This window comes from Aureimonas sp. OT7 (assembly GCF_014844055.1).
Classification (GTDB): domain Bacteria; phylum Pseudomonadota; class Alphaproteobacteria; order Rhizobiales; family Rhizobiaceae; genus Aureimonas; species Aureimonas altamirensis_A.
The window spans coordinates 3,815,001-4,042,086 of the sequence record NZ_CP062167.1; the positions used below are offsets into that span (position 1 = coordinate 3,815,001).

Consider the following 227,086-nt stretch of genomic DNA (forward strand, 5'->3'; position numbering starts at 1 on the left):
GGATCGACGGGCCTGTCCACCGGCAATCACCTGCATTACGAGGTATCGGTCAACGGACAGCGCGTCGATCCGATGCGTATCCGCCTTCCGGCGAGCCGCGCCCTGAAAGGCGAGCAGATGGACGCCTTCCAGGAGGAACGCGCCCGCATCGACACGCTGATCGAGGAAGGCGCGGCCGACATGCGGGTTGCCGGCCGCTAAAAGACGGTTGCCGTCTCAGGCAGCCGGCTTGATGCGGGAGTGGCTGCGCCACAGATCGATCCCGCCCTCCGTTGCATGGGAATCGATCGACCTCAACTCGTCGTCGGAGAACTGCAGATTGTTCAACGCATCCAAGGAATTATCGAGCTGCTCGACATTGCGGGCGCCGATCAGTGCCGAGGTGACGGCCGGATTGCGTAGAACCCAGGCGATGGCCATCTGCGCCAGGCTCTGGCCGCGCGCCTTGGCGATACCGTTCAGCGCCGATATCCGCTCGATATTCTCCGGTGTGATCAGCTCCGGCGAAAACGAAACGCTGCGCGTGGCGCGCGAGCCTTCGGGCACGCCGTTCAAATATTTGGTCGTGAGCAGCCCCTGCGCGAGCGGCGAGAAGGCGATGCAGCCGAGGCCGAGTTCGGCCAGCGTATCCAGAAGGCCGTCCTCTACCCATCGGTTCAGCATGGAATAGGACGGCTGGTGAATGACGAAGGGCGTACCCTGCGCCTTGAGAATGCGATACGCCTCGCGCGTCAGCTCCGGCGAATAAGAAGAGACGCCGACATACAACGCTTTGCCCGAGCGGACCGCCTGATCCAGCGCGCCCATGCTTTCTTCCAGCGGCGTGTCGGGATCCGGTCGGTGGTGGTAGAAGATGTCCACATAGTCCAGCCCCATGCGCTTGAGGCTCTGGTCCAGGCTGGCCAGGATGTACTTGCGCGAGCCGAGATTGCCGTAAGGGCCCGGCCACATGAGGTAGCCCGCCTTGGTGGACACGATCAGTTCGTCGCGGTAGGGGCAAAAATCCAAGTCCAGCCACCGGCCGAACTGTTCCTCGGACGATCCGGGGGGCGGGCCGTAATTATTGGCGAGGTCGAAATGCGTGACGCCCCTGTCGAAGGCACGGCGCAATACCGCGCGCCCCGTTTCAAAGCTGTCGACGCCCCCGAAATTCTGCCAGAGCCCAAGCGAGATCGCCGGCAGTTGCAGCCCTGAGCGGCCCGTGCGCCTGTAGGGCATGCCGTCGTAGCGGTTTGCCGCGGCATCGTATGGCATCTGTCGTCCCTCCCGGAAAACTTGAAGTCTGTCGCCTTGTAACTGCAGGCAGACGCAGCCTCAAGTTTCAACGGCAGTAGGTGGAGCCATTGTTGCGTGCAGCGATATCCAGGTGGAAATGCGTATCGTGATCTGCGTCGGTGCCGGGTCCGAGGACGGTCCGAAACGGACCGCAGGCCGCGCGCCTCGAGTCCGCCAGGAACCGATCGTCCGCAGACGCCGGCTCCTGCCGCTCGACGATGATGCTCTTGCCCGACTTGAAACCGAAGGATGCGATGTCGATGGCACTGCCGCGCGAATGCTCCGAAATGCGGCTTTCGCTGGCCCGTTCCCGGCACATATAGGTCGATGCCTGCGTAATGGACGCCAGTTTTTCGTCGGGCAGCGCCTTCCTGGCGGCTTCGACCACGCCTTCCGCAACCCAGATATCCAGCGCCAAGGCCGTGCGGCACAGCATCTGCGTGTCGGGTGAGACCGTCATGCCGGTACTGAGCGACTGGATGGTGACCGGGCGCAGCACACCGCAATCGCCATCGGCAATCGAATCTCCGATGGAAAATTCGACGCCGCGCTTCTTCAACTCGCCCTCGCACGTCTCCGCATCCAGCAGTGCTTCCGCCGCCTCGACCGATTCTTCCGGCGTCACGGCTGCTTCCGGGGTCGTCGGGGCGGACGGCTCCGGCTGCGTGCGTGCCTTCTCGGGCGGGACATAGGCGGGGCTTGGCCGGGCGGGGCCCTGCGGATCGGGTTGTGCAACCTCGGGCGCATCGGCCGACGGCGGCTCCGGCTCGGGCTGCCGGTCCGCATCGGCGGGCTCCGGTTGCTCCCCGGGCTTCGCCTCGGGAACGGGGATGGTCTCCTCCGGAATATCCTGCCCTTCGGGGCTGGGTAGCGATGGTACGGCGGTTTCACCACCGGGGACCGGCGTCGGAACGGGAGGGCTTTGCTGCGCCCCGGCAACGGCGCAGCCGATGCCGTAGGCGATGATGCAAGAGGCGAAGACGACCGGCCGGATGGGGATCATGTCAGTCGTGAAACTCTACGGTTACGCCCGGTTTCACCAGCTTTGCCAATTCCTGGGCGTCCCAGTTGGTGAGGCGGATGCAGCCATGGCTGTTCGTCTTGCCGATCTGCGACGGCTCCGGCGTTCCGTGGATGCCGTAGGTCGGCTTGGACAAGGCGATCCAGACAGAGCCGACCGGGCCGTTCGGCCCGGGCGGGATCGTCAGGACGCCGGTGTTGTTGCCCTGCTGGAAATTGATCTTCGGATTGTACGTGTAGTTGGGGTTCAGCGCGATGCGCGCCACGGTGTGCGTTCCGGTGGGCGATGGGGTCGCGGAAGAGCCGATCGTCGCAGGATAGGCGACGACCAGCCGGCCGTATTCGTCATAGGCGCGCACCTGTTCGCGGCCCTTGTCGGCCACCACGCGGGCCACCGGCGTCTTGACGTTGGAGCCGGTATCCATGACCCGCAGGACCGTGCCGGGGCGGGTGAAATCGGCGCCCGGGTTGATCTCCTTGAGATAGGCCTCGTCCATGTGGAACCGTTCGGCCAGCATTTCCGAGACGCGCTCGTAGGACATCGCCGGCAGCGTTGCCTTTTCGGCATAGTCCGAAGGGATCGACGCGACGAAAGGCCCGGAAACGTCCTCATTGGTGATTTCATACTCCACGACCGCCGGGCCGCCCGTCGCATACAGTTCTTCCAGCAGCGCCTGCGGGCTCGTCGCGTCCAGGAGGCGACCCGTCATTTCATGATAGGCGGCGACGGCCTTGTTGACGTTGGACCCCATGCGTCCGTCGATGACGCCGGGAGATACGCCCGCGCGATCGAGGATCACCTGCAGCGCGGCGACTTCGGCCTTGGCGTTGCGCCCGGTCGGGCCGGCGACCGCCGGTGCGGGATTGGTCTCGATCATCGGCTGGCCGGGCGCCGGCATGGCCTGCTGCGCCGGGTTGACCGAGCCCGTATAGGTGTTGTCCACCGGCGGAATACCGGCGCGCTGCGAAGCGCCGGCCGGCGGCATGGGCATGGAATCCGACGGTCCGGTTCCATAATTACCGTACGGATCGTATCGCTCGGCCGGTCCTTCCAGGATCGCCCCAGGAGGTGGCGCTCGCCGGGCCGGCTCCTCGATCGAGACGACGCGGCCATAGGGGTCCACCGTTACGATGCGTCCGTCCTCGTCGATGAAGCGCCTGACGTCTCCCATATCCTGGTTATCGTAGTAGGGATCGTGCGCGGCATATGGATCGCGCCCGTAATCATAGCCGTACTGCGCCTGCGCGGAGGTCGCGGCCAGCGGCAACATCGCCAGGAACGCGAATGTCCAGCGAGAACGCAACGCCATCATCTTCAATCCTTTCCAGCCGAAAAGTTCGACCAGAGGTTCCACCGTCCCAAGCGAACGTATCCAACCGTCATTCTATCGCAAGATATGGTTACCGAATGGCAAATACCGAGCACCGCCATCTCAGGATCCCCGCCGCGCCGGCCCCTGCTCCGCCCGTCGCAGACGGAAGCGGACGGGATTGGGTTCATGATCGTAGATTGCACCGGAATAGACATCGACGCCGGCGCCCACGACGCCGACCCCTGTCATGACGTTGCGTGCCGCCCCGGTGGCTCCGGCGAGGCTGACCTTGGACCGCACCTCGACCGTCTGGCTGGCATAGCCCGGCTTCTCCGCGGTGACGGTGAAATCCTCGGCGCGTGGCGCACGGATCTTGCAGGGACCGCGGCAGACCCTGCCATAGCTGGTGCGCACCAGCGCGTCCGCCGGCTCGACTTCGATGGTCACGTCGTCGCTCGTCCCGCGCGCGATGGTACCGCAGGCCGTCAGCGTGGATAGAGTCAGGCATAGAAGCGCAATCGCTCGCAGGGTCATCGAAACCTCGTCCAGGACCGATACAGGTCAGATTATAGACAACGGAACCTTGCCTGACGGCGGCGGGAATGCGGCGTCCAGCACCGCCATATCCTCGGAATCCAGATAAAGATGCAGCGCGGCGGCATTCTGCCGCACATGCTCCGGCGTGCCGGCTTTCGGAATGGCGATGACGTTTCCATCGCGGATGGCAAAGGCCAGCGCCACCTGCGCCGGGCTGACCCCATGCCGCTCTCCAACCCGGACAAGCGCCCGATGACGCAGCAAATGGCCGCCCTGCCCCACGGGCGAGTAGGCCATGACCGGCATTCCCTCGCGCCGCATCCAGGGCAGAAGGTCGAATTCGGTTCCGCGTTCCTCGGGATTGTAGAGGATCTGGTTGGTTGCGCAGGCGCGTCCGCCCGGCGTGTCCATCAGCTCCTGCATATCGTCCGTATCGAAATTCGATACGCCCCACATCAGAATCTTGCCGTCGTCGCGCAGGCGACCCAGCGCATCGACCGTTTCCGCCAGGGGAAAGCCGCCGCGCCAGTGCAGCAGATAGAGATCGACCCGGTCCGTGCGCAGCCGTTTCAGGCTCGCCTCCAGCGCGCGGATGGTGCCAGGAGAGGACGCATGTGAAGGAGCGACCTTCGAGACGACGAAGAGTTCGTCTCGGCGCCCCTCCATGGCTTCGCCCACCAGTTCCTCCGAAGCGCCGCCGCCATAGATTTCGGCCGTATCCACCAGAGTCAGGCCGAGATCGAAACCGACGCGCAGCGCCTCGATCTCCTCGCTGCGCGGTTGACGACCTTCGGCCATCATCCAGGTGCCCTGCCCGATGGCCGGAACGCCGTCGCCATCGGCGAAGTCTATTATCCGCATCTGCTTTCCAGCCTTTCAATCCTGCTTTCGACACCACGGGGCCGGAACGAGCGCGCGGCTTGCGTCGTTCCAGAAGCGGACCAAGGACGAAAAAGGGAGGTATCTCCATGTCCTCGACTTATGAAGTAAGCCCGAACGGTGACGTGCAGGTTGGTGCCGACGCCATCGAAGCAAGCCGGGTCAACGGCACGAAGGTGTACAACACCGAAGGCGACAGCCTGGGGCACATCTACGATCTTGTGATCGGCAAGCGCGACGGCAAGGTCAAATACGCGATCATGTCGTTCGGCGGCTTCCTCGGGATCGGGGAAGAGTATCATCCGCTGCCCTGGGAAGTGTTGAAATACGACGAGCGGCAAGGCGGCTACGTGGTCGGCCTGACGCGCGAACAGTTGGAAGGCGCACCGCATTATTCCGAACGCGACCGGCCCGACTGGGTGGATCCGGCCTATGGGCGGCGGATCAACGATTATTACGGTATCGGCTATTACTGACCGAAGCCGGATGCTCAAACGATAGGGGCGGCCGCAAGGCCGCCCCTTTTGCGTCATGCGGCGAAGCGGTCGCCTTGTGTCTCGGCCTTGGAGCCGACCACATAGAACTGCAACCTGTCGTTGCCGGCCGAAATCTTGACGCTGTCTTCGTCCTTGATCTCGCCGAGCAGGATGCGTTCGGCAAGGGGGTCCTGCACTTCGCGCTGGATCACCCTCTTCAGCGGCCGCGCACCGTAGGCCGGGTCGTAGCCCTTGTCCGCCAGCCAGTCGCGTGCCGACGGCTCGAGCTCCAGCGTGATCTTGCGCTCCTGCAACAGCTTTTCCAGCCGCTGCATCTGGATATCGACAATCGCGCCCATCTCGGAGCGATGCAGCCGATGGAACAGGATCGTCTCGTCGACGCGGTTCAGGAATTCCGGACGGAAACTGGCCCGCACCACATCCATCACCTGCGCACGCACCGTTTCGACATCCTCGTCGTCCTTGAGCGCCACGAGATATTCCGCACCGAGGTTGGACGTCATGACGATCAGCGTGTTGCGGAAATCCACCGTACGGCCCTGCCCGTCTGTCAGCCGGCCATCATCGAGAACCTGCAGCAGCACGTTGAACACATCCGGGTGCGCCTTCTCGATCTCGTCGAACAAGATCACCTGGTAGGGCCGGCGCCGCACCGCCTCGGTCAGCACGCCGCCCTCCTCGTAGCCGACATAGCCGGGAGGCGCGCCGATCAGCCGGGCCACGGAATGCTTCTCCATGAACTCGGACATGTCGATGCGCACCATCGCGGTTTCCTCGTCGAAGAGGAAACCGGCCAACGCCTTGGTCAGCTCGGTCTTGCCGACACCCGTGGGGCCGAGGAAGATGAACGAGCCGATAGGCCGGTTCGGATCCTGCAGGCCGGCGCGCGCGCGCCGCACGGCACGGGAAACGGCCTGCACCGCCTCGCCCTGCCCCACGACACGCTGGGAGAGGACATCCTCCATCCGCAGCAGCTTGTCGCGCTCGCCCTCCATCATCCGGTCCACGGGGATGCCCGTCCAGCGGGAAACGACCTGCGCGACATGGTCCGCCGTCACGGTTTCCTCGACCATCGAGCCGGCCTGAGACTGGTCCGCCGTCTCGGCCTCCTTCAACTGGCGCTCGAGGTCCGGAATCTGGCCATAGGCCAACTCCCCGGCGCGCTGGAACTCGCCATTGCGCTGGGCGATGGCAAGCGCGTTGCGCGCTTCGTCCAACTGACGCTTGAGCTCCGCCGCGTGGCCGAGCTTCGATTTTTCGGCCTGCCAGGTTGCGGTCAACGCGTCGGACTGCTCCTCCAGGTCGGCCAACTCCGCCTCAAGACGCTCCAGCCGGCTGCGGGCGCCATCGTCCTTTTCCTTTTTCAGGGCCTCGCGTTCGATCTTCAACTGCACGACGCGGCGGTCGATCTCGTCGAGGGCCTCGGGCTTGGAATCGACGGCCATGCGCAACCGCGCCGCACCCTCGTCGACAAGGTCGATCGCCTTGTCGGGCAGGAAGCGGTCGGTGATATAGCGGTTGGAAAGCTGCGCCGCCGCCACGAGCGCAGAGTCCGATATACGCACCTTGTGATGCTGCTCGTACTTCTCCTTCAGCCCCCGCAGGATCGAGATCGTGTCCTCGACCGTCGGCTCGTCGACGAAGACAGGCTGGAAGCGACGGGCAAGCGCCGGGTCCTTCTCGACATGCTTGCGGTATTCATCCAGCGTCGTCGCGCCGACGCAATGCAGTTCGCCGCGGGCCAGGGCAGGCTTCAATAGGTTGGACGCATCCATGGCGCCGTCCGCCTTGCCGGCGCCGACCAGGGTGTGCATCTCGTCGATGAACAGGATGATGTTGCCGTCGGCGGATTGCACTTCCGACAGGACGGACTTCAACCGCTCCTCGAATTCACCGCGATACTTCGCGCCGGCAATCAGCGCTCCCATATCAAGAGCCATAAGCTGCTTGTCGCGTAGCGATTCCGGCACATCGCCGTTGACGAGGCGCAGGGCCAGCCCTTCGGCGATGGCCGTCTTGCCGACGCCGGGCTCGCCGATGAGGACAGGGTTGTTCTTCGTGCGGCGCGACAGAACCTGGATCGTGCGGCGAATTTCGTCGTCGCGGCCGATCACCGGGTCCAGCCGGCCTTCGCGGGCATCCTTGGTCAGGTCGCGCGCATAGCGCTTCAACGCATCATAGCCTTGCTCGGCGGATGCGCTGTCGGCGGTGCGGCCCTTGCGAATCTCGTTGATGGCGGCGTTGAGGGCATTGGCCGTCACGCCGGCATTTGCCAGGATTTCGGATGTCTTGGCGCTTTTCTCCATGGCGAGGGCAAGCAGCAGCCGCTCCACCGTCACGAAGCTGTCGCCGGCCTTCTTGGCGATCTCCTCCGCCGTGGCGAACACCTTCGCCGTCTGCGGCGCAAGATAGATCTGCCCCGCCCCGCCCGTTACGCGGGGGATGGCGTCGACGGCGGCGTCCACCGCCAGCCTTACATCCCGCGACCGTCCACCCGCGCGTTCGATCAGGCCCGTGGCCATCCCTTCGGGATCGTCCACCAGAACCTTCAACAGATGTTCGGGAAGGAATTGCTGATTGTCGCGCGTGAGCGCCAGGGTCTGCGCGGCTTGAACGAAGCCCCGCGCACGCTCCGTATATTTTTCGATATTCATCCGGTCATCTCCTTTACGGCGACGGCCCGATCTTCGGCATCCATCGCCACACCGTGGAGTCGGTCCCCTTCAGGCGAACCGCTGCACTGGATATGGGATGGGTCGAGCCTGCCGAAAAGATGCCCCGGCAAAAGTTTGGATGCAAAGAAAAAGGGCCGGCGAAGCCGGCCCCAGTACCGTCACGTGCAGTGAACGGCGTTCAGTTGTCCGAACCGACAAGGAAGGCCGGCAGACGGCTCTCTTCGGATACGTCGTCGTCCGACTTCTTGCGGCGGGCGCGCGTGGCCGGCTTGCGCTTGGGCGCTTCCGAACCGGCGTCCTCGCCCTCCACCTTGGCGGCGGCGCGGGGACGCCGGCGCGGGGCCGGCTTCGCATCGGCATCGGCCGCATCGATGGCATCGGCGCTTGACGTGGCGGGGGATTCCCCGGCCGCGGGGGCGGGAACCTCGGCATTCACCGGTGCATCGACACCGGCTGTCGCCTCGTCGTCATCACGGCGCGGGCGACCGCGCCGGCGGCCCTGCTCCGCCTTCACCTCGACGGACGGCGTCGTCGCCGCGTCGTCGGCGAATGCAGGAGAATCGATCTCCGGCTGCGGAGCGCCTACGGCGCCTACATCCTGGCCGTCGCCGACCTGTCCATCGCCACGCTCGCGGTTGAAACGCTCGCGGCGCTCGGCGAAGCGGGTACGCCGATCATCCCGGTCACGGCGGAAACTACCGTCGTTGCGGTTGTTGTTGTCGGTGCGGTTGCCGTTCTGGCGGTTCTGGCCGTCGTCGCCCTCGGCGACAGCCTCCGATGGATAGCCTTCGCCATTGCCCTGCCGGTCGCGGAAATTGTTGCGGCGGTCGCGGTCGCGGTTGCCGTCGTGGCGCGGATTATCCGACCGGCCGCCATCATGGCGGTTCTGGCCGTTGTTCTGGCGCTCGCCCCCATTGTGCTGGCGATCGCCGTTGAAGCCGTTATGCTGCTGGCCATTGTTCTGCTGGCCATTGTTCTGCTGGCCGTTCGGGGCGCTGCCCTCTGCCGGCAGATCGTCGCCCTCGTCCTCGTCGCCATCATAGTCCCGCTCGGCGGACTGGAGTTGGAAACTCCCCTGCGCGGCGGCAACGATGCGCCCATAATGCTCGGCGTGCTGAAGATAGTTTTCCGCCATCACGCGGTCGCCGGAGGCCGTCGCATCGCGCGCCAGCGTCGTGTATTTTTCGGCGATGTGCTGGGCCGTCCCGCGAATTTTCACGTCCGGTCCATTGGATTCGTAGCTGCGTGCCAGCGGATTTGGGCCCTTGCGCCCACGTCCACGCATACGCTTGTTCTGCTGTTGTGGCCTCATGCTTTTCCTGTCTTTGGATCACACGGTCCGTTTCGGCCACGCCTGAAAATCGCGCTGCCTGTTCGTCCGGTCTGGCCCCATCTTTTCGGGCGGCACAGGCCGCCACGCATGAAAATCAGCGTTTGAGCATTTGCGGCAGAATCCGCGTCAGCGAATGCGCCGCCCATGCTCGCCATGTTTCGTGTTGGTCGTGTCCCGCGAGTGTTCACCGACACCTGGACGGATCGGAGCCTTTTCGGGGGACTTTCGGCTTAACCGCCTCTAACGAAGCGTTGCGCCAGCCCTGCCGAATATCCGTCTCTGGAGTTAGTCCTAGTGGCTCCGAAGCGCGCTCACAAGGGGTTTGTTGGTCGGTTTCCCATTTAATTGTGCATTGTGTCCGTATTTGTCATCCGGCGGCGCGCCGGAACAGGAGCGCTCGCTCATGCCCGCCGAGGTCCGCCCTCGATGAGACGAAAGCAAGGCCCGCGCGCTGCATCAGGCAGCGGACGTCGTCGCCCTGGCCGGCGCCCACCTCCAGCAGCATGTCGCCGCCTTGCCGCAAGACGTCCGCCGCGCCTGCTGCCAGGGCGCGATAGGCATCGAGCCCATCCGCCCCGCCATCCAGCGCGCGTCGAGGATCGTGACAGCGAACGCCGACATCCAGCCCGTCGATCTCGTCGGACGGTATATAGGGTGGGTTGGAGACGATGGCGTCCAGCGGCTCCGCGATCGACCCGAGATAGTTCGATACGAGCGGGCGGATGCGGGAGGAGACGCCGGCATGCCGGGCATTCTCCATGGCCGTGTCCAGGGCGCCCTGCGCTATGTCGACGGCAATGCACTCGGCGAACGGAAACTCCGACAGGAGCGACACCGCGATGGCGCCGGTGCCGGTTCCGATATCGGCAAACAGAAACGGCGTCTGTCGCCCGAACCGCCCCGATAGCGCCTCGATGGCCAGATCGACCAGCGTCTCGGTGTCCGGCCGCGGCTCCAGCGTATCGGCCGACAGCGTGAACTCATGGGCGTAGAACGGGCGATACCCCAGGATGCGGTAGACCGGTTCCCCCGCCATCCGCCGCAGCAGCCTTTGCCAAAACGGTTCCACCGGCCGCGATGGAGGCTGCCCGGAGCGCAGGTGAAGATCCGTCGAGGTCAGGCCCAGGCTGTCCATCATCAGGATGCGGGCATCCGCCGCCGCGCTGTCGATACCCGCCGCGGCCAGCTCGGCCCGCGCCTCTGCCAGGAGCTCGCCTATGGTGGGCGCCTCAGGCATCGACACCCATGGACGCCAGTTGCGCCGCCTGATGATCGGCGATCAACGCGTCGACCAGTTCATCCATCTCGCCTTCGATGACGCGGTCGAGCTTGTAGAGCGTAAGGTTGATGCGGTGATCGGTCACACGGCCCTGCGGGAAATTGTAGGTGCGGATGCGCTCCGAGCGGTCTCCCGAGCCCACCTGCGAGCGGCGCGCCTCGGATCGTTCGCTTTCCACCCGCTGCCGCTCCATGTCGAAAAGCCGCGCGCGCAGAACCTGCATCGCCCGCGCCCGGTTCTGGTGCTGCGACTTCTCGGACGAAGTGACGACGATGCCGGTGGGCAGGTGGGTGATGCGCACGGCCGAATCCGTGGTGTTGACATGCTGGCCGCCGGCTCCGGACGCGCGCATCGTATCGATGCGGATATCCTCGGCGCGGATCTCTATGTCCACATCCTCGGCCACCGGCAGCACGGCCACCGTTGCCGCCGACGTGTGGATGCGCCCGGAGGATTCCGTCGCCGGTACGCGCTGCACCCGGTGCACCCCCGATTCGAATTTCAGCCGCGAGAAGACCCCCTTGCCGCGCACCTCGGCGATCACTTCCCGATAGCCGCCGACCTCGCCGTCCGAGGCATCGAGGATCTCGACCTTCCAGCCACGCAACTCGGCATAGCGCTGGTACATGCGGAACAGGTCGCCGGCAAAGAGGGCGGCCTCCGAGCCGCCGGTGCCGGCCCGGATTTCCAGGATCGCGCCTTTCTCGTCGGCGGCGTCCTTGGGCAGAAGCAGGATCAGGATATCGTCCGACAGCGTCTCGATGCGGTCGGCCAGTTCGTCCATCTCCGCCGCTGCCAGATCGCGCATGTCGCGGTCGGCACTCGGGTCGTCCAGAAGGCCCTTGAGGTCGGCGCGCTCGCGCGTGGCGGCGTGATAGGCGCGGATGGCCGCGACGACGTCCTCGAGCCCCGAATATTCCGCGGCCAGGCGTGCATAGACCTCGTGCTCCGGTCCCTTGGCCATCTCGGCCTCCAGGTGCTCGGAGCGCTTTAGGATTTCGTTCATGGTGTCGGCAGGCAAGATCGCCATGGTATTCCTGAATTGATGCGCCCGGCTGTCGGCGCCTGGAGCGCCAGGCCTAGAGCGGGATGGAGTTGCGGGCGGCGTAGTCCCGCAGGAATTCTCGAAGCCGGCCCTGCCGGAACCTGTTCTCCAGGAAGGCGTCGAGCTCACGCGACAGGTCCCCGGCATCCAGCTCCAGCAGCATCGCCTTCACCGGCCCGATCGAGGACGTGGTCATGGATATGGATTTGAAGCCCAGCGCAATCAATGCCATGGCCGACAATGGCTGTCCGGCCATCTCGCCGCACAGCGTCACCGATACGTCGTTGCGCTCGCCCGCGCGCAGGATCTCTCGCAGCGCCTTCAGGAAGGGAGGGGACAGGTCGTCAAAGCGCCCGGCAATCTGTGCATTGCCGCGATCCACGGCACAGAAGAACTGGAACAGGTCGTTGGAGCCGATGGACACGAAGTCCACCAGCGCCATCAGTTCGTCGAGCTGGTACAGCATCGACGGCACCTCGATCATCGCGCCCAGCTTCAGGCGGCGCGGCATGACATGGCCGAACCGCGTCTGCTGCTTGAACTCCCGGGAGATCAGGTCGCGCGCCTGCTTCAGTTCCTCCATGTCGGTCACCATGGGGAACATGACACGCAGCTCGCGCCCCCCGGCCGCACGCAGCAGGGCGCGGAGCTGGGTGCGCATCAGGCCGGGCTTGTCGAGCGCCAGCCGCAAGGCGCGGTAGCCAAGGGCGGGGTTCTCCTCGGCGGACTGGTGCAGGTAGGGCAGAACCTTGTCGCCACCGACATCCAGTGTACGGAACGTCACCGGCTTGTCGCCCGCCGCGTCCAGGACGGAGGCGTACAGCCGCTCCTGTTCGCTGGTCTTCGGCATTGCCGAAGCGACCATGAACTGCAGTTCCGTCCGAAAGAGACCGACGCCGTCGGCACCGGAATCGGCCAGTTGCGGCAGGTCCACGAGAAGGCCGGCATTGACCAGCAGCCAGATGCGGCGGCCGTCCTTCGTTTCGGACGGCTGGTCACGAAGCTGGCGGTAGCGCTCCTGGCGCAGGGCACGGAATGCCACGCGCTCGGCGTAGACGTCTTCGATGTCGGAGGGCGGGCGCAGGTGTACCACGCCCTTTTCCCCGTCCACGATGATGGCGTCGCCCTTTTCGGCCATGGACACGGCGCCCTTGGCCTGTCCCACGACAGGGATGCCGAGCGCCTTGGCCACGATCACGACGTGGCTCGTCGCCGCGCCTTCTTCCAGCACCAGGCCACGCACCTGCTCGCGGCGGTAATCCAGAAGCTCGGCCGCGCCCATGTTGCGGCAGACGATGATGGCGTCGCCCGCGCCATCCTCGCCGAACGGATCGGCCGCCTGCCCCATCAGCTGGCGCAGCAGGCGGTTGGCCAGATCGTCGAAATCGTGCAGACGCTCGCGCAGATAGGGGTCGGCCATGTGCATCATGCGCGCCCGCATGTCCGACTGCACCTTCTCGACCGAGGCTTCAGCCGTCAGGCCGTTGCGCACCGCCTCCTCCAGCTTGCGCACCCAGCCCCTGTCGTTGGCGAACATCCGGTAGGCTTCGAGCACGGCGCGGTGCTCGCCCTCGGCCGCGATGTCGCGGCGGGACAGCATGTCCTCGATGGAGATGCGCAGCGACGACAGCGCGCCGTCGAGACGCGCCACTTCCCCCTCGACATCCTCGTTGAACAGGTTGGTCACCACGACGCGCGGCTCGTGCAGCACTACGCTGCCGAGGCCGATGCCGTCGGCCAGCGCCGCCCCCTCGATCATGACCGGACGCGACAGGTCCAGCACCACCCCCGGCCGTGACAAGCCTTCCAGGCTGCCGGCGGCCACCATCTCGGCCACCACCATGCCGACGGTCTCGAGCGCTTCGGTCTCTTCGTCGCGGTAGACGCGCTTGGCCTTGTTCTGCACCACCAGCACGCCCAGGATGCGGCCGGCCCGCAGGATGGGCACCCCCAGGAAGGAGTTGTAGATCTCTTCGCCGGTTTCCGGCAGGTAGGTGAAGGCCGGATGCTTCTGGGCATCGTTGAGGTTGAGGGCGCGGGCCGTTGCGGCGATGGTGCCGACCAACCCCTCGCCGAGCCGCAATTGCGCAAGGTGGACCGACCCGGGGTTCAACCCTTCCGTCGCATAGAGCTCGAGCACGCCGTCGGCGCGCAGGATATAGAGGGAGCACACCTCCGCCACCATGTTGGCGGCGATCTGGCGGACGATCTCGTCCAGCCGCGCCTGGGGCTCCAGCGGCTCGGCCATCAGTTCGCGCATGCGGCGCAACAACACCCGCGGCCCGGGGGAATCGCTTCGCGTCAAGGGCGTCATCCGTCCGTCACGTTGGGACATCGCCTGCGGGGCGATGTCGATTCGGGCGTTCGAGATGGCGCCCGTGCTCAGGGACGAGCTTTGTCGAGACCGTAGACCGAATGCAAGGTCCGAACCGCCAGTTCGGAAAACTCGCCGTCGATCAGGATGGAGATCTTGATCTCCGACGTGGTGATGGCGCGGATGTTGATGCCCCGGTTCGCCAGTGCCTTGAAGGCCGTGGCCGCGACGCCCGTATGGCTGCGCATGCCAATGCCGATGACGGACACCTTCGTCAGGCCGCCTTCCGACTGGATGACGTCGAAGCGCATCTCCGACTTGGCGTTCTCGATGATCGACGTCGCCTTGTCGAGGTCGCTGGCGGGCACCGTGAAAGTCATGTCGGTGCGGGTTCCGTCCTCGGAGATATTCTGCACGATCATGTCGACGTTCACGCCGGCATCGGCCAGCGGGCCGAAGATGGCGGCGGCGATTCCGGGCCTGTCCTCGACGCGGCGAAGCGATATCTGCGCCTCGTCCTTGGCGTAGGCGATGCCGGTGACGACCTGCTGTTCCACGATTTCATCCTCGTCGCAAATGAGGGTACCCGGCGGGTTGTCGAAATCGCCCATGCCGGGCGCATCCGGATCCTCGAAAGAAGAACGCACGAACGTGCGCACCTTGTGAACCATCGCCAGTTCGACGGAGCGAACCTGCAGCACCTTGGCGCCCAGCGACGCCATTTCCAGCATTTCCTCGAAGGAGATGCGGTCCATGCGGCGGGCCTTGGGCTCGATGCGCGGATCCGTCGTGTAGACGCCGTCGACATCCGTATAGATGTCGCAGCGGTCGGCCTTCAGCGCAGCCGCGACGGCGACGGCGCTGGTGTCCGATCCGCCGCGCCCGAGCGTGGCGATCCGCCTGTCGGGCGCGATGCCCTGGAAGCCGGCGATCACCGCCACCTGCCCTTCGGCGAAACGGCGGGTGATATCGGAGCCGTCGATGTCCTCGATACGGGCCGCACCATGGGCGGTGTCGGTCGATATGGGAATCTGCCACCCCATCCAGGAGCGGGCATTGACGCCCATCGACTGCAGGACGATGGCCAGGAGGCCGGCCGTTACCTGCTCTCCTGATGCGACGACGGTATCGTACTCGCGTGCGTCATGGATCGGCGATGCCTCCCGGCACCATCCGACCAGCTCATTGGTCTTGCCCGACATGGCGGAGACGACCACCGCGACCTCGTGACCGGCATCGACCTCGCGTTTGACGTGGCGGGCCACGTTGCGGATACGGTCGACATCGGCCACCGAAGTGCCGCCGAATTTGAGGACGAGACGCGCCATGGGACAAGAAGCTTGATGTTGTCCGACAGCCCGAGGCCGCCGAAAAGTTGAAAACGACACGCGACGCCGGACCTCATTCGAAGTCCGGTCCGCGAAAGCGCCGCTCAGTAACCGAAATTACGGCTTGCTGCAAGAAGCCTCCGGTTGACTTGCCGGACGGCACGGCCCATCCACCTAACCTCTACGATGGCAGGCGGAGGCATGATGTCCGACAACAAGGCGACGACGATCGACGCGGCGGAGGTCGAGCGTTTCTCCCGGCTGGCCGCCGAATGGTGGAACCCGCATGGCAAGTTCCGGCCGCTGCACAAGTTCAATCCCGTCCGTCTCGAATGGATCCGCGACGAGATCGTGCGGCATTTCGGCCGCGATGCGCTGGCACCGCTTCCGCTGTCCGGCCTGCGCATCCTGGATATCGGCTGCGGCGGGGGCCTCGTCTGCGAGCCGCTGGCCCGGCTGGGCGCCGACATCACGGGCGCCGATGCCAGCGCCACGAATATCGAGGTCGCCCGCCTGCATGCCTCGCAAGGCAACCTCGCCATCGACTATCGCGCCACGACGGCCGAGGCACTGGCTGAGGCGGGCGAAAGCTACGACATCGTCCTGGCGCTGGAGATCGTCGAGCACGTCTCCGACGTTCCGTTCTTCCTGACCACCTGCGCGGGCATGGTGCGGCCCGGCGGATTGATGGTGGTCGCCACCATCAACCGCACGATGAAGGCCCTGGCGCTGGCCATCGTGGGTGCGGAGTACGTTCTGCGCTGGCTGCCGCGCGGCACCCATTCCTACGAAAAACTCGTTCGCCCCGAGGAAATCGCGCGGCCCCTGGAAGCCGCCGGCCTGACGCTGGCGGCACGCACCGGCGTCGCCTACACGCCGCTGGCCGACAGATGGCGTGCGACCTCCGACATGGACGTCAACTACATGATGTCCGCCACCCGCCCGGCTTGACGCCGCGCACTGGAAATCTGAAATGCAGTCTGATAGTTGAAGCTGAGATCGGCGGTCATATTAATGGCCGCCCGGACTGCGGGAACCGTCGAATGACCTCGTCTGCATCGCGTAAAACCGTGTCCCGGCCCGAAGGCAGGGTTCTGGCGTTCCCCGCCTGTCCGACGTCGTCGCGCATCATGCCGGGGCCGGATACGCTGGACGATTCCCAGCGCATGGAGCTCGATCGCCTGCGGTGGCTTGCCCTGCGCAGCCGGCTTGCGCCGAAGCCGAACCTCGAAAAGGCGTGTTTCCTGCTCGCTGCGGGGCGCGAGGCGTCCCTGGAGCGCTATTCCGTCTGTTTCTTCCGCGGCCTCGCCGATCATGCCCGCCGCGACATGGAAATCTACCGTCCCGGTGCCCGGGCGGTCAGCGACGACGAGACATGGCTGCTGCGCCTGATGGCCGCATGGCGCCGGAACGAGCCGCGTGCCGCGTCCGCGCTCGTCGCATGGCGCGTGGAGCCTTCGCACCAGCGTTGGCTGCGCTTCCTGTCCGAGGGCCTGTCCGCCGCGCTGGATGCCTGAAACCTGTTGACGGTCGTCGCACGCACCACGGGGTGATTGCGTTACGGCCGTCCATGTCCCAACTATCGGGTGACATGATGGACATGCGCCCGATCAACACCAGACCGCCTGCCCGGCCCGAGCGCTTCGACGCGACCGGTGTCAAAGCGGTTCTCGGACCCACCAACACCGGCAAGACGTGGCTCGCGATCGAGCGGATGGTTGCCCATTCGTCGGGCGTGATCGGCCTGCCCCTGCGTCTCCTGGCGCGGGAGGTGTATCAACGCGTCGTCGACCGGGTCGGCGTCGGGGCGGTGTCGCTGATCACCGGCGAAGAAAAGATCAAGCCGCCGAATGCCCGCTACTCAGTCTGCACCGTCGAGGCGATGCCTGTGGATTCGGGAGCGGCCTTCGTCGCGATCGACGAGGTGCAACTGGCAGGCGACCTGGAGCGCGGCCATGTCTTCACCGACCGGATCCTGCACATGCGCGGCCGCGAGGAGACGCTGCTCCTTGGCTCCGCGACCATGCGCGGCGTGTTGGAAAGATTGATGCCGGGCATTGCGGTGCAGACGCGACCGCGCCTGTCGCAACTTCTCTATGCCGGCTCCAAGAAGATCACCCGCCTGCCACGCCGCAGCGCCATTGTCGCCTTTTCAGCCGACGAGGTCTACGCCATCGCGGAGCTGATACGGCGCCAGCGCGGCGGCGCCGCCGTGGTGCTGGGCGCGCTCAGCCCACGCACGCGCAATGCACAGGTAGAGCTGTACCAGAATGGCGACGTCGAGTTTCTGGTGGCCACCGATGCCGTGGGCATGGGCCTGAACCTCGACGTGGACCATGTCGCCTTCGCTCAGGACTGGAAATTCGACGGCTTCCAGTACCGCCAGCTCACGCCATCCGAATATGGCCAGATCGCAGGGCGCGCCGGCCGGCATGTCCGTGACGGAACCTTCGGCGTGACCGGGCAGGTCGATCCGCTGCCGCAGGAACTGGTCGAGGCGCTGGAAGCCCATCGCTTCGAGCCCCTCAAGGTGTTGCAATGGCGTTCGCGGCAGCTCGACTTCTCGTCCTGCGAGGCGCTGCGCCAGAGCCTGGACGCGGCGCCTGCCGTGCCCGACCTGACCCGCAGCCTTCCTTCCGTCGATCAGCGGGCTCTGGGCCTCCTGGCCGCCGATCCCGGCATTGCCCAGATGGCCAGGGGCGCGCGCGCGGTGGAACTTCTGTGGGAAGCCTGCAAGCTTCCCGACTATCGGCGAATCGCTCCGGCCCAGCATGCGGACATCATCGCCTCCATCTACCGCGACCTGATCGGACGGGGCCATGTCGCCGAAGATTACATGGCGGCGCAGGTCCAGAGGGCCGACTTCACCGAAGGCGATATCGATGCGCTGTCGCGGCGGATCGCGGAAATCCGCACCTGGACCTATATTTCGCACCGGCCCGGATGGCTTGCCGATCCGTCACACTGGCAGGAAAAGACGCGCGCGATCGAGGACAGGCTGTCCGACGCGTTGCACGAGCGGTTGACGAAACGCTTCGTAGACCGCAGGACAAGCGTCTTGATGAGGCGGCTGAGAGAGAACGCATTCATGGAAGCTGAGATCGGCGGCGACGGCAAGGTGCTCGTGGAGGGACACCATGTAGGCGAGCTGCAGGGGTTCAGGTTCACGCCGGACGCCAAATCCGACGGCCCCGATGCGAAGGCCGTACGCGCCGCGGCGCAGAAGGCCCTGTCCGGGGAATACGACAACCGGGCGGAGCGCTTCGCGAACGCACCCAATGGCGATTTCGCCCTCGGCTCGGATGGCCTACTGCGATGGCTGGGGGCGCCCGTCGCCGTGCTGAGCGCCGGCGACTCGCCCTTGCGTCCGCGCGTCGTGCTTCTGGCCGACGACCAGTTGGCCGGCGCCCAGCGCGACAAGGTGCAGGCGCGCGCCGAGCGTTATGTCACCTACCAGGTTTCGACCGTGCTCAAGCCGCTGGTGGACCTGGAGGCCGGCGAAGGCCTCGAAGGCACCGCCAAGGGCATCGCCTATCGCCTTGCCGAAAATTTCGGGATTCTGCAGAGGCGCGAAATCGCCGATGACGTCCGCAGCCTGGATCAGGACGCCCGCGCGGCCCTGCGCGCCCTCGGCGTCCGCTTCGGCGCCTATCACATTTTCCTGCCCCTTTTGGTCAAGCCGGCGCCGGCGCAGCTCATCACTCTTCTCTGGGGCATCCGCAACGACGGTCGCGACCGCCCCGGCTTCGGCGAGGTGACGCAACTTCTGGCCACCGGCCGCACCTCCGCGCCGCTGGATGCCGGCTTCGACCCCATATTCTATACGTTGTCGGGCTACCGCGTTCTCGGCCGGCGCGCGGTGCGCGTCGATATCCTGGAGCGCCTTGCCGACCTTATCCGCCCTGCCTTGGCCTGGAAGCCCGGCGTCGGAAAACGCCCGGAGGGTGCATTCGACGGCCGCGAGTTCCAGGTGACGGCGGCGATGATGTCCATTCTCGGCGCAACGCCCGACGATATGGACGAGATCCTCAAGGGTCTCGGCTATCGTGCGCGCAGCGTCGAGCAGGCCGAGGTCGAGCGCCTGGTCGCGGCGCAGGAGGCCGCATCCGCGCCGACGCTGGCCGAGCTGCCGCCCGAAGACGCGGCGATCGTCGAGGAAGCGGCGATTGCCACGCCCGCCGAGGTGGTGGCGCCCGATGAGGCAGCCGAGGCAGTCTCGCCGGGCGACGCAAGTGAGGCACAGGCTGAAACACCGCTGATGCAGCCTGCGGCGGCCGTTACCGACGAAGAAGCCATCGAGACGGTGCCGGAAGACGCTCCCGTTCCCGTCGATACCGTCCTGTCCGACAATACGCCGGCAGACACGGTTGAGGTCGCAACCGACGAGGCCGTACCGGATGACGGGGCCCCGGCCGCGACCGATGGTGCGGCGGACGCGGCCCCGGAAGAGCGCAAGCTCGTCCAGCTCTGGAAGCCGCATCGCGGCGAGGGCCGTGGCGGACGGCGCGACGATGCGCGCGCCAACCGCGGCGGCCAGCAGCAGCGACGCCGCCCCGGAGGGAATCAGGGCGCGCCGGCCGGTGCACCCGGGGAGGCCCGGCGCAACGAACGCGAGGGCCAGGAGGGTGCGCAGCAGCGCAAGCCCTGGCAGAAGGCCAAGCGTGTGGAAGGGCGTGGCAAGCCGAGGCCGGACAAGGATGAGCGCAAGCCCGCCATGCGGGAGGAAAGGCGGCCCGAACGGCAGAAGCCGATCGACCCCGACTCCCCTTTCGCCAAGCTGGCCACGCTGAGGGATATGCTCAAGAAGTAAGGTCCGGGGGATGGCGGCAGGGGAACAGCGTATCGACAAGTGGCTGTTCTTCGCGCGTGTCGTCAAATCGCGGAGCCTTGCGCAGAAGCTTGCCATTTCAGGCGCTGTTCGCGTCAATCGTGACAAGGTGGAACATGCCGCGCGCCTCGTGCGGCCGGGCGACGTCCTGACCATACGTCTGGACAGATCCGTTCGCGTGTTACGCGTGCTGACCGCCGGAGACAGGCGCGGCCCCGCCAGCGAGGCGGCCAACCTCTTCGAGGAGCTGACGTCCCCGGGCTTGTCCACCGACGCGGACGGGCAAGGGAAATCTTTATCGCGATAAGGCCTTATGGCGACAAGCTTTGCTCTTGCAACGCAACCGGCAAGGGGCTACCTCCGCCCGGCGTGGCGACCTTGCCCAAAGGCGGGATCGTCGCAGCCAGCCTCATCAACCAACCGGCGTGATCCTGACCGTCCCGCCGGTGCGTCCGGGAACAGGGTGACATGACCTACGTGGTGACTGACAACTGCATTCGTTGCAAGTACACCGACTGCGTGGAGGTTTGCCCCGTCGACTGCTTCTACGAAGGCGAGAACATGCTCGTCATTCACCCGGACGAATGCATCGATTGCGGCGTTTGCGAGCCGGAGTGCCCGGCAGAGGCGATCAAGCCCGATACGGAGCCGGGGCTCGACAAGTGGCTGCAACTCAACGCCGACTTTGCCGAGAAGTGGCCCAACATCACGATCAAGCGAGACGCGCCGGCCGATGCCAAGGATATGGATGGCGTCGAGAACAAGCTCGAGAAGTTCTTCTCAGCGGAGCCGGGCGCCGGCGACTGACAAGCTTTACGCAGGGTTGACCCGCTAACCGTTGGCCAAAGGGTGGCCCAGCCGGCATCCGGCTGACGCACTGCGGCAGATTCCAGGACGTCTCTGCCCACTCGAAGTTGAATCGAGAGCCAGGGCGCCGTTATGCGTTATCGGGCCGCATGCTGCGCGCACACCATCCCTGCATTTTCCTTGAGTTTTATGCGGAATTAGGGTATTATTTTCGCAACAGTCGAATGCTGGCTTGCTTCAACTTGCATCACCCGGCTTCGTGGCACTTCCGAAAGGCGTTTCTTCGTCACCGTTGGTTGCACTCATCCGGCTTTGGCCGGACAGGCGATCTTGGCCCCGCGAAACCCTCAACGCAGTGCAGACTGTCGTGCCATCATGAGGTGGCCCGCGCTCTAATCCGGCGACCCTGCGTGTCGTCCCCGTGCATAGCGGCACTCGAGGCCGCGCACAACAGGGAGTTTTATCAGGCGTATGAGCATTCAGAAGAAGACCTCCCAGCGTCAAGGTTTCAAGACTGGTGAAAGCATCGTCTACCCCGCCCACGGCGTCGGTCAGATCGTAGCCATCGAAGAGCAGACGGTTGCGGGGATGAAGCTCGAACTCTTCGTCATCGACTTCGAAAAAGACAAGATGCGGCTGAAGGTGCCGGTCGCCAAGGCGGAGTCCGTCGGCATGCGCAAGCTGTCCGAGACGGATTTCGTGGACAGGGCGCTGAAGGTCGTGCAGGGCCGCGCGCGCGTCAAGCGTACGATGTGGAGTCGCCGCGCCCAGGAATACGACGCGAAGATCAATTCCGGCGATCTCATTTCCATCGCCGAGGTGGTCCGCGATCTGTACCGCGCCGACAGCCAGCCGGAGCAGTCCTATTCGGAACGCCAGTTGTATGAGGCGGCCCTCGGACGCATGGCGCGCGAACTCGCCGCCGTCAACGAGGTGTCCGAGACGGAAGCCGTGCGCCTGATCGAAATCAACCTCAACAAGAGGCCGGCCCGCGCCAAGGTTGCCGAGAACGACGAAGACGAGATCGAGGCCGACGAGGCCGCCTGATCCGTCAGGGTACAAAACCCACGAGGAAGCCGGCCTCTGCGCCGGCTTTTTCTTTGCGCATGTTTCTCGCGCCCGTGTCGACGGCCCCATGTTAGCGGAAGCCGTGCGCGTGATCGAAATCAACCTCAACAGAGGCTGGCCGCGCCAAGGTTGCCGAGAACGACGAAGACGAGATCGAGGCCGACGAGGCCGCCTGATCCGTCAGGGTACAAAACCCACGAGGAAGCCGGCCTCTGCGCCGGCTTTTTCTTTGCGCATGTTTCTCGCGCCCGTGTCGACGGCCCCATGTCAATGGCGGAATAGCGCCTGCGACCATAATGACCGCCCTTGTCCCTTGCCGTGGCGACCTGGCGATCTAATTCAGAAAAAATTCCTCCTTCCGGGAACTATCGGTTGCGTGCGGGGTTCTCCTCCTGCGTGCGACGATGGGGGTGAGTGTATGAGCCTCGCGTGACACGTACTGTCAGATTTCAGCGAAAGGCTCCGAGATGAAATCCCAGTCCGCAGGCCGCGTAATGATCCGGGCGGCTATGGCCGCGCCCTATCTCCAGAGAGACGAGGAATACGAGCTCGCAGTTCGTTGGAAGGATCTGAAAGATCAGGATGCTCTTCACCGCATGACGGCCGCGCATATGCGGCTGGTGATTTCGATGGCATCCAAATTCCGTCACTTCGGCCTGTCGATGAACGATCTGATCCAGGAGGGGCATGTCGGCCTGCTTGAGGCGGCAGCACGCTTCGAGCCGGAGCGCGAGGTGCGTTTTTCCACCTATGCCACATGGTGGATCAGGGCTTCGATACAGGATTACATCCTGCGCAACTGGTCCATCGTGCGCGGCGGCACGTCCTCGGCCCAGAAGGCGCTTTTCTTCAACCTTCGTCGTCTTCGCGCACGCCTCAGCCAAGGGTCGGAGAGCCTAGCCTCGAGCGAGATGTACAGGGAGATTGCACAGGCGCTGAACGTGTCGGTGGGCGATGTGGCGCTGATGGACAGCCGCCTGTCCGGACCGGATTCCTCGCTGAACGCACCGTTGATGGAAGATGAGTCCGGCAGCGCCGACAGGCAGGATTTCCTTGTGTCGGACGCCCCGCTTCCCGACGAAATGGTCTCCAGTTCCATCGACGACGAGCGCCGTGTGATCTGGCTGACGGATGCACTCGACGTACTGTCGGACCGCGAACTGCGCATCATCCGCGAACGCCGGTTGCAGGACGACGGGGCAACGCTCGAGGCGCTCGGCAGCGAGCTCGGAATATCCAAGGAGCGCGTTCGCCAGATCGAGACACGCGCACTGGAAAAGCTGCGGGCCGCGCTCTTGGCACGCAACCCCGATCAGGCAGCCTATGTAAGCTGACGCGTCAAGGCGGCTTCAGGCAAAAGGGCGGCGTCCAGCGACGCCGCCCTTTTGTCGTGAAGCTATTCGGAAATGATCTTGTAGCGCGAGCCGGTCCGCACGCCGCCGGAATCACTCAGGCCGTTGAGAAGCCGGAACAGCTCCACCTTGCGGTCCACGCCCTGCATTCGCGCGGCAATCGATGATTCGGTATCGCCGATACCGGCCGTGACGACGCGGATGCGCAATGGCTTCAGGCCCTGGCGCTCTTCTGCCGTCATCATGCGGAAGCTCTGCGATATTTCCCGCGCGATGGGCTCCAGCCGGTTCGACGAGGCAGCCGGCATCGCAGTGAGGAACCGGTAGACCTGTCCGCCGACGCGAATGACGGTGATGTCGAAGGCATAGGCACCGCCCTGCGCCTTGGCATTGACCGCTTCGAGCCCGTGGACGCGCATCGGCTGGACGGACGCCTGGTCGAGGCCGCCGATCCACCCGCTGCGCACATAGTCCTCCAACGGCGTCCGCTCGGATACCGCGACGCCGTCGAAGCGGATCGCCGTATCCCCCGGCCCGGTCGCCAGTACCGCCTCGGCCGTGTTGTCGATGACGAAGTCCCGCGGTACGCTGAACGATATGCCGAGGCCGGGGTGGAAGAAATTGCGCTCGCGCACATAGCCTTCCGCGGCCGTGTCACCGAACAGCATTCCATCGATGCCGGTGAGATAGCGGTCCCTGTCCGCAACGCCCGTTCCCTGCCCACCGAACTCGGCGGCGTGCCGGCGCGCGAAATCGACGCGCTGCGCCGATGCCGGATGGGACGCGAGAAAATCCAGTTCCGGATTGGTCGCCTGGAAGGCGTTACGGAATCGGCTGAAGGATTCCATCGCCTCCAGGAAGCGGGCGGCTGCATAAGGATCGTAGCCGGCCCGGCCGATATGGCGGATGCCGAGGGCATCGGCTTCGAGTTCCTGGTTGCGTGAGAAGCTGGCAAGGCTCAATTGCCCCTTCGCCAGCGCCGCCTGACCGTCCTGCGGGCTGGACAGGACTTCGCTGACCACGCGCCCGGCCAGTTCCGCCGCCTGCTCCCGCTCCTGCCGCTTGATGCCGTGGTTGGCGGAAACGTGCCCCATCTCGTGGGCCAGCACGGCGGCAACCTCCGCCGAGTCGTTGGCCAGCGCCAGAAGGCCGCGCGTGACGTAGAGATAGCCGCCGGGCAAAGCGAAGGCATTGATGTTCGGCGAGTTCAACACCGTGATCGAGTAGGCCCTGGTCGGATCGTCGGAATAGGCAGCCAGGCGCCCGACGATAGCAGCAAGCGCGCGCTCCAGTTTCGGGTCCGAATAGGCGCCGCCATAGGCGGCCAGGATACGCGGATGCTGCGAGCGTCCGATCGAGGATTGCGGATCGTTGGACTGCGCACTCTCGAAGCTGATCGGCTGGCGCTGCTGGGCTGGCAGGAAACCCGTCTGGTTCGACGCGCCGGACGCCATGTCTTCCATACTGGCACCCAGCGACGTGCAGGCCGACAGCGCCAGCCCCGCCGAAAGACAGGCGAGCACGCGCCAGCCGGCGCGCCTGTCGCGCAGGCCGGCAGGATCGCCCCGTCTAACCGACATGGTGGCCGTCATGATTCCCCTAACCCCTCGTCGCGGTACTGGATTGCGCTGTATTGGTAGCGTGCCCGGCAGCACCCGCGAAAGCACCGAGGCGCAACAGGTGCGCGAATAACCGTCGATAGCCGATTGCCCGGCAAATCCGACGGAAATATGGGGGCGCACAAGCGGCGGCGCCAGGCATTACCCGGCAAGATACCCCGCCAGCACGGGGTTGGGCGGGGGGCCCAGCATCTCCGCCGTCGTGCCGATGGCGGCGATCCGCCCGTTTTCCACATAGGCGATGCGGTCGGCATGGCCGATTGCGTCGTCCGGCTGGTGTGTCACCATCAGGATCGTCAGGCCGGCCTCGCGGCGCAGGCGTGCGATCAGCGCCAGAATGTCCTGCCGCATTGCCGGCCCAAGGGCCGCGAGCGGCTCGTCCAGAAGAAGCAGCGGCCGCCGACGCACCATCGCGCGCGCCAGCGCGACGCGCTGCCGTTCCCCGCCCGACATGGCGGCCGGCAGTCGCTTGCCGAAACCGGACAGACCGACCGCGTCGAGCGCCGCAAGCGCCGACCGCCTCTCTTCCGGGCTGGCGCGCAGCGCCGTCGTCAGCCCCAGCAGCACGTTGGCCTCTGCCGTCAGGTTGGAGAACAGGTTGTTCTCCTGGAAGACGAAACTCACGGGCCTGTCGGACGGAGCCGCGGACGTCATGTCGCGACCGCCGAACAGGACCCGGCCCCGATCCGGCTGCAGAAATCCTGCCACGATGTCCAGCAGGGTCGACTTGCCCGCACCGCTGGGACCGATGATGGCCAGCCATTCTCCGGCCGCCACGCCGAGATCGAACCGGAGCGTCAGGCCCTCATGGGCAAAGGTCACGTCGTCGAGGACGAGGGCTGTCTGCGTTGTCATGGCGTCCTGTCGGTTTGCGCGCCGCGTTCGGCAAGCCACATCAAGGTCAGGCAGGTGGCGGCCAGGATCAGGGCGATGCCGGCCGCATCCGCGGTGCGATAGCTGCCCATCCGCTGCAGCAGGAGATAGGGCAGCGTCACGAGGTCCTGGCTGCCGAACAGCGCGACCACGCCGAGATCTCCGAGCGAGAGCGACAATCCGAAGGCCAACGCAAGCCCCAGCGGACGTCGCAGCGCCGGCCAGAGCACCAGCCGCCAGTAGGCCCATCCACGGATGCCCAGATGGGCGGCAAGCCGCGCGCGCTGCGCCTCCGCGCGGTCCATGGCCGGCGTGAGGACGCGCAGCATGAAGGGGACCGCCATGACCGCATTGGCGGTCACCACGACCAGCGGCGCCAGCGATGCGACCGCCGCGAATTCCCGCAGGATCAGGAACCACCCCGCGCCCACCACGATCGGTGGAACCACCAGCACGACGCTGCCGGCATAGTCGACAAGGCCGCGCCGCCTGCCCCGCCGGCCGAGGGCGAGGGCCAGCGACAGGGCAAGGCCCATTGCCGTCGCCGAGACGGCGATCGCAAGACTGGTCACCAAGGCCTGCTGCACCGCTGGCTGCAGCGCAAGCGCACGAAGATCGGAGGCGAGGCCATTCCAGAGAATGGCGCCGAACGGCGCCAGGATGAATGCAAGGCCCGTGACGATCAGGGCGGTATCGACCACGCGGGCGGCGGGGCCGTCACGATCGTAGCGGCGCGCCCGCCCCCCAAGCGACGCGATGCCGCCGTCCGACCGGCCGAGGGCGGACGACACCGCAAGCACGAGGGATACGACGACAATCTGCAGCAGCGACAGCGCCGTTACCCGGGCCGGGTCGAAATCGTAGCGAAGTGCCTGGTAGATCGCCACTTCCAGCGTCGTTGCCGATGGCCCCCCACCGAGCACCAGCACGACGGCGAAGCTGGTGACGCACAACATGAAGACGAGCGTCAGGATGCCGGGAAGACTGGCGCGAATGGCCGGCCACTCGACGAGCCGGAAGGTGGCCCTGCGCCCCATCGACAATTGCCCCGCCAGTTTCCAGCTTTCCGCCGGAATGGCCGAAAGGGCCGCGAGCATGAGGCGGGTGGCCAGCGGCATGTTGAAGAACACATGCGCGATGAGGATGCCGGTCAGGCCGTAGATGTCCAGCCGGCCGATCCCGGCCGCCGCCAGCACCGAGGACACCAGGCCCGAGCGGCCGAACACGGCGAGGATGCCGAGGGCCGCGACAAGGGTGGGCAGGGCCTGCGGCAGCAGCAGGACGCGCAGGATGAGCTGCCGGCCGGGAAAGGCCCGGCGGTGCATCGCCAGGGCCAGGGGCAAGGCGAAGACTGCCGACAGAAGCGCGGAAAGCCCCGCCTGCATCAGGGTGAAGCGAAGCACGCCGTGGACATAAGGGTCGGCCGCGACGACAGCCAAAGCAGGCCGTGCCCCGGTGGCCAGCGGCAGCGCCAGGAAAGGCGCAAGCAGCACCATGGCGATGAAGGCAAGGCCGATCGTCGCGGCCAGCCGGCGTCCGCCGCTCGGTTTCATTTGCAGGATGGCGTCAGCGGCCAATCGCCTGCAACCATTCCTGCGTCCATGCCTGCCGGTTGGCGGCGACGTCCTCGGGGTCGATCATCAGCGCCTTGGCCGGGGATACGAGTTTGCCAAAGGCGTCCGGCAGGGGCTGCGACGGCGTCACCACCGGCAAGGTCCAATTGGTCACCGGTATGAAGGATTGAACCTCCGGCGACACCAGATACTCCAGGAAGGCCTTGGCAAGGTCCGGGTGATCGGAGGTCTTGAGAATACCGGCGATCTCCACCTGCATGTATTGCCCTTCCGAGAAACGGGCGGCCTTGTAGCGCTCGCTTCCTTCTTCGACCATGTGGTAGGCCGGCGACGTGGTATAGGACAGGACGATAGGCGCCTCGCCGCTGGTGAACAGCCCGTACGCCTCGCTCCATCCCGGCGTCACCGTGAGGATACGCGGGCTCAGCGCCTTCCATTTTTCCGCGGCGGCATCGCCGTAGACGGCCTTCATCCACAGGAGCAGGCCGAGGCCGGGCGTCGAGGTGCGCGGGTCCATGATGACGATCTTCTCGTCGGCCGGCCCGGAGATCAGGGCATCGAAACTATCGGGCACGGTCGAGACGGTTTCGCTGTCGTAGACGAAGGCCAGCGGCGCATAGTCGAACGGCACGAAATCGGCATCGTCGTAGGCGACGGGCAGATCCAGCGTCGACAGGTCGATTCCCGACGGCGCGAACAGGCCGGTGGCACGCAGTTCCGGGATGAGATCGGTGGTCATCCCCAGGGCGACATCGGCCGTGGTGCCCTCGCCTTCGAGGCGCAGGCGATTGAGGATGCCGACGCCGTCGTCGAGCCCGACGAAGCGCAGGTCGCAGCCGCAGATCGCCTCGAACCCCGTCTCGATACGCGGGCCCGGCCCCCAGTCCGGCACGAAACTGTCATAGGTATAGACCGTCAGGACCGGTTTCTCCGCATCCTGCCCAAACGCTTGAGACAGGGGGGTGGTCGCCAGGGTCGCGAGAACGAGGGAGGGCAGCAGCAACGTGCGCATGAGGCATCCATGGTAGCCGGAAGGGGCAAGCGGCAGCCGGTGCCGGCGGCCATCTCCCATCCCTCCGCCGGTACGAGCCGGATCAGGTTCGTCGGGTTGGCTCTTGCCTCTCAGCCCCTGGATGGGGCACCCCGTGAGTGGACGCCATTTTAACGCCTGCCCGCGCGGGCGCAAGCGCAAGGGAACGCCGCCGTGACTTCTTTCGCCCTCTTGCTTGCAGGCGATATCAGCGCCGGTACCGCCCTGTGCGAGGCGGTCGCCGGCCGGCGCGTCATCGCCGCGGATGGCGGCTTGCGCCATGCGGCCCCGCTGGGCGTGACGCCCGACCTGATCGTCGGCGATTTCGATTCGGTCGATCCGACGACGCTGGACGCCTACCCGCTCGTGCCACGTCACGACCTTCCGCGCGACAAGGGCGAAACGGACGGAGAAACTGCGCTGCGCATGGCGGCGGAAGGGGGCGCGCGGGACTTGCTTATCGTCGGGGCGCTTGGCGGCGCACGCACCGATCACGCCTTCTCCAACCTCAACTTGGCTGTCGCCGTGGCGGACCGGTTCGACAGGCTGTGGCTCTTCGATGGACGGGAGCATGTCTTTCCGCTGGTGCCCGGCCGGACGCTCAGCTACGCCGCGCGGCCCGGCACGCAGTTCTCGGTCTGCAAGTTCTCGGCCCTTTCCGGGCTGAGCATTCGGGGCGCCAAATGGCCTCTCGACAACATCGAGCTTCCCTTCGGCTTCCTCCTCACCCAATCCAACGAAGCGCTCGGTCCGGTCGAGATCGAGATTGCGGCGGGGCGCGCCTTCGCCATTTTCAGCGCATACGAATAGTTGGGCACGGACATTTTCCACCTTTGCGGCCGGCCGCTCTTCGCCTATTGTCCGCGCCGGCTGGTCCCATAGCTCAGCAGGATAGAGCACCAGATTCCTAATCTGGGGGTCGTTGGTTCGAATCCAACTGGGATCACCATATTTTCTAGGGCGAACAAAGAGTGCGCTGCACACTTCCACCTATGTGTGGTCCCGCCATGGTCCCACTCCACTCATGGATCAACGCCTTCGGTGTGTTGCCCATCGTCATAGGTAGACAATGAACCGGGTTCTTAAAAACCATTTGCCCTAGCGTCGAGTCGCTCCTAGAACGAACCGCGACACGGCCCAAGTTGCTTGGTAAGCTTTAATAGTAACCGCCCAAAGCAGTGGGTGGCGTTGTAACCTGCGCTTCATTCCGTCAGCTATGATAAGGACCCTCCTCGATTTAAGGCGCTCCAGCTCCGCGGATTGCGCCGCAGAAGCGGCGGCGGACTGCACTGCCCCATTCGCAGATCTTGCCTCTAAGCTTTCCAGAACCGCCTTGGCCGAACGGAGATGGCGCTGCAACGATACGGCCTCGAAGCGAGATAGACCCGAGGTCACAGTTGAAATTCGCCGGTACCCTTCCCAATCTGCGTAGGTCCGGACCATAGACTTCGGACGAACGCGATACAGGCAACCTGTGCGCGGGATTATGACGATGCCGTAACCGTTCGAGACCGCTCCTAGGTAAAACGCCCAATCTTCGTATTTGGCTTTCACATGCGCGCCCCACCCGCCTAGTTCTTGAGCGAGGGGTACCCGAACACCAGAATTTGCGTGTCCGAGAACGTTGTCCGTTTGGGCAATGATCGTTCCTTCACCTAGGGGCCTGTAGGTATAGGCTTCCATCGCATCACAACGGTGAAAATCTCTACCATCGCTGAATGCCGTAAGGTACGGCACTGCGGCTACCGCTGACGGATTAGCCTCCAATGCCTTAACGATATCCCGAATCCACTCATTTAGGGGGACATCATCCGAATCAATATTCAGCAGAAATTCGGTTTTACATTCTCGCAAAGCCGTGTTGCGTGCGCCTGCGAGGCCTAGGTTTTGGCTATGACGAACAATACGGAAGGGATGAACGAGCTTTTCCGCGCATACGCGCTGCAGTGCCGCATGAGACTCAACAGTCGAGGCATCATCAACAATGATGACTTCAGCTGGACTGACCGACTGGGAATTCAGACCATCAATCAACGCTTCGACGTATGAAATCTCCGTGTTGTAAAACGGTATTAGAACCGTCGCGGTATCACTTATCTTGCTGACGTGTTCATCTCGGAGTCGATGAGACGTGTAGGGTATCTCCAAGTCCTGTCGTGCATCCAATTGGGTTGTCAGTTCGCCAACGACAAATTGAGCTTCTGACGGGTTGATTCGACAAAACTCTGATATTTTCGCAGCAACGGCCTTTTTATCGCCTTTGCAAAGACACCTCTTCCAGATGTCTCCGGAAAACATTTCTGGAACGCCGCCACTCTCCAGTGCAACCATAAGGCCACCATTCGCAACAACGTCAACTATTGCTAGAGGAAAATTGTCGGCACGATATGGTAGAACAAATAGGGTGTCACCTGCATTGCTTCGAATGTATTCGCACATCTCGAACCAGTCGAAATTCTTATACTCTTGAACCGTATACCGATCTTTCAATGATTCAATCTGTGATCGAGGATTGAAGCCTGGCACATCTGGGCCGATAAAAGCCAATTCGGTTACATTTGGGGCATTAACTTGATCGCAAGTGTCCGCTGTAAACGCATCAATAAAAATATCGAACCCCTTCATGTGCGATCGCTTGCCTACGAAAGCGACGCGCTTGATAGGAGAACGTTTTGCCGAGTTAACAATCTTACGTTCGTAGCAATACGGTTCAATGAGAACTCTTTTTGATGAAGGGCTAACACCGCTCTCTCTATACAATTGACGGAGAAACTCCGTAGGAAAGACCACAAGATCGGCAGCTTCAACAGCAATTTTTTCCTTTTGCGGGATATAAGCGTTTGAGACTCGGCTCCATTCCTCGTTTGCGTTTTCGAGATAGAAAGTATTTCCGTGGCAATGGACTACTGCTGAGATCGACGCCGGCAACAAATTCACTCGCCGCGCCTGTGAAATGCGACAGCCAATTCCGCCGTAATCCTGAAAATGCACTGTCCTAAGACCAGGTATGACCAGCATCAGCTGAAACATGCACTCCAAAGCTTGGTCTTCACGGGGCAGATGACGAACTTCGGCTTCCGAAAGCAAAAGCTCCGGCCAGATTACATTGCGCTGTCGCGCCACATCGGTGCAGCTAGGCCTTTCGATCAGAAGTACAAAAGAATTAGGAACTCGCTTAGCTTGACTAGCCACAAAGGCCCCGATGCCTCCCGATTTGTTTAAACCCGGGAACTCGGATGTGATGAGGGCGTGCGTCTCGCCTCGTACTAAGTCTAAACCAAGTTTGGCTAGCTGAGCATAATGGAACCCGGCATCGTAACGAGCCACGGCCACCGAAGTTGAGGCAACATCGTCAAATTGATTTGGATGAGCGTGGCCTGCAGTTTCCACCCTTAGCCCTGAGCAGTTCAAAAGCCCGCAAAGTTCAACTAGTGTCCATTCGCGAACGTGCGAACTGTTTTTCGGAAGACTGTTGTGGTCGATGGGAAATAGCTTTGATCGATCAGGAGTGGAGATGACTAATCGGCTCTGCTCATTTTCTGCAATAATAGACCTTAGCAAAACCAAAAGTGGGCGCGGATCTATAACATGCTCGATAACATCACTTAAAATAACAACGGTTACCTCATTAGAGGACAAAGCTGTCGCTACCTTTTCGGTATCAGACCAATCAGCAAAATTACACTCTATAAATTCTGCACTGGTGAGGTTTTCCCTCGCCGTCGCCAAAGAAGCATGATAGTCAACAGCTACAACCTTAACGTTCAGATCCTTGACGATATGACCAAGCTTGTGACCGTTCCCACAGCCTAAATCTATTACTCGCTGCGCCCCAATCTTGAGAATAAGCTCCTTTGCCTTATGATAAACATCAGCCTGCCAAACAACATTTGTCTGCGGATTATCATCAAATATGTGATTGAAAGTCCGCTGAGCCCCGCCACAGCCATAATTTTTCTCGCTCGAAACTTCGTCAAGCGAAAATGAGAAGTCTTCTATCCTGCCATCAAAATCCACTATGCCCTTGTTGCGAGGCATGACAAAATTTGTACGCAGCATCTTATTTTACTCCTGAAGCATTACGCCTATTAAGCCAGTTGACGGTTTGTACGATCCCGTCGCGTAACGATACGCTTGGCGTCCACCTTGTTTCCCGCTGCAATCTGCTGGTGTCCAGAATGTTGCTCCTAACGTCGAAAGCGCGAGCTGGAACAAACTCAATCTCCGGCTCAATCTTGCATTCCCTAGCGACCGCACTAACAATGTCTAGTATCGTGTGGCCTTGGCCACCGACGCCCACATTGAAGCATCGCTCAATACCTTGGTAGCCCAAAATACACGACACTGCATCGCTTACATCGTCGACAAATATATAGTCTCTTACATTTTTTCCGTCGCCAAAAACTTGAACTTTTTTTGTTGAAATTATTTTATTGTATACATTTGGAATTAATCCCTGTTGCTTAATTCCAAGCTGATATGGGCCATAAGGATTTGAAATACGAAGAATATATCCTGCAATTCCGTACAAGTGCTCGAAGATGCTTACATATTTCTCAATCATTAATTTGTTGACGCCGTAAGCTCCAATTGGGTTAGTCGGGTGACTCTCATTTATGGGACTACTAAGGGGCGTTCCGTAGACCGTGCCCCCAGATGAGAAAAATACTATCTTTCTCACGCCGCTCGCGCGGGCAGCTTCTAGGAGGCGGATGGTACCCACCACGCTACGGGTAACGTCCGCGGCCATCTCGACGTTTGCAGCCGGCGGAAAGGTAGCGTGGATTGAATGAATTATCACGTCAGCGCCTTGTAAAGCGGTCGCTACAACGGTTTCATCATTGAAATCGCCTTGGATAATCTCCGCCCCAACCAACGCCCGAGAGTCCACGAAATGGCGACCAAATGCCCTCACTTCGTAGCCTTGAGAAACGAGCTTTCGGCAGACATTCGTTCCGATGAACCCGCCGCCTCCAAGTACCACCGCCCTCATATGTAAGCGCCTTTATTCAGAGTCTCGCTGCGTGGTTTGCTACACGCGAGCACTCTGCGGCAGCAACCTATGGTGGCACGCCTACCATCTAACCCGTTCTGCTGGAAGGGACAGGGCAATACGGAAGCCCCGCCTATCCGCAGTCGAACTTCACTTGACGTGCCACTGAACCTTCATCCAGCGGCGCTTAGAGTCTCGTCCGTTTCTGTTACGCCCTGCGGCGCGGGTTGAGCAACCGGAGTGCCGGTTGCGGCGAGAAGCCCGGCGAAAGCTGCCGGGGTTTGATAGCCGAGCGAGGAGTGCGGTCTCGTCGTATTGAAATCCTCCACCCATTCGGCGATGGCGCTACGGGCATGGTCGAGGCCGAAGAACAGGCTCTCGTTCAGGAGCTCATCGCGCATCCGCCCGTTGAAGCTCTCGACGTAGCCGTTCTGCATCGGCTTGCCGGGCGCGATGTAGTGCCACTCGACGCGATGATCCTTCGACCAGGCTAGGATCGCGTTCGAGGTGAACTCCGTGCCGTGATCGGACACGATCATCCCTGGTTTACCGCGACGAGCGATCAGGTCGGTCAGTTCGCGCGCGACACGACGGCCAGAGATCGAGGTGTCGGGGATTGCAGCCAGGCATTCTCGCGTCACGTCATCGACGATGTTCAGCACCCGGAAGCGCCGCCCGCAGGCAAACTGGTCATGCACGAAGTCCAGCGGTAAGCATTGTGGTTCCGGTCTGAAACCGCGCTCTCCAAACGAGTCGGAAAGGTGCGGGGCCTAGTGTTTAAACCTCAATGATTTCAATGGTACCTTTCATCCCCGCACCTTATATAAACCGTTGATTTTAAACATTCTTGACATTTCAACTGGGATCACCATTCCTGTTCAATGTGATCTGTCAGATATTTCTGGCTTTCCGTCAGATTTCTGACCCGATCGGCCCCTCTGTCGGACTCAGGTCATCGACGCCAAGAGCCCATAGCGGACATTGAAGTCCAGCGATCTCAAACCTATGGTAGATTGGCGGCCAAACAGGCTGTTGCAGGTTTTGGGAGTTTCGCGAAAGGTGTTTATCTGCATTTAGCATACGAGTTACTTGAAGATTCGCGCGCGTGGGTTCCCGTCCGAAGCGGGGAGTCCGGCAATTTCATCTATCGCCGCGACGATGGGCTTGCCTATGCAAAGATTGCATCGCCCGCGCGAGTGGCTGATCTTGCCGACGAACGGGACCGCCTCACTTGGCTGCACGGCCGAGGTATCGCCTGCCCCGAGGTCATCGACTGGCGAGCGACGGAGAAAGGGGCTTGCCTGACGATGACGGCAATCCCCGGAGTGGCGGCGGTCGATCTGTCGGGGGCCGACCTACTCAAAGCGTGGCCTTCAATGGCGCAGCAGCTTGGTGTTCTGCACAGCCTGCCGGTTGTCCAATGCCCGTTCGAGCGCAGGTTGTCGCGGATGTTCGCTAGCGCCGTGGATGTAGTGTCCCGCAACGCCGTCAATCCCGACTTCCTGCCTGACGAGGACAAGAACATACCACTACAGGAACTCCTGGCGCGGGTGGAGCGAGGGCTGCCGGTTCGGCTCGACCAAGAGCGCGCCGATATGGTCGTCTGTCACGGCGATCCTTGTATGCCCAATTTCATAGTGGACCCTCGTAGCCTGCAATGTGCCGGGGTGATCGACTTGGGGCGGCTCGGAACCGCAGACCGCTACGCTGATTTGGCACTTATGGTTGCCAACGCCGGGGAGAGCTGGACAACCCCGCATGAAGCGGAGCGCGGCTTCACCATCCTGTTCGACATATTGGGAATCAGCGCGCCAGATCGGGAGCGCCTTGCCTTCTATCTGCGCCTCGACCCGCTGACGTGGGGCTGATGTCGCGGAAATCCTAAAACTTGCAACAGATCGACGGCCCCCGGAAAATCAGGGATTCTCGTGTCGCATATCTTAGTCGCATTGTTCTTACCACTTGTGACAAGACGGGCGGCAGGGTCTGCTTGGAGTGAACGACCGCTTCGTCCTGCATAGCAGACGCCCGATAGGGCAATGCTCCGCTGCGGCCTGGCCAACTGGCCCTTGGTCATCCCGAAGACGTTCATTGCCGAACCACCACCTTTCATCCATTTGGATTTAACGAAGCCCTGGCCCTTACCGGGTATGTCGAAAGCCTTCACGTAGGACGGCCGTAGCGCTTCCTCGATTTCGCGCCGAACCTGTCCCGCAAAGCCTCGACATAGGCGGGATCCCGGAGGTCTTCGGCGGGAAGTTCGCTGGGCGCGACAGGTTGCGCCGAGAGCGGGTTTTCGGCAAGATTCAGGGCATACCGGGGAGAGGCTTAATCTACTCTTCAAGAGCCTCGACAGCGGCCTGACCCTTTGGCAGCACCCTGTTTAGGATGTCCGCCAGCGTGACCGCGCCCACTACCCGGTTGTCTTTCGTGACGACGGCCAGCTGAACACTTGCTTCGCGCATGCGCGCGAGCGCTTCATAGACCGGCGTATCGAATGTCAGTACGAAGGCAGGTTTCGCGTGGTCTTTCAGAAGCTCTCCGCCGTCGACAAGAAGCGTGTCGCGAAAATGTACCACCGACGGAAGGCCGGTGTTCGACAACAACAGAAGCCGGGTCTGATTGGTTGCCAGAGCGATTGCCCTTGCATCGGCTATCGTCGCATCGGGATGTACGGTCCTAAATGGGGTTCCGCTTAGCACATCGGATAACGGTGTCGAGCCGAGGTCTATCAGGCCGGAGAGCTGATTTTCCAGATGGGGCTCCAGCGCGCCGACTTCGGCCGAGTGTGCGACCAACTGTCGTATGGTCGCGGCGTCGCGCCCCCCCACGGCAATACTTTCGACGGGTTTAACGCCACTTGCCTCCACCAGACGGTTCGCGCTTTGATTGATCCAGTTCAATAGCGGCCGCAGCGGCCAGATATAAGCGCGCGCTAGCACTCCGACGGCCATGGCAGACCGCTCCGGGTGCGCGATCGCCCACGATTTCGGCGCCATTTCGCCAATGACCAGATGCAGGAACGTCACCACGAACAAGGCCAGCGCGAACGCTAGGCCACCCGCCGCCCACGGGGGCAGGCCCCATGCCAGCAGCACCGGCCCGAGTGCTGCATCAACGGCAGGTTTCGTGATTGCCCCTAGTACGAAGGTGCACAGCGTGATGCCGAGTTGCGCACCGGCAAGCATCAGGGTCAGATCGTTCATGCCGCGCAAGGCGGCGCGAGCCGGCAAGCTGGTAGCTGCCACCTCCTCCAGTCGGTGCCGCCGCGCGCCGAGAAGCGCAAATTCAATGATGACGAAGAAGGCGCTGAGGACGATCAGCGCAACCGTCGCAAGCATGACAAGGAGCGGGTCGGTCATCGGACGTATTCCCCGTTCCGGTCTTCCACGAGCCTCACACGCAGCTTTGTCGGCACATGGCGTTCGACTTCAAGAATGTCGATGACGAGCTTACGGTCTGTCACTTGATCCATTGCGAATTCCGCAGGACCAACAGGTAACGCAACGCTGATGGTGCTGCCCTTCTCGGGCAGCATCCCGTGTACTCCAATCACCAGCCCGGCAATCGTTTCCGTATCGACCTCTGGCAGATCCTCGCCGATCGTCCGAGCAATCTCATCGAGATGCACATCGCCGTCCATCGTCCAGACGTTTAAACCTTCGGCAACAATTGAATTCCGCACATCGGTGTCATGCTCGTCGGTTATCTTACCGACGATCTCCATTGCAATATCCTCGACGGTTAAGGCCCCGACGAAGCTGCCATATTCGTCCACAGCGCATGCCATGCGGCTGTTTTCCCTCTGCAGCAACGAAAGCGCCATAGGTAACGGCATCACCTCAGGTATGATGAGCACGTCTTTCATCGCCTCGGAGACAGGCGCGTCCAAGCGCCCCTGCTCCAGATATCGGAGAACGTCGGCGAGTTCGATCACGCCGACAGGGTTCTCATTGCTGTCGAGAACGGGATAGCGGGTGTGTCCCTCCGCCATGAGCTGGCGCATATCCCCCAGCGTCATGTCCGGCCGGACCCAGTCCACGTGCGGCCGTGGGATCATCGCATGCTCTACATTCTGACGAGGAAATTCGAGGATACGATCCATCATTAGGGAGAGATCGGTCGGCAAGTTGCCGCTTTCGCGTGAATCGGCGATGATATGAGCAAGGTCGTCGGCGGAAGCGCTGACATCGAGGTCATGGACCGGTTCGACCTTGATCAACCGAAGGAACAGGTTCGCCGACCGGTCGAAAAAGCTGATCAGCCAGCCGAAAACTGCAAGGTACACGATTGTGGAGTTGGCGAGCGCCCGCGACAGATGCGCCGAGTGCGCAATCGCGAGATTTTTGGGATAAAGTTCCCCGAAGATCATCTGGATAAGTGTTGCGCCAACAAGCGTCGAAATTGTTCCGACGGCAATGCCGATCTCGGCCGGGATGCCGACGCCACCAAGAAGTGTGCCAATTGAGCGGCCGACCAACGGCTCTGCCACATAACCGACGAGCAGCCCGGTGACCGTGATGCCAAGCTGCGCCCCCGACAGCATGAAACTCGTGCGCTTGGTAACGGAAAGCGCTCGTTCTGCAGCAGCATCGCCAGCCGCAGCGTCCGCCGCCAGCCGTGTGCGGTCGACCGCCATGTAAGCGAATTCCTGGGCAACAAAATATGCGTTGGCGGCGATGATTGCCAGAACTGCGATAATTCCGATCACCAGAAGTAGTACTGATTCTATGGCCAAGACCATCCTTTGCAGGTTCCGGCATCGCGGAACTTGTCTTCCTCGCTCGTCCGCGCAGAAATAACGCAGCGCAATACCGTTAGCGCCATCGTGCAACATCGTCAAAAGGCGGCCTAGCCTCTGGGAGTTGAGCGTATCCGGATGTGAAGATTGACCTGGACGCCGGCGAGCGGTGGTTGTGCACCGAGACAGAGGCGGTTGCAGCTGGGTGGCGAGAGGTGCGGAGGTGATCTGCCAACGACTAATTCCAGATTCGACTGATGATCCAACTGAAAATTTGCGCAACGGTCACCACCGCGCCTAACGCTGTGCACATAGCGGCTATCACTCTAGCCTTCCTAGGTTCCAGCAAACGGTCGATCATATTTAGTAGTCCGCTACCGGCGCTGAGCTTCTTCTGCTTCGCCGGTGATAGCCCTGCCGCCATCCAGATGTGCACCCGCTCCCGCCTGAAGCGGTCCGTACAGCGCACCCGGCGAAGCTGCTTCTCGTTCACTGTGCGCACCACACACCAGCCAAAGTCGAGGGTAGGGCCTATGTGATCACCGCTCAATTCGCCAATCCCGGCTCGCTGGCGTCGATCATGCGAGCTAGATGATCGAATGCCTCCTGCCAGGCGTTCGTCGCATCGTGGTCAACCATGGCCTTCATCTCGCGCGGGAATCCGAACTGCGCGGATTGCGTTGGCAGGACGTCGACCTCGAAAAAGGCCGCTTGCGCGTCCATAGTGCGCAGATCGTTATGCCGACATTGGCAGGCCCAAGTCCCTCTCAGGCGAGCGCACGGTCCCTGCCCCGCCCATGGTGGTGAACGCCTTGAAGGAATGGAAGCTGGCATGCCCCAAGAGTGACGCAGGGCTCGTCTTCCCAAACGGAGTCGGCAAGGTCGAGGCACTGAACAATCTACTGCGGCGGGACGTACACCCTGCATGGGTGCAGGCCGGCGTGGCTGTCGATACGGGCGAGGTCGACGAGAAGGGCAACGCCATCATGGCGCCGCGCTACACGGGCCTGCATTGCCTCCGGCACTGGTTCGCGAGCTGGTGCATCAATCGCCGGGAAGATGTTGGCCTTGGACTACCTCCGAAATCGGTCCAGGAGCGCATGGGGCATTCAACGATTGCGTTGACGATGGATCGATATTCGCACCTGTTCCCGCGCGAGAATGAAGCTGATGAGATGGCCGACGCAGAGCGCGCCTTTCTCGCCTGAGCACGACATTGATGCGACAAGGAACGGCTCAAGCCCTGCGAGATAGGGGTTCGGCCCGGCTTCCTAGGCTGGGGGTCGTTGGTTCGAATCCAGCTGGGATCACCATTCGAAATCAACAGCTCGATTTTATCGCTCAGTGAAGCCGCCTGCGAAAAGGTGCCACTTACCCTTTCGTCTTCATTGGTGCGTGGCCCAGCGGTTTTGTGTGCCAAGCTCGGCGCATGGTCACCGTCGTCACGCGTCTTCCGCGTCTTCCGCGTCTTCCGCGTCGGAGGTACGCGTAGTCGAGCATACCTAAATATCTTCACAAGTATAATTGACTTCGCATCGATATGCGACATTATTGCCCAGTCTTACGCGGTTGATGTCGAATACTGGCTATGATTGGGGGGCGAAGATGGATCTTCTCGATCCGCTGGTTGATCCCGCAGAAAGCTTTGTTTCCACCGGTGACCTGCCCCCGCCCGGCCGCGTTGCAAGCCTTGTCGACGAGGCACATCGACGCTTTGATCCTGTTGCCCTGGGGCAGGTTTCGAACGTTTATCCAGCGCTGGCGCGCGTGCCGTCGGACCTGTTCGGCATTTGCGTCGTAGGCACCGATGGCAGGGTGCACGCGGTCGGCGACGCCGAGCACGAATTTACCATCATGAGTGTTTCCAAGCCATTCCTGTTCGCGCTCATCTGCGACAGGATTGGTCCCACCGGTGCGCGCGAGCGCCTCGGCATGAACGCCACCGGTTACGCCTTCAACTCCGCCATCGTTGCCGAGCGTTCGCCCGGCGGGCGTACCAACCCGATGGTGAACTCCGGCGCCATCGCTGCCACCAGCCTGGTACCGGGCGACGATGTGGAAGGGAAATGGCGTTTCATCCGGGATGGGCTTTCGCGGTTTGCCGGCCGCGATCTCGCCGTGAATGACGAGGTCTATCAATCGGCCTCGGAAACCAACTTCCGCAACCGCAGCCTGGCCTGGATGCTGCAAGGCCTTGGCGGTATCTACAGCGACCCCATGGAAGCGGTAGACCTTTACACGCGGCAATGCTCGCTCGATGTCAGCGCCCGTGACCTTGCCGTGATGGGCGCGACCCTGGCGGATGGTGGCTTCAATCCATTGACACGTGAGCAGGTGGTGAAGCCGGATGTTTGCCACTACGCGCTGGCGGCGATGCTGACTGCCGGTATGTACGAGACGTCGGGCGACTGGCTCTACGAAATCGGTCTGCCCGGCAAAAGCGGCATCGGCGGCGGCATCGTCACCGTATCGCCCGGCAAGGGCGGGCTGGGCACCTTCGCCCCGCTGCTCGATGCGGCCGGCAACAGCGTGAAGGGGCAACTGGTTGCCCAATTCCTTTCGCAGAGACTTGGACTCGATTTGCTGGTTTCCGTGCCGAAGAAATAAGGCCCACGCGCCCTGGGGGGAAGCGATGACGCAAGCGATGGATGACGGCTCAGCCTTGACCGAAACGCAGGCATCCTGGATCCCGATGGTCGCCATCGCCCTAGGGCAGGTGATCATGTCCTATAATGTCGCTTCCCTTCCTGTCGCGATGGGGGGCATGGTGACAAGTTTTGGCGTTCCGCCGACAACCATCGCCACCGGCATCGTCGCGTACTCGATGATCGTCGCCGGCTTCGTCATGCTGGGCGCAAAGCTTGTGCAGCGGCTAGGTGCGGTTCAAGTCTTTCGGGTGGCGGTCATCGTCTTCGGCTGTGCGCAGGTCCTGATGACATTTGGCCCCAGTGCCGTCACGATGATCATCGCCCAGGCGAGCAGCGGTGCGGCGGCGGCGGTGATCGTGCCCTCGCTCGTCGCGCTGATCGCCGAAAATTATCACGGCCGCCAACAGGCGACGGCTGTTGGCGCCCTTGGCTCGGCCCGCGCGGGCGCCGGTGTCGCCGCCTTCCTGATCGGCGGTATCCTCGGCACCTATATCGGGTGGCGACCGGCCTTCGGACTGCTCATCGTCGCCTCGGCTGTCGTTGTGATCCTGAGCTTTCGCCTGAAGGCGGACAAAGGTCGCCCGGACGTCACCATAGATTGGATCGGCGTCGTGCTTGCGGCTGTGGCCATTATCTTCATCAGCTTCGGCTTCAATAATCTGAACGGCTGGGGTTTCGGCATTGCCACCCCCTCCGCGCCCTTCGATATAGCCGGCCTGTCACCCGCCCCCTTCATGATCGTGACCGGTATTCTGCTGGGCCAATTGTTCTTCGTGTGGAGCCGCCGACGCGAGGCCGGAGGCCGAACGGCGCTGCTGCCGCTGCAGGTGCTGGATTCGCCGCAGGAGAGAGCCGCAGTCTATGCGATGTTTGCTGTCGTTGCGCTGGAAGCCGCGCTGAATTTCTCCGTGCCGCTTTACATCCAGATCGTGCAGGGGCGTTCGCCACTGGCCACGGCCGTCGCGATGCTGCCCTTCAACCTCACCGTGTTTTTCGCGGCGATGCTGATTGTGCGCTTCTATGGTCGTTTCACGCCACGCCAGATCGGCCGGGCGGGCTTCATCCTCTGCTCCGCCGCCCTGATCTGGCTTGCCTTCGTTGTCCGCAACGACTGGAGCGAGATCCCCGTATTGCTGGGCCTCGTGGTCTTCGGTATCGGACAGGGCTCGCTCGTCACGCTCGTATTCAATGTGCTGGTTACAGCCTCGCCCAAGGAACTGGCCGGCGATGTCGGCTCGCTGCGCGGCACGACCAACAACCTGGCCGCGGCTGTCGGCACGGCATTGGCGGGCGCAATGATGGTGGGGCTCCTCAGCTCGGCCGTCTTCGTTCGACTTGCGGAAAACCCTGTCCTGACGCCCGATATTCAGGCACAGGTCAACCTGGATAGCATCACGTTCGTCAGCAACGAACGTTTGGAATCCATCATCGCGAATACGAGTGCTTCACCCGAGCAAAAAATTGAGGCGATCCGCGTCAACACTGAGGCGCGCCTGCAGGCACTGCGTGTCGGTCTGTTGATCATGGCCGGCCTCGCCATCCTCTCCATTCTCCCGGCGAGCCGGCTGCCGAACTATCGACCCGGAGAAATTCCGCCGCCATGATCGTTCGACACCCCGGTGTCGGTCTCATACCGAAGGCGCGCGACGCCGCGTCCAAAGAAGGATTTTCGCCATGAGTTCGTCTCGTTTCGGGGGTCGTTATGCTCATTTCGCACATAAAGCCGGCTGCCTGTGCAATCTTCCCGACATGCAGCGGGTTTCACTCCGGCTCGACTCCTTTTCCAGACGGGGGTTCATGACCGGGCTGGGAGCGATGGTAGTAAGCGGGTCGCTCACCGGCCGCGGCATGGCGCAAGTATCCCCCGGCGACCGCATCTTTCTGCGCAACCTTCGCCTATTTGACGGGACGGGAGATTCGCTCCGCACCGACGTCCAAGTCGTCGTCGAGGGCAATCGCGTCATAGACCTAGACCAGGGGAACAACCCCCCACCCGAAGGCGCGAAAATTATCGACTGCGACGACGGCGTTCTGATGCCGGGGCTGATCGACGCGCATTGGCACACGCTCTATGCGGCGGTGCCGTTGCAGGTATTGATGACGGGCGATCCGGGAATCGTCTTTGCCGCCTCGACCGCCGAGGCCGAACGGACGCTGATGCGCGGCTTTACCACCGTCCGTGACATGGGCGGGCCTGTCTTCACCTTCAAGCAAGCCATCGATAGCGGTATCATTCCCGGTCCGCGCATCTTTCCGTCAGGCGCCATGATCACCACAACCGGCGGCCATGGTGACTTGCGTATGCCCTTCGAAATACCACGAGACGGCGAAAGCCTGTCTTTGAGTGAGTTGATGGGCAGTGCCGCCATTGTCGACGATGCGGGCGAATTGCAGCGCCGGGTCCGGGAGCAGCTTCTGCAGGGTGCATCTCAAATCAAGCTGGTGGGCGGTGGAGGCGTATCCTCTCCTCGGAGCCCTCTCGACATAACTACATTCAGCGAAGCCGAGTTGCGCGTCGCTGTCGAGGTCGCTCGGGATTGGAATACATACGTTGCCGTTCATGCCTACGCGCCCCGCACGGTGCGCCGAGCCTTGGCGGCGGGTGCTGCCTGCATCGAGCACGCTCACTTGATGGATGAGGAAACGGCCCGGGACATTGCTGAGCGTCAGGTCTGGCTGAGCATGCAGCCGTTTCTTACGATGGATGATGCGGGCACACAGACGGGGCCCGGTGCCGAACGCGTGCAGCAGCTTTTTGCCGGAACGCCGCGGGTCTACGAGTACGTTCGCAAGTATGGAATTCGCACTGCCTGGGGCTCTGATGTGCTCTTCTCTCCCGAGCTGGCCCCTCGTCAAAGCGCGATGCTGACTCATCTCGGTCGCTGGTATTCCAATGCCGAAGTTCTCCGGAACGCGACGTCGGTAAACGCCGAGTTGCTGGCCACCTCCGGCCTTCGCTCACCGTACGAGGGGAAACTCGGAGTGATCGAGAAAGGGGCGCTTGCTGACATGATCCTCGTGGACGGCAACCCTTTGGATGATCTGACGCTGCTCGAGAGACCGGCCGAACGGTTCAGCCTGATCATGAAGGATGGCCTGCTGGTCAAAAATACTCTGTCGGAATAACGCTTTTCCATATGGTGCTGAACAGACGTCGTTGACGGCATTTCAGGCCTTCGTCACAGCCGGCACGAGCCCATGTTCCTCGAGCTGGTTGCGGTGCTCGTTGCCCCAGACGCAGAGCGGCATCAGCGCCTCGACCAGCGTCTCCCCGAAGGGCGTCACAGCGTAGTCGACTTTTGGCGGCACTTCCCGGTAGTCATGACGTATGATGACGCCGGCCGCGACGAGCTCTCGCAACTGCTGGATCAGCACCTTTTCGCTTATGCCTGTCACCAGCCGGCGAAGATCGCCGAAGCGCCGTGGCCCAGGGCGCAGGTGGTACAGAATGATCGGCTTCCACTTGCCGCCCATCACGGCAAGCGCGACATCGAGGCCGCAGTCGGTTTCGTCCCTGCCCACATCCAAATCCCATCACTAACCTTCTGGTTAGTACTAGTCTTCACGCCAGCGCCTGTCCATGTTGCCTCCGACGCTGAAAGGAGACGTCGATGGATCGTTTGGAAGACAAGGTGGCAGTCATAACGGGCGCCAATAGCGGTATCGGGCTGGCGAGCGCCAAACGCTTCGCAAGCGAAGGCGCGCGCGTCTTCATGACGGGCCGAAGGCAGCGCGAGCTTGACGCCGCGGTGGCCGAGGTCGGACACGGGGCGATCGGCGTGCAGGGTGACATAGCAAACCTTCAGGACCTCGACAGGCTCTACGACGTCGTGGCTCGGGAGACGCTGGCCGGATCGATATCCTGTTTGCAAATGCCGGCGGCGGCGAATTCGCGGCCCTTGGCGACATCACCGAGGAGCATGTCGAACGCACGTTCGCAACCAACGTCAAGGGTACGCTGTTCACCGTGCAGAAGGCGCTGCCGCTCCTCGTGGACGGCGCCTCGGTCATCCTGACAGGCTCCACGACCGCCAGTTCGGGGGCGGAGGCGTTCAGTGTATACAGCGCCAGCAAGGCAGCGATCCGCAGCTTCGCCCGCAACTGGTGCCTGGACCTCGCCCCACGTCGCATTCGGGTCAATGTGCTGGTGCCCGGCGCCACCTCGACGCCGGGTTTCCATGGCCTGTCGCCGAGCGAGGAGGCGGGGCGGTCGTTTGTCTCGTCCATGGAGGCCAGGATTCCGCTCGGACGACTTGGGTCGCCGGATGAAACGGCCGCCGCAGCCCTGTTTCTAGCCTCTGCGGAGTCGAGCTTCGTCAACGGCAGCGAGCTGTTCGCCGACGGGGGACAGGCACAAATCTGAGTGCCGGACGCGTACATGCCGGCAAGCGCCACGGACCCGGCCGCCGGACCGGTCCGGTTTCACGAAGGACGCCACGATGCGTGACAACGAAACGATCATCCGCAAGCTCTACGACCTGGCGGAAGGCGAAGGATCGGACATGGAGCGGTTCGTCGCCGCCTTCTCCGCCGACGGATACCTGACCGACATTCCCACGGGCGCAACGTTGCGCGGTCGAGCAATCGGCGACTATATAGGCTGGCTTACCACCGCCTTTCCTGACATTCATCGCGAGCTGTTCAAGCTGTACACGGCCGGCGACGTCGTGGTCGTGGAACTGGCCATTCGCGGAACTCACCTCGGCGATCTGTCCCTTCCCTCCGGTACCCTTGCTCCAACGGGTCGCGCTGTTGATGTTCCGTGCTGCGACGTCTTCCACCTGGAGAACGGCAACGTCACGTCATTCCACTGCTACAATGCAGCGTCCATCACGGCGCAGCAGCTTGGGATCGCCGGTGGATGAACGTTCGCCGCGATGGATTCGACGAGGGCCGTCGACCACGTCATGTAAATGAGGTTCGCCCCCGAGATTAAGCTTTCAATCTGGTCTGGCGCGGAACGAGAACCAGGTAGCATCCCATTTCACGCCAGCCGTTGTTCGACGGCACGAAAACAAAGGCAATACCTCGAACGGCGGATAGATTAAGCCTATCGTGCTAGGGCCGAATAAATGTGCGCCATAGAATATATAGGTGCGCGCACATAATATTTCTTTGTCGAATTGGCAAAGATGATCTGATTTACGAAAATGCCATTCCATGCCAGTAGTGTAGCGCACGATATTATGCACGCAGACCGCGCCGCACCCTATGACGCCATCGTCGTAGGCAGCGGCGCGGCAGGTGGCGTTGCATGCCAAGAACTGACGCAGGCCGGGCTGCGCGTCCTGGTGCTGGAGGCCGGGTGGGAGCCGACGTCATCGCTGTCCGGCGTCAACGCGCCGTCCGCGCGGATCATCGCCTCCATCACCAACAGTATGCGACGCCGCTCCATCCCGCCCACGGTGAACGCACTCGGCTTGAAGGCGCTGTCGGCCTTCGGGCGACTCCGGCAGCCGGTTCAGTCGCGATGCTTTGCATGGAAATTGTCTCCCGGCTCCCTCGTCGACGATCGTGACTGCCCCTACGAGACGGCGCCGGGTACGCGGTTCAACTGGTTCCGGTCCCGCCAGGTCGGAGGCAGGATGGTGGTGCCGGGCCATGGGCGGCAATATTATCGCATGGCCGCGGCCGATCTGCGCGGTGACACCCATGGGCGGCCTGCCTGGCCGCTCGGCCTTACCGAACTCGAGCCCTCATACGAAGCCGTCGAAGAAAAGTTGCGCCTGAGAGGCGGCAACGACAGCTCCAGGCTGGCGCCGGACAGTCTCATCCATACCATGCTTACGCCGCGGCCCGAAGAGGCCGCGATGATCTCGGCGCTTCAGGACCGGTTGCCCGACCTGCATCCCATTCTCGGCCGCTACGCACCGCCGCTGGACTGGGTCGCGATGGCGGCCGAAACCGGACGCCTGACGCTGGCCACGGGCGCCATCGTCGATCGCGTGCACCGGGATGGCAAGGGCTGCGTGACCGGCGTCGGCTGGATCGATGGCCGCAGCGGCAAACGCCGGTCGGCGGAAGCGCCGATTGTCTTCCTGTGCGCCTCGGCGTTCGAAACCACACGTATTCTTCTGATGTCGCGCGATCCCGCCGACCGGGACGGTCTCGGCATGCATTCCGACGCCCTCGGACGCTTCGTCATGGACCACGCCGTTGCCAGTTGCGCTGGCCAGGTCGATGTGCGGAAGGGTGACGAGACGACGGAAGCCGAGCATGGCCGCTGCCTCTATGTCCCGGCCATGGCGCAGGTAGACCACCCCGCAACCGGCGAGGCGCTCGAAGGCCCCTTCGGCATGCAGTTCCATCGCCAGCCGACAGGCGAGCACCGAGCCCGGATCGATATCGTCGGTTTCTCCCCGATGCGCCCTCGCCCGGAGAACCGTGTGACTTTGTCGTCGCGGAAGGACCGGTTCGGCATTCCTGTCCTCAGCATCGACTGCCGCTATGACAATGCCGACCTCGCCATTGCCCGCCACATGCTCGAAACCGTGGACGAAGCGGCCCGTGCGCTTCATGTCGACATCGACTATCTCAGCAAGGAGATAGCGCCGCCGGGCACCGGCATCCACGAGTGCGGCACTGCGCGGATGGGGTCCGACCCGTCGACATCGGTGGTCGATGCCAACGGCGAGTGCTGGGACACCAAGGGGCTCTATGTCACCGATGCAGCCGCGTTGCCGTCGCTCGGCGTCCAGAATCCGACTCTGACGATCATGGCTTTGTCGGCGCGGGCCGCTGCGCACGCATCCCGCCAGCGGCTCGGGCGGGCGGCCGATCCCGAACGCCGACGGGTCGAAGAGCTCATTTGACGATCCCGGTCGCTATGCGGCGCATGAGTGCGGACGGATAGTTCATCCCCAGGTTCACCACGCAGGTACGGTCCAGTATGTCGAGCGTCCTGGAACACATGTCACGGTCGTAGCGGATTTCCCGGTTCGCCCAGGCCCAGGGGTTCAGCTTCGGGTGGGACGTACGCTGGGCAAGGATGGGCTCCCAGTTCGTATAGACGTGCTTCGAGCTGTCGCGCAGGCGATTCCACACGCCACGGCGCGCCTGCAACTCGACGGCCGCCTCCTTCGACGGGGCCAGCAGCGTCAGGCTGACGGCGTTGTCGGAATCGTTATGGGGCGTCACGCAGAAGCTGGAACTGCCGGATAGGATCTCGGCCATCATGGCGCGCCGCTTGCGCATACGCTCCAGCATGGGCCCGACCTTCTTCAGTTGCACCGACAGCATCGCGGTCTGGATTTCGGTTACCTTGTAGTTGACGCCGATGAGGGCCGGTTCCTCGAGCGGCTTTTCGTGGTCGCGGATCAGGTCACCGAGGTCGTGGTAACCCCGGGCCCTGGCAAAATAGCGGCTGTTGCCCGTCAGCACGGCACCGCCTTCGCCGATATTCATGTTCTTCATCTTGTTGAAGCTGTAGGCGCCGAGGTCACCGATCGCGCCCAAATACCGCCCCCTGTATCGGACGCCGACGGCCTGGCAGGCATCCTCGATGACGACCAGTCCGCGCCTTGCGGCGATGGCCATGACGCTATCCATGTCGCACGGCGCATTGCCCATGTGGACCGGCATGATGGCCCGCGTATAGGGCGTGATCTTGCGCTCGATGTCGTGGGGGTCGATGGTCAGCGTTTCGTCGATATCGACGAAGATCGGCACCGCGCCGACAATGACGACGGCCGCGGCCGTGGCCATCCATGTATAGGCCGGCACGAGAACCTCGTCACCGGGCCCGATCCCTGCGCCGACCAGCGCCGATATCAGCGCGGCCGTTCCCGACGAGACCGCCAGCGCGTGCCGGGCACCGGTCATCTCGGCCAGCCGATGTTCGAAGGCGTTGGTGAAGCGTGCCTCCCTGCCATGGCGCGTCAGGTGACCCTGCGCGATCGCGCGGCCGGCGGCGATCCACTCCTGCATTCCCATCGATGGCACTTGAACTCCTCCGGCCCTGAGGCCTGTCCTCGTCTACTGAGGATGCCATCTTCCCTTTCCAGACGGAGTTGGCAGCGCGAACTTCCTGCCGAGACATTACCAAAAAGGCGTAGTCGCCTTATGGGAAAACAACCTTAGATTGCACGCATACAATACTATGGATATGTCACATCCAAGTCTGCAGCCGCCGTATCCGGGTCCAACTCCCTGGTAGCGCGTATTCATGCGTGAAAGCTGGAAAGCCATGACGACAGATGCCTCCAGCGAGCGGGTCGTTCGCATTTCCCTGATGTTCGCGATCGTCTTCGGCGCGTGCCTCGTCGGCATATTCTCGCGCCCGGTCGGTCTTCTGGCCGCGTTCTGGCCAGCCAACGCCATCGTCGTCGGCCTGTTCGCCCGCTACCGCAAGCTCGGACAGCCGCTGGAATGGGTCGCGGTGGCCGCAGGCTTTGTGGCGGCGGACCTGGTAACCGGAAGCACGATCAGCGCCGCGCTGCTGCTGAACGCGGCCAACCTCGTCGGTATCGCAGCAGGTGTCGTCATGTTGCGTGGGATGTCGCCCCAGGAGTTTCGGCTTCGGCGCCCCAATTCCGTGATCAAGCTGGCAGCAGCAGCCTGCGTCCCGGCCATGATCACCTCGACCTGCGGCGCCCTGGCGTCCAATGCGCTTTTCGGTCATGCCCTGACCGCCTCTTTTGCACAGTGGCTTTCGGCCGAGATGACAAGCTACGTGGCCATCTTGCCCTTTATCGCGACGTTTCCCCATCGGTGGCGTCGCGCCCTGAGGCAGCACAACTCCGATCGGACGTCGGTGCGGCGCCTGGCGGCCCCGACACTGACATTCGGCTTGTGCTGCCTGTTCGGCGTCGTGGTCGGCGGGCCGGGAGCCGTTTTCTTTCCGCTTCCGGCATTGTTGTGGTTTGCGATCTCCCTGCCGCTCTTCACCAACACCATCGTCCTTCTTCTGTACCTGGTGCTTGCCAATGTCGCGATCGCCTCCGGGCTGGTCGATATGCGCGTCGATCTGGCCGACGCGCGCAATATCGTCTCGCTCCGGTTCGCGCTGACGCTGCTGATCCTCGGCCCTCTGGCCGTCTCGTCCATCAGCTCAAGCCGCCTGGTCCTGATGCGGCAGTTGCAGAAGGCGCTGGCAACGGACTCTCTGACGGGAGCCCTGTCTCGGCCGGAATTTCTGCGCCGCGCCGGCAGCGCTGCGGCGCAGGCACGATGCGCCGTCCTGGTGCTCGATGTCGACCGCTTCAAGTTGATCAACGACACCTACGGCCATGCGGCCGGCGATGCCGCCCTGCGCAGCTTCGCCGACGCCGTGCGCAGAGCGCTGCGCGACGGTGACCACTTCGGCCGCATGGGCGGCGAGGAATTTGCCCTCATCCTGCCGAACACGCGAACGCGCGAGGCTTTCCTGTTCGCGGAGAGGCTAAGAGAGGCGATATCCTTCATGACGATCGAGATGCGCGAGGTTCGCGCGTTCGGCATCACGGTCAGCATCGGCCTGAGCTCGACCGAACCGGGCGGAAACAGCCTGTCCGACGCGCTGCAGAAGGCCGACAGGCTTCTCTACTCGGCCAAGAAGGGCGGCCGCAACCGGGTGATGTCCGAGCTTGTCCCCGCCTGAACAAGGCGCTACGCCATCCGCATGGAAAGTCCCTGCCTGAATATCTGCACCTTCGACAAGCGCCTTGGCATTTGCACGGCATGCCGGCGCACGATCGACGAGATCGCGCGTTGGGGCAGCATGAGCGATGCCGAGCGCGCCGCCATCATGGCGGCTCTTCCCCGCCGACGCCGGTAAGGGAACGAAACACGGGATCGCCGCATTATCGCCCAAATGATGAAAGTGCGTTAACCACGGGGCGGTGATCATGGTCAGCATGGCGGTGGATACGGTCGAAACCTTCATCGTGCCCGACGAGGTCATGGTGCGCCGGCGTGTGCTGCCGGCAGGGCGCTATCGCGGCCATCACCGCGGGTCCATCTGGGAAATCCTCCTCAGCGACGATGAGCGGCGGGAGTTCGGTTATCGACGACCGGCGCTCAATGTCACGCAACTGGTTTCGGAAGGCTATGTCCTGACGGAGCGCGCCTCTGCCTGACGCTCAGCGATCGCGCAGATACTTGATCACAGCCGAGAAATCTTCGCCGCCACCGCCTGCGGCGTCGAACGCGGCGTAGATTTCCTCGGCGTGGTGGCCCAAAGGCGTCGCCGCCCCCGACCCCTCCGCAGCCGCCCGCGCCAGCCCCAGATCCTTAAGCATCAGCGCGGCCGCGAAGCCGGGCTTGTAGTCGCGGTTTGCCGGCGAACCCGGCACCGGCCCGGGCACCGGGCAGTAGGTTGTCAGGGACCAGCATTGGCCGGACGACGTCGAGGCCACGTCGAACAGCGCCTGGTGCGACAGGCCCAGCTTCTCGGCCAGCACGAAGGCTTCCGCCACGCCAATCATCGAAATGCCGAGGATCATGTTGTTGCAGATCTTGGCCGCCTGCCCCGCACCTGCGGCGCCGCAATGGACGATCCGCCTGCCGACGCGCGTCAATACGGGCTGTGCGGCCGAGAAGGCTTCGGCCGACCCCCCGCACATGAGCGTCAGCGTGGCCGCTTCCGCGCCGACCGTGCCGCCGGATACCGGCGCATCCAACGACAGCATGCCGGCCGAGGCGGCCATCCGGTGGGCCTCGCGCGCGCTGTCGACATCGATGGTCGAGCAGTCGACCAGCAGCGTGCCCGGGGCAGCAAGCGACGCAAGGTCGGTCCAGACACCGATGACGTGACGGCCTGCCGGAAGCATGGTGATGACGGCCTGTGCGTCGGCCACGGCATCGGCCAGCCCCGTGGCCAGCGGCAGTCCGGCATCCTGCGCGGCGGCGCGGGCGCCCTCCGCAAGATCGAAGCCGATGACCCGATAGCCGGCCGCCTCCAGATTGAGGGCCATGGGCAGCCCCATATTGCCGAGGCCGACGAAGGCGATCCGCATGCTCATCCCCTGTCTCCTAGTGCGCCAGGATCATGCGCGCCGCCTTTTCGGCGATCATGACCGTGGGCGAGTTGGTATTGCCGGACGTGATCGTCGGCATGATCGAGGCGTCGGCCACGCGCAGGCCGTCGACGCCGCGGACCCGAAGGCGCGGGTCCACCACCGAATCCGGATCGCTTCCCATCCGGCAGGTGCCGACCGGGTGAAAGATGGTCGTGCCGATATCGCCGGCAGCGCGTTCGAGCTCTTCCTGGGTCTCGAAGGACGGACCGGGCTTGAACTCCTGCGGGCTGTAGCGTGCGAGCGCCGGCTGGCCGACGATGGCCCGGGTGATGCGAATGGAATCGGCAGCGACGCGCTTGTCCGCTTCCGCCGACAGGTAATTGGGGCGGATGGCCGGCTGCTGCCGGTGGTCGGGCGACCGCAGATGTACGCTGCCCCGGCTTTCGGGCCGCAGGTTGCAGACGCTGGCGGTGAAGGCCGGGAAGGAATGGACGTTCTCGCCGAACTTCTCGAGACTGAGGGGCTGCACGTGATATTGCAGGTTGGCCGTCTCGAAGGCCGGATCCGACCGCGTGAAGACGCCGAGCTGGCTGGGCGCCATGGACATCGGACCCGAGCGCGATACGGCATATTCCAGGCCGATCATCATCTTGCCGCCCATGGTGGAGGCACGCTCGTTCAGCGTGCGGATGCCCGACACCTTGTAGGCACAGCGCAGTTGCAGGTGGTCCTGCAGGTTCTCGCCGACGGCCGGGCGGTCGACGACCGTCTCGAGGCCCGCTTCCCTGAGCACGCTGCCGCTGCCGATCCCGGACAGTTCCAGGATGTGCGGGGAGCCGATGGCACCGGCACTCAGGACAACCTCGGCACGGCAGGCCGCCTTGCGTATGGCGCCGCCCATCTCGTACTCCACGCCGACGGCGCGTCCGTCCTCGATCAACAGGCGACGCACCTGCGCTCCTGTCTGCACGGAAAGGTTCGGCCGCTTCTCGGCCGGCCGCAGGAATGCCTTGACGGTGTTCCAGCGCACGCCGCGCTTCTGGTTGACCTTGAAGTAGGACGAGCCTTCATTGTCGCCGCGGTTGAAATCCTCGATTTTCGGAATGCCGTATTGCGCGGCCGCCTCGCGGAAGGCATCGAGGATATCCCAGTGCAGCCTGGCGGTTTCTACACGCCATTCGCCGCCCGTACCGTGCATGACGTCGGCCCCGGCATAATAGTCTTCGCTGGCGCGGAACAGCGGCAGCACGTCGTCCCAGGCCCAGCCCTCGCAGCCCATCTGGCGCCACAGGTCGTAGTCCCGGGCCTGGCCGCGCATGTAGATCATGCCGTTGATGGACGAGCAGCCGCCCAGCACCTTGCCACGCGGATAGCCCAGCGCGCGGCCATTCAGGCCGGCCTCCGCCTCGGTGGAAAAGCACCAGTCCGTGCGCGGGTTGCCGATGCAGTACAGATAGCCGACCGGAATGTGGATCCAGGCGTAATTGTCGCGCCCGCCCGCTTCCAGCAGCAACACGCTGCGTGTGCCGGCGGATAGCCGGTTGGCGAGCGTGCAGCCGGCGGTACCGCCGCCCACGACGATGTAATCGAATGTATCGGTCATGATGTCAGGCGCCGAGGCGCTCCATGATGCGCCGGCCGAATCTGGAGTTCTGGAACTCGCCCACGATGCCCCGGCGAAACACCAGCACGCACACCATGAAGATCAGGCCGGTAATGATGGTGACGGGGAAGGACGAGGTGGCAAGGTAGTTCTGAAGTGTCACCACGATGGCCGCCCCGAAGAACGGGCCGAGCATGGTGCCGATGCCGCCGAGCAGCGTCATCAGGATCACCTCGCCCGACATCTGCCATGCGACGTCCGTCAGCGTCGCGAACTGGAAGACCAGCGCCTTGACCGAGCCCGCCAGCCCGGCCAGCGTCGCCGACATCACGAAGGCGGCGAGCTTGTAGGAATTGACCGAATAGCCGAGCGAGATCGCGCGGTTTTCGTTTTCACGGATCGACTTCATGATCATGCCGAAGGGCGATTGCACGATGCGATGGATGGCGAACATGCCGACCAGGAAAACCGCGAGCACGAAATAGTACATGTTCAGGCTCTGGCCGAGGTCCAGGAAGCCGAACAGCATGCCGCGCGGCACCGCCTGGATGCCGTCCTCGCCATGGGTAAAGGGCGCCTGCAGGCAGAAAAAGAAGAACATCTGCGCCAGCGCCAGCGTCACCATGGCAAAGTAGATGCCCTGCCTGCGGATGGCCAGGAAGCCCATGACGAGGCCCAGCAACGCAGCGCCCGCCATGCCGACGAGAATGCCGAGTTCCGGCGACAGGCCCCAGACCTTCACCGCATGGGCGGTGAAATAGGCTGCCCCGCCGAAGAAGGCCGCATGCCCGAAGGACAGGAGGCCGGTATAGCCGAGCAGCAGGTTGAAGGCCGATGCGAAGAGCGCGAAGCACAGGAGCTTCATCAGGAAGACCGGGTACAGGGTCATCGGCGCGAGGATCAGGGCCCCGATCGCGATGGCCAGCAACGCCAGTCGCATCGGCGCCGCGCCCCGGCGTTCGGTGGCCGCTACGCCATATGTCGCGTTTGCCAATGTCAGGCCCTCCCGAACAGGCCGGCGGGCCGTACCAGCAGCACCAGCGCCATGATGACGAAGACGACGATGTTGGACGCCTCCGGATAGAAGACCTTGGTCAGCCCCTCGCACAGCCCCAGCAGATACCCGGTGACGATGGCCCCGCCGATGGAACCCATGCCGCCCACCACCACGACGGCGAAGACGATGATGATGATGTTGGAGCCCATCAGGGGGCTGACCTGGTAGACGGGCGCCGCGAGGATGCCCGTCAGCCCGGCCAGCGCCGCGCCGAGGCCGTAGGTGAAGGTGAGCAGCAGCGGCACGTTGATGCCGAAAGCACGCACCAGGGTTGGATTTTCGGTTGCGGCGCGCAGATAGGCCCCGAGCTTGGTCTTCTCGATCAGCAGCCAGGTTGCCAGGCACACGATCAGCGATGCGACCACGATGAAGCCGCGATAGTTGGGCAGGAACATGAAGCCGAGATTGGTGCCGCCCGCCAGTTGCGGCGGCGGCGCATACGGCTGGCCGGATGCGCCGGAATAATAGCGGAACGTGCCTTCGAGCACGAGCGCAAGGCCGAAGGTGAACAACAGCCCGTAGAGGTGGTCGAGGTCGTAGAGACGCGACAGAGCCAGCCTCTCGATCAACGCGCCGGTCAGGCCGACGATCAGCGGCGCCAGGACGAGCGAAGGCCAGAAACCGATGCCGCCATAGGCCAGCAGAAGATAGCCGGCGAAAGCGCCGAGCATGTATTGCGCGCCATGGGCGAAATTGATGATGCGCAACAGGCCGAAGATGACGGCAAGGCCAAGGCTGAGCATGGCATAGAAGGAGCCGTTGATCAGCCCGACCAATAATTGCCCCATCAGGGCCTGGACGGGCACGCCGAAGATCATGGTCATGAGCTCAGACTCCCAGCACTTCGTTCAGGCGTTGCTGGTGATGGGCCAGATCCCGCGTGGCAAAACTGTCCACCACCGTGCCGTGGTCCATCAGGTAGAAACGGTCGGCGACCCGCGCCGCGAAGCGGAAATTCTGCTCCACCAGTAGGACGGTCAATCCGCGCTTCTTCAGTTCGATCAGGATTTCGCCGATCCGCTCCACGATCACGGGTGCCAGCCCCTCGGTGGGTTCGTCCAGGAGCAGCAGCCGCACGCCGGACCGCAGCATGCGCGCGATCGCCAGCATCTGCTGCTCGCCACCCGACAGTTTCGTCCCGCCGGAGGCCCGCCGCTCGTGCAGGTTGGGGAAAAGATCGTAGATTTCGTCGAGGGTCATGCCGCCCTTGCCGACGACTGGCGGCAGCGTCAGGTTTTCCTCTACCGTCAGCGAGGCGAAAATGCCGCGCTCTTCCGGCACGAAGCCGATGCCGTGATGCGCGGTGCGATGCAATGGCACCGGCATCATGTCGCGGCCATCGAAGCGGATGGTCCCGGTGCGCTTCGGGATGATGCCCATGATGGCGCGCAGCGTGGTGGTTTTGCCGACGCCGTTGCGGCCGATCAGCGTGATCGTCTCGCCGCTGGCGATGTCCAGGTCCACGCCATGCAGCGCATGGCTTTCGCCGTACCAGGCGTTCAGGCCGCGCACCGACAGGAGCGCCGGCCCGGCATCGGTCGATCGATGGGAGGTGGCGGCGTGGCTCATTCCTGTGTCCCCATATAGGCGGTTCGGACGCGTGGATCGCTGGACACCGTCTGGTAGTCACCGGCCGCCAGGATCTCGCCGCGCTGGAGCACGGTGATCCGCTGGCACAGATTGGCGACGACCTTGAGGTTATGCTCCACCATCAGGACGGAGCGGTCCCGTCCGACACGCCGGATGAGCTCCGATACCGTGCCGATATCCTCCTGCCCCATGCCGGCCATCGGCTCGTCGAGCAGCAGCACCTTCGGGTCGAGCGCCAGTGTGGTTGCGATCTCGAGAACGCGTTTGCGCCCATAGGACAGATCCGCGGCCAGCGCGTTCCGCGCCTCCGCCAGCCCGACTTCTTCAAGAAGTTCCAGCGCCCGCGCGTTCAACACGTCGAGGGCGGATACCGGCCGCCAGAACTGGGTGGCCAGACCGCGCGGCCGCTGTAGCGCCACCCGGACGTTTTCGAGAACGGTCAGGTGAGGAAAGGTCGCCGAAATCTGGAAAGATCGGACAAGCCCCTTGCGCGCCACCGCGGAGGGCGAGGCACGGGTGATATCCTGGCCGTCGAAGGTGATCTGCCCGCGCGTCGGCTGCAGGAACTTGGTCAAAAGGTTGAAGACCGTGGTCTTGCCGGCTCCGTTCGGCCCGATAAGGGCATGGACCTCTCCGTGCCGCACGTCGAGATCGACGTTGTTGACGGCGGTGAACCCTCCGAAGTCACGACGCAGTCCGCGGCAGGACAGGAGCACAGCCCCTGCCTCGCCGGCTTGCGCCCCACCGTCCGGGTGCGGCTGGTCAATCATCGGCGCCCCCATGCCGCTTACTGCGTCACGAGCGGGCAGCCGCTTTCCTCGGCGGACAGATAGGCCTGGTCGCCCGGGATGGTCGCAAGCACCTTGTAGTAATCCCAGGGCTTGGTGCTTTCGTCCGGCGACTTCACCTCCATCAGGTACATGTCGTAGACCATGCGCCCATTGGCCAGCACCTTGCCGCCACGCCCGAACACGTCGTCCACCGGCATTTCATGCAGCGCCTTGGCGACCGCCTCCGTCTCGTCGGTGCCGGCCTTCTGGATCGCCTTGAGATATTGGGTGACGGTGGAGTAGGTGCCCGCCTGCACCATGTTCGGCATGCGCTGCGTGCGCTCGAAGAAGCGCTGCGAAAATTCGCGGCTTTCGTCGTCACGGTCCCAGTAGAACCCCTCGGTCAGCGTAATGCCCTGCGCGGCCTGCAGGCCGAGGCCATGCACCTCCGCCAGCGTGAACAGGAGCGCCGCCAGTTTCTGGCCACCCTGCACGATGCCGAATTCCGATGCCTGCTTGACGGTGTTGGCAGTATCCAGGCCTGCATTGGCCATGCCGATCACCTTTGCGCCGGATGCCTGAGCCTGCAGCAGGAAGGAAGAATAGTCGGTATTGGACAGCGGATGGCGTACCGATCCCAGCACCGTGCCCCCGTGCTCGGTCACGAATTTCGTCGTCTGCTCTTCCAGCGAATAGCCGAAGGCGTAGTCCGCCGTCAGAAAGAACCAGGTATCGCCGCCCTGCTCCACCAGTGCGCCGCCCGTGCCGACGGCCAGGGCGTGGGTGTCGTAGGCCCAATGGAACCCGTAGGGGCTGCACTGCTCGCCGGTCAGGGCCGTCGTGGCCGGCCCCGTCGCCATGGTGATCTTTTTCTTCTCCTTGGACAGGCCCTGGACCGCAAGCGCCACCGAGGATGTCGTCAGCTCCATGATGGTGTCGACATTTTCCGTATCATACCACTGACGGGCGATATTGGAGGCGACATCCGGCTTGTTCTGATGGTCGGCGGTGATCACCTCGATCTTCGCGCCGTTCACCGTTCCGCCGAAATCCTCCACTGCCATCAGCGCCGCCTCGTAAGACCAGCGACCGCCGAAATCGGCATAGACGCCGGACTGGTCGTTGAGGATGCCGATCTTGACGACATCGTCGGATATCTGCGCCATCGCCGGCATGGCGACGGCTGCCAGAAGGGCTGCGGTCAGGACGGACAGTTTGTGCATTGAGGAAGCCTCCCGGGGTGCCACGATTCAGGTCCACGGGAAATGCAGTATCGCGGCAAGAGCCACGACGACGCGTCGAGCGCCGCGATACATCCATCCTCCCGGCGCCCGCCGCGCTCTGTGTCGCGATCGGGCTGAAATTGGGCGGCTCCGTTTCCTGCGGTGAACCGGCCACAACCTCTGCGACGAGGCTAGCATCGGCATGATGCATCGCATATGGAATTTTCCGCACAAGATATGTACGCTTTCGTACAGGCAATTGTACGAAAGCGTGGCTCCATGCCGGGTATCGGGTTCGACTGGGACGACCTGCGTTATTTCCTGGCCGTGGCGCAGACCGGCCAGCTTTCGTCGGCGGCGCGGCGGCTGCGAAGCAATCACGTCACCGTATCTCGTCGGATCGACAGGCTCGAGCAGTCGTTATCGCTGCGCCTTTTCGAGCGCTCGCCGCGCGGCTACACGCTGACCGGTGTCGGAGAGCGTCTCGTCGCCCATGCGCAGGCGATGGAGCAGACCGCCGACGGTCTGCATGAGATCATCTCGGGCGAGGCGGCCGCCCTGCGCGGCGTCATCCGTCTATCGACCCCCGAAGGGTTCGGCAGCTTTTTCCTGTCGTCACGCCTGCCGGATTTCGCCTCGCGCAATCCCGGCCTCCTGATCGAGTTCATGACGCTGCAGCAGATCTTGTCGCTGTCCCGTCGCGAGGCCGATATTTCGGTCGCCCTGCATCCGCCGGCCGCCGGCCCCTATCAGGTCGAGAAGATCGCGCGCTATCGCCTGCTCGTCTATGCCAGCCGATCCTATCTGGAGCGGCACCCGCCAATCCGCAGCCGCGCCGAGGCGATGGAGCATCCCCTGGCGGGCTATATCGATGACATGATCTTTGCGCCGGGGCTGGACTATCTGCGCGACATCCTGCCCGGCAAACGCGCCGGCTACCAGAGTTCCAGCATCATCGCCCAGCTTGCCGCCGGGCTGGCGGGCTATGGCATGACGATCCTGCCCTACTTCATCGCGCGCGCCTATCCGCAGCTTGTGCCTGTCCTGCCGCAGGAGCTTCATATCGAACGGGAGTACTGGCTGTCGTGCCGCGAAGACCTTGCGGACGCGCCCCGCATCCGCGTCGTCCGCGACTTCATCCGAGGCGAGGCCGCCGCCTTCGAGGACATGTTCATGGCGCGCCCGATCCTGCAAGACTGACCTTCTTTCGCGGCCCCCCGCCATCGCCTAAGCTGCCGCGCACTGTCCGGAGACCGTCGCCCACATGCTGAAACCGATTGCCCTCATCCTCCTATGCCAGCTTGCCGGCGAAGCCGTCGCACACGGCTTCGGCATGCCCGTGCCCGGCCCCGTCATCGGGCTGCTCCTCCTCTTCGCTCTGCTTCTGGCAACCGGCAGCACCGGCGGCGGCGTACTCGACGCGGGGTCCGACGGCGGGCTGGGCGGTGTGGCCGACAGGATTCTCGGCATGCTGGGGCTTCTGTTCGTCCCGGCGGGCGTCGGCCTGGTGGATCATCTGGGGCTGCTGTCCGGCAACGCAATGGGTTTCGCAGCGGTGCTTGTCGTTTCGGTGGTCGTGACGCTGGTGGTGACGGTCGTCACCTTCGTGGGGGTCCACCGGCTGACGAAGGGCCGGGGCGACGCATGATCGGCACGCCGACCCCCTTCGAGCTGTGGGCCTATCTGTCCGCATCCCCGCTGCTGTGGCTGACGGTGACGCTGCTGGCCTGGCTTGTCGCCGACGAGGTCGCCATCCGCACCGGCCGCAATCCCGTGGCCAACCCGGTGTTGATCGCCATTCTCATCATCGCGGCGCTCCTGGCCATCACGGGCACGCCGTATCGAAGCTATTTCGACGGTGCGCAGTTCGTCCATTTTCTGCTTGGCCCGGCAACCGTGGCCCTCGCCATTCCGCTGTATCGCGCACGCCGCGTCATCATGGACAATTTCGTGCCGCTGCTGGCCGCCCTGGTCGTCGGTTCGGCAACGGCCATCGCCGTCACCGTGATGATGGCGCGGTGGCTGGGGCTGCCGCAGGTCGCCATCCTGTCGCTTGCGCCGAAATCGGCGACGGCCCCCGTTGCCATGGGTATCTCGCAGGCCATCGGCGGCCAGCCGGCGCTGACGGCCGCCATGTGCATCCTGACGGGCATCATCGGCGCGCTGATCGTCACGCCCATGATGAACGCCCTGCGCATTCGCAACTACGCCGCGCGCGGCTTCGCCGTGGGTCTCGCCTCGCATGGCATCGGCACGGCGCGCGCCTTTACCGTCGATTCCCTGGCCGGAGCCTTCGCCGGTATCGCCATGGGGCTGAACGCGCTGACCACCTCGATCATCCTGCCGCCGCTGGTCGGACTGCTGATGCGTTGACGCCCTTGGGCCGGAACCTAGTTCAACCGCCCCTGGCGGCAGCGCTCATAGGCTCGATCTGCGGCGCGCTCGGCCGTCTGTCGCGTCATCAGGCGGGACGACAGGCTGCCGCGATCGTCCGAATAATCTTCCAGAGCGTTGTAATAGGTCTGACGCGCATAATTGTCGCAGCGCGACACGGGGGCGTCGTCGGGGGCGACAATTTCGCCGCGAAAGGCCGTCGCACCGCCGGCGACGGTGCATCCCGACAGCAGCAGGACCGCTATTGAAAGAGTGGTTACGGTGCGCATGGCGGTTCCTTCTCTTATCCTGTCCTGGCCGCCTGGGCGGCGTCGATTGGCTGGCGCAAGGTTTAAGTCGGAAAATGGTCGATCCGAAGGACAAGGCGAGAGGACAGATGACCATTTCCGGCCACAACGAAACGCTGGTGACGACCCGTTTCCGGACACACGGCTATGCTGGCGCGTTGCTGTTCACCTTTTGCCCGCCGATCTTCCTGTATGAGACGTATCAGATCTTCTATACGACTGCGATGGAAGACAATCCGCTGATCGGGCTTTTCGCAGCCGCCGCGCTCATCCTGTCCTTCGCCAGCGTGCCGCTGATGCTGATCGGTCGCCGGCAGCGCTATGTCCTCGTTTCCGTCCCTGGCCCTGCAACCGGCGACGCCATCTGATACGAGGGGGGGGGGGTGCCGCAACCGACGCCGCGCCCTATCCTCACTTCGCATGACGATCGAACGAAGGGGAAAGACATGCGCGCCCTGATCACGGCGGGCCTCTCCGCATTCGCTATCCTGGCCTCCGGCGCGCTGGCAGACGAGCCAGCCGCGATGGCGCCGGTCGGCGCCTGGACGGTCGAGACGATTGGCGATGCCGGCGTGCTGGACCAGACGGAACCGTCGCTCATCATCCAGGCGGACGGCCGCGTCAATGGCTCCAGTGGCTGCAACCGCTATAGCGGAACGGCCACGCTGGCCGATGACGAGATGGGTTTCGGAGCGCTCGCCACCACACGCATGGCCTGCGCCGGCGCCGTGATGGAGCAGGAACGCGCCTTCCTGTCGGCACTGGAAAGCGTTACCGGCTGGCGCGAGGCGGCCGATGGCCGTCTCGTCCTTCTGGGTGCCGATGGCAAGAGCCTGATGGTGCTGGTGCGCGGCACGAACGCCTGAGCGCCGCTCAGGCGAGATACTGGCCGCCATTCACCGTCACGGTGGAGCCGGTAACGAAGCCGGCTTCCTCGTCCACCAGAAACAGCACGGTGCGGGCGATCTCGTCCGCCTGCCCCAGCCTGCCGACAGGGATCTGCGGCAGGATATGCTTCTGCATGACATCGTCCGAGATCGTCGCCATCATGTCGGTGTCGATATAGCCGGGGCAGATGGCGTTGACCGTAATGCCCTTGCGGGCGCCCTCCTGGGCGAGCGCCTTGGTGAAGCCGATATCCCCGGCCTTGGCGGCCGAGTAGTTCACCTGGCCCATCTGGCCCTTCTGCCCGTTGATCGACGAAATGTTGACGATGCGGCCGAACGCGCGCTCGCGCATTCCCTCCCAGACAAGGCGGCTCATGTTGAACAGGCCCGTCAGGTTGGTGGCCACGACCTCGTTCCATTGCTGCGGCGTCATCTTGTGGAACATCGCGTCCCGCGTGATGCCGGCATTGTTGACGAGGATATCCGGTGGGCCCAACGCCTCCGTGACCGCGGCGACGCCGCGTCCGCAGGAGTCATAGTCGGATACGTCCCACCGGAAGGTGGCGATCCCCGTATCCGCCGTGAAGCGTTCCGCGACCGCCTCGTTGCCACAGTAATTGGCGGCGACCTTGTAGCCCGCCGCCGAAAGCGCCCTGGCGATGGCCGCGCCGATCCCGCGCGTGCCACCGGTTACGATTGCCGTCCTCTGCATGCGCATCTCCTCCCACTCGACGCCGCCGGCCTTGCTGCCAGGCGATTCTTTTTCTCACATGGCTTCGAAACACATGGCGATGCCCATGCCGCCCCCGATGCAGAGGGTGGCCAGGCCCTTTTGCGCGCCCCGCCGCCGCATTTCGAACAGCAGCGTGTTGGCGATCCGCGCGCCGGAAGCGCCCACCGGATGCCCAATGGCGATAGCGCCTCCGTTCACGTTGACGATGTCCGGGTTCCAGCCGAGATCCTTGTTGACCGCGCAGGCTTGCGCCGCGAAGGCCTCGTTGGCCTCGATGAGGTCGAGATCCTCGATCGACCAGCCGGCCTTTTCCAGTGCCCTGCGGGATGCCGGGATCGGGCCGGACCCCATCAGCGCCGGGTCCACGCCGGCCGTCGCCCAGGACACGATGCGCGCCATGGGCGACAATCCGCGGCGGGAAGCCTCGTCCTCGGACATCAGCACCAGGGCGGCCGCACCGTCATTGATGCCGGAGGCGTTGGCCGCCGTGACCGAGCCTTCCTTGTCAAAGGCCGGCCGCAGCTTCTGCACCTTGTCCAGCGTCGTGCCGGGCTTGATGTACTCGTCCTGGTCGACGACGGTGTCGCCCTTGCGGCCCGCCACCGTGAAGGGCACGATCTCGTCGCGGAAGCGGCCCTCCCCTTGCGCCTTCTCGGCCTTGTTCTGCGAGGCCACGGCAAAGCCGTCCTGCTCGTCGCGCGTGATCTGCCACTGGCGGGCGACGTTCTCGGCCGTGATACCCATGTGATAGCCGTGGAAGGCGTCGATAAGGCCGTCCTTCAGCATCGTATCGACGAGCTTCAGGTCACCCATCTTCTGGCCGCCGCGCAGATGCGCCGCGTGCGGCGCCATGGACATCGATTCCTGCCCTCCGGCCACGATGATGCGGGCATCGCCCAGGGCGATCTGCTGCATCCCCAGCGCCACGGCGCGCAGGCCGGAGCCGCAAAGCTGGTTCAGCGCCCAGGCGGTGGTTTCCTTCGGGCATCCGGCCTTCATCGCCGCCTGCCGGGCCGGGTTCTGCCCTTCGCCCGCCTGCAGGATCTGACCCAGGATCACCTCGTCCACCTCGGCGGCGTCGACGCCGGCGCGCGCGAGCGCGCCACCGATCGCGGCGGCGCCCAGTTCATGCGCCGGTACATTGGCGAAGGCGCCGTTGAACGCGCCGACCGGCGTGCGGGCGGCGCCCACGATGACGATGGATTGAGCGGCACTCATGATGAAATTTCCTCCTTGGAGGCAGGTCGAGCCTGCCCTTCCCGCCCATCAAAGCCCGGACGCAGGTCTTTGTGAAGGGACGGTACGGTACAAAAGAGCATCCTCACATGACAAAGGTTTGGATTGCCGCGCTATGACCGGTATGTTCTTTTAGGCAGTGCAGCATTCGCCCGCAGAGGCGAAGCGGCATCGCGGAGGCGCAATGCTCGGGAGAGAAACTATGGCTCGCAGGAACGAAACGACGGTCATCAAGAAATACGCAAACAGGCGCCTCTACAACACCGGCACCAGCATGTACGTGACGCTGGAAAACCTCGCCGCGATGGTAAAGGGCAACGAGGACTTCGTCGTCCAGGACGCCAAGACCGGCGAAGACATCACCCATTCGGTGCTGACGCAGATCATCTTCGAGCAGGAAAACAAGAACGGCCAGAACCTGATGCCGATCACCTTCCTGCGCCAGCTCATACGCTTCTACGGCGATCAGATGCAGATGGTGATCCCGGCCTATCTGGAACAGTCGATGACGGCCTTCTCGCACGAGCAGGAGCGGTTTCGGACCAACCCGGCGGAGGCGGTCGCGCAGACGACCCGGCTGATCGAGGATCAGGTGCGCCGCAACACGGAACTGTTCCGTCAGGCGATGAGCGTCTTCAACCCCTTCATCGCGAACGCCATGACCGAGGGGCAGCCGGCGCAGAACGGAACGGCCAACACTGCAGCGAAGGCCGGTGGCGGAGCCTCCCCCGCGGAAGACCTGGCAGCCATGCGGCAGGAGCTTGCCGAGATGCAGAAGCGTATCGAGGCCCTCGACTCCCGCAAAAGCTGATACGCGCCTTGCCGCAACGCAAGAAGGCCGGTGCATGCACCGGCCTTCCCGTCGGATAGAACCATTCGGGCCGAGCAACGGCCCTTGCGGTGAAACTTTAGTCCTGCGCCTTCAGAACCTGGCGGCCGCGATAGACGCCCGTCTTCAGGTCGATGTGGTGCGGACGGCGCAGCTCGCCCGAGTTCTTGTCCGTCACGTAGGTCGGCGCGCTCAGCGCATCGGCCGAGCGGCGCATGCCGCGCTTGGAGGGCGTCGTCTTTCTTTTGGGTACGGCCATGTCGTGCTCCGTCGCGATGACGGCTCGGGCCCCATCGCTTGTCTATACTGTTGTTGCCATGGCGTCGGGCTCGATCGGCTCCGCCACCGTCCACGCTGCAGCCGACCGTGGATCGCCCTTGAGCAATCCCACGTGTTCACCTGCATCGGGGAAATCGTGACCGCCCAATACCAAAAGCGGCAGCGAAAGAAAAGTCCCCCCGCCGGCTTCGCACCGTCAGCGGCCGAGTTCCAGGCACTGCGTGTACTCTGCCGATGCCCGGGCTCGTGCCTGGATGCGATCCGCCATACGCGCCAGCGCCGCACTGGGTCGTGCCGGATCGCGTGACAGCGGCGACGGCAGCGTCACGGCCAGCAGCGCCGCCTGCCGGCTGGACAGTTCGGATGCAGGGCGGTTGTAATAATAGCGCGACGCGGCCTCGATGCCGTAGACGCCGGGTCCCCATTCGGCGACGTTGAGGTAGATCTCCATCATCCGGCGCTTGGTCCACAGCGTGTCCGCATACATGGCCAGGGGCAACTCCAGCCCCTTGCGCACGTAGGAACGGCCGTTCCACAGGAACAGGTTCTTCACCGTCTGCATCGGTATGGTAGAGGCGCCCCGGCTGGGTCCATCGCCGCTGAAGGCCCCATCCATCACCCCTGCGAACTCGGCCCAGTCGACGCCTCCATGGGCGCAGAACTGGCCGTCTTCCGACATCATCACCGAGCGAACGAGCACCGGGGCGATATCCTCGAGCGGCACCCACTGCCGGTCATAGGGCTGAAAGGCGAAATGCTCCAGGAGCATCAGGGTCGATACGGGGCGCGAGGACGGCATCGCGTAGATGGGAACCAGCACCAGCGGCAACGCCACGACGGCCAGGATCAGCAGCAGTGCGAATCGCTTCAGCCGCCCGCCGAACGTTCGCTTGCGCACCTGCCGTTTCCTTTCCGGTTCAGCCTCGAGATTCAGTTCGCTCATGTCCACACATCGCCTGCCGGGCCGGCGCCGCAGCGTAAAGGCCTTGCCCGCCGACGGCCAGTCCGGCACACGGGGAGTTCCCGCACAAGCATGGTCAGGAACGCGCCTCGTGACAAGCTCCTATTCCCCGGCATTCTCCGACAGGCTCACCGCGTCCGCCGCGGCGATGGAGACGACGCTTGCCGACGCCCTGTCGGCATCCGCGCCGCTTCTGGCGGACATGCCGGCCCGGCTTGCCGAAGCGATGCGCTACGGCTCACTGGGCGGCGGCAAGCGGCTTCGCCCCTTCCTGACCCTCGAATCGGCCGCCCTTTTCGGCGTTCCGCCGGCAGGCGCGGCGCAGGTTGCCGCCGCGCTCGAATGCATCCACTGCTATTCGCTCATCCATGACGACCTGCCCGCCATGGATGACGATGATGTGAGGCGCGGCCGACCGACCGTGCATAAGGCCTTCGACGAGGCAACGGCCATCCTTGCGGGCGACAGCCTGCTGACGCTTGCCTTCGGGCTCGTCGCGCGGGCGGAAGACCTTTCCCCCGCGGCGCGGCTGGCCCTCGTTTCGCTGTTGTCGCGCGATGCCGGGGCGGCCGGCATGGCCGGCGGCCAGATGCTCGATCTCATGGCCGAAACCGATACGCTGGACGAGGCGTCCATCTCCCGCATGCAGGCCATGAAGACCGGTGCGCTGATCGCCTTCGCCTGCGAAGCCGGCGCCGTGCTGATGGATGCCTCGCCGGCCGACCGCGCGCGGCTGCGCCGCTTCGGCGAAGTGGTCGGGCTCGCCTTCCAGCTTGCCGACGACCTTCTGGACGAGACGGCGGATGCGGCGACGCTGGGCAAGGCCGCCGGCAAGGACAGGGACAGGGGCAAGAAGACGCTGCCAGCGTTGCATGGGCTGCAGTGGACGCGCGATCGCCTTTCAAGCCTGGTGTCGGAGGCGGAAGAGCTTTTATCACCCTTCGGCAAGGCAGGCGCCACCCTCTGCGAGACCGCCCGTTTCATTGCCGGGCGCGACCGCTGAAGCGTCAGTTGCGCAGCACGACGCAGGCGCCGCCATCGCCGCGAAGGCGGGTGCAGATGGCATTGGCCTGTGCCCGGCTGTCGGCACCCACGCGCACCGCGGTGATGCGACGTGGGCCGGAAGCCGGGCGGGCGCGCATCAGGATCGGATCGACCCCGCCCAGCACGGACGGGTGGGCGTCCTGCAGCCGCCGATACATTCGCAGCGCGATGGCCTCGTTGACATGGCCGGCCACCTGCACGCCCCACGGCCGCATCGGCGCGCTTTCCGCCAGCGCGAAGACCGCGCGCGTCTCCATGATCGGCAGCCGCCGGCACGATTCCTCGAAGGACAGGTCCGCGTCCAGGGGCCTCGCCTCGAAGTCGCGGCCCACCTCGTCCCGAAACCAGGATGCAGGATAGGCGGTGATCGACAGGACATAGTCTTCCGTCTCGAAGGGAAGCCGGCCGCCCGACCGCATCCAGCGCTTCACCCGGTTGATGCCGCCATTATAGGCGGCGGCGGCAAGGCCCCACGAGCCGAGTTCGGCCTTCAGGTCGCGGAGATAGCCGGCGGAATGCGGGATCGCCTGCTTCGGGTCGAACGGGTCTTCGAGTCCGCGCTCGGCCGCCGTATACGGCATGAACTGCGCGATGCCACGTGCCCCGACCGGCGAGATCGCCCCGGCATCGAAGCGGCTCTCCTTCCAGATCAGCCGGGCGAAGAAATCCGGCGACATGCCCGCTTCGACGGCATTGTCCGCGATGAGATCGCAGATCGCGCCGACGAGCGAGTCGGCTTCGGGCTCTTCGGCGAGTGTGCCCACGGCGGCAAGCGCCCAGACCGTTGCGGCAACCGGCAGGAGGCGAAGCCACCGCAACCGACCGGCCCCTATTGCGCGGCGACCGGCCTGCCGAAGCGCCGCTCGATGTAGTCGGCCACCATGACGCGGAACTCTTCGGCGATATGGGCGCCGCGCAGGGTCGCCACCTTCTGTCCCTCGATATAGACGGGCGCAGACGGGACTTCGGCAGTGCCGGGCAGGGAAATGCCGATATCGGCGTGCTTGGATTCGCCGGGGCCATTGACGATGCACCCCATCACGGCAACCGACAGGCTTTCCACTCCGGGATATCGGTCACGCCATTCCGGCATGGCGGCGCGGATGTCGGACTGGATCGTCTCGGCCAGTTCCTGGAACAGGGTCGAGGTGGTGCGCCCGCAGCCCGGACAGGCCGCGACGATGGGTATGAACTGGCGGAAGCCCATCGTCTGCAGGATTTCCTGCGCCACCTGCACCTCCCGGGTCCGGTCGCCGCCGGGCTCCGGCGTCAGCGACACACGGATCGTATCGCCGATGCCTTCCTGCAGCAGGATGCCCATCGCGGCGGACGATGCGACGATGCCCTTCGAGCCCATGCCGGCTTCGGTCAGGCCCAGATGAATGGCGTGGTCGGTGCGCCGCGACAGGTCCCGGTAGACGGCGATGAGATCCTGGACGTTCGACACCTTGGCGGACAGGATGATGCGCTCGCGCGCCAGCCCCGTTTCCTCTGCCAGCGCCGCCGAATGCAAAGCGGACTGGATGATCGCCTCGCGCATGACGGCCCTTGCGGGGCGCGGCGTCGGCAGGCGGTTGTTTTCGTCCATCAGGCGCGTCAGCAGCTCCTGGTCGAGAGAACCCCAGTTGACGCCGATACGCACGGGCTTGTCGTGTCGGATCGCCATCTCCACGATATCGACAAACTGCCGGTCCTTCTTGTCCTTGAAGCCGACATTGCCGGGGTTGATGCGATACTTCGCCAACGCGGCCGCGCAATCGGGATGATCGGCCAGCAACTTGTGGCCGATGTAATGGAAGTCGCCCACAAGCGGCACGTCGAGCCCGAGCCTTTCAAGGCGCTCGCGGATACGCGGCACCGCTGCGGCCGATTCCGGCCTGTCCACGGTGATGCGGACGATCTCCGAACCGGCCCGCGCGAGTTGCGCCACCTGCATGACCGTCGAATCGACATCCGCGGTATCCGTGTTGGTCATCGACTGAACGACCACGGGCGCGCCCCCGCCGACACGCACGCCACCCACGTCGACGCCCACCGTGGGCCGGCGGGGCAACGGGTCTGCGATAATATCCTGCATCATGGTCATCGATGGCGTCCGGGCTTGCCTCTGGTCGTGCACACCATATAGGGCTTCACCGGGCGGGAAAATGGCATGCGGCGATTGCCGTCTCGCCGGCCCGGATGTCATGCAATCGGAAGCCAGCCATGTCCTTCGGCGCTATCGTCAATCTTGCCGCCCTCCTGCTCTTCATCGCGTCGTGGCCGGTCTGGCCCTGGTCGCGCAGCCTGAGCCCACGGCCGGCCATCGTTGCCGGCATCGTCCTGACGATCGCCGTCCTGGCCTGGGTGACGCAGATCATCTGATCGTGAGCAGACGGAACCGATGGAACCGGGGGCCGGCCTGCGACCTTTAGAGGACGAGACAGACTTCGCGGAGCTGCACGCCATGTCCCTTGGAACGATCCTCGTCATCATTCTCGTGCTGCTTCTGATCGGCGCGTTTCCCAGTTGGGGCTATTCGAGAAGCTGGGGATACGGGCCGAGCGGTATTCTGGGCTTCGTCCTGATCGTCGTGCTGATCCTGTTGCTGCTCGGCCGCATCTAGAACCTATCCGGCAAAGCTGACCAGAAGGTCCTTGGCGTCGATCTGGTCACCGGCCTTCACGTTGACGGCTTCGATGACGCCGTCGCGCTCGGCATGCAGCGCGGTTTCCATCTTCATCGCCTCGATGGACAGGAGCACGTCGCCGGCCCGCACGCTCTGCCCCGGAGAAACCGACAGCGTGGAGACGACGCCCGGCATCGGCGCGCCGACCTGGTTGGCGTTTGCCGGGTCCACCTTGGCCCGCGCGATCACCTGGTCGGCGCGCGAGCGGTCGGGAACCTTGATGCGCCGTGGCTGGCCGTTCAACTCGAAGAAGACGGTGCGCATCCCCTTTTCGTCGGTATCGCCGATGCCCAGGCAACGCACCACGAGCGTCTTGCCGCGCTCCAGGTCGACGAGGATCTCCTCCTCCTGCGCGATACCATAGAAATAATTGAGGGTCGGCAGCATGGACACCGGTCCGTACCGATCGGCTGCAAGCGCGAAATCGGTAAAGACCTTTGGATACATCAGGTAGCTCGCGAAGGCCTGGTCGTCGATTTTGTTCCCCAGCTTCTCCTCGACGGTGCGCCGCTCAGCATCGAGGTCCGCGGCGGCGATCAACGCGCCGGGCCGCACGGTGATCGGGCTGTCGCCCTTCAGAACCTTTTTCTGAAGCGCCTCGGGCCAGCCGGCCGGCGGCTGGCCGAGATCACCCCTCAGCATCGAGACGACCGATTCCGGAAAGGCAATCTCCCGGGCCGGGTCCTGCACCTCTTCGACGGTCAGATCCTGCGACACCATCATCAGGGCCATGTCGCCGACGACCTTCGACGAAGGCGTGACCTTGACGATATCGCCGAACATCCGGTTCACGTCCGCATAGGTCTGCGCCACCTGATGCCAGCGCGTATCGAGCCCGAGCGAGCGCGCCTGCTCCTTGAGGTTGGTGAACTGCCCGCCCGGCATCTCGTGGAGATAGACTTCCGACGCCGGCCCCTTCAGGTCGCTTTCGAAGGCGGCATACTGCCCGCGCACCCCCTCCCAGTAGAAGGAGATGCGCCGGATGGCCTCTTGCGACAGGCCGGGGTCGCGCTCGCTGCCTTCCAGCGCCGCGACGATGGAGCCGAGGCAAGGCTGCGAGGTATTGCCGGACAGCGCGTCCATGGCGGCGTCCACCGCGTCGACGCCGCTTTCGATCGCCGCCAGCACCGTGGCCGCCGCAATGCCCGACGTGTCGTGCGTGTGGAAATGGATGGGAATGGAGATCTCGTCCTTCAGGGCGCGGAACAGCGCGCGCGCCGCCGCCGGCTTGAGCAGGCCGGCCATGTCCTTCACGCCCAGGATATGCGCACCGGCGCTTTCGAGTTCGCGGGCCAGGTCGACATAATATTTCAGGCTGTAGGTCGGCCGGCTTTCATCGAACAGGTCGGCCGTGTAGCAGAGCGCGCCTTCGCACAGTTTGTCCGCCTCCAGCACCGCATCCATCGATACGCGCATGTTCTCGACCCAGTTGAGGCAGTCGAACACGCGGAACAGGTCGATGCCGCCACGCGCCGCCTCTGCTACGAAGCGCTTCACGACATTATCGGGATAGTTGGTGTAGCCGACCCCGTTGGAGCCGCGCAGCAGCATCTGCAGCAGGATGTTGGGTGCGCGCTGGCGGATCAGCGCCAGCCGCTCCCAGGGGTCTTCCGTCAGGAAGCGCATGGACACGTCGAAGGTCGCGCCGCCCCAGCATTCGAGGCTGAGCAGTTGCGGCAGGCCCCGCGCATAGGAATCGGCGACCGCGGCGATATCGAAGGTGCGCATGCGGGTCGCCAGCAGCGACTGGTGGCCGTCGCGCATGGTCGTGTCCGTCATCAACACCTGCTTCTGGGCCAGCATCCAGTCGGCGAAGCCGCGCGGACCCAGCTCATCCAGCTTCTGACGCGTACCGGGCGCGATCTCGGCATGGAACAGGGGCGCCTGCGGACGCCGCAGGTCCGCCGCCGGTCGCGGCCGTCCCCGCGTTTCCGGATGGCCGTTCACCGTGACATCGGCAAGATAGGTCAGAAGCTTGGTCGCGCGGTCGCGGCGGCGCACCTGTCGAAACAGATCCGGCGTCGTATCGATGAAGCGGGTCGTATAGGTGTTGTCGCGAAACTGCGGATGGCCGATGATCGCTTCCAGGAAAGTCAGGTTGGTGGCCACGCCCCGGATGCGGAACTCTCGCAGGGCGCGGTCCATCCGCGCGATGGCTTCCTCGGCCGTCGGGGCCCAGGCCGTCACCTTCTCCAGCAGCGGATCGTAGAAGCGCGTAATCACCGCTCCCGAATAGGCGGTGCCGCCATCGAGCCGGATACCGAAGCCCGTTGCCCCGCGATAGGCGGTGATGCGCCCGTAATCCGGTATGAAATTGTGCTCCGGGTCTTCCGTCGTGATGCGGCACTGCAGCGCGTGGCCGTTCAGCTTAATGTCGCCCTGCGCCGGCACGCCCGATTCCGGCGTGCCGATGGCATGCCCGTCCAGGATGTGGATCTGCGCCTTCACGATGTCGATGCCGGTGACTTCCTCCGTCACCGTATGCTCGACCTGGATGCGCGGGTTGACCTCGATGAAGTAGAATGCGTCGGTATCGGCATCCATCAGGAATTCGACCGTGCCGGCCCCGACATAGTCGGTGGCCTCCGCGATTTTGCGGGCATGGGCCGCCAGCTCGCGGCGCTGCGGATCGGACAGATATGGGGCCGGCGCCCGCTCGACCACCTTCTGGTTGCGGCGCTGGATCGAGCAGTCCCGTTCGAACAGGTCCACCACGTTGCCATGCGTATCGCCGAGAACCTGCACCTCGACATGACGGGCGCGCTCGACCAGCTTTTCGAGATAGACTTCGTCCTTGCCGAAGGCGGCCCGTGCTTCACGCTTGCCTTCCGTTACCTCGCGTTCAAGGTCGGCCTCGGAGCGAATGGCGCGCATGCCGCGCCCGCCGCCGCCCCACGACGCCTTAAGCATGACGGGATAACCGATCTGCGCGGCCAGCCGACGCACCTCGGCCATGTCGTCGGGCAAGGGGTCGGTCGCCGGCACCACCGGCACGCCCACCTCGATGGCCAGGTTGCGCGCGGCCACCTTGTTTCCAAGCCGGCGCATCGTATCCGGCCGCGGGCCGATGAAGGTTATGCCCGCTTGCGCGCAGGCATCGGCAAATTCCGGGCTTTCCGAAAGCAGTCCATAACCGGGATGGATCGCGTCGGCGCCGGAAGTTCGTGCGACGCGGATGATCTCCTCGATGGAAAGATAGCTTTCGATGGGGCCGAGGTCGCGCGTCAGATGGGGGCCGCGGCCGATCTGGTAGGACTCGTCCGCCTTGAAGCGATGGAGGGCGTACTTGTCCTCCTCCGCCCAAACGGCCACGGTCTTCAGGCCCAACTCATTGGCTGCCCGAAACACGCGGATGGCGATTTCGGACCGGTTGGCGACCAGAATCTTGGCTATCGTCACGGAACGTCCCCTCCACTGCACATATGCGAGCCACGGGGCTCATTTTTGTTGCAGCGCAAGATTGAGCGGCGATCCCAGAAGATTGCAAGCAGGATTCGGCGAACGAACGTTCACCTGCCCGGTGTGCTCAGGAAGGCCAGGGGTACGCCGTCGAACAGCTCCGCCAGGAGCATCGCCCCCTCCACCGTCACCGGTTTTCCCGATACGGCGTCGGACATGCGACGCCCCGCCAATGCGGGCGGCACCACGACGCGCGTATCGCCAAGTGCGATGCCGGTCAGGTCGGCACGCCCTTCCAGAAGCGACAGGCAGAGGCGGGGCGCGACGACGATGGCCGCATCGTCTCCACTCGACCTTGCAAAGGCCACGAAATGGCGGGCTGCCGCGCCCTGCACCGCCAAAGGGACGTAATCGCCGACGGTGAACAGGCCCGGCCGGGCCCCACGCGCCGCAAGGCCCACCGCCGTCAACCGCGCCTTGGCGCAGCCGTCGCGCCAGTGCGCCGCCGCGGCGCCAACCGGCTCGCCGCCGCGCAGCACCGACCGGCGCGCATCGAAGTCGACGAGCCTGCGATTGTCGGGGTCGACCAGACTGTTGTCGTAGAATTCCGTACCCTGATAGATATCCGGCACGCCGGGCGCGCCCAGCCGCACCAGGGTCTGGGACAGGCTCGTCAGCGCCCCGGCAACCACGAAGGGCTGTACCCGCTCCCAGAAGCTCCGCAGGAATGCCGGTTCGAAGGCGGCGTCCACGAAGGCGAGCAAGGCCTTTTCGTAAGGCTCGTTGGGGGCGGTCCAACTGGTGAACTGCTTGGCCTCGCGCACGGCCTTTTCCATGAAGGCGCGCATCCGCTGGCGGATGTCGTCGCAGGCCCCGCCATCATCGGGGTCGAAGTCGGCGGGCAGGACACCCAGCAGCGACTGATAGAACCCCCATTCGGTCGCCGGGTCGGGCGACAGGCCGCCATCGTCGAGACTGACGCGGTACGGGGCCAGCGCATCCGCCGCAAAGCGGACGATCTCGTTCCAGGTGTCGGGTGCCTCGCTGATCGTGTAGATGCGAGCCCGTGCATCCTCCCCGCGCTTGGTATCGTGCGTCGACAATGCCAGGAGCCCTTCGGGCTGGTCTTCCAGCCGGATCTGCATCGCCGTGTGGAAGGCGTCGACATCGGCCCCGTAATGGTCGGGCTCTCCGCCGACCTCGTTCAGGGCGATCAACCGGTTCCATCGATAGAAGACGGTATCCTCGACTGCCTTGGCCATCACCGCGCCGGTGGTCTGCTGGAAGCGGCGGGTAAAGTCGAGTGCGCCGGCCATGGCCGCGCCATCCTCGAAGTCGAGTTTCAGGAGCCGGCCGACGAAGACGACAGGCTCGTCCGCCTCCACCTTGCGGGCCGCCTGCACCCATGCCACTGCGCCATCGATGATCTCGATGTCTTCGGCCGGAATGCCGTCTATACCGGAATAGGTCCGATAGACCGGCAGGGCCGTCGCGATCTCGAGGATGGAGCGCTGCAGCGTATCGGGCCCGAAGTCGCGCGTGGCCAGGCCAAGCCGGGCGACCGAAAGGGCTATGTCGGTGAGCACCGACAGTTCGCCCGCCAGATTGTGGCTGAAAATATAGCGCTTCTGCTTGTGAACCTGCGCTTCCAGCGCCGCTTCGCCGCCGACGAAGGCATCATAGGCCTCTGTCATCGCCGCTTCCTGCGCGGCATCGACGTAGAGACCGGAGACGGCGGAAATGAATTCGTAGCCGGTCGTGCCCTCGACATTCCAGCTGCGTCGCAGCCGCTCCGGCCCGGTCAGGATTTTCTCGACATGGATCACGGCCTCGCTCGCCCCGGCCCTGTCGAGCACGGATCTGAGATCGCCGAGATATCCCTTCGGATCGGCGACCCCGTCCACATGGTCGATGCGGATACCGTCGAGCCGACCCTCGCGCGCCAGCCGCACGATGGTGCGGTGGCTCTCGCGGAAGACGCGGCGGACCTCCTGCCGGACGCCAATGAGATCGGCGATTTCGAAGAAGCGGCGATAGGACAGCTTCTCACGGGCAAGCCGCCACCACGCCAGGCGCCAGTTCTGCCGCTCGTGCAGGGCATGCAATGCCGCCTTGTCGCCGTTCGCCCGGGCGACGGCCTGCTCCATGGCGGCCAGAAAGTCCGGATCTTCCAGCAGTTCCCCCAGGCGTTCGGCAAGGTCGTCGCCATCGGCCGGCTCCGCCCCCGCGAACAACCGGATCAGCGGCTCGCGCTGAGGATGATCGAGGAAGCCGAAGATGTCGGGGAAGGTGCGCGGATCCACCGGAAGTTCATAGCCGGAGGCGGAAAACCTCAGCTCACGGCGTTCAATGTCCAGGACGACGGTAAGATCGCCGTTTTCGAGCGCCTCCCCGTAGGGCTGGCCCAGCACGGGGATCAGGATTTTCTCCGCCTCCCACGAGATGTCGAAAGTACCCGCATGGCGGCTCTCCGAGCCCCAGCGCAACACATCCTCCCACCAGCCGTTGGCCGGGGAAACGCCCATATGGTTGGGTACGAAATCCAGGATGAGGCCAAGCCCCGCGTCGCGCAGGGCGTCGGACAGGGCGCCAAAGCCGGTGTCGCCGCCAAGATCGGGCTCGAAGCGGTTGTAGTCGACCACGTCATAGCCGTGTGTCGAGCCGGGCGACGCCTCGAACACCGGCGAAGCGTAGAAATGGCTTATGCCGAGTTCGGCCAGATAGGGGACCAGGGCGCGGGCATCGTCGAAGCCGACGCCGTTGCGGAATTGCAGCCGGTAGGTTGCGGACAGCGTGCGGCTGGTCATGTGTGTCGTGGCCTTTCCTCGCGCATGGCAGCAGCCATGGCCTTGAATATCGGGTGGTCTTCCAGGGCTTCGAGGGGGACTTCGCCGCGAATGCGCCAGTTGGGGTAGGCGTCCGTGGTGCCGGGCAGGTTGGGCTGCCGCAAGGCCATCACCATGTCATCCAGTTGCACGGCGAAAAGGTGGGAGCGCGTCCGGGCCGCAAATCGATGGACGGCCAGCGCCAGCTCCAGCGGCAGCGCGTCCGGCAGGGCCGAACGGTTGTCCAGCGGACCGGCGAAATCGTGCGGCAGCAGCCCGTCGAGCCGCAAGGCATGCAGCAGGGCATGACGGTCGTTGTCGCGCTCGGCCCGGTCACGCCGCGTCGACTCCGCGTCCTGGCGCCCGGCCTCCGCCCGCAAGGCGATGTCGCTTGCGGCCCACCAGCCGGCCAGCGTCGCCAGATCGTGGGTGGAGATGCAGGCCAACGAGCCGGCGGGGTACTGCGCGGGAGCGATAAAGCCTTCCCACTCGCGCTTTTCGAAATAGAGCACCCGATAGGACAGGATATTGGCGGCCTGCATCACCGGCCGGAACCCGGCCGGTACGGTACCGAGATCCTCGCCGATGACGATGCAGCCATTGGCGCGCGACGCCCTGGCCACCACGTCCACCATATCGCCCAGCGGATAGCGGACATAGCCGCCGTCGCGGGCGTCATGCCCGCGCGCGATCCACCACAGGCGCGCCAGCCCCATCACATGATCGATCCGGACGGCGCCGGCATTCTTCATCAGGGCGTCGTAGGCCTGCGCCAATGGCGTGTAGTTGCGCTTTGCCAACGCCTCCGGCGACAGGGGCGCCAAGCCCCAGTCCTGGCCGGCGGCATTGAACATGTCGGGCGGCGATCCGACGCGCGCATCGGGCATCGTCACGTCCGGGTCCGCCCAGGTCTCCGCCCCATCGGGTGAGACGCCCACCGCGAAATCGAGATAGAGCCCGATGCTCATGCCCGCGTCCAGGGCGCGCTTCTGCACGGTGCGGAGCTGCGTTTCGGCCGTCTGCTGCAACCATATATGGAACAGGATGTCGCTCGCGTGCTCGGCCGCGAAGGCGCGTACGGCGTCATGCTCCGGATGCCGGAAAGGCTCCGGCCATCCATGCCATCCGGCGCTGCCGCCAGCGGCGGCAAAATGCATGGACAGCGCCTCGAACAAAGCGAAGTTCTCGATGGCGTCCGCGTGCCGTTCGCGAAACGCGCTCAGCGCCTGCTGGTCGACGGCCTCGCCGCGATCGAAAATGCGCCGCAGCACCGCCGCGCGCGCCCGGCCGGCCCGGGGATAGTCGATCAGGTCGCCGTCGAGGCCGTCGAACAGCGACGGATCTTCCGCCGCAAGCTCCGCCATCGCCGCGGCTCCGCCGGGCAGGGCGTCCATCGCGATATAGAAGGGGTTCAGGAAGCGGCGGGTCGACGGCGAATACGGGCTGTAATGGCCCGGATTGGCAAAGAACAGCGCGTGCAGCGGGTTGACGCCCAGGAATGCGGCCCCGGCCCTGCCGGCAATTTCGGCGAGGCGGCCGAGATCCTCGAAATCGCCGAGGCCGAATGTGCGGGACGAGCGCAGGGCGTAGAGCTGGCAGGTCACGCCCCAGGCCGGGTCGCCCTGCGGCGCGACGCAGGCCAGTTCGGGCACATGGCGGGCGCTTTCGAAGTGCCCCGGCTGCGCCGAATCCGGGTCGATGCCCATCACGGTCAGGAGCGATCGGAGCGCCGTCTCGCTCAGGCTCCTGTCGTCCCCCGTCTCCGATGTATACCGCGTTTCTATTCCATGGCTTCTCGCAAGAGACACCAGATCGTCCGTCATTCCGCCAGCCCTTCGATCACGTCATGGCGACCGAGCATAAAGGCGACGCCGTAGCCGCGCATCCGTCCGTCCCGCAAATCGTCGAACATCCCGCGATGGTTCGCGAAGACCTCGGTCGCCCCTTCGAGGCGGCGAGGATCGAAATCCTCGCCGATCTCCCAGGGCGTGTCGTCCAGATTGGCGAAGCAATGGTAGAAGAGGCCAGGCGCAAGCTCCCACGAAACGACCATCGCCCGCCCGTCGACCAGCGCCTTTCCGGCACCGCCGGGTGCGTCGGCGAGAAGCGGGACGACATGGTCGCGCCGCGCTTCCAGAAGCTCCTGCGTTACCTGCAGCCTTCGCCGGTTCACCGGCCGTTCCTTTAGCGACCAGTCCAGCCGGGACGTCAGGAAGGTGGATTCCGCATTGGGGTCCGGGAAGACTTCCTGCGCATGCGGGTCCTCGAATGCCGAGAACTTGGCGAACTCGGCCTTGCGTCCACGCGAAACGGCGGCTCCCAGCTCTCCGTCGAAATCGGTGAAGAAGCAGAAGGAGTTGCAATCGCCGAACTCGTCGCCCTGGAACATGAGCGGTATCTGCGGCGACAGCAGCAGGATCGCCTGCAGGCAATCGAAGGCCCGCGCCGAACTGAGCGAGCGGAGGCGGTCGCCGAAGGCCCGATTGCCGATCTGGTCGTGGTTCTGCAGGAAGTTCACGAAGGCGGTCGGCGGCAGGTGGTCGGACGTCTCGCCGACGTCGCGGTCGCGATGGGGAGAATGCTCGCCCTGGTAAACGAAGCCCGTCGCCAGCGCCGTTGCGAGTTGCTCCACCGTGTCGAACTCGTAATCGATGTAGTAGCCTTCGCGGTCGTTGGTCGCCAGAACATGGGCTGCATGGTGGAAATCGTCGTTCCACTCGCCGGAAACCAAGGGTATCGAGCCGTCCGCGCCCCGCTCGATGAAGCGCGTGATGTTACGCTCGTCTTCGCTGGTAATGTGAATGTGGCGGTCCGGAAAGGCGGCGCGGACACGCTCGGCCAATTCCACCACGAGCGGCGTGTCGGTCGTATCGTGGATGGAATCGATCGCATCCAGGCGCAGGCCGTCGACCCTGTATTCCTCAAGCCAGTAGAGCGCATTCTCGATCATGAAAGCGCGAACGGCCGGCTCGTCGTAGGCGATGGCCGGGCCCCATGGCGTATGCGTTTCAGACTGGAAGAAATCCGGCAGGTAGGATGGGATGTAGTTCCCGTCCGGCCCGAAGTGATTGTAGACGACGTCCAGGAACACCATCAGCCCACGCTCATGTGCCGCATCGACCAGGCGCTTGAGGCCCCGTTGGCCGCCATAGACGCCGTGCGGGCAGTACAGGAGGACACCGTCATATCCCCAGCCGCGCCGACCGCCGAACTCGGCGACCGGCAGCAACTCGATGGCGGTGATCCCAGTGGCCTTCAGATGATCGAGCCTTTCGATAGCGCTGTCGAACGTCCCTTCGTCGGTGAAGGTGCCGACATGCATCTCGTAGAAGACCGTCTCGTGCCAGGGCCGGCCGCGCCATGTCGCGGAGCGCCACTCATGGGCGTGCGGGTCCACCAGCCGGGACGGGCTGTGAACGTCGAAGACCTGCTCGCGCGAGGCCGGGTCGGGCACTGGCCTGCCGCCATCGACGCGAAATCCATAGGCGCCGCCCACGGGAACGGCATCCGTCGTCAGGCGCCACCATCCTTCGGCGTCCTTGTCCATTGCAAGGAATGCCGTTTCGTCCCCTTCGCCGGCCGCAAGCTCGACCGTTGTTGCATGCGGCGCCCAAAGCTGGAACAGCGCGCCGCCATCGACGGGCCGCGCCCCCCAACTCGTCTCGCAGGAAAAGCGCGTTGCGATCTGTCCGCCCTCGGCCATGGAATGTTCCCTTCTTAACCGGCGGCTGTTTCGGGTTGCTGACTTTCGACAAGCTCTTCCGAAAGCCCGGCCCGCGCCGCCGTGCCGATGCGCCCGTGCACCAGGTCATGAATGAAGCCGAGTTTCTGGATCACGACCGGCGACAGGACGAACGGGTAGGCATCGTTCAGCCCCATGGAGCGGTTCAGTGCGTTGATCGCCGCCGACAGCGCCAGCCAGGCTTCGGCTATCTGGTCGATGGTCGTGCTCTGGCCGTAGATGTCGAAGTCCAGCTCCGTCGTCAGGATGCCGTCTCGGTCCAGCCGCGGGGATAGCGTCATGCCGAGAGCGCCGCCCGTCTCCAGCGTATCCACGATATGCAGGTAGTGTGCCCAGGTCTCGGCGAAGTCTTCCCAGGGGTGCGCGCCGGCATAGGACGACACGAAATTGTCCTGCCAGTTCGGCTGCGGACCGTTGGCGTAATGGGTCTGCAGGGCCTGTCCGTAATCCTGCGAATCGTCACCGAAGACGGCTCGGCATGCTTCCAGGGCATTGCCGTCCCGCACCAGCCGGTCCCAGTACCAGTGGCCGACCTCGTGGCGCATATGGCCGAGCAGTGTTCGATAGGGCTCGCCCAGCTCCGCGCGCCGCTTCTCGCGCTCGGCGTCGTCGGCCTCTGCCAGCGCGATGGTGATGAGGCCGCGATCATGCCCCGTCATGACGTTGCCGCCCGTTTCCGGATCATGCGTCAGGAAGTCGAAGCCAAGCCCTTCCGGATCTTCGGCCCGGGTCATCAGCGGCAATTTCAGGCGGAGGAGCGAATAGAACAGGCGTTGCTTTGCAAATTCCATCTTCTGCCACAAGGCGACATTCTGGGGGTCGGACAGATCCGGCACCGTCAGGTTGAAGCGCGAGGCGATGGACAGCGTCTCCGGGCTGTCGGATGGCAGCAGCCAGTTGCAGACCCCGTAGCGATAGTTGTCGCAGTACTTCCAGTGCTCGCCATTGGCGCGGCGGCCGACTGATACGAAGAACTGGCCGTCGGGCTCGAGGGCCAGCATACGATTGGTCAGGGGCTCGTAACCCAGCGCGTGTCCGCAGCGTTCGCAGACCGTGTTGGTGAAGTAGACCACCTGATCGCAGGAGGGGCATGAAAAGAGCTTCATGACGAGTGGCACCTTCGAGAGAAGCGACCGGGGTTTGATCGGCGGTCAGGAATGAGCAGGCGGACGTTCGGTTCCATGACGGCTGGTCATGTTGCGATGCAAACGCTTGTGGCGGGGAACGGTTCGGCTATGGTTCGATAATAATTTCGGAACCAGCAGGTCGAAGGCGCGTACCGAACCCATGTCGATTCTTGCCGCACTGAACCATGTCACGCATTACCGCTATGACCGGTCGGTCCGGCTTGCACCACAGACGATCCGGCTTCGTCCGGCCCCGCATTCGCGCACGAAGGTTCCGTCGTACGCGCTGAAGATCACTCCCGCCAACCATTTCATCAACTGGCAGCAGGACCCCTTCGGCAACTACCTCGCCCGGATCGTCTTCCCCGAGACGGCGACCGAGTTTCGCATCGAAGTGGACCTCGTCGCCGACATGTCGGTCTACAACCCCTTCGATTTCTTCATCGAGGACAGCGCGGAAAAGGCCCCGTTCACCTATTCCGAAGAGCTGCACGAGGAACTGAAGCCCTATCTGGCGCACGACCCGGCGGGCCCCCTTTTCCAGACGTTTCTTGCGGGCATCGACACGACGCCCGTCGCCACCATCGATTTTCTCGTGGCGCTGAACCGCAGGGTCGAACAGGCGGTCGACTATGTGATCCGCATGGAGCCCGGCGTCCAGACCCCGGAGGAGACGCTGGCGCGCGGGTCCGGCTCCTGTCGCGACTCCGCCTGGCTTCTGGTGCAGACCTTCCGCCACCTCGGCCTCGCCGCCCGTTTCGTCTCCGGCTATCTCATCCAGTTGAAGCCGGACGCCGTTGCCCTCGACGGACCCGCCGGAACCGACCACGATTTCACCGATCTGCATGCCTGGACGGAAGTGTATGTCCCCGGCGCCGGCTGGATCGGTCTCGACCCGACATCGGGCCTTCTGACGGGCGAAAGCCACATCCCGCTGGCCGCAACGCCGCATTTCCGGTCGGCCGCGCCGATCTCGGGTGCCGTCGACTATGCCGAGGTCGAGTTCCACTTCGACATGACGGTGCGGCGTATCGCCGAACGGCCCCGCGTCTCGTACCCGTTCCCGGACGAAAGCTGGGAGGCGCTCGATGCGCTGGGCGAGGCCATCGACGCCGATCTTGCCGCCGGCGACGTGCGCCTGACCATGGGCGGCGAGCCCACCTTCGTTTCCGTCGACGATTTCGAGGCGCCGGAATGGAACGCCGACGCGACGGGGCCGGCCAAGCAGGGTCTTGCGGACGATCTCATCCGCCGCCTTCGCAAGCGCTTCGCCGATGGCGGATTCCTGCATTTCGGCCAGGGCAAATGGTATCCCGGCGAAACCCTGCCGCGTTGGACCTATTCCCTTTACTGGCGCAAGGACGGCAAGCCGATCTGGAAAAACCCCGCCTTGATCGCGCAGGACGCGAAAAGCGGCGAGGCAACCATCGAGGCGGCGGAAACCCTCTTGCGAACGGTCGCGGAAAGGCTGGGTGTCGACCCCGCCCATGCCCAGCCGGCCTTCGAGGATCCGTCCTACTGGCTGGTGCGGGAAGCGCGCCTGCCGGACAATGTCGATCCATCGGATTCCAAACTGGACGATCCCGAGGAGCGCGCCCGGCTGTCGCGCGTCTTCGACAGGGGGCTGCACAAGCCGTCCGGCATGGTGCTGCCGGTGCAGTCATGGCAGGGGGCCGACCGCCCCGGCGGCCGGCGCTGGATATCCGAAAAGTGGCACACCCGGCGCGGCAAGCTGTTCCTGGTACCGGGCGACAGCTCGGTCGGCTATCGCCTGCCGCTGACCGCCTTGTCGCATATTCCGCCGGCTTCGTACCCCTACGTCAACCCGGCCGATCCGATGCAAACCTTCCCCGCCCTGCCCGAACCGGCCAGTTTCGGCCGGCCCCAGCCGCGCATCGAGACGGCGGCACCGCAGCGGGCCGTTGCGCCGGCGCCGATCGACGAAATCGCCGGCTCTGTCCGCACGGCGCTGTCCATCGAGCCGAAGGACGGCAAGCTATGCGTGTTCATGCCGCCGCTGGCCACGGTGGAAGAGTATCTCGATCTCCTCGCAGCCGTCGAGGATGCGGCCGAAGCCTTGTCCATGCCCGTCCGGATCGAGGGCTATCAGCCGCCCTTCGACCCGCGCATCGACGTCATCCGCGTCGCGCCCGATCCCGGCGTCATCGAAGTCAACGTCCATCCCGCCGCGCGATGGCGCGATGCCGTGTCGATCACGACGGGCGTCTATGAGGATGCGCGCCAGTCGCGCCTCGGCACGGACAAATTTATGGTGGACGGGCGGCATGTCGGCACCGGCGGCGGCAACCATGTGGTGGTGGGCGGGGCGACGCCGCTCGACAGCCCGTTCCTGCGCCGGCCCGACCTGCTGAAATCGCTGGTGCTTTACTGGCAACGCCATCCGTCGCTGTCCTATCTGTTCTCCGGCATGTTCATCGGCCCTACCAGCCAGGCTCCACGCATCGACGAGGCGCGCCACGACAGCCTCTACGAGTTGGAGATCGCCATGGCCAACGTGCCGCCCCCCGGCGCGGGGACCGCACCGCCGCCCTGGCTTGTGGACCGCCTGTTCCGCAACCTCCTGACCGACGTGACCGGCAATACCCACCGCTCCGAAATCTGTATCGACAAACTGTTTTCGCCCGATGGGCCAACCGGCCGCCTCGGCCTGGTGGAGTTTCGCGGCTTCGAGATGCCACCGGACGCGAAGATGTCGCTGGCCCAGCAATTGCTGGTGCGCGCGCTGATCGCCTGGTTCTGGAAGGAGCCGCAGGACGGGCCTTGCACGCGCTGGGGCACGAGCCTGCACGACCGGTTCATGCTGCCCGCTTTCGTCTGGCGCGACTTCCTGTCCGTCCTGGGCGATCTCGAGCGCGCGGGTTACCCGGTACGCCCCGAATGGTTCGAGGCCCAGCACGAGTTTCGCTTTCCGTTCTGCGGCCGCATCGAGCGGCAGGGCGTTTCGCTGGAGTTGCGACAGGCGCTCGAACCCTGGCACGTGATGGGCGAAACGGGCGCCATCGGCGGCACCGTCCGTTTCGTGGATTCTTCGGTGGAGCGGCTGCAGGTGAAGCTGTCCGGCTTCGACCCCGCGCGCCACACGGTGACATGCAACGGACGTTTCGTGCCGCTGACGGCGACGGGCACGGCCGGCGAGGCCGTGGCAGGGGTGCGGTTCAAGGCGTGGAAGCCGGCCAGCGGCCTGCATCCCACGCTTCCGGTCCAGGCGCCCCTGACCTTCGACATCTACGATCGCTGGTCGGGCCGCTCGCTGGGAGGCTGCGTCTATCACGTCGCCCATCCTGGCGGCCGCAACTACGAAAGCTTCCCCGTCAACGCCTATGAAGCGGAAGCGCGAAGGCTGGCCCGGTTCGAGGATATCGGCCATACGCCGGGCCCGTTCCAGCCGGCACGGGAACTGTCCGACCCATCCTTCCCCCTGACGCTCGACCTGCGGCGTCCGAGCCACCTTGCTTTCTGACGCCCGCCCCCCGCGACGCGGCGTGTCGGCAACCTACCGGCCGGCCGGCATCGACGAGATGGTCGATGGTAACGGCGTCGTGCGCCCGCACTACCGCAGCCTCGTCGACGCGCTTGCGGCCATGCCCCCGGCAGAGCAGGCGCGCCGCCAGGGCCAGGCCGAGCAGTATCTGCGCGAGGCCGGCGTCTACTATCGCGACCCGGCGGAGGGCGCCGGCGCGACGGCGGCCGAGCATGCCTGGCCGCTGGCATTCCTGCCACTGGTCATCGACGCCGCCGAGTGGCGCGCGCTCGAGACGGCGTTGATCCAGCGGGCACGGTTTCTGGAAAGCCTGCTTGCCGACGTCTACGGCGGCCGCGCCCTCGTGGTGGAAGGCCTTCTGCCCGGTACGGTGCTGGCCGGCAACCGCGAATTCCTGCATCCGCTGGCCGATCAGGCGAAAAACGGCCTGCCGCTCCTCGGCTTCGTCGCCATGGATCTGATGCGCGGGACGGACGGCGTCTGGCGCCTGCTTGGCGACCGGACCCAGGCGCCTTCGGGCGCGGGTTTCGCCCTCGAAAACCGCGTCGCCACCGCAAGGGCCTTCCCCGAGCTCGTCCGCGACGGGCGGGTGCGCCGGCTCGCCGGCTTCTTCCAGGGTTTCAGGGATGCGCTGCATGCTTGGAACGCTTCCCTGGGTGGCGAAGCGATCGGCATTCTAAGCCCCGGCCTGATGAGCGAGACGTCGTACGAACACGCCTATCTCGCCCGCTATCTCGGCTTCCAGCTCGTCGAGGGCGGCGACCTGACCGTGCGGCAGGACCATGTCTTCGTGCGCAGCGTGGATGGCGATCGGCCCGTTGCGGTGCTTTGGCGAAGGCTGGACGCCGATTTCGCCGACCCCGTCGAGCTGAACGGAGAAAGCCGCATCGGCACGGCCGGCTTGTCGCGTACCGTCCGCGCCGGCAACCTTCTGATGGTCAATGCGCTGGGTTCCGGTTTCCTGGAAGATCCATCTCTCGCGCCGTATATGGATGCGCTTGCGGAACGCCTGATCGGCGAAACGCTGCTCCTGCGGCCGGCGGAACAGACGGCCACGCCCTCCACCGCGCCGGTCCTGTCCAACGGTTCGCTGTCACCGAGGCCGGTGACGCTGCGCGTATTCCTGGCGCGGGGCCGCGACGGATGGCATGCCATGCCGGGCGGCTTCGCCCGTGTCGCGGAAGCGGCCCTGCCCGGGGCGGCCATCCGCGCCGGGGGCCGGTCGGTGGATGTCTGGGTGCTATCGGACGGCCCCCGGTCGAATCTTACCCTTTTGGCACGCGACGCGGTGTTTTCACGGCGGCTGCCGGGGGCGCTGCCGGCGCGCGCGGCGGACAATCTGTTCTGGCTGGGGCGGCAGGTCGAGCGGCTGGAGCAGGCCAGCCGCATCATGCGCACGCATCAGGGGCGGCAGGCGGACGCAGCGCCGCTGGCAGACGTCGACAGCGCCTTGCGCGGCGCCCTGATGCGTTTCGGCCTGGATGCGGATGCGCCACTGCCCGGCCTCGCCGCACTGGCGGGCATGGCCTGCGACATCGCGTCCCGCATCCGCGACCGGTTTTCGCCGGATGGCTGGCGCGTCCTTTCCGAAATCCCGCCCCTTCTGGCCGAGGCCCGGCCCGCGACGCACGCCGAGGCCGCCGCCGTTGCCAACGGCATTCTCGGGCGGCTGTCGGGGTTTACCGGCCTTGTCGAGGAGAACATGTACCGGCTGAACGGCTGGCGGTTCCTGCAATGCGGCCGCCGGATCGAGAGGGGCATCGCATTCTGCGAATCATTGGCGGACCTCGTCCGGCCCGATCTGGGCGACGAGGCGCTGGACGCCATCCTGGAGCTCGCCGACAGCCGCCTCACCTATCGCCGTCGCTACTCGGTGGAACTGTGGCGGCACGCGGTTCTGGACCTGTCCGTGCTCGATCCACTCAACCCGCGCTCGGTGACGTTCCTTGCCGAGGAGCTCGACTCCATCATCCACGCATTGCCGGGGTTCCAGGCCGGCGAGCCGCTGACGCAGCCCGGCCGGCGCATCGCCCGGCTGGCCGTACGCCTGCGCACGGCGGACCCGCGCGAGGTCGACGCCGCCTTCCTGAAACGCGTCGCCCAGGACATGCGCGATATCTCCGAACTCCTGTCCGAAAGGTACTTCGCACCGGCTTCGGGACATCTGTCCGCCTACGGCGGAAGCACGGTGGAATAGGCCCATGCGTTACGATATCCGCCTTCGCATCGGCTACGACTATGCCCTTCCCGTCCGCAGCGCCCATCATCTGCTGCGGGTTTCGCCGCGCATCGACCGTGGCCAGACGCTCCATGCGCTATCGTTGGACGTCGCCCCCGATACGGACGAGACGCTCCAGGAAAGCTGTTTTTTCGGCAACCGGACACACCACCTCCTGCTGAACAGGCCGCACACCGCACTGTCGGTCGAAATGCGCGCCCGCGTCGAGGTTCGGCGCGCCGAGCCCGACCTTTCGAACGCGCCGGACATCGCTACCCTGTCGGACATGGCCCGGCACAGCCGTGCCGAAAGCGGCCAGAGCCCGATATACCAGCTCGCGGCCAGCCGCATGGTGGCTCCCCTTCCGGAAGCAGGCATCTTCGTGGCCGAAAGCCTTTCCGGCCTGTCGCCCGGCCTTGGCGTCCTCGCCGTCGCGCAGCGCATCTCGGGCGAGTTCGCCTACGAACCGGGCTTTTCGTCGCTGGCAACGACGCCGGCGCAAACCTTGTCCAGCCGGCGCGGCGTCTGCCAGGATTTCGCCCACCTGATGATTGCGGGCCTGCGTCAGACCGGTATTCCGGCGGCCTACGTTTCGGGCTTCCTGCGGACGGACCCGCCGCCCGGCCAGCCACGCATCGAGGGTGCGGATGCAATGCACGCCTGGATCGAGGCGTGGCTTGGGCCCGACCTCGGCTGGGTCGGCTTCGACCCGACCAATGGCTGCCTGGCCGGCGATGGCCATGTTGCCGTGGCCTTCGGCCGCGACTACGCGGACGTCGCCCCGGTTGCCGGCGTCGTCACCACCACCGGCGCGCAGGCGACCGATCATGCAGTCGACGTGGTGCCCGAAAACGAGCCGCCGGCCCCGTGGCAGGCTTCCCTCCCGGCCGCGTGACAGCGCCCACCCATCGATAAAAAGCAGTTTCTGTTTGGCCGCGGATTGAATATATGCGGGCGATGAGCACCAAGACCGCCCTCGACCGTATCCGCAACTTTTCCATCGTCGCTCATATCGACCATGGCAAGTCCACCCTGGCCGACCGCCTGATCCAGGTGACGGGTGGCCTCGACACGCGTGAAATGAAGGATCAGGTGCTCGATTCAATGGACATCGAGCGGGAGCGCGGCATCACCATCAAGGCGCAGACGGTGCGCCTGCATTACACGGCCCGCGATGGGCAGATGTATGTGCTGAACCTCATCGACACGCCGGGCCATGTCGACTTCGCCTACGAAGTCTCGCGCTCGCTGTCGGCCTGCGAGGGCGCGCTGCTGGTCGTCGACGCGGCGCAGGGCGTGGAGGCGCAGACGCTCGCCAACGTCTATCTGGCCCTCGACGCCAACCTCGAGATCGTGCCCGTGCTCAACAAGATCGACCTGCCGGCGGCCGAGCCCGACCGCGTCAAGGAGCAGATCGAGGAAGTCATCGGCCTCGATGCCTCGGATGCGGTGATGATCTCGGCGAAGTCGGGCCTCGGCATCGAAGACGTTCTGGAAGCCATCGTCACTCGGCTGCCCTCTCCAAAGACGGGCGACCGGTCCGCACCGCTGAAGGCCATGCTGGTCGATAGCTGGTACGACGCCTATCTCGGTGTGGTCGTGCTGGTACGCGTCATCGACGGCGAAATGAAGAAGGGCCAGACCATCCGCATGATGGGCACGGACGCCAGGTATCCGGTGGACCGGGTCGGCGTCTTCACCCCCAAGATGGTCGGCGTCGACGCCCTCGGCCCCGGCGAAATCGGCTTCATCACCGCATCCATCAAGGAGGTCGCCGATACGCGCGTCGGCGATACCATCACCGAGGACAAGCGCCCCACGGCCGAAATGCTGCCCGGCTTCCAGCCGGCGCAGCCGGTTGTTTTCTGCGGCCTGTTCCCCGTCGATGCCGCCGATTTCGACGATCTGCGCGCCGCCATGGGCAAGCTGCGCCTCAACGATGCATCCTTTTCGTTCGAGATGGAGTCCTCCGCCGCGCTCGGCTTCGGCTTCCGCTGCGGCTTCCTCGGCCTCCTGCATCTGGAAATCATCCAGGAGCGGCTCAGCCGCGAATTCGATCTCGACCTGATCGCGACGGCGCCGTCGGTCGTCTACACGATCCGCATGACGGACGGATCGGAAATCCAGCTTCACAACCCCGCCGACATGCCCGACATCGTACGCATCGACACGATCGAAGAGCCGTGGATCCGCGCCACGATCCTGACGCCGGACGATTATCTCGGCAATATCCTGCAACTCTGCCAGGAGCGGCGCGGCATCCAGGTCGACCTGTCCTATGTTGGCAAGCGCGCCATGGTCACCTACGAACTGCCGCTGAACGAAGTCGTCTTCGACTTCTATGACCGGTTGAAGTCGATCTCCAAGGGCTACGCGTCCTTCGACTACCAGATGGTGGACTACCGCGAGGGCGACCTCGTCAAGATGGGCATCCTGGTGAATGCGGAGCCGGTCGACGCCTTGTCGATGCTGGTCCACCGCAGCCAGGCCGAGCGGCGTGGCCGCGCCATGTGCGAGAAGCTGAAGGAGCTGATCCCGCAACATCTGTTCAAGATCCCGATCCAGGCAGCCATCGGCGGCAAGGTCATCGCCCGCGAGACCATCTCGGCCCTCCGCAAGGACGTCACCGCCAAATGCTACGGCGGCGACGCCACCCGCAAGCGCAAGCTGCTCGACAAGCAGAAAGAGGGCAAGAAGCGCATGCGGCAGTTCGGCAAGGTGGAGATTCCACAGGAAGCCTTCATCGCCGCGCTCAAGATGGACAGTTGAGCGGACGAAGCCCTTGTCCCCGATATCAGGCACCGTGGCGTCCGGCACCCATGCCGGACTCGACTTCGGCACGACCAACTCCACGCTCGGCATCGCCGCGCGTGGCGGGCCCCCGCGCCTGCTGCCCGTCGAGGGCGAGGCGCTGACCATCCCTTCGGCGCTGTTCTTCAGCCTCGAGGACGGCCACACCTATTTCGGCCGGAAGGCCGTGTCGGAATATGTCGAGGGGGCGGAAGGCCGCTTCATGCGCGCCCTGAAAAGCATTCTCGGCACGTCGCTCATGAACGAGACGACGCTGGTCGGACGCGAGCGCAAGAGCTTCCAGGAGCTTATCGGGCGTTTCCTGCGTCATATGCGCGAACGGCTGGAATCGGCGGGCGTGCAGGCGGACAAGGTCGTGCTGGGGCGCCCGGTGCACTTCATCGATGACGACCCGGCCGCCGACGCGACTGCGGAGGCGCAACTGGCCGCCGCGGCGCGGGCGGAAGGCTTCGCCCATGTCGAGTTCCAGTACGAGCCGGTGGCCGCCGCGCTGTACCGTGAGTCGGTGTTGCAGGCGGAGGAACTGGCGCTGATCGTCGATATCGGCGGCGGCACATCCGACTTCTCGGTGGTGCGCCTGTCACCGGAGCGCGCCCGCGCGCATGACCGGTCGGCCGATATCCTGGCGTCCACCGGCGTCCATGTCGGCGGCACGGATTTCGACCGGCTGCTGAGCATACGGCATGTCATGCCGCACTTCGGGCTGGGAAGCCTCTACGCCGACGGCAAGCGCAGCCTGCCCGTCTGGTACTTCAACGACATGGCGACATGGCATCGCATCAACCTTCTCTACACGCCGAAGGTATTGCGCGACATCCGCGACCTGGAGCGCGCCGCGGCCGAGCCCGAGCGTCTGGACCGGTTTCGCCACCTCGTGGAATATCGCTCCGGGCATCGGCTGGCCGGCGCCGTCGAAGCCGGCAAGATCCGACTGACGGACGCCCCGGAAACCGAAATCGTCCTCGACGAGCCGGGTCTCGACTTCGCCCTGACCGTCTCGCGGGCAGCCTTCGAGGATGCCACGCAGGATCTCGTCGGCAGGATCCAGGCCAGCCTTGCCGAGGCCCTGGCAACGGCCGGCGTTTCGGCAGAGGCCGTCGACAGCGTCATCCTGACCGGTGGCGGCGCGGAAGTGCCGGCTGTGCGCAGGGCCGCTACGGCATCCCTCCCGCACGCGCAGGTCATTCGCTCCGATGCCTTCGGCAGCGTCGGCCTCGGCCTCGCGCTGGATGCCGCGCGACGGTTTGGATAAAGCTTGCTTTCCGAACGCAAGGCCCGGCGATTCGAGTAAATGCCGGGTCACCAGGGAAGGAAACCCATGACACTGACGCTCGACCACGCCCGCAAGATCATCTCCGCCAGCCTTGCCAAGGCGGCCGAAGGCAAGTTCAAGCCGCTGACGGTGGCCGTGCTGGATGCCGGGGGCGCACTGATCGCCCTGGAACGGCAGGACGGCACCTCGCGCATGCGCCCCGACATCGCCATCGGCAAGGCCAATGGCTGCATCGCGATGGGCGTCGGCTGCCGTGCCCTGCTCGACCGCGCGGAGAAACAGCCATTCTTCATCCAGGCCATGAACAGCCTTGCCGGCGGCAGCCTGGTGCCGGTACCCGGCGGCGTCCTGATCCGCAATGACGGCGCGATCATCGGTGCGGTCGGCATCACCGGCGATACGTCCGACAATGACGAGATCGCCGCGATCGCGGGCATCGAGGCGGCAGGTTTCACGGCCGACGCCGGCTGAACGCCGATGGCGCCGGACATCACCCTGCAGGACCTCGTCCAGCTTGCCTTGCGGCGGGCCGGCGATGGCCGGCGTATCGTCGTTGCACTTGCCGGCCCGCCCGGGGCCGGCAAATCGACGGCCGCCGGCCGCCTGACGCAATCGTTGAATGCGGCCAGGCCCGGCGTCGCCGCCCTGTTTCCGATGGACGGCTACCATTTCGACGATACCGTACTGAACGCACGTGGACACCGCCCGCGCAAGGGCGCTCCGCACACATTCGATCTGGGCGGCTATCGCGCGATGCTCGACAGGTTGCGCGCCGACGACGCATCCGACATCGCCGTGCCGGTCTTCGATCGCGCGCTGGAGATCGCAAGGGCCGGCGCGGACATCGTGCCGGGCCCGGCGCGCATCATCGTCACCGAGGGAAACTACCTGCTTCTCGATGCCGACGGCTGGCGCGACCTGCGCAGTCGCTTCGATATCGCGGTGTTCGTGACGGCGCCCATGGCCATCATCGAGGTCCGTCTTCGGCAGCGTTGGCTGGGCCTCCATTACGACGACGCCGCCCTGCTCATGAAAATGGAGGGCAACGATCTTCCCAATGTCCGGCTGGTGCTGGGCTCGAGCAAGCAAGCCGATGTCACGCTTCGGACGGACGGAACCGAATTGGTCTAACCACTTGCCCTATAGCCACGCTTCGCCCTATTGAACCTGCGATTGGATCAATGGGCAGGAGACAGCATGATCGACCTTTCGGGAAAGACGGCCTTCATAACGGCGGCGGCACAGGGCATCGGCAAGGCCACGGTGGAACTGTTCGCCGCGGCGGGAGCGCGTGTGATCGCCTCCGACATCAACGAGGCGGCCTTGGGCGAACTGTCTGGCGTGGCCGGCGTGGAGACACTGAAGCTCGACGTTCTCGATGCGGGGGCCGTGGAGGCGGCTGCGGTGAAGGCCGGCGCGATCGACATTCTCTTCAATTGCGCCGGCGTCGTCCACTCCGGGACCATTCTGGACTGCAGCGACAAGGATCTCGACTTCGCCTTCGATCTGAACGTCCGTGCCCAGATGCACACGATCCAGGCGATCCTTCCCGGTATGCTGGAGCGTGGCGACGGCTGCATCATCAACATGGCGTCCGTTGCCTCCAGCGTGAAGGCCGTGCCGAATCGCTTTGCCTACAGCGTCACCAAGGCCGCCGTAATCGGCCTGACCAAATCGGTCGCCGCCGACTATGTCGGAAAGGGTATCCGCTGCAATGCCATCTGCCCGGGCACCGTCGATTCCCCCTCGCTTCAGGAGCGCCTGCGCGCCGGCGGCGACTACGAGGGCGCCCGCGCTGCCTTCATCGCGCGCCAGCCCATCGGCCGGATCGGCCAGCCGGAGGAAATCGCGGCGCTGGCGCTGCATCTGGCCGGCGCCACCTACACCACCGGCCAGATCCATGTGATCGACGGCGGCTGGACGGCCTGACACATTGGCGAAGGGCAGGGACCGCGTCCCTGCCCCCATTGCCGCGCGCGGGCGGCTACAGGCGCTTTCGGTTCTCGCGCCACCAGATATAGATGCCGCTGGCGATCAGGATGGCGGTACCCGCCAGCGTCAGCGGGTGCATCGGATCGCCGAACCAGAAGATGCTGAGCAGCGCCGAGAACATCACCTGCGAATACAGGAAGGGTGACAGCAGCGACGCCGGGGCGAAGGAAAACGCCTTCACCAGCACGGTATGGCCGAGGGCGCCGAACGCCCCCATCACGAACATCAGCATCCATTGCGACAGCGCGGGCGTCTGCCATACGGGCAGCACGACCAGGCACATGATGACCATGCCTGCGGCGGTCGTGTTGAACTGCGTCACCGCGGGGTTTTCCGCATGCGCCAGATGGCGCGTCATCATCAGGTACACCGAATTGCTGACGACGGCGGCCAGCGGCAGCAACAGCCACGGGTCGGTGCGGCCAAGCTCGGGGCGGACGACCAGCAGCACGCCGACGAAGCCGGCGACCACCGCTGTAATGCGGTGGATGCCGATCGTTTCCTTCAACACCAGCACGGACAGGAGCGTCACGAACACGGGCGAGAAGAACAGGACGGCCGTCGCGTCGGCCAGCGGCACGCGCGCTATGGCCATGTACATCAGCAGCGTCGAGGAGAGCAGGCACATGCCGCGCAGGAACTGCAGCAGCGGATGGCGGGACCTCAGATAGCCGAAGCCGCCGCTGCGGGCAGCCAGGACGCCGCCGACGAGGATCGTGTGGAAGACGTAGCGCCCCCAGACCACCTGCATGACCGGCAGCGTTCCCGTGAGGCTCTTGGCCACGGCATCCATGGACGAGAAGATCATCCCGGCGGCCAGCGTAAGCAGGATGCCGCCGAGTATGGAAGTGGACGCTGTCTGGCTGGGCATGTCGATCTTACGGGAGGTCGCTTCGGATCCCTCCCATAAAGCCTGTTTGCCTTACCATTGGAATGGTTATCGCGCGCAACGCGCATAATTCCGCGTGCCGTCAGGCGGTGAGCGCCAAGGCGCTTGCCGTTTCACCGCCCCCGATAATCATGGGCTGGCGCCAGACCACGCCGCGCGGGGCATCGAAGCGCGTGAAATCCTTCCAGTCGTGGGCGGCGTCCTGACGCGTCAGCACCGTTCCGCCCGTTGCCAGAACCAGGGGCACGCCGCCGGCGACATCCCATATATTGGGCGAGTCGAACCGCGCGCCCGCAAGGAGCCCGGCGGCCACGAAGGCGCACTCCGCCGCCGCCGAGCCCGTCTGCCGCGCCTCGTAGCCAAGGCTCATGTCGGTCATCAGGTTCGGCATGGCGACGATGCGCCGCTTGACGGCGGATCGGTCCACCGCCTCGATGCGCGCCCCGTCGAAGAACAGCGAGCCGCCTTTGGTGGCATGATAGACCCCGGGCCGCAGCGCATGGCTGGTCGAGCACCAGACCGCGCCGACGATGGGGTCCCCCTTGTGGACGAGCCCGATCGAGGCCGCGAAGATGGGAAAGCCGTTGACGAAATTGGCCGTCCCGTCGACGGGGTCTATCACCCAGGTATAGTCGCCCGGGGGCAGGTCGCCGCCGCCCTCCTCTTCGCCGATGATGGCGTGGGTGGGATAGCGTTCGGCAAGGCGTTCGCGCAGCACGGCCTCGACGGCGCTGTCGATTTCGGATACCGGGTCGCGGAACTCGGCCTCCGCCTCCTCCTCGCGCGACAGCTTCTTGTACTTGACCGCAAGGGCTGTGCCGAGGGACGCGATGATGCGGTCTCCGGCCAGTTGCGCCAGCTCCACGGCCAGGCGTTCCAGATCCCGAAGATCGTCCTGTGCCTGGCTCATTTGAGTTCCTCGATCTCCACCCGCCCCGCGACGATCTCGATGTCGTGCAGGTTACCGGTTCCGCGCCCATGGCGTGTCACATTCATCGCGCCGGCGGCCGTCGCCAGTTTCAGGCAGGCATCCGGCTCGTCGCCGCGTGACAGGGCGACGGCCAGCGCGGCGGTCATGGAATCTCCCGCGCCGGAATGGTCGCGCGGGGTCAGTTGCGGGGCCTTCGCCTCCCAGAAGCGATCCTGCATCAAGGCCAGCGCGCCGGCGCCCGCACAGGAGACGACGATATTGTCGGCCTTCTTGCGCAGCCCTTCCATTGCCTTCATCAGGCTTTTCCGGCTGTCGTCCTTGGCCAGGCCCGCCGCCTGCAGCTCCTCGTGGCTGACCTTGATCAAGGTCAGGCCTTCCTCGACCGCATCCAGGACGGTGCCCGCGATATCGGCGACGGAGATGACGTCGTTTGCCCTCAGGTCGCGGGACAGGCGCGTATAAACTTCCACGGGCAGGACCTTGCCGTCGGGTACGCCGGTCACGATCATCGTGCCGCAGCGTATGCCCTCGGCCAGGGCCGCGTTGTAAAGATCGTCGACCTCGTGGCGGTCCAGCCGGGGTGGCGGCACCGTGGCGATCTCCTTGCGCTGGCCGCCGCGCCGGTCGTTGATGTAGCCGCCATTGGCGTGGCGTATGGGCACGGCGCGCATATCCAGCCCCTCGGCCCGCACCAGCGCCTCGATCAGGGTACGCGCCTCGCCGCCCACCGGCCCGATCAACAGGGCCTTGCCACCGAGTTCGGCCGCCATGCGGGCGGCCCAGACGCCCTGCCCGCCGGCGTGGAAATAGACTTCGTCCTCGCCGCTGGCCAGCTTCTCGATGGTGATGGTGAAAAGCGGCCATGGCGCGAAGACCGCGATCTCCGCAGAGGCCTCTCGTTTACGCGCTACCTTATCGCTTGGCATGATCTTCCCGCGGTTGTTTCGCTGACCAGAGGAAGCGACAAACCACCGCATCGGTTGCTCTGCACCGGCAAAAAAACCCCGGCTCGATCGGCCGGGGTCAGGTCGGTCTAGTTGACGCGGCGCGCTTTCTCGACCGCTTCCTCGCACACCTCGACATGTTTGAGGAGCGCGTCGTTGGACAGGATCGCCGCGATGCTGCGGATGTTTCGACCCTGCATTTCCGGGGTTTCCTGTACCTTCTGCAACCGGACGAGAAGTTCGGCTCTGCTCATCGTGGTCTCTCCTTTCGCTTCAAGCCTCGGATCCACAAGACCGGTCAGCCGTGTGCGGCACGAACCTCGCGGTCCATGACCGGCTCGGCCACCGGCAGTTCGATGTCCACCTCCAGCATGGAAATGGCATCGCCCCGATCCATCGACACCTTCACCTTCTCCGGGTCGATGGACACGTGCTTGGCAATGACCGCCAGGATCTCCTCGCGAAGGATGTTCACGAGGTCCGACTGGCCCACCGCGGCCCGCTCATGCGCCAGCAGAACCTGCAGGCGCTCACGCGCAGCCGGGGCCGTGTTGCGTCGGGCAAAGAGGTTGAACAGGTTCATGCCGCCCTCCTGCCGAAGAGTTTGCCGAGGAGACCGCGCTTGTCGGTCGGCACGATCATCGGCACGGCGTCGCCGTTCAGGCGGCGGGCCGCATCCATGTAGGCGCGCGCCGGGGCGCTGTTGGCGTCCGACAGGGTGACGGGCGTTCCAAGGTTGGAGGCGCGCAGCACCTCGGCGCTTTCCGGAATGATCCCGAGAAGCGGAATGGACAGGATCTCGAGCACGTCCTCGACCTTGAGCATGTCGCCACGCTCGGCCCGAATCGTATCGTAGCGGGTGAGCAGCAGGTGCTTTTCGATCCGCTCGCCGCGCTCGGCACGTTCGGTCTTGGAATCGAGCAGGCCGATGATGCGGTCCGAGTCGCGCACCGACGACACTTCCGGATTGGTGACGACGACCGCGATGTCGGCATGGCGCATGGCCAGCGTGGCGCCGCGCTCGATGCCGGCCGGGCTATCGCAGATCACCCAGTCGAACTGTTCCTTCAACTCGCCCATCACGCGCTCGACACCCTCGGAGGTGAGGTTGTCCTTGTCGCGCGTCTGCGAGGCCGGCAGAAGGTGCAGCGTATCGATGCGCTTGTCGCGGATCAGCGCCTGCGGCAGCTTGGCGTCGCCCTGGACGACGTTGATGAGATCGTAGACGACCCGGCGTTCGGCGCCCATCACCAGATCGAGGTTGCGAAGGCCGACGTCGAAATCGACGACCACGACCTTCTGGCCGCCCTGCGCAAGCGCGGCGCCCAGCGCGGCGGTCGAGGTCGTCTTGCCGACTCCTCCCTTGCCCGACGTCACTACCAGAACTTTTGCCATTATCGACGTCCTTTCGTTCAAGCCAGAACGGCTGCCTTCAGTACATCCCCGTCCAGCCAGACCTGCACGGCCTGCCCCCGGAGTTTCTGTTCCATGTCTTCCGCGGTCTTGTAGAGGCCGTCGATCGCGATCAGCTCGGCCTCGAGCCTGCGGCAGAAAATGCGTGCCTTCGGGTTGCCCGCGGAGCCGGCCAGGGCTCGGCCGCGAAGCGCGCCGTAAACGTGGATGGAGCCGCCCGCCACGATCTCCGCCCCGGACGAGACGGACCCGAGCACGGTCACGTCCCCTTCGGGATGGATGATCGACTGGCCCGAGCGCACGCTTTCCTCGACGATCAGCGTGGAATTGCCCTGCGGCGGCACATAGACGCTGGCCGCGGCATCGCGCGCGGGTTCGCTGCGCGCTTTCGGGCCGGCAGCCGGCGTTACGCCCTCGTCCGGCACCTCGACGTCCGCTGCCGGGCGGCCGCCGCGCATTTCCGGCGGCATGCCGGGGCCGAGCAGCGACGGCTTGGCGCCCTCGATGCCCATGATCCTGACATTGCGCCTGGCCAGTTCGTCGATCAGGGCCTGCAGAGTATCCCGGGTGATCGGCAAGCCGGCGACGTCCAGCACGATGGGCCGGCTCAGGAAGAAGCCGGTGGAGCGCCGGGCAAGGTCATCCAGTTCGTGGAGCCAATCCTCGAAGGGAAGCTCCGGCGACAGGACGAGCGCCAGAAAGGACCGTCCGCGCAGGCGGATTGCTTTGCGACTGGTCAAGGTTTCATTCATCTTGGTTAACGAGTGGTTTCCATGGTGTACGGCCTCCACGGTTAACACCCGGTTAATTCCCGAACCTTGCGCCTTTGCGCCGATGACGGATTTTTTTGGGTGGCCCGCGCAGGGCGTCAGGCGACGCCGGCGCGCAGGAGGTCCAGCGTGCGGATAAAGCCGACCGGAAGCATGCCCTCCACCACGAAGAGGGCGCCGATCTTGCGGGCCTCCATCAGCGTCAACGCTTCGGCGGCCAGGGTCGACGCACCGACGACGATAGGTCCGTGCGTCATCACCGCCGAGACGGTGCGCTCGGCGAGGTCGGGCGACAGATGACGTCTGAGGTCGCCGTCGGTGATCATCCCGACGAGGTTACCGGCCCCGTCGACGATGCCGACCGCGCCGAAACCGTGGGCCGACATCACGCGGACGGCCTCGGCGACGTTGGCGTCGAGCCCTGTCAACGGCAGGGACTGCCCGGTGTGCATCAGGTCTCCCACCGTCTGCAACTGGGCGCCCAGCTTGCCGCCGGGGTGGAATATCTTGAAATCGTCCGGCGAGAAGCCGCGATCCTCGATCAGCGCGACCGCGATGGCGTCGCCGATGGCAAGCTGCATGAGGGTGGACGTGGTGGGCGCCAGATTATGTGGACATGCCTCGCGCACACGGGGCAGGACAAGCGGCACCGTCGAGGCCATCGCGAGTGTGCTGTCGCCGGCGGCCGTCAACGAGATCAACGGCACTTCGAATCGCTTGGCATAGGTGATCGTCTGCGCCAGCTCGCTCGTCTCGCCGGACCAGGACAGCGCCATGATGACATCCGTCCTGTCGATCATACCGAGATCGCCGTGGTTCGCCTCCGTCGGATGGAGATGGTAGGCGGGCGTGCCCGTGGAGGCGAATGTGGCCGCGAGCTTGCGTGCGATGTGCCCGCTCTTGCCGACGCCGGTCACGATCAGCCGGCCGGGCCGCAAGCGGATCAGCGCAACGGCATCCGCGATGGCCTTTCCCAACGGCCCGTTCCGGATATCGGCGGACAGTATTTCGAAAGCATCGCTGGCGGCGGACAGGCTGCGGAGCGCTGAGCCCACGATGGCAAGCGAACGGTCTTCAGCTTTTGACATCTGGTCTTCCGGGGCTGATCTCAGCTGTTCTCGTAGAACAAATCCTGCCCCAGATAGCAGCGCGCGACCCGCCGTTCCAGCGCCACGCCATCATAACTGAAGATGACGCGCGTCAATTCCAGCAGGGGCTCCCCGTCCTGTACGCCGAAAACGCGCGCATCGTCGGCCCCGGCCACGATCGGCCTCACCGTCTCGGACATCCGGACGGCCAGGCTGTGCCCGAACCAACGCCCCTCGGCGGCCTCCATCAGGGCGGTTGCGCTGCGCGCGCCGGCCGGCGGCGCATACGGACTTTGCGCGACCTCGGTTAGAAAGATGCGCCCGCCATGCCGGCGCTGGCGTCGCATGGCCAGGATATCGCTGCCTGGTACGATCTTCAGGTCGGCGGCGATGGCGTCGTCCGCCCTGGATATAAACGCTTCGATCAGTTCGAGCTCTCCGGCGACGCGCTCTCCGGCGCTGTCGACGAAGGTGACGAAGCGCCGCGACGCTTCTTCTCCGGACGCGTCCAAGATCAACGTTCCCTTCCCCTGGGAACGATCGAGTACGCCATACTGATCGAGAATATCGAAAGCACGGCGCACCGTGCCGATGGAAAGACCGAGTTCGCGAGAGATCTCCGTCTCGCTGGCTATAAATTGGCCAGCGGGCCAGACGCCAGAGACTATTCGACCTATGAAGTCGTCAACGACCTGCAGATACAAGGGCCTAAGATCAAAAGTCTTGAGGCTCATTTTACTCCCTATGCGCCGCACTATTCAGTTGTGCGTTATAGCACGACAAAAAAAAATGATGAAAGTCCTTCCAATTCAGTAAATTTCGAATGTTAAGTGTATATTTGTTTATATGAGTATCATCACTCGTTATATTCCTGTTGACTATGCAATTATCTTTGTGGCGCCGCGTCCCTTCCATCAAAACGTCACCTTGCCCGACCCTCGCGGACATGACTCGATGCCTATCCGCGCGCTTTCATTTTCAATCGATTAGAATTACCCTTGCCGGCGGGTCGCCCTATAACCGACTCAAGGATTTCAGCAGGATTCGTATTCGTGACCAGCCACATCATCCCGGTAGACAGTTTCGACTATGTTGTTTTCGGGGGCAACGGCGACCTGGCGGAGCGCAAGCTTTTGCCGGCCCTCTACCACCGCGACCTCGACGGGCAGCTTCCCGACGATTCCCGCATCATCGGCGCATCGCGGACGTCGCTCAGCGACGAGGAATACCGCGCCTTCGCCCGCGCGGCGATCGACCGTTTCGTTGCACCGCAGGATCATGACGAGGCCGCCATCGAACGCTTCCTCGGCCGACTCTTCTACCTGACGGTCGATGCGCGGGCCGATGGCGGCTGGAAGGAACTGAAAGCGCTGCTGGACCAGGCGCCGCCAAGCCGCATCCGCGCCTTCTACCTTGCGGTCGGGCCATCCCTGTTCGGCGATTTCGCCATGCGCATCCGAAGCTTCGGCCTCGTCAACGACCGGACACGCCTGGTCGTCGAGAAGCCGGTCGGGCGCGACCTCGAATCGGCTCGCCAGCTGAACCGGATCATCGGCGAGCACTTCGAGGAGCATCAGGTCTTCCGCATCGATCACTACCTCGGCAAGGAGACGGTGCAGAACCTGATGGCGCTGCGCTTTGCCAACATGCTCTACGAGCCGCTGTGGAACTCGGCCTTCGTGGACCATGTGCAGATCACGGTTGCCGAATCGGTCGGCCTCGAGGGACGGGCGGGCTATTACGACAAGGCCGGCGCCCTGCGCGACATGGTGCAGAATCACATCGTGCAGCTCATGTGCCTGGTGGCGCTGGAGCCGCCGGGCGCCATCGACGGCAATGCCCTTCGCGACGAGAAGCTGAAAGTCCTGCGTGCTCTGAAGCCGATCGACGCGCGCAATGTCGAGCACGTCACCGTCCGTGGCCAGTACCGGTCGGGCGCCTCCAACGGCGGGCCGGCACGCAGCTATCTCGAGGATCTCGGCGAAGACTCCAGCAACACCGAGACGTTCGTCGCCATCAAGGCCGAGATCAACAATTGGCGCTGGGCCGGCGTACCCTTCTACCTGCGGACCGGAAAGCGCCTGACGCAGCGCATGAGCGAAATCGTCGTCACCTTCCGGCCCATTCCGCACAACATCTTCGGCGGCGCGGCCGGCCATGTGCAGCAGAACCAGCTGGTGCTGCGCCTGCAGCCCGACGAAGGCGTCAAGCAGTGGTTGATGATCAAGGATCCCGGCCCGGGCGGCATGCGGCTGCGCCACGTGCCGTTGGACATGAGCTTCGCCGAATCCTTCGGGGTTCGGAACCCGGACGCCTACGAGCGCCTGCTGATGGATGTCATTCGCGGCAACCAGACGCTGTTCATGCGGCGCGACGAGGTGGAAGCTGCCTGGGAATGGGTCGGCCCCATCCTGGCCGCCTGGGAAGAGAAAGATATCCGTCCGCAAGGGTACACGGCCGGAACGTGGGGCCCCTCCGGCTCCATCGCGCTCATCGAGCGGGACGGCAGAACCTGGCACGAGCCGGAGTAGGAGCGGGCCATGGATCTGCGTTTCCACGAATATCCGACGCGCGAGGCCCTGGCGGAAGGGCTGGCGACGGGCCTTGCCGCCGTGCTTGCCACGGCGATCGACGCGCGGGGCGCCGCGACGCTGGCCGTATCCGGCGGCTCGACGCCTCGTCTTCTGTTCGAGCGCCTGTCGCAGGCCGATATAGAATGGGACAGGGTATGCGTCTTCCTCGTCGATGAACGCTGGGTGGACGAGGACAGCGATCGGTCCAACGCGCGTCTCGTCCGCAGCGGACTCCTGGTTGGCAGAGCCGCCAAGGCACGCTTTGAACCCTTTTTCGTACCGGGTCGGACCGCAGCGGAAGCCGCCCCGGACCTCTCGGAGCGGTTCGGCGCCCTCGCGCAGCCCCTCGACGCGGCCATCCTGGGCATGGGCAATGACGGCCATACCGCATCCTTCTTTCCCGGCTCCCCGCAACTCGGCGCCGCGCTTGCACCCGCCGACGGCGCTACCGTCGTGGCCGTGGAGGCACCCGGCGCCGGGGAACCGCGCGTCACGCTGACCCTTCCCATTCTTCTGTCGGCGCATTTCCTGGCCCTGCATATCGAGGGTGAGGACAAGAGGGAAACGCTGGGGCTGGCGCTCGTCGACGGCCCGCTGGAAGACATGCCCGTCCGGGCCGTGCTGCGGCAGGACCGCCGCGACGACCTGCAGATTTTCTGGGCGCGCTGAGGAGGTTCGAATGAGTGCCGACAAACGCCTCATTGCAATTACCAACCGCATCCGCGAGCGCTCCATGGCCGCCCGCGAAGCCTATCTTGCCCGCGTCCTGGCCCGCGCCGAGTCGCGGCCACGGCGCTCCGCGCTCGGCTGCGGCAACCTCGCCCACGGGTTCGCCGCCTGCGGCACCGGCGACAAGGCGCGGCTGATGGGGGACGCGACCCCGAATCTCGGCATCATCACCGCCTATAACGACATGCTGTCGGCGCACCAGCCTTACGAGCGCTATCCCGACATCATTCGCCGGGCCGCCCGCGACATGGGGGCGACGGCGCAGGTGGCCGGCGGCGTTCCCGCCATGTGCGACGGCGTCACGCAGGGCGAAGCCGGCATGGAGCTTTCTCTGTTCTCGCGCGATGTCATCGCCCTCTCGGCCGCTGTCGGCCTCAGCCACGACATGTTCGACGCGGCGGTCTATCTCGGCGTCTGCGACAAGATCGTGCCGGGGCTCGTCATCGCCGCGCTGACCTTCGGCCATCTGCCGGCGGTGTTCGTGCCGGCGGGTCCCATGACCTCGGGTCTGCCCAATGACGAAAAGGCGCGGGTGCGCCAGCTCTATGCGGAGGGTAAGGTCGGCCGCGACGAACTGCTGGAGGCGGAATCGAAGTCCTATCACGGGCCCGGCACCTGCACCTTCTACGGAACCGCCAATTCCAACCAGATGCTCATGGAGATCATGGGCCTGCATTTGCCCGGCAGCTCGTTCGTCAACCCCAATACCCCCTTGCGCGACGCCCTTACCCGCGAGGCCGCGCAACGCGCCCTGTCCATCACGGCCCTCGGCAACGAGTATACGCCCGTCGGGGTGATGGTGGACGAGCGCACCATCGTCAACGGCGTCGTCGGACTGCACGCCACCGGCGGCTCCACCAACCATACGCTGCATCTGGTTGCGATGGCGGCCGCGGCGGGCATCACGCTGACATGGCAGGATATTTCCGACCTGTCCGACATCACGCCGCTTCTGGCGCGCGTCTACCCGAACGGCCTGGCCGACGTGAACCATTTCAACGCAGCCGGCGGCATGGGCTTCCTGATCCGTGAGCTGCTGGGCGCCGGGCTCCTGCACGAGGATGTCCGCACGGCATACGGCATGGGCCTGTCGGCCTACACGGTCGAGGCAAGGCTGGCTGCCGACGGCGTAGGCGTGGAGCGGGTCGCCGCGCCGTCCGAAAGCCTGGACCCAAAGGTTCTGGCTCGCGCGGATACGCCCTTCTCGTCCAATGGCGGATTGCGTGTTCTTGACGGCAATCTCGGCAAGGCCGTCATCAAGGTTTCGGCCGTCAAGCCCGAGCGGCGCGTCGTTACCGCCCCTGCCCGCGTCTTCGACGGACAGGAAGCCGTGCAGCGCGCCTTCCGCGCCGGAGAGCTGACGGGCGACTTCGTCGCCGTCGTCCGGTATCAGGGCCCGTCGGCCAACGGCATGCCCGAGCTTCACAAGCTGACGCCGACTCTGGGGGTTCTCATGGATCGCGGACAGAATGTCGCCCTGGTGACGGACGGGCGCATGTCCGGCGCTTCCGGCAAGGTGCCGGCGGCCATTCATGTCACGCCCGAAGCCAAGGAGGGCGGCGTCATCGGCCGCATCCGCGACGGCGACCTGATCCGGCTGGACGCCGAGGCCGGCACGCTGGAACTGCTCGTCGATGCGGCCGACCTGGCGCAGCGCGAGGTCGCCATTCCCGACCTGACCGGCAACGACTACGGCGTCGGCCGCGAATTGTTCGGCATTTTCCGGACCATGGTCGGCCCGGCCTCGAAGGGCGCGACCGTCTTCTGAGCGGGCCACGACGCGCGTGCTTCTTCCTTGATCGATGGAAGCGCTCTAGAATAATGGAAGGGTGGGGCGATCTCGCATCGTCCCCGATCATTTCCTGCAATGCGCACGGAGCCGCTCGCGCCTCCGGTGCCTCGGTTCCGGAAGGCCATGTTCGACACGAAGCCGCATCTGCCGCGCGGGTCGCTCCGCTCTCTCGGCATCGTCCACGACGTGCTGGTTGCGGCCTTGTCGATGGCGCTGTCGCTGGGCCTCGCCTGGAACTTCAACGCCTTCGCCGTCTACTGGCAGCTCTGGGCCATCGTCGGCAGCTTCGCCCTGATGTCGGCCCTGATGTTTCCGTTGTTCTCCTTGAACAGCGGCGCCTGGCGCTATGCCTCGCTGCTGGACGTCGTCTCCATCGTCAAGGCCGTCACCGCCATCGTGACGATTTTCCTGTTGGGGCACTTCATCCTGTTTCGCGGCGCCTTCCTGCCGCGTTCCGCTTTGGTGATGTGCTGGTTCATCATGATCGTCGGGCTGGGCGGGCCGCGCCTGATCTACCGCCTCTCCAAGGAGCGCGGGTTCAACGAGACGGCCACACGGCCGCTGGGCATCGGCAAGGTCGAGCATATCGTGCTCTACGGCTTCAACGACAATGCGGACCTTTTCATCCGCAACGCGCGCCGCTCCCAGCCCAATACCCATATCGTCGCCATCCTGGACCCACGACCCAAGAACTGGCGCCGCCGGCTGCACGGAGTGCGCGTGGTGGGGGATCTGTCGTCGCTCGCCACCCTGGCTCGCAAGAACGAGCTGTCGGCCAGCCCCATCTCGCAGATCGTCGTCACGCAGACCAATTTGCCGCCTGTCGACATGTCCAACGTGGTTGAGGCGGCAGCCCCATTGAAGATCGCCGTCAAGCGCCTGCCGGACATATCGAAGGCCGGCGGCGTCGACAGCGAGGCGCCGATAGAGACGCTGCCCGTCTCGCTGGAAGACCTCCTCGGCCGCCGCGAGGTGGATCTGGAAATCCGCGAGGTTGCGCAGTTGATCAACGACCGCGCCATTGCGGTAACCGGCGCCGGCGGCAGCATCGGATCGGAACTCTGCAAACAGATCGCGGCCTTCCAGCCCAGCAAGCTGCTGCTGATCGACAGTTCCGAGTTCAATCTCTATTCCATCGGCCGCCAGCTTGCGGCCTTGTTCCCGGGCGTGGGAAGGGAAGAGCGGATCCTCGACGTCCGCATGGCCGACAGGGTTCTTGCGGCCTTCACCGCCTTCAAACCGGATGTCGTCTTCCACGCCGCGGCGCTGAAGCATGTGCCGCTGGTGGAGCAGAACCCGGTCGAGGGCATAGAGACCAACTTGCTCGGCACGCGCAACGTCGCCGATGCCGCCCTGGCGGCCGAAGCGGCCGCCTTCGTGATGGTATCCACCGACAAGGCGGTCAACCCGGCCAATGTCATGGGCGCCACCAAGCGCGCCGCCGAGGCCTATTGCCAGGCGCTGGACCTGTCGGGCAGCGCCACGCGCTTCATGACGGTACGTTTCGGCAACGTGCTCGGCTCGGCGGGATCGGTCATTCCCCTGTTCCATTCCCAGTTGCAGCGCGGCGGACCGCTGACGGTGACGCATCCGAAGATCACCCGCTTCTTCATGACCATCCCGGAAGCCTGCCGCCTGATCCTGCATGCGGCGGGGCACGGCGTTGCCGCGCGCACGGAGCGGGGGCGGATCTTCGTCCTGGACATGGGCGAGCCCATCCTGATCACCGAACTGGCCGAGCGGCTGATCCAGCTTGCGGGCCTGCGCCCCGGCGTCGACATCGCGATCGAATATATCGGCCTGCGGCCCGGTGAGAAACTCTATGAAGAGTTGTTCGGCGATGGCGAGATCATCGAGCGGACCGGGCGCGACGGCTTGCTGGCGGCCAGCTCCCGCGTATCGGACACATCGTTCCTGAGACGCAATTTCGCGGCGCTGGAGAAGGCGATCCGCGCCAACGACGCCGGCCGCGCCATCGCTCTGCTGTCGCATATCGTGCCGGATTACCGGCCTGCGCAGGGCGAGCGCCCGGCCATTGGCGACCTGGCGGGCGTGGCGCCCTCGCTTCCGGCGCCGCCGCCATCCTGAGCGGCCGGATCAAAGCCGGTGCGGCCCGTTGCGCTCGTCGTGACGGCGTTGCAACTCCTCGGCACTCATGATCCGCGCCGCGCCGCCCCCATCGAGTTCGGCCTGCCGACGTGCCGTCATGTCCCGCAATTCGCGACGCAGGCGCTCGCGGCGGCGCAATACCGCATCATCCACCTGAGGGTCGTGGCTCCGATCCGGCGCCGCGCTGCCCTGTTCGGGCTGGCGTTCACGAACGGGCCGAGGCTCCGTCTCCGACGCGCCATCGGCCCCATGCGCCGGGCGCCGCTCGGCCGGTTCGGCCGGGGGTGCAAGCCGCAACGCATCACCGCGCCGTGCCAGATCGACCGGCGCATAGGATACGTCCGACAGGACCACCTCCGTCCGGCCGGCCCCCTGCCCTACGAGGCGCGACAGGCCAGAAACCGCCAGGATGAAAAGGCCGGCCAGGATACCGCCGGCCGCACCCATCAGCGCGTAGGCCGCTTCCGATGGGCCGTCGCGCACGGCGGGCGGCTCGGCCGCGATCACCAAGGCAACCGGAGCGGTCGGGGCACCGCGGGCGCGTTCATCCAGCGCCGCGCTTGCATCCGCCAGCGCGGCGCGCAGCCGAGCCACCTCCGCCGATTCCCGGACGGGGCCTGGCGCAGCCGGATCGACGGCCGCGGGCTGGGTCGCTGCGGACCTCGCCGCGTCGAGCGCCGCCTGTCTTTCCACCACATGGCGGGTGGCCTCCTGCCGCGTCGCGGCCTCGGCCGCCGCCAGCCGCCTTGCGGCCTCCACGCGACGCGGATGCCGGGGCCCATAGGTTCGGGATAGAAGACCAAGCTCCGCCGACGCCGCATCCCGCCTTTCGGACAAGGTCCGAACGCTCTCGGGCAGGTCTGCGCCGCCCGGCCCGCCATCGGCCACCTGCCGCAACGAATCCAGTTGCCGTTGCAGGCGCGACATCTCCGCATCCGGTGCATCCCGGTCGGGCTCCGGTCCGGCTGTCGGCTGCACCGCGGCAAGGGCGGTCTCGGCTTGCGCAAGGGCGGTCTGTGCAAGGCGTACGCGGCGCTCTGCTTCCCCCCGCTCCGCCGCGCGCCGGCCTTCGACGTCACGCGCCTCGCGGTCCGCGAAGGCGCGCGCGATGGCGTTGGCATCCCGGGCCGCGGCATCGGCCGAGGCGGCTTGGACGACGATATCCGCCGTCAACTCCCCTTGCGGGCTGTGGACGGCAACACGGCTGCGCAGGTCGGCGGGGGCCGGCGAAGCCGCGGCCAGGACGTCATCCCCCGCGATCCGCGCCAGCTTGCCACGAAGCCGCGGCATCAGGATCGCATCGTCGCCCCCTTCTGCCGGGCGATAGGCATCCGGCTCCAGCGCGATGCGCGCAACCGCCGAATAGACCGGATCGGACAGCCGGTCGACGGCGACGCCCGCCACCGCTCCCAGTGCGGCGGCGACAAGCAGAACCACACCCCAGCGCAATGCGGCGGGCGGGCGCTTCCGCGCTGGACCGTCGGGTAGCGGCCGGGTGATGCGGGGCATGAAGCGGGTCCTGGATGATGCGGCGCGTGCAGCCTTGAGTGTCGCCGAACATGGCAAACAAACATTTAAACCTGCGGTTGCCGCCTGTCACCTGTCGCCACGGTGCGGCCGGCCATCGGGGCAAGGGCCGGGATGATCGGCTGCGACAAGCTTGCACGCCACGTACCGTCGCCGACAAGCCGCGCGATCACATCGCCGAGCGCCCGCGCCACGGCTTCGCTGCCTCGTGGGTTGACGGTGCGTTGCGATACGACAACCGACAGCCGCCACGACGGTGTCGGATCGACGATGTCCAGCGCAACCATCTCACCGCGCGCGAGCTCATCCAGGAAGGCGAAATGCGGCATGATCGCACCGAACCCTTCGGAGGTGACCAGCCGGGCTATGGCGGGCAGGCTGTCGCAATCCAGTGCATCCACGGTCATGCCACGCCGCGCCGCCAGCCGCTCGACGACGGTTCGCAGCGCATGCGGGCGGCCCGGCAGAACGAGCGGCATGTCGAACACGCGGTCGAAGGCAAGCTGACGACGCCGTCCCCATGGATGTCGCGAGGATACGAACAGGCACAGATCCTCCACGACCATCTCCGTCCAGGCGACATCCTCATAGGCCCGGTGATCGTAAAGCAGCGCGACATCCAGCCGGCCGCCCTGGACGAAATCGTCGAGATAGCCCGACATGGCCTCGACGATATGAAGCTCGATATCGGGCGCGCGCACCGCAAGTTCACGGAACAGCGGCAGCGACAGGTTGCGCGCCGCCGATGTCGGCAGGCCGACGGATATTCGGCCGCGTGGATGGCCCTTGCGGGCATGCATGACCTCTCTTGCGCGCTCGACACCCGACAGGATGCGCCGCGCATGGTCGTAGAACTGCTGGCCGAGTTCCGTTAGCGCGACGCCGCGGGCGTGGCGGGACAGAAGCTCGACGCCGAGTTCGTCCTCCAGGTTTCGGATCTGCTGGCTGAGCGAGGGTTGGGAAATGCGGAGGGTTTCCGCCGCGCGGGAAAAGGTGCCGCTGTCGGCAATCGCGACGAAATATCTGAGCTGCCGGAAGTCCATCGGCCTCGACCTGGGTTTGGACCTACCTATGGTTACTATTCGATCATCTGTCAAGTTGCACAAAAAATAATCATATGCTGTGTACGGGAGCAGACAATGCCGCTTTCAGGGCGACCGGAAGGAGAATAAGTGCCGTTCCGCTAGGCACAGGAGCGTAAATATCTGCCGCAATTCAATGCAGGTCGCTGCAACAATCGGATACTATCAATAGATTCAGCGAAGTCGGGCGACGCAAAGCCGCCCACTCTGCATTCCCATAGGAGTATCCTATGGGTAGTGATCGGTTTTTCGTCTTTCCGTTTCAAGAGACGGTCATGCACAGTCGTGGCACGACATTTGAGCCACGAAGGTCTTTTCATGAGCCGCTTCCTGATCCGCGACCCACGCGAGCTTTTTCTTCGTCCGACGCGCAGAACCGTCCTTCAGGGTGCGGGCGCGCTGGCCGGCGCGACAGCGCTCGGCCTCGGCACCGGCGCATCGATGGCGCAGGACAACGTGCTCAACATCCTCACCTGGCCGGGCCATGGCGATCCCGCCTTCGTCAAGCCGTTCGAGGACGAGTACGGCGTCAAGGTGGTGGCCAAGGAGTATGTAGGCGGAGAACCGATGCTGGCGCTGATGAACCAGTCGCCTCCCGGCTCCTTCGACGTCGTGCTTGCGGATGCCGAGTACATCGGCATGCTGCAGGATGGCGGCTTCATCGACGCGCTGGACCCGGCCGATTACCCGCTGGCCGACTATTGGCCGGAGTTCCAGAAGTTCCCGCTGCATTGGGTCGGCGACGAGCTCTATTCCGTCATGATCCGCTTCGGCTATCTGGGCCTGGCCTACCGCACGGATATGCTGGCGCCGGAAGACGTTACCTCCTACGAGGCGCTGTGGAACGAGAAGGTGAAGGGCAAGGTCGGCTTCTTCGACTGGTACCTGCCCACCATGGGCTGCCTGAGCCTCTATGACGGCAACGCCTCGCCCTTCGACATCGACGACACGGCTTACGAAAAGCTGAGCGAAACGCTCTTCTCCCTGCGGCCGCAGACCAGCGGCTTCTATTCCATGGCAGACCAGTTCGCCATGCTGACCAACGGAACAGCCGCCGTCATCCCCGGCATCGGCGACTGGGTCGTGCTGCTGCTGCAGAACGAGGGCGTGCCCGTGGACGCGGTCGTGCCCGAGCAGGGCGGCATCCAGTGGACGGAATCCATGTCCATCGTCTCCAGCTCCACCAAAAAGGATCTGGCCAAGAAGTTCATCCAGTATGCCAGCTCGCCCGAGGGCCAGTTCCGCTCCGCACGCCTGCCGGCCTATTGGGCATCCATCCCCAACAAGAAGGGCTGGGAGATGATGAACGCCGAGGCGCCCGAGGACGCGGTCAAGCTGCGCCACACCTTCGATGCCCGCAACGTCATGGACGAGTACAAGGAAGGCAAGATCCACATCCGCCAGACGCCGGTGCAGCAGGATATCGAGACCTGGAACGACACCTGGTCCGAATTCAAGGCGATGTGACGAAGCGTCTTCCGGCATGACGGTGCGTCGCTCCCGCTTCGGCCTCGTTCTCGGCCTGCCAATGTTCCTGTGGCAGGCCGCGTTCTTCGTGGCTCCGCTTCTCTTCCTCGTCGCGATGACGTTCTGGTCCGTCCGCAACTTCCGCCTGCGGCCCGATTTCACGCTCGCCAACTGGGAGGCCGTGCTTTCGGCCGGCTTCTTCCAGAATGCCTTCGTCCATACCTTCGTATTGTCGTCGCTTGCCGCGCTCTGCGTCAGCCTCCTCGCCTTCCCGGTATCCTATGCCCTGGCATTCAAGGCGCCGTCACGCTGGCGCCTGCTTCTGGCCGGCCTGCTTCTGGTGCCCTTCTTCACCAGTTTCCCCGTCCGCATCTACTCGATGCAGATCTTCTTCAGCCCGTCCGGGATCATTCATGCGCTCGTCTCGCCATTCGGCCTGACCGCACCTTCCATCCTGAATACACCCACCGGCACCTTCATCGGCTATCTGACCCTCACCGCGCCGCTGGTCATCCTATTGCAGACGATCGCGCTGGGCGCAGTCGACAGAACCCTGGTGCAGGCCGCGCACAATCTCGGCTGTGGCCGGATGGCGACCGTGTTTCGCATCGTCGTGCCTTCGGCGCGGGTGGGGCTGGTGCTTGCCGCCGCCTTCGCCTTCATCCTCTGCTTCGGGGATTACATCAGCCCGCAGTTCCTGGGCGGGTCCAACCCGCCGACGCTGTCCATCCTGATCGCCGACCAGGTGAAATCCGGCAATCACTGGCCGCGTGCATCGGTCGTCGCCGTCGTGATGATCGTGACCCTCACCGCCGTTCTCGGCATCCTGATGAAGCTTGCCTATGGGCGGCGCCCGTCATGAAGACCGACGCGACGGGCCGGCTCATCAATTGCCTGCTGGCTGCCTGGGCGGTGGTCGTCTTCCTGTTCATCTTCGCGCCGATCCTGTCGACGGTGGTCTTCTCGTTCAACGCCGACCGCTTCCCCGCGCTGCCGTGGGGCGGCTTCTCCCTTCAATGGTACGAGGCCATCTTCGCCGACGCGACGGTGCGTCGCGGGCTGGCCAACAGCCTGGTCGTCGCCGGCTTTGCCGCCATGATATCGACTGCCCTCGGCTTCACCGCCGCCTATGTCGATTATCGGTATCGCTTCTTCGGCAAGGCCGTCTACATGGCGCTGGCAACGCTGCCGCCGACCGTGCCCGTCGTCATCATGGGCGTGGCGATGCTCAGCTTCCAGGGCCGCATCGGCCTGTCGGGCACCATCCCCGGCCTCGTGGCGGCCCATGTGGTGGTCTGCGCGCCCTTTGCCATGGCGCTCGTGCGCATGCGGCTTGCCGACCTCGACAAGGATCTGGAACCCGCCGCCTGGAACCTCGGCTGCGGCCAGTGGATGACGCTGCGCCGGATCGTCATCCCCTTCGCCACGCCGGCCATCGCCGCCGCGCTCCTTATCACCGCGTCGGTCTCCTTCGATGAATTCATGGTCGCGTGGTTCATCTCCGGGCTCAACGAAACGCTCCCCGTACGCGTGCTCGCCATGCTGCAAGGACAGGTCAGCCCGCGCATCAACGCCGTCGGGGCACTCGTCTTTGCTGTTTCGATCGTCCTGGTGGCGCTGGCGCAACTGATCGCCGCACGGCGGCTGGCGGCCGGCCGTATCAAGGGAAACAGTCCATGACGAACGCCATGCTGGAGCTTTCGGCCGTAGGCAAGAGCTATGACGGGCAGATGGCTGTGGAGGATGTCAGCCTTGCCGTGCACAAGGGCGAGTTCATCGCCCTGATGGGTCCGTCCGGCTGCGGAAAGACCACCACCCTGCGCATGATCGCGGGCCTCGAAACACCGACCCGTGGCGACATCCGCCTCTGGGGGCGGCGCATCAATGACGACCATCCATGGGCCCGCGATACGCCTTTGGTCTGGCAGAACTATGCCCTGTTCCCATTCATGACGGTGCGCGACAATGTCGAGTTCGGTCTGAAACAGCGCTCGGTCGAAGCCGCCATCCGCCGCATCAAGGTGGACGAGTGGCTGGAGCGGATGGGGATCGCGGCGCTGGCGGGCCGGCTGCCGCAGCAACTTTCCGGCGGGCAGCGCCAGCGCGTGGCATTGGCCCGGGCGCTGGCCACCGAGCCGGAATTGCTGCTGCTCGACGAGCCGCTCAGCGCCCTGGACCCGCACCTGAAGGTGCGCATGCAGGCAGAGCTGGTCCGCCTGCACCGGGAGCTCGGCATCGCCTTCGTCTGCGTCACGCACAGCCCGTCCGAGGCCTTTGCCATGGCCGACCGCGTCGTCATCATGAATGCCGGCAAGGTGCAACAGGTCGGTGCCCCGCGCGCGCTCTATCGCCGTGCGGCAAACAGCTTCGTGGCCGAGTTCCTCGGAGGGTCCAATCTGGTGCCCGGCACCGTGCGCCAGGAAGGCGGAGGCCACGTCATCGATACGGCCATCGGCACGTTCGGCGTGCTCGAGCCCGCGCCGTCCCCCGGCCCGGCAACGCTGGTGGTCGGCGCCGACGAGATCGTCCTGTCGTCGATCGCACCGGCCAGCGGCGGCGTCGCCGCAAGCGTCGCCACCACGGATTTCAATGGCGCGTCGCTGACCGTCTTCCTGGAATGCGCCGGCGGGCAGGAATTGAAGGCAGTGGTGGCGTCGGGCGCCATCGAGGCCGATGCCTACCTGCCCGGCGCCAAGGTCTTCGCAAGCTGGCGTGACGATTCCGGCTACCTCATCTCAAATTAAAGGCATTCAATCCATGAGCATCCTGATCAAGGGCGCAACGATCCTGGCCGGCGGGCAAGCCGGCATGGAGCCATTCACCGGCGACATGCTGGTCGAAGGCGAGCGGATCACCGCCATCGGCGCCGGGCTCGAGGCACCGGAGGGCACCCCCAGGCTGGACGGCAGCGGCAAGCTGGTCATGCCAGGCCTCGTCAATGCGCATCTGCATTCCAACGAGGCGCTGTTCAAGGGCCGCTACGACAACATGCCGCTCGAAGTATGGATGCTCTATTCCTACCCCATCCGCGCCGCGAAGGCCTTGCCGCCGCGCCTCGTCTATCTTCGCAGCATGCTCGTGGCGATGGAATCCCTGCGCACCGGCGTAACCTGCATCACCGACGATCTCTATGAAAGCCCCCGCTCCGAGCTGGAACTGATGGGCGCGGCCATCGACGCCTATGACGATGTCGGCATCCGGGCCACGGTTTCGGCCCATGTGGTCAACCGCAACTTCCTGGATACGATTCCCTTCACGCGGGACTACGTCCCGCAGGACCTCCAGGACGAGATCGGGCGCATGATCCCGATGTCCACGCAGGAGTACCTTGCCTTCGTCAAGGAGGCGCATGCAAGCTTCCATGGGCGTTCGGGCCGCATCCGAACCATGCTCGCCCCCTCCGCGCCTCAGAGATGCACGGTGGACCTGATGCAGGCCGCCAACGACCTGGCGAAGGAATGGGATGCCCCGTTCCATACGCATATCGTCGAGACCAAGGTGCAAGGGGTGACGGGGCCGGAATTCTACGGCAAGACGCTGATGGCCTACATGGACGACCTCGGCCTGCTCAATCCATGGACGACGATCGCCCATTCGATCTGGGTCAGCGACGACGACATTGCCCGTATGGGGCGGGCCGGAGTCTGCGTCGCGCACAATGCCATTTCCAACCAGAAGCTCGGCGCGGGAACAGCCCCTGTGCGCAAGCTTCTCGACGCCGGCGTCCATGTCGGCCTCGGGTCGGACGGCATATGCTCCAACGATACGCCGCGGATCTTCGATGTGATGAAGGCCGCCGGCCTGATGCACAAGGTGAACAACCCGGACTGGAAGCGCTGGCTGACGGCATCCGAAGTCCTGCATGCCGCAACGCTGGGCGGCGCGCGCACCGCGCGGCTGGAGGCGGAAACCGGCTCGCTTGAGGCCGGCAAGAAGGCCGACTTCCTGGTGCTCGACATGGAGACCGCCAGCTTCACGCCGATGAACGATCTGCGCCAGCACCTCGTCTACTGCGAAAATGGATCGTCCATCGAGAAGGTCTTCGTCAACGGCGAGATGGTGGTGGACGGCGGACGCCTGACCAAGGTGGACGAGAAGGCGCTGCTGGCCGAGCTTCGCGAGATGATGCCCGCCTTCCAGGAGTATACGCTGGGCGTCGAAGCGGCGAACCGCGCGCTGGAACCGGCTTTCGAACAGGTCGTCAGGCGCTGCTACGACATGGACATCGGCATAACCCGGTGGGCCAGCGATGCCTGACACGCGCTCGATCCGCATCGCGGATCTGACCTCCTACGATTTCCGACGCCTGGTGCAGGAAGGGCCGCCGGTGGTGCTGCTGCCGGTCGGCTCCATCGAGCAGCATGGTCCGCATCTGCCGTTGTCGACGGATGTGATCCTGCCCGAGGAGATCGCCATGCGCGTCGCTGCGCGGATGGGCGCTCTCGTCGCGCCGCCCGTCTCCTACGGCTACAAGTCGCAGCCGAAGACCGGCGGCGGCAATCACTTCCCCGGCACGCTCAGCCTCGACGCATCCACCCTGGTCGCGGTGCTGCGCGATGTGATGAACGAGCTCGTGCGGCACGGCATCCGCCACATCGTTGTGTTCGACGGTCATATGGAAAACCAGTGGTTCATCACCGAGGCGATCGACCTGATGCTGCGGGACCAGCGGCGCGAGGGCATCGACACGGTCCGCGCGATCAAGCTCGGCTACTGGGAATTCATCACCCCCGCCACCGAGGAGGTCCTCTTCCCCGATGGTCTCGTCAGCTGGGCGCTGGAACACGCCGCCGTCATGGAAACCTCGGTCATGCTGCATCTGCGGCCCGACCTGGTCCGGGCGGACCTGATCCCCGACCATCCCCCGGCGGAGTTTCCGCCCTTCGACCCCTATCCGTTCGACCTGTCGACCATACCGGAAGACGGCGTCCTCAGTTCCGCGGCAAGCGCCACGGCGCAGAAGGGGCGCATCGTCGTGGAGCAGGTGGTGCCCGATATCGCCACCGCGCTTGTCGCATTCTTCGCAAAGTCCGCAGGCTAGCGAAGCGCGGCGTTTCCCCTTCCGTCCGATCTGCTCTACATGGGTTCCGAACCCGAACCAGACGAAGCGGACCATGACAGACCTACGCCTCATGGCGCTCGACGCCCAGGACCTCCAGATCATCTCGGCGTGTTGCCAGGACGCCGTCATGAAGACGCAGGATCTCACCTACGAGCCGAAAGGCCAGCGGTTCGTCATCGTGATGAACCGCTTTGCCTGGGAAGCGGCGGACGAACGCAAGGGATTTTTCCGGTTTCGCCCCCGCAGCCGCGAGCGTCGACGCGCCGTCCTGCATTTCGACCGTGTCGTTTCGGTGCGCCAGAACGGCATAGCCGCAGCCATGCCGGACGAGGTGCTGGATCTTCTGGCCATCCGCTTCGAAGAGGCGGACGCCCCCTCCGGCGTCATCGAGCTTGTCTTTGCCGGCAACGCTACGATAAGGCTTCAGGTCGAGTGCATCGAAGCCCAGCTATCCGACCTGGGGGCGGCCTGGAGCACGGATGCGGTGCCCGACCACGAGCGGGGCTGAAGTTTCAAGGAGTATCCTGTGCCGATCAGGCTGAATGCGGGCGAGCCGGATTTCGAAAGCCGCTTCGAGACCTTCCTGGGTACGAAGCGGGAAGCCTCGCCCGATGTGGACGACGCCGTCCGAGGCATCATCGCCCGGATCCGTTCGGAAGGCGACGCCGCGCTCATCGATCTGACCCGCCGCTTCGACGGACTGGAGCTGACACCCGGCACGCTGCGCGTCGCGCCCGAAGACATCGCAGCCGCGGTCGCGGCGACGCCGCAGCCGACCATGGATGCGCTGAAGTTCGCGCATGAGCGGATACGGCGCCATCATGAGCGTCAGCGCCCCAACGACGATCTCTATACGGATGCGCTGGGTGCCACGCTCGGCGCGCGCTGGACGGCGATCCGGTCGGTGGGCCTGTACGTGCCCGGCGGCGCCGCCAGCTACCCATCCTCGGTCCTGATGAACGCCGTGCCGGCAATCGTGGCGGGCGTCGGCCGCATCGCCATGGTCGTTCCGGCGCGCTCGGGCGAACTCAACCCGCTGGTGCTGGCGGCGGCGCACCTTGCCGGTGTCGGCGAAATCTATCGCATCGGCGGGGCACAGGCCGTCGCCGCCCTCGCCTACGGTACCGAAAGCATCGCACCCGTTGCCAAGATCGTCGGACCGGGCAATGCCTATGTCGCGGCAGCCAAGCGGCAGGTCTTCGGCACGGTGGGCATCGACATGATCGCCGGCCCATCGGAAGTGCTCGTCATCGCCGACCGCGACAACAATCCCGACTGGGTCGCGGCCGATCTCCTGGCTCAGGCGGAGCACGATACCGCGGCGCAGGCGATCCTCATCACCGACGACGCTGCCTTCGCTCAATCCGTCACGGAGGCCGTGGACAGGCAATTGCGCCGCCTGCCTCGGGAGACGACCGCCCGCGCCAGCTGGGACGATTTCGGCGCCATCATCCTGGTGCGGGATCTCGAGCGCGATGCTCCGCCACTGGCCGACCGCATCGCCGCGGAACATCTGGAAATCGCCACCGCCGACCCGGAGCGCCTGCTGGCCCGCATAACAGACGCCGGTGCTGCCTTCCTGGGGCGGCATACGCCGGAAGCCATCGGCGATTATGTGGCCGGATCCAATCATGTGCTGCCCACGGCCCGTTCGGCGCGCTTTTCGTCCGGGCTCGGCGTCCTGGATTTCATGAAGCGCACATCCATCCTGAAGCTGACGCCCGAGAGCCTTTCGGCCCTCGCGCCGGCAGCGCTGGAACTGGCCCGCGTGGAAGGGCTGGACGCCCATGCACGCTCGGTGTCCATCCGGCTCAACATGTCCTGAGGCGTCGATGGACAGGGGGGAACACGGCAGGCTGGTCGATATCGAGTTGGACGAGACGATCGGCCGCGCCACCCCGGATGTCGAGCACGAACGCGCCGTCGCCATCTTCGACCTGATCGAGGAAAACCGCTTCGAGCCGACGGGCATGGAGCCGGGGGGCCTTTATCGCCTGCGGCTCGCTTTGGTGGAAAAGCGCCTCGTCTTCGACATCCGCGATTCGGACGGCCGCAAGCTGACGACGCACATCCTGTCGCTGACCCCGTTCAAGCGCATCATCCGCGACTACTTCCTGATCTGCGACAGCTATTACGAGGCCATCCGCTCGGCGACTCCGTCGCAGATCGAGGCCATCGACATGGGGCGCCGGGGCGTCCACAATGACGGCTCCGAGCTTCTGCGCGAGCGGTTGTCCGGCAAGATCGTCCTCGACACGGATACCGCGCGGCGCCTCTTCACGCTCATCTGCGTCCTGCATTGGCGGAGCTGACGCGATGACGCCGGGCACCACCCTCCCCCGCTCCATCCTGTTCGTCTGCGGCATGAATTCCATTCGCTCGCCGATGGCCGAGGTCCTGGCGCGCAGCCTCCTGCCCGGCACCGTCTACATCGCCTCGGCGGGGGTCAAGGACGGCCAGCCGGACCCCTTCGTGGATGCGATCCTGCGGGAAGAAGGCTTGCCGCCCGTCAGCGCACCGCCCCGCCGCATGGACGATATGGAGGATGGGTTCTTCGACATGATCGTCACGATGTCGCCGGAAGCGCATCACCATGCGCTGGAGCACACCGGTGCCGAGGCCGTGACGATCGAATTCTGGCCGATGCCCGATCCGTCGGCCACCACCGGCAGCCGCGAGCAGATCCTCGATGCCTATCGCGATGTGTTCCACCGGATAGAGGCGAAGGTTCGCGACTTGCGGGCCCGAAGCCTGGCCTCCCCCGCCTGAGCGCGGCGACCGGTCAGTCGACGAAGGATTCGATGGCCTCCTGCACCTCGGCAAGGCCGACGCCCTTTTCGGACGAGGTGGACAGGATTTCGGGATAGGCGGCGGGCCGCTTGCGGATCGCCTCCTGCGTCGCCGCCATCAGCTTGGGCAGCGCCAGGGCGGAAATCTTGTCGGTCTTGGTCAGGACGATCTGGTAGGACACGGCGGCCTTGTCCAGAAGCGCCATCACGTCGGCGTCGTTCTTCTTGATGCCGTGGCGGGAGTCGATAAGCACGAAGACGCGCTTCAACGAGGCGCGGCCACGCAGGTAGTCGAAGACGAGGCGCGTCCAGGCATCGACATGCTCCTTCGGCGCCTTGGCGTAGCCATAGCCCGGCATATCCACCAGTGCCACCGGCGGCAGGTCATCCGCGCCGCCGGAATAGCCGTCCGGCACGAAATAGTTGAGCTCCTGCGTACGGCCCGGCGTATTGGACGTGCGCGCCAGCCCCTTCTGGCCCAGCAACGCGTTGATCAGGGAAGACTTGCCGACATTCGAACGACCGGCAAACGCCACCTCGGGCGGGCCTTCCGGCGGCAGGAACTTCATGGCAGGCACGCCGCGGATGAACACCCACGGCCGCTTGAAGATCAGGCTGGTCTCTTCGGCCACGCTCCGTCAGGCCTCCGAGCCTTTTCGTCGGAACACACCGCGAAGATTGTCCCACAGCTCGATCTTGGCGCCGTTGCGTTTCATGATGACGGATTGCTGGATGATCGACAGGAAGTTGTTCCACGTCCAGTAGATCACCAGACCGGCGGGGAAGGACGCCAGCATGAAGGTGAACAGGATCGGCATCCAGGTGAAGATCATCTGCTGGGTGGGATCGGGCGGCGTCGGGTTCAACTTCATCTGGATGAACATCGTGATGCCCATCAGGATCGGCCAGACGCCGATCATCAGGAAGTGCGGCAGCGTCAGCGGAATGAGGCCGAAGAGGTTGAAGATGCTCGTCGGGTCCGGCGCGGCCAGATCCTGGATCCAGCCGAAGAAGGGCGCGTGCCGCATCTCGATGGTGACGTAGAGCACCTTGTAGAGCGCGAAGAAGACGGGGATCTGCACCAGCACGGGCCAGCAGCCCGCGGCAGGGTTGATCTTCTCCTCCTTGTAGATGCGCATCATCTCCTGCTGCTGCTTCATCCGGTCGTCGGCGTATTTCTCGCGCAGCTCCATCATCAGCGGCTGCACGTTCTTCATCTTCGCCATCGACTTGTAGCTCTTGTTGGCGAGCGGGAAGAAGACGAGCTTCAGCATGACGGTCACCAGCAGGATGGCGATGCCGAAATTGCCGGTGAAGTTGTAGATCCAGTCGATCACGTAGAAGAGCGGACGCGTCAGGAAGCGGAACCAGCCCCAGTCGATCAGGCGGCTGAACTCCGGTATGCCGAGGCTGTCCTGGTAGCCGTCGACCAGGCTGACGACCTTCGGGCCGGCGAAGGCACGGGTCAGCAGTTCGCGGGTTTCACCGGGCTGCAGGTTGACGGCCTCGCTCAGATATTCCGACTGGTAGCGGCTGCCATTGTCGGACGAGAAGCGGAAACCGGGCTGGAACGACGCGCCGGCATCCGGAATCAGCGTCGTCGCCCAATATTTGTCGGTGATTCCGAGCCAGCCGGAATTGGTCGAAGCGGGGCTGACCCTGCCTTCTTCCTCGATCTTGGAATAGGTGACCTCGTTGAGGCCGCTTTCGCCGAGATAGCCGATGAGGCCCTCGAACACGACCCAGGCGGAGGCGACCTGCGGCTTGGAATGGCGCACGACGCGCCCGTAGGGCTGCACCGAGACCGCGGCGTCACCGGAATTGGTGATGCTGTCGGCGATGGAGAACATCGCGTTCGGATCGACCGAGATTTCGCGGACGAACGCGATGCCGCGCTCGTTGGTGTATGTCAGGCGGATCGGGGTGCCGGGCGTCAGCGTCTGGCCGTCCTCGGCCTGCCAGCGCGTCGTCGGGCCCGGCAGGGAGCCGATATCCTGCCCGGTATAGCCGAACTCGGCGAAATAGCCGTCATGGCCGGTCTGCTCGGGCGACAGCAGCACGATGGTGGGAGAGGAATCGTCCACCGTCTCGTGGTAATTCTTGAGGCGCAGATCGTCGAGGCGGGCGCCGATCAGGTTGATCGAGCCGGACAGCGAGGGCGTATCCAGAGCGACTCGGGGCGAGGCGGCGATGGCGGCCTCCCGCGTCAGCGTATCCACCTGCGGGGCGGCCTGCGGAATGCTTTCGCGGCCTGCCGGCGCCACGGCCTGTTCCTGCGGGGTGCCGGCCGGAACGGTGGGCGACTGCAACGATCCCTCCGCCGCGGTCGTCGTCGCGGCGCCCTCGTCGGTCATGCGGGGGCTGATGACGAAGAACTGCCAGCCCACGAGGACCGCGATGGACAGCACCATCGCCAGAAGAAAATTGCGGTTGTTTTCCATCATTCACGTTCCCGGTGGACGGGCCTTCTGGCCGGAACGGCCGCCCGCGTCGCCCCGCGCCACTTTTCGAAACCGTGCAGACAGCTCCGCTCCGATCCGCTCGAAGGGTGCTGCAAGAAGATCGCGGCGCGCGACGATCACATAATCGAAGCCCGGCACCATGTCAGCCCCGGAATGGACGCGGATCGCTTCACGAAGGCGTCGGCGGATGCGATTGCGCTCCACCGCGTTGCCGACTTTGCGCGTGACCGTAAGTCCGTACCGGGCCGGGGCATCGTCCGGACGTTCCAGAGCCTCGATAAAGAACAAAGGGCCGTTCAGACGACGGCCCTTGCGTGCGGCCAGAAATTCCGACCGCTTCTTGAGTCGCTGCACCACCCGGCAATGCGCGCCGGCGGCCCTGGCCTTAAGCCGACAGGCGCTTGCGGCCCTTGGCGCGGCGCGACGCGATGACGCGACGGCCACCGGTGGTCGCCATGCGCGAGCGGAAGCCGTGGCGGCGCTTGCGGACGAGTTTGCTCGGCTGATAGGTGCGCTTCATGTTGTTATTCCGCGGCGATATCCGCGGACCCCTTGGTTCGACAGGTCTCGATATAGACTTTGGCGGACGGGGCGTCGGACATGCATAAGCACTCTGACGCGGGCTGCCACCCGCTCTGGTGCGGCGCTTATGGAAAATTCGTGGACGAAAGTCAATTGCGCCTTCCTATTCTGCGGCCCGAGAGCCTAAGAAGTACGAAGGCGCGATGGCCAGTTGCCGGTACCAGGTGCGGAATCGGGCGAGGAAGGATCTGAGAGGATATTGGATGACGGGCGCCAGGGAAGAGGCGAACGCCCACCGGCCCACGCTGCCGCGCCGTCTGTCGACGCGCATCCTGTGGTTCACCATGATCTCGATCATGCTGGCCGAGGTCGCCGTGTTCGTGCCGTCCGTCTCCAAGTTTCGCCGCGACTGGCTCCACACCAAGGTCGAGACGGTGGCGGCCGCCAGCCTTGCGGCCGGACGCAGTTCGGGTGGCCCCTTCGGGCTGATGGCTCCGGAGGACGAGGCGGAGCTTCTCCATTCTCTGGGCGCGCAGCTCATCGCGGTCGAGTCGCAGGGCATGTCGCGGCTTCTGGCGCGGGCCGAGGAAGTGGGCCCCGTAGACCGCGAGGTCGACCTTGCGACCGAATCCATCCCCGCATCGATCCGCGCGGCCTTCGACACGCTTCTCTTCGGCGGCCAGCGCACCATTCGGGCCCTCGGCCCCATCGGTGACGGCACGATGACGGCGGAAGTCGTTCTCCTGGAGCAACCGTTGCGCCGGGCGATGCTGGTCTATTCGCGCAATATCTTCACCATCTCGCTTCTGCTGGCCAGCTTCGCCGGGCTTCTCGTCTACATCGCCATCAGCCGCTATCTGCTGCGGCCCATGCGCCGCATGACCGAATCGATGGTGCGGTTCCGGGAAGAGCCCGAGAACCCCGCTCGCGTCATCGTGGCCAGCAGCCGCGACGACGAGATCGGCATCGCCGAACGGCACCTGGCCGACATGCAGGGCACGCTGCAGCGGATGCTGCGCGAGCAGCGGCATCTTGCGGATCTGGGGCTCGCCGTCTCCAAGATCAATCATGATTTGCGCAACACGCTGGCCTCGGCGCAGCTTGTCTCGGACCGCCTTTCCGACATTCCGGATCCGCAGGTGCAGCGCTTCGCGCCGACGCTGATCCGCAGCCTGGACCGGGCACTGCATTATACGCAGTCGGTGCTGGCCTATGGCCGCGCGGTCGAGAGCAACCCGCAGAAGCGCGTGATTCGGCTGCGTCTCCTCGTGGACGACGTATTCGAGATGATGGCCGGGCTGGACGATCGGGTTCAGTTCGCCAACGAGGTGCCGCCCGATCTCGAGATGGAGGTGGACCCCGACCATTTCCATCGCGCCGTCGCCAATCTCGTCCGCAACGCGATCCAGGCCTTCGAGAACGATGCCGACGAGGCGCTCGTCCGCCGTGTCGTGGTGGATGCGGTGGACGTGGACGGCGAGGACGTCCGGATCGGCGTCCAGGATACCGGCCCCGGCCTATCCGCCCGTGCTCGCGAAAATCTTTTCAAGGCGTTTCGCGGCTCGACGCGCGCCGGCGGCACCGGGCTGGGGCTCGCCATCGCGGCCGAGATCGTGCAGGCGCATGGGGGTTCGATCCACCATGTCGAAGGGCACTCGCCGGGGGCGCGCTTCGAAATCGTTGTCGGCAAACGCGACAGCCGCATGTGACGCATTTTTTCGGCAGAGGGCGCTTGCTTTCGCAAAAGGGAGCGGTTAGGAACCGCTCACACCGGTTGCGGGGCCAAGCCCCTGCCAACGCCGGATGCGCCCGTAGCTCAGCTGGATAGAGCACCAGACTACGAATCTGGGGGTCAGAGGTTCGAATCCTTTCGGGCGCGCCAACGTTTTCAATAGGTTAGAGTGAAACTTGCCGTCAGGGCATGTTGCACGATGTTGCGCCCAATGTCCTTCATTTGTGGGGTTTTGTGGTGGGCATTGGCTAATGACTGCAACATGTTGTGCGACATGCCGCGAACGTCATCACCAATCATGGACGCTCTGTATGAGAATGCTTCACCAAACCGTTGGGAGGCGATTCGATGGCAGTCTATCTCGTGACATGGGACCTGAACCGACAGCGGCAGAATTACGCCGAGGCGCGCGCGCGGCTAATCCAACATCTGCAGCGCTATGAAAATATCAAAGACGACGGCTTGGACTCGGTCGTATTCGTCAGCTCAACAGCAGATGCGAATGCCGTTTGCACCGACATCCGGGCAGTGCTGGCCGACAGCGATAAGCTGGTCGTCACCAGGATGGTCGCAGGCCAACATCAGGGCTGGATGGCCCCAAATGTCTGGAACTGGATCAACGTCCGCCTTTAAGCGCAGAAGAGGCTTCACAATGTCGATATACGAAATTTTCGACCGCTATCTGAACCGTCCCACTTGGTTTAGCGGACACGATCTTGAGGACGAGGCATTCCACCGTGCCTTATCACACGTCGTAAACGACCCGAAATTCAACCCCGAGGACATGGGAAGCTATTTCCGAAGGAAAACCGGTGCTGTCGAGCGCGACGGCGGGGAGCTCGATCAAGCAATTGATGATCGTGTCCGAGATGCGTGGGCCGTTAGGGATTACCTGCAATATAAAATTCCCGACACAGACTGAGCGATCTCTACAGCGGCGCACCGACTAGATATGCGGGCGCATCGCTAAAACGGCGCTTTTGCGGCCATTTCCGACTGCCGAATAGCCGCCGTGGCTACCGCGACATTAAAGCCCTCGCTAACCAACAGTTCGACTATGATAAGTGAGGGCTTTATGCCACTAAGCGTCCGCTGAATCCGATTTTTTGCGATAATCCCTAGACGAACGACTGGGGACGCATTACTCTAAAATCGAAATATGGCTTGACATTCGAAATTCAGTCGATGCCGCCATCATAGGCTAAACGAAGATGGCCATTCGAACCTTACTTGCGCGACGCGGTAGGGTGTTTCTTTATGTCTAGCTATTTAGGTAGGTAGGAGATTGCCGATGACCGAGCAGGATAAGTTCCTCTCTCGGCTTGCAGAAGCCCGAGACGAGGGTTTGGTGGATGTGAAGTTTTTCTTCCATCCCTCGCGCGCTGTTAAGGCGCATGACATTTATGAGGGCTTAAACCAGATCGAAGAAGCAATCGCATCTGGTGAATGTGTTCGCCATTCCGGCTGGGCTGGCAATCTGCCTTCTTAACTGTTAATTAGGTAGCACTTAGGGTGTGTCGAATAGGCGGGCTAAGTCCCGCCTATTTTTATGCGGAATTTTTTGGATGATCTTCAATGCGATACGGTCCGTAGGCGACGCTGCCGCGGCGGAAATGGGTGATCCTTGCGCACCTTGCACGCTGGAAACTCTAGTCAACCTGGTAACTGCGTATACCAAGATCGATATAGTCGAATTCGTTGGCTACAATACTCCAGCGGACAACCCAATATGGGGCTCGTTTCGTCGGTTCGAGTACTTTCAACCGTACTCCGGTGAGATAACGAAGGTTGAAATTAGATACGCGAACCATCTCTCATTAGATTGGCTGCGATTCGTTGTTACGAAGGAGCTTTGCCACGCCCTCGATACCGCCAAAGGAAGCCACAGCGTTTCCGACGATGACGTTAAGCTGCTAATAACCGAGCTGTCACTAGCAAGCGTGAAGAGCTCGCCAATGAATCAACCAGTAGCGGTTTCAATGGAGAAAGTGGCTGAGGTGGGAGCGGTTGAGATTCTTATACCATACACAGTGCGAGAGAAAATACTGGCGGATGGCCCCGTGGACGAAAGTCGTATCGAGGCACTTGCACGCGAATTTCAAACGCCTGTAAGATATGTAGGTTTAGCGTTTGACCTCGACTATATGGAAATATCAAAGGATTATTTCAAAGCAACCTAGAGCGAAGTCTATAATTGCCATGTGTTGCGAGACTAACACGTTCGTGAAGCCGAAAAATGCTCGCTGAAACGCAGTCTTTTTGCCATGTCTTCCATCGCATCCGCAACTAGCGGTCTTTCCGGATCATAGGCGGCCCCAGCCAACAAAGCAGCATGATGCAGTAGCGCAAAGGCCGTTTCATCGCGTCGAAATCCATGCTTCATCACGGCGTCATGCAAAGCGCGATGGACAATCCCATCAAGGATTTGGGATCGGTTGCAGGCCGTATAATTCATCTATCCTCTCGAAATGTCAGCACAGGCACCGCCGGCGGTTCGCTGACCGCCACCGCTATTTGGCATTGCCTGAAGGGTCAGCGCTGCGGCGTGAAGGGTGCACATGGCGTCGTTCACGCCGACGGCCTCGCTCGCTGCCATAAGCTCGGCGACGACTTCCTCGGAGACACCCAGGCTGACAATGCGTTGCGCGATTACACGGCATCTCTCCTCACTGGCGGTTCGCTCCTGTCGGATTGCGGCAAGATACGATGTGAGTTGCTCGACGCTCAGCGCTCCACGCAAAGGGCGAAGCAGATTGTGAGCGGTCGCGAACTTCTGATCGCTGGTGATAGTCATTGGCCCGCCTCCCCGACACCTACCATCGAGTCACCAAGATTGGCATTCGCACGCGGACGCGACGCGGCAGTCGCGCCACCTGGTAATGGGATCCGAACGGAGGAGATCGCGGCGGCCGCATTCCTGCCAGCTGTCTCGATTGCTTGGGCCGCCTGCATCAGTGCGTTGGCGCCCGCCTGCGCCCCGTCCTGAAGCTTGCTCCCCGCATCCGCCCCGGACGTGGTAACGATTGCTCCGCTGGCCTCCATGGCCTGCCGCAGCCGGTCTGTGGACGCATCCAAATCCTCGCTCAGCGCCGGCATGTCGGTGGAGAAGCGCGGCGTAGGGACTTCGCCCGTGTTGCGAACAGCGTAGCCATCGATCGTGCCCGGGGTGGGCGGCGTTATCTTTAGCCGTGGCTCTCGGCCAGGGAGGCCGCCATCGCCGAATGCACCGCTCACGCGATCGTCGACGTCGTCCTGCTCCCGCCCGGCAATACGATCCTTACGAGCAGCACGTAATGCACCGTCATTGATCGCGTAGTCGGCCAGGTCGAAAGCACCGCCGACGATCTTGTTCCATTCGAGGAAGTTGTCGGTCCACTTCTGCAAGCGGCCAGACTCCGCCTCGGCGGTTTCCTGATCCTTGTCTACAAGGCCGATCCGTTCGGCGAGGTCGTGTCCGATGTTGACGGCGCTGCTCACCGCATTGGCGGCATTAGCAATGCGGTCGAATGTCTGCTCGAGCACGCTGTCACCGTCTCCGCCGAGATCGAGCAACTCGCTGACGGCGGTGGACAATTCGGCGACGGCCGTCTTCGCAGCGTCGAATTCCTCCATGTCGACCTTGAACCTGAAGGTCTCGATCTGGGTACCGAGTTCCTTCACCTGGTTGGTCGCGCCGTCGAGGCCTTCCTTCAGCGCCGGAAGGCCCATCAACCCGAGGTCGATGACGGTCTCGCCGATCTGGTTCTGGAACAGCCGCCAGCGAGACATCATCGTGTCGAGCTTGAGCTGATAAGACTTCTCCAAGGAGCCGGCCCAGCTGTCGGTATTGCGAGCTGCGGCGATGTTGCGATCGACCTCCTCGATACCCTCAACTACGCGCATGATCTCGTCGGACCATTCCGTGCCGAATATCTTACCGGTGACGCGGGCACGCTCGAACTTGTCGAGCTTCGCCAGATCCCCAAGGAACTTGCGCAATGCGCCCTGGGCATCGCCCTTGAGCATGTCCTTGAACTCGCCGACATCGCCGACGAATTCAGAGAACACCGCATAGGCTTCTTTGCCCAGGTTGTCCGGCGCGATCAGCCTCTGCGTCAGAGCATTTGTCATGCGGGCCGCGGTCTCAGGCCCCAGTTTCAGGTTGAGGAACGCTGCGCCATAGGCTGCCGCGTCATTGGCCGACAGGCCGAAGTTCTTGAGCGCCGCGCCGGCGTTGTCGAGATACTTGATGATATCGGATTCATCGCTGATGCCGCTATCGGCGAGCGAGTTGATGAGGTCGAAGTAGCTTTCCATCTTGGCGATGGGAATGCCGAGACCGACGTTGAACCCAGCCGCCGCATTGCCGACTTCCTCGGCTGACATGCCGAACGCATCCGATGCCTTGGCGGATAGCTCGGCGAAGTCTCGAAGATCCTCGAGCGGCAGACCGGCAGCGGCGCCGCGTTCGTACGCCGAGAGGATTTCATTCAGTGGGACTGCGAGCTCGCCGCTGGTGGCGAGGGCTCGAGCTTCGTCGCCCAACTTCGCCATCTGCTTTTCGCTGAAGCCGCCTTTTTTCTGAATCTCGGTCAAGGCGTCTTCGTAAGACGTCAGAGTCCGCAGGCCGGAGTTCAGGCCTGTAGCCGCGAGAAGTGGAGCGGCTATCCTGGCAGTCGTGGCATACATCGAGTTGGTCGTGCGTGCCGCTGCCTGCTCGAACCGCGCGGCCTGTGCCGACATCCGGTTGGCTACGGAACTTCGTTTCTCGACGCCCTTCAGTCGCCGTTCGATGCTCTCGAACGCCTTGCGGGTGCGGTCCTGTGCCGACAGGACGAGCTTGGCTTCGACTTCCCGGACCATTAGACGACCCCGCTGTTAGTACGCTTCGCCGCCAAGGGACACGAACACGTCCATGTTGGCGGTCGCAGCAATGGCGAAATGCGTGTGACGATAGATGTTGCTGAAGGCGGTGCGCTGGCTGGCCGTTGTGGCCGCGACCTTGATGTTTGTCACAGGCGAAAAGCTCTTCATGGTCAGTCCTTGGGTCGGATTGGAGGGTGGGGCCGTTGACGGACGGCAACGGCCCCTTACCACCGCGCTTTAGAGTAGGAGCCCCCGCGCGATGATTTCAGAATGATTTTCAGCGATCGCCATCACGAGCGAGTAGCTGACGCATATTCGCCGAAAGCGATGGCTTATCTTCGGATGACTTCTCAGCAGCCGGATCGCTTAGGTTAAGGAGCTTTCGCATATTGGCTGCCATACTCCCCTTGTCGGCCTGGGCTTTCGAGGCTTGACTGTCCAGTTTCATAATTTTTCTTCCTTTTCTTCCGACATGCTGAGTGAACTATGTTCCGCGATGTGGATGTACGTCGCGATCCACTCGGGGCTCATGTCGGTTTGGCAGATCAAAAGACGGAGCGACGAAAGCCAGGGACCACCATGCCCAAGCCGTTCGAACGCTTCGAGAATGGCGTCGACCCGGGCGAGAGTTTCCGCCTTGGCCTGGCCCGCCCTATCGGCAAACCGAGGATGATCGACCGGTAGATGCCCAGAGGGTGCGTTGCCGCCGATGCGAGCTTCCATCTCTATGCGCCGCTGTGCAGCCTCTGCCGCCATGCGTCGCCGCTCATCCAGCAGCTCGGCATGCTCAGCCAATAGCTCTTCGCGTTCCTGATGGACGCCTTGATCGCGGCAGGCAGATAGATAGCTCGGCTTTTCGGGACGCTTGAATGGGATTAACTTATCCATCAAGGCAAAGCCTTGTCGTGAGCAAGCACAGCGCGGGGATCTGCGTTGCCTCGACGGACTATAGGGAAGCCTGACGCTTCAGCCGCTCGGATGACGCTTTCTTCAGCCATCTCAACATCAAGCAGGTCTCGATCGAGCTGGATGAGGCTCGTTTCACGTTCATCGTCTGATATCCATTCGATGGTCTCGTAATGCTCGCGCGTTGCCCGTTCAAAGGCTTCGAGGAATAGCGGCATTAGATATGCATTGAATGTTTGCTCGACGTTGATGTGGTACGAAGGCGACCATTCGCGGTCGCAGAAATGCGACGGCGTCGGAATGAATCCATTTGACCCGCTCAAGGCAACATCGCGCATCTCACCAGCCCACTGCCTAATTCGGCCAATGGCGATATCCATCGGCGGTGAAAGAGCACGAATGCGGTCACGTTCAGCTTTCAGCGTGCGCACGCGGCTTCGCAATGTTTCGACAGCGTCGGAAAGTTCGCGTCCTGCATTTTGAGCCTTCTTCACCATCGCAGAGGCGCTACGGATCGCATCACTCATCGAACCACTCCAAGAAACCGTGCGCAGGCCGTGTATAGTTCTTGCGCTGCCTGAGCGCGCTCGCGCGCCTGCTCCTGCGCCGCACGCAGGTCTTCCAGTCGCCCGCGCAACTCATCTTGCTTTGCTTTCATGTCGGCTTTGACGCCGGGTGCCTCATTTCTAAAAGCAGTGGGATCGCTCTCCCGAACCGCTACCTGTGGGCGCAAAGTCCTCAACTCCCACTGAAGATCAGAGATAGCTGCGCTGATCTTATCGGCAGAGGCAATGCTCGCATCCCAATCTGCACGAAGGCCGGGCAGACGTGTCCTGTCGATGGTGTGTTGCGTTTCCACGAGCGTCAAATCTCCTTTAGAGCAAGATCAGACGCATCAGGGGAAATTCAAACCATGCCTTGAATTTCCCGCATCAATATCTGTGATAAGCGTTTGCTTCCAGGCATCTCAGAGCCAGTGCGGAGCATACGCCACCAGGTGGCAGCAGGCTCTGCCGATGGCGCGCTTAGCAATGTTCGCTCACGAAGCCATCGAGTGCATTCGTAGCGTTCGAAGCTGATAATCATCACGCGAGATGCAGCGCTTGGCGCCAAGTCTGCCCAGCGCTCCGCGTACAGGGTTCGAAGCATGCAGTCGCGGTCGGCCAGGGCGAGAGCGCGTTTCGCACTGACCCCACCTTGCCGGCGGAGACCTAGTTGCGCGTCAAGCGAGATTGACGCGCCGCCTTCGACCCAAGCCATTAGATCCGCTCCGACAGACCTGACGTTCGGGTCCGAGTTGGAAAGACAGCATTCCGCAGCCTTCGTCAGAGCAACAATGCGGGCAAGCGCATGATCACTCATCTGCAGCGCCAATCCAACGTGCGTACACGTGCTTTCGTGCAACCTGTGTACCGCTTTCTGAGCCATCTACTGGCGAAAATCAGGGGTCGGCCCGCCCCGTATGAGGCGCAGAACGGCGGTACGGTCCCTAAACCGGGGGCCATCCGGTCACCCGGTGGACATCCGCCTTCCGGCTGGCTAAGGTCCGCCCATGAGCGCCGTCGCCTCCGGCTGTCCGATGGCCAACCTTGTCCAACCTCGTTGATGTTTATCCGTAGGTTGGACACGCCAAAAACCCGAATGATATCAAAGGTCCTGTCCAACCGTCCAACCTGACCAACCATAAATGGGCAGTCCGTGTGCATGTGCATGCGCGCGCATGCGTATGACTTGCGTTTTAGGTTGGTCAGGTTGGACGGTTGGACAGGGCCCTTGAAATCGTTGATGAATTTTGAGCGTCCAACCTTCGTTGTGCGGCTGCTAAGGTTGGACAAGGTTGGACATTTGCCTCTACTCATCCGACCGATCCCATCTGATGGATTGGCCGAATTCAGCCTCAAAGTCGTCGCGGGCCATCGAGAGAGGCGGCAGGTCATACCCCCACAAGCGCTCAGGTCCACTCTCGTCGCTGACGGATACGTTGCGACGCGCCTTCCTCGCTCTTGGCATGAGCTTTTGAAACCTCGTCCCAAACTGAGTTTCAAAGCTTTTGCGGTGAACTCCGACCTTGTCGGCCGCGCCCAGGTAATCGTCTCGCAGCGCGCTGGCCGTGATGAAGTCAGGCCATTTCGAGTGATGTTTCGTGGGCGTGCCAGCATGCAGTCGATCAAGTAGCCAGGCGTCGATAGGCTCCAGGCTGTGAACCTTCTGTTCCAGCAGAGCCGCCGTCTTCGGTATGACCCTGACATTCACCGACGACAGATCGAAGTCGAGTAGATCCCGCAGAAGGGCCCCTCGCCCACCCGAGTCCAGTTCCTCCGCCATCTCGCCGAAGTAGGTATGGTTTTGAGCCGCATGGCCCGCAACGTCGAATATCGCGAAACGCCTCTCATCCTTCCCGGCCGGGACGACCCAGTCGTTGTTCGATGTCATGATGATCCGGAGAAAGTTGTCGATCTTGATCGGGTCAATGCCTTTGCCCTCGATCATCTGCGTAGTGGATGTGACGAGGCCCTTCAGGCGCCCCTCTGATCCCTTGTCGCCCGCCCATATAGCTTCATCGGCCTGCAACAGCAGGCAGCTCGCCATGTGGGCGTTAAAGTTGCCGGTCAGGTAACGCGGATCGTCAGCCAGCACGTAATGGTTGGAGAACAACGATCCTATGACCTCGCCAACTACCGTTTTCCCGTAACCCATGCCGCCCCGCAGAACGATGGCGGTCCCGGTCTTCTGGCGAGGCTGTTGAACGAGCTGCGCGAACCAGGCAAAAAGCCATCGGAACAGTGTCTCATCCCCATCGCAAACGTTGGTGCGAAGATGGTCGCGGAAGACGCTGTATGATCCTCCTGGGCGCGGCTGGACGGTGAAACCCGTCCACAAGTTCAGGTAGCCGTGCTTTCCCTCGGCGCCGTCTGGATTCGGAAAGAATTCGATACCTGCGAAGTCGCGCCGACCGGGATGCATCAGCCACTTGTCAGCGTAGGAGATCGAACGCTCTTTGCCCTTGTCGTCCACCCACTGGTGGCGAGCATTATGACTGAGCGCCCGGAAAGCGCTCATGGTTATCAGCCTGACGCCCTCTTCCTGTCGAGCGCCAGGCCGAAACCAGACGATCATCTCGCCCTTGCCGATGACGATAAAGGCGAACTCTCTATTCATCTCGTCAATATCAAAATTGGAGAGATGGAGAGCGCTGACGCCGGCCTCTACGAGGCTGATGCCCTGGTAATTCGATTTCATATTGCGGGTGGCGTCGGCAATAATTGCCCGTGTTCGTTCGAGCCCATCGATACTCACGATAGTTTCCTCGAAGGCGCGCTGATGCTCTGTTTAATGGGGAGGTTCATACGGAACCCCCATTGCGTCGCGCGGCTTCCTCAAAGCGAAAGCATAGCATGGCGACTTTTTCCCATTGGTCGTAAACAAGGCCGGTGAGCCGCATCGACTGAACGCTTGCGAAAGAAAGCCTATCCAACTGGGTATAAGTCACCGTCGCAGTTTTTTGCTTGCCGCAGTCCGGCAAATCATTGCTCACAAGGTGATCGACTAGACCGCTCATGCTTCGAGCATCCGCAATGACATCTTCCAAGTCGTGAAGCGCGTCGAAAACTTCATGCAGAGTAGGTACTGGCATTTCATCTGTGGATGGATTATATCCATTCGTGTCCATATCTCTCTCCTAGTCGGGATTGTGGGACCATGGCTCGGAGAGGTTGCAGCCTCTGCCGAGCCCATTTTTATCGCCATGACAATGCACCGGGCGTTGTGGTCGCATTCCGAGAAAAGTGCTTCCGAGCGTCAACCAAGGGTGGCAGGCGGTAAAACATGCACCTGCCGCGGCTTCTGATCGTCCGGAGTTTCTTCGACAACGGTATGAGCTTTCGGAGAGCGATACCAAACTCAGTTTCGAAGCTCTTGTCATCTGAACCGCCCTTGTCCGCGGCACTAAGGTAGTCCTGACGCATCAAATGAACCGCGACCATCTCGGGCCAGACTTGATGCTCTAAGGTTGGTGTTCCTGCTGACAATCGATCGTAAAGCCACTTCTCAATCGTTAGCCCGTTGTGCGACCGTCGAGCCTGAGCCGGCTGATCGAACAGGCCGATCTGGTCACAGGTTGTATCTGCCGCCCTCATCAGGCGGCGTCCATCGTGAAAAACTTTTCAATCTCACTACGCCGAACGACCCAGCGCTCCCCGACCTGACGCGCCGGCAGTTGGCCGTCACGCAGCATCGGGTAAGTTTGATGAACCGTGCGTCCCAGCAGCCGCGCTATGTTCGCAATACCCCAAACTAGGTCGAGTGACGTATCGACAACCTGCGACATCCTTAAGCCTCCATTAGCTATGCCACACGGTGTGGCATTGATAGGTGTGGCAGTAGTGTGGCATCGTTGTCAATAGCATTGTGTGTCATAGGTGCGGCATGTCTCGCGACGACCTTCATTTTCGCCTTCGAATCCCAGAAGACCTAAAAACTATGATTGCGTCGGAGGCTGATTCCGCTGGACGCAGCATGACGGCGGAAATCGTCGAGCGCCTCAGGCGCTCTTTCGTTGATCCTCGACTTCCAGACGATCTTGTAAAACGCATAGATTATGCAGCGCAGGATAAACAACGGTCCTTTGAGCAAGAAATCTTGTCTACCTTAGACAGAGCATATCCACCCGATAATATTTCTGTTTCTTTTGTTCGCGATTATCTGAAAGAAAAGTCTCTCCTAGATGGAGGTTTGGAGACTTCCCCTCACGCCAATGCTCTTAAAATACTTGATGATGCCGTCAGTGAACTTCAGTTTCGTGTAGCGCCCAAAAATCCGAGTCAGACTGACCTACTCACAGTATTGGATGACGGCAGTGAGCATTCGTAAGCGCTCTTGGACCACGCCGAGCGGGCATCTAAAGGCTGCGTGGGTCGTTGATTACTTCGATGCCGCCGGGAAGCGCCGGCTGAAAACCTTCAAGTTGAAGAAGGATGCGGACGCATTTTCGGCTCGCGCTTCCGTTGACATCCGCGACGGAACCCATGTGGCGGACAGCGCCAGCGCGACGATCGCGGAAGCTGGCAAGCTCTGGATGGCGACGGCTCGCGCTGCCGGCCTGGAGCGTGCAACGATCGAGGATTACGACCGCCATCTCCGCCTGCACATTGTGCCGCGCATTGGAACGCACCGGCTTTCGTCCTTGACCATCGCGAAGGTTCGTTCATTCGAAGACGAATTGCGGGATGATGGGCGGTCCCAAGCCATGGTCCGCAAAATTCTCGTCTCGCTAGGATCACTCGTTGCCGATGCCCAGGAACGCGGCCTGGTAGCCCGCAATGTCGTGCGAGACATGCGAGCCCGGCGCGGATCGGGAGAACGCCGGCAGGAACAGCGTCAGAAAGGCCGATTGAAGGTCGGGGTCGACATCCCTACCCGCGATGAGGTGAAGGCGCTCCTGGCCGTCCTGCGAGGGCGAACCCGGCCGCTTATTCTGGTCGCATCGTTCTGCGGCTTGCGGGCGTCCGAACTCAGGGGCCTTCGTTGGCAAGACGTGGATCTTGCCAACGGTCGAATTCGCGTTCACCAACGCGCCGATCGATACGCTGATATCGGCCGCCCGAAGTCGATTTCGGGGGAACGGACCGTGCCGGCCCCTCCGATGGTCATTACGGCGTTGAAGGAATGGAAGCTCGCCTGCCCCAAGAGTGACGCCGGCCTGGTCTTCCCGAACGGTGCGGGTAAGGTCGAGGCGCTGAACAACCTCCTTCGACGCGAGGTGCATCCTGCGTGGGTAAAGGCAGGCGTAGCGATCGATACGGGCGAGGTCGACGAGAAGGGTAACGCCATCATGGCGCCGCGCTACACGGGCCTGCATTGCCTTCGGCATTGGTTTGCCAGCTGGTGCGTGAACCGCAAGGAAGATGGAGGCCTCGGACTGCCGCCCAAATCAGTGCAAGAGCGCATGGGGCACTCCACGATCGCCCTGACGATGGACCGATACTCCCACCTGTTCCCCCGAGAAAACGATGCTGACGAAATGGCGGCCGCAGAGCGCGCATTTCTGGCCTAACTGCAACATGTCTGCGACATGGATGCCAGAAACCCTTCGTTTTAAGGCCTAGGATCGTTCTACGAATCTGGGGGTCAGAGGTTCGAATCCTTTCGGGCGCGCCATTTCAGAACAGAACTATGAACGCCGAACGCCGCCGTTTCTACGCTAGAAGCGGCGACCAGCGTTCGCAGCAATTCCGACTTTGATCCCATGATGCGAACCTCGTCGTCGGCGACCTCGACGCGCTGCGCCAGCGCGCGCAGATGGAGGGTTCTAAAAACCTGTGGCTTTGAAGGGGTGTCCGTGATTCCGTTGCCTTTGGCGTTTTCTGGGATTGGACATGGATCAGCCGGGTTTCTTCGACATTGATGAGCGGCTGGCCCGTCTGAGCGGGCTCGGCGATCAGTTGGAAGCGTTCTCGCGGGCCGTTGATTTCGAGCTGTTCCGGCCGGAGCTTGAGAAGACGCTCTCCTACAGCGACGGCAGCAAAGGCGGGCGTCCGCCCTTCGATCCGGTGATGATGTTCAGGATCCTTGTGATCCAGACGATCAACACGCTGTCGGACGAGCGCGCCGAGTATCTGATCAACGACCGGCTTTCCTTCATGCGCTTCCTCGACCTTGGCCTTTCGGATCGGGTGCCCGATGCCAAGACGATCTGGCGGTTCCGGGAGCGGCTGACGACGGCTGGCGCGATCGGGTCTCTGTTCGAGCGCTTCGATGCGATGCTGCGTGATGGCGGCTACATCCCGATGTCCGGTCAGATCATCGACGCCTCGCTGGTTGCCGCGCCACGACAGCGCAATACGAAGGCGGAGAAAGCCGACATCAAGGCCGGCAAGATACCGGAAGCCTGGAAGGACAAGCCCGCGAAGCTGCGCCACAAGGACCGCGACGCGCGTTGGACGCTCAAGTTCACCAAGGCCAAGCCGCAGGAGGATGGAACGGTGCCGGCCGTCGATCTCGCCATCCCGGCCTTCGGCTACAAGAACCACATCTCCATCGATCGCCGCTTCCGTCTGATCCGGCGCTGGAAGGCAACCGATGCAAGCGCGCATGACGGGGCCAGACTGCGCGAGGGCTTGCTGGATCGCAGCAACAGCGGCTCTTCCGTCTGGGCCGACACCGCGTATCGCTCGGCCGCGAACGAGGCCTTCATGGACAAGAACGGCTTCGTCTCGAAGGTCCACCACAAGAAGCCGCCGCACCGGGAGATGCCTGCGCCGACCCGGCGCGCCAATGCCGGAAAGTCGGTGATCCGATCCCGCGTCGAGCATGTCTTCGCCGACCAGAAATCCCGCATGGGGCTCTTCATCCGCACCGTCGGCATCAAGCGCGCCGAGATGAAGATCGGCCTTGCCAATCTCGTCTACAATATCCGCCGCTTCATCTATCTGGAGCGGATCAGCGCCGCCTGAAGCGCACTGCATACCCCATGGGCGTCTTGCCCGGGACAAGTTCCCAACAAAAGCCGACGCAAAAAGCGACGGATTGTCAAAAACGCATCATCCAGACGTCAACACGTAGTTCTTCGATCCGTCCATCTGGATAAGGCGCGCCTCGCCGCCTATGACTATTTTGCGAACGAGCCTTCGAAGATGCTCGGTTTCTTTGCCAAGCACGTCTGAGCGTACAGCGTCGCGCAATCGAGAAAGCGGAGATCGCCTTACCAGCTACGGCCGCTTTTTCACTCGATCAGCTCGAAAGCTGCCGGACCGCTAACCTGAAGGGTTTCGGGCGCCGATAGGCGTACGAAAGTCGCGAAAGAAGGAACATGACGTAATCGCCGTAGCAGGGCGGCATCGGCAGTCGCAAAGGCGGACATAACAAGCGATGCTACGCACGTTCGCACGTCGTGCTTTCTGAGGAATTGACGTGACCGCCACGTCAGCTTTAGGCGTCGAACGGGTATTCAGGCAGTTCGACACTCTCTGCCCGAGGCATCGCCACCTTGGTCAGAACCTTCTGGATGCCGGGCTTCGACGCAATGCCGAGGACGGAGCGCTGGAGCGAGACACCCAGACGACTGTGCGGCTGCATCAGACGCGGACCGATCTTTGGCACGTTCTGACCCTTCTTGACGAAAGGACGCATGATGTCTTCGTAGCACTTGAAGGCCCGCTCGATGTCGTCCCCTTTCGAAAGTTCGCCGGCCAGCACATAAGCGCCGACGATCGCCAGCGTCGTGCCGATGCCGCTGAGCGGCGTCGCGCACCATGCCGCATCGCCGGTGACGGCGACGCGACCCTTGCGCCACCGTTTCATCTTCACCTGCCGCAACAGGTCGAAGTAGAGGTCGTTGGCGTCTTCAAGCCCGTCGAGCACCCGGGGCGTTTCCCAACCGGAATCGGAGAACCTTTCCTTCAGCCACTGCTTCTGTTCCTCCGGCGCCGCCGGTGCTTCGCGAACAAGGGCCTGCAAGGTCAGGACGGCGCGGGTGGTTCCTTTGTTGTCGGGACGCAGGAAGACGCTGCGGCCATCCGGCGCATTGTACCAGCGGGCGTCGCTGCCATCGCCCGGACCCTTCGGGATCGTGAAATAGCCCATGGTGACATCCATCCAGCGCGGCTCGTTCTCGCCCTCGAAGACCAGCTCGCGCGTCGATGATCCCACCCCCTCGGCGATCAGGACCAGGTCGTAATCCTCCTCCCTGCCGCTCTGGAAGCGGACATAGGCGGCATCGGCGCCATCCTCGATGGAGTCGACCGTATCGCCGAAGCGATAGGCGGCGCGGTCGCGGACGCTCTCATAAAGCAGCCTTGCCAACTCGCCGCGCAGGATCTCCAACTCGGCCGTCGGGCCGTTCGCACCAAGATCCTTCAGCGCGAACCGGCCGACAACCTTGCTGTTCTCGTCGACGAAGGTCCAGGCCGTCTCCCCGGTGCCGCTCCTGCCGACCTCTTCTTCCAGCCCCATGCGCCGCAGCACGCCGCGCGCCACGCCGCGCACGTCGACGTTCTGACCGCCATCGCGGAACGCCGGCGCCTTCTCGACAACCGTGACGTCGAACCCGCCTTTGACCAACCACCACGCGAGCGTGTTCGCAGCCACGCTGCCGCCCGTGACAAGAACCCGCTTCGCCATGACTCATCTCCTTGATCTCGACTGTCCAACGGCAGGGGCCTGCCGGGTCGCTCATCTTTGCTGACCGCTTCTCGTGCCGATCCTCGCCCACCCGCTGGAAGGCCCCCTCACCAAGGAACCGAAGAAGCCGCTGCGTGAAAGCCCCGGCCTCGTCGACGTTGGCGAGGTGCTTCGCATTCGGCACTTCGTCGTACCGCGCATTCGCCAGCGCGGTGACCTGCGCCCGCCAAGCGATCCCGGCGCTGGTCATCCCGTGCAGCAGGACGACCGGCCCTTCGCCCATCTCGAAGCAGTAGAGACGCCGACCGGCGAGCGGCACCCACCCCGCATGCATCTGTCCATCCTTCCGCCAACAGGTCTCACTCAGATGAGACTATATCAGCGTTGATGTTTTCTCCGTCAAGGTTGCTGGCGGGATGAGGGGTGATTGCCGAGAATCATTCATCCAATTCAAGGTTGGCGATCAGTCGCTGGAGCAGGATCGCCAGCGTCCTACTTTCCTCGGCGGTGAATCCTGACAAGGCGTTCTCGTTGACCTCGATGAGGAAGGGCGAGGCGACCGCGACTGTTTCCCTGCCTTTGTCGGTGAGTTCGATGATCGTGGCGCGGCGATCCTTCTCGGCCGGCCGACGCGATATGAATCCTCCTTCTTCGAGCCGACGGATGGCATGGACCATGCCGGGCTGCCCGATCCCCAATCCACGGACGAGATCGCGCTGAAGCATCGGCCCGTCGCGATTGAGAAGCATCAGCGGCGACAGGTGCGCCAGCGCGATCCCGAGCGGCCTGAGCAGGGCATCCATGCGGCGATTGAACACGCGCGCGGCGTGGTTGGTCAGAAGACCAGGTGCCTCTCCGGGAGAGCAGGAGTCGACATTATTCAACTGGAAGGGCCCCATCCACATTCCACGCTGCCGGACCATCGGATTGGTGGAAAAACAATCAACCTTCGCGTTCCATGACAGGTCCGCGCTACCTTATGCCGCCATTGCCGCGCCGGTAGCCATGGAAAACCATCGACGGGATGTTTGCTTCCTTCAATGTTTAATTGGGAGTGCTATAGCGTAGGTGTAGTTCTCCATTTCGTCGGCTTCGGCCCGCCGAACACCGCCGATTGCCGCACAAATTAAGCGTTTATCTATTTTATTATCAACAAGATAGCTCCTCCCAAAGCGACTGAGCTACGAGGCGAGGTTCTCGCACGCCCTGCCGACAAAGACGGCGGCGAGGTGGCCATGGAGCTTCTTCCTTATGGTACTTGACGGATGGGAGATGAATGCTCAGACCTTCGTGGCTCGCAACCTGAGGGCATTGCCGATAACGCTGACCGAGGACATTGCCATGGCGGCGGCGGCGATGATCGGCGACAGCAGCAGGCCGAACACCGGATAGAGCACACCCGCTGCGATCGGCACGCCGGCGGCGTTGTAGATGAAGGCGAAGACGAGGTTCTGTCGGATGTTGCGCATTGTCGCTTCCGAAAGGCGCCGCGCCTTGACGATGCCCATGAGATCGCCTTTGAGCAGGGTGACGCCGGCGCTCTCGATCGCAACGTCGGTGCCCGAGCCCATGGCGATACCGACATCGGCGCCGGCAAGCGCCGGGGCGTCGTTGACGCCGTCTCCGGCCATCGCCACCACGCGGCCTTCTGATTTCAGCCGGGCGACGACGGCGCTCTTCTGATCTGGCAGGACATCGGCCTCGACCTCGTCAATGCCGAGCCTGCGTGCTACCGCCTCGGCCGTGGTGCGGTTGTCGCCGGTCAGCATGACGATGCGAATGCCGTCGGCATGTAGCGCCTTCAGCGCCTCCTGCGTCGTCGCCTTCACCGGATCGGCGATGGCAAAGATTCCTGCGGTCTGATCCCCGACGCCGATATATATGGCCGTCGCACCGTCGTGGCGGAGCGCATCGGCGCGCTCGGAAAGGGATGAGGCATCGATACCATTCTCCGCGAGGAAGGCGGCGTTGCCGAGTACGATCCGCTTGCCTTCGATCGTCCCGAGCGCGCCCTTGCCGGTGGGTGAGTCAAAGTCCGTCACCGGCGGAACGGCAATCCCTTTCGTTTGGGCGGCAGCAACAACGGCCAGCGCCAACGGATGCTCCGAGGCCTTTTCCACGCCGGCCGCGAGCCGTAGGATATCGTCTTGCGCGAAGCCATCGGCCGCGACGATTTCGGTCACGGCGGGCCCGCCCTCGGTCAGCGTGCCGGTCTTGTCGGCCACGAGCGTATCGACCTTCTCCATCCGCTCCAGCGCCTCGGCGTTCTTGATCAGGACGCCAAGACCCGCTCCCTTGCCGACGCCGACCATGATCGACATCGGCGTGGCGAGGCCGAGCGCGCAGGGGCAGGCGATGATAAGCACAGAGACGGCGGCGACGAGGCCATAGGCGAAGCGTGGCTCCGGTCCCCAGATCGCCCAGGCGGCAAAGGCGAGCAGCGCAATGATGATCACGACAGGGACGAACCAGCCGGAAACCTTGTCGGCCATGCGCTGGATCGGCGCGCGCGAGCGTTGGGCGTCGGCGACCATCTGGACGATGCGGGCGAGCATCGTATCGCGGCCCACCTTCTCGGCCCGGATGACAAGCGCGCCGGTCTGGTTCAGCGTGCCGCCGACGACGTGATCGCCGACGGTGCGGGTGATCGGCATGGATTCGCCGGTGACCATGGATTCGTCGACCGAGGAGCGTCCGTCTTCCACCTGCCCGTCGACAGGCACCGTCTCGCCGGGACGCACCCGCAACCGGTCGCCGATGACGATGGCTTCGACAGGCGCGTCTTCCTCCGCCCCGGCTTCGCCGATGCGGCGCGCCGTCTTCGGCGCGAGGTTAAGCAGAGCCTTGATGGCGCCTGAGGTCTGCTCGCGAGCACGCAGTTCCAGCACCTGTCCAAGCAGAACCAGCACAGTGATGACGGCCGCCGCTTCGAAATAGACCGCGACCGAGCCGTTGGCGGCCCGGAATGCATCGGGGAAGATGCCGGGCGCCAGCGTGGCGACCACGCTGTAGGCCCAGGCGACGCCCGTGCCCATGGCGATCAGCGTGAACATATTGAGGCTGCGGTTGACGAGCGAGGCCCAGGCACGCGTGAAGAAGGGCCATCCCGCCCACAGCACCACCGGCGTCGCTAGAGCGAACTGAGTCCAGATCGAGATCTGGGTGGGCACAAGATGATGCAGCGCCGGGATCAGATGCGATCCCATTTCCAAGATGAACACCGGCAGGGCGAGCACGAGACCGATCCGGAAGCGGCGAGTCATATCCGTGAGTTCAGCGCTCGGGCCGGTGTCGGCGGCCGCCACCAGCGGCTCCAGCGCCATGCCGCAGATCGGGCAGCTTCCCGGCCCGTCGCGCCGGATATCCGGATGCATCGGGCAGGTCCAGATCGTGCCCTCCGGCACCGGCCGCTCGCCGGCAACACCCGCTGTGCCGTGATGGGCGTGACCCGCGTGATCCTGGTGACGGGAATGGTTGTGTGCGTTTTTGTCTTCTGCCGTGGCGCGCGCGACGTAGCGCTCGGGATCTGCGTCGAACTTCGCCTTGCAGGCGGCCGAGCAGAAATAGTGCGTCGTACCCGCATGCTCGACATGGTGCTTTGCCGTCTCCTGATTGACGGACATGCCGCAGACCGGGTCGTTCACCCCTGCGGGGACGGAACGCGTGTGATGATGAGCATGGCCGCCATGATTGGCGTGGTGATCTTTTGAATGATCCCGTTCGTGCGAAGCCATTCCTGAAAACCTTCCCCGCAAAGCGGATGCGTCCGGGATGTTTACCCCCTGTTCGTCTGCGTGTCCGGCCGCATCGTATCCCAATGCTCGACGATGCGCGGCAGGCTGAGCTCGATCCAGTCCGCGAGGTCGCGAATTTTTTCAGCGGCTTCCTGGCCGAGGGGGGTCAGTGTGTATTCCACATGGGGCGGTACGATCTTGAAAGCCTTGCGCTCGACCATACCGTCCCCTTCCAGCCACTGCAGCGTCTGCGCCAGCATCCGTTCGCTGACACCGCCGACCTTGCGACGCAGTTCGCTGAAGCGCTGCGTGCCAGGCTGAAGCGCAATCAGAACGAGCACGCCCCAGCGACTCGTCAGATGCCGGAGCACATCGCGCGAGGGACAGGCGGCCGCCATGAGATCGCCGCGCGCGAGCTTTTCGGACAGCGTCATGGCCGTATCCGCCTCCTGAATTTTTTCCGGTACTCCGACATTCATCCATACTTACCTTTGCGTTGGTACTAACGAAACATAACTATAAAGCCTACATGTGATTCAATGCTGGCTGAAACAAGGAGTTCGCCCATGACCATTGCCGTAACAGGAGCTACCGGCCAGCTTGGCCGCCTCGTCGTCGAGACGCTGAAGCGGAAGGCGCCGGCCTCAGATATCGTCGCCCTGGTGCGCAGCCCGGAAAGGGCTGGCGACCTGGGTGTGACGGTCCGCGCAGCCGAATATGCGAAGCCCGAGACCCTTGACGCGGCTCTGGCAGAGGTTGACACCCTATTGTTGATCTCATCCAGCGAAGTCGGCCATCGCGCCGCCCAGCACAAAAATGTCGTTGACGCGGCCAAGAAAGCCGGCGTGAAGCGGATCGTCTACACCAGCCTGCTGCACGCCGATGTCTCGCCGCTTAACCTGGCCGAAGAGCATCGCCAAACGGAAGCCGATCTGAAGGCTTCGGGGATCCCCTACACCATCCTGCGCAATGGTTGGTACAGCGAAAACTACACTGCCTCCATCGGCGGCGCGCTTGCTGGCGGCGCTTTCATCGGTAGTGCCGGTGACGGAAAAATCTCTGCCGCCCCGCGCGCTGACTATGCCGAAGCGGCCGTAGCCGTGCTGACTGGCGAGGGGCATGACGGCAAGACTTATGAACTGGCGGGCGACACCGCATGGACGCTTTCAGACCTCGCCGCCGAAATCTCCCGGCAGACCGGTAAGGACATTCCCTACAAGAACCTTCCCGAAGCCGATTATGCCAAGGCTCTGGCAAGCCACGGCGTGCCGGAAGGCTTTGCTGCGTCCATTGCCTCCTGGGATGTCGGCGCGTCCAGGGGGGCTCTGTTCGACGACGGAAAGCATCTCTCCAGCCTGATCGGCCGACCGACCACGCCACTCTCCGTGCCGGTCGCCGCCGCTCTCAAGACTTAAGCTCGCAAGGCGCTCCGCTTCAGGGGCGCCTCATCGTCTCGAACTCAGTCCCACGCTCACCAGCCAAATCGAGACTGCTTTGTCGGTCTTGGTGCGGCCACGGAGAGCGAACCATCTGGAAAGTACCCATCATGGCCTATGCAACCATCAATCCCTATACTGGCGAAACGCTCAAGACCTTCGCCGACGCGACCGACGCTTAGGTGCGCGAAGCGATCGAGAACGCCCACAACGCTTTCCTGTCATGGAGGGAGACGCCTTTTGCCGAGCGCGGCCGCATCCTGCAAAAGGCAGCCGATATCCTGCGTGAAAACAGCGACGATTATGCCAAGCTTCTGACGCTGGAGATGGGAAAAATCTTCCCTGAGGCGAAGGCAGAGGTCGAGCTTTCCGCCAAGATTTTCGAATATTACGTGCGCAACGCCGAGGCGCTACTCAAGCCCGAGAAACTTCTCGTCCTTGATCCGGCCGAGGGCGACGCCATCATCGTGCATGAGCCGCTCGGCGTGCTACTCGCCATCGAGCCGTGGAACTTCCCCTATTACCAGATCGCCCGCATCCTCGCGCCGCAGCTCTCGGCCGGCAATACGGTGCTGCTCAAGCATGCTTCGAACGTGCCGCAGAGCGCCGCCGCCTTCCAGGATCTGATGAAGCAGGCCGGGCTGCCGGACGGCACGTTCCGCAACCTTTATGCCACCCGTTCGCAGATCGAATTGATCCTCAACGACGATCGCGTCCACGGTGTCGCGCTCACCGGTTCCGAAGGCGCGGGTTCGGTGGTCGCCGCACAGGCCGGCAAGGCGCTGAAGAAGTCGACGCTGGAGCTTGGCGGCGCGGACGCCTTCGTGGTGCTGGCCGATGCAGACCTCGAAAAGACGACGAAATGGGCGGTGTTCGGCCGCCACTGGAACGGCGGTCAGGTCTGCGTCTCCTCCAAACGTATAATTATAGTCGACGAAGTGTATGATGCGTTCCTGACGAAGTACCGCAAGGGTGTTGCCGGACTGGTCGCCGGCGATCCCTTCGAGGCGAACACGACGCTGGCCCCGCTCTCGTCGCAGGGTGCCGCCGAGGAGGTGAAGGAGAAAATTCGTGAGGCGGTGAAGCTCGGCGCGAAAGCCGAAGAGGTCGGACCTCCCGTTCCCAATAACGGCGCTTTCGTGCAGCCGACCATTCTGACCGATCTCGCGGAAGACAACCCCGCCCGCTACTGGGAGTTCTTCGGCCCGGTCTCGATGCTGTTCCGTGCGAAGGACGAGGCAGACGCGGTGCGCATCGCCAACGACTCCCCCTTTGGCCTCGGCGGCTCTGTGTTCACGGCCGATACGAAACATGGCCTGGAAGTGGCGAAGCAGATCTCGACCGGCATGGTGTTCGTCAACCATCTGACCAAAGTCGAGGCCGACCTGCCCTTCGGCGGCATCCGCCGTTCCGGTTATGGCCGCGAACTGATCGGCCTCGGCCTCAAGGAGTTCGTCAACCACAAGCTTATCGACGTCGTCGATATCGACGCGCATTTTTGAGTTTTGGCCACTCCCGCCCTCGGGTGGGAGTGGCATCGATTCCATCGAACATGAAGGACCAGCAAAATGTCTACTATCAAGAAAGTCGCTGTTGTTACGGGCGCGGGCCAAGGCATCGGCCTGGCGATTGCGATCCGCCTCGCCAAGGATGGCTTCACTATCGGTTGCCTCGACTTCAACGCAGAGACCGCGAAGCAGGTGGCGGATACGATCATCGCCAGCGGCGGCGAGGCGATAGGTGTCCAGGTTGACGTCGCGCAACGTGAGCAGGTGTTTCAGGCGGTGGACGATGTTGTCGCCCGTTTCGGCCGCCTGGACGTGATCGTCAACAATGCGGGCCTGGGTCCGGTCACGCCGATCGAAGACATCACGCCCGAAATCTACCACCGGGTATTCGACGTCAACGTGGGAGGGACATATTGGGGCATTCAGGCCGCTGTGAAGCACTTCAAGGCGCGCAAGCCGGCTAAGACAGGTGATGTGATCGGCAAGATCATCAACGCCTCCTCCCAGGCCGGGCAGGTCGGAAATCCGGATCTCGCGGTGTACGGCGCGACCAAGTTCGCCATTCGCGGCATCACCCAGACAGCAGCGAAGGACCTCGCCCCGCTCGGCATCACGAGCAATGCCTATTGCCCGGGCATCGTGCGCACGCCGATGATGGAGGGGATCGCGCAGAAAGTGGCCGATGAAAACGGCCAGTCCCTCGAATGGGGCCTTCAGCAGTGGGCGAAGAATGTGACGCTCGGCCGCATTTCCGAACCGGAAGATGTAGCTGCTTGCGTCTCTTATCTTGCCGGTCCGGATTCAGACTACATGACCGGCCAAGCCCTCATCATTGATGGCGGCATGGTCTTCAACTGAGGTCGCCTGCCACCGCCGAGAGCGGATCCGGCACCAATATCGGATCGCCCTCGGCGGTCGTCCACGTGTTCGGGTCAGATACTTGTGAAAATCGCAGCGATGGTGTCTGCCACACCGGCCTGCAGGCCGTTGACGGTGACAGGCCGGTCAAACCGAAGCCGCCCTTCATCTTGGGTGACGAGGGTGTCAAACATGCCGTCGCGGTCGGCACAGGCGTTCAGCACGTCAAGGAAGGCGACGTCACACCGTTATTCCACCAATGTACATACTCAGGTTGAATTTGCAGGGTCATGGAGGGCTATGGAGTAGGTATAGTTCTCATCACTATCCCGCATGGCCCGCCAACACTCGAAGGTCGATTTGGCCTCCTGCGGCTCCCCGGCTATTTTCACTTCTTGGCCTTAAGAATCACTCTTGTCACTTTCAAGAAAGCGATCCAGCGTGTTGACGGCCGCCTTAAGCCGCGCCTTCGCTTCGGTAACGTCGATGACCCGAAGAAGCTCTTCGCGCTTAGCTTGCCGCAGAACGAGCCTGAGTACGTGATCTGAGTGGCGCATCAGTGTCACCAGACATTCGCCGCTCGGACCATTGCGCGCCTGAAACCAGTTCTTGACGGTTCGCTGGTTGTATCCAGTGAGTCTTGCGACCTCCTTCACCTTATGAGGCCTGCCCCCGAACTCTGCGTCGAGCGCGGCAGCGACTTCTCGCGCGAACAATTCTGCACCAAGAGTATCCGGTACAGGTTTTGGACTGTCAGACCGAAAAGTTCGCGCCTTCATGGAGCAGGACATCCCTTCAGTGCCGGGATACGACTGAACCACTTCAACACAAGCGAGCTACAATCTCGTGTCAGCGACGGAGTGGTCTGAGGAAGATTTTGATGGCGCGTCGCCAGCCCGGACACGGGCGGCACGCTATGTTCGCATGTCTACCGATCATCAGCGCTACTCCACAGAGAACCAGGCGGACGCCATCGACGCTTATGCGGCACGCCGCGGCTTCGACATCGTGCGCACCTATGCCGACGAGGGGCGAAGCGGGCTCAGCATAGCTGGCCACGAAGCCCTGAGAACACTGATCGACGATGTCCGTAATGGTCTCGCCGACTTTACTGCAATCCTCGTCTACGACATCAGCCGGTGGGGCCGCTTTCAGGATGCCGACGAGAGCGGATACTACGAGTTCGTGTGCCGCGAGGCGGGCATCACTGTCCATTACTGCGCCGAGCCGTTCGAGAACGACGGTAGTCCTAGCTCGACGATAATGAAGAGCGTGCGGAGGGTCATGGCGGGCGAGTTCAGCCGCGACCTGTCCACCAAGGTGTTTGCCGGCCAGTGCCGCCTCGTCACCTTGGGCTACCGGCAAGGCGGACCGGCAGGCTACGGGTTGCGTCGACAGCTTATCGATGAGAAGGGACAGCCGAAAGCCGAGCTTCGGGCCGGCGAGCAGAAGAGCCTCCAGACCGACCGTGTCGTACTCGTGCCCGGCCCGGCGAAAGAGGTGGAGACAGTGCGCCGGATCTACCGCCTCTTCACCGAGGAGCATCGCTCGGAACGAGAGATTGCAGCAATGCTCAATGCTGAGGGTCGAAAGACCGATCTTGGCCGGCCGTGGACCAGGAGCGCTGTCCACCAAATCCTGAGCAATGAGAAGTATGTCGGCAACAACGTCTATAATCGCGTTTCTTTCAAACTAAAAAAGAAGCGTGTCGTAAACCCGCCGGATATGTGGATCAGAGGCGATGGGGCGTTCGAGGCCATCGTCGACCCGGCATCGTTCCAGGCAGCTGCCCGTATCCTTGAGGAGCGCGCCCGACGCTTCTCGGACGACGATATGCTGCGGATGCTTTCAGACCTTCTAGCCTCGCGCGGTGTTCTATCGGGTCTCGTAATCGACGAGATCGAGGAGATGCCATCGGCGGCCAGCTACCGCCATCGTTTCGGCAGCCTAATGCGGGCCTACCACCTTGTCGGCTATGCGCCCAATCGCGACTACCGGTACATCGAGACGAACCGCCACCTTCGCCTTCTCCACCCAGAGATCGTCGGCGAAGTCACGCGCGGCATCGAGGCGACGGGTGGCATTGTTGGCATCGATCCGGCAACTGACCTACTGACAGTGCATGGGGAGCTAACGGTGTCGATCGTTGTCGTGCGCTGCCAAGCGACACAGGCGGGCACACTGCGTTGGAAGCTCCGGCTCGACACGAGTTTGCGGCCGGATCTCACAATCGTCGTAAGGCTGGATGCCGGCAACCTACGCCCGCGCGACTTCTACATCCTGCCGTGGATCGACGTCGGCTCCAGCGAAATCCTGCGAATGGCCGAACTGAATGGCCTCCACCTCGACGCCTATCGGGTGGATGATCTCTCATCCCTGTATCACCTGCTGCTCCGCAGCCAGATGCCGAGGGCCGCATGACCGAAGCCGTGTCTGACATCGTCTCGATTCCGATCGCCCAGATCGAAGTGCTTAATCCTCGCATCCGAAATCGCCGCATTTTCGAGGAGTTGGTGGCGAGCATCCGCGCGGTCGCCTGAAGAAGCCGATTACCGTCACGCGGAAGACGGACGGAGATGGCTACGAGCTGGTCTGTGGCCAAGGTCGTATGGAGGCCTTCGTCGCCCTAGGTCAGATGGAGATACCAGCAGTCGTGATCGAGGCATCGCGCGAAGACTGCTATGTGATGAGTCTTATAGAGAACCTCGCGCGCCGGAACCATTCGCCGCTGGAGCTGATCCGCGAGGTCGGCGTAATGCGCGAGCGCGGCTACGATTACGCGCAGATCGCCTCCAAGATCGGCTTCAGCCCTGAGTATGCATTTTCTATCTGCTTCCTCTTAGAACATGGTGAGGAGCGCCTTCTCGACGCAGTAGAACGGGGCGTCATCCCTCATACGATTGCGGTGGAAATCGCGCGGGCGAACGACGCCGGCGTTCAACGTGCTCTGACCGAAGCCTATGAAGGCAAGACCTTGCCGGGCAATCAGGTGCTGGCGATCCGGCGCATCGTCGAAGAGCGAAACCAGATCGGCAAAGGCGTAAAGTCCGTCGGTCACCCGCAAAAATCCACCAAGACCACGGCCGCCTCGCTGGTGCGTAGCTATCGTCGAGAGATCGACCGGCAGAAACTGATCGTGAAGAAGGCCGAACTGGCACAAGGCCGCCTGATCTTTATCGTCAATGCGCTGCGCCGCCTCTTGGAAGAGGAGCATTTCGTCACTCTGCTTCGCGCGGAATCGATCGGCACACTCCCGCAGCCGCTCGCGGAACGCATCGGGATCAAGGATGAGTGATGGCCGAGGATGTACACATTGGGTTCGAACGGCAAGTCGTCTCCATTCGGCTGACGGACATACTCCCTCTTCGTCGGCTCGCGCCCAACGTCGCCCGCTCCAAACGCTATGGGCGTATCATCACATCGATTGCAGAAGTCGGCATCATCGAGCCGCTTCCCGTTTCAAAGCCAAATGCGGAAGGGAAACACCTACTGCTCGATGGTCATCTCCGGTATTATGCCTTGTGTGAGCGCGGCGAGGAGAGCGTGCGCTGCGTCATTGAGGACGATGACGAGAGCTTCACCTACAACAAGCGCGTGAACCGACTTGCGACGGTGCAGGAGCACTACATGATCGAGCGGGCGCTTGAACGCGGCGCCTCGGCGGAGAAGATCGCCCGCGCGCTTGGAATGGATATCAGAACGCTGACAAAACGGCGCACTATGCTCGATGGGATCGCCCCGGAGGTGATCGAGCTGTTGAAAGATCGTACGGTCAGCAAGGCGATCTTCGATGCCTTGCGGAAGATGAAGCCGCTTCGCCAGTATGAGGCGGCTGATCTTATGATCCAGGCGGGCAACCTGACGACCGGCTATGCCAAGGCCCTGCTCGCTGGCACCAAGCAGACCGACTTGGTGGCACCGGAGAAGCCGAAGCGGTTGAACGGCCTTTCCCCCGAGCAGATGGCGCGGATGGAGCGAGAGCTTGAGGTGGTCAGCCGCGACTTCAAGGCAGTGGAGCGGACGTTCGGCGACGACGTGCTCCATCTCGTCCTCGCGTCACGGTACGTCGGCCGCCTGATGGCGAACACCAATGTGGTAGCGTACCTCGAAAAGCGACACGGCGACATGCTAACGGAGCTTCGGGCGATCGTGCTTGCTGCGTCATTGGAGCCGGGCCCGGCGGTATAGCCGGACGTGCCCACAAAGTGCGTTGTTTCTGCGCTGTGGTGGTCGCCGTCGAGAGACAGCGGCGGGCCGTGCGGGATTCGAACCGATCTAGAGGAGGGCTATAGCGTAGACATAGCTATCATCTTCGCCCGGCACGGCGCGCCAATATTTTCAATGACTTAGATTGATATTCTGGGCCGGATAGCAGACTACATGTCGGCGATTAGTCTGCGGAAATTTCCTTCTTTCTGCTTCATGGCCCCTGAGAATGCGTTCGGTGTGCGCCCGAAGCGATCATCTCGCACGCACTCTGGCGATGGCTGAAACGGGGCCGGAAGCGGAACGGCAGGCTTTGGTTAACGATGCCGGGAAAGCTGCCGTTCGTTGAGCTGCTTCTAAGTTCCCGGATGATCCAGAGCCGGCTACTCTGCTGCATGAAGCCCGCAGAATCACGAGAGCGCGCATTCCGAATGAAGCTCGGCGCCGACCACGGACTTCGCGATCTGGGCTAGGTGCGGATGGTGCGTGAAGAACAGCACCTGTGTGGTCCGGGCGACCTCAGCGAGTACACGGAAGCCTGCCTCAGCGCGCCGGTCGTCGAAGTTCACGAAGAGGTCGTCTGCGAGGAACGGCAAGCCAACCCCTGCCGCAACCGACTGCTCGAGTGCGGCCAGCCGCAGCGCGAGGAAAAGCTGGTCGGCGGTGCCCTCGCTCATCGCGTCAACTTCGACCATGGTCCGCATGTCGTCGCGCATGCCCAGAAGTCGCGGGCTGGGACCGTCAGTATCCACCTTGAGCGTAGTGTAACGCCCGGTGGTGAGCGTTGAGAAAAGCTCGCCCGCAGGAGCAACGGATCACCCAGGCCCATGCAGCCGCAAACGCGATCAGCAGCGGCAGGAAGCCGAGCAGCGCCATGGGGATGAGCTGCTTTGCAAGAGCCGGGCCCGACACTGTCGGGCGTACGGCCAGCGTGAATCGTGCCCGAACCCATCGGCTCCGCGAAAAAGCGGCATAAACCCCGACGACGGCCAAGATGCCCGGAACAGCCCAGATCAGGAAATTGACGATGGCGGTGGCGTTGCCGCCTCTTTCGACCCGCTGTCCGATCTCGTTGGCTGCATTCTCCAGCTTTGTCTCCACCGGCATGCCGAAAGTCGCCGTGGAAAGTGTGTCGACTGCTGTTGTGACGGTCGCCGAAATGGCTCCGATCAGCCCGCCTTCGGTGAGAATTTCAGGCGCGGCCGCTTCCGGCGTCTCCTCCTCAGCGACCTGCGCTCGTTCCCCCGGAACAGGCTCGGGCGGGACGACCTCGTGCTGCAAGGGAAGCGTCTGCATAGTCCGGTCGAGGGCACGCAATTCCTCCAGAAGTGCCGCACGATGTTCATCGCTCGACAGGAGTCCGATCACCCGGCGGAGCGCTTCAATATCGCTTTGGGCGGGCTGTGCGAGCTGACCGTTGGTCGCCGCACCTGTTTCAGCCGCAGCAGGCTGGGCAACCGCAACGGTGCAGATCCACAGCATGGCTGCCACCAGCAGGGCAAGATGTTGAAGGAAGCGTATCACGTGTACCCTGGCTCTTGGTCTCTCAGCCTCGGCGCAAAGGCTTGGGCGATCTCGGCCGTGATCGATTCGGCCATCAAAGACGCATTGTCCATGCCCCTAAATGCCGCCCGCAATCTGACGGAGCAGGCTGGAAAAGATGGTGATCGGGCCGATCGATCTTCCTTTCGGCCGGCGTAGCTCACCCCGCCGACTGGCCGCCATCGATCGACAGGGAAATTCCCGTTACGCTCGCGGCCTCGTCAGACGCGAGGTAAGCGACGGATGCGGCGACCTCGGCCGCCGAACTCATCCGGCCGATCTTGGACGACATCCTCGCGATCTTCGTCATGTCCGCCCACTCAGGCACGAGCGTCGTCTCAGTAACGAGCGGGGTATCGACGCCGCCGGGACAGACCGCGTTCACCCGCAGGCCCTGATCGGCATATTCCACCGCCATCGAGCGCGTCATCGCGTTGATGCCGCCCTTGCTGGCGCTATAGGCCGCCGCATAGGGAACGCCGCAGATAGAGGCGGCCGAGCTCATGTTGACGATCGTCCCCTTCGTCTTCAGCAGATGCGGGATCGCGGCGCGGCTGACATAGAAGGTGGCGTAGAGATTGATCTTGAGTACGAAGTCCCAGGCGTCGTCGGGATATTCGTGGGCGCGGTGCCAGTCCATCACGCCGGCGCAATTCACCACGGCGTCGAGCCGCCCGAAGCGCTCGACCGCCTGATCGACCAGCGCCTGGCAATCCGCGCTTTCGCGGGCGTCGAAGCGGAAAGCCACGGCGTCCATGCCCGTTTCCCGGGTGATGGCCTCGGCGACGCGGTCTGCAGCATCGGTATTGATGTCACCGATCACGATTGCCGCGCCCTCCCCGGCAAGCCGTTCGGCACAGGCGCGGCCGATCCCGGAGGCGCCGCCGGTCACAAGCACGACCTTGTTTTCGAAACGCTTCATCCTCAGTTCCTTTCAGATCCAGTATGTTCCATTCTGACACCTTCCTGGCCGCTATAGCGGCGGGATGGCGTCCTCGCCTTTGATCGCCCGTACGGCGCCGCGCACGGCCCCCTCGATATAGCCGACCCCGCTTGTGTCGCCGACGACCTCCACATCGAAGCCGGCATTGCGCAGCGTATCCGCCAGTGCCAGGTTGGAATGCGCGCCCTTGGCGACAATCACGGTATCGGCCGGAACCGTCTGCCGGCTTCCATCCGCGGCGACGAAGTTCACCGCCGTCTACGTGATCGCCACGTCCCTCACTTGCGAAAACAGGGCGGCGCCATGGTCCTTCAGCTCGGTCACCGCGCGCATCCGGCGGACCAGCGTCAGGCCGCGGCCGAAATGGGCGCTTTCCTCAAGCACGGTGATCTTGCGGCCGCGTTCGACCAGGAACTCGCCAAGCTCGATCCCGACCAGCTCGCCGCCGATGATGACGACGTTCCTGCCCAGCGGCATCCAGACCTTCGTCGCCGCCCGGACGAAATCGGGATTGGCGAGCAGGCCGGTCGTGGCGCCGATGCCGGTGGCGAGGCGCGCGAAGGCCGAGGTCTTGCGCCTCAGGTCGGGAGTCGAGACCCCGAACATCAGGTTGCGCATGTCGTCGCCCGAAAAGACATGGTCGAGCTCGCCGCCGGGAATGCCCGGCATGTCGCGCAAGGCGCCGTTGGCGACGATCACCCGGTCGGGGAACAGCGAGCGCACCAGTTCCGGGGTGGCCTGCGTCTTGAGCCGGACATCGACCTTGGAGTGCTTGATCTGCAGCTTCAGCCAGTCGAGGAAGCGCTCATTCGGCTCATAGGCGATGCCTGCGAAACGCAGGGTGCCGCCCAGCCGCTCGCTGCTTTCGATCAGGGTCACCGTGTTGCCGGCAAGGTCCAACCGGCGCGCCGCTTCCATGCCGCCCGGTCCACCGCCGATCACGACGATCCGCTCGCCCTGCGAAGTCCGCGCCCGGTCACGTCGATATTCGAAGCCGGTCTCGGAATTGACCGCACAGCGCACCTGCTGGCCGATATATTCAGTCGAAACGCAGGTGTAGCAATAGATGCAGGGCCGAATTTCCTCAGGGGTCCCCTGGGCAAGCTTGTTCGGCAGAAAAGGATCGGCCAGCATCTTGCGGCCCATGGCGAGGAAGTCGAATGCACCCTCGGCCACAAACCGCTCGCCATGTTCCGGCTCGACCCGACCCGAGGCGATGACCGGAATGTTGACATCCGCCTTGATCGCGCGAGCGGCGGGGATGTTCGCGTCTGGCTCATGCGGGATGTTGGACGCTGAATGGAGCTTGGGCTTGGCGGTGTCGTGATAGGCGGTGACGGTGATCGCGTCGGCGCCGTTCTCTTCCAGCCAGCGCGCGACGATCTTGGCATCCTCCAGCGTGGTGCCGATCTCCTTGCCCAGTTCGCGGCTATCGAGCTTCATCCACACGGGATAGTCCGGCCCAACGGTTGCGCGCACGGCACGCAGCACGTCGAGCATCAGGCGGGCGCGGTTTTCCAGCGAGCCGCCATAGTCGTCATCCCGGTGGTTGGAAGAAGGGGACAGGAAGGACGATATCAGGTAGCCGTGGCCGCCATGGATCTCGACGCCATCGAACCCCGCCTCCTTCGCCCGGCGTGCGCCTTCGGCATACAGGGCGACGGCGGCGGCGATGTCGGCCTTGTCCAGCACCTTGACCCCGGCCATCTGTCGGTCACCGCCCGCCATCTCCTCGGGCAGGAAATATTGCAGATACTCCATATCCTGCGGATGCGGCATGGAGGGCGCCCAGAACTCGTGCCCCTGCGCCGCGGCATAAGCCGCTACGAGCCCGCCGAAATGGAGCTGGGCTGCGATCTTCGCGCCGTGGGAATGCACTGCATCGGCCATACGCCTAAGGCCGGGGATGAAACGGTCATCCGAGATGCCGGCCTGGTCGGGCAGCACTACGCCAGCCGGCCAGCCCACGCCCATCACGCCCATGATGATCAAGCCGGCGCCGCCCTTCGCCTGCTCCTCATGGAAGCGGATATACCTCCCCGATGCTGCCGTCCTGCTCGGCCAGGCTCACGCCCATGGCGGTCACCACCAGGCGATTCCTGACTTCCATCTTGCCGATCTTGCCGGGCGAAAGGAGATGCCGGTACTTGGTGGAAGCTTTCGTCGTGGCGTCGGCCATGGTGTTCTCCGGTGCGGGACTGGTCTTGCGGGCAGTTATTGATCAATCGCCGATAGCTGTGCCGCGATAGGCCGTGCGGAATACTACGCCAGCCATAGAAAGGCGGTGCTTCTTTCGGCTGTGGCCGTCCCCCCCTTGGATACCGGATTGATGCCGGCTCCCGGCGGTCGGGCGCGGCGAGTTGTTTCAACTATGAGGCCAAGAGATCGTTTTCTTCTGTGGCAGCAACTTCCATGCCGGTGTCCGAGCATTATCGGCAAGTGAACCGTCGCTTTCTTCGCGGATCAGGCTTCATTCATCAATCGGCTCCGCCTCGGATGCGCCTGAAGTATTCAGAACTTGCCGGATGGACTGGGTGAGAACCGCCTCAGCTTGCGCATCTCCCATCGCCGTGACCATCGGCAGCTTAAGAAAGTCACGCAGCACGCCGAAACCGAGCAGCAGCGCGATCATCATGGCGACGCGTGACCCGTCGCGGTCCTGAAGTTTTTCGGCAAGCGGATTGAAAAACTCGTCCTGCATGCGCTGGGCGAGAAAACTGGAGACATGCGGGCTGGAAGCCGAACTGATCAGGATATCGAAGGCGTTGATCTCCGCTACGAGTTTGCCCCGCGGCTGATCAAAGATCCGCTGGACCAGATAGGCCGGCAGGTCCTGCGGAGCCAGATCGGAGAAGTTCATCTCTTCGGAAGCCGCTTCCAGGGCTTCCAGGAACAGCTTCTCCTTGGAGCCGTAGCTCCTGTGGACATAGGCGACGTCCACGGCCACGTCGGCTGCGATGTCCCGCAGGCTGACGTCGTCGAACGAACGTGTTCCAAAGCGCCGGATCGCGGCTTCGAGAATCCGATGGCGGGTAAGACCCTCACCGCGGGACGGGCGCTTTGCCATGGCGGTTATTCCTCTCCAAGGGGAAGCTGTGCCCCGAGTTTCAAGTTAAGTCAACTGTTGTTGATTTAACTGGAAACTCGTGTAGTAGCGTCGATGAACGACAATGCGCCAGCTTGGCGCTCATGGTTCCGGGGGCGTGGCATGAAACTGCCTGGCAAAGGATGGCTGATCGCCGGAGGCGTCGCTATTGCGGCCGTCGTCGCTTACCTGGCATGGCAAGCAATGGCCGATCCCGGTCTTCCAGAGGGCATAGCCAGCGGCAATGGCCGTATCGAGGCCGTCGAGATCGATATCTCCGCCAAGGCGGGCGGGCGGCTGAGCGACATCCTGGTCAATGAAGGCGATTTCGTGCATACCGGTCAGGACCTCGCCGTGATGGATACGAACCAGCTGGAAGCCGGGAGACGCCAGGCCGAAGCTGAGCTTCGCCGCGCCGAGATCGCCATCGAGACTGCCCAAAGCATCGTCGCCCAGCGCGAGGCGGAGCGCGGCTCGGCACTTGCGATCATAGAGCAGCGTCAGGCTGAACTGGATTCCGCCGCAACCAAGCTGGCCCGCTCCGAGCAGTTGATCGAGCGCAACACAGTCTCCCAGCAGGTTCTCGACAATGACCGGGCAGCCGAACGAGGGGCCCGCGCCAATCTCGGCGCCGCACAAGCACAGTTGGCCGCCTCCGAAGCCGCGATCAGCGCGGCAAAGGCGCAAGTCGTCGATGCGGAAGCGGCGGTGGATGCGGCAAAGGCGGCCATCGAAAGCATCGAGACCGATATCGCAGACAGCACGCTGAAGGCGCCTCGCGACGGGCGCGTTCAGTTCCGGGTTGCCCAGCCGGGTGAGGTTCTGGCGAGCGGCGGGCGCGTCATCAACATGGTCGACCTGTCGGATGTCTATATGACGTTCTTCCTGTCGACCGAGCAGGCCGGCAGAGTGGCGCTCGGCGCTGAGGTGCGGCTCGTGCTCGACGCCGCACCCCAATATGTCATCCCGGCAACTGTCTCCTTCGTGTCAGATGTGGCCCAGTTCACGCCGAGGACCGTTGAAACGGAGGAAGAACGCCAGAAGCTGATGTTCCGCGTCCGCGCGCGAATACCTGCAGACCTTCTGCGGCAGTATATAGAGCTGGTGAAGACGGGGCTTCCCGGCATGGCCTATGTCCGGATCGATCCGAATGCCGTTTGGCCAGCCTTTCTTGAAATGGAAGCCGCACAATGACACGCGGTGATGACGACAGGCATCTGCCTTCCGTCATCAGCTTCAACGATCTGGAGCTGACCTATGGCAGGACCACGGCTCTCGACAAGGTGACGCTCGACATTCCGGCCGGCAGGATGGTCGGCCTGATCGGGCCTGACGGCGTCGGCAAATCGAGCCTGCTTTCGCTGATCGCCGGCGCGCGGCGAATGCAAGGCGGAACTTTGAAGGTGCTGGGTGGCGACATGCGCGATGCAGGTCACCGGCGCGAAGCCTGCCCGCGCATCGCCTATATGCCGCAGGGGCTTGGAAAGAACCTCTACTTCACCCTTTCCATATTCGAGAATGTCGATTTCTTCGGCCGCCTGTTCGGGCAGGATCGCGCCGAACGCGAGGCACGGATCGACGACCTGCTTGAAAGCACCGGCCTGGCGCCGTTCCGCGACCGGCCGGCCGGCAAGCTTTCGGGCGGCATGAAGCAGAAGCTGGGCCTGTGCTGTTCGCTCATCCACGATCCGGACCTGCTCATTCTCGACGAGCCCACGACAGGCGTCGACCCGTTGTCGCGGCGGCAGTTCTGGGAACTGATCGACCGCATCCGCGCCGAGCGGCCGGGAATGAGCGTCCTTGTCGCCACCGCCTATATGGAGGAAGCGCAGGGTTACGATTGGCTCGTCGCGATGAATGCAGGCCAGATCCTTGCAACCGGCACGCCAGACGCGCTCATGCAGCGGACGGGCACGGATAATCTCGACGCGGCCTTCATCCAGTTGCTCCCGGAAGATGACCGCAAGGATCATCGCAAGGTAGAAATCCCGCCGAGGGATGCGGCCGGGAAGGGCGACTTTGCGATCGAAGCGGAACACCTCACGATGCGGTTCGGCGATTTCACCGCCGTGGACAATGTCAGCTTCCAGATTCCACGCGGCGAGATCTTCGGTTTCCTCGGCTCCAACGGCTGCGGAAAAACGACCACGATGAAGATGCTGACCGGCCTGCTGGCCGCCAGCGACGGAACCGCGAAACTGTTCGGGCACGAAGTCGATCCCAACGACATGGCTGTGCGCAAGAAGGTCGGCTATATGAGCCAGGCCTTCTCACTTTATGGCGAACTCACCGTCCGGCAGAATTTCGACCTGCATGCGCGCTTGTTCAAGATGGACGAGACGGCGATCCCCGCGCGCATCGAGGAAATGGCGGAGCGCTTCGGCTTGCAGGACGTCATGGACAGCCTGCCCGACGCGCTGCCTCTGGGTATCCGCCAACGTCTTTCGCTGGCGGTGGCGATGATCCACGGCCCGGACATCCTCATTCTCGACGAGCCGACCTCGGGCGTCGATCCGGTCGCGCGCGACGCATTCTGGCAGATCCTCGCCGATCTCTCTCGCAAGGACGGCGTCACGATCTTCGTGTCGACCCATTTCATGAACGAGGCGGAACTGTGCGACCGCATCTCGCTCATGCATGCCGGCAAGGTGCTCGTCAGCGACACGCCGGCCGCAATCGTCCGGAAGCGCGAGGCTGCGAGCCTCGATGAAGCCTTCATCGCCTATCTGGAGGACGCGATCGCCGACTCCACGCAACAGTCCGCGCATGCGAGCACTGAGGCGGCGGGCAAAGCGGCTGCCCTGCCCCATGATGAGCCCCGGCCGGCTTCGTCCGTTCGCCGCTACTTCGATGCGCGGCGCATGTTCAGCTACGCCCGGCGCGAGAGCCTTGAACTGCAACGCGATCCGATCCGCGCCACGATCGCCGTCCTTGGCACCGTGATCCTGATGCTGGTGGTCGGCCTGGGCATTAACATGGATGTCGAGGACCTGACCTTCGCGGTGCTCGACCGTGACGATTCCACCATCAGCCGGCAATACGTCCTCGAACTCTCCGGGTCACGATACTTCGTCGAGAAGGAGCCGATCACGGACTATGCCGATATGGACCGGCGCATGCGCAACGGCGAACTCAGCCTGGCGCTGGAGATTCCTCCCGGCTTCGGCCGCAGTGTCTTGCGCGAGAACGCCGTGGAACTGGGCGCATGGATCGACGGCTCCAATCCCCAGCGGGCCGAAACCGTGAGCGGCTATGTCCAGGGCATGCACGGCAACTGGCTGTCCGCCCGGGCAAGGGAGGCCTACGGAGATGCCGCATCCCGGAACGATTTCAATCTCGAGATCCGCTACCGCTACAATCCCGACGTCAAGAGCCTTGTTGCGATGTCGCCCGCCGTGATCCCGCTGCTTCTTCTCCTGATCCCCTCGATGCTGACGGCGCTGAGCGTCGTGCGCGAGAAGGAACTCGGCTCGATCACCAATCTCTATGTCACGCCGGTGACGAAGCTGGAATTTCTGCTCGGCAAGCAGATGCCTTATCTTGTGCTCGCCATGATCAACTTTCTGTTGATGTGGATGGTAGCGATCTTCCTGTTTCAGGTGCCGTTCACGGGATCGGCCATTGCGTTCATCGCAGGGGCTTTCCTGTTCGCCGCGGCGGCGACGGCGATCGGTCTGGTCATCTCGGCCTTCATGAAAAGCCAGATCGCGGCACTTTTTTCCACGGCGCTGATCACCCTCATACCGGCCGTCCAGTATTCCGGGCTCATCGATCCGGTATCCTCCCTTGATGGGTTCGGCGCGTTCTTCGGCCAGATCTATCCGGCCACCCATTTCGTGACGATTTCGCGCGGCGTGTTCTCGAAGGGGCTCGGTTTCGAGGAACTCTCCGGGGCGTTCGTGCCGCTCCTGCTGTCGGTCCCGGTCCTGCTGGCGCTGGGCGTGCTGCTCCTGAAGAAGCAGGAGGCCTGACCATGCTGTCCTCCAACATCCTGCAGCTCGGCATCAAGGAACTGCGCGGCCTCATGCGCGATCCGATCATGCTCGTGCTGATCGTGTTTTCGTTCACAGGGTCGGTCTACATGTCCGCCACTTCGTCGCCGGAGACCCTTAGCCGCGCGACCATTGGCATTGTCGACGAGGACCAGTCGCCTCTTTCCGGCAGGATCGCGACCTCCTTCTACGAGCCCTACTTCCTGAAGCCCCAGTTCATCACTGCTGCGGAGATGGATGTGCGGATGGACAACGGGCTCGACACGTTCGCGCTCGACATTCCCCCGAACTTCCAGCGCGACGTGCTGGCCGGCAAGTCGCCGTCCATCCAGCTCAATATCGACGCCACCCGCATGTCGCAGGCGTTCACCGGCGGCGGCTACGTGCAGAGCATCGTGAGCGCCGAAGTTTCGGAATATGTCAACCGTTACCGCGCTGACGCGGCCATGCCGATCGATCTCAATTTGCGGGCGCGCTTCAATCCCGAGCTCAACAAAGGCTGGTTCGGCGCGATCACCAGCATCATCAACAGCATCACCATGCTGTCGATCGTCCTGGCCGGTGCAGCCCTCATCCGCGAGCGCGAGCACGGAACGATTGAGCATCTCCTCGTCATGCCGGTCACGCCGCTTGAGATCATGATCAGCAAGGTCTGGTCGATGGGCGCCGTCGTCCTGGCGGCCTCCGCCTTCTCACTGATCGTGGTCGCGCAGTGGGCACTGGAGATTCCGGTCGCGGGCTCGGTGTTCCTGTTCCTGGTCGGCACGGCGCTGCTTCTTTTCGCAACCACGTCGCTTGGCATTTTCCTGGCGACGGTCGCCGGATCCATGCCGCAATTCGGCCTGCTGTTGATGCTGGTCCTTTTGCCGTTGCAGGTCCTGTCGGGCGGGTCGACCCCGCGCGAAAGCATGCCCGAGATCATCCAGACGGTCATGCTTGCGGCCCCCAATACGCATTTCGTCATCCTGGCGCAGTCGGTGCTGTTTCGCGGCGCGGGACTGGACGTCGTCTGGCCCCAGTTGCTCATGCTCATGCTGATCGGAACGGTATTCTTTATGGTCGCCCTGAGGCGGTTCCGGATATTCCTCCGGTAGAGCGTAAGGAGAAGCCCATTTCGGAAGACCGATGTCGAGACCGAAGGCTATCGCTCTTAGTTACGAAACGAAACGTGGCAGACAGCTTCGAGCCTACGCCCAGCTTCAGAGCATGCCGATCGCTGCACGGACTCAACCTAAATGGCCCCGGCAAACCCGGTGCAGTTCACTCCGCCCCTAGCGCCCGCCGCCGAAGCCTCGGAACGCAGCGCTCGGCGAAATCCCAATCAGAGAGAAAAAATCGACATGACAACGAACGAGAACATCATCCGCGAGGTCTATGCTGCAGCCGAAGGAACCTCGCTCGACGCAGGCAGGTTCGCCTCCTTGTTCCATGAGGATGGATATTTCCTGGACCAGGCATCCGGGATGCGGTGGACAGGTCCGGAAGTCCGTCAGCCCATCCACGGCCTCGCCGGCGCCTTTCCAGATATGCACCGTGAGCTGCTTTCCTTTTATTCGGTCGGCGATGCCGTGATAGTCGAGCTTCGGCTGCGAGGCACCCACCTTGGCGATCTTGTCACGGCCCAGGGCGTGGTGCCCCCGACAGGCGAAACGTTCGACATCCCGTGCTGCGATGTCTTCCACCTGCGGGATGGAAAGGTGGTCTCGTTCCATTGCTACAACGAGTTTCCGGCGTGGCTGAACAGCTTGCCGGGTCGGTGAGTTCCCTGAGGCATCTACACCTTAACCTTTGGATTGGGAACGGCGCGCGAGATCGCAGGGAACGACGATCGAGACGGTCGGAGCAGTCACGCAATGAATTTTTGGGAAGGCGGACACCCTTCCAGAAACCTGTGGCTGATGCAGCAGTTGACCGGCTCAGGTGATTTATCCAAGTGGCGATGGCGTCGGCAACGGTTGAATCGCTTTCCGTCTCGATGCCCAATGATTGCATCGGCGGCAGACCCGGAGGCGCGATTTTGTAAAAGTGCGTCAGGTCGGAAATGTCGCGGCCTTAGTTGGCAGCGTGGTTCGATCTGCACCGCCAGCTTACCGAGTCTGGGGTCATGCAAGACGCCGATGAGGTCGCCGTCCGCGACCACCTGCGCTGGCGCGCGCAGGTGGTCGCGGACGTAGCCGTTATCGGGCCGTATCCGCTCCCGGACCTTCCGACGAATCTCTTGAGCGTGTCGGTGGTGAAACCTGTTTGCCAGGTGCGGTGTCCGGCCGCAGCACCTTCCGATCAGCAGGCGACCTGGATCACCAGCTTCCCGAAATGGCTGGCGCTCCCGAGTTTCTCATAGGCCGCTTCGGCGTCCTCGAACGCGAATAGCTGATCGATCTGCGGTTTGATGCCGGTCGCGACCAGCGCCTTGAGCGTCGCCACGGGGCCGACATAGATGCCTTGCAGCGTGATCCGCTTCTCCAGGATCGAGCCGGTGTCGATGGGACCATCAAAGCCGGAAATCACGCCCATAAGGGAAATCCGCCCGCCGAAGCGCGTGGCCTTCAGCGTCCTGTTGAGGGTCGCGGGACCCACGACATCGATGGCGAGATCGGCGCCGGTCGCGTCCGTCAGGCGCAGCACTTCGTTTTCCCAATCCTCGCAGGCGCGATAATTGATCACCTCGTCGGCCCCCAGCGCTCGAGCGCGCTGCGCTTTCTCGTCCGAGCTCGATATCATGACGACGCGCGCACCTGCCATCTTCGCCAACTGCAAGGCAAAGACCGAAACGCAACCCGTGCCGAGAAGCAGCACCGTTTCCCCGGGCTGGACCGGACGACGCTCGAACAGCGCCGACCACGCGGTAACTCCGGCACAGGGCAGCGCCGCGGCTTCCTCGAAGGTCATGGAGTCCGGGATATGCACGACACCGGTGGCGGGCACGACCAGGCGTTCGGTCAGGACGCCGTCCATGCCGGGACCGCCCAGGCTGGTCGCCTTCTTGGCGGGCGAAAATTCGCCTTCGACCCAGCCGGGCATGAAGCCGATGACGACGCGATCCCCGATCGCGAAGCCTTCGACACCTTCGCCGACAGCCGCAACCACGCCGGCGCCGTCCGAGAGCGGCACCACGTCACTGAATTTCGTGGAAAGGATCAGGTCACGATAATTGAGAGACGCGGCCTTGATGTCGACCGAGATCATGCCGTGGCCGGGTTGCACCGCCTCGAAGGCGCCGAGTTCAAGTCGTGGGCTTTCTTTGCCGGTCAGAGTGTAGCGCCGCATGGTGCCTCCTTTGCAAAGACCTAAGTTAAGCCTAAAGTGACTATGTCGTAAGAACGTACATTCTAGGCATGTAGTATCATGGATGATACCGTCGCTGCTCGACGAAACCGGCGAAAGGCAGGCCGTACCGGCTGTGCGGTCGAGGCGACGCTTTCCGTTATCGGCGGGGTGTGGAAGCCGGTCCTCCTGTTCCATCTTCTCGAAGGCAAATTGCGCTTCAACGCGCTTTGCCGGCTCACGCCTTCCGCGACACCGCGCATGATCACGCTCCAGCTCCGGGAACTGGAGGCGGACGGGATCATCGACCGGATCGTCTATCCGGAGGTGCCGCCGAAGGTGGAGTATGAGCTGACCGATCTCGGCAGGTCGCTGGCTCCCGTGCTGCTCAGCATGCGCGACTGGGGCGACCGGCTTCAGGCGCTGGAGTCCGAAGCTTGAACCAGCCGAGCATCAACGGCGGCAGGGCTCAGGCCAGGGCAACCACGACTTTCTCTCCAGAGACGCCGGCCTTCTGCATCTCAAGAGCCTGCTGAAGCGCCTCGAGGCCGTGGCCGGCGATCCTGGCTGGGGGCGCGGCGACATAGGTGCCTTCGGCGAGCGCGCGCGGCAGGAAATCGCGGTAGATCATCGGGCCGACCTCGTCATCCTTGAGGCTCGGTCCGATGATGTGCGCCGCGTCCACGCCCTCCGGGCGCTCTTCGGGCGGGGTCAGCGTCGCGGCCACCGTGCGCACGCCTTCGGATGCGCCGACCACGGCGAAACAGTCGACGATGCTGCCGGTCGCGTGCAGCGTGCCGGCGAGGCGCCGGCAGCGCAGGGCCGCGAGCACGTCGTCCACGAGGCTCGGACTGGAATAGTCGAACACCTCGCTCGCGCCCAATTTCTTCAGCATCTCGCCCTGGCGCGCCGAAGCCACGGTGATGCAGCGGTAGCCGGACGCCACCGCGAGCTGGATTGCGTTGCAGCCCACGCTGGAGGCGCCGCCCCAGACCAGAACGACCTCATCGCGCGCCACCCGGCTGAGGGAAGGGCCGGGCAAGGCCAGGTTCGTTTTCCCGTACAAGCCGACCGCAGCGGTGCCGAGCCCCAGCGGCAGCACGGCCGCCTCGGTGAAGGCCATGCGATCCGGGATGGGCGCCGCCATATGTTCGAGGACGATGGTGTGCTGCTGGAGCGCGCCCTGGGCGGGGTCGTTGACGGTGGTGGAGACAGCCTGGCCGATCACCCGGTCACCGACCTTGAACCGCTCGACGTCGGCGCCGACCGCGGCCACCTCGCCCGCGACGTCGCTGCCGAGGATCGTCGGATAATCCAGCCACGGCAGGAGCGCGTTGTCCTGCAACAGCCAGTCGATCGGATTGATCGCGATGGCCGCGTTGCGGATCAGGATCTCGTTGGCGGCAGGCTGCCGCAGGTCGGCTGGGCCGATGTGCAGCTTCTGCCCCGGCGCTTGCTGCCAGGCCGCGAGGTTCTCGATGCGTTGGGTCATCACGTCTCTCCAGCGTTGAGTTGGACGTGAATCTAGTCGCTCGTTTATTACCGATAAAGCCGCTATAATGGGATGAACTGTTGATCTGGAGGAAGCAATCGTGGACGGCGGGCAGTATTCCGAACTGACGGCCTTCATGGCGATCCACGAGGCGCACAGCTTCCGCGACGCCGCGCTTCGCCTCGGCGTGACCCCGTCCGCGCTCAGCCGCACGCTGCGCCGGCTGGAGAACCGGCTAGGACTGCGGCTGCTCAACCGCACAACACGCAGCGTGAGCCCGACCGAGGCCGGCACGCTGCTCTATGCGAAGCTCGCGCCCGCCGTCGCCGGGCTGGAAGCGGCCGTCGACGATGTGGCGGCGCTTGGCAATGATCCTGTCGGCACGGTTCGGCTCAACCTGCCGAGGCTCGCGGCGGAACTGATCCTGATGCCGCGCCTGGCGGGCTTCGCGGCGCTTTATCCCCGCGTGCGGCTGGAGATGATCATCGACGATACGCTGACGGACGTGGTGGCCAAGGGGTTCGACGCAGGGATCCGGATCGGCGAACGACTGGCGCAGGACATGACCGCCGTTCGCCTCACGCCGGCCATTCGCGTCGCGGTGGTGGGGTCTCCCCGCTACTTCGCGGGACACGCGCCGCCGCAAATGCCGCGCGATCTTTCCCGACACGCCTGCATCACCTACCGGTGGGCCGCAACCGGACAGCTTCACCGTTGGCATTTTCAGGGGCCGGACGGCGCAATGGAGGTCGATGTCGAGGGGCCGCTCGTTATCAACGACACCGGCTTCATCCGTGACGCCGCGCTCGCCGGCCTCGGGCTCGCCTACCTGCCGGAAGCGGCCGTGGAGCCGCACATAGCCGGCGGCACGCTGGTCCGGGTGCTGGAACCCTGGTGCCAGCCGTTTACGGGCTTCTATCTCTACCACCCCGGCCGTCATCAGACCCCGCCCGCCTTACGCGCACTCATCTCGTTTCTTCAGGGGGAGGACGGATAGCGCGCCACAACGTGCCTCCGTGCCGCGGCCGACCGTCCCTCGCGCTTACCAGGGCAGGATGCCGTCCTCATTGGTGAAAATGCCGGTCGGCCCCTGTTCGTCGGCCGTGGCGAGGCGCACGATGATCCCGGCCGCCTGCGCGACTGTGCGATGGCCCGAATGGTTGGTGAAATCGGTCTTGGTATAGCCGGGATCGGCGCCGTTCACGCGGAGCCGAGAAGCCGGCGCGCCGCTGGCGTAATGCCACGGGTGTTAGCCACCTCCACAAAGGTGCGAAGTGTCTCAATATCCATTTGCGTTTCCAATTCTGCAACACTGCGTGGCGTTCGAGCGCCCTACCGTCGCATAGCTCACAATGTCAGTGTCTGTCTCGCCAGCGATGTGGAGCCATCTTCCGCAGATGGCGCATCGTCAAAAAAGTTGAACGAGAATGAGATGATCGGAAAAACACTTATTGCGCTTGTCGTGACGTTCTCGCTCACCGCGGCTCGGGCACAAGCTCAGGGTAATGTCGGCGCCGACCTGATCGTGATCAACGCAAAAATCTTCACGGGCAACCGGGCGCAGCCCGAAGCTTCGGCCTTGGCCGTCAAGGAAGGCCGCATCTATTCTGTAGGCTCTGATGCGGACATTCTCGATCTTACGAATTCCGAGACCGACGTGATCGATGCGCGAAGCCGCAGGCTCATACCCGGCATCATTGATGCGCATACCCACGTCCTCAACGACTTGGCCTACAATTATAATGTGAGATGGGACGGAGTGCCGACGTTGAGTCGTGCCTTGTGCATGCTGAGCGAGCAGGCAGAGCGCACACCGGAAGGCCAGTGGGTCAAGGTGATCGGAGGCTGGTCTCCCTATCAGTTCGAAGAGAACCGCTTCCCCACGTTGGACGAACTGCGCAAGGCCGTGCCCGATCATCCGATGATCGTGCAATATGCTTATAACCGCGCCTTCCTGAACCGGCAGGCAATGCAGGAGCTCGGCGTGGGCACCGATCGGTTCCCGCAATTGCCGGATGTCGAATTCGAGATGGACGACCACGGCAATCCCACCGGCGTCGTCCACGGCTATACATGGCTGTTTCTCGCCCTGGAGGCCATGGTGCCGCAGCCGAGCTTCGACGAACAGGTAAGTTCAATCACCTACAGCACTCACGGTCTGAACCGTGTCGGCGTGACCTCTGCAATCGATAATGGCGGAAGGTGGCCCTACCCCGAGGCCCAGGCGCGAGTGAATGTGCTTGCGCGAGACAACCGCCTCAACGTGCGCATGCCCTTCGTAGACTTGCAGCTCGGCGAAGGCGGACCGGTCAACATGGTCGATCTCGAAATCGAGGCGATCACGAAAACCGCGCCGGTCAGCCCCGGCCAGAACCTGCATCCCACCCTGACGCATGGCCATGTCTATCGTGGGGCCGGAGAGGTTCTAAGCGCGGACGTACACGATCACGAGAACTTCGATCATCCCGCGGTCATCATCGACCCGGAGACGATGCGGCGCTTCGTCGTAGAGGACGTGGCAAAGCTGATCGAGCGGCGCATCCCGTTTCGCATGCATGCCAGCTATAACGAGAACATCACTCCGTTTCTCGACGCTTTGGAGACGGTGAACGAAACGACCCCGATCGATGGCCTGCGCTGGAGCCTCGAGCACGCGGAAACCATCAGCCCGGAGAACATCGACCGGGTGAAAAATCTCGGGGGCGCTATCGCGCTCGACGCCAAGATGGCACTGCACGCCGATGGGTTCGTAGAGACATATAGTCGTGAGAAAGCTTTGGAGACGCCGCGCCTGCGCGCACTTGTGGATAGTGGCATCCCTCTGGCCATGACCACCGACGCATTCCGCGCGGCGACTTTCAATCCATGGGTGGGCATAAGCTGGATGGTATCCGGTAAGTCCGTCTCCGGATCGGAGGTTCTCGCCGAGCATAATAAACTTTCCCGTGCCGAGGCCCTGGAACTGTTCACCAAAGGCGCCGCCTGGTTCATGAACGCAGAAACGGAATTGGGCGCAATCGCCCCTGGCCATCTGGCGGACTTTGCCATCCTAGACCGAGACTATTTCACCGTGCCGGAGGACGAGATCCGTTCCATCACGTCCGTCCTAACCGTCATGGACGGTAGGGTCGTGTTCGGTGCGCAGGAGTATGCCGATCTGAAACCGGAACTGCCAGCACCCCTTCCGGAGTGGTCGCCCGTGAGATACTTCGGAACCTATTTCGGGGAAAAATGAACCCGGCGCTCGGGATGCTCATAACGGAGAGGGCGATATCATCTAGTAGGCGGTTTTGGGTGTCCTTTGGCCCGCCAAGGCCGCCCATATACCCCCCCATAATGGGCTTCAGCGATGCGTCGATCGCGGTTGCGGACGCGCGGCGGAACTCCCGCAGCGACGGATTGACCTGATGAGACAGAGTGAACGGCACGCCCGGCAGATGCGTCTCGAGCAACCGGCCCAATCGAATTTCGTGTTCGGGGTTGATAATGGACCACAGAAAGCGGACGGCTTCGACGTCGCTGTCGCGAAGCCGTTCGATGACCTCCACCGCCTCGTCGAGCGCAAGATAGTGCCGGTGGCCCGGCAAAACTGTCACAGAACCCGCTCCGCGGCCTGCGGATACTTTCCGAAAGCGCTGCCTTGAACCGTGTAACACCGCCGCCATTCGTCATGGATTTGGGGGCGAAGCTTTTTCCCGCCGTGCAACGGCCTTGGGATCGGAAGCCTGCTTGTGCAGCGCGTCCCAATCGTCGGGCGGATTGCCGTCATCCAGCATCCCTTTGAAGACCTTGTAGGCGTCCGTTTTGGAGCCGTAGGTGCGCAAGCTGTTTTCGTCGTTCACCCAGGCGAAGATGATGACCTTGCTGGTGCTGCTATAGCGGAAAAAGAGTCGGAAACGACCATTGCCGAACTTGGCACGAAACCAACGCTTGCGGTCATCACCAAGGGTCGCGCCCTGGCGATAGATGGACGCTGTCGGGTCCGATGGCACATTGACGGTGACGAGCTGGACCAAGGACGCGAGCAACTTGGCATCGGCAGATTTTTGATAATCGTCCGGTTTCTTCGCTTTGAGCGCATCGACCGCCTCGATCAGCTTTTCCCATTGATCGAGAAAGAGAGGGTGTGCGAGGACGGTCCAGCCATTGATTGTCGGCATATCAGATCGAAACGTCCCCCTCGATCTCGGCATCGAGATCGACCGTCATGCCCGCCGTTAGGGCAACGGCCCGGTCGAGCAGGGACTGCGGGAACGGAAGAACAGATTTCTCGGGGTGCTTCGCCATGTCGCGCGCGAGAAATTCGAGAAAACGGTCGATCACGGGATCGGCGGTTTCTTCAATCTCGGCCTTCTGGACATAGACGCGGTGCTGTTCATCGATGAGAAAGGCAATGCGTCCGCCATAGTCAACGCCCAACGCCTGCCGAACGGACTTCGGCACAGTGGTCTGTCCCTTGGCGGTGATCGTGCTTTCTTCTTTCAGCAGCGCGCCCATGGGTTTGGCTCCAAATTTGATCCTCGGCATATGTAAGGAAATTTCCTTGCTCAGTCAAGGAAGACTATCCCACCCGCTACCTGGCAGGCGGGCCGACACCGTTCACCAGCCGCGACAAGGCAGAGAAGCCGACGCATCCGCCACCAGCAATGCAGAATCGCAACGACCCGTCCGGTCCGGAAAGCTGGACGTCGCCCATGGGCGTGGTCCGCGATCCGGCGCTGACGCTGGACGCTAAGCGCTCGATCCTGATGAACTGGGCCTGGACGGAGTACCTGATCGACCAGGCGACCAACGAAGGCATGCCTGAAAACAGCCGGCCATCGCGCCTCGACGAGGTCGAGCAGGCGCTGCTCGCGCTCGAAAGCATGGCTGCCGACCGGGATGATTCAGGCGCACGCAAGGCGGCGTGAGGTGCAGCGATGGACCCGCATGTCGTCTTCGATTGCCAGAAGGTTCTACCGAACCGGTTCGTTGACGCTTGCTGCTGCCGCCCGAAGCCGGGCGCTCGGCCGGGGTGCCGAGCCGCGGCTCGATCCGAACCATGCCAGCGTGAGCGACCTCGCGCTGCATGAGATCGCAGCGGGCATGTTCACGCGAACCGAGCTTGCACCGTTCCTGCCCGGAGAGGGCGGAAGGCCGTCTCTTCCGCCACCCGATCCGGATTCCAGGCTTCGCGACGGCGGTTGCGAAATCGCCGTCGCACCCGCCTCCCGCTCCCGGAAGACGGTTCATTGATGACGCAACCCAACTGACAAGGAGAAATGAACGATGCTGAAATCTCTGTCTTCCAATAACCGGACAGCGTTCGATTTCGTCAATATCGTCGCCGGTCTCGGTCTGCTGCTGTCGCCCTGGTATCTCGGCTACGCGACTGAAGCCTATGCTGCATGGAATGCCTGGATCGTCGGCGCTGCCGTGGCGCTGATTGCGGTTGCCGCGCTCTCGGCGTTCCATCAGGTCGAGGAATGGGCCAACGCCGCGCTCGGCCTCTGGGCCGTGATCGCTCCGTGGGTCCTCGGCTTTTCTGCCGTCACGTTCGCGACGTGGGCGCATGTGATCGCCGGTCTTGTCGTCGCCGTCCTCGCGGCGGTTAGCCTCTGGTTCACGACAAACCGTCCTCTCTCGACAGCGTAACGTCGTATCTGGCCCGGCCTCCGGCAGGGCCAGATTTACACCCTCCGTCTGACCTCAGGCGGAAAGGAGGAAATAACGTCTGGTCAAAACGGAGATCGCTTATGTTCAGGAACATTACAGCCCTGCGTCCAGCCATAATCACGTTCTGCGTAACCCTTGCCTTCGCGGGAGGATTGCCGCCCGTCGCAATCGGACAGACCGCTCCGGGCATTGCAGGAGAGCTTCCCACCCTTGCCCCTGTGCTTGAACGGGTGACGCCGGCCGTCGTCAACATCTCCGTCGTCTCGGAAACGCCCGCGACGTCCAATCCACTCTACAATGATCCGTACTTCCGGCGGTTCTTCGATCTTCCAGAAGCGCCGCCAGCGCGGCAGCGCATGAGCGCCGGTTCAGGCGTGATCGTCGACGCGGCCAAAGGCCATGTGCTCACCAACCATCACGTGGTTGCCAATGCCCGCGAAATCACCGTCACGCTGAAGGATGGGCGCCATATGCGCGCCGAGCTTGTCGGCTCGGACCAGGCAACGGACATCGCCCTTCTTAAAATCGAAGGCAGCAATCTCGTCGCGCTGGAGATCGGCGATTCGAACCGACTCAAGGTCGGCGACTATGTGGTCGCCATCGGCAATCCCTTCGGCCTCGGGCAGACGGTGACCTCCGGCATCGTCAGCGCGCTCGGCCGCAGCGGCATCAGCAATGACGGCTATGAGGATTTCATCCAGACGGACGCTTCCATTAACCCCGGAAACTCCGGCGGCGCCCTGGTGACGCTGGACGGCAGGCTCATCGGCATCAATACGGCGATCCTCACCCCCGCAGGCGGCAACATTGGCATCGGCTTCGCAGTGCCCAGCAACATGGCGGTTTCCGTCATGAACCAGTTGATCGAGCACGGTGAGGTCCGGCGCGGTAGGCTGGGTGTCGGTATCCAGGACCTCACGCCCGACCTCGCGGAGGCGCTCCAGCTCGGGGAACTTCGCGGAGCGGTAATAGCCAATATCGAACCCGGCTCGCCGGCCGAACGAGCCGGACTGCAAGTCGGCGATGTGATCACCGCCGTCGACGGGCACCCCGTTCAGGGCGCGACCGACCTCAGAAACCGCATCGGCCTCACCCCTGCCGGCAGCGCAATCAGCCTGACGCTCAAACGTGGTGATACCGAGCAGACCATTAGCGTTACGATCGCTGCGGAGACTGGCGCATCTGCTGACTTATCCGGAACGCCGTTCGATGGCGCCCGGATGCGGGATGCTTCCCGGTCCGAGGCACATCAAGCCGGAGCCGATGGCATCGTGATCGAGAGCATCCTTCCCGGCAGTCCGGCAGCACGGGCCGGCCTTCGAGCGGGCGACATGATCGTGGCGGTCAACCGATCGCCGGTTTCGTCCGTGGCGGATTTGCGCAGCGCGATCGCAGGCCAGCGCACGATACTGGCGCTGGAGATGATCCGCGACGGCGGCAGACTTCTTCTGGTCGTGAGATAACCGGGAGCGGCCACGATGGAAATGAACAAGAAAACGCAGTTCAACATCTGGTACTGGATCGCCGCCTTCTTCATCATGTTGGCCTTCCAGTACCTGTTCACGACCGCCACGCAGGTGGCGCAGATTCCCTACAGCCAGTTCGAGACTTATCTCGACCAGAACCGGATCGCGGAAGTGGCCGTATCGGACCGCTTCATCCAGGGCCGCTTCACGGAGCCGGTGGATGGCCGTCCGATGTTCGTCACCACCCGCGTCGAGCCCGACCTCGCGCGGCGGCTCCAGGAGCACGGCGTCGTCGTCACCGGGCAGATCGAGAGCACCTTCCTGCGTGACTTGCTCTCTTGGGTGCTGCCGGTGGCGCTCTTCGTCGGCATCTGGATGTTCATGCTCAGGCGCATGGGTGGCGGCCTCGGCGGCGGACTGATGCAGATCGGCAAGTCCAAGGCCAAGGTTTACGTCCAGTCCGACACCGGCGTGACCTTCGCGGATGTGGCGGGCGTCGACGAAGCCAAGGACGAACTCAAGGAGATCGTCGACTTCCTGAAGGACCCGCAGGGCTACGGCCGCTTGGGCGGGCGCATGCCGAAAGGCATCCTGCTCGTCGGCCCGCCCGGCACGGGCAAGACCCTGCTCGCGAGGGCCGTGGCGGGCGAGGCGGGCGTACCATTCTTTTCGATCTCCGGTTCCGAGTTCGTGGAGATGTTCGTCGGTGTCGGCGCCGCGCGCGTGCGCGACCTCTTCGAGCAGGCCCGCGCCAAGGCCCCGGCCATCATCTTCATCGACGAACTCGACGCGCTTGGCCGCGCCCGCGGCATCGGCCCGATGGCTGGCGGCCACGACGAGAAGGAGCAGACGCTCAACCAACTCCTCGTCGAGCTGGACGGGTTCGATTCCTCGACCGGTCTCGTGCTGCTTGCCGCCACCAACCGCCCGGAAATCCTCGACCCGGCGCTGCTGCGCGCCGGCCGCTTCGACCGGCAGGTGCTGGTCGACCGGCCTGACAAGGCTGGCCGCGTGCAGATCCTGAACGTGCATCTCAAGAAGGCCAGGCTCGCCCCGGATGTCGAGCCGGAGAAGATCGCGGCGCTCACCCCCGGCTTCACCGGCGCCGACCTCGCCAATCTGGTCAACGAGGCGACGCTGCTTGCGACCCGCCGCAAGGCCGACGCCGTGACGATGGACGACTTCAACAATGCGGTGGAGCGCATCGTCGCCGGCCTTGAAAAGCGCAACCGGCTGCTCAATCCGAAGGAGCGCGAGATCGTCGCCTATCACGAGATGGGGCATGCCCTGGTGGCGATGGCGCTGCCGGGCGTCGATCCGGTCCACAAGGTCTCGATCATCCCGCGCGGCATCGGCGCGCTGGGCTACACCATCCAGCGGCCGACCGAGGACCGCTTCCTGATGACGCTCGAAGAATTGCAGGACAAGATGGCGGTGCTGCTCGGCGGCCGGGCAGCGGAGAAGATCGTGTTCGGCCATCTCTCGACCGGCGCGGCGGATGACCTCGCAAAGGTCACCGACATCGCCCGCGCCATCGTCACCCGCTACGGCATGTCGGAAAAACTCGGCCATGTCGCGCTTGAGAAGGACCGGCGATCCTTCCTTGCCACCGACCAGCCCTATTACGGGCCGCAGGAGCGCAGCTATTCCGACAAGACGGCTGCGGCCGTAGACGAGGAGGTACGCCGGGTGGTCGACGAGACGTTCGACCGGACCGTCGACCTGTTGACGCAACGCCGGGACCTGCTTGAACGAACCGCCCGCCGGCTGCTGGAAAAGGAAACGCTCGACGAGCGGGAGATACGGGAGCTTGTCGGCGAGGCGGACGACCCCGCCCCGTTGGATGAAAATGAGCAGGTTACAGTCTAGTCCTGTATGCCCCGTGTCGTTGCCAGCGGCTGCGTAAGGAACCGCACTCGACTGAGCACCGTGATTTGGTCGGGAATTCCACTGTCATTTCAGTGAGTTCCGGACGATTTTCCGGCGCCATTTAGAGGGCTATAGCGTAAACGTAGTTATTATCTGCGCCCGGTGCGGTGCGCCATTTCAATATTGTAAGGCCGAAGACATAGGTAATAGATCGTACCTAGGACATGGGTGACACCTCGTGCCGAATGGGTTGTCGATGGTTTGCAGTGTTCTCTGGTCCAGGTCGATATATCCCAGATCGCAGTACATGAAGCTCACGATCCAAATGGCATCGTACCGGGCTTGACCTTACAGCGTCGATCTCTGCGATCCCAGCCGTCTGCAAGCGCCTTGAGGACAGCCTTCCCGCGAGCAGGCCGCTCGTCATTCGTCACACCTCCGGATGCCGCTTCAGCAGGTCCTCGAGCCAGGCGGCGAAAATCTGCGCCCGGCGAGGGAGACCCTGCCTGTGTGGATAGAGCAATGTCATCGGCATGGGCTCGGCGCGATAGTCGGGCATGACCTCGACCAGATCGCCGGCATCGATGTAGCCTCGCACGTCGTAAGCCGGAATCTGGATCAGGCCGAGGCCGGCAAGGCAGCACGCGATATATGCTTCTGCGCTGTTCACCGTGACACGCCCGCGCAGCGGCGCCGTGCGCAGGGCGCCGTCTTCCACCCATTCCCAAGCCTCCACTCGGCCGCTTGAGGGAGAAGCATAGTTAACCGCCCAATGCTGCCCGAGATCGCCCGGCGCCAGGGGTGTTCCATGGCGCGCCAGGTAAGCGGGGCTTGCAACATTGGTCAGCGCCAATGTGCCGATCGGGCGGGCAACCAGCGCGGAATCGCTCAACGGACCGACCCGAAGCACGCAATCCATACCATCTTCCATCAGGTTCACCGCGCGATCGGTAACTCCAAGGTCGATGTCTATCTGTGGGTAGAGGTCAAGAAACTCCGCAAGCGCCGGTGCGATAACCAGGCGTCCGATCCGACCGGGAACATCGATGCGCAGCCGTCCCGAAGGTTGCGACGACGCCTGTCGAAACAGATTTTCCGTGTCCTCCACATCCGCGATCACCCGCTGGCACCGTTCGTAGAAGGCCGCTCCGTCCTGCGTGGGTGCGACCTTGCGTGTGGTGCGATGCAGCAGGCGCGCGCCCACACGCCCTTCCAGCTCCTGCACAGCCGCCGAGACGGACGAGCGAGGCATGCCGAGCGTGTCGGCCGCGCGCGTGAAGCTCGCACATTCGACGACGCGGCTGAAGATACGGAAAAGGTCGATGCGGTCCACGAGGGCAGCGCCTCCATTGTGCAGCGTTTCTGACAACTCATGTCAGAATGATCGTCTTTATCGTCCAATGCCAGACGGTATCGTCCTGCCCGGGAAGCGGCCGCCGGTCTGGCCGCACCGGGCAAAGGAGACGACCCATGGCCGATCACAGCATCAAGGGTAAAACCGTCATCATCGCCGGCGGGGCAAAGAACCTGGGCGGGTTGATCGCACGCGATCTTGCCGCGCATGGCGCGAAAGCCATCGCCATCCATTACAACAGCGCGGCCACGAAGGCCGATGCCGACGCAACGGTGGCCGCGGTCAAGGCAGCCGGAGCCGAAGCCGTCGCCATCCCGGCAGACCTGACGACAGCGGGCGCCGTCGAGACATTGTTCAGCGATGCCGTCGCCGCGATCGGCAGGCCGGACATCGCCATCAACACGGTCGGCAAGGTCTTGAAGAAGCCGATCGCCGAGACGACCGAAGCAGAGTACGACGAGATGAGCGCGGTGAACGCCAAGAGCGCATTCTTCTTCATCAAGGAAGCCGGCAAGCACCTCAATGACAACGGCAAGCTCGTGACGCTCGTCACCTCGCTGCTTGGGGCCTTCACGCCCTTCTATGCGACCTACGCCGGCACGAAGGCCCCCGTCGAACATTTCACGCGCGCAGCTTCGAAGGAGTTCGGCGAGCGCGGGATTTCAGTAACGGCGATCGGCCCCGGCCCGATGGATACTCCCTTCTTTTACGGTCAGGAAAGCGCCGATGCGCAGGCCTATCACAAGACCGCGGCGGCGCTCTCGCCCTTCTCGAAGACGGGCCTGACCGATATCGAGGACATCGTTCCCTATATCCGCTTCCTGGTCTCGGACGGGTGGTGGATGACCGGCCAGACCATCCTGGTCAATGGCGGCTATACGACCAAGTAGGCGTGACGCAGCGGTTGCCTACCGGCAGCCGCCGCTCATGAGTGACTTCACAGCCGCGTGAACAGCGCCAGACCCCGTTGACGTAATGTAATAACATAACATAGTCATGCGCCCAGCCGCGAAGTCGAGGGGTTGGAGCGCATGGCCATTTCAAGACGGATAATCGGTGCCCTCGCCTTTGCGGCCGTGATTGCATCGCCCGGCGGGAATGCCTTCGCCGAGCCGCTTCGCGTCGTTGCCAGCTTCTCGATCATCGGCGATTTCGCCGCACAGGTGGGCGGCGACCTTATCGAACTTCAAACGCTTGTCGGCCCGAATGGCGACGCCCATGCCTATGAGCCACGCCCAGGGGACGCCGCGGCCCTTGCACGGGCGGATGTGGTCCTTACCAACGGGCTGGAGCTGGAAGGCTTTCTGGATCGGCTGATCACCGCCAGCGGCACGAAGGGGCAGATCGTGACGCTGACCGATGGCGTGCCGGCGATCGATGAACCGGGTGGCGGCCACTACCATTTCGTCAACGGTAAAGCGATCTTCCATGCCGGCGCGGTGAATGCCCATGCGTGGCAGTCGGTACCCAATGCCAAGCTCTATGTGGGCAATATCCGCGACGCCTTCTGCCGGGCCGACGCAGCCGGATGCCACTCCTACACGGACAGGGCCGACGCCTGTCTTGCGGCGCTGGACAGCCTGGATCGCGATATTCGCGATACACTGGCAACGCTGCCGGAAGGACGCCGCACCGTCGTCGTGGGGCATGACGCCTTCGGCTACTTCGAACAGGAATATGGAATCCGCTTCCTGTCTCCGCAGGGTATCTCCACGGCGTCCGAAGCCTCCGCCGCCGACGTGGCTGGGCTGATCGAGGAGATGCGCACAGCCGACGTCCGGGCGATCTTTGCCGAGAACATCAGCGACTCCAGACTTGTCGAAAGGATTGCATCGGAGGTGGGTGTGCAGCTCTCCGGCACGCTCTATTCCGATGCCCTGTCGCCGGCCGACGGCCCCGCGCCGGGCTACATCGCCATGATGCGGCACAATTTGGCCCTCCTGGCGAAAGCCCTGTCCGCCGGTTGAGGCCGGGCGCCCTGTCCGGCGCCACACTTCCCCCCTTTCCCTACCACGCACATCAAGGATGCGAATTATGTTGCGAAGACTGAGCTGCGCGACGGGCATCGTGCTCGTCCTGGCAGGTACCGGCATGGTGCAAGCAGAGGATGGGCACGACGACGTTACCCTGTACCGCGTTTTCGTTGCCGACCATGCGGAGCCCCGTATCACGGCGTTCGATCTGACCGAACCCGCCAATCGCTGGAGCTTCGAGACGACCGGGCAGAGCCGGCTTTATCCCATCGACGATGGTGCGGCCATCGCCGCCGTCCAGTCCGGGTCCGATGTGGTGCATTTCCTGCGCAGCGGCGTCACGCTGAGCGCGCATGGAGATCATGCCGACATCCAGATAACGAATCCGTCCAGCCTGCCGGAAACCCTCTCCGGGCCGCGACCCTTCCACCTGATCGACCATGGCGGCAAGGTCGCCATCAACTTCGACGATGGGGGATATGCCGGCATTCTCGACACTCATGCCCTGACCGCAGGCACGGTGGCGGAACGACGCCTGCCGCAGGGGCGCGCCCATCACGGCTATGTCGCGCCGATCGGTGATGGCTGGCTCACCACCCTCGCATCGGATGCGCCGGTCGATGGCGATACCGCGCCGTCGCGCATCGGCCTCCAGCCCGTGGATCTGGACGGCAATCCGACCGGCGAGGCCGCGGCCTGCACGGCCATCCATGGCGAGGCATTTTCCGGCGCCTATCTGGCAACCGGCTGCAAGGAAGGCATCCTGACGGTGACGGCGGGCGAAAGCGGGCCGGTCTTCAAAATGCTGGACTATCCGGCCGGCCTGCCTTCCGGGCAAAGCACCGGAACGCTGCTCGGCTCGACGGCGATGCAGGTATTCCTCGGCAACTACGGTGCCAAGGGCCTGTTGGTGGTCGACCCCGTCGATGCACCGCACCTGCGCTATGTCGAACTGCCGTTCCGCCGTATCGACTTTACGCTCGACCCGGCCAATGCCCGCTTCGCCTACGTCTTGACGGAGGATGGAACCCTGCACCGGTTCGACATGCTGGAGGCGAAGGTGACGGCCAGCGCGCGCGTTACCGAGCCCTATTCGATGGACGGACACTGGAGCGATCCCCGCCCGCGCCTTGTCATGGCGGGCGACGAAGTGGTGATGAGCGATCCGAAGGCCGGCCTGGTCCGGCGCATCGCCAAGGCCGATTTTGCGGAAATCGGCACGGTTGCCGTCGACGGCATGCCCTTCAACATCGCCGTCGTCGGCGGAAGCGGCGTCGTTCACGATCACGCGGGCCAAGATCACGCAGGACATGCGCACAGCCACGGCGACCCTCGGATCTACCAGGGGTATTTCGAGGATGCCGAGGTTGCGGACCGCCCCCTGTCGGACTACGCCGGGGACTGGCAGTCGGTCTATCCCTACCTGCAGGACGGAACCCTCGACCCCGTCTGGGCGCATAAGGCGGAAGGCGGCTCGATGAGCGCCGACGCGTACCGCGCCGAGTACGAAACCGGCTATCGCACCGATGTCGAACGCGTCACGATCGAGGGCGATACGGTGACCTTCTACCGCAACGGCAAGCCGACTGGCGGCACCTACGCGTATGACGGACGCGAAATCCTGACCTACAAGAAGGGCAATCGCGGCGTGCGCTTCGTTTTCGAGAAGACCGGTGGCGATGACGACGCACCGCAATTCATCCAGTTCAGTGACCACAAGATCGCTCCGGAAAAGACCGATCACTTCCACCTGTACTGGGGCGACGACAGGGCCGCACTGCTGGAAGAGGTCACCAACTGGCCGACCTACTATCCCTCGGCGCTCGATGCCGACCAGATCGTAGAGGAAATGCTGGCTCACTAAGGCCAGCACCTTCTGCGCGCCCGGCCCGCATCGCAGGACAATACACGCCGGGCGCGACAAATATATACTCGTCATACCAGTTGACGGAATGATGACATGCCGTGGTATAGAGACCCTGCTGGGAGGCAGGGTCGCGCGGTAGCCGCCGCGCTGGCCGGGAAATCTCTTCGGCCCGCAACGCGCAAGCGCATGGCGGGCCAATCCTTTGCCTCTCCGCAGTTCTGCTTGGCGGCCAACGCGCCGCGACGCTGCCAGAGGAAAGGAATTCAGCATGACTTCGATCGCCCTGTTCGGCGCCGGTGGCAAGATGGGCTACCGTTTGGCCAGCAACCTCAAAGGCTCGCGCTTCGACGTGCGCCATGTCGAGCCCAGCGAAGCCGGCGCAAAGCGCCTCAAGGACGGTCTGGGCTTCGATTGCGTGCCTGCGGAAGCCGCGCTCGAAGGCGCCGAAGTCGTCGTGCTGGCCGTACCGGACACGCTGATCGGCAAGGTTGCCAGTGGCATCGAGAAAAACCTGAAGCCCGGCACCATCGTCGTCGTGCTCGATGCGGCCGCCCCCTTCGCCGGCCACCTGCCCGACCGCCCGGACCTGACCTATTTCGTGACCCATCCGTGCCATCCGCCGATCTTCAACGACGAGACGGACATGGATGCCAAGCGTGACTTCTTCGGTGGCATCGCCGCCAAGCAGCATATCACTTCCGCCCTGATGCAGGGCCCCGAAGAGCATTATGCGCTGGGTGAGGAAGTTGCCAAGGTGATCTGGGCGCCGGTCATGCGCTCGCACCGCGTTACCGTCGAGCAGATGGCCCTTTTGGAGCCGGGCTTGTCCGAAACCGTGTGCGCCAGCCTGTTGGTAGCGATGAAGGAAGCCATGGACGAGGTCGTGGCGCGCGGCGTGCCGAAGGAGGCCGCCCGCGACTTCCTACTGGGCCACATGAACGTGCTCGGCTCCGTGATCTTCGAGGAGACCCCCGGCGTGTTCTCCGATGCCTGCAACAAGGCCATCGAGTTCGGCAAGCCGATGCTGATGCGCGACGACTGGAAGCGCGTCTTCGAACCGGAAGAGCTGGCCGCCTCCATCCGGCGCATCACCTGATTCCGGTTGTCTCAAGGCCCTGCCGGCTCGCCGGCAGGGTCGTTTTTGCGCGGAGGACGTAAGAATGGGAAATGCCGGAGACAGGCTCCAGGGCGCGCTGATCGGATGCGGCTTCTTCGCCGTCAACCAGATGCACGGATGGGCCGATATCGCCGATGTCGACATCGTGGCCGTCTGCGACCGCGATTCCGGCCGCGCGAAGGCCATGGCCGAACGCTTCGCCGTGGCCAGGGTCTATGACGATGCCGCGGCGATGATGAAGGCGGAATCGCTCGATTTCGTCGACATCGCGACGACGCCGCCCAGCCACCGCGCCCTGGTGGAGCTTGCCGCGGCCCACCGCATTCCCGCCATCTGCCAGAAGCCCTTCGCCCCCCGGCTGGACGATGCACGCGCAATGGTGGCCGCCACGCAGGAAGCCGGCACCGCGCTGATGGTGCACGAGAATTTTCGCTGGCAATCGGCCATTCGGGCGGCAGCCGCCGCCCTGCGATCCGGCAGCATCGGCCGGCCATTCTTCGGCCGCGTCTCCTTTCGCTCGGCATTCGATGTCTACGCCGCGCAACCCTACCTTGCCACGGGCGAGCGATTCATCATCGAGGATCTCGGCATCCACGCGCTGGATGTCGCACGCTATGTGTTCGGCGACGTTTCCGGCATCACCGCGCGGATCGCCCGCGTCAATCCGGCGATCCGGGGCGAGGACGTCGCCACGATGATGCTCGACCACGCGAGCGGCGTCACCAGCATCGTCGACTGCTCCTACGCCACGCGGCTGGCCGAGGAGCATTTCCCCGAAACGCTGATCGAGATCGACGGCGCCGAAGGCACGATTCGTCTGGATGCGGGCTATCGCCTGACGGTCACCACGGCCGCCGGCAGCCGCGTCGAAGACGTATCGCCGACGCTTCTGCCATGGGCCGAGCGGCCCTGGCACAACATCCAGGAAAGCGTTCTTGCGATCCAGCGGCACTGGGTGGACTGCCTGCGCGGCGGCGTCGAGCCGGAGACATCCGGGACCGACAATCTGAAGACGCTGGCGCTCGTCGAGGCGGCCTATCTCAGCGCCGCCGAGGGCCGCAGCATCGATCCGGATACGCTGTGACGACGCGCGCCGACATGGCCCTCCACGGCACGCCCGATGCGACGGCCGAAGCCCGCACGCTGCTTGCCGGCCGCCTGTCGGCGGAACTCGTATCCGGTGGCCTGCGGGACATTCGCTACGACGGACATGAGGTCTTGCGCGCCATAGACTATGTCGTCCGCGACCGCGACTGGGGCACCTGCGACCTAGCCGTAACCGACCTGGAGATCGATGAGACGCAGGCAGGGTTTTGCATCCGCTATGCCGCCGGGTGCACCGCTGCGGATGGGACGTCGCTGCATCTTCGCGCGCACATCGAGGGGGCCGCAGACGGCACCCTGTCCTTCACCGTCGACGCCACGCCGCACGGCGCGTTCGAGACCAACCGCACGGGGTTCTGTGTCCTGCACCCCATTGAGGGTGTCGCCGGCGCGCCGGTGCGGGTCACCCATACGGACGGGACCACGCAAGAAGCCCGCTTCCCCGACCTGATCGAGCCATGGCAGCCATTCAAGGACATAAGGGCGCTTGGCCATTCTCCGGCTCCCGGCCTGTGGGCCACCTGCCGTATGGAGGGCGATACGTTCGAGATGGAAGACCAGCGGGCCTGGTCAGACGCATCGTACAAAACCTATGTGCGGCCGCTCAGCCTGCCGTGGCCCTACCGCCTGACGCCGGACCTGCCCCTGCGGCAGAGCGTGACGTTGACCGTCCGCCGGTCGGTGGAGGCGGTACCGAAGAGCCGACCGGACGTCGTGTCGATACGGCTGGGCGAGCGTCTGCCGACATACATGCCGCCCATCGGCGTCGCCATCTCGCCCGGCGAAATCGGCCATATGGACGCCGCGCGCGACGCTCTGGCAGGGCTGAACCCGCAATCCCTGCTCCTGACATACGAGCCCGGGATCGGCCATGGCGCAGCCGAGCTGGCACGGCTTGCCATGCTGGCGGAGGCCGTTCCGGAGGCCGAGCGCGTGCTGGAATTCGTCGTCCCGACATCCGGCCCCCTGGGTCGCGCTTTCGACGCCGCCGCGGCGGCCGTCCGGCAATGCGGGCTTGCGCCGCATGCCGTCGCGGCGCTGGCGGATGTCGACCGCCAATCGACCCCTCCCGGCAGCGCATGGCCACCCTGCCCGCCGCTGGAAGACATTTATGCAGAGGCGCGCCGGGCCTTCCCGGGCGTCCTTATCGGCGGCGGCATGTTCAGCTATTTCACGGAGTTTAACCGCAAGCGCGTACCGGCCGCACTTCTGGATTTCGTCACGCATGCCACCTGCCCCATCGTCCATGCGGCGGACGACCGCAGCGTGATGCAGACGCTGGAGGCGATCCCCTACATCACACGGTCCACACGCAGCTTCATCGGCACCGCGGCCTATCGCCTGGGCCCCACCACCATCGGGATGCGCCAGAACCCCTATGGCTCGCGCACCATGCCCAATCCCGACGGCAGGCGCATTGCGATGGCGTATGACGATCCGCGCGGACGCACTGCATTCGGCGCGGCCTGGCTGGTGGGCTATGCCGCACGGCTTGCCGGCACGAGCCTGCAATGCTGGACGGCGGGCTCCCTTGGCGGACCGCGTGGCGCGATCCTGCCGGATGGCGGCAAGACGCCTGCTTTCGCGGTGCTCGCGACGCTGGCAAGCCTTGCCGGCCGGCCACGCATCGCGCTCAAGAGCGATGCGCCCGAACGGGTCGACGGCTTCGCCGTGCCGAATACCGATGGCTCCACGGTGCTGTGGCTCGCCAATCTGACCGCCGACGTCCAGCAGGTGGACCTGGAGGGCGAAACGGCGACCCTTGCCCCCTACGCTCTTCTGAACCGGGTCGACCCATGAAGCCGCGGTCAACCGGCCTGGTGGACGTAAAGCTCGCGCGATCGCTCGAGGTGGCGTACCAGCGCCGCTTCCGCCGCCTCCGGATTGCGGTCTGCCAGCGCATCCAGCAGTTCCTGATGCTCGACCAGCGTCACGTTCTCGCGGCCGGACCAGATCAGAAGTTCCGTGTGGTACTGTTTGAGCCAACCCAGCATGGAATGCGACACCGCCTCCAGGATCGGGTTGCCGCAGATGGCCGCGATGCGCGTATGAAACTGCATGTCGGCCGCGATGAAGGCGTCGGGCCGGCCCAGTACGGCGCGCTGCGCTTCGAGAAGAGCGCCAAGCGCGGCGATGTCGGCGTCCCGGGCGCGCTCGGCGGCCTGCCGCACCACGCCGCGCTCGAACAGGATGCGCGCTTCCTTCAGATGATCCAGCGCTGCCGGAGACGTCGACAGCATGATCTCGGCCGCACGGTCCACCTGCCGCACGACGGATTGCGGCGTCATGGCCAGCACCCGTGCACGCTCGCCATGGCTGATCGCGATCAATCCCATGCCGGCCAGCGCCTGCATCGCCTCTCGTATGGCAGGGCGCCCGACGCCGAAGCGCGCCATCAGGTCTCGCTCGGCCGGCATCGCATCGCCGGGGGCAAGCTCGCCCGACACGATCATGCCCTTGAGACGGTCGAAGACCTCGTCCGACAGCTTGCGGCGAACGATCGGCTCCGGGGTCGTGTCCATGAATCTGGTCCTGCACGGCGCGGCGCACGGTGCCCCGCTGGTGTGATCACCATACCACTATCGGTTTCCGTCTGGAAACGCTCCAGTCTTGAAGGCATGGCGCCATGAGCGACAGGATCGTCGTCACCTACCGTATCGAAACGCCGGGCAGCGTCGAAAGGCTCGCCGCCAAGATCGCCAGCGACCAATCCACCGGCACCTTCGTTCCGCTTCCGGGCGAAACGCCCGAGCTGAAGGCGCGCGTGGCAGCCGACGTCGTTGCGGTGCGCGCGCTACCGCCGGTTTCCGAACCGTCCTTCGGGCGCGACCATGCCGATCTGGCTGCGCCGCACGTCTTCAACCGGGGCGAGGCCGACATCGCCTTCCCGCTCGAGGCCGTCGGCACGGACCTTGCCGCCCTGATGACCATCGCGATCGGCGGTGTCTATTCCATCAAGGGGTTCAGCGGCATCCGCATCACCGGGCTGAAGCTGCCGGAGGCCTTCGCCAAGGCATGGCCCGGCCCGCAATTCGGCATCGCAGGCAGCAAGCGGCTAACCGGCGTCGAGGGGCGCCCCATCATCGGCACCATCGTCAAGCCGGCACTCGGGCTTCGGCCGCATGAATCGGCGGCGATGGTAAAGGAGCTGGTGGAGGCCGGAGTGGACTTCATCAAGGACGACGAGAAATTGATGAGCCCGGCCTATTCGTCGCTGGACGAGCGGATCGCCGCCATCATGCCGGTGGTGCTGGACCATGAGCAGAAGACCGGCAAGAAGGTGATGGTTGCCTTCGGCATCACCGCCACCGACCCCGATACCATGATGCGCAACCACGACCGCGTGGTTCAGGCGGGCGGCAACGCCGCCGTGGTCAACATCAACTCCATCGGCATGGGCGCCATGGCGTTCCTGCGCCGCCGGTCGTCCATCGTGCTGCACGCCCATCGCAACGGCTGGGATATCCTGACCCGGCATTCCGGCCTCGGCATGGATTTCTCCGTCTACGAGACCTTCTGGCGGCTGCTCGGCGTCGACCAGTTCCAGATCAACGGCATCGGCGCAAAGTACTGGGAGCCGGACGACAGTTTCATCCGCTCGTTCCGCGCGCTCGACACCGCGCTCTTCAAGCCGGAGGACAGGCCTTTGCCGGTGGTCTGCTCCGGCCAGTGGGGCGGGCAGGCTCCGGCCACCTGGCAGGCCGTGGCCACGACGGACCTTCTTTATCTCTGCGGCGGCGGCGTCGTCAGCCATCCCGGCGGACCGGCCGCCGGGGTCCGCGCGGTCCAGCAGGCCTGGCAGGCCACGGTGGCCGGCATCGACCTCGACACCTACGCCAGAGACCACAGCGAACTCGCACAATCCATCGCCAGATTCGGTTCGGGCGATGGCGCCTGAGCGCACAAGGATAGGCCCGACCATGACTTCTCCCCTGCTGATGACCTGGTATGGCGACGATCTCACCGGCTCGACCGACGTCATGGAGGCGCTGGCGCTGTCCGGTATCGAGGCCGTGCTTTTCCTCGATATCCCGGACCCCGACCAGCGGGCGCGCTTCCCCGGCGTCCGGGCACTCGGCATCGCCGGCACCAGCCGCAGCGAGACACCGGAATGGATGGACGCGAACCTGCCGCCCGCATTCGCCGCGCTGGCCGCCGAAGGCGCCGAGATCTGCCATTACAAGGTCTGCTCGACCTTCGATTCCGCGCCGCATGCCGGCAGCATCGGTCGGGCGCTCGAGCTTGGGCGCAAGGCCTTTGGCGACAGGCCCGTTCCCATCCTCGTCGGCGCGCCGCAGCTGAAGCGCTACACCGCCTTTGCAACGCTGTTCGCGGCCTATCGCGGCGAAGTCTTCCGCATAGACCGCCATCCCGTCATGAGCCGCCATCCGGTGACGCCGATGCACGAGGCCGACCTGATCCGTCATCTCGCCGGGCAGACGACCCTGTCCATTGCCCTCGTCGACCCCGTTGCGCTGACCGGCAATGACCCGGATTCCGCTATCGATACCGCCATCGCGGAGGCGCCGGGCGGCCTGTTCATCGACGTCATGGACCTGCGCGGCCAGGCTGCGGCGGGCATCCAGTTGCGCAGGCTCGCCAGGGCCGGATGCCGGTTCGTCGTCGGCTCGTCCGGCGTGGAATACGCGCTCGCCCATGCCTTCACCGCAGCGGGCGAGGCGTCGGGCGCCGGGCATTTCGATCCGCTGCCGGCGGTGGAACGCCTGTCCGTCGTATCGGGTAGCTGCTCGCCCACCACCGCGCGCCAGATCGCCTATGCGGAGAGCCAGGGCTTCACGGCCATCGCGCTGGACCCCCGTGCCCTCGTCGCCGGCGACGAAGCGGCGGTGGACGCGGTGGCCGCCAGTGCCCATGCGACGCTGGCCGGGGGCGGCAGCGTGATCGTCCATACCGCAATGGGGCCGGAAAGCGATCTTGGCGACGAGATCGCCGAGGCGCCGGGCGCGCGCCACGCCATCGGCCGTGGCCTCGGCCGCCTGCAGGCCGAGCTTGTCCGCCGCGCCGGCCTGACGCGTGCCGTCATCGCCGGTGGCGACACGTCCAGCCACGCGCTGCGCCAGCTTGCGGTCTATGCGCTGACGCCCCGCCTGCCGATGGCGGACACGCCCGGCTCTCCATTGTCTACCGCTTACAGCACCGACCCCGCATTCGATGGGCTGGAGGTGGCCCTGAAAGGCGGGCAGGTCGGCAACGACGACTATTTCGTGCGCATCCGGGACGGCGGCTGACGCGGATACGACAGGCCGGGACGAGGGGACCGGCCCCAAAGACAGTCTTTTTCCTCATTGGGGGGTTCGACACACAATGCAAACGACCAATTCCATCGAGACATCGGCGATCGGCAAGATCACCTGGCGTCTCGTGCCGTTTCTGGGGTTGATGTTCTTCATCAACTTCCTCGACCGCACGGCCATCGGCTTTGCCGGGCCAAACGGCATGACGCAGGATCTGGGGCTGACGGCGGCACAGTTCGGCTTTGCCGCCGGCATCTTCTTCGTCGGCTACATCGCTCTGGAGATCCCCAGCAACCTTGCCTTGCACAAGTTCGGCGCCCGCAAATGGCTGGCCCGCATCATGGTGACCTGGGGCATCGTCTCGCTGCTTTTCACCTTCGTGCAAAGCGCGACGCAGCTTTACTGGCTGCGCTTCCTGCTCGGAGTCGCGGAAGCCGGCTTCTTTCCCGGCGCGATCCTGTTCCTGTCCATGTGGGTGCCGGCGCGCCATCGCGCCAAGGTGCTGGCCGTCTTCTACGTGGCGCAGCCACTGACGACGGTGATCGGCGCGCCCATCGCCTCCGCGCTGATCGAAGCGCATGGCGCCTTCGGCCTCGAGGGATGGCGCATCATGTTCTTCGGCGTCTCCGTACCGGCCATCATCGTCGGCATCATCACCTTCTTCTACCTGCCGGACACGCCGAACGACGCGCGCTGGCTGACGCGGGAAGAGCGGGACTGGCTGAATGGCGAACTCGCAAAGGAAGACAAGGCCAAGGCGGCAAGCCATGGCCGCAATACCGGCAAGGCGCTCATGAGCGGCCGGGTATGGCTGCTGTCGCTGATCTACTTCGGCTTCATCTACGGGCTCTACGCGTTGGGCTTCTTCCTGCCCACCATCATCGGCGGCTTCGAAGCCGATTTCGGCACCAAGTTTTCCGTCATGGAACGCGGCCTCATCACGGCGATCCCCTATCTGCCGGCCGCCATCGCCCTTGTCCTGTGGAGCCGCGATGCCTCCCGCCGGGGCGTGCGCCCCTGGCATATCGGCATTCCCGCCCTTCTGGGCGCGGTATCCATTCCGTTGGCCCTGGCCATGCCGACACCCACCACGACCATCGCAGTCATCACGCTGACGGCCTGCGCCATCTTCTCTGCGCTGCCGAACTTCTGGTCCTTCCCGGCCCGGTTCCTGACCGGGGCGGCGGCTGCCGCCGGCATCGCCCTCATCAACACGATGGGCAACATCGCCGGATTCGCAGCGCCCTACATCACCGGTGCGGTCAAGGACTGGACCGGCGGTTACGCCGTGCCGATGACCATCGTGGGCGGCTTCATGCTGCTGTCCGCCATCCTCTCCTTCGCGGTGCTGTCGCGCCTGGAAGAGCCTCGGAACGGGGCCTGACGACGGTGGGCGATCACGCCGGCCTCACAGAACCGTTGGTTGATCGCCCCTATGCGTAACTGAAATACCCCCCGTGGTCCCATTGTTGGACCACGGGGGAGGCATATTGGGACGGACGACAGCCGTACAAAGCGTGGTCGACACGCTGCGGGCCGAAATAACGGCCAGTCACAGGCCGGGAGACCTGCTCGCCAACGAGCGGGCATTGGCCGAACGATTCGGCGTCGGCCGCAACACCGCGCGCGAGGCGCTGGTAACGCTTCAGGTCTACGGCCTCATCAGGATCACGCGGCGCGGCCCCATGGTGACGGAGCCCGATTTCGACGCCGTCTTCTCCATCTTCAGCCATTACTTCGCCAGCGACCTGCGCACCTGCCGCGATCTCCTGGACATGCGCACCATGCTGGAAACGGGGGTCCTGCCCGCCGCACTCGCCAATGCCGGGCCGGACGACGTCGCGGCCCTGACGGCGATCCTCGATCGGATGGACGCGGCCCTGACGGTGCGGGAAAACGCCGTCGCCGACCATGCCTTCCACGCGCGCATCGTCCAGATGGCGGGCAATACGGTGATCGCCCGGCTCTACGCCGTGATGCGCGATCCCATCATCTTCTACATGGAGATCGGCAAGAACGTGCCCCGGCACGACGCCGCCTCCATGGGCAACCACCGTCGCATGGTGGAGGCCATCGGCCGGCAGGATCTTGCCGGCCTGACAGAGGCGGCGGCCGCCCACTACGCATACAGCCGGGCAGTGCTGGAAGAGACGCTGTCCCGCGAGGCCGTCGCACGAAACCCCACGCAAAACGGCTCGGGAGGCCAACAGACATGACATCGACGCTCAAGCGCCTGGCAGCTTCGCTGCTTGTGGCAGGCCTTGCCCTGTCCATCCACGGGCATGCCGGCGCCCAGGAAGTCACCATCCGCGTCGCCTACGAGAACAATCCCGGCGAGCCGCTGGACCAGGTGATGAAGCACTGGCAGGAGTTGATCGCCGAGCGGTCCGGCGGCGAGATCGCGCTGGAGCTCTACCCGAGCTCGCAGCTCGGCTCCAAGCAGGACGTGACAGACCAGGCCATTATGGGTCTCAACGTCGTCACCATCACCGATGTCGGCTTCCTGGCCGATTACGAGCCGGATGTCGGGGTGCTGTTCGGCCCCTATCTGACCGACGACATGGACAAGCTTTTCGCCATCTATGACGGCGAATGGTTTGCGGAAAAGCGCGAGTCGCTGCGCCAGAAGGGCGTCCACATCGTCATCCCCAACCTGCTCTACGGTACGCGCCACCTGATCTCCAAGCGTCCCGTGCGCACGCCCGAGGATATGCGCGGCCTGAAGGTGCGCGTGCCCAACAACATCATGCAGATCCGCTCCTTCGAGGCGATGGGCGCAACGCCGACGCCGATGCCGCTGGGCGAAACCTTCTCGGCGCTGGCGCAGGGCGTCATCGACGGCGTGGAAAACCCCGTCTCGGTGCTCTACGGCCAGCGCTTCCACGAAGAGGCGAAGTATCTGAACAAGATCGGCTACATCACCAACACGGCGATGTTCGTCGGCGGCGAAGCCTTTTTCTCGACCCTCAGCGAGCCGCATCTGCAGATCGTGCATGAAACCGGCTACGAGGCCGGCCTCTACAGCCAGCAGTTGATGACCTCGCTGGACGACGAGCTGATCGGCAAGATGCAGGCCGAGGGCGTCGAGGTTGTCGAGGTGGATACCGAGCCGTTCCGTGCGCTGACGCAGCCGGTCTACGAAAGCTTCCCCGAATGGTCCGACGGTCTCTACGAAGAGATCCAGGGCCAGCTTCAGTAAGCCGGTGGGTGAAGACCGATGAGATACCTGAAAAGGCCGGTCGACTGGCTGGTCGCATCCGCGCTGCTGGTTCTGGTGGGCATCACCAATTACGGCGTCTTCATGCGCTATGTCATGGGCCAGCCCGTGCACTGGGGTGAAGAGATGAGCGCCATGCTGCTCGTCTGGATCGTGATGGTGGGGGCCATCGCGGCGGAGCGCGATGGCCAGCACCTGACCATATCGATCTTCACCGACCTCCTGCCGGAAGGCGTGCGCCGCGGGCTCGACCTCGCGGTCACGCTGGCCTCCGCGGCGCTTCTCTTCTACCTCGCCTGGCTGGGCTGGCAGTTGGCCATGTCGACGCAGTTCCGCGTCACGGCCATCCTGCGGATTCCGCAGATGTACCTGAACCTCGCTTTGCCCGTCGGCTTTGCCGGCACCGGCATCTACATGCTGCATGCCGCCTATGCCGGCCTGAAGCGGCCCAAGGCAGGAGCGGACCGTTGAGCCTGTCCACCATCATCCTGTTCATGCTGGCGCTGATCGCGCTCAACATGCGGCTTTACCTTGCCATCATCGCGGCAACGCTCTGCTACTTCCTGTTCATCGCACCGTTGCCCCTCGGCATTGCGGTGCAGCGGCTCGTCGGCCCGACGCAGAACGCCTCGCTGCTGGCGATCCCCTTCTTCATCCTGCTCGGCACCCTGATGGCGCATACCGGCATTGCCGAGCGCATGCTGAAGATCGCCGATCTCATCGTCGGGCGGGTGCGCGGCGGCATGGCACTGGCAAACGTGATGCTGTCCACCCTGATGGGCGGGCTCAGCGCATCCAATCTCGCCGACGCCGCCATGACGGCGCGCATGATGGTGCCGGAAATGGAAAAGCGCGGATACGACCGCGCCTTTTCGTCGGCCCTGACGGCGGCGAGTTCGCTGATTACGCCCATCATACCGCCCGGCATCGCGCTCATCATCTATGCGCTTTTGGCGAACGTCTCCGTCGGGCGCATGTTCATGGCCGGCATCCTGCCGGGCCTGCTCCTGGCCGCCCTCCTGATGCTGACGACCTACATCGTGTCGGTGCGCCGCGGCTACAAGCCATCGCGGCAAACGGCGCCGAGCGTACAGGAGGTCGGCTCCACCCTGTTCGGGGCCTGGCCGGCGATCTTCCTGGTCGTGGCGGTCATCGGCGGCATCCGCGCCAATATCTTCACGCCGACGGAGGCCGGCGCCTTCGCGGTGCTGTTCACCATCTTCATCGGCTTCATCGTCTCGCGCGAGATGCGCCTGTCGCATGTGGGCGATGCGCTGGTGGAAACCGGCAAGTCCACCGCGTCGATCATGCTGGTCATCATGGCGTCGTCGGCGCTGGCCTGGGTGTTCTCGCTGGAGCAGGTCGGACAGCAACTGGCCTCGGTCATCACGGCGACGACGAGCAACCCCTGGGTTTTCCTCCTGATCATGAACGGGGTGTTCCTGGGGCTCGGTCTCCTGATCGAGGGCACGGCGCTGATGATCGTGCTGGTTCCGATCCTGCTGCCGACTGTCCTGGAACTGGGTATCGACCCCGTTCACTTCGGCATCGTCATGATCGTCAACCTGTCGATCGGCACGATGACGCCGCCGGTCGGCACGGTGATGCTGGTGGTCTGCAACATCACCAGGGTTTCCGTGGGCGCCTTCACGCGGGAGGCCACCAGCCTCTATGTCGCGCTGCTGGCGGCGCTGCTGCTGGTGACGTTCGTGCCGGCCATCTCGCTTGCGCTGGCGGGGTAGCATCGAAGCGAGGGGGCGGAAGCGCGGACGTTGCCGTCGGCAACCGCTTGGGCCATGATGCTTAAAACCGGTTCGGGTTCGGGCCGGCGCTCCGCCCCCTCTTTCCGGACATGCCGATCATGGCCAATCGTACTCGCGCCCTCCGCTTCCTCCTGACGAGCGGACTGGCGCTCGCCACGCTGGCGGTTCCGCCTGCGGCTTTCGCCTGCACGCGCTTTGTCTATATTGGTGCCGAGGATGCCGTCGTGACCGCGCGTTCGATGGACTGGAAGGCCGAGATCGGAACCAACCTCTACATCCTTCCACGCGGCATCGCGCGCACCGGCGAGGCGGGGGAAAACTCGATTGAGTGGACGGCGAAGTACGGTTCCGTCGTCGCGACGGGCTTCGACGTGTCGACGACCGACGGGGTCAACGAACAGGGGCTCATGGCCAACCTTCTGTGGTTGACGGAATCGGAGTATCCGGCCTTCGACGCTTCGTCCAAACCGGGCCTGACCATCGCCGCATGGGCGCAGTATGCGCTGGACAATTTCGCGACGGTGGCCGAGGCCGTGGAGGTGATGGGCGATCCGCCCTTCACCATCGTCACCGCTTCCGTCCCGGGCGAGGACCGGCTGACGACGCTGCATCTTTCCCTGTCGGATTCGACGGGCGACAGCGCCATCTTCGAATATATCGATGGGCGGCTGGTGGTGCATCACGGGCGCCAATATCAGGTGATGACGAACTCGCCCACCTATGACGAGCAGCTTGCGCTCGCCGCCTACTGGTCGCAGATCGGCGGTACGGTGATGCTGCCGGGCACCAACCGGGCATCGGATCGCTTTGCGCGGGCCGATTTCTACGTCAAGGCAATTCCGCCGGCGGCCCCGCAAAAGGAAACGCTGGCCAGCGTCTTCGGTATCATCCGCAACGCGTCGGTACCGCTGGGTATCTCGACGCCCGACCGGCCTGAAATCTCGTCGACGCGCTGGCGGACGGTCTACGACCACAAGGCGCAGCTGTACTTTTTCGAATCCGCCATGACGCCCAACACGTTCTGGGTCGATCTGAAGGCGGTGGATTTCGCGGAAGGGGCAAAGGTCAAGCGGCTGGACCTCGGCCCGCAGCAGGACCACACGTTTTCAGGCGATGCGACGGCCGACTTCCAGCCGGCCGCGCCATTTCACTTTCTTGGGCTGCACCAGGGCGGCTAGCGCGCCGGCTGAATGCCCGCCGCCTTTTCCAGGCCGAGATCGCGGAACCGGAAGTCGAACTCGTCTTCGGCCTTCAGCGTCTTGCCGGGGAAGGCGCCACCGGCCTGCAGAAGGTCGATCGTCTCCTGTTGAATGGGGACGAGGGCCTGAAGGCCCGGCGCACGGGTTTCATCGCCCTCGCTGATCCACACCTCTTCGGCATCGTCCTGCGACAGCCGCTGGTCCCTGACGAGATAATCGGCAATCCATGTTTCCCGATTGCCGTTCTTCCAGGCGTGGGCGCGATACCAGGCCTCGACGAAATCGGCGATGGCCGCGGCCTGGGCCGGATCGTCCAACGCGGTTTTGGCCGCGTAGAGATATTTAAGGTTGGTTGCGGTTCCCGGCGCGTTGTCGAGGGCTCGCGCCCCCTGCCCCTCCACCGAGGCCAGATAGCGCGCCCGGTCCGGCTGCTTGAGCACGGCGGCGTCGATCTGGCCGCCGCGCAGGGCATCGGCAAACTCCGAAAGACCGAGATTGACCGGCTCGATATCGGCGATGCCCAATCCAGCCGCATCGAGATTGCGCAGGACCGTGGCCTGCTGGGCCGTACCGACATTGATGCCGATGCGCTTGCCCTTCAGGTCCTGAAGCGTCTCGATGCCGCTGCCCGGCGCCGTGGTTAACAGGTTGCCCGGCCCGGAGGTGATAACGGCGCCCACCACGACAACGCCGGCATCGGAATAATGCGCCAGGATGGGCGGCACGTCGCCCACCGCGCCCACCTGGGCGGCGCCGGCGCGGATGGCTTCAAGACGCAGCGGACCGCTGCTGAAATTGGCGTAGGTGACGTCCGCGGCGAGTTTTTCCTGCTCGCCCGACAGCTTGAGAAGGCTGGCGACGTAGTTGGCGTCGTCGGCGATCACGAGGCTCGTGCCGGGCGGCACATCGCGCGGCAGAAGCTGGTCGGCCGACGCTTCGATCGGCAAAAGAAGGGTCGCGGCAAGCAGCAGTCCGGAAAGTCGTTTCATGGGTTCGCACTCCTGTGGGCATGGCCGGCGGGGACGCCGAGTTCGGTGAGGATCCGGTTGCGCGCCTGCAGGAAGGCGTCGGCGGACAGGCGTACGTTGGAGACGTCTTCGTCGTAGGCGATGTGCCCATCGGCGATCATCACGACCCTGTCTGCCAGGCTGAGCGCCTCTTCCACATCGTGGGTCACGAAAAGTACCGCCGGACGATGGCGCGCGCACAGGTCCAGCAGCAGACGCTGCATACGGATCCGCGTCAGCGCGTCGAGCGCGCTGAACGGTTCGTCGGCAAGGATGAGTTCCGGGTCGCGGACAAGCGAGCGCGCCAGCGCAACCCGCTGCTGCTCCCCGCCCGACAGCATCCTCGGCCAGGCATCCTCGCGGCCGGCCAGCCCCACTTCCGCAAGGGCGGCGGAGGCACGCTCGCGGATGCCGGGGCGCCATGCCCCCAGAACGACGTTGTCGACCACGCTCGCCCAGGGCAGCAGACGCGAATCCTGGAACAGAACCGCGCGGCGGCCGGGCACGGAGACCCGTCCCGTTCCTTCCGCGCCGTCGTCCAGTTTCGCCACCGCCCGCAGCAGCGTGCTCTTGCCGCAGCCGCTCTTGCCGAGCAGGGCAACGAACTCTCCGCGCCGTATGGACAGGTCGATGCCGGACAGGACCTCGCGTCCGTCGAAGGCGCGCCGCAGGCGCTGGACGCGGACGACCTCCGGTTCCGGCGACGGGTTCAGGCTATGGAGCTGCGCCATGACAATGCCCTCCTTTCGGCAAGGCGGACGATGGCATCGGAGCCGAACCCCAGCGCGCCGTAGAGCACCAGCCCCACCAGCACCACCTCGGTCTGGCCGTAGATCCGCGCCTGCGTGATCATGAAGCCGATGCCGCTCGTTGCATTGATGGTTTCCACCACCACAAGGGCCGTCCACGAATGGGTGACGGCAAGGCGAAGGCCGGTGAAGAAGCCCGGCAGCGACGCGGGAAACACCACGTGGCGCAGGAAGCGCGCGCGGCTCAGCGATACCGCCTGCCCCAGTTCCACGTAGCGCCGGTCGATGCCGCGCAGGGCGGCATGGGTGTTGATATAGATGGGCACGAGGGTTCCGAGCGCGATGATGCTGATCTTCATCGTTTCGTCGATGCCGAGCCAGATGATGAACAGCGGGATCAGCGCGAGGTTCGGAATGGATCGCTTGACCTGCACCAGCCCGTCGATCAACGCGTCGCCCAGCCGGGTCAGCCCGGCCACGACCGCCAGTGCGAAACCGGCGGCCACGCCGATGCCCAGCCCCAGCCCTGCACGGTGCAGCGAGGCCGCGATATCGCTGGCCAGCGTGCCGCTGGCGACCATGTCGAAGAAGCTGTCCACCACCGCGTCGGGGCCCGGCATCTTGGCCGGCGGCAACCAGCCCGCGCCCGAGGCGACATACCACGCGGCCAGCACCAGCAGCGGCCCTGCCAGCCGTTGCAACGGCCACGGGCGAGGCGGCACAAGGCGTGTAGCCCCGGCCTGCGCCACGACGCGCGGCGCGGGGATCGGACCGGCCTTGTCCACAACGGCGCTCATTCCGCCGCAACCTGCTGCGCGCCGTGCGCACGCCATTCGGGCCGAGGCAGGCCCAGATGCTCGCGCAGAGTGCTGCCCTCGTACTCTTCCCGGAAAAGCCCCTGCCGCTGCAGGATCGGTACGACCGCCTCCACGAAGGCGGACAGGGAGGCCGGAAGCGACGGCGGGATCAGGTTGAAGCCGTCGGCGGCGCCGCCATCAAACCATTCGACGATCGTCGCGGCGACCTGCTCCGGCGTCCCGGTGGCGATGCGGTGCCCGCGCCCCGCGCTTAAGCGCCGCAAGAGCTGGCGAAGCGTCAGATGTTCGTTGTCCGTCAGCCGGTGGACCAGATCGTGCCGGCTCTTCTGGTGGCTGCTTGTCGTCTCCCGGGCGGGGATGCGGACCGCGTCATCCAGATCGTGGCCGGAGAAGTCGATGCCCGTCACGCGCTTCAACTGCGCCAGCCCGTAGGAGGGCAGGGTCAGGTCCTCGAAGGTCTCGCGCCGGGCCCATGCCTCCTCTTCCGTGCCGCCGATGAAGAAGGAAAGGCCAGGCAGGATGTGGACATGCGCGGGGTTGCGGCCGTGCCGCGCGATGCGCGATTTCACGTCGGCATAGAAGCGCCGCGCTTCGTCGAAATCCGGCTGGGCTGTGAAGATCGCTTCGGCGTGCCGGGCGGCAAGCTCCTTGCCTGGCTCGGACGAGCCGGCCTGGAAGATGACCGGCCGCCCCTGCGGCGAACGGGGGATTTCCAGCGGCCCGGCGACGCGGAAGTGCTCCCCCTCATGATGCAGGCGATGGATTCGATCGGGATCGACGAACAGACCGGCCTGCTTGTCCCCGACGATCGCGCCGTCTTCCCAACTGTCCCAAAGGCCCGTCGTGACGCGCAGGAACTCGTCCGCACGGGCATAACGCTCGTCCGGATCGGGATGGCTGCCAAAGCTGAAATTGGCGGAGGCCTCGTCATTGGCGGTCGTCACGACGTTCCACGCGGCGCGCCCCTGGCTCACATGGTCCAGTGTGGCGAAGCGGCGCGCGAGGCCATAGGGGTCGTTGTAGGTGGTGGAGGCCGTCGCCACCAGCCCGATGCGGCTGGTCACGCCCGACAGGGCGGCAATCAGCGTGAAGGGGTCCAGGCTGTCCCAGGGGCGGTCCTGCGGCCTGTCCTTCAGCACCGGGTGGTCTGCAAAGAAGATCGCGTCCAGTTTGCCCGCCTCGGCTATGCGGGCCAACCGGCGATAGTGCTCGATGTCGGTAACGGCGCGGACGTCCGTCTCCGGCAAGCGCCATGCGGCCTCGTGCTGGCCGACATTGCGCAGGAATGCGTTGAGATGAAGCTGGCGGCGTCGAGCGGACATCTGTCCCTCCAATTTCTGGATACGCCCTATAAGTCTATAAATTTTGTATATTTATAAGCGACGCTTTTGCGCATTTGGGCTGCTCTGAGGAAATTCTGTTCCAGCGTGCCGGGCCTTGCGCTAATTGGCACGCCGCCACAGGCACAGATCCGCCAGGAAGCAGGTTGGGCATTCCGGCGCACGGGCGTGGCACACCGCCTTGCCGAACTGGATCAGCCAGAAATGCCCGTCCCGCAGTGCCCAGCGGGGCGCCCGCGCCGCAAGCTCGTCGGCCGTGCAGTCGGCAGTTGGGGCGCGGGTCAGGCCGAGCCGGTTGGCGACGCGAAAGACATGGGTATCGACGGCGATCACAGGCCGGTCGTAGACGAAGGACAGCATGATGTCGGCGCATTTACGCCCGACGCCGGGCAGCGCCGTCAGCCCGTCGCGCGTTGTCGGCACGGCCCCGCCATGCCTGTCCAGCAGGGCCGCTGCCATGCGCAGGATGTTGCGTGCCTTGGCATTGTAGAGGCCGCAGGGGCGGATCGCTCTAGCGATCACGGCCTCGTCCAGCGCCAGCGTCGCCTGCGGCGTATCGGCAAGGCGAAACAGGGCATCGGCAGCCAGCCGCGTGTTGGCGTCGCGGCTTTGCGCCGACAGCATGCAGGCCACCAAAGCGCGAAACGGGTCCGCTTCGCCCTTCGGCCCCTTGGCGCCCTCGACCCGCCCCGGCATATGTGCCCGCAGCCGGCGGAAGCAGTCCTGTACTTCCGCCGAAGGCAGACGTTCAGAGTGCGCCTTCATCGTCCTTCTCGGGCGGGTCGTTCACCTGTCGCTCGGCGCTGACGCTCAGCAGTTGATAAGCCCCGAGCCCGACGAACAGCAGCATGCCGACAAACAGAAGGATGGTCGGGTAGATCATGCGGGAGAAGTCTTCCTTGCCTGCCTGGAATACCGTGACGACCGCCTCCAGCAGCACCGCGATGACGATGGTGGAGATGAATTTGGTCAGGCTGCGGCGCGCCTCGGCGGCCTGCCGCATCTCGCGGCCCCGGATCGCCTCCTCCTCGAGCAGGTATTTGCCGACATCGAAGACGGCGATGGCGATGACCGTGTAGCCGACGGCTTCAAGCAATGCCGGCCCGACATCCTGGTCGGGCACGGTCCAGCTTTGCCAGACATCCGCCAGCGCATAGGCGATCAACCCGCCGGCGAGCAGCATGAGAACGATGCTTGCAACGCCGAATGCAGCGCGCGTCAGAAACTCGAACAAGGGATCCACCCGGAAATGCGTGGCAACGCGAGGTAAGTGCGCGCCGCGCGTCGCTTGGCAAGGTCAGACGATGCCCGGATAGGTGCCGCCATCGATCAGCAAGCTCTGACCGGTAATATAGCCGGCCTGCGCCGAGCACAGGAAGGCGCAGGCCGCGCCGAATTCTTCCGGCGTGCCGAAACGGCCTGCCGGAATGCCCTTACGGCGCTCTTCCGCCAATTGCGCCTTATCGACGCCGCGTGCCGCGCTCTCCCGCTCCATCGAGCCGTTCAGCCTGTCGGTATCGAAGGCGCCGGGCAGCAGGAAGTTGATGGTCACGTTGGCCCCCGCCACCTGCCGCGCCACGCCGCCCAGAAAGCCTGTCAGGCCGGCGCGTGCTCCGCTCGACAGGTCCAGCATGGGAAGCGGCATCTTCACCGAGGCGGAGGTAATGTTGACGATGCGCCCGAACCGCCGTTCCACCATGCCGTTGATGACGCGCTGCACGAGGTCGACCGGCGCGATCATGTTGGCCTGCAGTCCGGCCAGCATCGCCGCCTCGTCCACCTGCCGGAAATCGCGCAGGGGTGGGCCGCCATTATTGTTGACGAGAATGTCGACCGCACCGCCGGCAGCCGCAACCAGCTCGGCCCGCAGGCCGGCATCGTCCAGATTGCCGCCGATGGCCACGATGTCGGCTCCCGTCTCGTCGGCGATGGCGCGCGCCACGGGCCCGATCGATTCGGGCGTGCGGCCGTTCATCACCACGCGCGCACCCTCGTGCGCCAGCGCCGTTGCGCAGGCCCGGCCAAGGCCCCGGCTCGATGCGCAGACGATGGCCGTACGGCCGGCAATTCCAAGATCCATGAGACGGTCCCCTTCCCTCGTTGCAACCATTGATCGTAAGTTCGACTTGGGAATCAAGCCGGCTCCAGCCGGCACCATCCGCGCCGAGGGAGGGAAAGCGAGGATGAGCAGCAGCTTCTATCGCGATATGAAGGGCACGACGCACCGGCTTGCCCCGCACGAGATCGTCGTGCCGGCGGTGCCGGACGACGAGCGCGTCTGGGTGCCGCAGGCGCCGGACGTCTGGTTTCGTCCATTGATGCTGAACACGCTGGCCGGGCAATGGTGCAACCTGTTGCGCGTGCGCAAGTCGGGCATCCTGTCGCGGCATCTTCACCCCAACCCCGTGCATGGCTTCGTGCTGAAGGGCAGATGGCACTACCTGGAGCATGACTGGGTAGCCACGGAGGGCTCCTACGTCATGGAGCCGCCGGGCGAGATCCACACGCTGACGGTGCCGGAAGACGTGCCGGAAATGATCACATTCTTCAACATCACCGGCTGCATGGTCTATCTGGACCAGGACGACCGGCATGTCGGCTTCGAGGACGTCTTCACCAAGATCGACATGTGTCGCGCCCATTACGAAAAGGTCGGCCTGGGGAGCGACTATGTCGACCAGTTCGTCCGCTGAGGCCCTGCGCGCGGCGCATGGCTGGGCCTCCGGCTGGGCCGGCGGGCGGCATGTGCTCGTATCCGGCGGCACGTCCGGCATCGGCGCCGCGATTGCCCGGGCCTTCCTGTCGGCCGGCGCGCACGTCACCTGCACCGGCGCGGGCGCGGCCGACATTGCCCGCGCCACCGCCGATCCGGCATTGCAAGGAGCCGACCTGAAGGCGCTCGACGTGCGCGACAAGGATGCCGTCGCCGCCTTCTTCGTCGGGCTCGATGCCCTGGACATCCTGGTCAATTGCGCGGGCGTCATCCGGCGTGGCGCGGAGCTGGACCCCGAAATCTTCGCCGAGGTGGTGGACATCAACCTCAATGGCAGCATGCGGATGGCGGCCGGTGCGCGGCCGCTTCTGGCCCGGCAGGGCGGGTCCATCGTCAATACCGCATCGATGCTGTCCTTCTTCGGCGGCGGGCTGGTGCCGGGCTATTCGGCCAGCAAGGGCGGCATCGCCCAGTTGACGCGCTCGCTCGCCATCGCCTACGCGCCGGATGCGATCCGTGTGAACGCGATTGCCCCGGGCTGGATCCGCACGCCCCTGACCGAGGGGCTGACCGCCGACAAGGCGCGCAGCGCCGCAATCGAGCAGCGCACCCCGCTTGGGCGCTGGGGCGAGCCGGAAGATCTCGTCGGCGGCGTCTTCTACCTCGCCTCGCCCCTCGCCGCCTATGTCACGGGCACGATCCTGCCCATCGACGGCGGCTATCTCTGCGTCTGAGCGGCAGGCTTACCGCCGGCGCAGAAGATTGGCGGCGGCCAGTTCCAGCACCTCGTCGCCGCGCCCGCTCAGCACGGCCTTCAGCGCATAAAGGCTGAACCCCTTTGCCTGCTCCGCCTTGATCTTCGGCGGGATCACCAGCTCCTGCGGCTCGATGGGCACGTCCACCAGCACCGGCCCGGGGTGGGCGAGGGCTTCCGCAAGGATGCTCTCCAGCGAGGCCGAATCGCGCACGCGAAGCCCGCGTATGCCCACCGCCTCGGCCAGCGCCGCGAAGTCGGCCCCGTGCAGCGACGTGTTGGCATCGAGATATCCCGCCGCCTTCATCTCCATTGCCACGAAGCCGAGCTGACCGTTGTTGAACAGGATGATCTTTACCGGCAGGTCGTGCTGCGACAGTGTCAACACGTCGCCCATCAGCATGGTGAAGCCACCGTCACCCGACAGGGAGATCACCTGCCGGTCGGGAAAGGCCGCCTGCGCGCCGATGGCCTGCGGCATGGCGTTAGCCATGGAGCCATGGTTGAACGAGCCGATCAGCCGCCTTTTGCCGTTCATGCGCAGATAGCGCGCCGCCCAGACGACGGGCGTTCCCACATCGGCGGTGAAGATGGCGTCGTCGGCGGCCAGCCGGTCCAGCACCTTGGTGACGTATTGTGGATGCAGCGGCTTGCCCGCCGGTGCCGCCGTCGCCAGATCGTCGAGCCCTTCGCGGGCCTTCCGGTAATGGGCTTTGGCCGAGTCGAGAAAAGCCGCATCGCGATGCGGCTCGATCATGCCGCGCAGGCGCCGAGCCGTCTCGCCCACATCGCCCAGCACCGCGACGTCGAGCGGTACGCGGCGGCCGAGAGCCTGCGGGTCGATATCGACCTGGCCGATCCGGGCGTCCGTCGGATAGAAGTTGCGGTAGGGGAAATCCGTCCCGAGCATCAGCAGCGCGTCGCATTCCATCATGGCGTGATAGCCGGAGGAAAAGCCGATCAGCCCCGTCATGCCGACATCGTACGGATTATCCCATTCGATATGCTCCTTGCCGCGAAAGGCATGGACGATGGGCGCCTGCAGTGCCTCGGCCAGGGCGACGACGTCCGAATGCGCGCCGGCGCAGCCGCTGCCGCACAGAAGGGTCACGGCAGGAGCTGCGTTGAGCATCAGCGCCAGCCGGCGCAAGGTCGCCTCGTCGGGCGTTGCCACCGGAGGCTCCATCGCGGCGAAGGGCGGCGTGCGGCCGCCGGCTGCGGGTTTAAGGGAGACATCGCCCGGCAGCACGATCACCGCGACGCCGCGCTGGCCGATGGCCGCGCGCATGGCCCGGTGCAGGACTTCCGGCATCTGGCGCGGGTCGGTGACCAGTTCGACATAGTGGCTGCACTCGCGGAAGAGGTCGGTCGGATGCGTTTCCTGGAAGTAGTTCAGCCCGATCTCCGAGGACGGGATATGCGAGGCGATGGCCAGCACCGGCACCCGGTTGCGGTGGCAATCGTAGAGGCCGTTGATCAGATGGAGATTGCCAGGCCCGCAGCTGCCGGCGCACACGGCCAGCTTGCCCGTGGCGTGGGCCTCCGCGCCGGCGGCGAACGCGCCCGCCTCTTCATTGCGGACATGCATCCATGCAATGGATCCGATTCGCTGCAGGCTGTCGTTGATGGCGTTCAGGCTGTCGCCCGTAACGCCCCAGATGCGCGACACCCCTGCCGATACCAGCGTTTCGACCACGAGGTCCGCTATAGACTTGGCCATGATGCACCCTCCTTCATGGGAATGAGGGAGGAACTGGCGCGCCATGGAAAGATGAAAAGCCTCGCGGCGTGTCGGTTTCACCCGTCAGGCATGCAGAAGTGGAATAACAGATGGTGCTGCGAGAGAGGATTGAACTCTCGACCTCTCCCTTACCAAGGGAGTGCTCTACCACTGAGCTACCGCAGCCGCTGTCGACGGCGGCTCTATTACACAGCCCGGCGTCTTGCGCAAGGCGCTGTCGCCAAGAATGCGTCGGGCATGCAAAAGGGGCTGGACAGCCCGATATGCGTCACCTATAAGCCGCCCATCCTGAAGAGGGGTCGTCGCACAAGACACCTCGCAATCGGGGCATGCCTAGGTAGCTCAGTTGGTAGAGCATGCGACTGAAAATCGCAGTGTCGGCGGTTCGATCCCGTCCCTAGGCACCACCACCCACCGCAGTTCAAGTATCGCTTGCCTGACCGCTATCCACGATTGCGGACGGTGGTTTCAAACGCCGTTTTGAAGGGGCGGCCGGACGGGTCACCGCAGCGAGATCGTGCCGACACCCGGCAGTTTCACCCCCAATCGCCTGAAATCGAGCCCGGCCACTAGGCCGAGAATATTGACCTCGAACCCGCTGGCCAGGCCGACGGTAATGCCGGCATAGCCGCCGAGAGAGGCGCGAAAGTCGCGTCCGTCCGGCGTCGGGCCGAAGCGGCCCCATCCCGGCGCATAATCGCGGCCGACCGCATGCGGCGGAAGCCGCCCGCCGAAGTCCGGGACGGCATCCAGGACGTAGGCCACGAAACTGTTCGAGTTCGGCCCCGGCCATATGTGATAGCCGCCGGCCTGCGCGTAGGGATAGGCGGCGATCGCCGCATCGAACTGCGGCAGCAAGGCCGCCGCGGCCTGTCCTTCGACCGCGTGAACGATGAAGGGTTCGTTCGAGTACCAGTAGCCGTCGGCGTCGCGGTGGTTGCGCCGCACCGGCTGGCCCCAGCCAACCTTGTCATACCGCTCGTAGCGCGCCTCGCCCGGCCGCTTCAGCACGATCCAGCTATGCAGCGAAATCGCCCCCTTCATGCCGCCGGTCCGCGCCGCCAGGATATAGACGGCCGCCTTCTCCCTGTCCGCCGGCGGCAGTGTGCCGGCCGACGTCCAGACGGCGCGGTTCCATTGCGAGGGCCGCTCCGTCAAGGCCCACCAGACCGAACTGGCCAGCACCGGTATCAGGAAGAAGATCGCGAATGCCGCGATAAGGCTGCGCGTCAGCGTCATGCGGCACTGGCCCTTTCGATATGACGTTGCATAGCCACGACCGGATTGCTTTCATGGTTCTGTTTGCAACTTCGGATATGCATTTTAATCAAAGATAGTTCTTTCGACGGAGGCGAGCATCCTGGGCGAACCGGCATCTTATGCGGATAGCGAGGTGGCGAGGCTCGCCGCGCTCGAATCCTATGCGATTCTGGATACGCCCCCCGAGCCTGACTTCGACGAAATCGCCGCCATCGCTGCGGAGTTGTGCGAAGCCCCCGCCGCCCTCGTCAATCTGGTCGCGGCCGAACGCCAGTTCACCAAGGCGGCAGTCGGCCTGGCCGGCGCGACGGCTGCTTCGGTCCTGCCCTTCTGCCGCCATACGGTACGCCATGACGGCTTCCTTCAGATTTCCGACACGGCGGCCGATCCGCGTTTCCGCAACCATCCGGCCGTGACGGAGATGCTCGCGATCCGCTTCTATGCCGGCGCCGTGATGCGTACCCCGGCCGGCTATCCGATCGGCACGATCTGCGTGCTCGACACCGTGCCCCGCAGCTTGAGCGACCATCAGGTCCGCAGCCTGCAGCTTCTGGCGCGCCAGGCCATGGCCCAGATCGAGATGCGCAAGCTCATTGCCGAGCGTGACGCCAGCATCGACGACCTGCGCGAGGCCAACCAACGCCGCCTCGTGCTGGCGCACGAACTGTCGCACCGCATGAAGAACACCCTGGCGGTGGTGCAATCCATCGTCGGTCAGACATTTCGTATTTCGTCCAACCTGGAAGAGGCCCGCGAGGCCATTTCCGCGCGGCTGGCCGCCCTTGCGCGCGCCCAGGACCTTCTGATCGGATCCGTGTCGGCCAGCACGCCCATCGCCGACACCATCGCGTCCGCGCTTGTGCCGCATCGGGAAAGCAACGACAGGATCAGCGTGTCCGGCCCTGTCGCCTATCTGAACCAGCAGCAGACGCTGGGCCTGACGCTGGCAATCCACGAACTGGCGACGAATGCGTGGAAATACGGTTCCCTGGCAAGCCCGGCCGGGCGTGTCGATATCGTGTGGGCACTCGGCCATGAAAGGGAGTTCACCTTTCATTGGCTGGAGTCGGGCGGGCCGCCGGCCTCGGCACCGGTGCGGCGCGGCTTCGGATCCCGGCTTCTGGAACGGGTCGTCGCCGGCTATTTTTCCGGAACGGCGCAATTGACCTTCGCGCCGGCCGGCGCGGAGTTCCAGATGCGCGGTACGCTGGATGAAATCGACTGACCGAATGGTCCTCGTCTATTGCACCGCAAGGACCAGGAGGTCCTCGTAGCGATAGGGCTTTGTCAGGAATACGGCGCCGTCGGGCAGAGCTGCCCGCTCGGGATGTTGCCGGCCCGACAGGATGACGATGCGCGTTGCCTCGCATTCCCTGTGAAGGCGGTGTGCAAGGTCGAGCCCATCCAGTTCGCCAGGCATGTTGACATCGGTATAGACGATGTCGAACCGCTCGCCGGCCTCTATGAGGCGCCATGCGTCGTCCGCGGTGCCCGCTTCGCGGACATCCAACCCGTTGTCGGACAGGAAATCCACCAGAGCCATGCGGACCATGGGCTCGTCTTCGACGACCAATGCCAGCAATTCATGCACCAATTCGATATGCCGTTCGACGAAAATATAGGTCAGCGGCTGAGGGAGTAAAGATTCGTAACCGGGCGAAGCTATAGACGAGTGAGAACGCAGATGGAACTGCATCGGCATGGCCGATCGAGACTCTATGGAGCGCGACAATGGCGACGGGCAAACGCAGGCGCAGACCGGCAAGCAAGAAATCGGGTATCGGACCGGGCTGGTGGCTGGCGGGCCTGCTCGGCGTGGGCTGGATCGTCCATGGGTCGAACCCCGCCCTCATGACGGGGCTGTACGACAGGGTCTCGACCCTGACCGGCCTGACCGAGCAGAAAACCGCACCCACGCGCACGGCACCCGTGACGCGCACGACTGCAGCGCAGCCGGCTGCGACAGCGCCGCGCCCGACGGCGTCGACGCCGACGCCCGAACGCAGGGCAGCCGTGGCGTCCATCGCCAAGCCGGCCACGCCCGCGACACGACCGTCGGTCGCAAGCCGACCGGTTCTGAAAAGCGGGCAGCTTCGCCTCCTGTCGGAGCCGAAGGACGGCTCGACCGTCCGCGCGACCGTGGAGCCGGGCAAGGTGTTGCGGATCGTTGAAAGCAAGGGAGAGTGGCGCCGCGTGGAAGCCGGGATATTCACCGGCTGGGTCCGTGCGGCCAGCCTCGGCCGGACTGCACCGGCCGCGATGCCGACGGCCATGCGGCCGCCGTCCATGCAGGTGGAGCGGGCGGACCGCCGCATCGTGCCGCCCGCTTCGGTCAGCGGGCGGAACTGACGGCGGGAGACGGCCAACGCCGCTCCCGCCTGTCGATGTCAGCTACGGACGCTATTGCCCCGAAGCGCGCGCGCTATCGCTATGAGAATGCAGGCTCCGATGAAGCCCGCGACCAGATAGCCGAGCCAGCCGCCGAACGATACGCCCAGCAGCCCGAACAGGAAGCTTGCCACCGAAGCGCCGATGATACCCAGTATGATATTCATGAAGACGCCGGTGTCGCTCTTCATGAAGATCGTCGCCAACCATCCCGCAATGCCACCGATGATGATGGCCGCAATCCAACCTACGCCGTCCATAACTCGTCTCCTGAAACACGGTCTATGCGATGGAAGGTGAAGCGGCACACCGTTCGGTCAAGCAGGTCCGGTGAAAAAACGCCGCCCCAGGCGCACAACGGCTTCGGGGCGGCATTTTTTGCAGCCATGCGGCTTTGTGGCCTCTTTTCACGTATGGTCGCCCAATGGCGACTCGCAACGCCCGAATGACCACCCAGGATTGCACCGCATGAAAAGCCTGTCCCGGCTGCTCGGCTCCCACCGACCGGAACGTCGCCCGCTGAAACGCATCGCGTTGCCCGAGCCGACAGGCCCGGTCTACGCCGTCGGCGACGTCCACGGGTGCCTCGACGCGTTGGTGGCATTGGAAGACGAGATCTTCGCCGATGCCGCCCACTTTCCGGAGCCGCGCCTGCTGATCATGCTGGGCGACTATGTCGACCGGGGCCCGGCCTCCGCCCACATTATCGACCATCTCATGCAGCCGATGCCGAATGGCTTTACCCGCCTGTGCCTGGCGGGCAACCACGAGTTGGTCATGCTCGATTATCTCGAGGGGCGCGGCAGCCTGGAGGACTGGCTGCGGTACGGCGCGGAGGAAACGCTCGCTTCCTATGGCGTCGACACGGCCTACATCGCGGCATTGGGGCACGGTAATGCCGAACGGGACATGCTGATCCGTCAGGCGATTCCCGTTGCACATCTGCAGTTCCTGCGCCAGTTGGCGATCGTCGTCGAAATGCCGGGCTTCGCCTTCGTCCACGCCGGGATCATGCCCGACATGCCGCTGGACCGCCAATCCGACTGGCAACTGGCCACGGTGCGCAAGTCTTTCGAGGACAAGGCCCATCTGGCGGGGCGCGTCGTGGTGCACGGTCATACGCCGGTGGAGCAGCCCCTGCATGTGAAAGGCCGCGTCAATCTGGATACCGGCGCCTGCTTCACCGGTCGGCTGACGGGGCTCCGGCTATGGCACAATACCGGCCGCTTCCTGTCCAACCGGCCGGACGGCAGTGTGCGCCCGGCGCTCAGGGCCTGACGAAATCAGCTCTTGTCGTTGTAGTAGGCGCCGTAATGGCCGGCATATTGTTCCGGCCCGGCCACGGAGCCATAGAGGCCGAGCTTCTGCATGTCGGTCTTCGTCAGGATGACGCCGGCTGCCTTCGAGCCGATCTCGCGGTGCGATTCCAGCGCGCTGCGCAGCAACTCGCGCGGGGTGCGCCCCCATTCGGCGACAATGATGAAGGCATCGCAGATCGGTTCGAACGCCCTGGCATCCAGCAGCGCGCCGAGCGGCGGAAGATCGACCACGATATAGTCGAAATGCTCCCGTGCCTCGCGGATCAGCGTCGCCGACTCCGCGCCCGCCAGAAGTTCCGCCGTCGGGGTGAAGTTCCGGCGCAGAACGGACGGTAGCAGGATCGTCTGCGTGTACTTGTCCTGCAGCAGCGCACCGTGCCACGCGGTCGTGCCTGCCAGGACGTCGACCAGCCCCGTCTCCGGCGGTCGCAGAAGCGCGCGGCTGAGGCCGGGGTTGCGCATGTCGGCATCGATCAGCAGCGTCCGCCGCCCCGAGGCGGCAAGCAGCGCCGCGAAATTGGACGCGGTGGTGGACTTGCCCTCACCCGGCAGCACGGAGGCAAAGCCGATCACGCGGGACGCCTTGTCCGGCAACGCCGCATCCACCATCATGCGCGCATGGCGCAGGCTTTCGGCCGTGCTGGAGCCGGGCGCCATCGCGGCGAAGCGCATTTCGGGCGGCATCAGGGCCTCGCCCTCGCCGTTCGCCGCCGATTGGGCCGCCGCGGCGGCGACGATGCGCCGGTCGAAATAGGGCAGGTAGCCCAGGAACTTCAAACCGAGTTCCGGTGCGATCTGGGCCCCGGTGCGGAAGGACCGCTCGCGGAACTCGCGCAGACCGGCGACCGCCGCCCCGCCCATCAGCCCCAGCACCAGCGAAAGGGCCATGGTCATGGACTTTCGCGGGCTTGATGGGCTGACCGGATTGCCGGCCGGCGAAATGACACGTGCCTTGGCGATGGGGAAGGATTGGTGCTGCGAAGCTTCCTCGTAGCGCGTCAGGAAGGCCTGGTAGAGCGTCGACAGCGTGTTGGCCTGCTGCTCAAGCTCACGCAGGCGCACCATCGCGGTGTTGGTCTCGGGCACCTGCCCGGTCAGGATATCCAGATTGGCGCGCAGCGATTGCTCACGCGACTGCGCAACCTCGAATTCGTTGCGATAGCTGTTCGTCAATTGCTGCAGCTCGCGGAAGATCTGCTGCGTCAGCTCGGCTTCCTGGCGCCCCAGTGCAACCGCCTGGGGATGCTCGGCGCCGAACTGCTCCTCGATGGCGGTCTTGCGCTGCGCCACCTGCAGGTAACGCTGGCGCAGATCGACGATGGCCTCGGTGCCGGGCTGCTCCGCGTTGGAGATGGTAGAGTTCTGTACCGCGTTCTCGGGGCCGGAATCGACGATGGACTGAAACTGGCGGTAGCGCGCCGAGGCGCGCGCCGTCTCGGCCTGCGCCAGGATCAGCTGGCCGTTCAGTTCGCTGAGTTGCTGCTCGGAGATCAGCTCGCCGCGCGCCGACGTCAGGCCATTCTCGGCCCGGAAACGCTCCACGGCCAGCGCCGCGGACTGGGAGCTGGTGCGCAACTCCTCCAGCCGTCCCTGCAACCACGCGGTGGCCTGCTGGGTCGCCTCGAAATTGGCGTCGAGCTGGTCCGACAGGTAGGCGGCGGCGTAGGCGCGTGTGATGTCGCCGGCAAGGATGCGGTCGTTGGTGCGGTACGATACCTCGATGACGAAGCTGCGCCCGACGCGTTCGGCGGTCAGTCCGGACTGCAGGAGATACTGGGCCTTGCCGAGCCGGGCGTTGGCGGCCTCCGCCTCGGTCAGTTCGGGCGGGGGCGAGACGATGGAGACGATCGAGCGCAGGCCCGACTTGACCCAGCCGAAGAAGGATTCCGGCGGGTTCAGGAAGGCGTCGTTCTCGTCCAGGCCCATGTTTTGCGCGACGGTGCGGGCAAGCCGCGACGAGCCGAGGATCTCCACCTCGTTCATCACCACGGAATCCATCTGCAGCGGATTGCGCGACTGGGGTTCGTCTTCGGCGAACCGGCTGAGATTCTGGTCCAGCAGGATGCGGGTGGAGGCGGTATAGACCGATGGCGCGCTCAGGAGATAGAGACCGCCCAGCACGAGCCCGACCGCGCCGCCGATGGCTGCCAGCTTCCAATTGCGCCGGACCATGCCGACGAGCCGGTCCAGGTCGATGAATTCGTCTCTGCGGTCATCCATTCCAGACAGCGCCTGCACTTTGCCGTGCATCGGAAAATGGTTCTGGTTCATGATTCCGCCAGCGCCTTCTTATCGTTCTGTTTCATCCGCGCCTCAGCCGGCTGCCGGACGCGCCAGCCGTTGCAGGCGCGCGGCGATGGGCATGCGCAGATGAGCCAGCGCCATGGGGTTCGCCAGGCCCTGACGAAGGGCTCCGACGATAGATCTATCCTTGATGTGCCGCACGACTTCAAGGAAGGCGGCCGCATCGTCGAGGCTCTTGCGATGCGCCGCCATTGCGGCACGGTCGGGGCCGGACAGCCGATGCCCCGCAAGAAAGGCCGCGTCGGCGGCAATCAGCGCCTTTACGTGATGGGCGTGCAGGACACGCGAGATCGAGCCCTGGCGCACGGCGTAGACATAGCCGGCCTGGGGCTCCACGACGCAGCGTCCGCCATGCGCCATGGCGCTGGCCAGGAAGATGAAATCCTCGCCGATCCGCAAGCCGTCCGGATACCGGATGTCGTGCTGCCGTACGAAATCATGGCGCACGATCGGCTTCATGTACCCGAAATTGAAGCGGCTGCGGAACATGCGGTTGGACAGGATGAACGCTTCCAGCGAGATGTCCGGCGTGCGTTGTAGAAGTGCTTCGGGGAACATCGGATGGGAGCGGCCGTTCTCGGCGATCTCGATGTTGTCGACCACGATGGCCGCGTCCAACCTTTCGCCCCTGGCGATCATGCGGGCCAGCCTGTCCGGGCGGACACTGTCGTCGCAATCCAGGACCGCCAGCCAACGTCCCGTCGCCAGCCGCATCGCGGCGTTGCGCGCTGCGCCGGGACCACCGTTCCTGTCGAGCGAGACGACCTTGATCCGCGCGTCGTTCAAGGCACGCGCCGCATCGGCCGTACCGTCGCCGGAGCAGTCGTCCGCGACGACGCACTCGACGTCGACACCCTGCTGCGCCAGCGCCGAATGCAGTGCGGCGGGCAGTGTGTCGGCAGCCTTCCACGCGGCGATGATAAAGGTGACGTCAGGCCGCATCGGGCGTCTCCCCGCCATGCTGCGCCGTTCCGTAATGCTCGCGCTCGCGCACGCCCAGAAGGCCGACCACCGCGCCCGCGTGCAATGTGCCGCGCAGGGCATGCCGGCGGCTCGACGCCGTAGCCGGAAACGTCGCGGCGGCCATCGCCCAGCACCACCCGGCCTTGGCTGCGGCACGCGCCATCTGGCCGGCCTGGCGGGCCGCGGAGCCCGGCCCGATGACGATACGCGCATGGGTCTGCCCCATGCGGAACCGGCGACGCGCAAGCCATCCGAAAGTTGCGCGCGCTTTCGGCACCGCTTCCCGGACGAGGGCTTCCGGCGCATAGGCGATGCGCCCGCCGTCGCGGGTGAGGCCGGTGAAGAAGTCGGTATCCTCGCCGCCCGTCCGGCCGAGGGAAAGATCGAAGCGTCGTCCTGCCACGCAGGCGGCCTCGCGGTCCAGGAGGACGTTGCAGGTGTAGCCGGTCACGATCCGTCCATCGACATAGACGGGCAGGGTCGAATGGAGATCGGCTTGCCGCATCCAGCGCGGCGCATCCTCGCCGTAGATCGCTTCCACGGGCCCCAGAACGGCCGCCGCGCGCTGCCGGCGCGCCACATTCAGTAGTGCCGCGATCCAGCCGGGATGGGCCGTTTCGTCATCGTCGATAAAGGCGATGTAGCGTCCCGACGCCGTATCGAGGCAGGCATTGCGTGCGATGGATATGTTTGCGGCCGGCGCATGGACGTAACTGACGCGGTGACGGGATGCCTGCGCGAAGGCTTCGACGATGGGGCGCGCGGTAGGCTCCGTGTCGTTGTCCGCCACGATGACATGCAGCTCCACGCCATCCGGGATGGTAAGCCCTTGCAGGGATGCCAGCGCCTCGGCCAGTTCGGGCCGGCGGAACGTGCACATGCCGATATCGACAACGGTCCGATCCTCGATCATGCCGGCACCTCCCGGCGACGCGCAGGCCGGACCAGCGCCGCCCAGAAACCGGCGGACCATGCCGCGTGCATAATGACGGCCGAAAGGCCGGCAAGCACGCCTTCGCCCGGGCGGCCCTGCCGGAAGCCCAAAGCCGCACCATAGCCGATGCAGAGCAGCAGATAGCAAAGCGCCGGCAGTGCAAATACCCATGCTACCGGGGCCAGCAAGGCCATGGCCAGCACCGGCGCAACGAAAACCGGCACCAGTTGGCGCAGGCGCGGTCGGCCACGATGCTTCATCAGGTTCATTGCGCGGCCCCTGCCGTAGCCGAAGTATTGCCGCGCAAGGGCCCGAAGGCTGGCGCGCGGATAATAGGTCATTCGCGTCCGGTCCGTCATCCAGATGCGATAGCCGGCCGCCCGCAGGCGGTGATCCAGCTCGGCATCCTCATTGTGGCTGAAGCTTTCGTCGTAGCCGCCGACGGCCCGGAAGGCGGATATGCGCATGGCGGCATGATGCCCATGGTCCACGAAGGCCCCGCCGCCGCCGGCCCGGTGCGCCGACCCGCCATTGCCCAGGCGCGAATTCTGCGCCAGTGCGGCCGCGCGCTGACGGGTGCCCTTGCCCTGCGTCACCATGGCGACGACGACGGAATCCGCCCCGGTCGCCTCGGCATCGGCCAGCACGCTGTCGACGAAATCGTCGGGATAGTCGCCGTGGGCGTCGATCCTCATCAGCCAGTCGAAACCGTCGCCATAGCGTGCCACGGCTTCGTTGATCCCGGCGCTCTGGATGCGCCGGGCGTTGTGGAAGAACGCGATGCGCCCTCCGGCGCGCGCCTGGAGACTATCGAGCGTGCCATCCGTACTACCGCCGTCGGCCACGACGATCCGCGCGTCGAGGCGCGCCGCTGCCGCATCCAGGCGGTCGAGCAGCGGGCCGATATGGGCCTGTTCGTTCAGGCACGGCACGACGATCAGGCAGCGCATCAGCCGGCGGCCTCCATCATTGCGCGCCCCTTGCGCCGCGCTTCGCCGGGCAGCGCCGCCAGGCGCGCCACCAGTGCCGTGCATTCGCGCGGGCCGCATACCCAGAAAGAGCGTGGACTTGCAGTCACCCGGGCCCGCTCCGCCGCGTAGCCTTCCTCATTCAGCGGCAATGCCGCCAGCAAGGCCTCCGGCGTCGCCGCGTCGATACGGATGCCGATGTCCCGGCGTGCCAGCGTACGCCCGGTTTCCGTGGCCGACAGGGCTATCGGCACCACGCCATGCAGGCAGCTTTCGTACAGGCGGTTGGGCAGCAGCCAATCGGAATTCAGCCCGGCTTCGAAGTAATCGATCGCCCAGGCAAAGTGTACCTCGCCGTAAATGGCGGACAGGTCGTCGGGGTTGCGATAAGGGCCTTCGAAGCGGATGAAGGGTTCCTTGGCGACGCGGCCGTGGAAATCGTCGAACTCGCGCAGGGCCGGCCTGCCGCGCAGCACGACTTCGATGCGCCCTTCGGCCATCCGTGTCAGGCGCGACAGGATATCGAGCGAGTTGCGGCAGCGCAGGGCGCCGAACCAGCCGATGGTCCACGGCTGGCCCGACGGTGGGCAACGCGGTTCAGTGCCGGCCGGCACTTCGTCCCCGCCAAGGTCCAGGACCTTGTTCTCAAGCAGAAGGGTCGGCAGCGTCATGCCCTGTCGCAGCTCGAAATACTCGCGCACGAAGGCGGGCGAACTGGTCATCAGCAGCGCCGCATCGCTGACGAGCGCGCGTTCGACGGCCCGCATCGCCCGGCTTTTCAGCCCGTCGCCCAGAAGCAGGCGGTGGATATCGAGGCTCTCATACACCAGCGCGGGCCGCGGCCGGTAAAACCCGGTTGCACGACGGGCAAGGGCCAGCATTTCCAGAGTGCGGGCAACGATCACGTCCGGGCGCGAAACATCGCCGAGCATGCGGCGCAGGCCCAGCGCGGCGGTCGCCACCATGGCAAGTCGTTGCCGGAAGTCGCCATCGGCCGTCGCCCCCAGCATTATCGGGCGGCCCGCCCCGATCCGCTCCGGAACCTCCGCCCGGCAGAATCCGGCCGTCTGGACGCGGGCGCCGCCGGCTTCCAGCATGGTCACGCGCCGCGCGACAGCCGGATCGGAAAGATCGTGGACGAGATAAAGGATCGTAGGCATGCCGTGCGAACCCCGTGCAACCAGCGGATTTGGAGGCTAAGTCGAATAATGTGGCATTGCAACAAAATTGCTGCACCACAGCAATCATCGCTGGCGCCTATTGCGTGCCCGCTTCCTCGATCCGGCAGACTATGGATTGGGGGTACTGGCAGGCGTCTCCCTGTGCGGTAAAGGATACCCTGTCGACTTCCATGACCTTGCGCCCCTCATCCTGGAAGGCGCCCATCCACCCCGTCAGCGTGTCGCTTCCCCAGAGTGCGAGATAGATCTTCTGGGCATTCTGCGGCAGCTTTGCTGGGTCATCCGCGGTGTGGACGAGCTCGCCATTGATGAACCAGCGGATACGCTCGGGCTCCCAGATGAAGGCATAGTCATTGAAGGCGCTGTCCGCGCCGCCGGCTACATCCACCAGTTTCTCGTTGTTGCCGACGCCATCGACATACTGGTTGAGCTGGACCTGCGAGGGATCCTTGCCGAGAAACTCGAAGTCGATCTCGTCGTGGGGCTTGCCGTGCGTCGGGCCGATATAGGTGAACAGCGACGAGTTGAGGCCGGAGCCGGCAACCGGCTTCATGCGAACTTCATAGGCGCCGTACTTGAATTCACCGCGGGTCTGGATTTCTCCGCAGGCGTAATCCCTGTCGCCGGCCCGGCGCTGCTCGAAGGCGAGCCGCAACGTGCCGTTTGAAATGCCAACCTGGCGTTTGGACCACGTACAATTCTGGTGATCGCCGTTGGCCCAGCCGTCGGAAACATACCAGCGCTTCAGGTCCAGCCGGTCGAAATCCTCCACGAAGGAGGCACCGTTGCCGTCCGCCCCGGCCGCCAGAGCGGCAGTCGGAGCGGCGAAGATCAATGCTGCGAGCGTCAGGATGCGCATAGCGCAGGCTCCTTGTCTGGCAGGAACGCTCACCCCTCCCCGGTCGGGCCGACCGCTCCGACGGCAAATCCCATGCCGTGGAAATATGCGGGGTAGGCCTTTCCCTCGGGCGTGCCTGCTGCCTCGTCAAGATGCAGCCGCGAGCTGTCCTCGGCCTGCGGATTCGTATCGAAAGACTGCGCCTTGTGGTTTATGTGCGTTTTCATCACGCCACCTTATCGTTTGCAGTCCGCCGTCCGTCCGTGCAGGCAAAAATCGCTCGCCATGCTGCGGCGCGGCGGACATCACTCGCCCGCGAATGCGGGCAGATTGTGACAGGAGCTGTCACGGCGAAGCGTCGTGCGGTGCGGAAGATCGTTATATTCTCGGGCGGATGCAACCCTTGATTTCGCCGACATTGCCATCCGGGACCAGGCCTGCGACAGTTTGGTGCGCTGCAACACAAGCCGGCGAAGATTAGCATGGAAAGGGTTGGACGTGCCATCGGTAACCGTCGTCATACCGTTCTACCAGAAACAGACGGGCATCCTGTCCCGGGCTCTCGATTCCGTTTTCGGGCAGTCCGGCGTCCTGCCGTCCGTGATCGTCGTGGACGACGCCTCGCCCGTTCCGGCCGAGCCCGAAATCCTCAGCCGGGTGCCATCGGAGCAGGCGCGGGTGACACTGGTGCGACAAGCCAATGCCGGGCCCGGCGGCGCACGCAACACCGGCCTGGACCGGGTTCCGGACGATACTACCCATGTCGCATTCCTCGATTCGGACGATGTCTGGCATTCCGGGCATCTCGCAGCCGCACTCGACGCCATGGACCGGTTCGAGGCTGATTGCTGCTTCGCCACCATCGCCGGTGGAGAGGGCTTCGATTATCATTCGACGGTCGACGCCCTGGAGGGCAAGCCCGGTTTCACCGCCCTGTCGCATGAACCGCTGACGCTTGCTGCGGATGGGCTTGCCTCACGCATGCTGGAAGACTGGTCCTACCTGCATCTGTCCTGCATGGTCATGACCCCGCTTGTGTTTCGCACCGTCCGGTTCGATCCGGAGTTGAGACTGGCCGCCGAAGATATCCTCTTCATGAACGAAAGCGTCTCGATGGCGCGGCGCACCATACTGTCGGGACATTCGGGTGCCATCAGAGGCGAGGGCGCGAACATTTTCCACGGGATCACGAACACCGCGCCGTCGTACCTGGCGCAGCAGTACAACACCGTGCGCGCATTGAAGCTCCTGTCCCGGCGCGCCACGGCCGACGATGCCGGCTCGGCAGCCCTGGCCGAACGCTCGGAACGGGCGCGCCGCGAGGCCTTGTGGGGACAGGTCGCGCGATCGAGACGCGGAAAGGCGCCGCAGCTTGGGCTCCTGGCACGCTGGGCCCGGACCGACCCCGCCATCCTGCGCAGCGCCGCCCGGCTTTGCCTTTCGAAATTCCGCAAGCAGTGACCGACGGTCGTCAGCCGACGCGCCATCCCTCGGATAGCTGTCTGTGGCGCGGCAGTTCGGCGGGGCGACGGTCCAGGCGGCGAAGAAGCGTTTCCAGCTTGTCCGAGGCGATTCCGGAGGCGATGCCCGGCAGTGTCCTGGGCCGGGAAAGACCGGCAATTCCCGCCCGCACGAGGCCATCCGCGGCCTTTTCGTCGAGGAACCGTCGAAGCTCGTAGCGCTTGCGGATATGGCCGGCATGACGCTCGAGGGCACCGCGTACATCCGGGTCCATCGGCAGGGCAAGCAACGCAAGATCGGCCTGCCACAGAAGCCGAAGATCCTCCGTCCGATGCCGACCGCTCAGCGAATCGGCCCGCACGACCGCAGCGTAGCCGCAATGATGGACCACCTTGTACCGAGCCCCGGCCAGCAGCGCCCGCACATAGAACTCGTAATCTTCACCGAGGCGCAATTGCTCCCGGTAGCGCAGCCCATGGGCCTCCAGGAAGCTTCGCCGCATGACCGGCTTGAGGAAGCCGATTTCCCCGCGAGAGCGGCCGCGGCGGGATATGTTGCCGTCGATGAACCCGGCCGCACCGAGGGTGCTTGCCGGGCGCTTGTCGGCCGTGATCGTGGGCAAGGGATCGAGGGCGCGGTCCGCCGGCACGAACAGGATGTCGTCGGCGGCAAAATCCCACTCGTCTTCGGCAAGAAGGGCATCGAAGCGGCCCGGCAACAGGAAATCATCCGCATCCAGAACTGCGATCAACGGCGAGGATGAGGCATCTACCGCCCTGTTGCGGGCTGCGGCCGGCCCGGCATTAACGGGCTGCACAAGCACGGTCAGCCGGTTGGACCCGTCATCCGCCGCACGCGCAACGGCGGCCGTATCGTCCGACGACGCGTCGTCGACAACGATGACTTCTGCGACGTTCTGGTCTGCCAATGCCGAGATTATGGCCCGGGTGATTGTCGCGGAAGCGTTCATCGCAGCGATAATCACTGCGACCTTCAACTTGTGATCCATAAACGGATTCCGCCTTCAGCTTTTCCGATCGTGTTCGACCAAAAGGCTGACCCGGAAACGTGGCGACTTCAAGTACCCTTGCCGACCAGGCGCACGCGGCAATCAGAAATGATTGTGAAAGACGTCGGACCTGACCTTATGGGCGTCGGCCTGCGGATCGAGACGGTGCCCGTCCTTGGCGACGTTGCCTGACCGCCATACAAGGAACAATACGCCTACGAAGTAACCAACCTGGATGATGAGCGCGCAAACAAGCGTCTGAACCAGCGCCGTCCATGCAGAGCCCGTCAACCAGTACATCGCGATGGCGAAGGCCGAAAGAGCCAGCAACATGCCACGTAGAAATAGAACGAACGACATGATTAGAATACCATCATCGTGGCGAAGAACGATGCAGGTTCAACATTTGCGCCGCTTTCCTTGGGCCGGTAAGGCCCTGGCTGCTCCCGGCAGCGCGGCTGTCTTTCCTCAACAGCGGTCTTCTAAGGTTAGTAAAGAAACACAAGTTTTATCTCAATATGCTCCATCCGTAAGGCCAAACGCGCCATAGATCAATATGGATGCGCCCTCATAATCAATTTTCGGTAGCATTTTTTTCGCAGCGCACGCTAACCGATTTAATATGCAGTCATTCGCATTCGTGATCGTTGCGTGAGAGTCATGTATCGCTCCTCGCCATCGAAGTATTTTTCTAGAATATACTTACACTGCGTTTACACATGGAATTCAGTTTTGATACGTGACAAAAAAATGTCAAATTCATCGGCCTATACGGTGCGCCTTGACTGATTTTTAGCCATTCCAACAGAGGCGAAACGGTTGTTTCAACTGCCCGGACGCCCTCGCGGGCCACTGTGAACGCCAATAAAATTATGGTCTTCCTGAAAAATTCGATAGAAAGCGCGAAAGTCTGGTTGCACTGCAACATGTTTCGCGTATGCTTCCGGTGTTCGTCATCCTCGGTTCGGAGTTTGCAACATGCGAACGGCTGATAGGCTCCTTAGCAAGCCCGCACGTCTTTTTGCGCGGTCGGAGGGGCAGACACCGCCGATCGGCGGGGTTATCAAGCGCACATTCGATCTTACCGCTGCAATCATCGCGCTCATCCTGCTTGCGCCCCTGTTCCTGATGATCGGGGCGCTCGTGAAGGCGAGCGACGGGGGAAGCATTCTCTACGGTCACAAGCGGATCGGCCGAAACGGCGAAACCTTCCGGTGCCTGAAGTTCCGCACCATGGTCGAGGACGGCGACGAGGTGCTGCAGCGGCATCTTCGCGCCGATCCCCAGGCGCTGGAAGAGTGGACGGCGACGCGCAAGCTGCAGAACGACCCGCGCGTAACGCGTGTCGGACAGGTCCTGCGCAAGCTCAGCCTGGACGAGCTGCCGCAGATCCTGAACATCGTGCGCGGCGAAATGTCGGTTGTCGGTCCGCGGCCTGTCGTATCCGAAGAGCTCGATTACTATGGCCCGGCGGCGGAGTTCTACCTTGCGTCCCGGCCCGGGCTGACTGGCCTCTGGCAGGTCAGCGGCCGCAACGACGTGTCCTACGCCGCACGTGTGGCCTTCGACACGCATTACGTTCAGAACTGGTCCCTTGCGACCGATCTGGCAATCATCATCAAGACGGTTCCGGCCGTCGTTGCCTCGCGCGGCAGCTACTGACCGCGCCACGCGCGGCATCGGCCGGCCTGCCAACGGGCATGCGCCGGCACTGGAGGCTTTCTTGACGCTCCGTCCCTCATTCTTCCGCCTTGCCGGCGCGCTGGTCGTTGCCGGCTTCTGCTTTCCGGGCAGCGCCCAGGACAGCGGCGACGGCTACAAGCTCGGCGCCATGGACAAGCTGCGCATCCGCGTCGTCGAATGGCAGAGCGCGGAGGGTGCGGTCCGCGACTGGAGCGCCCTCGGCGGCGACTACCTTGTCGGTCCGGACGGATCGATCTCCCTGCCCTTCATCGGCCAGATCGAGGCCGCAGGCCGAACCCCGGCCGAAATCGCAACCGTGATCGGCGAAGACCTCCAGCAGACATTGGGCCTGATGGACCGGCCGAACGCATCGGTGGAACTGGCCGAGTTCCGCCCGGTCTTCGTGGCCGGCGACGCGCAGAATCCCGGCCGCTACCCATACGATCCCGATCTGACGGTCCTGAAGGCCGTCAGCATCGCCGGCGGCCTGCGCCGCGCCACCGACAGCAATATGCGCCTCGAACGCGACGTCATCCGCGCCACGGGCGAGCATGACGTGGTCGAGGCGAACCGGAACCGATTGATCGTCAAGCGCGCACGCCTGGAGGCGGAAGCGGCCAGCCGCACCGACTTCGATGCGCCCACCGAACTGAAGAGCCTGCCGGACTTCGCGTCCATGATCTCCGACGAGACGGCGATCATGGAAACGCGGCGCAAGCGGCTGGATCTGCAGCTCGAGGCGCTGGACGACCTGAAGCAGCTTCTGGCCAATGAAGTCGAGGCCCTGGAAAAGAAGATCGTGGCGCAGAACCGCCAGATAGAGCTGACCCGCAAGGAGCTCAGCGGCATCGGCGACCTGTCCAATCAGGGCCTCGTGGTCAACTCGCGCCTCCTGGCCGTCGAGCGGACGATGGCGGACCTGGAAACGCGCCTGCTCGACTACGAGACGGCGTTGCTGCAGGCGCGCCAGGAAATCACCAAGGCGCAGCAATCGGCAACCGACCTGGAAAACGACCGCGCCGCGGAAATCGCCCGCGAACGCCAGCAGGTCGAAGCCGACATCCGCGCCGCCGACCTGCAGCTCGCCACCAACCAGAACCTGGTGTCCGAGGCGATGGCGCAGGCCCCCGTCGCCAATGTCGGCCTGTTCAACGAGAATGTCCGGATCGATTACAAGATCGTCCGTACGGTCGAAGGCGAACCGCGCGAAATCGCGGCGGAAGAGAACACGCCCGTGCTGCCGGGCGACGTGGTCAAGGTCGCGCTTGCGGCGATCCCCGTGAACTGACGGCAACGCCATGCGCATTGCCAGGGCATGGCTGATCGACCCGGAGCATAACCGCCTCTACGGCGTCGCCGCGATGACGCTGTCGGTCTTCGTGTTCGCCTACTCGACCATTTTCGGGCCGGTTTCGATCCTGGCCTATTATGCCTTATGGCTGCCGCTGATCTTCGTGGACTATCGCAAGGTCCTGGGCTCCGTCGTCCTGGCGCCGTGGATCGTGGCCTTCGTGGCCGTCGCGCTGCTGTCCACCTTCTGGTCCGATGCCTTCTCCACCACGGCGCGCGCCAGCATCCAGTTCGCGACGCACGCCCTGTGCGCCCTGATCGCCGTCAATACGCTTTCCGTCCGCACCCTGACGCGCGGCGTCGTCATCGGCGTCGTGCTGGTGCTGGTCTATTCGTTCCTGTTCGGCCACTACAGCTACGACGCGCTCGACGGAACCTACAGCTTCGTGGGCTCCTTCTCGTCCAAGAACCAGCTGGGCCTCTATGCCTCGCTCGGCGTCTATTTCGGCCTCGCGGCCGTGTTCATTCTGGGAGAACGGGGCCTCTGGCGCATCGGATGCCTCGCATGCGTCCTGCTTTCGGCCTATGGAATGGTCGCTTCGCAGTCCGCGACATCCATCCTCGCAACGGCCGCCACGATCCTGGTAACCTTCGGCCTGCGTATTCTGCTGGCCTTTCGCCCCCGTCACCGCCGGGTCATCCTGATCGTCGCCATCCTTGCCGTCGCGGCGCTCGTCCCGGTCCTGGCCGGAGCAGGGCTTGCCGACGCCGTGCTGGGGATATTCGGCAAGGATTCCACCCTGACGGGCCGAACCTATCTCTGGGCGCAAGGCATTGCGGCCGGCAACGAGAACCCTTTGGGGGGCACGGGCTACTACGCCTACTGGGTCCAGGGATTTCCGGAGGCGGAACGCCTCTGGTACGAGTTCTACATCGCCACACGCACCGGCTTCCATTTCCACAACACCTATATCGAGCTGTATGTGGAACTCGGTTTCATCGGCCTTCTGGTCATGACGTTCTTCCTGTACCGGACGCTGTTCGGGCATCTGGCGGCACTGACGCGGGATGCCCGCAATCCCTCCGCGCACCTGATGTTCGGGCTCGTCACGATGTTCGCGATCCGCTCCTTCGTGGAGATCGACATCATCACGCCCTATACGGTCGGCGCGTTCCTCATGTTCTATGCCGCCGGGCTTCTGGTGAAACGGCGGCGCGCTTCTGCGGCCGCTCCAGTTGCGGTGGCCATGACGGCACGGCGCGGCCCGCATTCAGCAGATACAGAAGCGGCGACACCCGCCCGATGATCTGCAGCGCGACGACCGAGGTCGCCAGCGCCGCGAAGGGCAGCCCGAAAAACGTGATCGGGAAGAGGTCCGACCCGTAGTTGCCGAAAGCCCGCCGCAGCAGAATCTGCCCATAGTCGAACAGGATGGCGTGGCTGCAGAAGGCGAAGAAGACATAAGGCTCCAGTTCGCGGCACAGCTTGCCGAACCGCAGCGTGGCCAGAAGGCCTGTCAGGCGCCAGATCGCGGCAGCCATGGAGAACCGGAGTGCGATGTCGAGCGCGGTCGACGCATCTTCGCTCCAGCTGACGATCGAGCCCTGGTTCATGCGGACGACCAGGAAAACGGCGACGATCGGCAGCAGCGCCAGCGACAGCGGAGCAGCGATCCTGTCGAGGTCGTCGCGTGCCAGCCCCCTCTCCCGCAGCCAGAGCCCGGCTGCAAAGAACAGCATCAGGGGCGGCCTCTGCAGCAGATGGAGCGGTTCGCCGAAGAACGCGAAGAGAAGCAGGGCGCCCGCCGTCGCCAGAGGCGCCCGCCGCAGGCCCGCCAGAAGGATCGGCGTGAACAGGCAGCAGACAAACAGATCGCGCAGGAACCACAGCGGTACGACCATCGGCCATTCCGTTATGGCCAGGAAGGCGTTGGCGAGGCCCATGGCATCGAGCGCCGGAAGCTTGTCCCATTTGCCGGACAAGAGGCCGTAACCCACGATGCAGGCCAGCATGACCGCATTCCAGGCGACAAGCGGCACCAGCAGCGTCTGCGCCTTGGACCGGTACAGCCGCAATGGGCCTATCTTGGCGATGGTGCTGACGATGAGATAGCCGGAAACGATGCTGAGCAGCGCGACGGAACTCAGCCCCATGACGCGCGTCAGCAGAAAATAGACGATATCGAACACACCTTCCGCCGGGCGGGCATTCACGTTATCCGCGACACCGGGCTGAACGTGCACGAACATCATCATGAAGATGCAGACGGTCCGGCCTATGCGGATGCGGTCTGAATCCTGCGGGTCCAGGCGCACTGCGCCCGATGCGTGTGTTGCCGGGAACGCCATCCCACGGTCCCTCCTGTTCGGAACATGCGTCCTCGGCGCTCGATCGACGATACGCGGAGGGAAGGCTGGTTCGTCAGTTGGGGCGGCCCTGATCGATGCGAGGCCGCGCGAGACGATCGGTCATCGACCGTCTTTCGTAAGGTCGGCAAATTATGCCCGATGGAATGTGGCATCGCAATGCACAATCACTAATTGATACCGCAAGCTTTGATTTTGTCGCGGCCACACGCTCGAAGACAGAACGGTTCCAATTCGCACGCGCATGTTCTAACCCTTGGACAAGCGCGCCGGGCCGGTCTGTCGGCGGCGCTCCAATGGAATGGAAAGCCCTTGCCCGAGATGTCCGAAGGCCAGAACCGTCCTGCTGGCGATACACCCCGCGTTGCGCTGTTCGTCACATGCCTCGTGAACGTCATGCGCCCCGGCATCGCGGAGTGCACGATCGACCTCCTGGAAGCGGCCGGCGCGCGCGTCGAGGTGCCTTTGGCGCAGACCTGCTGCGGCCAGCCCGCCTTCAATTCAGGCGATGCGGACGGCGGAGCACGCATGGCCAAGCACCAGATTCCGCTTCTGGAAGACTATGATTATGTCGTGGTGCCTTCCGGCTCCTGCGGCGCGACGATGAAGCACGAATGGCCGAAGGCGCTGGCCTCGGAGCCGCAATGGGCGGCGCGGGCGGAGGCGCTGGCGGGGCGCACCTACGAGGTGCTCACTTTCCTCAGCGACGTGATGGACTTCGTGCCCAGGACGCCGCCGCTGGCGACAAGCGCCACCTATCACGATACCTGCTCCGGCCTGCGCGAACTCGGCATCCATGACCAGCCCCGCCGCCTTCTGGCCGCCGTCGAGGGGTTGGAGATGCGCCCGCTGCCGGGGGCGGACGTCTGCTGCGGTTTCGGCGGGACCTTTTGCGTGAAATATCCCGCAATCTCCAACGCCATCGTCGGCGAGAAGGCGGACGCGATCGAGGGTACGGGGGCCGCGATGCTGCTCGGCGGTGATCTCGGCTGCCTGATGAACATGGCGGGCAAGCTGCAGCGGCGCGGCTCTTCCGTGCGGGTCTTCCATACGGTGGAGGTTCTGGCGGGCGCGGCGGGCGGACCGGCCATCGGCGAAAAGGGAGACGGGCGATGAGCGAACTGGCGACGCTTCCGCCATTCAAGACGCGCGCCGGGGAGGCCCTGGCCGACGGCTGGCTCAAGACGGCCATCGACCGCACCACGGGCACGGCGCGCGCCAAGCGTGCGGCCATCGTAGGCCAATGGCCGGATTTCCAGGTGGCGCGCCAGCGTGGCAAGGCCATCAAGGATCACGTCGTCGCCAATCTCGGCCACTACCTTGCCGAGTTCGAGCGGAATGCGGTCGCCAGCGGTGCGCATGTCCATTACGCGTCCACCGCGGACGAGGCCGCCGACCTGGTCGTGCGCCTGTGCAAGGAGGCCGGCGCCCGCAGCGTCACGCGCTCCAAATCCATGCTCGGCGAGGAGATCGGGCTGCCGCATGCGCTGGCGGAAGCCGGCATCGAGCGGGTCGAGACCGACCTTGCCGAACATATCGTGCAACTGGCCGGCGAGCGCCCCAGCCACATCATCTGGCCGGCGCTGCACAAGACGCGCGAGCAGATTTCGGAGCTGTTCAAGGCCACCCACGACGACCCGCACGGGGAGGAGACCCCCGAGGCGATGGCCGCGTCCGCCCGTCGCTTCCTGCGCGTCAAGTTCCTCGAGGCCGACATCGGCATATCGGGCGCCAATTTCCTCGTCGCCGACAGCGGCTCCGTCTGCACGGTCACCAACGAGGGCAACGCGGAAATGACCACGACGCCGCCGCGCGTGCATATCGTGACGGCCGGCATCGAAAAGCTCATCCCCTCCGCCGCCCATGCGGCTACCATGCTGCGCCTGCTCGTCCGCTCCGCCACCGGCGCGGCGCTGACCCAGTACACGACCTTCCATACCGGACCGAAACGGCCGGGCGACCTCGACGGTCCGGACGCCTTCCACATCGTTCTCGTGGATAACGGCCGGACCCGCATGCTGGCCGACCCGGAGTTGAGGGACATGCTTCGCTGCATCCGGTGCGGTGCGTGCATGAACCATTGCCCGGTCTTCAACCAGATCGGCGGCCATGCCTATGGCGGCACCTATCCCGGGCCCATGGGCGCCGTCCTGACGCCCATCTTCGACGGGCTCGAGAAATCGCGCGATCTCGTCGGAGCCTGCACCCTCAACGGACGCTGCCGCGAGGTGTGCCCCGTCGACATCCCGCTTCCGACGCTCATCAAGGGGTGGCGCGACCGCAGCTGGCGCGAGGGGCTGGAACCCGCAACCATGCGTAGCGGCGTCAAGGCATGGGTATTCCTGTCCACCCATCCGCGCCTGTATCGTGCGGTCGGACGCCTCGGATCGCTCGCCTTGCGTATCCTCGGGCGCGGCAACGGGCGCATCCGGCGTCTTCCGCTGGCTGGCGGCTGGACGCAGTTCCGCGACATGCCCGCGCCCGATGGCCCATCCTTCCTGGCGAGCCAGGCCGCGCGCCGGAGGAAAAAGCCATGAGTGCGCGGCAGGCCATTTTCAAGCGCATCGCAGGGGCGATCGGCCCGGCCCGTCCGGCAGAAGAGATCGCCGCCGAAGCTCGCGCCCTCCTTGCCGACCCGGAGGCCGTGCGGCCTCCCACTCCGCGCGGTGACGTCGGGACACGGTTCATGGATGCCGTCGCGCGCCTGCCGCCCGGTGCGTCGGTGGAGCGGATCGACGACATGTCCACCCTGCCCGTCGCCGTCGCCCGGCGGCTTGCCGCGATGAGCCTCGAGCCGGCGCTGAAGATACAGCCCACCCCGGATTTTCAGGCGCTGGATTTCGAAGCCGCCGGCATTGGCCTGCGGGATACGGTCAACGACCGCACCGCCCTGTCGCTGGCAGAAGCCGCCATTGCCGAAACGGCAAGCCTCGTCATCCGGTCGGGCCCGCACATGCCGGTCCTGGATGCCTTCTTGCCGCTACACCATCTGGTGGCCGTCCGGCGGCGCGACATCCTTCCCTATCTGGACGATTTCCTCGACCATGCCGATCTCGGCCGCAGCCGCAACGTGGTGATCGTGACCGGGCCCAGCGGCACCACCGACATCGAAGGCAGCCTCGTTATCGGCGTGCACGGCCCGGCGACGCTGCATATCTTCGTCGTGGACGAGGGCTGAGCCACCGCCATGTGGACACGCCGCTTGTTCGGGACAGACCCGTTCGAGGCCGCGCGGCGTCTTCGTCCGCTGGGCGGCCTCGCCTTTCTGGACAGCGCCGCCGCCGGACCGCCGCTCGGTAGGCGATCCTACGTCGCAGCCGCGCCCTTCCGGCGCTACGAGATCGATTCGCTGGACGGCGACCTTGCAGCCCTGCGCGCGCTCCTGGCGCGATACCGGATCGAGGCAGAGGACGGGGGCGCCTTGGCCGGTGCGGCGATCGGCGCTTTTTCGTACGATTTCGCGCATCGCCTCGAAAGGCTCCGAAAGCCGGCCGACTGGGACGATCGCGCGCGCCTCGCCGCATTCGGGCTGTACGGCACGGTGCTGACCTTCGACCATGTATCGGGCCATGCCGTCATGGCGAGCGCCGGCTTCTCGCAGGCGTACGACAGGCAAACGCCCGCCACCCTGCGCCGCGACGAGGCGGAGCGACAGTTCGATCGCATCGAGGTCGCCTTGGCGGCGGAGACGCGGCCGCTGCCAGGCAATCCACCGGTGACAGGTTTTCGGTCCGACTTCACGCGTGCCGAGTACCAACGGGCCATCGAACGCGTGCGCGCCTATATCCACGAAGGCGACATCTATCAGGCGAATATCGCACAGAGCTTCTCCGCCGACCTGCCGGACGGCTTCGACGCGCTCGCCTTCCATGGCGCCCTGCGACAACGCAACCCGGCGCCCTTCGCCGCCTATCTGGAACTGCCGGGAGAGACCGTCGTCTCCTCGTCGCCGGAGCGGTTCATGGCGCTGACCGGCGATGCGGTCGAGACGCGGCCCATCAAGGGTACGGCGCGCCGGTTGCCGGACCCCGGGGAGGACAGGCAGCAGGCCGAGGCGCTTCTGGCATCGGTGAAGGATCGGGCGGAGAACGTCATGATCGTCGATCTGCTGCGCAACGACCTGTCCCGCGTGGCGATCGCCGATACGGTCGATGCCCCGGTGCTGTGCGGCCTCGAAACCTTTGCTTCCGTCCACCATCTGGTGTCCGTCGTCACGGCGCGCCTGCGTCCGGGCTTCGATGCGCTCGACATCGTGGCGGCCTGCTTTCCCGGCGGATCCATCACCGGCGCCCCGAAAATCCGCGCCATGGACATCATCACGGAGCTGGAGCGGCGGCGGCGCGGCATCTATTGCGGCTGCATCGGCTATCTGGGGTTCGATGGATCGATGGATTTCAACATCGCCATCCGCACCGTAAGCCTTGCCGCCGGCCGGGCGCGCCTGTCGGCGGGCGGCGGCATCACCATCCTTTCGGACCCGCAGGCTGAGTACGACGAAAGCCTGGCCAAGGCGTCCCGCCTTCTCGAAACCTTCGAGGCCGGCTCATGATCGTGATGATCGACAACTACGACAGCTTCGTCTTCAACGTGGCGCGCTACTTCGAGCGGCTTGGGCTGGACATGCGCGTCCTGCGCAACGATGCCGCCAGCGTCGAAGCCATCGTCGACATGGCGCCGAGCGCGGTGGTGATTTCGCCCGGTCCCTGCACGCCGGCGCAAGCCGGCATCTCCACCGAGGTCGTGCGGCGCCTGTCGGGGCACCTGCCGATTCTCGGCGTCTGCCTTGGCCACCAGGTCATCGGAGAGGCGTTCGGTGGCCGGGTCACGCATGCGCGGATGCCGCTGCATGGGCAGGCTTCGGACATTCTGCACAATGGCGAGCGGCTGTTCGTGGGGTTGCCCAATCCGGCGCGCGCAGGGCGCTACCATTCCCTCATCGTCGAGGAAACGCCGGAAATGGCGTCGGCGCTGACGGTCGATGCGCGATCGCCGGAGGGCGAGATCATGGCGCTCTCGCACCGCATCCATCCGACCTATGGCATCCAGTTCCACCCGGAATCGGTGCTGACGCCGGATGGCCTCGGCCTTATCGCCAACTTCATCGCCCTTGCCCGCCGGCAATGAGCCACGCCGGAACGAACCATCGGTCGGCCGGACCGTCATAGGGTACACGGTTGATGTCCCAATGCCGGATCAGCGGTGCATAGACGTCCCAGACCGACGGGCCGCCGCCGATATAGACGACCCGATCCGCAAAGCGGGACAGGACATGCGCCGGATCGTCACTGGAGCGGATTTCCACGATGGTCCTGTCGGCTCTCGCGAAATCGGGAAATGAGGCCACCGTGCGCGGCCCGGCAACGAGGACATGGCCGCGCGTGATCTCGAAGAAGCGTTCGACATCCTCGACGAACGGCCGCTCGCGGGCACCCTCCCAAGGCAGGACGCCGTTCAACCCAAGCTGCCCGCTACGGCCGATCGCGCAGATCGCGCGGACGTCAGCCATTCCTCACCTCCCCCATCCTGGACCCGGTCAGGCCACGGCCCGGTCGGGAAACCAGCTGCAGTCTATCTCATAGTCGCGGTCGGTGAAGTCCACCTCGGCGGCCAGGCGCTCGTAAGTCTTCAGGGACATCATCCGTCCCTCCCGGGCGAGGTGCCCCTGGTCTTCCAGGACACGCAAGGCGCGGTTGACGGACACGATGGACAGGCCGACGACATTGCCGATCAGTTGCTGGGACAGCGGCATCAGGAACCATTCGTTCTTCAGCCTGCCGGTTATGGACTGGCGCGCCCGCGTCTGCAGAAGGAAGAGCGCGACCCTGTCGCGCGGGTTCATGCTCGTCGAGGCGCGAAGCCTGTCCAGCATGGACATGCGTTCCAGCGTGACGAAGGTGAAGAACAGCGCCGCCAGCCGCGGGTGGTAGGCAAAGGCATCGCGCAGCCCCTCCTTGGGGAAGGGGCACAACTCCAGGTCGGTTGCGGCGGTATAGACGAGCGTAGACAGCTCGCAGCCGAGCTGGCTGATACCGACGACGTCTCCCGGGTGGAAAAGCTCGGTTATGATCTGCTGCCCCTCGACGTCCGTCGTGTGCGCGTAGAGCCATCCTTCCCGGACGACGAAGACGTTTCCGATGCGGGTTCGCCCGCCGATCACCGTGCTGCGGCGCGGCAGGCTCAGCTGGGTTCCCTCCATATGCGCCAGAAATGCCCGTTCCTCATCGGTTAGCGACAGATAGTGGGATAGCTTCGCAACCAGACAACTCGACATTCCCCCATCGCCTTCCCAACGGTTCGCTCAAACTGCGGCCATATAAGCGGGTTTCCACCTCAGATTGCTGAGAAATTGTCCCGTAATTAGCTGGACGGCAATGCTTTATTCGTTTGGAGCAATTTTTCGAAGGTTTAAAGCGGTTTAATGCAACTGTTGGTTGGGACGCTATAGATCGCGTATGGATGAGTTCTCGTTTCCGATATCTGGTAGCGGCGGCCCGCGTGATACCCGCGGGGAGGACGTCGAAGATCCGCTTCCGCTCGTCCGGGCACTTTTGTCGATCTCGAAGTCGACCCGTGCCTTCCTGGCGCTTCTTCTGTCCGATATCGGGCTGCATCTGGGCCAGGACCAGTTGATCGCCTGTCTTCGGCACGGCGAGCCGATGAGCGTCTCGACGCTGGCCGACCGAATCGCGGTACGCCCATCCACGGTTTCCAAGATGCTGGACCGGTTGGTCGAGAAGGGGGCGGTCCGCCGGGTCGTCAGCGAGGAAGACGCCCGCCGCACGATGGTTCTTCTGACGGAGGAAGGCGCCGCGCTGAAGCCGCGTGTCGCGCAGGTCTGGGCACGGCTCGAAAGCGAGTTGTCGGGCGGCATGACGCCGGAAGAGGCGCATGCTGTCAAGGACGCCATGGCGCGCATGGACCTCTTGCTGGCGGCGC

At 64.1% G+C, this 227,086-nt stretch carries 213 protein-coding genes, 4 tRNA genes, 9 pseudogenes and 1 riboswitch (2 of these 227 only partly in view); of the genes and pseudogenes, 115 read left to right on the forward strand and 111 right to left on the reverse strand.

Features of this window, described 5'->3' with window-relative positions:
• On the forward strand, positions 1–201 hold the end of the coding sequence (locus IGS74_RS18270) for a M23 family metallopeptidase (RefSeq protein ID WP_192388061.1). It extends 1,740 nt beyond the left edge of the window; 201 of the gene's 1,941 nt are visible here — the last part of the coding sequence; the start codon falls outside the window, past its left edge; its stop codon occupies positions 199–201.
• Between the two features lie 15 nt (positions 202–216).
• On the opposite strand, the gene mgrA is transcribed toward IGS74_RS18270, so the two are convergent.
• The 5 genes from mgrA to IGS74_RS18295 all read right to left on the reverse strand — a co-directional run bounded on the left by mgrA (position 217) and on the right by IGS74_RS18295 (position 5,006).
• On the reverse strand, positions 217–1,254 hold the full coding sequence (mgrA, locus tag IGS74_RS18275) for an L-glyceraldehyde 3-phosphate reductase (protein ID WP_192388063.1): 1,038 nt from the start codon (positions 1,252–1,254) through the stop codon (positions 217–219).
• Between the two features lie 67 nt (positions 1,255–1,321).
• Positions 1,322–2,278: an extensin family protein gene (locus IGS74_RS18280; protein ID WP_192388065.1), complete on the reverse strand. Its 957-nt coding sequence runs from the start codon at positions 2,276–2,278 to the stop codon at positions 1,322–1,324.
• Between the two features lies 1 nt (position 2,279).
• The gene (locus IGS74_RS18285) at positions 2,280–3,608 is read right to left on the reverse strand and encodes a L,D-transpeptidase (RefSeq protein WP_192388067.1); all 1,329 of its coding nucleotides are present in this window, start codon (positions 3,606–3,608) and stop codon (positions 2,280–2,282) included.
• Between the two features lie 120 nt (positions 3,609–3,728).
• Entirely contained in the window at positions 3,729–4,142 is a 414-nt protein-coding gene (locus IGS74_RS18290; RefSeq protein WP_192388069.1) for a translation initiation factor 2, read from the reverse strand.
• A gap of 27 nt (positions 4,143–4,169) precedes the next feature.
• Positions 4,170–5,006 (reverse strand): aldo/keto reductase, encoded by an 837-nt coding sequence (locus IGS74_RS18295; RefSeq protein ID WP_192388071.1) that lies wholly within the window; start codon positions 5,004–5,006, stop codon positions 4,170–4,172.
• Between the two features lie 107 nt (positions 5,007–5,113).
• Between IGS74_RS18295 and IGS74_RS18300 the strand changes: the two genes are divergently transcribed.
• Positions 5,114–5,500, forward strand: a complete 387-nt coding sequence (locus IGS74_RS18300) for a PRC-barrel domain-containing protein (protein WP_192388073.1) — start codon at positions 5,114–5,116, stop codon at positions 5,498–5,500.
• Between the two features lie 53 nt (positions 5,501–5,553).
• Here the strand turns inward: IGS74_RS18300 and clpB are convergent, their stop codons facing one another.
• The 6 genes from clpB to IGS74_RS18330 all read right to left on the reverse strand — a co-directional run bounded on the left by clpB (position 5,554) and on the right by IGS74_RS18330 (position 15,495).
• Positions 5,554–8,175, reverse strand: coding sequence for an ATP-dependent chaperone ClpB (gene clpB / locus IGS74_RS18305; protein ID WP_192388075.1), 2,622 nt, complete (start codon positions 8,173–8,175; stop codon positions 5,554–5,556).
• Positions 8,176–8,374: 199 nt separating this feature from the next.
• Entirely contained in the window at positions 8,375–9,508 is a 1,134-nt protein-coding gene (locus IGS74_RS18310; RefSeq protein ID WP_192388077.1) for a DUF4167 domain-containing protein, read from the reverse strand.
• Between the two features lie 388 nt (positions 9,509–9,896).
• Positions 9,897–10,766: a peptide chain release factor N(5)-glutamine methyltransferase gene (gene prmC, locus IGS74_RS18315; protein WP_192388079.1), complete on the reverse strand. Its 870-nt coding sequence runs from the start codon at positions 10,764–10,766 to the stop codon at positions 9,897–9,899.
• Positions 10,759–11,838, reverse strand: a complete 1,080-nt coding sequence (prfA, locus tag IGS74_RS18320; RefSeq protein WP_039196192.1) for a peptide chain release factor 1 — start codon at positions 11,836–11,838, stop codon at positions 10,759–10,761. Before prfA ends, prmC begins: the two co-directional genes overlap by 8 nt.
• Before the next feature lie 49 nt (positions 11,839–11,887).
• Positions 11,888–14,167 (reverse strand): phosphoenolpyruvate--protein phosphotransferase, encoded by a 2,280-nt coding sequence (gene ptsP / locus IGS74_RS18325; protein ID WP_192388081.1) that lies wholly within the window; start codon positions 14,165–14,167, stop codon positions 11,888–11,890.
• Positions 14,168–14,235: 68 nt separating this feature from the next.
• Positions 14,236–15,495: an aspartate kinase gene (locus IGS74_RS18330; RefSeq protein ID WP_039196196.1), complete on the reverse strand. Its 1,260-nt coding sequence runs from the start codon at positions 15,493–15,495 to the stop codon at positions 14,236–14,238.
• Between the two features lie 204 nt (positions 15,496–15,699).
• Between IGS74_RS18330 and ubiG the strand changes: the two genes are divergently transcribed.
• The 7 genes from ubiG to IGS74_RS18365 all read left to right on the forward strand — a co-directional run bounded on the left by ubiG (position 15,700) and on the right by IGS74_RS18365 (position 23,532).
• The gene (gene ubiG, locus IGS74_RS18335; protein ID WP_192388083.1) at positions 15,700–16,446 is read left to right on the forward strand and encodes a bifunctional 2-polyprenyl-6-hydroxyphenol methylase/3-demethylubiquinol 3-O-methyltransferase UbiG; all 747 of its coding nucleotides are present in this window, start codon (positions 15,700–15,702) and stop codon (positions 16,444–16,446) included.
• Between the two features lie 92 nt (positions 16,447–16,538).
• Positions 16,539–17,012, forward strand: coding sequence for a hypothetical protein (locus IGS74_RS18340; protein WP_192388085.1), 474 nt, complete (start codon positions 16,539–16,541; stop codon positions 17,010–17,012).
• Positions 17,013–17,095: 83 nt separating this feature from the next.
• The gene (locus tag IGS74_RS18345; RefSeq protein WP_246723179.1) at positions 17,096–20,305 is read left to right on the forward strand and encodes a helicase-related protein; all 3,210 of its coding nucleotides are present in this window, start codon (positions 17,096–17,098) and stop codon (positions 20,303–20,305) included.
• A gap of 10 nt (positions 20,306–20,315) precedes the next feature.
• On the forward strand, positions 20,316–20,630 hold the full coding sequence (locus IGS74_RS18350; protein WP_052195118.1) for an RNA-binding S4 domain-containing protein: 315 nt from the start codon (positions 20,316–20,318) through the stop codon (positions 20,628–20,630).
• A 161-nt stretch (positions 20,631–20,791) separates the two neighbouring features.
• Positions 20,792–21,130 carry a ferredoxin FdxA gene (gene fdxA / locus IGS74_RS18355; RefSeq protein WP_039196201.1) on the forward strand — a complete coding sequence of 113 codons (339 nt, stop codon included), beginning with the start codon at positions 20,792–20,794 and terminating at the stop codon, positions 21,128–21,130.
• A gap of 471 nt (positions 21,131–21,601) precedes the next feature.
• The gene (locus IGS74_RS18360) at positions 21,602–22,177 is read left to right on the forward strand and encodes a CarD family transcriptional regulator (protein WP_039196203.1); all 576 of its coding nucleotides are present in this window, start codon (positions 21,602–21,604) and stop codon (positions 22,175–22,177) included.
• Positions 22,178–22,665: 488 nt separating this feature from the next.
• On the forward strand, positions 22,666–23,532 hold the full coding sequence (locus IGS74_RS18365) for an RNA polymerase factor sigma-32 (RefSeq protein ID WP_039196205.1): 867 nt from the start codon (positions 22,666–22,668) through the stop codon (positions 23,530–23,532).
• Positions 23,533–23,594: 62 nt separating this feature from the next.
• Here the strand turns inward: IGS74_RS18365 and IGS74_RS18370 are convergent, their stop codons facing one another.
• The 4 genes from IGS74_RS18370 to thiB all read right to left on the reverse strand — a co-directional run bounded on the left by IGS74_RS18370 (position 23,595) and on the right by thiB (position 28,628).
• Positions 23,595–25,142 (reverse strand): M48 family metalloprotease, encoded by a 1,548-nt coding sequence (locus IGS74_RS18370; protein WP_246722686.1) that lies wholly within the window; start codon positions 25,140–25,142, stop codon positions 23,595–23,597.
• A 168-nt stretch (positions 25,143–25,310) separates the two neighbouring features.
• Positions 25,311–26,024, reverse strand: a complete 714-nt coding sequence (locus IGS74_RS18375) for an ATP-binding cassette domain-containing protein (RefSeq protein ID WP_192388087.1) — start codon at positions 26,022–26,024, stop codon at positions 25,311–25,313.
• Positions 26,021–27,595, reverse strand: a complete 1,575-nt coding sequence (gene thiP, locus IGS74_RS18380; protein WP_192391877.1) for a thiamine/thiamine pyrophosphate ABC transporter permease — start codon at positions 27,593–27,595, stop codon at positions 26,021–26,023. Before thiP ends, IGS74_RS18375 begins: the two co-directional genes overlap by 4 nt.
• 13 nt (positions 27,596–27,608) lie before the next feature.
• Complete coding sequence (gene thiB, locus IGS74_RS18385) at positions 27,609–28,628, reverse strand: thiamine ABC transporter substrate binding subunit (protein WP_192388089.1); 1,020 nt, start codon at positions 28,626–28,628, stop codon at positions 27,609–27,611.
• A 42-nt stretch (positions 28,629–28,670) separates the two neighbouring features.
• Positions 28,671–28,772: riboswitch (TPP riboswitch) on the reverse strand.
• Between the two features lie 48 nt (positions 28,773–28,820).
• Here thiB and IGS74_RS18390 point away from each other — a divergent pair.
• Both IGS74_RS18390 and IGS74_RS18395 read left to right on the forward strand, forming a co-directional pair.
• Entirely contained in the window at positions 28,821–29,456 is a 636-nt protein-coding gene (locus IGS74_RS18390; RefSeq protein WP_192388091.1) for a thiamine diphosphokinase, read from the forward strand.
• Between the two features lie 62 nt (positions 29,457–29,518).
• Positions 29,519–29,595 (forward strand) — tRNA-Arg (locus IGS74_RS18395).
• Between the two features lie 149 nt (positions 29,596–29,744).
• Here the strand turns inward: IGS74_RS18395 and IGS74_RS18400 are convergent.
• From IGS74_RS18400 to IGS74_RS18410, 3 genes and pseudogenes are all read right to left on the reverse strand, one after another.
• Positions 29,745–32,705 (reverse strand): glycosyltransferase, encoded by a 2,961-nt coding sequence (locus tag IGS74_RS18400; protein WP_192388093.1) that lies wholly within the window; start codon positions 32,703–32,705, stop codon positions 29,745–29,747.
• A gap of 1 nt (position 32,706) precedes the next feature.
• A complete protein-coding gene (locus IGS74_RS18405) occupies positions 32,707–33,639 on the reverse strand; it encodes an NAD-dependent epimerase/dehydratase family protein (RefSeq protein ID WP_192388095.1) in 933 nt (310 codons plus the stop codon).
• Between the two features lie 173 nt (positions 33,640–33,812).
• Positions 33,813–34,346: pseudogene (locus IGS74_RS18410) on the reverse strand (integrase core domain-containing protein); the annotation flags it as partial.
• Positions 34,347–34,706: 360 nt separating this feature from the next.
• Here IGS74_RS18410 and IGS74_RS18415 point away from each other — a divergent pair.
• Positions 34,707–35,507 (forward strand): APH(3'') family aminoglycoside O-phosphotransferase, encoded by an 801-nt coding sequence (locus tag IGS74_RS18415; protein ID WP_192391878.1) that lies wholly within the window; start codon positions 34,707–34,709, stop codon positions 35,505–35,507.
• A gap of 465 nt (positions 35,508–35,972) precedes the next feature.
• On the opposite strand, the gene IGS74_RS18420 is transcribed toward IGS74_RS18415, so the two are convergent.
• The 3 genes from IGS74_RS18420 to IGS74_RS20355 all read right to left on the reverse strand — a co-directional run bounded on the left by IGS74_RS18420 (position 35,973) and on the right by IGS74_RS20355 (position 39,103).
• Positions 35,973–37,001, reverse strand: coding sequence for a CNNM domain-containing protein (locus tag IGS74_RS18420; RefSeq protein WP_192388098.1), 1,029 nt, complete (start codon positions 36,999–37,001; stop codon positions 35,973–35,975).
• Positions 36,998–38,377 (reverse strand): hemolysin family protein, encoded by a 1,380-nt coding sequence (locus tag IGS74_RS18425; protein ID WP_206688189.1) that lies wholly within the window; start codon positions 38,375–38,377, stop codon positions 36,998–37,000. Before IGS74_RS18425 ends, IGS74_RS18420 begins: the two co-directional genes overlap by 4 nt.
• 549 nt (positions 38,378–38,926) lie before the next feature.
• The gene (locus IGS74_RS20355; protein WP_246723228.1) at positions 38,927–39,103 is read right to left on the reverse strand and encodes a hypothetical protein; all 177 of its coding nucleotides are present in this window, start codon (positions 39,101–39,103) and stop codon (positions 38,927–38,929) included.
• On the opposite strand from IGS74_RS20355, the pseudogene IGS74_RS18430 reads away from it, so the two are divergent.
• The 4 genes and pseudogenes from IGS74_RS18430 to IGS74_RS18445 all read left to right on the forward strand — a co-directional run.
• Positions 39,035–39,588: pseudogene (locus IGS74_RS18430) on the forward strand (site-specific integrase); the annotation flags it as partial. The gene IGS74_RS20355 and the pseudogene IGS74_RS18430 sit on opposite strands and share 69 nt — an antisense overlap.
• Before the next feature lie 397 nt (positions 39,589–39,985).
• Positions 39,986–40,987 (forward strand): glutaminase A, encoded by a 1,002-nt coding sequence (gene glsA / locus IGS74_RS18435; RefSeq protein WP_192388100.1) that lies wholly within the window; start codon positions 39,986–39,988, stop codon positions 40,985–40,987.
• Positions 40,988–41,042: 55 nt separating this feature from the next.
• Positions 41,043–42,632, forward strand: a complete 1,590-nt coding sequence (locus IGS74_RS18440) for an MFS transporter (RefSeq protein WP_246722688.1) — start codon at positions 41,043–41,045, stop codon at positions 42,630–42,632.
• Positions 42,633–42,702: 70 nt separating this feature from the next.
• Entirely contained in the window at positions 42,703–44,154 is a 1,452-nt protein-coding gene (locus IGS74_RS18445; protein WP_192388102.1) for an amidohydrolase family protein, read from the forward strand.
• A 42-nt stretch (positions 44,155–44,196) separates the two neighbouring features.
• On the opposite strand, the gene IGS74_RS18450 is transcribed toward IGS74_RS18445, so the two are convergent.
• The gene (locus IGS74_RS18450; protein ID WP_246722690.1) at positions 44,197–44,550 is read right to left on the reverse strand and encodes a helix-turn-helix domain-containing protein; all 354 of its coding nucleotides are present in this window, start codon (positions 44,548–44,550) and stop codon (positions 44,197–44,199) included.
• 89 nt (positions 44,551–44,639) lie between these two features.
• On the opposite strand from IGS74_RS18450, the pseudogene IGS74_RS18455 reads away from it, so the two are divergent.
• The 3 genes and pseudogenes from IGS74_RS18455 to IGS74_RS18465 all read left to right on the forward strand — a co-directional run bounded on the left by IGS74_RS18455 (position 44,640) and on the right by IGS74_RS18465 (position 47,840).
• Positions 44,640–45,391, forward strand: a pseudogene (locus IGS74_RS18455) (SDR family oxidoreductase).
• Between the two features lie 76 nt (positions 45,392–45,467).
• Positions 45,468–45,893, forward strand: coding sequence for a nuclear transport factor 2 family protein (locus IGS74_RS18460; protein ID WP_192388104.1), 426 nt, complete (start codon positions 45,468–45,470; stop codon positions 45,891–45,893).
• 321 nt (positions 45,894–46,214) lie between these two features.
• Positions 46,215–47,840, forward strand: coding sequence for a GMC family oxidoreductase (locus tag IGS74_RS18465; protein ID WP_192388106.1), 1,626 nt, complete (start codon positions 46,215–46,217; stop codon positions 47,838–47,840).
• On the opposite strand, the gene IGS74_RS18470 is transcribed toward IGS74_RS18465, so the two are convergent.
• Positions 47,833–48,960 carry an aminotransferase class I/II-fold pyridoxal phosphate-dependent enzyme gene (locus IGS74_RS18470; protein WP_348641899.1) on the reverse strand — a complete coding sequence of 376 codons (1,128 nt, stop codon included), beginning with the start codon at positions 48,958–48,960 and terminating at the stop codon, positions 47,833–47,835. The two genes, IGS74_RS18465 and IGS74_RS18470, sit on opposite strands and share 8 nt — an antisense overlap.
• A gap of 253 nt (positions 48,961–49,213) precedes the next feature.
• Here IGS74_RS18470 and IGS74_RS18475 point away from each other — a divergent pair, with 253 nt between their 5' ends.
• From IGS74_RS18475 to IGS74_RS18485, 3 genes are all read left to right on the forward strand, one after another.
• Positions 49,214–50,605, forward strand: a complete 1,392-nt coding sequence (locus IGS74_RS18475; RefSeq protein WP_192388110.1) for a GGDEF domain-containing protein — start codon at positions 49,214–49,216, stop codon at positions 50,603–50,605.
• 21 nt (positions 50,606–50,626) lie between these two features.
• Positions 50,627–50,782, forward strand: coding sequence for a DUF1289 domain-containing protein (locus IGS74_RS18480; RefSeq protein ID WP_192388112.1), 156 nt, complete (start codon positions 50,627–50,629; stop codon positions 50,780–50,782).
• A 70-nt stretch (positions 50,783–50,852) separates the two neighbouring features.
• Complete coding sequence (locus IGS74_RS18485; RefSeq protein ID WP_192388114.1) at positions 50,853–51,083, forward strand: hypothetical protein; 231 nt, start codon at positions 50,853–50,855, stop codon at positions 51,081–51,083.
• A 3-nt stretch (positions 51,084–51,086) separates the two neighbouring features.
• On the opposite strand, the gene mmsB is transcribed toward IGS74_RS18485, so the two are convergent.
• From mmsB to IGS74_RS18520, 7 genes are read right to left on the reverse strand one after another with little or no spacing between them, the layout of a single operon-like run.
• Positions 51,087–51,968, reverse strand: a complete 882-nt coding sequence (gene mmsB, locus IGS74_RS18490) for a 3-hydroxyisobutyrate dehydrogenase (protein ID WP_192388116.1) — start codon at positions 51,966–51,968, stop codon at positions 51,087–51,089.
• A gap of 10 nt (positions 51,969–51,978) precedes the next feature.
• On the reverse strand, positions 51,979–53,568 hold the full coding sequence (locus IGS74_RS18495) for a GMC family oxidoreductase N-terminal domain-containing protein (protein ID WP_192388118.1): 1,590 nt from the start codon (positions 53,566–53,568) through the stop codon (positions 51,979–51,981).
• A 4-nt stretch (positions 53,569–53,572) separates the two neighbouring features.
• Complete coding sequence (locus IGS74_RS18500) at positions 53,573–54,508, reverse strand: branched-chain amino acid ABC transporter permease (protein ID WP_192391882.1); 936 nt, start codon at positions 54,506–54,508, stop codon at positions 53,573–53,575.
• Positions 54,509–54,564: 56 nt separating this feature from the next.
• Positions 54,565–55,449 carry a branched-chain amino acid ABC transporter permease gene (locus IGS74_RS18505; RefSeq protein ID WP_192388120.1) on the reverse strand — a complete coding sequence of 295 codons (885 nt, stop codon included), beginning with the start codon at positions 55,447–55,449 and terminating at the stop codon, positions 54,565–54,567.
• A gap of 4 nt (positions 55,450–55,453) precedes the next feature.
• Positions 55,454–56,194 (reverse strand): ABC transporter ATP-binding protein, encoded by a 741-nt coding sequence (locus IGS74_RS18510; RefSeq protein WP_052195023.1) that lies wholly within the window; start codon positions 56,192–56,194, stop codon positions 55,454–55,456.
• A complete protein-coding gene (locus IGS74_RS18515; protein WP_192388122.1) occupies positions 56,191–56,985 on the reverse strand; it encodes an ABC transporter ATP-binding protein in 795 nt (264 codons plus the stop codon). The genes IGS74_RS18510 and IGS74_RS18515 overlap by 4 nt, the downstream gene beginning before the upstream one ends.
• Before the next feature lie 17 nt (positions 56,986–57,002).
• The gene (locus IGS74_RS18520) at positions 57,003–58,208 is read right to left on the reverse strand and encodes an ABC transporter substrate-binding protein (protein ID WP_039195376.1); all 1,206 of its coding nucleotides are present in this window, start codon (positions 58,206–58,208) and stop codon (positions 57,003–57,005) included.
• Between the two features lie 279 nt (positions 58,209–58,487).
• On the opposite strand from IGS74_RS18520, the gene IGS74_RS18525 reads away from it, so the two are divergent.
• From IGS74_RS18525 to IGS74_RS18535, 3 genes are all read left to right on the forward strand, one after another.
• Positions 58,488–59,408, forward strand: coding sequence for a LysR family transcriptional regulator (locus IGS74_RS18525; protein ID WP_192388124.1), 921 nt, complete (start codon positions 58,488–58,490; stop codon positions 59,406–59,408).
• A gap of 64 nt (positions 59,409–59,472) precedes the next feature.
• Positions 59,473–59,856, forward strand: coding sequence for a CidA/LrgA family protein (locus IGS74_RS18530; protein WP_192388126.1), 384 nt, complete (start codon positions 59,473–59,475; stop codon positions 59,854–59,856).
• Positions 59,853–60,581, forward strand: a complete 729-nt coding sequence (locus IGS74_RS18535) for an LrgB family protein (RefSeq protein ID WP_192388128.1) — start codon at positions 59,853–59,855, stop codon at positions 60,579–60,581. The genes IGS74_RS18530 and IGS74_RS18535 overlap by 4 nt, the downstream gene beginning before the upstream one ends.
• A 17-nt stretch (positions 60,582–60,598) precedes the next feature.
• On the opposite strand, the gene IGS74_RS18540 is transcribed toward IGS74_RS18535, so the two are convergent.
• Positions 60,599–60,871, reverse strand: coding sequence for a hypothetical protein (locus IGS74_RS18540; protein ID WP_039195381.1), 273 nt, complete (start codon positions 60,869–60,871; stop codon positions 60,599–60,601).
• 107 nt (positions 60,872–60,978) lie between these two features.
• Here IGS74_RS18540 and IGS74_RS18545 point away from each other — a divergent pair, with 107 nt between their 5' ends.
• Together IGS74_RS18545 and IGS74_RS18550 are read left to right on the forward strand one after the other, a co-directional pair.
• Positions 60,979–61,257: a hypothetical protein gene (locus IGS74_RS18545; RefSeq protein ID WP_156122411.1), complete on the forward strand. Its 279-nt coding sequence runs from the start codon at positions 60,979–60,981 to the stop codon at positions 61,255–61,257.
• Between the two features lie 78 nt (positions 61,258–61,335).
• Positions 61,336–61,755, forward strand: a complete 420-nt coding sequence (locus IGS74_RS18550) for an META domain-containing protein (RefSeq protein WP_192388130.1) — start codon at positions 61,336–61,338, stop codon at positions 61,753–61,755.
• A gap of 7 nt (positions 61,756–61,762) precedes the next feature.
• Here the strand turns inward: IGS74_RS18550 and phbB are convergent, their stop codons facing one another.
• Positions 61,763–62,488 carry an acetoacetyl-CoA reductase gene (gene phbB / locus IGS74_RS18555; RefSeq protein ID WP_192388132.1) on the reverse strand — a complete coding sequence of 242 codons (726 nt, stop codon included), beginning with the start codon at positions 62,486–62,488 and terminating at the stop codon, positions 61,763–61,765.
• A gap of 54 nt (positions 62,489–62,542) precedes the next feature.
• Positions 62,543–63,727, reverse strand: coding sequence for an acetyl-CoA C-acetyltransferase (locus tag IGS74_RS18560; protein ID WP_039195387.1), 1,185 nt, complete (start codon positions 63,725–63,727; stop codon positions 62,543–62,545).
• A gap of 220 nt (positions 63,728–63,947) precedes the next feature.
• Between IGS74_RS18560 and phaR the strand changes: the two genes are divergently transcribed.
• Positions 63,948–64,556, forward strand: a complete 609-nt coding sequence (gene phaR, locus IGS74_RS18565) for a polyhydroxyalkanoate synthesis repressor PhaR (protein ID WP_192388134.1) — start codon at positions 63,948–63,950, stop codon at positions 64,554–64,556.
• Between the two features lie 97 nt (positions 64,557–64,653).
• On the opposite strand, the gene rpmF is transcribed toward phaR, so the two are convergent.
• Together rpmF and mtgA are read right to left on the reverse strand one after the other, a co-directional pair.
• Positions 64,654–64,833, reverse strand: a complete 180-nt coding sequence (rpmF, locus tag IGS74_RS18570) for a 50S ribosomal protein L32 (protein WP_039195390.1) — start codon at positions 64,831–64,833, stop codon at positions 64,654–64,656.
• 216 nt (positions 64,834–65,049) lie between these two features.
• Positions 65,050–65,796 (reverse strand): monofunctional biosynthetic peptidoglycan transglycosylase, encoded by a 747-nt coding sequence (mtgA, locus tag IGS74_RS18575; protein WP_192388136.1) that lies wholly within the window; start codon positions 65,794–65,796, stop codon positions 65,050–65,052.
• 166 nt (positions 65,797–65,962) lie between these two features.
• Between mtgA and IGS74_RS18580 the strand changes: the two genes are divergently transcribed.
• Complete coding sequence (locus IGS74_RS18580; protein WP_192391883.1) at positions 65,963–66,817, forward strand: polyprenyl synthetase family protein; 855 nt, start codon at positions 65,963–65,965, stop codon at positions 66,815–66,817.
• Between the two features lie 4 nt (positions 66,818–66,821).
• Here the strand turns inward: IGS74_RS18580 and IGS74_RS18585 are convergent, their stop codons facing one another.
• Both IGS74_RS18585 and ispG read right to left on the reverse strand, forming a co-directional pair.
• Positions 66,822–67,676: a transglycosylase SLT domain-containing protein gene (locus IGS74_RS18585; RefSeq protein WP_192388138.1), complete on the reverse strand. Its 855-nt coding sequence runs from the start codon at positions 67,674–67,676 to the stop codon at positions 66,822–66,824.
• 11 nt (positions 67,677–67,687) lie between these two features.
• Entirely contained in the window at positions 67,688–68,944 is a 1,257-nt protein-coding gene (ispG, locus tag IGS74_RS18590) for a flavodoxin-dependent (E)-4-hydroxy-3-methylbut-2-enyl-diphosphate synthase (protein WP_156122413.1), read from the reverse strand.
• Positions 68,945–69,063: 119 nt separating this feature from the next.
• Between ispG and IGS74_RS18595 the strand changes: the two genes are divergently transcribed.
• A complete protein-coding gene (locus tag IGS74_RS18595; RefSeq protein ID WP_156122414.1) occupies positions 69,064–69,222 on the forward strand; it encodes a hypothetical protein in 159 nt (52 codons plus the stop codon).
• A gap of 82 nt (positions 69,223–69,304) precedes the next feature.
• Entirely contained in the window at positions 69,305–69,463 is a 159-nt protein-coding gene (locus tag IGS74_RS18600) for a DUF3309 family protein (protein WP_192388140.1), read from the forward strand.
• A gap of 3 nt (positions 69,464–69,466) precedes the next feature.
• Here IGS74_RS18600 and pyc read toward each other — a convergent pair whose 3' ends face one another.
• From pyc to IGS74_RS18625, 5 genes are all read right to left on the reverse strand, one after another.
• On the reverse strand, positions 69,467–72,925 hold the full coding sequence (gene pyc / locus IGS74_RS18605; RefSeq protein ID WP_192388142.1) for a pyruvate carboxylase: 3,459 nt from the start codon (positions 72,923–72,925) through the stop codon (positions 69,467–69,469).
• A gap of 110 nt (positions 72,926–73,035) precedes the next feature.
• Entirely contained in the window at positions 73,036–75,732 is a 2,697-nt protein-coding gene (gene treY, locus IGS74_RS18610) for a malto-oligosyltrehalose synthase (protein ID WP_192388144.1), read from the reverse strand.
• On the reverse strand, positions 75,729–77,573 hold the full coding sequence (gene malQ, locus IGS74_RS18615; RefSeq protein WP_192388146.1) for a 4-alpha-glucanotransferase: 1,845 nt from the start codon (positions 77,571–77,573) through the stop codon (positions 75,729–75,731). The genes treY and malQ overlap by 4 nt, the downstream gene beginning before the upstream one ends.
• Complete coding sequence (gene treZ / locus IGS74_RS18620; RefSeq protein WP_192388148.1) at positions 77,570–79,453, reverse strand: malto-oligosyltrehalose trehalohydrolase; 1,884 nt, start codon at positions 79,451–79,453, stop codon at positions 77,570–77,572. The genes malQ and treZ overlap by 4 nt, the downstream gene beginning before the upstream one ends.
• A gap of 14 nt (positions 79,454–79,467) precedes the next feature.
• The gene (locus tag IGS74_RS18625; protein ID WP_192388149.1) at positions 79,468–80,598 is read right to left on the reverse strand and encodes a putative zinc-binding peptidase; all 1,131 of its coding nucleotides are present in this window, start codon (positions 80,596–80,598) and stop codon (positions 79,468–79,470) included.
• Between the two features lie 181 nt (positions 80,599–80,779).
• On the opposite strand from IGS74_RS18625, the gene IGS74_RS18630 reads away from it, so the two are divergent.
• The 8 genes from IGS74_RS18630 to IGS74_RS18665 all read left to right on the forward strand — a co-directional run bounded on the left by IGS74_RS18630 (position 80,780) and on the right by IGS74_RS18665 (position 92,352).
• Complete coding sequence (locus IGS74_RS18630) at positions 80,780–84,100, forward strand: transglutaminase family protein (protein WP_192388151.1); 3,321 nt, start codon at positions 80,780–80,782, stop codon at positions 84,098–84,100.
• 22 nt (positions 84,101–84,122) lie between these two features.
• Positions 84,123–86,318 carry a circularly permuted type 2 ATP-grasp protein gene (locus IGS74_RS18635; RefSeq protein ID WP_246722692.1) on the forward strand — a complete coding sequence of 732 codons (2,196 nt, stop codon included), beginning with the start codon at positions 84,123–84,125 and terminating at the stop codon, positions 86,316–86,318.
• Positions 86,319–86,322: 4 nt separating this feature from the next.
• The gene (locus IGS74_RS18640) at positions 86,323–87,234 is read left to right on the forward strand and encodes a transglutaminase family protein (protein WP_192388153.1); all 912 of its coding nucleotides are present in this window, start codon (positions 86,323–86,325) and stop codon (positions 87,232–87,234) included.
• Positions 87,235–87,287: 53 nt separating this feature from the next.
• Complete coding sequence (gene lepA / locus IGS74_RS18645) at positions 87,288–89,108, forward strand: translation elongation factor 4 (RefSeq protein ID WP_039195401.1); 1,821 nt, start codon at positions 87,288–87,290, stop codon at positions 89,106–89,108.
• A gap of 13 nt (positions 89,109–89,121) precedes the next feature.
• The gene (locus IGS74_RS18650) at positions 89,122–90,402 is read left to right on the forward strand and encodes an Hsp70 family protein (RefSeq protein ID WP_246722694.1); all 1,281 of its coding nucleotides are present in this window, start codon (positions 89,122–89,124) and stop codon (positions 90,400–90,402) included.
• A 66-nt stretch (positions 90,403–90,468) separates the two neighbouring features.
• A complete protein-coding gene (locus IGS74_RS18655) occupies positions 90,469–90,894 on the forward strand; it encodes a heme-binding protein (protein ID WP_192388155.1) in 426 nt (141 codons plus the stop codon).
• Positions 90,895–90,900: 6 nt separating this feature from the next.
• A complete protein-coding gene (locus IGS74_RS18660; RefSeq protein ID WP_192388157.1) occupies positions 90,901–91,554 on the forward strand; it encodes a nucleoside/nucleotide kinase family protein in 654 nt (217 codons plus the stop codon).
• Positions 91,555–91,620: 66 nt separating this feature from the next.
• Positions 91,621–92,352 (forward strand): SDR family oxidoreductase, encoded by a 732-nt coding sequence (locus IGS74_RS18665; RefSeq protein WP_192388158.1) that lies wholly within the window; start codon positions 91,621–91,623, stop codon positions 92,350–92,352.
• Positions 92,353–92,407: 55 nt separating this feature from the next.
• On the opposite strand, the gene IGS74_RS18670 is transcribed toward IGS74_RS18665, so the two are convergent.
• From IGS74_RS18670 to IGS74_RS18710, 9 genes are all read right to left on the reverse strand, one after another.
• Positions 92,408–93,286, reverse strand: a complete 879-nt coding sequence (locus tag IGS74_RS18670) for a DMT family transporter (RefSeq protein WP_039195407.1) — start codon at positions 93,284–93,286, stop codon at positions 92,408–92,410.
• A gap of 100 nt (positions 93,287–93,386) precedes the next feature.
• A complete protein-coding gene (locus IGS74_RS18675; RefSeq protein WP_039195409.1) occupies positions 93,387–94,214 on the reverse strand; it encodes an inositol monophosphatase in 828 nt (275 codons plus the stop codon).
• The gene (locus IGS74_RS18680) at positions 94,211–95,161 is read right to left on the reverse strand and encodes a PfkB family carbohydrate kinase (RefSeq protein WP_192388160.1); all 951 of its coding nucleotides are present in this window, start codon (positions 95,159–95,161) and stop codon (positions 94,211–94,213) included. The genes IGS74_RS18675 and IGS74_RS18680 overlap by 4 nt, the downstream gene beginning before the upstream one ends.
• A 107-nt stretch (positions 95,162–95,268) precedes the next feature.
• Complete coding sequence (locus IGS74_RS18685) at positions 95,269–95,433, reverse strand: hypothetical protein (RefSeq protein ID WP_192388162.1); 165 nt, start codon at positions 95,431–95,433, stop codon at positions 95,269–95,271.
• A gap of 44 nt (positions 95,434–95,477) precedes the next feature.
• Positions 95,478–95,762 carry a cell division topological specificity factor MinE gene (gene minE / locus IGS74_RS18690; protein WP_039195410.1) on the reverse strand — a complete coding sequence of 95 codons (285 nt, stop codon included), beginning with the start codon at positions 95,760–95,762 and terminating at the stop codon, positions 95,478–95,480.
• A complete protein-coding gene (gene minD / locus IGS74_RS18695) occupies positions 95,759–96,574 on the reverse strand; it encodes a septum site-determining protein MinD (RefSeq protein ID WP_039195412.1) in 816 nt (271 codons plus the stop codon). The genes minE and minD overlap by 4 nt, the downstream gene beginning before the upstream one ends.
• A gap of 17 nt (positions 96,575–96,591) precedes the next feature.
• Positions 96,592–97,344: a septum site-determining protein MinC gene (minC, locus tag IGS74_RS18700; RefSeq protein WP_192388165.1), complete on the reverse strand. Its 753-nt coding sequence runs from the start codon at positions 97,342–97,344 to the stop codon at positions 96,592–96,594.
• Positions 97,345–97,460: 116 nt separating this feature from the next.
• A complete protein-coding gene (locus IGS74_RS18705) occupies positions 97,461–98,450 on the reverse strand; it encodes a KpsF/GutQ family sugar-phosphate isomerase (protein ID WP_039195414.1) in 990 nt (329 codons plus the stop codon).
• Between the two features lie 20 nt (positions 98,451–98,470).
• Positions 98,471–98,962, reverse strand: coding sequence for a UTRA domain-containing protein (locus IGS74_RS18710; protein WP_246722696.1), 492 nt, complete (start codon positions 98,960–98,962; stop codon positions 98,471–98,473).
• Positions 98,963–99,502: 540 nt separating this feature from the next.
• On the opposite strand from IGS74_RS18710, the gene zwf reads away from it, so the two are divergent.
• From zwf to IGS74_RS18730, 4 genes are all read left to right on the forward strand, one after another.
• Positions 99,503–100,981 carry a glucose-6-phosphate dehydrogenase gene (gene zwf, locus IGS74_RS18715; RefSeq protein ID WP_192388171.1) on the forward strand — a complete coding sequence of 493 codons (1,479 nt, stop codon included), beginning with the start codon at positions 99,503–99,505 and terminating at the stop codon, positions 100,979–100,981.
• Positions 100,982–100,990: 9 nt separating this feature from the next.
• Positions 100,991–101,692: a 6-phosphogluconolactonase gene (gene pgl / locus IGS74_RS18720; RefSeq protein ID WP_192388173.1), complete on the forward strand. Its 702-nt coding sequence runs from the start codon at positions 100,991–100,993 to the stop codon at positions 101,690–101,692.
• Between the two features lie 10 nt (positions 101,693–101,702).
• The gene (edd, locus tag IGS74_RS18725; RefSeq protein ID WP_192388175.1) at positions 101,703–103,520 is read left to right on the forward strand and encodes a phosphogluconate dehydratase; all 1,818 of its coding nucleotides are present in this window, start codon (positions 101,703–101,705) and stop codon (positions 103,518–103,520) included.
• A 147-nt stretch (positions 103,521–103,667) separates the two neighbouring features.
• Complete coding sequence (locus IGS74_RS18730) at positions 103,668–105,632, forward strand: nucleoside-diphosphate sugar epimerase/dehydratase (protein ID WP_192388177.1); 1,965 nt, start codon at positions 103,668–103,670, stop codon at positions 105,630–105,632.
• A gap of 9 nt (positions 105,633–105,641) precedes the next feature.
• Here IGS74_RS18730 and IGS74_RS18735 read toward each other — a convergent pair whose 3' ends face one another.
• Positions 105,642–107,162: a hypothetical protein gene (locus tag IGS74_RS18735; protein WP_192388179.1), complete on the reverse strand. Its 1,521-nt coding sequence runs from the start codon at positions 107,160–107,162 to the stop codon at positions 105,642–105,644.
• A gap of 65 nt (positions 107,163–107,227) precedes the next feature.
• Positions 107,228–108,223 carry a LysR substrate-binding domain-containing protein gene (locus tag IGS74_RS18740; protein ID WP_192388181.1) on the reverse strand — a complete coding sequence of 332 codons (996 nt, stop codon included), beginning with the start codon at positions 108,221–108,223 and terminating at the stop codon, positions 107,228–107,230.
• 357 nt (positions 108,224–108,580) lie between these two features.
• On the opposite strand from IGS74_RS18740, the gene IGS74_RS18745 reads away from it, so the two are divergent.
• The 10 genes from IGS74_RS18745 (at position 108,581) to IGS74_RS18790 (ending at position 117,560) form a co-directional block, all read left to right on the forward strand.
• The gene (locus IGS74_RS18745; protein ID WP_192388183.1) at positions 108,581–109,729 is read left to right on the forward strand and encodes a spermidine/putrescine ABC transporter substrate-binding protein; all 1,149 of its coding nucleotides are present in this window, start codon (positions 108,581–108,583) and stop codon (positions 109,727–109,729) included.
• A gap of 16 nt (positions 109,730–109,745) precedes the next feature.
• Positions 109,746–110,591 (forward strand): ABC transporter permease, encoded by an 846-nt coding sequence (locus IGS74_RS18750; protein WP_192388185.1) that lies wholly within the window; start codon positions 109,746–109,748, stop codon positions 110,589–110,591.
• Entirely contained in the window at positions 110,588–111,409 is an 822-nt protein-coding gene (locus IGS74_RS18755) for an ABC transporter permease (RefSeq protein ID WP_192388187.1), read from the forward strand. The genes IGS74_RS18750 and IGS74_RS18755 overlap by 4 nt, the downstream gene beginning before the upstream one ends.
• A complete protein-coding gene (locus tag IGS74_RS18760) occupies positions 111,406–112,473 on the forward strand; it encodes an ABC transporter ATP-binding protein (RefSeq protein WP_192388189.1) in 1,068 nt (355 codons plus the stop codon). Before IGS74_RS18755 ends, IGS74_RS18760 begins: the two co-directional genes overlap by 4 nt.
• A gap of 13 nt (positions 112,474–112,486) precedes the next feature.
• Positions 112,487–113,986 (forward strand): amidohydrolase, encoded by a 1,500-nt coding sequence (locus tag IGS74_RS18765; RefSeq protein WP_192388191.1) that lies wholly within the window; start codon positions 112,487–112,489, stop codon positions 113,984–113,986.
• Positions 113,979–114,770, forward strand: coding sequence for a creatininase (locus tag IGS74_RS18770; protein WP_192388193.1), 792 nt, complete (start codon positions 113,979–113,981; stop codon positions 114,768–114,770). The genes IGS74_RS18765 and IGS74_RS18770 overlap by 8 nt, the downstream gene beginning before the upstream one ends.
• Positions 114,771–114,843: 73 nt before the next feature.
• Positions 114,844–115,299: a DUF2948 family protein gene (locus IGS74_RS18775; RefSeq protein WP_192388195.1), complete on the forward strand. Its 456-nt coding sequence runs from the start codon at positions 114,844–114,846 to the stop codon at positions 115,297–115,299.
• 18 nt (positions 115,300–115,317) lie between these two features.
• Positions 115,318–116,616: a histidinol dehydrogenase gene (gene hisD, locus IGS74_RS18780; protein WP_192388197.1), complete on the forward strand. Its 1,299-nt coding sequence runs from the start codon at positions 115,318–115,320 to the stop codon at positions 116,614–116,616.
• Positions 116,617–116,623: 7 nt separating this feature from the next.
• Positions 116,624–117,103, forward strand: a complete 480-nt coding sequence (locus IGS74_RS18785; RefSeq protein WP_039195425.1) for a UPF0262 family protein — start codon at positions 116,624–116,626, stop codon at positions 117,101–117,103.
• Between the two features lie 4 nt (positions 117,104–117,107).
• Positions 117,108–117,560, forward strand: coding sequence for a low molecular weight phosphatase family protein (locus IGS74_RS18790; protein ID WP_052195029.1), 453 nt, complete (start codon positions 117,108–117,110; stop codon positions 117,558–117,560).
• 13 nt (positions 117,561–117,573) lie between these two features.
• Here the strand turns inward: IGS74_RS18790 and yihA are convergent, their stop codons facing one another.
• From yihA to rpmH, 4 genes are read right to left on the reverse strand one after another with little or no spacing between them, the layout of a single operon-like run.
• Positions 117,574–118,212: a ribosome biogenesis GTP-binding protein YihA/YsxC gene (gene yihA / locus IGS74_RS18795; protein WP_039195427.1), complete on the reverse strand. Its 639-nt coding sequence runs from the start codon at positions 118,210–118,212 to the stop codon at positions 117,574–117,576.
• A 6-nt stretch (positions 118,213–118,218) separates the two neighbouring features.
• Positions 118,219–120,021: a membrane protein insertase YidC gene (gene yidC, locus IGS74_RS18800; RefSeq protein ID WP_192391886.1), complete on the reverse strand. Its 1,803-nt coding sequence runs from the start codon at positions 120,019–120,021 to the stop codon at positions 118,219–118,221.
• Positions 120,022–120,024: 3 nt separating this feature from the next.
• Positions 120,025–120,396 (reverse strand): ribonuclease P protein component, encoded by a 372-nt coding sequence (rnpA, locus tag IGS74_RS18805; protein ID WP_246722708.1) that lies wholly within the window; start codon positions 120,394–120,396, stop codon positions 120,025–120,027.
• Positions 120,397–120,427: 31 nt separating this feature from the next.
• Entirely contained in the window at positions 120,428–120,562 is a 135-nt protein-coding gene (rpmH, locus tag IGS74_RS18810) for a 50S ribosomal protein L34 (protein WP_039195429.1), read from the reverse strand.
• 265 nt (positions 120,563–120,827) lie between these two features.
• Between rpmH and IGS74_RS18815 the strand changes: the two genes are divergently transcribed.
• From IGS74_RS18815 to IGS74_RS18840, 6 genes are all read left to right on the forward strand, one after another.
• Complete coding sequence (locus tag IGS74_RS18815) at positions 120,828–122,273, forward strand: HAMP domain-containing sensor histidine kinase (RefSeq protein ID WP_192388201.1); 1,446 nt, start codon at positions 120,828–120,830, stop codon at positions 122,271–122,273.
• Between the two features lie 96 nt (positions 122,274–122,369).
• Positions 122,370–122,446, forward strand: a tRNA-Arg gene (locus tag IGS74_RS18820).
• A gap of 198 nt (positions 122,447–122,644) precedes the next feature.
• The gene (locus IGS74_RS18825) at positions 122,645–122,929 is read left to right on the forward strand and encodes a hypothetical protein (RefSeq protein ID WP_192388203.1); all 285 of its coding nucleotides are present in this window, start codon (positions 122,645–122,647) and stop codon (positions 122,927–122,929) included.
• Positions 122,930–122,948: 19 nt separating this feature from the next.
• Positions 122,949–123,218: a hypothetical protein gene (locus IGS74_RS18830; protein WP_192388205.1), complete on the forward strand. Its 270-nt coding sequence runs from the start codon at positions 122,949–122,951 to the stop codon at positions 123,216–123,218.
• Between the two features lie 369 nt (positions 123,219–123,587).
• Positions 123,588–123,785, forward strand: coding sequence for a hypothetical protein (locus IGS74_RS18835; RefSeq protein ID WP_192388207.1), 198 nt, complete (start codon positions 123,588–123,590; stop codon positions 123,783–123,785).
• Positions 123,786–123,861: 76 nt separating this feature from the next.
• Positions 123,862–124,476: a hypothetical protein gene (locus tag IGS74_RS18840; protein ID WP_192388209.1), complete on the forward strand. Its 615-nt coding sequence runs from the start codon at positions 123,862–123,864 to the stop codon at positions 124,474–124,476.
• A 32-nt stretch (positions 124,477–124,508) separates the two neighbouring features.
• Here the strand turns inward: IGS74_RS18840 and IGS74_RS18845 are convergent, their stop codons facing one another.
• From IGS74_RS18845 to IGS74_RS18895, 11 genes are all read right to left on the reverse strand, one after another.
• Positions 124,509–124,751, reverse strand: coding sequence for a hypothetical protein (locus IGS74_RS18845; protein ID WP_192388211.1), 243 nt, complete (start codon positions 124,749–124,751; stop codon positions 124,509–124,511).
• Positions 124,752–125,090 carry a hypothetical protein gene (locus tag IGS74_RS18850; protein ID WP_192388213.1) on the reverse strand — a complete coding sequence of 113 codons (339 nt, stop codon included), beginning with the start codon at positions 125,088–125,090 and terminating at the stop codon, positions 124,752–124,754. It abuts the gene before it with no gap.
• Complete coding sequence (locus IGS74_RS18855; protein WP_192388215.1) at positions 125,087–127,138, reverse strand: phage tail tape measure protein; 2,052 nt, start codon at positions 127,136–127,138, stop codon at positions 125,087–125,089. Before IGS74_RS18855 ends, IGS74_RS18850 begins: the two co-directional genes overlap by 4 nt.
• Before the next feature lie 15 nt (positions 127,139–127,153).
• Positions 127,154–127,309, reverse strand: a complete 156-nt coding sequence (locus tag IGS74_RS18860; RefSeq protein ID WP_192388217.1) for a hypothetical protein — start codon at positions 127,307–127,309, stop codon at positions 127,154–127,156.
• A gap of 109 nt (positions 127,310–127,418) precedes the next feature.
• Positions 127,419–127,589 (reverse strand): hypothetical protein, encoded by a 171-nt coding sequence (locus IGS74_RS18865; protein WP_192388219.1) that lies wholly within the window; start codon positions 127,587–127,589, stop codon positions 127,419–127,421.
• A complete protein-coding gene (locus IGS74_RS18870) occupies positions 127,586–128,029 on the reverse strand; it encodes a hypothetical protein (protein ID WP_192388221.1) in 444 nt (147 codons plus the stop codon). The genes IGS74_RS18865 and IGS74_RS18870 overlap by 4 nt, the downstream gene beginning before the upstream one ends.
• Positions 128,029–128,574: a hypothetical protein gene (locus tag IGS74_RS18875; RefSeq protein ID WP_192388223.1), complete on the reverse strand. Its 546-nt coding sequence runs from the start codon at positions 128,572–128,574 to the stop codon at positions 128,029–128,031. The genes IGS74_RS18870 and IGS74_RS18875 overlap by 1 nt, the downstream gene beginning before the upstream one ends.
• Positions 128,571–128,906: a hypothetical protein gene (locus IGS74_RS18880; RefSeq protein WP_192388225.1), complete on the reverse strand. Its 336-nt coding sequence runs from the start codon at positions 128,904–128,906 to the stop codon at positions 128,571–128,573. The genes IGS74_RS18875 and IGS74_RS18880 overlap by 4 nt, the downstream gene beginning before the upstream one ends.
• 992 nt (positions 128,907–129,898) lie before the next feature.
• Positions 129,899–131,344 (reverse strand): primase-helicase family protein, encoded by a 1,446-nt coding sequence (locus IGS74_RS18885; RefSeq protein WP_192388227.1) that lies wholly within the window; start codon positions 131,342–131,344, stop codon positions 129,899–129,901.
• 46 nt (positions 131,345–131,390) lie between these two features.
• Positions 131,391–131,717 (reverse strand): hypothetical protein, encoded by a 327-nt coding sequence (locus IGS74_RS18890; protein WP_192388229.1) that lies wholly within the window; start codon positions 131,715–131,717, stop codon positions 131,391–131,393.
• Between the two features lie 465 nt (positions 131,718–132,182).
• Entirely contained in the window at positions 132,183–132,374 is a 192-nt protein-coding gene (locus IGS74_RS18895) for a helix-turn-helix domain-containing protein (protein ID WP_192388231.1), read from the reverse strand.
• A 98-nt stretch (positions 132,375–132,472) separates the two neighbouring features.
• Here IGS74_RS18895 and IGS74_RS18900 point away from each other — a divergent pair, with 98 nt between their 5' ends.
• The 3 genes from IGS74_RS18900 to IGS74_RS18910 all read left to right on the forward strand — a co-directional run bounded on the left by IGS74_RS18900 (position 132,473) and on the right by IGS74_RS18910 (position 135,498).
• Positions 132,473–132,916, forward strand: a complete 444-nt coding sequence (locus IGS74_RS18900) for an Arc family DNA-binding protein (protein ID WP_192388233.1) — start codon at positions 132,473–132,475, stop codon at positions 132,914–132,916.
• Complete coding sequence (locus tag IGS74_RS18905; protein WP_192388235.1) at positions 132,903–134,099, forward strand: site-specific integrase; 1,197 nt, start codon at positions 132,903–132,905, stop codon at positions 134,097–134,099. Before IGS74_RS18900 ends, IGS74_RS18905 begins: the two co-directional genes overlap by 14 nt.
• A 322-nt stretch (positions 134,100–134,421) precedes the next feature.
• Positions 134,422–135,498, forward strand: a complete 1,077-nt coding sequence (locus IGS74_RS18910; protein ID WP_192388237.1) for a transposase — start codon at positions 134,422–134,424, stop codon at positions 135,496–135,498.
• 475 nt (positions 135,499–135,973) lie between these two features.
• On the opposite strand, the gene IGS74_RS18915 is transcribed toward IGS74_RS18910, so the two are convergent.
• Entirely contained in the window at positions 135,974–137,164 is a 1,191-nt protein-coding gene (locus IGS74_RS18915; protein WP_192388239.1) for an FAD-dependent monooxygenase, read from the reverse strand.
• Positions 137,165–137,237: 73 nt separating this feature from the next.
• Here IGS74_RS18915 and IGS74_RS18920 point away from each other — a divergent pair, with 73 nt between their 5' ends.
• Positions 137,238–137,552 carry a hypothetical protein gene (locus IGS74_RS18920; RefSeq protein ID WP_192388241.1) on the forward strand — a complete coding sequence of 105 codons (315 nt, stop codon included), beginning with the start codon at positions 137,238–137,240 and terminating at the stop codon, positions 137,550–137,552.
• A gap of 49 nt (positions 137,553–137,601) precedes the next feature.
• Here IGS74_RS18920 and IGS74_RS18925 read toward each other — a convergent pair whose 3' ends face one another.
• From IGS74_RS18925 to IGS74_RS18935, 3 genes are all read right to left on the reverse strand, one after another.
• Positions 137,602–138,048, reverse strand: coding sequence for a MarR family transcriptional regulator (locus IGS74_RS18925; RefSeq protein ID WP_206688190.1), 447 nt, complete (start codon positions 138,046–138,048; stop codon positions 137,602–137,604).
• Between the two features lie 396 nt (positions 138,049–138,444).
• Complete coding sequence (locus IGS74_RS18930) at positions 138,445–140,898, reverse strand: heavy metal translocating P-type ATPase (protein ID WP_192388245.1); 2,454 nt, start codon at positions 140,896–140,898, stop codon at positions 138,445–138,447.
• 41 nt (positions 140,899–140,939) lie between these two features.
• On the reverse strand, positions 140,940–141,332 hold the full coding sequence (locus IGS74_RS18935) for a helix-turn-helix domain-containing protein (protein WP_192388247.1): 393 nt from the start codon (positions 141,330–141,332) through the stop codon (positions 140,940–140,942).
• Between the two features lie 132 nt (positions 141,333–141,464).
• Between IGS74_RS18935 and IGS74_RS18940 the strand changes: the two genes are divergently transcribed.
• The 4 genes and pseudogenes from IGS74_RS18940 to IGS74_RS20365 all read left to right on the forward strand — a co-directional run.
• Positions 141,465–142,313: an SDR family oxidoreductase gene (locus tag IGS74_RS18940; protein ID WP_192388249.1), complete on the forward strand. Its 849-nt coding sequence runs from the start codon at positions 141,465–141,467 to the stop codon at positions 142,311–142,313.
• Between the two features lie 131 nt (positions 142,314–142,444).
• Positions 142,445–143,836: pseudogene (locus tag IGS74_RS18945) on the forward strand (NAD-dependent succinate-semialdehyde dehydrogenase).
• 66 nt (positions 143,837–143,902) lie between these two features.
• Positions 143,903–144,700: a (S)-acetoin forming diacetyl reductase gene (locus tag IGS74_RS18950; RefSeq protein WP_192388251.1), complete on the forward strand. Its 798-nt coding sequence runs from the start codon at positions 143,903–143,905 to the stop codon at positions 144,698–144,700.
• 95 nt (positions 144,701–144,795) lie between these two features.
• A pseudogene (locus IGS74_RS20365) lies at positions 144,796–144,939 on the forward strand (alcohol dehydrogenase catalytic domain-containing protein); the annotation flags it as partial.
• Positions 144,940–145,101: 162 nt separating this feature from the next.
• On the opposite strand, the gene IGS74_RS18960 reads toward IGS74_RS20365, so the two are convergent.
• The gene (locus tag IGS74_RS18960) at positions 145,102–145,479 is read right to left on the reverse strand and encodes a hypothetical protein (protein WP_192388254.1); all 378 of its coding nucleotides are present in this window, start codon (positions 145,477–145,479) and stop codon (positions 145,102–145,104) included.
• Positions 145,480–145,546: 67 nt separating this feature from the next.
• On the opposite strand from IGS74_RS18960, the gene IGS74_RS18965 reads away from it, so the two are divergent.
• The 5 genes and pseudogenes from IGS74_RS18965 to IGS74_RS18975 all read left to right on the forward strand — a co-directional run bounded on the left by IGS74_RS18965 (position 145,547) and on the right by IGS74_RS18975 (position 148,888).
• The gene (locus IGS74_RS18965; protein WP_281413017.1) at positions 145,547–147,121 is read left to right on the forward strand and encodes a recombinase family protein; all 1,575 of its coding nucleotides are present in this window, start codon (positions 145,547–145,549) and stop codon (positions 147,119–147,121) included.
• Positions 147,118–147,240 (forward strand): hypothetical protein, encoded by a 123-nt coding sequence (locus IGS74_RS20445; protein WP_281413018.1) that lies wholly within the window; start codon positions 147,118–147,120, stop codon positions 147,238–147,240. The genes IGS74_RS18965 and IGS74_RS20445 overlap by 4 nt, the downstream gene beginning before the upstream one ends.
• 47 nt (positions 147,241–147,287) lie before the next feature.
• Positions 147,288–147,344: pseudogene (locus tag IGS74_RS20370) on the forward strand (hypothetical protein); the annotation flags it as partial.
• 9 nt (positions 147,345–147,353) lie between these two features.
• The gene (locus IGS74_RS18970; protein WP_246722711.1) at positions 147,354–147,995 is read left to right on the forward strand and encodes a plasmid partitioning protein RepB C-terminal domain-containing protein; all 642 of its coding nucleotides are present in this window, start codon (positions 147,354–147,356) and stop codon (positions 147,993–147,995) included.
• On the forward strand, positions 147,995–148,888 hold the full coding sequence (locus IGS74_RS18975) for a plasmid partitioning protein RepB C-terminal domain-containing protein (RefSeq protein ID WP_192388258.1): 894 nt from the start codon (positions 147,995–147,997) through the stop codon (positions 148,886–148,888). The genes IGS74_RS18970 and IGS74_RS18975 overlap by 1 nt, the downstream gene beginning before the upstream one ends.
• 428 nt (positions 148,889–149,316) lie before the next feature.
• On the opposite strand, the gene IGS74_RS18980 is transcribed toward IGS74_RS18975, so the two are convergent.
• The 7 genes from IGS74_RS18980 to IGS74_RS19000 all read right to left on the reverse strand — a co-directional run bounded on the left by IGS74_RS18980 (position 149,317) and on the right by IGS74_RS19000 (position 154,458).
• Positions 149,317–149,622: a hypothetical protein gene (locus tag IGS74_RS18980; protein ID WP_206688192.1), complete on the reverse strand. Its 306-nt coding sequence runs from the start codon at positions 149,620–149,622 to the stop codon at positions 149,317–149,319.
• A 25-nt stretch (positions 149,623–149,647) separates the two neighbouring features.
• Entirely contained in the window at positions 149,648–150,430 is a 783-nt protein-coding gene (locus IGS74_RS18985; protein ID WP_192388260.1) for a hypothetical protein, read from the reverse strand.
• Between the two features lie 178 nt (positions 150,431–150,608).
• On the reverse strand, positions 150,609–151,370 hold the full coding sequence (locus IGS74_RS18990) for an SDR family NAD(P)-dependent oxidoreductase (RefSeq protein ID WP_192388263.1): 762 nt from the start codon (positions 151,368–151,370) through the stop codon (positions 150,609–150,611).
• Between the two features lie 51 nt (positions 151,371–151,421).
• Entirely contained in the window at positions 151,422–151,643 is a 222-nt protein-coding gene (locus IGS74_RS20115; protein ID WP_206688193.1) for a hypothetical protein, read from the reverse strand.
• Between the two features lie 6 nt (positions 151,644–151,649).
• Complete coding sequence (locus tag IGS74_RS18995; RefSeq protein WP_246723181.1) at positions 151,650–153,374, reverse strand: FAD-dependent oxidoreductase; 1,725 nt, start codon at positions 153,372–153,374, stop codon at positions 151,650–151,652.
• 34 nt (positions 153,375–153,408) lie between these two features.
• Positions 153,409–153,570: a hypothetical protein gene (locus tag IGS74_RS20120; RefSeq protein WP_206688195.1), complete on the reverse strand. Its 162-nt coding sequence runs from the start codon at positions 153,568–153,570 to the stop codon at positions 153,409–153,411.
• A gap of 291 nt (positions 153,571–153,861) precedes the next feature.
• The gene (locus IGS74_RS19000) at positions 153,862–154,458 is read right to left on the reverse strand and encodes a TetR/AcrR family transcriptional regulator (protein WP_192388264.1); all 597 of its coding nucleotides are present in this window, start codon (positions 154,456–154,458) and stop codon (positions 153,862–153,864) included.
• A gap of 147 nt (positions 154,459–154,605) precedes the next feature.
• Here IGS74_RS19000 and IGS74_RS19005 point away from each other — a divergent pair, with 147 nt between their 5' ends.
• The 4 genes from IGS74_RS19005 to IGS74_RS19020 all read left to right on the forward strand — a co-directional run bounded on the left by IGS74_RS19005 (position 154,606) and on the right by IGS74_RS19020 (position 160,228).
• Complete coding sequence (locus IGS74_RS19005; protein WP_246723182.1) at positions 154,606–155,670, forward strand: HlyD family efflux transporter periplasmic adaptor subunit; 1,065 nt, start codon at positions 154,606–154,608, stop codon at positions 155,668–155,670.
• A complete protein-coding gene (gene rbbA, locus IGS74_RS19010; protein WP_192388268.1) occupies positions 155,667–158,447 on the forward strand; it encodes a ribosome-associated ATPase/putative transporter RbbA in 2,781 nt (926 codons plus the stop codon). Before IGS74_RS19005 ends, rbbA begins: the two co-directional genes overlap by 4 nt.
• 2 nt (positions 158,448–158,449) lie before the next feature.
• On the forward strand, positions 158,450–159,562 hold the full coding sequence (locus IGS74_RS19015; RefSeq protein WP_192388270.1) for an ABC transporter permease: 1,113 nt from the start codon (positions 158,450–158,452) through the stop codon (positions 159,560–159,562).
• A gap of 141 nt (positions 159,563–159,703) precedes the next feature.
• On the forward strand, positions 159,704–160,228 hold the full coding sequence (locus IGS74_RS19020; RefSeq protein WP_246722713.1) for a nuclear transport factor 2 family protein: 525 nt from the start codon (positions 159,704–159,706) through the stop codon (positions 160,226–160,228).
• A gap of 520 nt (positions 160,229–160,748) precedes the next feature.
• Here IGS74_RS19020 and IGS74_RS19025 read toward each other — a convergent pair.
• Positions 160,749–161,735: an NAD(P)-dependent alcohol dehydrogenase gene (locus IGS74_RS19025; RefSeq protein ID WP_192388272.1), complete on the reverse strand. Its 987-nt coding sequence runs from the start codon at positions 161,733–161,735 to the stop codon at positions 160,749–160,751.
• Between the two features lie 78 nt (positions 161,736–161,813).
• Between IGS74_RS19025 and IGS74_RS19030 the strand changes: the two genes are divergently transcribed.
• Positions 161,814–162,173, forward strand: coding sequence for a helix-turn-helix domain-containing protein (locus IGS74_RS19030; RefSeq protein ID WP_192388274.1), 360 nt, complete (start codon positions 161,814–161,816; stop codon positions 162,171–162,173).
• Between the two features lie 28 nt (positions 162,174–162,201).
• Here the strand turns inward: IGS74_RS19030 and IGS74_RS19035 are convergent, their stop codons facing one another.
• A complete protein-coding gene (locus tag IGS74_RS19035) occupies positions 162,202–163,224 on the reverse strand; it encodes a zinc-binding alcohol dehydrogenase family protein (protein ID WP_192388276.1) in 1,023 nt (340 codons plus the stop codon).
• A 100-nt stretch (positions 163,225–163,324) separates the two neighbouring features.
• Between IGS74_RS19035 and IGS74_RS19040 the strand changes: the two genes are divergently transcribed.
• Positions 163,325–164,221, forward strand: a complete 897-nt coding sequence (locus tag IGS74_RS19040; RefSeq protein WP_246722722.1) for a LysR family transcriptional regulator — start codon at positions 163,325–163,327, stop codon at positions 164,219–164,221.
• 45 nt (positions 164,222–164,266) lie between these two features.
• On the opposite strand, the gene IGS74_RS19045 is transcribed toward IGS74_RS19040, so the two are convergent.
• Entirely contained in the window at positions 164,267–164,428 is a 162-nt protein-coding gene (locus tag IGS74_RS19045; RefSeq protein ID WP_192388278.1) for a hypothetical protein, read from the reverse strand.
• 228 nt (positions 164,429–164,656) lie between these two features.
• Here IGS74_RS19045 and IGS74_RS19050 point away from each other — a divergent pair, with 228 nt between their 5' ends.
• Together IGS74_RS19050 and IGS74_RS19055 are read left to right on the forward strand one after the other, a co-directional pair.
• Positions 164,657–166,459: an amidohydrolase gene (locus IGS74_RS19050; protein WP_192388280.1), complete on the forward strand. Its 1,803-nt coding sequence runs from the start codon at positions 164,657–164,659 to the stop codon at positions 166,457–166,459.
• A 172-nt stretch (positions 166,460–166,631) separates the two neighbouring features.
• Positions 166,632–166,868 carry a hypothetical protein gene (locus IGS74_RS19055; RefSeq protein WP_192388282.1) on the forward strand — a complete coding sequence of 79 codons (237 nt, stop codon included), beginning with the start codon at positions 166,632–166,634 and terminating at the stop codon, positions 166,866–166,868.
• A 24-nt stretch (positions 166,869–166,892) separates the two neighbouring features.
• Here the strand turns inward: IGS74_RS19055 and IGS74_RS19060 are convergent, their stop codons facing one another.
• A complete protein-coding gene (locus IGS74_RS19060; protein WP_192388284.1) occupies positions 166,893–167,384 on the reverse strand; it encodes a type II toxin-antitoxin system YhaV family toxin in 492 nt (163 codons plus the stop codon).
• A gap of 1 nt (position 167,385) precedes the next feature.
• Positions 167,386–167,721, reverse strand: coding sequence for a type II toxin-antitoxin system PrlF family antitoxin (locus IGS74_RS19065; RefSeq protein WP_030093186.1), 336 nt, complete (start codon positions 167,719–167,721; stop codon positions 167,386–167,388).
• 155 nt (positions 167,722–167,876) lie between these two features.
• Here IGS74_RS19065 and IGS74_RS19070 point away from each other — a divergent pair.
• The 5 genes and pseudogenes from IGS74_RS19070 to ftsH form a co-directional block, all read left to right on the forward strand.
• Positions 167,877–168,134, forward strand: a pseudogene (locus IGS74_RS19070) (ETC complex I subunit); the annotation flags it as partial.
• A gap of 61 nt (positions 168,135–168,195) precedes the next feature.
• Positions 168,196–168,459 (forward strand): DNA-directed RNA polymerase subunit omega, encoded by a 264-nt coding sequence (locus IGS74_RS19075; protein ID WP_246722724.1) that lies wholly within the window; start codon positions 168,196–168,198, stop codon positions 168,457–168,459.
• A 33-nt stretch (positions 168,460–168,492) separates the two neighbouring features.
• Positions 168,493–168,858, forward strand: coding sequence for an SPW repeat protein (locus IGS74_RS19080; protein ID WP_192388286.1), 366 nt, complete (start codon positions 168,493–168,495; stop codon positions 168,856–168,858).
• A 101-nt stretch (positions 168,859–168,959) separates the two neighbouring features.
• A complete protein-coding gene (locus IGS74_RS19085; RefSeq protein WP_192388288.1) occupies positions 168,960–170,342 on the forward strand; it encodes a DegQ family serine endoprotease in 1,383 nt (460 codons plus the stop codon).
• 15 nt (positions 170,343–170,357) lie between these two features.
• The gene (gene ftsH / locus IGS74_RS19090) at positions 170,358–172,214 is read left to right on the forward strand and encodes an ATP-dependent zinc metalloprotease FtsH (protein ID WP_206688196.1); all 1,857 of its coding nucleotides are present in this window, start codon (positions 170,358–170,360) and stop codon (positions 172,212–172,214) included.
• A 430-nt stretch (positions 172,215–172,644) separates the two neighbouring features.
• On the opposite strand, the gene IGS74_RS19095 is transcribed toward ftsH, so the two are convergent.
• Positions 172,645–173,547 carry a LysR family transcriptional regulator gene (locus IGS74_RS19095; protein WP_192388290.1) on the reverse strand — a complete coding sequence of 301 codons (903 nt, stop codon included), beginning with the start codon at positions 173,545–173,547 and terminating at the stop codon, positions 172,645–172,647.
• Between the two features lie 137 nt (positions 173,548–173,684).
• Here IGS74_RS19095 and IGS74_RS19100 point away from each other — a divergent pair, with 137 nt between their 5' ends.
• From IGS74_RS19100 to IGS74_RS19125, 6 genes and pseudogenes are all read left to right on the forward strand, one after another.
• Entirely contained in the window at positions 173,685–174,458 is a 774-nt protein-coding gene (locus tag IGS74_RS19100) for an SDR family oxidoreductase (RefSeq protein WP_192388292.1), read from the forward strand.
• Between the two features lie 141 nt (positions 174,459–174,599).
• Positions 174,600–175,535: a zinc ABC transporter substrate-binding protein gene (locus tag IGS74_RS19105; RefSeq protein WP_192388294.1), complete on the forward strand. Its 936-nt coding sequence runs from the start codon at positions 174,600–174,602 to the stop codon at positions 175,533–175,535.
• Positions 175,536–176,832: 1,297 nt separating this feature from the next.
• Positions 176,833–177,405, forward strand: a pseudogene (locus IGS74_RS20500) (metal-binding protein ZinT); the annotation flags it as partial.
• Positions 177,406–177,676: 271 nt separating this feature from the next.
• On the forward strand, positions 177,677–178,504 hold the full coding sequence (locus IGS74_RS19115) for a phosphogluconate dehydrogenase C-terminal domain-containing protein (RefSeq protein ID WP_192388298.1): 828 nt from the start codon (positions 177,677–177,679) through the stop codon (positions 178,502–178,504).
• Between the two features lie 64 nt (positions 178,505–178,568).
• The gene (locus IGS74_RS19120) at positions 178,569–179,609 is read left to right on the forward strand and encodes a Gfo/Idh/MocA family oxidoreductase (protein ID WP_192388300.1); all 1,041 of its coding nucleotides are present in this window, start codon (positions 178,569–178,571) and stop codon (positions 179,607–179,609) included.
• Entirely contained in the window at positions 179,606–181,429 is a 1,824-nt protein-coding gene (locus tag IGS74_RS19125) for a hypothetical protein (protein ID WP_246722727.1), read from the forward strand. Before IGS74_RS19120 ends, IGS74_RS19125 begins: the two co-directional genes overlap by 4 nt.
• Positions 181,430–181,437: 8 nt before the next feature.
• Here the strand turns inward: IGS74_RS19125 and IGS74_RS19130 are convergent, their stop codons facing one another.
• Entirely contained in the window at positions 181,438–182,151 is a 714-nt protein-coding gene (locus IGS74_RS19130) for a transcriptional regulator NanR (protein WP_039195441.1), read from the reverse strand.
• A 104-nt stretch (positions 182,152–182,255) separates the two neighbouring features.
• Between IGS74_RS19130 and oiaX the strand changes: the two genes are divergently transcribed.
• From oiaX to IGS74_RS19170, 8 genes are all read left to right on the forward strand, one after another.
• Positions 182,256–183,527: a 3-oxo-isoapionate-4-phosphate decarboxylase OiaX gene (gene oiaX, locus IGS74_RS19135; protein WP_192388302.1), complete on the forward strand. Its 1,272-nt coding sequence runs from the start codon at positions 182,256–182,258 to the stop codon at positions 183,525–183,527.
• Positions 183,528–183,549: 22 nt separating this feature from the next.
• Positions 183,550–184,878, forward strand: coding sequence for a four-carbon acid sugar kinase family protein (locus tag IGS74_RS19140; protein ID WP_192388304.1), 1,329 nt, complete (start codon positions 183,550–183,552; stop codon positions 184,876–184,878).
• 76 nt (positions 184,879–184,954) lie between these two features.
• Positions 184,955–186,268, forward strand: a complete 1,314-nt coding sequence (locus IGS74_RS19145; protein ID WP_039195443.1) for an MFS transporter — start codon at positions 184,955–184,957, stop codon at positions 186,266–186,268.
• A 106-nt stretch (positions 186,269–186,374) separates the two neighbouring features.
• Positions 186,375–187,100 (forward strand): FCD domain-containing protein, encoded by a 726-nt coding sequence (locus IGS74_RS19150; protein WP_192388306.1) that lies wholly within the window; start codon positions 186,375–186,377, stop codon positions 187,098–187,100.
• A complete protein-coding gene (locus tag IGS74_RS19155; protein ID WP_192388308.1) occupies positions 187,097–188,083 on the forward strand; it encodes a C4-dicarboxylate TRAP transporter substrate-binding protein in 987 nt (328 codons plus the stop codon). The genes IGS74_RS19150 and IGS74_RS19155 overlap by 4 nt, the downstream gene beginning before the upstream one ends.
• 18 nt (positions 188,084–188,101) lie before the next feature.
• On the forward strand, positions 188,102–188,572 hold the full coding sequence (locus IGS74_RS19160; protein ID WP_192388310.1) for a TRAP transporter small permease: 471 nt from the start codon (positions 188,102–188,104) through the stop codon (positions 188,570–188,572).
• On the forward strand, positions 188,569–189,843 hold the full coding sequence (locus tag IGS74_RS19165) for a TRAP transporter large permease (protein WP_039195446.1): 1,275 nt from the start codon (positions 188,569–188,571) through the stop codon (positions 189,841–189,843). The genes IGS74_RS19160 and IGS74_RS19165 overlap by 4 nt, the downstream gene beginning before the upstream one ends.
• Before the next feature lie 110 nt (positions 189,844–189,953).
• Positions 189,954–191,042: a linear amide C-N hydrolase gene (locus IGS74_RS19170; RefSeq protein WP_206688197.1), complete on the forward strand. Its 1,089-nt coding sequence runs from the start codon at positions 189,954–189,956 to the stop codon at positions 191,040–191,042.
• On the opposite strand, the gene IGS74_RS19175 is transcribed toward IGS74_RS19170, so the two are convergent.
• The 7 genes from IGS74_RS19175 to IGS74_RS19205 form a co-directional block, all read right to left on the reverse strand.
• The gene (locus tag IGS74_RS19175; protein ID WP_192388314.1) at positions 191,039–192,052 is read right to left on the reverse strand and encodes an ABC transporter substrate-binding protein; all 1,014 of its coding nucleotides are present in this window, start codon (positions 192,050–192,052) and stop codon (positions 191,039–191,041) included. The two genes, IGS74_RS19170 and IGS74_RS19175, sit on opposite strands and share 4 nt — an antisense overlap.
• On the reverse strand, positions 192,049–192,801 hold the full coding sequence (locus IGS74_RS19180) for an ABC transporter ATP-binding protein (protein ID WP_192388316.1): 753 nt from the start codon (positions 192,799–192,801) through the stop codon (positions 192,049–192,051). The genes IGS74_RS19175 and IGS74_RS19180 overlap by 4 nt, the downstream gene beginning before the upstream one ends.
• A complete protein-coding gene (locus IGS74_RS19185) occupies positions 192,780–193,616 on the reverse strand; it encodes an ABC transporter permease (RefSeq protein ID WP_039195447.1) in 837 nt (278 codons plus the stop codon). Before IGS74_RS19185 ends, IGS74_RS19180 begins: the two co-directional genes overlap by 22 nt.
• Positions 193,613–194,959: an LLM class flavin-dependent oxidoreductase gene (locus tag IGS74_RS19190; RefSeq protein WP_192388318.1), complete on the reverse strand. Its 1,347-nt coding sequence runs from the start codon at positions 194,957–194,959 to the stop codon at positions 193,613–193,615. The genes IGS74_RS19185 and IGS74_RS19190 overlap by 4 nt, the downstream gene beginning before the upstream one ends.
• A gap of 120 nt (positions 194,960–195,079) precedes the next feature.
• Positions 195,080–195,742, reverse strand: coding sequence for an endonuclease III (nth, locus tag IGS74_RS19195; RefSeq protein WP_192388320.1), 663 nt, complete (start codon positions 195,740–195,742; stop codon positions 195,080–195,082).
• Positions 195,726–196,211: a hypothetical protein gene (locus tag IGS74_RS19200; protein WP_039195639.1), complete on the reverse strand. Its 486-nt coding sequence runs from the start codon at positions 196,209–196,211 to the stop codon at positions 195,726–195,728. Before IGS74_RS19200 ends, nth begins: the two co-directional genes overlap by 17 nt.
• A 63-nt stretch (positions 196,212–196,274) precedes the next feature.
• Complete coding sequence (locus tag IGS74_RS19205) at positions 196,275–197,057, reverse strand: SDR family oxidoreductase (protein ID WP_192388322.1); 783 nt, start codon at positions 197,055–197,057, stop codon at positions 196,275–196,277.
• A gap of 103 nt (positions 197,058–197,160) precedes the next feature.
• Between IGS74_RS19205 and IGS74_RS19210 the strand changes: the two genes are divergently transcribed.
• Both IGS74_RS19210 and IGS74_RS19215 read left to right on the forward strand, forming a co-directional pair.
• Positions 197,161–197,670, forward strand: coding sequence for a 2,4'-dihydroxyacetophenone dioxygenase family protein (locus IGS74_RS19210; RefSeq protein WP_039195451.1), 510 nt, complete (start codon positions 197,161–197,163; stop codon positions 197,668–197,670).
• On the forward strand, positions 197,648–198,424 hold the full coding sequence (locus IGS74_RS19215; RefSeq protein WP_192388324.1) for an SDR family oxidoreductase: 777 nt from the start codon (positions 197,648–197,650) through the stop codon (positions 198,422–198,424). The genes IGS74_RS19210 and IGS74_RS19215 overlap by 23 nt, the downstream gene beginning before the upstream one ends.
• A gap of 9 nt (positions 198,425–198,433) precedes the next feature.
• Here IGS74_RS19215 and poxB read toward each other — a convergent pair whose 3' ends face one another.
• On the reverse strand, positions 198,434–200,164 hold the full coding sequence (poxB, locus tag IGS74_RS19220) for a ubiquinone-dependent pyruvate dehydrogenase (RefSeq protein WP_192388326.1): 1,731 nt from the start codon (positions 200,162–200,164) through the stop codon (positions 198,434–198,436).
• A 111-nt stretch (positions 200,165–200,275) separates the two neighbouring features.
• Positions 200,276–200,350 (reverse strand) — tRNA-Thr (locus IGS74_RS19225).
• A gap of 166 nt (positions 200,351–200,516) precedes the next feature.
• Between IGS74_RS19225 and IGS74_RS19230 the strand changes: the two genes are divergently transcribed.
• A tRNA-Phe gene (locus tag IGS74_RS19230) sits at positions 200,517–200,592 on the forward strand.
• A gap of 94 nt (positions 200,593–200,686) precedes the next feature.
• Here IGS74_RS19230 and IGS74_RS19235 read toward each other — a convergent pair.
• Positions 200,687–201,424 carry a DUF3750 domain-containing protein gene (locus tag IGS74_RS19235; RefSeq protein WP_192388328.1) on the reverse strand — a complete coding sequence of 246 codons (738 nt, stop codon included), beginning with the start codon at positions 201,422–201,424 and terminating at the stop codon, positions 200,687–200,689.
• Between the two features lie 154 nt (positions 201,425–201,578).
• Between IGS74_RS19235 and IGS74_RS19240 the strand changes: the two genes are divergently transcribed.
• Positions 201,579–202,670, forward strand: a complete 1,092-nt coding sequence (locus IGS74_RS19240) for an HWE histidine kinase domain-containing protein (protein WP_192388330.1) — start codon at positions 201,579–201,581, stop codon at positions 202,668–202,670.
• Positions 202,671–202,685: 15 nt separating this feature from the next.
• Here IGS74_RS19240 and IGS74_RS19245 read toward each other — a convergent pair whose 3' ends face one another.
• A complete protein-coding gene (locus IGS74_RS19245; RefSeq protein ID WP_246722730.1) occupies positions 202,686–203,036 on the reverse strand; it encodes a response regulator in 351 nt (116 codons plus the stop codon).
• A gap of 140 nt (positions 203,037–203,176) precedes the next feature.
• Here IGS74_RS19245 and IGS74_RS19250 point away from each other — a divergent pair, with 140 nt between their 5' ends.
• A complete protein-coding gene (locus IGS74_RS19250) occupies positions 203,177–203,794 on the forward strand; it encodes an SH3 domain-containing protein (protein ID WP_192388333.1) in 618 nt (205 codons plus the stop codon).
• Between the two features lie 38 nt (positions 203,795–203,832).
• Here the strand turns inward: IGS74_RS19250 and IGS74_RS19255 are convergent, their stop codons facing one another.
• Positions 203,833–204,093 carry a GlsB/YeaQ/YmgE family stress response membrane protein gene (locus tag IGS74_RS19255; protein ID WP_039195456.1) on the reverse strand — a complete coding sequence of 87 codons (261 nt, stop codon included), beginning with the start codon at positions 204,091–204,093 and terminating at the stop codon, positions 203,833–203,835.
• A 208-nt stretch (positions 204,094–204,301) separates the two neighbouring features.
• Here IGS74_RS19255 and IGS74_RS19260 point away from each other — a divergent pair, with 208 nt between their 5' ends.
• On the forward strand, positions 204,302–205,111 hold the full coding sequence (locus tag IGS74_RS19260; protein WP_192388335.1) for a metallophosphoesterase: 810 nt from the start codon (positions 204,302–204,304) through the stop codon (positions 205,109–205,111).
• A 5-nt stretch (positions 205,112–205,116) separates the two neighbouring features.
• On the opposite strand, the gene IGS74_RS19265 is transcribed toward IGS74_RS19260, so the two are convergent.
• From IGS74_RS19265 to IGS74_RS19295, 7 genes are all read right to left on the reverse strand, one after another.
• On the reverse strand, positions 205,117–207,372 hold the full coding sequence (locus IGS74_RS19265; protein WP_281413019.1) for a polysaccharide biosynthesis tyrosine autokinase: 2,256 nt from the start codon (positions 207,370–207,372) through the stop codon (positions 205,117–205,119).
• A gap of 93 nt (positions 207,373–207,465) precedes the next feature.
• Entirely contained in the window at positions 207,466–208,398 is a 933-nt protein-coding gene (locus tag IGS74_RS19270) for a glycosyltransferase family 2 protein (RefSeq protein ID WP_192388339.1), read from the reverse strand.
• Positions 208,388–209,332: a glycosyltransferase family 2 protein gene (locus IGS74_RS19275; protein ID WP_192388341.1), complete on the reverse strand. Its 945-nt coding sequence runs from the start codon at positions 209,330–209,332 to the stop codon at positions 208,388–208,390. The genes IGS74_RS19270 and IGS74_RS19275 overlap by 11 nt, the downstream gene beginning before the upstream one ends.
• On the reverse strand, positions 209,329–210,303 hold the full coding sequence (locus IGS74_RS19280; RefSeq protein WP_192388343.1) for a glycosyltransferase family 2 protein: 975 nt from the start codon (positions 210,301–210,303) through the stop codon (positions 209,329–209,331). Before IGS74_RS19280 ends, IGS74_RS19275 begins: the two co-directional genes overlap by 4 nt.
• Positions 210,303–211,481, reverse strand: a complete 1,179-nt coding sequence (locus tag IGS74_RS19285; RefSeq protein WP_192388345.1) for a glycosyltransferase — start codon at positions 211,479–211,481, stop codon at positions 210,303–210,305. Before IGS74_RS19285 ends, IGS74_RS19280 begins: the two co-directional genes overlap by 1 nt.
• A 97-nt stretch (positions 211,482–211,578) precedes the next feature.
• Positions 211,579–212,361 (reverse strand): glycoside hydrolase family 16 protein, encoded by a 783-nt coding sequence (locus tag IGS74_RS19290; RefSeq protein WP_192388347.1) that lies wholly within the window; start codon positions 212,359–212,361, stop codon positions 211,579–211,581.
• Between the two features lie 29 nt (positions 212,362–212,390).
• Positions 212,391–212,567 carry a hypothetical protein gene (locus IGS74_RS19295; RefSeq protein WP_156122419.1) on the reverse strand — a complete coding sequence of 59 codons (177 nt, stop codon included), beginning with the start codon at positions 212,565–212,567 and terminating at the stop codon, positions 212,391–212,393.
• A 271-nt stretch (positions 212,568–212,838) separates the two neighbouring features.
• Here IGS74_RS19295 and IGS74_RS19300 point away from each other — a divergent pair, with 271 nt between their 5' ends.
• On the forward strand, positions 212,839–213,801 hold the full coding sequence (locus IGS74_RS19300) for a glycosyltransferase family 2 protein (RefSeq protein ID WP_192388349.1): 963 nt from the start codon (positions 212,839–212,841) through the stop codon (positions 213,799–213,801).
• Positions 213,802–213,811: 10 nt separating this feature from the next.
• Here IGS74_RS19300 and IGS74_RS19305 read toward each other — a convergent pair whose 3' ends face one another.
• On the reverse strand, positions 213,812–214,810 hold the full coding sequence (locus tag IGS74_RS19305) for a glycosyltransferase family A protein (protein ID WP_192388351.1): 999 nt from the start codon (positions 214,808–214,810) through the stop codon (positions 213,812–213,814).
• Positions 214,811–214,912: 102 nt separating this feature from the next.
• Entirely contained in the window at positions 214,913–215,170 is a 258-nt protein-coding gene (locus IGS74_RS19310) for an exopolysaccharide production repressor protein (RefSeq protein WP_192388353.1), read from the reverse strand.
• Between the two features lie 618 nt (positions 215,171–215,788).
• On the opposite strand from IGS74_RS19310, the gene IGS74_RS19315 reads away from it, so the two are divergent.
• The 3 genes from IGS74_RS19315 to IGS74_RS19325 all read left to right on the forward strand — a co-directional run bounded on the left by IGS74_RS19315 (position 215,789) and on the right by IGS74_RS19325 (position 219,090).
• Positions 215,789–216,472, forward strand: coding sequence for a sugar transferase (locus tag IGS74_RS19315; RefSeq protein WP_192388355.1), 684 nt, complete (start codon positions 215,789–215,791; stop codon positions 216,470–216,472).
• Positions 216,473–216,533: 61 nt separating this feature from the next.
• The gene (locus IGS74_RS19320; protein WP_246722740.1) at positions 216,534–217,781 is read left to right on the forward strand and encodes a polysaccharide biosynthesis/export family protein; all 1,248 of its coding nucleotides are present in this window, start codon (positions 216,534–216,536) and stop codon (positions 217,779–217,781) included.
• A gap of 10 nt (positions 217,782–217,791) precedes the next feature.
• Positions 217,792–219,090: an O-antigen ligase gene (locus tag IGS74_RS19325; RefSeq protein WP_192388357.1), complete on the forward strand. Its 1,299-nt coding sequence runs from the start codon at positions 217,792–217,794 to the stop codon at positions 219,088–219,090.
• A gap of 25 nt (positions 219,091–219,115) precedes the next feature.
• Here the strand turns inward: IGS74_RS19325 and IGS74_RS20375 are convergent.
• Positions 219,116–220,132 (reverse strand): annotated as a pseudogene (locus IGS74_RS20375) (acyltransferase); the annotation flags it as partial.
• Between the two features lie 339 nt (positions 220,133–220,471).
• On the opposite strand from IGS74_RS20375, the gene IGS74_RS19330 reads away from it, so the two are divergent.
• From IGS74_RS19330 to IGS74_RS19350, 5 genes are read left to right on the forward strand one after another with little or no spacing between them, the layout of a single operon-like run.
• A complete protein-coding gene (locus IGS74_RS19330) occupies positions 220,472–221,266 on the forward strand; it encodes a (Fe-S)-binding protein (RefSeq protein WP_192391893.1) in 795 nt (264 codons plus the stop codon).
• On the forward strand, positions 221,263–222,687 hold the full coding sequence (locus IGS74_RS19335) for a LutB/LldF family L-lactate oxidation iron-sulfur protein (RefSeq protein ID WP_192388359.1): 1,425 nt from the start codon (positions 221,263–221,265) through the stop codon (positions 222,685–222,687). The genes IGS74_RS19330 and IGS74_RS19335 overlap by 4 nt, the downstream gene beginning before the upstream one ends.
• Positions 222,684–223,328: an LUD domain-containing protein gene (locus tag IGS74_RS19340; RefSeq protein ID WP_192388361.1), complete on the forward strand. Its 645-nt coding sequence runs from the start codon at positions 222,684–222,686 to the stop codon at positions 223,326–223,328. Before IGS74_RS19335 ends, IGS74_RS19340 begins: the two co-directional genes overlap by 4 nt.
• A gap of 9 nt (positions 223,329–223,337) precedes the next feature.
• Positions 223,338–224,699, forward strand: coding sequence for an aminodeoxychorismate synthase component I (pabB, locus tag IGS74_RS19345; protein ID WP_192388363.1), 1,362 nt, complete (start codon positions 223,338–223,340; stop codon positions 224,697–224,699).
• Entirely contained in the window at positions 224,696–225,274 is a 579-nt protein-coding gene (locus IGS74_RS19350) for an aminodeoxychorismate/anthranilate synthase component II (protein ID WP_192388364.1), read from the forward strand. The genes pabB and IGS74_RS19350 overlap by 4 nt, the downstream gene beginning before the upstream one ends.
• Here IGS74_RS19350 and IGS74_RS19355 read toward each other — a convergent pair.
• Positions 225,249–225,656, reverse strand: coding sequence for a dihydrofolate reductase (locus IGS74_RS19355; protein ID WP_192388365.1), 408 nt, complete (start codon positions 225,654–225,656; stop codon positions 225,249–225,251). The two genes, IGS74_RS19350 and IGS74_RS19355, sit on opposite strands and share 26 nt — an antisense overlap.
• A 27-nt stretch (positions 225,657–225,683) precedes the next feature.
• A complete protein-coding gene (locus IGS74_RS19360; RefSeq protein ID WP_192388366.1) occupies positions 225,684–226,421 on the reverse strand; it encodes a Crp/Fnr family transcriptional regulator in 738 nt (245 codons plus the stop codon).
• A gap of 277 nt (positions 226,422–226,698) precedes the next feature.
• Here IGS74_RS19360 and IGS74_RS19365 point away from each other — a divergent pair, with 277 nt between their 5' ends.
• Positions 226,699–227,086, forward strand: the 5' portion of a protein-coding gene (locus tag IGS74_RS19365; protein WP_039195653.1) for a MarR family transcriptional regulator. Its footprint extends 20 nt past the window's final position; 388 of the gene's 408 nt are visible here — the first part of the coding sequence; it begins with the start codon at positions 226,699–226,701; its stop codon lies beyond the right edge, outside the window.

Coding starts and splice junctions, on each gene's coding strand:
- IGS74_RS18600 (WP_192388140.1), top strand. CDS start 69,305: ATGTCCCTTGGAACGATCCTCGTCATCATTCTCGTGCTGCTTCTGATC.
- rpmF (WP_039195390.1), bottom strand. CDS start 64,833: ATGGCCGTACCCAAAAGAAAGACGACGCCCTCCAAGCGCGGCATGCGC.
- IGS74_RS18505 (WP_192388120.1), bottom strand. CDS start 55,449: ATGACCATGATCTTCGGCGTGCCCGTCCAGGCCCTGATGGGGCAATTA.
- IGS74_RS18360 (WP_039196203.1), top strand. CDS start 21,602: ATGAGCATTCAGAAGAAGACCTCCCAGCGTCAAGGTTTCAAGACTGGT.
- thiB (WP_192388089.1), bottom strand. CDS start 28,628: ATGCGCACGTTGCTGCTGCCCTCCCTCGTTCTCGCGACCCTGGCGACC.
- ftsH (WP_206688196.1), top strand. CDS start 170,358: ATGGAAATGAACAAGAAAACGCAGTTCAACATCTGGTACTGGATCGCC.
- IGS74_RS19100 (WP_192388292.1), top strand. CDS start 173,685: ATGGCCGATCACAGCATCAAGGGTAAAACCGTCATCATCGCCGGCGGG.
- IGS74_RS18865 (WP_192388219.1), bottom strand. CDS start 127,589: ATGAAACTGGACAGTCAAGCCTCGAAAGCCCAGGCCGACAAGGGGAGT.
- IGS74_RS18960 (WP_192388254.1), bottom strand. CDS start 145,479: ATGAAGGCGCGAACTTTTCGGTCTGACAGTCCAAAACCTGTACCGGAT.
- IGS74_RS19355 (WP_192388365.1), bottom strand. CDS start 225,656: ATGGCTGACGTCCGCGCGATCTGCGCGATCGGCCGTAGCGGGCAGCTT.
- IGS74_RS19190 (WP_192388318.1), bottom strand. CDS start 194,959: ATGTCCGCTCGACGCCGCCAGCTTCATCTCAACGCATTCCTGCGCAAT.
- IGS74_RS18515 (WP_192388122.1), bottom strand. CDS start 56,985: ATGATTGACCAGCCGCACCCGGACGGTGGGGCGCAAGCCGGCGAGGCA.
- IGS74_RS18735 (WP_192388179.1), bottom strand. CDS start 107,162: ATGCCCCGCATCACCCGGCCGCTACCCGACGGTCCAGCGCGGAAGCGC.
- IGS74_RS18655 (WP_192388155.1), top strand. CDS start 90,469: ATGACACTGACGCTCGACCACGCCCGCAAGATCATCTCCGCCAGCCTT.
- IGS74_RS18940 (WP_192388249.1), top strand. CDS start 141,465: ATGACCATTGCCGTAACAGGAGCTACCGGCCAGCTTGGCCGCCTCGTC.
- IGS74_RS19085 (WP_192388288.1), top strand. CDS start 168,960: ATGTTCAGGAACATTACAGCCCTGCGTCCAGCCATAATCACGTTCTGC.
- clpB (WP_192388075.1), bottom strand. CDS start 8,175: ATGAATATCGAAAAATATACGGAGCGTGCGCGGGGCTTCGTTCAAGCC.
- IGS74_RS19335 (WP_192388359.1), top strand. CDS start 221,263: ATGAGCGAACTGGCGACGCTTCCGCCATTCAAGACGCGCGCCGGGGAG.
- IGS74_RS19340 (WP_192388361.1), top strand. CDS start 222,684: ATGAGTGCGCGGCAGGCCATTTTCAAGCGCATCGCAGGGGCGATCGGC.
- IGS74_RS18285 (WP_192388067.1), bottom strand. CDS start 3,608: ATGATGGCGTTGCGTTCTCGCTGGACATTCGCGTTCCTGGCGATGTTG.
- IGS74_RS19155 (WP_192388308.1), top strand. CDS start 187,097: ATGACATCGACGCTCAAGCGCCTGGCAGCTTCGCTGCTTGTGGCAGGC.
- IGS74_RS20355 (WP_246723228.1), bottom strand. CDS start 39,103: ATGGACGCGCAAGCGGCCTTTTTCGAGGTCGACGTCCTGCCAACGCAA.
- IGS74_RS18560 (WP_039195387.1), bottom strand. CDS start 63,727: ATGAGTGCCGCTCAATCCATCGTCATCGTGGGCGCCGCCCGCACGCCG.
- ubiG (WP_192388083.1), top strand. CDS start 15,700: ATGTCCGACAACAAGGCGACGACGATCGACGCGGCGGAGGTCGAGCGT.
- IGS74_RS18550 (WP_192388130.1), top strand. CDS start 61,336: ATGCGCGCCCTGATCACGGCGGGCCTCTCCGCATTCGCTATCCTGGCC.
- edd (WP_192388175.1), top strand. CDS start 101,703: ATGAGTGCCGACAAACGCCTCATTGCAATTACCAACCGCATCCGCGAG.
- IGS74_RS18290 (WP_192388069.1), bottom strand. CDS start 4,142: ATGACCCTGCGAGCGATTGCGCTTCTATGCCTGACTCTATCCACGCTG.
- IGS74_RS18790 (WP_052195029.1), top strand. CDS start 117,108: ATGACGCCGGGCACCACCCTCCCCCGCTCCATCCTGTTCGTCTGCGGC.
- IGS74_RS18630 (WP_192388151.1), top strand. CDS start 80,780: ATGTCGATTCTTGCCGCACTGAACCATGTCACGCATTACCGCTATGAC.
- IGS74_RS18330 (WP_039196196.1), bottom strand. CDS start 15,495: ATGGCGCGTCTCGTCCTCAAATTCGGCGGCACTTCGGTGGCCGATGTC.
- IGS74_RS18870 (WP_192388221.1), bottom strand. CDS start 128,029: ATGGATAAGTTAATCCCATTCAAGCGTCCCGAAAAGCCGAGCTATCTA.
- IGS74_RS18840 (WP_192388209.1), top strand. CDS start 123,862: ATGATCTTCAATGCGATACGGTCCGTAGGCGACGCTGCCGCGGCGGAA.
- IGS74_RS18730 (WP_192388177.1), top strand. CDS start 103,668: ATGTTCGACACGAAGCCGCATCTGCCGCGCGGGTCGCTCCGCTCTCTC.
- IGS74_RS19160 (WP_192388310.1), top strand. CDS start 188,102: ATGAGATACCTGAAAAGGCCGGTCGACTGGCTGGTCGCATCCGCGCTG.
- IGS74_RS19170 (WP_206688197.1), top strand. CDS start 189,954: ATGCCGATCATGGCCAATCGTACTCGCGCCCTCCGCTTCCTCCTGACG.
- IGS74_RS19260 (WP_192388335.1), top strand. CDS start 204,302: ATGAAAAGCCTGTCCCGGCTGCTCGGCTCCCACCGACCGGAACGTCGC.
- thiP (WP_192391877.1), bottom strand. CDS start 27,595: ATGAAACCGAGCGGCGGACGCCGGCTGGCCGCGACGATCGGCCTTGCC.
- IGS74_RS20120 (WP_206688195.1), bottom strand. CDS start 153,570: ATGGCCGACGCCACGACGAAAGCTTCCACCAAGTACCGGCATCTCCTT.
- minC (WP_192388165.1), bottom strand. CDS start 97,344: ATGAATGAAACCTTGACCAGTCGCAAAGCAATCCGCCTGCGCGGACGG.
- IGS74_RS18860 (WP_192388217.1), bottom strand. CDS start 127,309: ATGAAGAGCTTTTCGCCTGTGACAAACATCAAGGTCGCGGCCACAACG.
- IGS74_RS19120 (WP_192388300.1), top strand. CDS start 178,569: ATGGGAAATGCCGGAGACAGGCTCCAGGGCGCGCTGATCGGATGCGGC.
- minE (WP_039195410.1), bottom strand. CDS start 95,762: ATGAACCTGTTCAACCTCTTTGCCCGACGCAACACGGCCCCGGCTGCG.
- IGS74_RS18535 (WP_192388128.1), top strand. CDS start 59,853: ATGATCGGCACGCCGACCCCCTTCGAGCTGTGGGCCTATCTGTCCGCA.
- IGS74_RS19130 (WP_039195441.1), bottom strand. CDS start 182,151: ATGGACACGACCCCGGAGCCGATCGTTCGCCGCAAGCTGTCGGACGAG.
- IGS74_RS18745 (WP_192388183.1), top strand. CDS start 108,581: ATGAGCCGCTTCCTGATCCGCGACCCACGCGAGCTTTTTCTTCGTCCG.
- IGS74_RS18310 (WP_192388077.1), bottom strand. CDS start 9,508: ATGAGGCCACAACAGCAGAACAAGCGTATGCGTGGACGTGGGCGCAAG.
- glsA (WP_192388100.1), top strand. CDS start 39,986: ATGGATCTTCTCGATCCGCTGGTTGATCCCGCAGAAAGCTTTGTTTCC.
- IGS74_RS19050 (WP_192388280.1), top strand. CDS start 164,657: ATGATCGGAAAAACACTTATTGCGCTTGTCGTGACGTTCTCGCTCACC.
- IGS74_RS18460 (WP_192388104.1), top strand. CDS start 45,468: ATGCGTGACAACGAAACGATCATCCGCAAGCTCTACGACCTGGCGGAA.
- lepA (WP_039195401.1), top strand. CDS start 87,288: ATGCGGGCGATGAGCACCAAGACCGCCCTCGACCGTATCCGCAACTTT.
- IGS74_RS19030 (WP_192388274.1), top strand. CDS start 161,814: ATGGATGATACCGTCGCTGCTCGACGAAACCGGCGAAAGGCAGGCCGT.
- IGS74_RS18295 (WP_192388071.1), bottom strand. CDS start 5,006: ATGCGGATAATAGACTTCGCCGATGGCGACGGCGTTCCGGCCATCGGG.
- IGS74_RS18980 (WP_206688192.1), bottom strand. CDS start 149,622: ATGCGCGACGACATGCGGACCATGGTCGAAGTTGACGCGATGAGCGAG.
- IGS74_RS18370 (WP_246722686.1), bottom strand. CDS start 25,142: ATGACGGCCACCATGTCGGTTAGACGGGGCGATCCTGCCGGCCTGCGC.
- ptsP (WP_192388081.1), bottom strand. CDS start 14,167: ATGACGCCCTTGACGCGAAGCGATTCCCCCGGGCCGCGGGTGTTGTTG.
- IGS74_RS18280 (WP_192388065.1), bottom strand. CDS start 2,278: ATGATCCCCATCCGGCCGGTCGTCTTCGCCTCTTGCATCATCGCCTAC.
- IGS74_RS19305 (WP_192388351.1), bottom strand. CDS start 214,810: ATGGATCACAAGTTGAAGGTCGCAGTGATTATCGCTGCGATGAACGCT.
- IGS74_RS18775 (WP_192388195.1), top strand. CDS start 114,844: ATGACAGACCTACGCCTCATGGCGCTCGACGCCCAGGACCTCCAGATC.
- mmsB (WP_192388116.1), bottom strand. CDS start 51,968: ATGAGCATGCGGATCGCCTTCGTCGGCCTCGGCAATATGGGGCTGCCC.
- prfA (WP_039196192.1), bottom strand. CDS start 11,838: ATGGCGATCTTGCCTGCCGACACCATGAACGAAATCCTAAAGCGCTCC.
- IGS74_RS20445 (WP_281413018.1), top strand. CDS start 147,118: ATGACCGAAGCCGTGTCTGACATCGTCTCGATTCCGATCGCCCAGATC.
- IGS74_RS18375 (WP_192388087.1), bottom strand. CDS start 26,024: ATGACAACGCAGACAGCCCTCGTCCTCGACGACGTGACCTTTGCCCAT.
- IGS74_RS19035 (WP_192388276.1), bottom strand. CDS start 163,224: ATGACCCAACGCATCGAGAACCTCGCGGCCTGGCAGCAAGCGCCGGGG.
- IGS74_RS19250 (WP_192388333.1), top strand. CDS start 203,177: ATGGCGACGGGCAAACGCAGGCGCAGACCGGCAAGCAAGAAATCGGGT.
- IGS74_RS18485 (WP_192388114.1), top strand. CDS start 50,853: ATGGTCAGCATGGCGGTGGATACGGTCGAAACCTTCATCGTGCCCGAC.
- ispG (WP_156122413.1), bottom strand. CDS start 68,944: ATGACCATGATGCAGGATATTATCGCAGACCCGTTGCCCCGCCGGCCC.
- yidC (WP_192391886.1), bottom strand. CDS start 120,021: ATGGAAAACAACCGCAATTTTCTTCTGGCGATGGTGCTGTCCATCGCG.
- IGS74_RS18830 (WP_192388205.1), top strand. CDS start 122,949: ATGTCGATATACGAAATTTTCGACCGCTATCTGAACCGTCCCACTTGG.
- IGS74_RS19360 (WP_192388366.1), bottom strand. CDS start 226,421: ATGTCGAGTTGTCTGGTTGCGAAGCTATCCCACTATCTGTCGCTAACC.
- IGS74_RS18625 (WP_192388149.1), bottom strand. CDS start 80,598: ATGAAGCTCTTTTCATGCCCCTCCTGCGATCAGGTGGTCTACTTCACC.
- IGS74_RS18765 (WP_192388191.1), top strand. CDS start 112,487: ATGAGCATCCTGATCAAGGGCGCAACGATCCTGGCCGGCGGGCAAGCC.
- IGS74_RS19185 (WP_039195447.1), bottom strand. CDS start 193,616: ATGAGCGCCGTTGTGGACAAGGCCGGTCCGATCCCCGCGCCGCGCGTC.
- IGS74_RS18990 (WP_192388263.1), bottom strand. CDS start 151,370: ATGAAGCGTTTCGAAAACAAGGTCGTGCTTGTGACCGGCGGCGCCTCC.
- phbB (WP_192388132.1), bottom strand. CDS start 62,488: ATGCAGAGGACGGCAATCGTAACCGGTGGCACGCGCGGGATCGGCGCG.
- rpmH (WP_039195429.1), bottom strand. CDS start 120,562: ATGAAGCGCACCTATCAGCCGAGCAAACTCGTCCGCAAGCGCCGCCAC.
- IGS74_RS19325 (WP_192388357.1), top strand. CDS start 217,792: ATGCGCATTGCCAGGGCATGGCTGATCGACCCGGAGCATAACCGCCTC.
- IGS74_RS19235 (WP_192388328.1), bottom strand. CDS start 201,424: ATGACGCTGACGCGCAGCCTTATCGCGGCATTCGCGATCTTCTTCCTG.
- IGS74_RS18520 (WP_039195376.1), bottom strand. CDS start 58,208: ATGCACAAACTGTCCGTCCTGACCGCAGCCCTTCTGGCAGCCGTCGCC.
- IGS74_RS18900 (WP_192388233.1), top strand. CDS start 132,473: ATGTCTCGCGACGACCTTCATTTTCGCCTTCGAATCCCAGAAGACCTA.
- pabB (WP_192388363.1), top strand. CDS start 223,338: ATGTGGACACGCCGCTTGTTCGGGACAGACCCGTTCGAGGCCGCGCGG.
- malQ (WP_192388146.1), bottom strand. CDS start 77,573: ATGACGGACGATCTGGTGTCTCTTGCGAGAAGCCATGGAATAGAAACG.
- IGS74_RS18825 (WP_192388203.1), top strand. CDS start 122,645: ATGGCAGTCTATCTCGTGACATGGGACCTGAACCGACAGCGGCAGAAT.
- IGS74_RS19205 (WP_192388322.1), bottom strand. CDS start 197,057: ATGGATCTTGGAATTGCCGGCCGTACGGCCATCGTCTGCGCATCGAGC.
- IGS74_RS18530 (WP_192388126.1), top strand. CDS start 59,473: ATGCTGAAACCGATTGCCCTCATCCTCCTATGCCAGCTTGCCGGCGAA.
- IGS74_RS19080 (WP_192388286.1), top strand. CDS start 168,493: ATGCTGAAATCTCTGTCTTCCAATAACCGGACAGCGTTCGATTTCGTC.
- IGS74_RS18815 (WP_192388201.1), top strand. CDS start 120,828: ATGACGGGCGCCAGGGAAGAGGCGAACGCCCACCGGCCCACGCTGCCG.
- IGS74_RS18740 (WP_192388181.1), bottom strand. CDS start 108,223: ATGGACTTCCGGCAGCTCAGATATTTCGTCGCGATTGCCGACAGCGGC.
- nth (WP_192388320.1), bottom strand. CDS start 195,742: ATGAAGGCGCACTCTGAACGTCTGCCTTCGGCGGAAGTACAGGACTGC.
- IGS74_RS18345 (WP_246723179.1), top strand. CDS start 17,096: ATGCGCCCGATCAACACCAGACCGCCTGCCCGGCCCGAGCGCTTCGAC.
- IGS74_RS18750 (WP_192388185.1), top strand. CDS start 109,746: ATGACGGTGCGTCGCTCCCGCTTCGGCCTCGTTCTCGGCCTGCCAATG.
- IGS74_RS18685 (WP_192388162.1), bottom strand. CDS start 95,433: ATGAGCAGAGCCGAACTTCTCGTCCGGTTGCAGAAGGTACAGGAAACC.
- IGS74_RS18480 (WP_192388112.1), top strand. CDS start 50,627: ATGGAAAGTCCCTGCCTGAATATCTGCACCTTCGACAAGCGCCTTGGC.
- IGS74_RS19115 (WP_192388298.1), top strand. CDS start 177,677: ATGACTTCGATCGCCCTGTTCGGCGCCGGTGGCAAGATGGGCTACCGT.
- IGS74_RS18890 (WP_192388229.1), bottom strand. CDS start 131,717: ATGGACACGAATGGATATAATCCATCCACAGATGAAATGCCAGTACCT.
- IGS74_RS19255 (WP_039195456.1), bottom strand. CDS start 204,093: ATGGACGGCGTAGGTTGGATTGCGGCCATCATCATCGGTGGCATTGCG.
- mtgA (WP_192388136.1), bottom strand. CDS start 65,796: ATGAGCGAACTGAATCTCGAGGCTGAACCGGAAAGGAAACGGCAGGTG.
- poxB (WP_192388326.1), bottom strand. CDS start 200,164: ATGGCCAAGTCTATAGCGGACCTCGTGGTCGAAACGCTGGTATCGGCA.
- IGS74_RS18580 (WP_192391883.1), top strand. CDS start 65,963: ATGGAGACGACGCTTGCCGACGCCCTGTCGGCATCCGCGCCGCTTCTG.
- IGS74_RS19265 (WP_281413019.1), bottom strand. CDS start 207,372: ATGGATGACCGCAGAGACGAATTCATCGACCTGGACCGGCTCGTCGGC.
- IGS74_RS18835 (WP_192388207.1), top strand. CDS start 123,588: ATGACCGAGCAGGATAAGTTCCTCTCTCGGCTTGCAGAAGCCCGAGAC.
- IGS74_RS18995 (WP_246723181.1), bottom strand. CDS start 153,374: ATGGGCGTGATGGGCGTGGGCTGGCCGGCTGGCGTAGTGCTGCCCGAC.
- rbbA (WP_192388268.1), top strand. CDS start 155,667: ATGACACGCGGTGATGACGACAGGCATCTGCCTTCCGTCATCAGCTTC.
- IGS74_RS18895 (WP_192388231.1), bottom strand. CDS start 132,374: ATGTCGCAGGTTGTCGATACGTCACTCGACCTAGTTTGGGGTATTGCG.
- IGS74_RS19280 (WP_192388343.1), bottom strand. CDS start 210,303: ATGCGCTGCCTGATCGTCGTGCCGTGCCTGAACGAACAGGCCCATATC.
- treZ (WP_192388148.1), bottom strand. CDS start 79,453: ATGGCCGAGGGCGGACAGATCGCAACGCGCTTTTCCTGCGAGACGAGT.
- IGS74_RS19015 (WP_192388270.1), top strand. CDS start 158,450: ATGCTGTCCTCCAACATCCTGCAGCTCGGCATCAAGGAACTGCGCGGC.
- IGS74_RS19140 (WP_192388304.1), top strand. CDS start 183,550: ATGACTTCTCCCCTGCTGATGACCTGGTATGGCGACGATCTCACCGGC.
- oiaX (WP_192388302.1), top strand. CDS start 182,256: ATGAGCGACAGGATCGTCGTCACCTACCGTATCGAAACGCCGGGCAGC.
- IGS74_RS19055 (WP_192388282.1), top strand. CDS start 166,632: ATGAGACAGAGTGAACGGCACGCCCGGCAGATGCGTCTCGAGCAACCG.
- IGS74_RS19025 (WP_192388272.1), bottom strand. CDS start 161,735: ATGCGGCGCTACACTCTGACCGGCAAAGAAAGCCCACGACTTGAACTC.
- IGS74_RS19330 (WP_192391893.1), top strand. CDS start 220,472: ATGTCCGAAGGCCAGAACCGTCCTGCTGGCGATACACCCCGCGTTGCG.
- phaR (WP_192388134.1), top strand. CDS start 63,948: ATGGCTCGCAGGAACGAAACGACGGTCATCAAGAAATACGCAAACAGG.
- pgl (WP_192388173.1), top strand. CDS start 100,991: ATGGATCTGCGTTTCCACGAATATCCGACGCGCGAGGCCCTGGCGGAA.
- IGS74_RS18930 (WP_192388245.1), bottom strand. CDS start 140,898: ATGGCTTCGCACGAACGGGATCATTCAAAAGATCACCACGCCAATCAT.
- IGS74_RS18855 (WP_192388215.1), bottom strand. CDS start 127,138: ATGGTCCGGGAAGTCGAAGCCAAGCTCGTCCTGTCGGCACAGGACCGC.
- IGS74_RS18675 (WP_039195409.1), bottom strand. CDS start 94,214: ATGAGCCAGGCACAGGACGATCTTCGGGATCTGGAACGCCTGGCCGTG.
- IGS74_RS18540 (WP_039195381.1), bottom strand. CDS start 60,871: ATGCGCACCGTAACCACTCTTTCAATAGCGGTCCTGCTGCTGTCGGGA.
- IGS74_RS18465 (WP_192388106.1), top strand. CDS start 46,215: ATGCACGCAGACCGCGCCGCACCCTATGACGCCATCGTCGTAGGCAGC.
- IGS74_RS19210 (WP_039195451.1), top strand. CDS start 197,161: ATGAGCAGCAGCTTCTATCGCGATATGAAGGGCACGACGCACCGGCTT.
- IGS74_RS18500 (WP_192391882.1), bottom strand. CDS start 54,508: ATGCGACTGGCGTTGCTGGCCATCGCGATCGGGGCCCTGATCCTCGCG.
- IGS74_RS18545 (WP_156122411.1), top strand. CDS start 60,979: ATGACCATTTCCGGCCACAACGAAACGCTGGTGACGACCCGTTTCCGG.
- IGS74_RS18595 (WP_156122414.1), top strand. CDS start 69,064: ATGTCCTTCGGCGCTATCGTCAATCTTGCCGCCCTCCTGCTCTTCATC.
- IGS74_RS18470 (WP_348641899.1), bottom strand. CDS start 48,960: ATGGGAATGCAGGAGTGGATCGCCGCCGGCCGCGCGATCGCGCAGGGT.
- IGS74_RS19145 (WP_039195443.1), top strand. CDS start 184,955: ATGCAAACGACCAATTCCATCGAGACATCGGCGATCGGCAAGATCACC.
- IGS74_RS19285 (WP_192388345.1), bottom strand. CDS start 211,481: ATGCCTACGATCCTTTATCTCGTCCACGATCTTTCCGATCCGGCTGTC.
- IGS74_RS18495 (WP_192388118.1), bottom strand. CDS start 53,568: ATGACCGATACATTCGATTACATCGTCGTGGGCGGCGGTACCGCCGGC.
- minD (WP_039195412.1), bottom strand. CDS start 96,574: ATGGCAAAAGTTCTGGTAGTGACGTCGGGCAAGGGAGGAGTCGGCAAG.
- IGS74_RS18660 (WP_192388157.1), top strand. CDS start 90,901: ATGGCGCCGGACATCACCCTGCAGGACCTCGTCCAGCTTGCCTTGCGG.
- IGS74_RS18680 (WP_192388160.1), bottom strand. CDS start 95,161: ATGCCAAGCGATAAGGTAGCGCGTAAACGAGAGGCCTCTGCGGAGATC.
- IGS74_RS19105 (WP_192388294.1), top strand. CDS start 174,600: ATGGCCATTTCAAGACGGATAATCGGTGCCCTCGCCTTTGCGGCCGTG.
- IGS74_RS18975 (WP_192388258.1), top strand. CDS start 147,995: ATGGCCGAGGATGTACACATTGGGTTCGAACGGCAAGTCGTCTCCATT.
- IGS74_RS19315 (WP_192388355.1), top strand. CDS start 215,789: ATGCGAACGGCTGATAGGCTCCTTAGCAAGCCCGCACGTCTTTTTGCG.
- IGS74_RS18950 (WP_192388251.1), top strand. CDS start 143,903: ATGTCTACTATCAAGAAAGTCGCTGTTGTTACGGGCGCGGGCCAAGGC.
- IGS74_RS18510 (WP_052195023.1), bottom strand. CDS start 56,194: ATGAGCCACGCCGCCACCTCCCATCGATCGACCGATGCCGGGCCGGCG.
- IGS74_RS18525 (WP_192388124.1), top strand. CDS start 58,488: ATGCCGGGTATCGGGTTCGACTGGGACGACCTGCGTTATTTCCTGGCC.
- IGS74_RS18475 (WP_192388110.1), top strand. CDS start 49,214: ATGACGACAGATGCCTCCAGCGAGCGGGTCGTTCGCATTTCCCTGATG.
- IGS74_RS19180 (WP_192388316.1), bottom strand. CDS start 192,801: ATGGCGCAGCTCCATAGCCTGAACCCGTCGCCGGAACCGGAGGTCGTC.
- IGS74_RS18300 (WP_192388073.1), top strand. CDS start 5,114: ATGTCCTCGACTTATGAAGTAAGCCCGAACGGTGACGTGCAGGTTGGT.
- prmC (WP_192388079.1), bottom strand. CDS start 10,766: ATGCCTGAGGCGCCCACCATAGGCGAGCTCCTGGCAGAGGCGCGGGCC.
- IGS74_RS19310 (WP_192388353.1), bottom strand. CDS start 215,170: ATGTCGTTCGTTCTATTTCTACGTGGCATGTTGCTGGCTCTTTCGGCC.
- treY (WP_192388144.1), bottom strand. CDS start 75,732: ATGACCAGCCGCACGCTGTCCGCAACCTACCGGCTGCAATTCCGCAAC.
- IGS74_RS19295 (WP_156122419.1), bottom strand. CDS start 212,567: ATGAAAACGCACATAAACCACAAGGCGCAGTCTTTCGATACGAATCCG.
- IGS74_RS18365 (WP_039196205.1), top strand. CDS start 22,666: ATGAAATCCCAGTCCGCAGGCCGCGTAATGATCCGGGCGGCTATGGCC.
- IGS74_RS19270 (WP_192388339.1), bottom strand. CDS start 208,398: ATGCGGCCTGACGTCACCTTTATCATCGCCGCGTGGAAGGCTGCCGAC.
- IGS74_RS18755 (WP_192388187.1), top strand. CDS start 110,588: ATGAAGACCGACGCGACGGGCCGGCTCATCAATTGCCTGCTGGCTGCC.
- IGS74_RS18845 (WP_192388211.1), bottom strand. CDS start 124,751: ATGAATTATACGGCCTGCAACCGATCCCAAATCCTTGATGGGATTGTC.
- IGS74_RS18760 (WP_192388189.1), top strand. CDS start 111,406: ATGACGAACGCCATGCTGGAGCTTTCGGCCGTAGGCAAGAGCTATGAC.
- IGS74_RS18640 (WP_192388153.1), top strand. CDS start 86,323: ATGCGTTACGATATCCGCCTTCGCATCGGCTACGACTATGCCCTTCCC.
- IGS74_RS18350 (WP_052195118.1), top strand. CDS start 20,316: ATGGCGGCAGGGGAACAGCGTATCGACAAGTGGCTGTTCTTCGCGCGT.
- IGS74_RS18785 (WP_039195425.1), top strand. CDS start 116,624: ATGGACAGGGGGGAACACGGCAGGCTGGTCGATATCGAGTTGGACGAG.
- IGS74_RS18405 (WP_192388095.1), bottom strand. CDS start 33,639: ATGAGGGCGGTGGTACTTGGAGGCGGCGGGTTCATCGGAACGAATGTC.
- IGS74_RS18400 (WP_192388093.1), bottom strand. CDS start 32,705: ATGCTGCGTACAAATTTTGTCATGCCTCGCAACAAGGGCATAGTGGAT.
- IGS74_RS19000 (WP_192388264.1), bottom strand. CDS start 154,458: ATGGCAAAGCGCCCGTCCCGCGGTGAGGGTCTTACCCGCCATCGGATT.
- IGS74_RS19215 (WP_192388324.1), top strand. CDS start 197,648: ATGTCGACCAGTTCGTCCGCTGAGGCCCTGCGCGCGGCGCATGGCTGG.
- IGS74_RS18770 (WP_192388193.1), top strand. CDS start 113,979: ATGCCTGACACGCGCTCGATCCGCATCGCGGATCTGACCTCCTACGAT.
- IGS74_RS19060 (WP_192388284.1), bottom strand. CDS start 167,384: ATGCCGACAATCAATGGCTGGACCGTCCTCGCACACCCTCTCTTTCTC.
- IGS74_RS19020 (WP_246722713.1), top strand. CDS start 159,704: ATGGCCCCGGCAAACCCGGTGCAGTTCACTCCGCCCCTAGCGCCCGCC.
- IGS74_RS18935 (WP_192388247.1), bottom strand. CDS start 141,332: ATGACGCTGTCCGAAAAGCTCGCGCGCGGCGATCTCATGGCGGCCGCC.
- fdxA (WP_039196201.1), top strand. CDS start 20,792: ATGACCTACGTGGTGACTGACAACTGCATTCGTTGCAAGTACACCGAC.
- mgrA (WP_192388063.1), bottom strand. CDS start 1,254: ATGCCATACGATGCCGCGGCAAACCGCTACGACGGCATGCCCTACAGG.
- IGS74_RS18850 (WP_192388213.1), bottom strand. CDS start 125,090: ATGACTATCACCAGCGATCAGAAGTTCGCGACCGCTCACAATCTGCTT.
- IGS74_RS19290 (WP_192388347.1), bottom strand. CDS start 212,361: ATGCGCATCCTGACGCTCGCAGCATTGATCTTCGCCGCTCCGACTGCC.
- IGS74_RS18875 (WP_192388223.1), bottom strand. CDS start 128,574: ATGAGTGATGCGATCCGTAGCGCCTCTGCGATGGTGAAGAAGGCTCAA.
- IGS74_RS19275 (WP_192388341.1), bottom strand. CDS start 209,332: ATGATCGAGGATCGGACCGTTGTCGATATCGGCATGTGCACGTTCCGC.
- IGS74_RS19065 (WP_030093186.1), bottom strand. CDS start 167,721: ATGGGCGCGCTGCTGAAAGAAGAAAGCACGATCACCGCCAAGGGACAG.
- IGS74_RS18910 (WP_192388237.1), top strand. CDS start 134,422: ATGGATCAGCCGGGTTTCTTCGACATTGATGAGCGGCTGGCCCGTCTG.
- IGS74_RS18665 (WP_192388158.1), top strand. CDS start 91,621: ATGATCGACCTTTCGGGAAAGACGGCCTTCATAACGGCGGCGGCACAG.
- IGS74_RS19175 (WP_192388314.1), bottom strand. CDS start 192,052: ATGAAACGACTTTCCGGACTGCTGCTTGCCGCGACCCTTCTTTTGCCG.
- IGS74_RS19350 (WP_192388364.1), top strand. CDS start 224,696: ATGATCGTGATGATCGACAACTACGACAGCTTCGTCTTCAACGTGGCG.
- IGS74_RS18670 (WP_039195407.1), bottom strand. CDS start 93,286: ATGCCCAGCCAGACAGCGTCCACTTCCATACTCGGCGGCATCCTGCTT.
- IGS74_RS18420 (WP_192388098.1), bottom strand. CDS start 37,001: ATGACCGACCCGCTCCTTGTCATGCTTGCGACGGTTGCGCTGATCGTC.
- IGS74_RS18705 (WP_039195414.1), bottom strand. CDS start 98,450: ATGTCAAAAGCTGAAGACCGTTCGCTTGCCATCGTGGGCTCAGCGCTC.
- IGS74_RS18340 (WP_192388085.1), top strand. CDS start 16,539: ATGACCTCGTCTGCATCGCGTAAAACCGTGTCCCGGCCCGAAGGCAGG.
- IGS74_RS18445 (WP_192388102.1), top strand. CDS start 42,703: ATGAGTTCGTCTCGTTTCGGGGGTCGTTATGCTCATTTCGCACATAAA.
- IGS74_RS18915 (WP_192388239.1), bottom strand. CDS start 137,164: ATGGCGAAGCGGGTTCTTGTCACGGGCGGCAGCGTGGCTGCGAACACG.